The sequence below is a fragment of the Acinetobacter sp. C32I genome, assembly GCF_023702715.1.
Lineage (GTDB): Bacteria > Pseudomonadota > Gammaproteobacteria > Pseudomonadales > Moraxellaceae > Acinetobacter.
Genome location: NZ_CP098480.1, coordinates 2536319 through 2767004, shown reverse-complemented (window position 1 = coordinate 2767004; position 230686 = coordinate 2536319). Strand labels below are relative to the sequence as shown.

The 230686-nt window shown below is 41.8% G+C and carries 221 protein-coding genes, 9 tRNA genes and 5 pseudogenes (2 of these 235 cut by a window edge); 158 read left to right on the top strand and 77 right to left on the bottom strand.

The window, feature by feature from the left end:
- The 6 genes from NDN13_RS13225 to NDN13_RS13200 all read left to right on the top strand — a co-directional run.
- Positions 1 to 159, top strand: the final stretch of a protein-coding gene (locus NDN13_RS13225) for a GNAT family N-acetyltransferase (RefSeq protein ID WP_005147436.1). Its footprint begins 219 nt before the window's first position; 159 of the gene's 378 nt are visible here — the last part of the coding sequence; the start codon falls outside the window, past its left edge; it ends in the stop codon at positions 157 to 159.
- A gap of 100 nt (positions 160 to 259) precedes the next feature.
- Positions 260 to 335, top strand: a tRNA-Phe gene (locus NDN13_RS13220).
- A gap of 141 nt (positions 336 to 476) precedes the next feature.
- Positions 477 to 552, top strand: a tRNA-Phe gene (locus NDN13_RS13215).
- A gap of 184 nt (positions 553 to 736) precedes the next feature.
- Positions 737 to 1189, top strand: a complete 453-nt coding sequence (locus tag NDN13_RS13210; protein WP_251115781.1) for a hypothetical protein — start codon at positions 737 to 739, stop codon at positions 1187 to 1189.
- A gap of 69 nt (positions 1190 to 1258) precedes the next feature.
- On the top strand, positions 1259 to 1981 hold the full coding sequence (locus tag NDN13_RS13205) for a hypothetical protein (protein WP_251115780.1): 723 nt from the start codon (positions 1259 to 1261) through the stop codon (positions 1979 to 1981).
- Between the two features lie 78 nt (positions 1982 to 2059).
- Positions 2060 to 2797, top strand: coding sequence for a class I SAM-dependent methyltransferase (locus NDN13_RS13200; RefSeq protein WP_251115779.1), 738 nt, complete (start codon positions 2060 to 2062; stop codon positions 2795 to 2797).
- Between the two features lie 54 nt (positions 2798 to 2851).
- On the opposite strand, the gene scpC is transcribed toward NDN13_RS13200, so the two are convergent.
- The 3 genes from scpC to ompR all read right to left on the bottom strand — a co-directional run bounded on the left by scpC (position 2852) and on the right by ompR (position 6905).
- Positions 2852 to 4366 carry a succinyl-CoA:acetate CoA-transferase ScpC gene (gene scpC / locus NDN13_RS13195; protein WP_101235435.1) on the bottom strand — a complete coding sequence of 505 codons (1515 nt, stop codon included), beginning with the start codon at positions 4364 to 4366 and terminating at the stop codon, positions 2852 to 2854.
- 302 nt (positions 4367 to 4668) lie between these two features.
- Positions 4669 to 6123, bottom strand: a complete 1455-nt coding sequence (locus tag NDN13_RS13190) for an ATP-binding protein (protein ID WP_251115778.1) — start codon at positions 6121 to 6123, stop codon at positions 4669 to 4671.
- A 17-nt stretch (positions 6124 to 6140) separates the two neighbouring features.
- Positions 6141 to 6905 carry an osmolarity response regulator transcription factor OmpR gene (gene ompR, locus NDN13_RS13185; protein ID WP_004657337.1) on the bottom strand — a complete coding sequence of 255 codons (765 nt, stop codon included), beginning with the start codon at positions 6903 to 6905 and terminating at the stop codon, positions 6141 to 6143.
- Between the two features lie 339 nt (positions 6906 to 7244).
- Here ompR and NDN13_RS13180 point away from each other — a divergent pair, with 339 nt between their 5' ends.
- Both NDN13_RS13180 and NDN13_RS13175 read left to right on the top strand, forming a co-directional pair.
- Positions 7245 to 9599 carry a Tex family protein gene (locus NDN13_RS13180; protein ID WP_251115777.1) on the top strand — a complete coding sequence of 785 codons (2355 nt, stop codon included), beginning with the start codon at positions 7245 to 7247 and terminating at the stop codon, positions 9597 to 9599.
- 108 nt (positions 9600 to 9707) lie between these two features.
- Entirely contained in the window at positions 9708 to 10196 is a 489-nt protein-coding gene (locus tag NDN13_RS13175; RefSeq protein WP_251115776.1) for a hypothetical protein, read from the top strand.
- 31 nt (positions 10197 to 10227) lie between these two features.
- Here the strand turns inward: NDN13_RS13175 and NDN13_RS13170 are convergent, their stop codons facing one another.
- Complete coding sequence (locus NDN13_RS13170) at positions 10228 to 10971, bottom strand: hypothetical protein (protein WP_251115775.1); 744 nt, start codon at positions 10969 to 10971, stop codon at positions 10228 to 10230.
- Complete coding sequence (locus NDN13_RS13165) at positions 10972 to 11895, bottom strand: DUF2167 domain-containing protein (protein WP_251115774.1); 924 nt, start codon at positions 11893 to 11895, stop codon at positions 10972 to 10974.
- 312 nt (positions 11896 to 12207) lie between these two features.
- Here NDN13_RS13165 and NDN13_RS13160 point away from each other — a divergent pair, with 312 nt between their 5' ends.
- From NDN13_RS13160 to NDN13_RS13150, 3 genes are all read left to right on the top strand, one after another.
- Entirely contained in the window at positions 12208 to 13038 is an 831-nt protein-coding gene (locus NDN13_RS13160; protein WP_251115773.1) for an AraC family transcriptional regulator, read from the top strand.
- A gap of 77 nt (positions 13039 to 13115) precedes the next feature.
- Entirely contained in the window at positions 13116 to 13829 is a 714-nt protein-coding gene (locus NDN13_RS13155; protein WP_251118234.1) for an AzlC family ABC transporter permease, read from the top strand.
- A complete protein-coding gene (locus NDN13_RS13150; protein WP_251115772.1) occupies positions 13826 to 14143 on the top strand; it encodes an AzlD domain-containing protein in 318 nt (105 codons plus the stop codon). Before NDN13_RS13155 ends, NDN13_RS13150 begins: the two co-directional genes overlap by 4 nt.
- Positions 14144 to 14192: 49 nt before the next feature.
- Here the strand turns inward: NDN13_RS13150 and NDN13_RS13145 are convergent, their stop codons facing one another.
- Complete coding sequence (locus NDN13_RS13145; protein ID WP_251115771.1) at positions 14193 to 14948, bottom strand: SDR family oxidoreductase; 756 nt, start codon at positions 14946 to 14948, stop codon at positions 14193 to 14195.
- A gap of 107 nt (positions 14949 to 15055) precedes the next feature.
- Here NDN13_RS13145 and NDN13_RS13140 point away from each other — a divergent pair, with 107 nt between their 5' ends.
- A complete protein-coding gene (locus NDN13_RS13140; protein ID WP_251115770.1) occupies positions 15056 to 15940 on the top strand; it encodes a LysR family transcriptional regulator in 885 nt (294 codons plus the stop codon).
- A gap of 86 nt (positions 15941 to 16026) precedes the next feature.
- Here the strand turns inward: NDN13_RS13140 and NDN13_RS13135 are convergent, their stop codons facing one another.
- Complete coding sequence (locus NDN13_RS13135; protein ID WP_065343189.1) at positions 16027 to 17334, bottom strand: CitMHS family transporter; 1308 nt, start codon at positions 17332 to 17334, stop codon at positions 16027 to 16029.
- 382 nt (positions 17335 to 17716) lie between these two features.
- Here NDN13_RS13135 and NDN13_RS13130 point away from each other — a divergent pair, with 382 nt between their 5' ends.
- Complete coding sequence (locus NDN13_RS13130; protein ID WP_251115769.1) at positions 17717 to 18481, top strand: HD domain-containing protein; 765 nt, start codon at positions 17717 to 17719, stop codon at positions 18479 to 18481.
- Positions 18482 to 18545: 64 nt separating this feature from the next.
- Here NDN13_RS13130 and NDN13_RS13125 read toward each other — a convergent pair whose 3' ends face one another.
- Positions 18546 to 19838, bottom strand: a complete 1293-nt coding sequence (locus NDN13_RS13125; RefSeq protein WP_251115768.1) for an MFS transporter — start codon at positions 19836 to 19838, stop codon at positions 18546 to 18548.
- Between the two features lie 641 nt (positions 19839 to 20479).
- Complete coding sequence (locus NDN13_RS13120; RefSeq protein ID WP_005209272.1) at positions 20480 to 20857, bottom strand: MerR family DNA-binding protein; 378 nt, start codon at positions 20855 to 20857, stop codon at positions 20480 to 20482.
- A gap of 106 nt (positions 20858 to 20963) precedes the next feature.
- On the opposite strand from NDN13_RS13120, the gene NDN13_RS13115 reads away from it, so the two are divergent.
- A complete protein-coding gene (locus tag NDN13_RS13115) occupies positions 20964 to 22061 on the top strand; it encodes an SDR family oxidoreductase (protein ID WP_251115767.1) in 1098 nt (365 codons plus the stop codon).
- Positions 22062 to 22126: 65 nt separating this feature from the next.
- Here NDN13_RS13115 and NDN13_RS13110 read toward each other — a convergent pair whose 3' ends face one another.
- Together NDN13_RS13110 and NDN13_RS13105 are read right to left on the bottom strand one after the other, a co-directional pair.
- Entirely contained in the window at positions 22127 to 23014 is an 888-nt protein-coding gene (locus NDN13_RS13110; protein WP_070074487.1) for an SDR family NAD(P)-dependent oxidoreductase, read from the bottom strand.
- A gap of 249 nt (positions 23015 to 23263) precedes the next feature.
- The gene (locus NDN13_RS13105; RefSeq protein WP_251115766.1) at positions 23264 to 24541 is read right to left on the bottom strand and encodes an O-acetylhomoserine aminocarboxypropyltransferase/cysteine synthase family protein; all 1278 of its coding nucleotides are present in this window, start codon (positions 24539 to 24541) and stop codon (positions 23264 to 23266) included.
- Between the two features lie 301 nt (positions 24542 to 24842).
- Between NDN13_RS13105 and ettA the strand changes: the two genes are divergently transcribed.
- Positions 24843 to 26504: an energy-dependent translational throttle protein EttA gene (gene ettA / locus NDN13_RS13100; protein ID WP_251115765.1), complete on the top strand. Its 1662-nt coding sequence runs from the start codon at positions 24843 to 24845 to the stop codon at positions 26502 to 26504.
- 44 nt (positions 26505 to 26548) lie between these two features.
- Here the strand turns inward: ettA and NDN13_RS13095 are convergent, their stop codons facing one another.
- Entirely contained in the window at positions 26549 to 26926 is a 378-nt protein-coding gene (locus tag NDN13_RS13095) for a tetratricopeptide repeat protein (RefSeq protein ID WP_251118233.1), read from the bottom strand.
- 172 nt (positions 26927 to 27098) lie between these two features.
- Complete coding sequence (locus NDN13_RS13090; protein ID WP_251115764.1) at positions 27099 to 27785, bottom strand: YidX family protein; 687 nt, start codon at positions 27783 to 27785, stop codon at positions 27099 to 27101.
- A 153-nt stretch (positions 27786 to 27938) separates the two neighbouring features.
- Here NDN13_RS13090 and NDN13_RS13085 point away from each other — a divergent pair, with 153 nt between their 5' ends.
- From NDN13_RS13085 to NDN13_RS13065, 5 genes are all read left to right on the top strand, one after another.
- Positions 27939 to 28334 (top strand): cation efflux protein, CzcI-like, encoded by a 396-nt coding sequence (locus tag NDN13_RS13085; protein ID WP_251115763.1) that lies wholly within the window; start codon positions 27939 to 27941, stop codon positions 28332 to 28334.
- Positions 28335 to 28388: 54 nt separating this feature from the next.
- Positions 28389 to 29810 carry a TolC family protein gene (locus tag NDN13_RS13080; protein WP_251115762.1) on the top strand — a complete coding sequence of 474 codons (1422 nt, stop codon included), beginning with the start codon at positions 28389 to 28391 and terminating at the stop codon, positions 29808 to 29810.
- On the top strand, positions 29810 to 31039 hold the full coding sequence (locus NDN13_RS13075) for an efflux RND transporter periplasmic adaptor subunit (RefSeq protein WP_251115761.1): 1230 nt from the start codon (positions 29810 to 29812) through the stop codon (positions 31037 to 31039). Before NDN13_RS13080 ends, NDN13_RS13075 begins: the two co-directional genes overlap by 1 nt.
- Entirely contained in the window at positions 31029 to 34196 is a 3168-nt protein-coding gene (locus tag NDN13_RS13070) for an efflux RND transporter permease subunit (RefSeq protein ID WP_251115760.1), read from the top strand. Before NDN13_RS13075 ends, NDN13_RS13070 begins: the two co-directional genes overlap by 11 nt.
- 126 nt (positions 34197 to 34322) lie before the next feature.
- Positions 34323 to 35267, top strand: a complete 945-nt coding sequence (locus NDN13_RS13065) for a cation diffusion facilitator family transporter (protein WP_251115759.1) — start codon at positions 34323 to 34325, stop codon at positions 35265 to 35267.
- A gap of 31 nt (positions 35268 to 35298) precedes the next feature.
- Here NDN13_RS13065 and NDN13_RS13060 read toward each other — a convergent pair whose 3' ends face one another.
- A complete protein-coding gene (locus NDN13_RS13060; RefSeq protein ID WP_251115758.1) occupies positions 35299 to 35637 on the bottom strand; it encodes a hypothetical protein in 339 nt (112 codons plus the stop codon).
- Positions 35638 to 35865: 228 nt separating this feature from the next.
- On the opposite strand from NDN13_RS13060, the gene NDN13_RS13055 reads away from it, so the two are divergent.
- Complete coding sequence (locus NDN13_RS13055; RefSeq protein ID WP_251115757.1) at positions 35866 to 37476, top strand: hypothetical protein; 1611 nt, start codon at positions 35866 to 35868, stop codon at positions 37474 to 37476.
- A gap of 177 nt (positions 37477 to 37653) precedes the next feature.
- On the top strand, positions 37654 to 38589 hold the full coding sequence (locus NDN13_RS13050) for a hypothetical protein (protein WP_502799542.1): 936 nt from the start codon (positions 37654 to 37656) through the stop codon (positions 38587 to 38589).
- A 43-nt stretch (positions 38590 to 38632) separates the two neighbouring features.
- Here the strand turns inward: NDN13_RS13050 and NDN13_RS13045 are convergent.
- The 7 genes from NDN13_RS13045 to NDN13_RS13015 all read right to left on the bottom strand — a co-directional run bounded on the left by NDN13_RS13045 (position 38633) and on the right by NDN13_RS13015 (position 42749).
- Positions 38633 to 38708: transfer RNA gene (locus NDN13_RS13045), tRNA-Glu, on the bottom strand.
- 101 nt (positions 38709 to 38809) lie between these two features.
- Positions 38810 to 38885 (bottom strand) — tRNA-Glu (locus NDN13_RS13040).
- Between the two features lie 213 nt (positions 38886 to 39098).
- On the bottom strand, positions 39099 to 40505 hold the full coding sequence (locus NDN13_RS13035; protein WP_251115756.1) for an amino acid permease: 1407 nt from the start codon (positions 40503 to 40505) through the stop codon (positions 39099 to 39101).
- Positions 40506 to 40613: 108 nt separating this feature from the next.
- Positions 40614 to 40689 (bottom strand) — tRNA-Glu (locus NDN13_RS13030).
- Positions 40690 to 40758: 69 nt separating this feature from the next.
- Positions 40759 to 40834, bottom strand: a tRNA-Ala gene (locus NDN13_RS13025).
- Positions 40835 to 40892: 58 nt separating this feature from the next.
- Positions 40893 to 42401: a glutamate--tRNA ligase gene (gene gltX / locus NDN13_RS13020; protein ID WP_251115755.1), complete on the bottom strand. Its 1509-nt coding sequence runs from the start codon at positions 42399 to 42401 to the stop codon at positions 40893 to 40895.
- Positions 42402 to 42506: 105 nt separating this feature from the next.
- A complete protein-coding gene (locus NDN13_RS13015) occupies positions 42507 to 42749 on the bottom strand; it encodes a DUF4179 domain-containing protein (RefSeq protein ID WP_436898510.1) in 243 nt (80 codons plus the stop codon).
- Between the two features lie 469 nt (positions 42750 to 43218).
- On the opposite strand from NDN13_RS13015, the gene NDN13_RS13010 reads away from it, so the two are divergent.
- The 8 genes and pseudogenes from NDN13_RS13010 to NDN13_RS12975 all read left to right on the top strand — a co-directional run bounded on the left by NDN13_RS13010 (position 43219) and on the right by NDN13_RS12975 (position 52437).
- Entirely contained in the window at positions 43219 to 44214 is a 996-nt protein-coding gene (locus NDN13_RS13010; protein WP_251115753.1) for a sulfate ABC transporter substrate-binding protein, read from the top strand.
- A 197-nt stretch (positions 44215 to 44411) separates the two neighbouring features.
- On the top strand, positions 44412 to 45332 hold the full coding sequence (gene rsmH, locus NDN13_RS13005; RefSeq protein ID WP_251115752.1) for a 16S rRNA (cytosine(1402)-N(4))-methyltransferase RsmH: 921 nt from the start codon (positions 44412 to 44414) through the stop codon (positions 45330 to 45332).
- Positions 45333 to 45334: 2 nt separating this feature from the next.
- The gene (gene ftsL, locus NDN13_RS13000; protein ID WP_251115751.1) at positions 45335 to 45673 is read left to right on the top strand and encodes a cell division protein FtsL; all 339 of its coding nucleotides are present in this window, start codon (positions 45335 to 45337) and stop codon (positions 45671 to 45673) included.
- 10 nt (positions 45674 to 45683) lie between these two features.
- Positions 45684 to 47517 (top strand): annotated as a pseudogene (ftsI, locus tag NDN13_RS12995) (penicillin-binding protein PBP3).
- Positions 47518 to 47520: 3 nt separating this feature from the next.
- Positions 47521 to 49020, top strand: a complete 1500-nt coding sequence (locus NDN13_RS12990; RefSeq protein WP_251115750.1) for a UDP-N-acetylmuramoyl-L-alanyl-D-glutamate--2,6-diaminopimelate ligase — start codon at positions 47521 to 47523, stop codon at positions 49018 to 49020.
- A gap of 22 nt (positions 49021 to 49042) precedes the next feature.
- Positions 49043 to 50440: a UDP-N-acetylmuramoyl-tripeptide--D-alanyl-D-alanine ligase gene (locus NDN13_RS12985; RefSeq protein ID WP_251115749.1), complete on the top strand. Its 1398-nt coding sequence runs from the start codon at positions 49043 to 49045 to the stop codon at positions 50438 to 50440.
- On the top strand, positions 50441 to 51559 hold the full coding sequence (gene mraY / locus NDN13_RS12980; RefSeq protein ID WP_251115748.1) for a phospho-N-acetylmuramoyl-pentapeptide-transferase: 1119 nt from the start codon (positions 50441 to 50443) through the stop codon (positions 51557 to 51559).
- A gap of 59 nt (positions 51560 to 51618) precedes the next feature.
- Positions 51619 to 52437, top strand: coding sequence for a putative RNA methyltransferase (locus tag NDN13_RS12975; RefSeq protein ID WP_251115747.1), 819 nt, complete (start codon positions 51619 to 51621; stop codon positions 52435 to 52437).
- 15 nt (positions 52438 to 52452) lie between these two features.
- On the opposite strand, the gene ponA is transcribed toward NDN13_RS12975, so the two are convergent.
- Positions 52453 to 55059 (bottom strand): penicillin-binding protein PBP1a, encoded by a 2607-nt coding sequence (ponA, locus tag NDN13_RS12970; protein ID WP_251115746.1) that lies wholly within the window; start codon positions 55057 to 55059, stop codon positions 52453 to 52455.
- Positions 55060 to 55222: 163 nt separating this feature from the next.
- Between ponA and NDN13_RS12965 the strand changes: the two genes are divergently transcribed.
- The 21 genes and pseudogenes from NDN13_RS12965 to NDN13_RS12865 all read left to right on the top strand — a co-directional run bounded on the left by NDN13_RS12965 (position 55223) and on the right by NDN13_RS12865 (position 80355).
- A complete protein-coding gene (locus tag NDN13_RS12965) occupies positions 55223 to 56281 on the top strand; it encodes a pilus assembly protein PilM (protein ID WP_004657415.1) in 1059 nt (352 codons plus the stop codon).
- On the top strand, positions 56281 to 56931 hold the full coding sequence (locus tag NDN13_RS12960) for a PilN domain-containing protein (RefSeq protein WP_251115745.1): 651 nt from the start codon (positions 56281 to 56283) through the stop codon (positions 56929 to 56931). The genes NDN13_RS12965 and NDN13_RS12960 overlap by 1 nt, the downstream gene beginning before the upstream one ends.
- Entirely contained in the window at positions 56928 to 57671 is a 744-nt protein-coding gene (locus NDN13_RS12955; RefSeq protein ID WP_251115744.1) for a type IV pilus inner membrane component PilO, read from the top strand. Before NDN13_RS12960 ends, NDN13_RS12955 begins: the two co-directional genes overlap by 4 nt.
- Positions 57672 to 57673: 2 nt before the next feature.
- Complete coding sequence (locus NDN13_RS12950; RefSeq protein WP_251115743.1) at positions 57674 to 58201, top strand: pilus assembly protein PilP; 528 nt, start codon at positions 57674 to 57676, stop codon at positions 58199 to 58201.
- Positions 58202 to 58262: 61 nt separating this feature from the next.
- Positions 58263 to 60389: a type IV pilus secretin PilQ gene (locus tag NDN13_RS12945; protein WP_251118231.1), complete on the top strand. Its 2127-nt coding sequence runs from the start codon at positions 58263 to 58265 to the stop codon at positions 60387 to 60389.
- 19 nt (positions 60390 to 60408) lie between these two features.
- Positions 60409 to 60966, top strand: coding sequence for a shikimate kinase AroK (gene aroK, locus NDN13_RS12940; RefSeq protein ID WP_004657425.1), 558 nt, complete (start codon positions 60409 to 60411; stop codon positions 60964 to 60966).
- A 24-nt stretch (positions 60967 to 60990) separates the two neighbouring features.
- Positions 60991 to 62073, top strand: a complete 1083-nt coding sequence (aroB, locus tag NDN13_RS12935) for a 3-dehydroquinate synthase (RefSeq protein WP_251115742.1) — start codon at positions 60991 to 60993, stop codon at positions 62071 to 62073.
- Between the two features lie 19 nt (positions 62074 to 62092).
- The gene (locus NDN13_RS12930) at positions 62093 to 62959 is read left to right on the top strand and encodes a hypothetical protein (RefSeq protein WP_251115741.1); all 867 of its coding nucleotides are present in this window, start codon (positions 62093 to 62095) and stop codon (positions 62957 to 62959) included.
- A gap of 453 nt (positions 62960 to 63412) precedes the next feature.
- Positions 63413 to 67891: a glutamate synthase large subunit gene (gene gltB / locus NDN13_RS12925; RefSeq protein WP_251115740.1), complete on the top strand. Its 4479-nt coding sequence runs from the start codon at positions 63413 to 63415 to the stop codon at positions 67889 to 67891.
- Between the two features lie 71 nt (positions 67892 to 67962).
- Entirely contained in the window at positions 67963 to 69384 is a 1422-nt protein-coding gene (locus NDN13_RS12920; RefSeq protein ID WP_241287636.1) for a glutamate synthase small subunit GltD family protein, read from the top strand.
- Between the two features lie 184 nt (positions 69385 to 69568).
- Positions 69569 to 70978 carry an MFS transporter gene (locus NDN13_RS12915; protein WP_251115739.1) on the top strand — a complete coding sequence of 470 codons (1410 nt, stop codon included), beginning with the start codon at positions 69569 to 69571 and terminating at the stop codon, positions 70976 to 70978.
- Between the two features lie 114 nt (positions 70979 to 71092).
- Positions 71093 to 71983, top strand: coding sequence for a metal-dependent hydrolase (locus NDN13_RS12910; RefSeq protein WP_005201338.1), 891 nt, complete (start codon positions 71093 to 71095; stop codon positions 71981 to 71983).
- A gap of 180 nt (positions 71984 to 72163) precedes the next feature.
- On the top strand, positions 72164 to 72754 hold the full coding sequence (locus NDN13_RS12905; RefSeq protein ID WP_016542733.1) for a LemA family protein: 591 nt from the start codon (positions 72164 to 72166) through the stop codon (positions 72752 to 72754).
- 36 nt (positions 72755 to 72790) lie between these two features.
- Complete coding sequence (locus NDN13_RS12900) at positions 72791 to 73849, top strand: TPM domain-containing protein (RefSeq protein WP_251115738.1); 1059 nt, start codon at positions 72791 to 72793, stop codon at positions 73847 to 73849.
- On the top strand, positions 73843 to 74403 hold the full coding sequence (locus NDN13_RS12895) for a TPM domain-containing protein (protein ID WP_251115737.1): 561 nt from the start codon (positions 73843 to 73845) through the stop codon (positions 74401 to 74403). The genes NDN13_RS12900 and NDN13_RS12895 overlap by 7 nt, the downstream gene beginning before the upstream one ends.
- A gap of 422 nt (positions 74404 to 74825) precedes the next feature.
- Positions 74826 to 75347 (top strand): pilin, encoded by a 522-nt coding sequence (locus NDN13_RS12890; RefSeq protein ID WP_502799566.1) that lies wholly within the window; start codon positions 74826 to 74828, stop codon positions 75345 to 75347.
- 104 nt (positions 75348 to 75451) lie between these two features.
- On the top strand, positions 75452 to 77143 hold the full coding sequence (locus NDN13_RS12885) for an O-antigen ligase family protein (RefSeq protein WP_251115735.1): 1692 nt from the start codon (positions 75452 to 75454) through the stop codon (positions 77141 to 77143).
- Positions 77144 to 77351: 208 nt separating this feature from the next.
- Positions 77352 to 77451: pseudogene (locus tag NDN13_RS19900) on the top strand (type IV pilin protein); the annotation flags it as partial.
- 53 nt (positions 77452 to 77504) lie between these two features.
- Positions 77505 to 77864, top strand: a complete 360-nt coding sequence (locus NDN13_RS12875; RefSeq protein WP_251118230.1) for a pilin — start codon at positions 77505 to 77507, stop codon at positions 77862 to 77864.
- A gap of 33 nt (positions 77865 to 77897) precedes the next feature.
- On the top strand, positions 77898 to 78632 hold the full coding sequence (gene tfpZ, locus NDN13_RS12870; RefSeq protein WP_251115734.1) for a TfpX/TfpZ family type IV pilin accessory protein: 735 nt from the start codon (positions 77898 to 77900) through the stop codon (positions 78630 to 78632).
- Positions 78633 to 78714: 82 nt separating this feature from the next.
- Positions 78715 to 80355, top strand: a complete 1641-nt coding sequence (locus NDN13_RS12865; RefSeq protein ID WP_251115733.1) for a PglL family O-oligosaccharyltransferase — start codon at positions 78715 to 78717, stop codon at positions 80353 to 80355.
- Positions 80356 to 80428: 73 nt separating this feature from the next.
- Here the strand turns inward: NDN13_RS12865 and bfr are convergent, their stop codons facing one another.
- The 6 genes from bfr to gmk form a co-directional block, all read right to left on the bottom strand.
- Complete coding sequence (gene bfr / locus NDN13_RS12860; protein ID WP_251115732.1) at positions 80429 to 80893, bottom strand: heteropolymeric bacterioferritin subunit Bfr; 465 nt, start codon at positions 80891 to 80893, stop codon at positions 80429 to 80431.
- Positions 80894 to 81138: 245 nt separating this feature from the next.
- A complete protein-coding gene (locus NDN13_RS12855) occupies positions 81139 to 81333 on the bottom strand; it encodes a bacterioferritin-associated ferredoxin (RefSeq protein WP_004776027.1) in 195 nt (64 codons plus the stop codon).
- A 183-nt stretch (positions 81334 to 81516) separates the two neighbouring features.
- On the bottom strand, positions 81517 to 81897 hold the full coding sequence (gene ridA / locus NDN13_RS12850; protein WP_004657462.1) for a deaminase RidA: 381 nt from the start codon (positions 81895 to 81897) through the stop codon (positions 81517 to 81519).
- Positions 81898 to 82057: 160 nt separating this feature from the next.
- Entirely contained in the window at positions 82058 to 84181 is a 2124-nt protein-coding gene (locus tag NDN13_RS12845) for a RelA/SpoT family protein (RefSeq protein WP_251115731.1), read from the bottom strand.
- A 328-nt stretch (positions 84182 to 84509) separates the two neighbouring features.
- A complete protein-coding gene (rpoZ, locus tag NDN13_RS12840; RefSeq protein ID WP_004803954.1) occupies positions 84510 to 84788 on the bottom strand; it encodes a DNA-directed RNA polymerase subunit omega in 279 nt (92 codons plus the stop codon).
- A 70-nt stretch (positions 84789 to 84858) separates the two neighbouring features.
- Positions 84859 to 85482, bottom strand: coding sequence for a guanylate kinase (gmk, locus tag NDN13_RS12835; protein ID WP_251115730.1), 624 nt, complete (start codon positions 85480 to 85482; stop codon positions 84859 to 84861).
- A 103-nt stretch (positions 85483 to 85585) separates the two neighbouring features.
- Here gmk and ispH point away from each other — a divergent pair, with 103 nt between their 5' ends.
- The 20 genes from ispH to NDN13_RS12735 all read left to right on the top strand — a co-directional run bounded on the left by ispH (position 85586) and on the right by NDN13_RS12735 (position 107111).
- Entirely contained in the window at positions 85586 to 86536 is a 951-nt protein-coding gene (gene ispH / locus NDN13_RS12830; protein ID WP_016542743.1) for a 4-hydroxy-3-methylbut-2-enyl diphosphate reductase, read from the top strand.
- Positions 86537 to 86676: 140 nt separating this feature from the next.
- A complete protein-coding gene (locus NDN13_RS12825; protein WP_251115729.1) occupies positions 86677 to 87240 on the top strand; it encodes a pilus assembly FimT family protein in 564 nt (187 codons plus the stop codon).
- Positions 87240 to 87782 carry a type IV pilus modification protein PilV gene (gene pilV / locus NDN13_RS12820; RefSeq protein WP_502799541.1) on the top strand — a complete coding sequence of 181 codons (543 nt, stop codon included), beginning with the start codon at positions 87240 to 87242 and terminating at the stop codon, positions 87780 to 87782. The genes NDN13_RS12825 and pilV (NDN13_RS12820) overlap by 1 nt, the downstream gene beginning before the upstream one ends.
- A gap of 1 nt (position 87783) precedes the next feature.
- On the top strand, positions 87784 to 88767 hold the full coding sequence (locus NDN13_RS12815; RefSeq protein WP_251115727.1) for a PilW family protein: 984 nt from the start codon (positions 87784 to 87786) through the stop codon (positions 88765 to 88767).
- An 11-nt stretch (positions 88768 to 88778) separates the two neighbouring features.
- Positions 88779 to 89534: a pilus assembly PilX family protein gene (locus NDN13_RS12810; protein WP_251115726.1), complete on the top strand. Its 756-nt coding sequence runs from the start codon at positions 88779 to 88781 to the stop codon at positions 89532 to 89534.
- A gap of 11 nt (positions 89535 to 89545) precedes the next feature.
- The gene (locus NDN13_RS12805) at positions 89546 to 93661 is read left to right on the top strand and encodes a hypothetical protein (protein WP_251115725.1); all 4116 of its coding nucleotides are present in this window, start codon (positions 89546 to 89548) and stop codon (positions 93659 to 93661) included.
- A 1-nt stretch (position 93662) separates the two neighbouring features.
- On the top strand, positions 93663 to 94229 hold the full coding sequence (locus tag NDN13_RS12800; protein WP_251115724.1) for a type IV pilin protein: 567 nt from the start codon (positions 93663 to 93665) through the stop codon (positions 94227 to 94229).
- Positions 94229 to 94663: a type IV pilin protein gene (locus tag NDN13_RS12795; RefSeq protein ID WP_251115723.1), complete on the top strand. Its 435-nt coding sequence runs from the start codon at positions 94229 to 94231 to the stop codon at positions 94661 to 94663. The genes NDN13_RS12800 and NDN13_RS12795 overlap by 1 nt, the downstream gene beginning before the upstream one ends.
- A gap of 376 nt (positions 94664 to 95039) precedes the next feature.
- Positions 95040 to 95606: a GspH/FimT family pseudopilin gene (locus NDN13_RS12790; protein ID WP_251115722.1), complete on the top strand. Its 567-nt coding sequence runs from the start codon at positions 95040 to 95042 to the stop codon at positions 95604 to 95606.
- On the top strand, positions 95603 to 96091 hold the full coding sequence (gene pilV / locus NDN13_RS12785) for a type IV pilus modification protein PilV (protein WP_251115721.1): 489 nt from the start codon (positions 95603 to 95605) through the stop codon (positions 96089 to 96091). Before NDN13_RS12790 ends, pilV (NDN13_RS12785) begins: the two co-directional genes overlap by 4 nt.
- 1 nt (position 96092) lies before the next feature.
- Positions 96093 to 97118: a PilW family protein gene (locus NDN13_RS12780; protein ID WP_251115720.1), complete on the top strand. Its 1026-nt coding sequence runs from the start codon at positions 96093 to 96095 to the stop codon at positions 97116 to 97118.
- Positions 97115 to 97867, top strand: coding sequence for a pilus assembly PilX family protein (locus NDN13_RS12775; protein ID WP_251115719.1), 753 nt, complete (start codon positions 97115 to 97117; stop codon positions 97865 to 97867). Before NDN13_RS12780 ends, NDN13_RS12775 begins: the two co-directional genes overlap by 4 nt.
- 12 nt (positions 97868 to 97879) lie before the next feature.
- Positions 97880 to 102397, top strand: coding sequence for a pilus assembly protein (locus NDN13_RS12770; protein ID WP_251115718.1), 4518 nt, complete (start codon positions 97880 to 97882; stop codon positions 102395 to 102397).
- A gap of 130 nt (positions 102398 to 102527) precedes the next feature.
- Positions 102528 to 102962 carry a type IV pilin protein gene (locus NDN13_RS12765; protein WP_251115717.1) on the top strand — a complete coding sequence of 145 codons (435 nt, stop codon included), beginning with the start codon at positions 102528 to 102530 and terminating at the stop codon, positions 102960 to 102962.
- Between the two features lie 164 nt (positions 102963 to 103126).
- Complete coding sequence (rpsP, locus tag NDN13_RS12760; protein WP_004657497.1) at positions 103127 to 103384, top strand: 30S ribosomal protein S16; 258 nt, start codon at positions 103127 to 103129, stop codon at positions 103382 to 103384.
- Positions 103385 to 103400: 16 nt separating this feature from the next.
- Positions 103401 to 103949: a ribosome maturation factor RimM gene (rimM, locus tag NDN13_RS12755; RefSeq protein ID WP_005156501.1), complete on the top strand. Its 549-nt coding sequence runs from the start codon at positions 103401 to 103403 to the stop codon at positions 103947 to 103949.
- Between the two features lie 45 nt (positions 103950 to 103994).
- Positions 103995 to 104735, top strand: a complete 741-nt coding sequence (gene trmD, locus NDN13_RS12750; protein ID WP_159414174.1) for a tRNA (guanosine(37)-N1)-methyltransferase TrmD — start codon at positions 103995 to 103997, stop codon at positions 104733 to 104735.
- Positions 104736 to 104928: 193 nt separating this feature from the next.
- Positions 104929 to 105300, top strand: coding sequence for a 50S ribosomal protein L19 (gene rplS, locus NDN13_RS12745; protein WP_004657502.1), 372 nt, complete (start codon positions 104929 to 104931; stop codon positions 105298 to 105300).
- A gap of 138 nt (positions 105301 to 105438) precedes the next feature.
- Complete coding sequence (gene truB / locus NDN13_RS12740) at positions 105439 to 106332, top strand: tRNA pseudouridine(55) synthase TruB (RefSeq protein ID WP_251115716.1); 894 nt, start codon at positions 105439 to 105441, stop codon at positions 106330 to 106332.
- Positions 106333 to 106343: 11 nt separating this feature from the next.
- Entirely contained in the window at positions 106344 to 107111 is a 768-nt protein-coding gene (locus NDN13_RS12735; protein ID WP_241338230.1) for a sulfite exporter TauE/SafE family protein, read from the top strand.
- A gap of 14 nt (positions 107112 to 107125) precedes the next feature.
- On the opposite strand, the gene NDN13_RS12730 is transcribed toward NDN13_RS12735, so the two are convergent.
- The 3 genes from NDN13_RS12730 to serA form a co-directional block, all read right to left on the bottom strand.
- Positions 107126 to 107983: an EamA family transporter gene (locus tag NDN13_RS12730; protein WP_251115715.1), complete on the bottom strand. Its 858-nt coding sequence runs from the start codon at positions 107981 to 107983 to the stop codon at positions 107126 to 107128.
- Positions 107984 to 108036: 53 nt separating this feature from the next.
- Positions 108037 to 108918, bottom strand: coding sequence for an EamA family transporter (locus NDN13_RS12725; RefSeq protein ID WP_251115714.1), 882 nt, complete (start codon positions 108916 to 108918; stop codon positions 108037 to 108039).
- A gap of 103 nt (positions 108919 to 109021) precedes the next feature.
- Complete coding sequence (gene serA, locus NDN13_RS12720) at positions 109022 to 110254, bottom strand: phosphoglycerate dehydrogenase (RefSeq protein ID WP_004657532.1); 1233 nt, start codon at positions 110252 to 110254, stop codon at positions 109022 to 109024.
- A 347-nt stretch (positions 110255 to 110601) separates the two neighbouring features.
- On the opposite strand from serA, the gene NDN13_RS12715 reads away from it, so the two are divergent.
- The 8 genes and pseudogenes from NDN13_RS12715 (at position 110602) to NDN13_RS12680 (ending at position 116494) form a co-directional block, all read left to right on the top strand.
- Entirely contained in the window at positions 110602 to 112011 is a 1410-nt protein-coding gene (locus NDN13_RS12715) for a D-2-hydroxyglutarate dehydrogenase (RefSeq protein WP_251115713.1), read from the top strand.
- A gap of 249 nt (positions 112012 to 112260) precedes the next feature.
- The gene (locus NDN13_RS12710) at positions 112261 to 112683 is read left to right on the top strand and encodes a PAAR domain-containing protein (RefSeq protein ID WP_251115712.1); all 423 of its coding nucleotides are present in this window, start codon (positions 112261 to 112263) and stop codon (positions 112681 to 112683) included.
- A gap of 17 nt (positions 112684 to 112700) precedes the next feature.
- Positions 112701 to 112978, top strand: a pseudogene (locus NDN13_RS12705) (PAAR domain-containing protein); the annotation flags it as partial.
- Positions 112979 to 113819: 841 nt separating this feature from the next.
- Positions 113820 to 114464 carry a hypothetical protein gene (locus NDN13_RS12700; RefSeq protein ID WP_251115711.1) on the top strand — a complete coding sequence of 215 codons (645 nt, stop codon included), beginning with the start codon at positions 113820 to 113822 and terminating at the stop codon, positions 114462 to 114464.
- A 228-nt stretch (positions 114465 to 114692) separates the two neighbouring features.
- The gene (locus NDN13_RS12695; RefSeq protein WP_353050808.1) at positions 114693 to 115103 is read left to right on the top strand and encodes a hypothetical protein; all 411 of its coding nucleotides are present in this window, start codon (positions 114693 to 114695) and stop codon (positions 115101 to 115103) included.
- Positions 115104 to 115223: 120 nt separating this feature from the next.
- Positions 115224 to 115490: pseudogene (locus NDN13_RS12690) on the top strand (hypothetical protein); the annotation flags it as partial.
- The gene (locus tag NDN13_RS12685; protein WP_251115710.1) at positions 115487 to 115975 is read left to right on the top strand and encodes a hypothetical protein; all 489 of its coding nucleotides are present in this window, start codon (positions 115487 to 115489) and stop codon (positions 115973 to 115975) included. The pseudogene NDN13_RS12690 and the gene NDN13_RS12685, both read left to right, overlap by 4 nt.
- A gap of 51 nt (positions 115976 to 116026) precedes the next feature.
- Positions 116027 to 116494: a hypothetical protein gene (locus tag NDN13_RS12680; protein ID WP_251115709.1), complete on the top strand. Its 468-nt coding sequence runs from the start codon at positions 116027 to 116029 to the stop codon at positions 116492 to 116494.
- Positions 116495 to 116623: 129 nt separating this feature from the next.
- Here the strand turns inward: NDN13_RS12680 and NDN13_RS12675 are convergent, their stop codons facing one another.
- Positions 116624 to 117412 carry a xanthine permease gene (locus NDN13_RS12675; protein WP_251115708.1) on the bottom strand — a complete coding sequence of 263 codons (789 nt, stop codon included), beginning with the start codon at positions 117410 to 117412 and terminating at the stop codon, positions 116624 to 116626.
- 135 nt (positions 117413 to 117547) lie between these two features.
- Between NDN13_RS12675 and NDN13_RS12670 the strand changes: the two genes are divergently transcribed.
- Entirely contained in the window at positions 117548 to 118312 is a 765-nt protein-coding gene (locus NDN13_RS12670) for a nucleotidyltransferase domain-containing protein (protein WP_251115707.1), read from the top strand.
- 100 nt (positions 118313 to 118412) lie between these two features.
- Here NDN13_RS12670 and NDN13_RS12665 read toward each other — a convergent pair whose 3' ends face one another.
- The 3 genes from NDN13_RS12665 to NDN13_RS12655 form a co-directional block, all read right to left on the bottom strand.
- Positions 118413 to 118727: a putative quinol monooxygenase gene (locus tag NDN13_RS12665; RefSeq protein ID WP_251115706.1), complete on the bottom strand. Its 315-nt coding sequence runs from the start codon at positions 118725 to 118727 to the stop codon at positions 118413 to 118415.
- A 13-nt stretch (positions 118728 to 118740) separates the two neighbouring features.
- Positions 118741 to 119331 carry an NAD(P)H-dependent oxidoreductase gene (locus NDN13_RS12660; protein ID WP_251115705.1) on the bottom strand — a complete coding sequence of 197 codons (591 nt, stop codon included), beginning with the start codon at positions 119329 to 119331 and terminating at the stop codon, positions 118741 to 118743.
- A gap of 111 nt (positions 119332 to 119442) precedes the next feature.
- Positions 119443 to 120318, bottom strand: coding sequence for a DUF4349 domain-containing protein (locus tag NDN13_RS12655; protein WP_251115704.1), 876 nt, complete (start codon positions 120316 to 120318; stop codon positions 119443 to 119445).
- Between the two features lie 181 nt (positions 120319 to 120499).
- Here NDN13_RS12655 and NDN13_RS12650 point away from each other — a divergent pair, with 181 nt between their 5' ends.
- Together NDN13_RS12650 and craA are read left to right on the top strand one after the other, a co-directional pair.
- A complete protein-coding gene (locus NDN13_RS12650; RefSeq protein WP_251115703.1) occupies positions 120500 to 120871 on the top strand; it encodes a hypothetical protein in 372 nt (123 codons plus the stop codon).
- A gap of 359 nt (positions 120872 to 121230) precedes the next feature.
- Positions 121231 to 122466, top strand: a complete 1236-nt coding sequence (gene craA / locus NDN13_RS12645) for a chloramphenicol efflux MFS transporter CraA (RefSeq protein WP_436898505.1) — start codon at positions 121231 to 121233, stop codon at positions 122464 to 122466.
- 378 nt (positions 122467 to 122844) lie between these two features.
- Here the strand turns inward: craA and yccS are convergent, their stop codons facing one another.
- The 4 genes from yccS to NDN13_RS12625 form a co-directional block, all read right to left on the bottom strand.
- Entirely contained in the window at positions 122845 to 124995 is a 2151-nt protein-coding gene (gene yccS / locus NDN13_RS12640) for a YccS family putative transporter (RefSeq protein ID WP_251115702.1), read from the bottom strand.
- A gap of 242 nt (positions 124996 to 125237) precedes the next feature.
- Positions 125238 to 125819 carry a superoxide dismutase [Cu-Zn] SodC gene (sodC, locus tag NDN13_RS12635; protein ID WP_251115701.1) on the bottom strand — a complete coding sequence of 194 codons (582 nt, stop codon included), beginning with the start codon at positions 125817 to 125819 and terminating at the stop codon, positions 125238 to 125240.
- Between the two features lie 108 nt (positions 125820 to 125927).
- Entirely contained in the window at positions 125928 to 127022 is a 1095-nt protein-coding gene (locus NDN13_RS12630; RefSeq protein WP_251115700.1) for an AI-2E family transporter, read from the bottom strand.
- A 123-nt stretch (positions 127023 to 127145) separates the two neighbouring features.
- The gene (locus tag NDN13_RS12625; RefSeq protein WP_251115699.1) at positions 127146 to 127790 is read right to left on the bottom strand and encodes a ParA family protein; all 645 of its coding nucleotides are present in this window, start codon (positions 127788 to 127790) and stop codon (positions 127146 to 127148) included.
- Between the two features lie 130 nt (positions 127791 to 127920).
- On the opposite strand from NDN13_RS12625, the gene NDN13_RS12620 reads away from it, so the two are divergent.
- Positions 127921 to 128391: a Holliday junction resolvase-like protein gene (locus NDN13_RS12620; protein WP_251115698.1), complete on the top strand. Its 471-nt coding sequence runs from the start codon at positions 127921 to 127923 to the stop codon at positions 128389 to 128391.
- Here the strand turns inward: NDN13_RS12620 and NDN13_RS12615 are convergent.
- Positions 128385 to 129020, bottom strand: coding sequence for a class I SAM-dependent methyltransferase (locus NDN13_RS12615; protein WP_251115697.1), 636 nt, complete (start codon positions 129018 to 129020; stop codon positions 128385 to 128387). The genes NDN13_RS12620 and NDN13_RS12615 overlap by 7 nt on opposite strands.
- Positions 129021 to 129181: 161 nt before the next feature.
- On the opposite strand from NDN13_RS12615, the gene NDN13_RS12610 reads away from it, so the two are divergent.
- The gene (locus NDN13_RS12610) at positions 129182 to 129745 is read left to right on the top strand and encodes a hypothetical protein (protein WP_016542781.1); all 564 of its coding nucleotides are present in this window, start codon (positions 129182 to 129184) and stop codon (positions 129743 to 129745) included.
- A gap of 51 nt (positions 129746 to 129796) precedes the next feature.
- Here the strand turns inward: NDN13_RS12610 and NDN13_RS12605 are convergent, their stop codons facing one another.
- Both NDN13_RS12605 and NDN13_RS12600 read right to left on the bottom strand, forming a co-directional pair.
- Positions 129797 to 130360: a hypothetical protein gene (locus NDN13_RS12605; protein WP_251115696.1), complete on the bottom strand. Its 564-nt coding sequence runs from the start codon at positions 130358 to 130360 to the stop codon at positions 129797 to 129799.
- 19 nt (positions 130361 to 130379) lie between these two features.
- Positions 130380 to 131159, bottom strand: a complete 780-nt coding sequence (locus tag NDN13_RS12600) for a class I SAM-dependent methyltransferase (RefSeq protein ID WP_251115695.1) — start codon at positions 131157 to 131159, stop codon at positions 130380 to 130382.
- Positions 131160 to 131280: 121 nt separating this feature from the next.
- On the opposite strand from NDN13_RS12600, the gene NDN13_RS12595 reads away from it, so the two are divergent.
- Positions 131281 to 132552, top strand: coding sequence for a hypothetical protein (locus NDN13_RS12595; protein ID WP_251115694.1), 1272 nt, complete (start codon positions 131281 to 131283; stop codon positions 132550 to 132552).
- Between the two features lie 66 nt (positions 132553 to 132618).
- On the opposite strand, the gene NDN13_RS12590 is transcribed toward NDN13_RS12595, so the two are convergent.
- Entirely contained in the window at positions 132619 to 133233 is a 615-nt protein-coding gene (locus NDN13_RS12590) for a hypothetical protein (protein ID WP_251115693.1), read from the bottom strand.
- 617 nt (positions 133234 to 133850) lie between these two features.
- Between NDN13_RS12590 and NDN13_RS12585 the strand changes: the two genes are divergently transcribed.
- Positions 133851 to 134162, top strand: a complete 312-nt coding sequence (locus NDN13_RS12585) for a hypothetical protein (protein WP_251115692.1) — start codon at positions 133851 to 133853, stop codon at positions 134160 to 134162.
- A gap of 76 nt (positions 134163 to 134238) precedes the next feature.
- The gene (locus NDN13_RS12580; protein ID WP_251115691.1) at positions 134239 to 135594 is read left to right on the top strand and encodes a S8 family serine peptidase; all 1356 of its coding nucleotides are present in this window, start codon (positions 134239 to 134241) and stop codon (positions 135592 to 135594) included.
- A 93-nt stretch (positions 135595 to 135687) separates the two neighbouring features.
- Here the strand turns inward: NDN13_RS12580 and NDN13_RS12575 are convergent, their stop codons facing one another.
- Positions 135688 to 136098, bottom strand: a complete 411-nt coding sequence (locus NDN13_RS12575) for a hypothetical protein (protein WP_251115690.1) — start codon at positions 136096 to 136098, stop codon at positions 135688 to 135690.
- 209 nt (positions 136099 to 136307) lie between these two features.
- Positions 136308 to 136730 (bottom strand): hypothetical protein, encoded by a 423-nt coding sequence (locus tag NDN13_RS12570; protein WP_251115689.1) that lies wholly within the window; start codon positions 136728 to 136730, stop codon positions 136308 to 136310.
- 365 nt (positions 136731 to 137095) lie between these two features.
- On the opposite strand from NDN13_RS12570, the gene NDN13_RS12565 reads away from it, so the two are divergent.
- The 3 genes from NDN13_RS12565 (at position 137096) to NDN13_RS12555 (ending at position 138983) form a co-directional block, all read left to right on the top strand.
- Positions 137096 to 137791, top strand: a complete 696-nt coding sequence (locus NDN13_RS12565; protein WP_251115688.1) for a hypothetical protein — start codon at positions 137096 to 137098, stop codon at positions 137789 to 137791.
- A 136-nt stretch (positions 137792 to 137927) separates the two neighbouring features.
- Positions 137928 to 138461 (top strand): hypothetical protein, encoded by a 534-nt coding sequence (locus tag NDN13_RS12560; protein WP_251115687.1) that lies wholly within the window; start codon positions 137928 to 137930, stop codon positions 138459 to 138461.
- 174 nt (positions 138462 to 138635) lie between these two features.
- On the top strand, positions 138636 to 138983 hold the full coding sequence (locus NDN13_RS12555; RefSeq protein WP_251115686.1) for a hypothetical protein: 348 nt from the start codon (positions 138636 to 138638) through the stop codon (positions 138981 to 138983).
- Positions 138984 to 139192: 209 nt separating this feature from the next.
- Here NDN13_RS12555 and glyS read toward each other — a convergent pair whose 3' ends face one another.
- Positions 139193 to 141262: a glycine--tRNA ligase subunit beta gene (glyS, locus tag NDN13_RS12550; RefSeq protein WP_251115685.1), complete on the bottom strand. Its 2070-nt coding sequence runs from the start codon at positions 141260 to 141262 to the stop codon at positions 139193 to 139195.
- Positions 141262 to 142251, bottom strand: a complete 990-nt coding sequence (glyQ, locus tag NDN13_RS12545) for a glycine--tRNA ligase subunit alpha (RefSeq protein WP_004775941.1) — start codon at positions 142249 to 142251, stop codon at positions 141262 to 141264. Before glyQ ends, glyS begins: the two co-directional genes overlap by 1 nt.
- A gap of 719 nt (positions 142252 to 142970) precedes the next feature.
- On the opposite strand from glyQ, the gene NDN13_RS12540 reads away from it, so the two are divergent.
- The 3 genes from NDN13_RS12540 (at position 142971) to NDN13_RS12530 (ending at position 146036) form a co-directional block, all read left to right on the top strand.
- Positions 142971 to 143765, top strand: a complete 795-nt coding sequence (locus tag NDN13_RS12540; RefSeq protein ID WP_251115684.1) for a tetratricopeptide repeat protein — start codon at positions 142971 to 142973, stop codon at positions 143763 to 143765.
- 214 nt (positions 143766 to 143979) lie between these two features.
- Entirely contained in the window at positions 143980 to 145242 is a 1263-nt protein-coding gene (locus tag NDN13_RS12535) for a putative DNA modification/repair radical SAM protein (RefSeq protein ID WP_251115683.1), read from the top strand.
- Positions 145243 to 145244: 2 nt separating this feature from the next.
- A complete protein-coding gene (locus NDN13_RS12530; RefSeq protein WP_251115682.1) occupies positions 145245 to 146036 on the top strand; it encodes a TIGR03915 family putative DNA repair protein in 792 nt (263 codons plus the stop codon).
- 50 nt (positions 146037 to 146086) lie between these two features.
- Here NDN13_RS12530 and NDN13_RS12525 read toward each other — a convergent pair whose 3' ends face one another.
- On the bottom strand, positions 146087 to 147499 hold the full coding sequence (locus tag NDN13_RS12525) for a DASS family sodium-coupled anion symporter (RefSeq protein ID WP_251115681.1): 1413 nt from the start codon (positions 147497 to 147499) through the stop codon (positions 146087 to 146089).
- A 483-nt stretch (positions 147500 to 147982) separates the two neighbouring features.
- On the opposite strand from NDN13_RS12525, the gene NDN13_RS12520 reads away from it, so the two are divergent.
- Positions 147983 to 149083: an HPP family protein gene (locus tag NDN13_RS12520; protein WP_251115680.1), complete on the top strand. Its 1101-nt coding sequence runs from the start codon at positions 147983 to 147985 to the stop codon at positions 149081 to 149083.
- 72 nt (positions 149084 to 149155) lie between these two features.
- Here NDN13_RS12520 and NDN13_RS12515 read toward each other — a convergent pair whose 3' ends face one another.
- On the bottom strand, positions 149156 to 149425 hold the full coding sequence (locus NDN13_RS12515; protein WP_005276002.1) for a PspC domain-containing protein: 270 nt from the start codon (positions 149423 to 149425) through the stop codon (positions 149156 to 149158).
- A gap of 345 nt (positions 149426 to 149770) precedes the next feature.
- Between NDN13_RS12515 and NDN13_RS12510 the strand changes: the two genes are divergently transcribed.
- On the top strand, positions 149771 to 150442 hold the full coding sequence (locus NDN13_RS12510) for a hypothetical protein (RefSeq protein ID WP_251115679.1): 672 nt from the start codon (positions 149771 to 149773) through the stop codon (positions 150440 to 150442).
- Positions 150443 to 150502: 60 nt separating this feature from the next.
- On the opposite strand, the gene NDN13_RS12505 is transcribed toward NDN13_RS12510, so the two are convergent.
- On the bottom strand, positions 150503 to 152326 hold the full coding sequence (locus NDN13_RS12505) for an acyl-CoA dehydrogenase C-terminal domain-containing protein (protein ID WP_159724010.1): 1824 nt from the start codon (positions 152324 to 152326) through the stop codon (positions 150503 to 150505).
- Positions 152327 to 152565: 239 nt separating this feature from the next.
- Between NDN13_RS12505 and NDN13_RS12500 the strand changes: the two genes are divergently transcribed.
- Positions 152566 to 154911, top strand: a complete 2346-nt coding sequence (locus NDN13_RS12500; protein WP_251115678.1) for a hypothetical protein — start codon at positions 152566 to 152568, stop codon at positions 154909 to 154911.
- Between the two features lie 60 nt (positions 154912 to 154971).
- On the opposite strand, the gene aroE is transcribed toward NDN13_RS12500, so the two are convergent.
- Positions 154972 to 155760 (bottom strand): shikimate dehydrogenase, encoded by a 789-nt coding sequence (gene aroE, locus NDN13_RS12495; protein ID WP_251115677.1) that lies wholly within the window; start codon positions 155758 to 155760, stop codon positions 154972 to 154974.
- A gap of 151 nt (positions 155761 to 155911) precedes the next feature.
- Here aroE and NDN13_RS12490 point away from each other — a divergent pair, with 151 nt between their 5' ends.
- Positions 155912 to 156493 carry a histidine phosphatase family protein gene (locus NDN13_RS12490; protein ID WP_251115676.1) on the top strand — a complete coding sequence of 194 codons (582 nt, stop codon included), beginning with the start codon at positions 155912 to 155914 and terminating at the stop codon, positions 156491 to 156493.
- Positions 156494 to 156546: 53 nt separating this feature from the next.
- Here the strand turns inward: NDN13_RS12490 and hemF are convergent, their stop codons facing one another.
- From hemF to ribA, 3 genes are all read right to left on the bottom strand, one after another.
- Positions 156547 to 157488 (bottom strand): oxygen-dependent coproporphyrinogen oxidase, encoded by a 942-nt coding sequence (gene hemF / locus NDN13_RS12485; RefSeq protein ID WP_251115675.1) that lies wholly within the window; start codon positions 157486 to 157488, stop codon positions 156547 to 156549.
- A 131-nt stretch (positions 157489 to 157619) separates the two neighbouring features.
- Positions 157620 to 158093 (bottom strand): DUF4844 domain-containing protein, encoded by a 474-nt coding sequence (locus NDN13_RS12480; RefSeq protein ID WP_251115674.1) that lies wholly within the window; start codon positions 158091 to 158093, stop codon positions 157620 to 157622.
- Positions 158094 to 158133: 40 nt separating this feature from the next.
- Positions 158134 to 158736, bottom strand: coding sequence for a GTP cyclohydrolase II (gene ribA / locus NDN13_RS12475; protein ID WP_251115673.1), 603 nt, complete (start codon positions 158734 to 158736; stop codon positions 158134 to 158136).
- Between the two features lie 306 nt (positions 158737 to 159042).
- On the opposite strand from ribA, the gene dxs reads away from it, so the two are divergent.
- The 9 genes from dxs to NDN13_RS12430 all read left to right on the top strand — a co-directional run bounded on the left by dxs (position 159043) and on the right by NDN13_RS12430 (position 168583).
- Positions 159043 to 160950 carry a 1-deoxy-D-xylulose-5-phosphate synthase gene (dxs, locus tag NDN13_RS12470; RefSeq protein WP_251115672.1) on the top strand — a complete coding sequence of 636 codons (1908 nt, stop codon included), beginning with the start codon at positions 159043 to 159045 and terminating at the stop codon, positions 160948 to 160950.
- 133 nt (positions 160951 to 161083) lie between these two features.
- A complete protein-coding gene (locus NDN13_RS12465; RefSeq protein ID WP_251115671.1) occupies positions 161084 to 161914 on the top strand; it encodes an inositol monophosphatase family protein in 831 nt (276 codons plus the stop codon).
- Between the two features lie 72 nt (positions 161915 to 161986).
- The gene (locus NDN13_RS12460; protein ID WP_251115670.1) at positions 161987 to 162544 is read left to right on the top strand and encodes a shikimate kinase; all 558 of its coding nucleotides are present in this window, start codon (positions 161987 to 161989) and stop codon (positions 162542 to 162544) included.
- Positions 162545 to 163029: 485 nt separating this feature from the next.
- Positions 163030 to 164946, top strand: coding sequence for a DEAD/DEAH box helicase (locus NDN13_RS12455; RefSeq protein ID WP_251115669.1), 1917 nt, complete (start codon positions 163030 to 163032; stop codon positions 164944 to 164946).
- A gap of 417 nt (positions 164947 to 165363) precedes the next feature.
- Positions 165364 to 166182, top strand: coding sequence for an ABC transporter ATP-binding protein (locus NDN13_RS12450; RefSeq protein WP_251115668.1), 819 nt, complete (start codon positions 165364 to 165366; stop codon positions 166180 to 166182).
- The gene (mlaE, locus tag NDN13_RS12445; RefSeq protein WP_251115667.1) at positions 166179 to 166958 is read left to right on the top strand and encodes a lipid asymmetry maintenance ABC transporter permease subunit MlaE; all 780 of its coding nucleotides are present in this window, start codon (positions 166179 to 166181) and stop codon (positions 166956 to 166958) included. Before NDN13_RS12450 ends, mlaE begins: the two co-directional genes overlap by 4 nt.
- Complete coding sequence (gene mlaD, locus NDN13_RS12440) at positions 166958 to 167632, top strand: outer membrane lipid asymmetry maintenance protein MlaD (RefSeq protein ID WP_016542815.1); 675 nt, start codon at positions 166958 to 166960, stop codon at positions 167630 to 167632. The genes mlaE and mlaD overlap by 1 nt, the downstream gene beginning before the upstream one ends.
- 19 nt (positions 167633 to 167651) lie before the next feature.
- The gene (locus NDN13_RS12435) at positions 167652 to 168284 is read left to right on the top strand and encodes an MlaC/ttg2D family ABC transporter substrate-binding protein (protein ID WP_251115666.1); all 633 of its coding nucleotides are present in this window, start codon (positions 167652 to 167654) and stop codon (positions 168282 to 168284) included.
- Positions 168285 to 168295: 11 nt separating this feature from the next.
- A complete protein-coding gene (locus tag NDN13_RS12430; RefSeq protein WP_004657643.1) occupies positions 168296 to 168583 on the top strand; it encodes an STAS domain-containing protein in 288 nt (95 codons plus the stop codon).
- 53 nt (positions 168584 to 168636) lie between these two features.
- Here the strand turns inward: NDN13_RS12430 and NDN13_RS12425 are convergent, their stop codons facing one another.
- Together NDN13_RS12425 and NDN13_RS12420 are read right to left on the bottom strand one after the other, a co-directional pair.
- On the bottom strand, positions 168637 to 169182 hold the full coding sequence (locus NDN13_RS12425; RefSeq protein WP_251115665.1) for a hypothetical protein: 546 nt from the start codon (positions 169180 to 169182) through the stop codon (positions 168637 to 168639).
- Positions 169173 to 170186 (bottom strand): magnesium and cobalt transport protein CorA, encoded by a 1014-nt coding sequence (locus NDN13_RS12420; protein WP_004657647.1) that lies wholly within the window; start codon positions 170184 to 170186, stop codon positions 169173 to 169175. Before NDN13_RS12420 ends, NDN13_RS12425 begins: the two co-directional genes overlap by 10 nt.
- 171 nt (positions 170187 to 170357) lie before the next feature.
- Between NDN13_RS12420 and NDN13_RS12415 the strand changes: the two genes are divergently transcribed.
- Together NDN13_RS12415 and NDN13_RS12410 are read left to right on the top strand one after the other, a co-directional pair.
- Complete coding sequence (locus tag NDN13_RS12415; protein WP_251115664.1) at positions 170358 to 170942, top strand: LOG family protein; 585 nt, start codon at positions 170358 to 170360, stop codon at positions 170940 to 170942.
- A gap of 10 nt (positions 170943 to 170952) precedes the next feature.
- A complete protein-coding gene (locus tag NDN13_RS12410; protein WP_070076023.1) occupies positions 170953 to 171348 on the top strand; it encodes an NUDIX hydrolase in 396 nt (131 codons plus the stop codon).
- On the opposite strand, the gene NDN13_RS12405 is transcribed toward NDN13_RS12410, so the two are convergent.
- A complete protein-coding gene (locus tag NDN13_RS12405) occupies positions 171281 to 171985 on the bottom strand; it encodes a ComF family protein (RefSeq protein WP_251115663.1) in 705 nt (234 codons plus the stop codon). The two genes, NDN13_RS12410 and NDN13_RS12405, sit on opposite strands and share 68 nt — an antisense overlap.
- On the bottom strand, positions 171978 to 174023 hold the full coding sequence (gene recG, locus NDN13_RS12400) for an ATP-dependent DNA helicase RecG (RefSeq protein ID WP_251115662.1): 2046 nt from the start codon (positions 174021 to 174023) through the stop codon (positions 171978 to 171980). The genes NDN13_RS12405 and recG overlap by 8 nt, the downstream gene beginning before the upstream one ends.
- A gap of 18 nt (positions 174024 to 174041) precedes the next feature.
- On the opposite strand from recG, the gene NDN13_RS12395 reads away from it, so the two are divergent.
- Together NDN13_RS12395 and NDN13_RS12390 are read left to right on the top strand one after the other, a co-directional pair.
- Positions 174042 to 174860, top strand: coding sequence for a Rossmann-fold NAD(P)-binding domain-containing protein (locus tag NDN13_RS12395; RefSeq protein WP_251115661.1), 819 nt, complete (start codon positions 174042 to 174044; stop codon positions 174858 to 174860).
- A 126-nt stretch (positions 174861 to 174986) separates the two neighbouring features.
- Positions 174987 to 175964, top strand: a complete 978-nt coding sequence (locus NDN13_RS12390) for a putative solute-binding protein (protein ID WP_251115660.1) — start codon at positions 174987 to 174989, stop codon at positions 175962 to 175964.
- A gap of 63 nt (positions 175965 to 176027) precedes the next feature.
- Here the strand turns inward: NDN13_RS12390 and NDN13_RS12385 are convergent, their stop codons facing one another.
- A complete protein-coding gene (locus tag NDN13_RS12385) occupies positions 176028 to 176693 on the bottom strand; it encodes a response regulator transcription factor (RefSeq protein ID WP_251115659.1) in 666 nt (221 codons plus the stop codon).
- A 140-nt stretch (positions 176694 to 176833) separates the two neighbouring features.
- Here NDN13_RS12385 and NDN13_RS12380 point away from each other — a divergent pair, with 140 nt between their 5' ends.
- The 3 genes from NDN13_RS12380 to NDN13_RS12370 are packed head-to-tail and all read left to right on the top strand — an operon-like array spanning position 176834 to position 180198.
- Positions 176834 to 178489: a flavin-containing monooxygenase gene (locus NDN13_RS12380; RefSeq protein WP_251115658.1), complete on the top strand. Its 1656-nt coding sequence runs from the start codon at positions 176834 to 176836 to the stop codon at positions 178487 to 178489.
- Positions 178490 to 178491: 2 nt separating this feature from the next.
- Positions 178492 to 179229: an SDR family NAD(P)-dependent oxidoreductase gene (locus tag NDN13_RS12375; protein ID WP_251115657.1), complete on the top strand. Its 738-nt coding sequence runs from the start codon at positions 178492 to 178494 to the stop codon at positions 179227 to 179229.
- A 30-nt stretch (positions 179230 to 179259) separates the two neighbouring features.
- Positions 179260 to 180198, top strand: a complete 939-nt coding sequence (locus NDN13_RS12370) for an alpha/beta hydrolase (protein WP_251115656.1) — start codon at positions 179260 to 179262, stop codon at positions 180196 to 180198.
- Positions 180199 to 180278: 80 nt separating this feature from the next.
- Here NDN13_RS12370 and plsB read toward each other — a convergent pair whose 3' ends face one another.
- Positions 180279 to 182825, bottom strand: coding sequence for a glycerol-3-phosphate 1-O-acyltransferase PlsB (gene plsB, locus NDN13_RS12365; RefSeq protein WP_251115655.1), 2547 nt, complete (start codon positions 182823 to 182825; stop codon positions 180279 to 180281).
- A 277-nt stretch (positions 182826 to 183102) separates the two neighbouring features.
- Between plsB and NDN13_RS12360 the strand changes: the two genes are divergently transcribed.
- Positions 183103 to 183975, top strand: coding sequence for an acyl-CoA thioesterase (locus NDN13_RS12360; RefSeq protein WP_251118228.1), 873 nt, complete (start codon positions 183103 to 183105; stop codon positions 183973 to 183975).
- 130 nt (positions 183976 to 184105) lie between these two features.
- Positions 184106 to 185347: a dicarboxylate/amino acid:cation symporter gene (locus NDN13_RS12355; RefSeq protein ID WP_004804103.1), complete on the top strand. Its 1242-nt coding sequence runs from the start codon at positions 184106 to 184108 to the stop codon at positions 185345 to 185347.
- 55 nt (positions 185348 to 185402) lie between these two features.
- Here the strand turns inward: NDN13_RS12355 and NDN13_RS12350 are convergent, their stop codons facing one another.
- From NDN13_RS12350 to NDN13_RS12325, 6 genes are all read right to left on the bottom strand, one after another.
- A complete protein-coding gene (locus NDN13_RS12350) occupies positions 185403 to 186347 on the bottom strand; it encodes a metal-dependent hydrolase (RefSeq protein WP_023271265.1) in 945 nt (314 codons plus the stop codon).
- Positions 186348 to 186476: 129 nt separating this feature from the next.
- Complete coding sequence (gene yihA / locus NDN13_RS12345; protein ID WP_241304500.1) at positions 186477 to 187253, bottom strand: ribosome biogenesis GTP-binding protein YihA/YsxC; 777 nt, start codon at positions 187251 to 187253, stop codon at positions 186477 to 186479.
- A gap of 84 nt (positions 187254 to 187337) precedes the next feature.
- Entirely contained in the window at positions 187338 to 187790 is a 453-nt protein-coding gene (locus NDN13_RS12340; RefSeq protein WP_241304499.1) for an RrF2 family transcriptional regulator, read from the bottom strand.
- A 79-nt stretch (positions 187791 to 187869) separates the two neighbouring features.
- Positions 187870 to 189081, bottom strand: a complete 1212-nt coding sequence (gene hmpA, locus NDN13_RS12335; RefSeq protein ID WP_251115654.1) for an NO-inducible flavohemoprotein — start codon at positions 189079 to 189081, stop codon at positions 187870 to 187872.
- Positions 189082 to 189223: 142 nt separating this feature from the next.
- Positions 189224 to 190771 carry a helicase HerA-like domain-containing protein gene (locus NDN13_RS12330; protein ID WP_241304497.1) on the bottom strand — a complete coding sequence of 516 codons (1548 nt, stop codon included), beginning with the start codon at positions 190769 to 190771 and terminating at the stop codon, positions 189224 to 189226.
- Positions 190772 to 190790: 19 nt separating this feature from the next.
- On the bottom strand, positions 190791 to 191984 hold the full coding sequence (locus NDN13_RS12325; RefSeq protein ID WP_251115653.1) for a PLP-dependent transferase: 1194 nt from the start codon (positions 191982 to 191984) through the stop codon (positions 190791 to 190793).
- Between the two features lie 167 nt (positions 191985 to 192151).
- Here NDN13_RS12325 and NDN13_RS12320 point away from each other — a divergent pair, with 167 nt between their 5' ends.
- The 32 genes and pseudogenes from NDN13_RS12320 (at position 192152) to NDN13_RS12165 (ending at position 209775) form a co-directional block, all read left to right on the top strand.
- A complete protein-coding gene (locus tag NDN13_RS12320) occupies positions 192152 to 192880 on the top strand; it encodes a type 1 glutamine amidotransferase (RefSeq protein WP_251115652.1) in 729 nt (242 codons plus the stop codon).
- A 228-nt stretch (positions 192881 to 193108) separates the two neighbouring features.
- Positions 193109 to 193420 carry a 30S ribosomal protein S10 gene (gene rpsJ / locus NDN13_RS12315; RefSeq protein WP_000070912.1) on the top strand — a complete coding sequence of 104 codons (312 nt, stop codon included), beginning with the start codon at positions 193109 to 193111 and terminating at the stop codon, positions 193418 to 193420.
- 63 nt (positions 193421 to 193483) lie between these two features.
- Positions 193484 to 194122: a 50S ribosomal protein L3 gene (gene rplC, locus NDN13_RS12310; RefSeq protein ID WP_004657674.1), complete on the top strand. Its 639-nt coding sequence runs from the start codon at positions 193484 to 193486 to the stop codon at positions 194120 to 194122.
- Between the two features lie 11 nt (positions 194123 to 194133).
- Entirely contained in the window at positions 194134 to 194736 is a 603-nt protein-coding gene (gene rplD, locus NDN13_RS12305; RefSeq protein ID WP_004804113.1) for a 50S ribosomal protein L4, read from the top strand.
- Positions 194733 to 195053, top strand: coding sequence for a 50S ribosomal protein L23 (gene rplW / locus NDN13_RS12300; protein WP_004641070.1), 321 nt, complete (start codon positions 194733 to 194735; stop codon positions 195051 to 195053). Before rplD ends, rplW begins: the two co-directional genes overlap by 4 nt.
- A gap of 11 nt (positions 195054 to 195064) precedes the next feature.
- Positions 195065 to 195889, top strand: coding sequence for a 50S ribosomal protein L2 (gene rplB / locus NDN13_RS12295; RefSeq protein ID WP_004660349.1), 825 nt, complete (start codon positions 195065 to 195067; stop codon positions 195887 to 195889).
- Between the two features lie 13 nt (positions 195890 to 195902).
- Positions 195903 to 196178 (top strand): 30S ribosomal protein S19, encoded by a 276-nt coding sequence (rpsS, locus tag NDN13_RS12290; protein WP_004641066.1) that lies wholly within the window; start codon positions 195903 to 195905, stop codon positions 196176 to 196178.
- An 11-nt stretch (positions 196179 to 196189) separates the two neighbouring features.
- Positions 196190 to 196519 (top strand): 50S ribosomal protein L22, encoded by a 330-nt coding sequence (gene rplV, locus NDN13_RS12285; protein WP_004657676.1) that lies wholly within the window; start codon positions 196190 to 196192, stop codon positions 196517 to 196519.
- 1 nt (position 196520) lies between these two features.
- Positions 196521 to 197337 (top strand): annotated as a pseudogene (gene rpsC, locus NDN13_RS12280) (30S ribosomal protein S3).
- Positions 197277 to 197690: a 50S ribosomal protein L16 gene (rplP, locus tag NDN13_RS12275; protein WP_004657678.1), complete on the top strand. Its 414-nt coding sequence runs from the start codon at positions 197277 to 197279 to the stop codon at positions 197688 to 197690. The pseudogene rpsC and the gene rplP overlap by 61 nt, the downstream one beginning before the upstream one ends.
- Complete coding sequence (gene rpmC, locus NDN13_RS12270) at positions 197690 to 197887, top strand: 50S ribosomal protein L29 (protein ID WP_000849927.1); 198 nt, start codon at positions 197690 to 197692, stop codon at positions 197885 to 197887. The genes rplP and rpmC overlap by 1 nt, the downstream gene beginning before the upstream one ends.
- Positions 197884 to 198141, top strand: coding sequence for a 30S ribosomal protein S17 (rpsQ, locus tag NDN13_RS12265; RefSeq protein ID WP_004657679.1), 258 nt, complete (start codon positions 197884 to 197886; stop codon positions 198139 to 198141). The genes rpmC and rpsQ overlap by 4 nt, the downstream gene beginning before the upstream one ends.
- A gap of 92 nt (positions 198142 to 198233) precedes the next feature.
- On the top strand, positions 198234 to 198602 hold the full coding sequence (gene rplN, locus NDN13_RS12260; protein WP_004657680.1) for a 50S ribosomal protein L14: 369 nt from the start codon (positions 198234 to 198236) through the stop codon (positions 198600 to 198602).
- Between the two features lie 9 nt (positions 198603 to 198611).
- The gene (rplX, locus tag NDN13_RS12255; RefSeq protein ID WP_004804115.1) at positions 198612 to 198929 is read left to right on the top strand and encodes a 50S ribosomal protein L24; all 318 of its coding nucleotides are present in this window, start codon (positions 198612 to 198614) and stop codon (positions 198927 to 198929) included.
- Between the two features lie 15 nt (positions 198930 to 198944).
- Positions 198945 to 199481, top strand: coding sequence for a 50S ribosomal protein L5 (gene rplE, locus NDN13_RS12250; protein ID WP_004775884.1), 537 nt, complete (start codon positions 198945 to 198947; stop codon positions 199479 to 199481).
- 9 nt (positions 199482 to 199490) lie between these two features.
- Positions 199491 to 199796, top strand: coding sequence for a 30S ribosomal protein S14 (gene rpsN, locus NDN13_RS12245; protein ID WP_004641050.1), 306 nt, complete (start codon positions 199491 to 199493; stop codon positions 199794 to 199796).
- A gap of 11 nt (positions 199797 to 199807) precedes the next feature.
- Positions 199808 to 200203: a 30S ribosomal protein S8 gene (rpsH, locus tag NDN13_RS12240; protein WP_004775883.1), complete on the top strand. Its 396-nt coding sequence runs from the start codon at positions 199808 to 199810 to the stop codon at positions 200201 to 200203.
- A gap of 13 nt (positions 200204 to 200216) precedes the next feature.
- Positions 200217 to 200750, top strand: coding sequence for a 50S ribosomal protein L6 (rplF, locus tag NDN13_RS12235; protein ID WP_004804118.1), 534 nt, complete (start codon positions 200217 to 200219; stop codon positions 200748 to 200750).
- Positions 200751 to 200764: 14 nt separating this feature from the next.
- Positions 200765 to 201115, top strand: coding sequence for a 50S ribosomal protein L18 (gene rplR, locus NDN13_RS12230; protein ID WP_004641044.1), 351 nt, complete (start codon positions 200765 to 200767; stop codon positions 201113 to 201115).
- A gap of 2 nt (positions 201116 to 201117) precedes the next feature.
- Complete coding sequence (rpsE, locus tag NDN13_RS12225) at positions 201118 to 201615, top strand: 30S ribosomal protein S5 (RefSeq protein ID WP_004657688.1); 498 nt, start codon at positions 201118 to 201120, stop codon at positions 201613 to 201615.
- Positions 201616 to 201621: 6 nt separating this feature from the next.
- Positions 201622 to 201798 carry a 50S ribosomal protein L30 gene (gene rpmD / locus NDN13_RS12220; protein ID WP_000849088.1) on the top strand — a complete coding sequence of 59 codons (177 nt, stop codon included), beginning with the start codon at positions 201622 to 201624 and terminating at the stop codon, positions 201796 to 201798.
- A 3-nt stretch (positions 201799 to 201801) separates the two neighbouring features.
- Complete coding sequence (gene rplO, locus NDN13_RS12215; protein WP_004657691.1) at positions 201802 to 202242, top strand: 50S ribosomal protein L15; 441 nt, start codon at positions 201802 to 201804, stop codon at positions 202240 to 202242.
- Positions 202243 to 202287: 45 nt separating this feature from the next.
- On the top strand, positions 202288 to 203607 hold the full coding sequence (gene secY / locus NDN13_RS12210; RefSeq protein ID WP_171061115.1) for a preprotein translocase subunit SecY: 1320 nt from the start codon (positions 202288 to 202290) through the stop codon (positions 203605 to 203607).
- A 21-nt stretch (positions 203608 to 203628) separates the two neighbouring features.
- Positions 203629 to 203745: a 50S ribosomal protein L36 gene (gene rpmJ / locus NDN13_RS12205; protein ID WP_000867907.1), complete on the top strand. Its 117-nt coding sequence runs from the start codon at positions 203629 to 203631 to the stop codon at positions 203743 to 203745.
- A 107-nt stretch (positions 203746 to 203852) separates the two neighbouring features.
- Entirely contained in the window at positions 203853 to 204209 is a 357-nt protein-coding gene (gene rpsM / locus NDN13_RS12200; protein ID WP_004657696.1) for a 30S ribosomal protein S13, read from the top strand.
- Positions 204210 to 204228: 19 nt separating this feature from the next.
- The gene (gene rpsK / locus NDN13_RS12195) at positions 204229 to 204615 is read left to right on the top strand and encodes a 30S ribosomal protein S11 (RefSeq protein WP_004281491.1); all 387 of its coding nucleotides are present in this window, start codon (positions 204229 to 204231) and stop codon (positions 204613 to 204615) included.
- A gap of 12 nt (positions 204616 to 204627) precedes the next feature.
- Positions 204628 to 205254, top strand: a complete 627-nt coding sequence (gene rpsD, locus NDN13_RS12190) for a 30S ribosomal protein S4 (RefSeq protein WP_004657698.1) — start codon at positions 204628 to 204630, stop codon at positions 205252 to 205254.
- Positions 205255 to 205272: 18 nt separating this feature from the next.
- Positions 205273 to 206280, top strand: a complete 1008-nt coding sequence (locus NDN13_RS12185; RefSeq protein ID WP_004657700.1) for a DNA-directed RNA polymerase subunit alpha — start codon at positions 205273 to 205275, stop codon at positions 206278 to 206280.
- Between the two features lie 18 nt (positions 206281 to 206298).
- On the top strand, positions 206299 to 206664 hold the full coding sequence (gene rplQ / locus NDN13_RS12180; protein ID WP_004641032.1) for a 50S ribosomal protein L17: 366 nt from the start codon (positions 206299 to 206301) through the stop codon (positions 206662 to 206664).
- Positions 206665 to 206819: 155 nt separating this feature from the next.
- Complete coding sequence (locus NDN13_RS12175; protein ID WP_251115651.1) at positions 206820 to 207317, top strand: GNAT family N-acetyltransferase; 498 nt, start codon at positions 206820 to 206822, stop codon at positions 207315 to 207317.
- A 349-nt stretch (positions 207318 to 207666) separates the two neighbouring features.
- The gene (locus NDN13_RS12170; RefSeq protein WP_251115650.1) at positions 207667 to 209157 is read left to right on the top strand and encodes a flavin-containing monooxygenase; all 1491 of its coding nucleotides are present in this window, start codon (positions 207667 to 207669) and stop codon (positions 209155 to 209157) included.
- Positions 209158 to 209280: 123 nt separating this feature from the next.
- Positions 209281 to 209775, top strand: a complete 495-nt coding sequence (locus tag NDN13_RS12165; protein WP_251115649.1) for a DUF2059 domain-containing protein — start codon at positions 209281 to 209283, stop codon at positions 209773 to 209775.
- Between the two features lie 45 nt (positions 209776 to 209820).
- Here the strand turns inward: NDN13_RS12165 and NDN13_RS12160 are convergent, their stop codons facing one another.
- Positions 209821 to 210993: an acyl-CoA dehydrogenase family protein gene (locus NDN13_RS12160; RefSeq protein ID WP_251115648.1), complete on the bottom strand. Its 1173-nt coding sequence runs from the start codon at positions 210991 to 210993 to the stop codon at positions 209821 to 209823.
- A gap of 188 nt (positions 210994 to 211181) precedes the next feature.
- Here NDN13_RS12160 and NDN13_RS12155 point away from each other — a divergent pair, with 188 nt between their 5' ends.
- The 7 genes from NDN13_RS12155 to NDN13_RS12125 all read left to right on the top strand — a co-directional run bounded on the left by NDN13_RS12155 (position 211182) and on the right by NDN13_RS12125 (position 219457).
- On the top strand, positions 211182 to 211439 hold the full coding sequence (locus tag NDN13_RS12155; protein WP_065343283.1) for an FAD assembly factor SdhE: 258 nt from the start codon (positions 211182 to 211184) through the stop codon (positions 211437 to 211439).
- Positions 211432 to 211821 (top strand): protein YgfX, encoded by a 390-nt coding sequence (locus NDN13_RS12150; RefSeq protein ID WP_251115647.1) that lies wholly within the window; start codon positions 211432 to 211434, stop codon positions 211819 to 211821. Before NDN13_RS12155 ends, NDN13_RS12150 begins: the two co-directional genes overlap by 8 nt.
- A 207-nt stretch (positions 211822 to 212028) precedes the next feature.
- On the top strand, positions 212029 to 212235 hold the full coding sequence (locus NDN13_RS12145) for a hypothetical protein (RefSeq protein ID WP_016660141.1): 207 nt from the start codon (positions 212029 to 212031) through the stop codon (positions 212233 to 212235).
- 359 nt (positions 212236 to 212594) lie between these two features.
- Positions 212595 to 213734, top strand: a complete 1140-nt coding sequence (locus NDN13_RS12140) for a hypothetical protein (protein WP_251115646.1) — start codon at positions 212595 to 212597, stop codon at positions 213732 to 213734.
- 77 nt (positions 213735 to 213811) lie between these two features.
- On the top strand, positions 213812 to 214381 hold the full coding sequence (rrtA, locus tag NDN13_RS12135) for a rhombosortase (protein ID WP_251115645.1): 570 nt from the start codon (positions 213812 to 213814) through the stop codon (positions 214379 to 214381).
- A gap of 154 nt (positions 214382 to 214535) precedes the next feature.
- Positions 214536 to 216746: a TRAP transporter large permease subunit gene (locus NDN13_RS12130; RefSeq protein WP_251115644.1), complete on the top strand. Its 2211-nt coding sequence runs from the start codon at positions 214536 to 214538 to the stop codon at positions 216744 to 216746.
- A gap of 506 nt (positions 216747 to 217252) precedes the next feature.
- Positions 217253 to 219457 (top strand): TRAP transporter large permease subunit, encoded by a 2205-nt coding sequence (locus NDN13_RS12125; protein ID WP_251115643.1) that lies wholly within the window; start codon positions 217253 to 217255, stop codon positions 219455 to 219457.
- Between the two features lie 82 nt (positions 219458 to 219539).
- Here the strand turns inward: NDN13_RS12125 and NDN13_RS12120 are convergent, their stop codons facing one another.
- The 3 genes from NDN13_RS12120 to NDN13_RS12110 all read right to left on the bottom strand — a co-directional run bounded on the left by NDN13_RS12120 (position 219540) and on the right by NDN13_RS12110 (position 222113).
- Entirely contained in the window at positions 219540 to 220295 is a 756-nt protein-coding gene (locus NDN13_RS12120) for a DUF2314 domain-containing protein (RefSeq protein ID WP_251115642.1), read from the bottom strand.
- Between the two features lie 59 nt (positions 220296 to 220354).
- Positions 220355 to 221242 carry a DMT family transporter gene (locus NDN13_RS12115; protein WP_251115641.1) on the bottom strand — a complete coding sequence of 296 codons (888 nt, stop codon included), beginning with the start codon at positions 221240 to 221242 and terminating at the stop codon, positions 220355 to 220357.
- A 91-nt stretch (positions 221243 to 221333) separates the two neighbouring features.
- Positions 221334 to 222113: an AraC family transcriptional regulator gene (locus NDN13_RS12110; RefSeq protein ID WP_251115640.1), complete on the bottom strand. Its 780-nt coding sequence runs from the start codon at positions 222111 to 222113 to the stop codon at positions 221334 to 221336.
- A 117-nt stretch (positions 222114 to 222230) separates the two neighbouring features.
- Here NDN13_RS12110 and NDN13_RS12105 point away from each other — a divergent pair, with 117 nt between their 5' ends.
- A complete protein-coding gene (locus NDN13_RS12105) occupies positions 222231 to 223145 on the top strand; it encodes a DMT family transporter (RefSeq protein ID WP_251115639.1) in 915 nt (304 codons plus the stop codon).
- A 50-nt stretch (positions 223146 to 223195) separates the two neighbouring features.
- Here NDN13_RS12105 and NDN13_RS12100 read toward each other — a convergent pair whose 3' ends face one another.
- The 5 genes from NDN13_RS12100 to rnr all read right to left on the bottom strand — a co-directional run bounded on the left by NDN13_RS12100 (position 223196) and on the right by rnr (position 229376).
- Entirely contained in the window at positions 223196 to 223651 is a 456-nt protein-coding gene (locus tag NDN13_RS12100) for a hypothetical protein (RefSeq protein WP_251115638.1), read from the bottom strand.
- A 10-nt stretch (positions 223652 to 223661) separates the two neighbouring features.
- Positions 223662 to 223868 (bottom strand): YheV family putative metal-binding protein, encoded by a 207-nt coding sequence (locus NDN13_RS12095; protein WP_004657752.1) that lies wholly within the window; start codon positions 223866 to 223868, stop codon positions 223662 to 223664.
- 38 nt (positions 223869 to 223906) lie between these two features.
- Entirely contained in the window at positions 223907 to 225946 is a 2040-nt protein-coding gene (locus NDN13_RS12090) for a M3 family metallopeptidase (protein WP_251115637.1), read from the bottom strand.
- Between the two features lie 91 nt (positions 225947 to 226037).
- Complete coding sequence (locus tag NDN13_RS12085; protein ID WP_251115636.1) at positions 226038 to 226895, bottom strand: VanW family protein; 858 nt, start codon at positions 226893 to 226895, stop codon at positions 226038 to 226040.
- Between the two features lie 45 nt (positions 226896 to 226940).
- Positions 226941 to 229376: a ribonuclease R gene (gene rnr, locus NDN13_RS12080; RefSeq protein WP_251115635.1), complete on the bottom strand. Its 2436-nt coding sequence runs from the start codon at positions 229374 to 229376 to the stop codon at positions 226941 to 226943.
- 260 nt (positions 229377 to 229636) lie between these two features.
- Between rnr and NDN13_RS12075 the strand changes: the two genes are divergently transcribed.
- From NDN13_RS12075 to NDN13_RS12065, 3 genes are all read left to right on the top strand, one after another.
- Positions 229637 to 229726: transfer RNA gene (locus tag NDN13_RS12075), tRNA-Ser, on the top strand.
- 11 nt (positions 229727 to 229737) lie between these two features.
- A tRNA-Arg gene (locus NDN13_RS12070) sits at positions 229738 to 229814 on the top strand.
- A 45-nt stretch (positions 229815 to 229859) separates the two neighbouring features.
- Positions 229860 to 229936 (top strand) — tRNA-Arg (locus tag NDN13_RS12065).
- Positions 229937 to 229983: 47 nt separating this feature from the next.
- Here NDN13_RS12065 and NDN13_RS12060 read toward each other — a convergent pair.
- On the bottom strand, positions 229984 to 230649 hold the full coding sequence (locus NDN13_RS12060) for a hypothetical protein (RefSeq protein ID WP_251115634.1): 666 nt from the start codon (positions 230647 to 230649) through the stop codon (positions 229984 to 229986).
- Between the two features lie 35 nt (positions 230650 to 230684).
- A protein-coding gene (locus NDN13_RS12055; protein ID WP_251115633.1) for an AbrB family transcriptional regulator crosses the window boundary here: on the bottom strand, positions 230685 to 230686 show a 2-nt sliver of it. The gene runs 1033 nt beyond the window's last position; a 2-nt sliver of its 1035-nt coding sequence is all that appears in the window; the start codon falls outside the window, past its right edge — the gene reads right to left on this strand; its stop codon straddles the right edge of the window (only 2 of its three bases are visible, at positions 230685 to 230686).

The window sequence follows — 230686 nt, the reverse complement described above, 5'->3', positions numbered from 1 at the left end:
TTGGAATATATTGTGGTACATCCAGCCAATCGCGGGCGTGGGGTTGCAGAACGCTTGGTTGAAGAGGTGTGCCGTATGGAAGAAGAGCAAGGGGTCAAACAGTTTGAACCAGGTTGTGGGGCCATCCATCGCTGTTTATCACATATAGGCAAAATCTAAGTTTGAACTTATTGCTTTGCAGCAAAATTAAGCGCTTAAGAGAAAAATCCACAAATTTGCTTGACGGGCTTAGACAAACATTGTTTAATACGCCCACTTTGGCGTGATAGCTCAGTAGGTAGAGCAACGGATTGAAAATCCGTGTGTCCCCAGTTCGATCCTGGGTCTCGCCACCATAAATTTGTATTTTCAATCCCTGATCCCATCAGGGATTTTTTTTACCCTAAAAAATGATTGCATGAAAAATGTGCATTCAAATCAAAAGCTCATGATAATTATTGACTATTGGTCTGAGATACGGCTTAATACACCCCATTGGCGTGATAGCTCAGTAGGTAGAGCAACGGATTGAAAATCCGTGTGTCCCCAGTTCGATCCTGGGTCTCGCCACCATATTCAAAAGCCTCAAACGAAAGTTTGGGGCTTTTTTTATTGTTTGTTCAAATGATTTGATTCATCTCGGCACTTTAAGCTAAGATTTGTGCGTTTGCACTTAGATGTAAATCATTAAATATAAAGTCAAAAAATAAGACTTTTAAATACATTAAATTATTAATAGAAAGATAAGGGTTTTACGATGTTAAATAACATAAAATTAGGGTTTGCCTCATTACTTTGTATTTTACTCAGTGCTTGCGGAGGTGGAGGGGATGGTAATATCAGTACGGATTCCTCTTATTCTAAAACAATTATTAAAAATGGCGTGACCTATACCTGTAAATCAGACTCCGCTGCAAATGCATGCGAAAATAATAATAACTGCTCTGCGTGTGACTCATCGAATACCCCAACAACTGTAATTACGGCTCAATGTGCACTCGGTAGCAATAATGTTGTAAAAGTGACGGCAGATGGCTGTATTGCGAAGATTGGTGTAAATATTTTTACCAATGTGTGTCAAGGAACAACAACACTGAGAATGCTAACAGGGACTGGTTTTACTCAACAAAAAGTGCTGAGTGAAGGTGGGGCATTTACAACCAAGAATGGTAGCTTAGAGATTAATGGGACTTTGCTCAGCTGTAATTAAAACCTTAAGCCTAAGGGATAGATAAGATTAAAGGTGGCTTTGTCACCTTTATTTTTGGAAGAAGATATTGTGGAAAAGTGGCTTTATTTACTTTTTTTAATGCTTGGATTTGGGTTGGGGTATTTGGTTGCTGATTACAAGCAGGTGATACCACCCTCTACCGCACCAGAAATAACGAAAACAGTAAAACCTGATGCAGCCACAATAAATCATCTACAAGATGTGGCAATTTTGACGTCGCCGGGCTTTACTGCAAATACGGAACATTTAAATACACTCTCTGAGCAGCAACATCAGCAGATTGCTAAAATCATCGAAATGGCATCCGAGCAGCAGGTGGGTGATTATTTGAAAAAGGCTTTTCCGAAACAAGACTTTTCAATGATTCAGAATAAGAAAACATTTGCTCAACGTACTTTAGAAGAATTGAGCTCAAAAAATGATGAGCAAGCCTTGTCTGGCAGGCTCTTACTCGCTTTAACACCAGTAATGCCACAGCTTTCAGAAGATCTGCGTCAAGTGCATCAGTTCCAAGAGGTCTTTGCTCATTTCGATACGATGGGTCAATCGCCCATGGATGAGCAAATCTTTATTCGTTGGCTCAATCGAGATACAGGGGAAGTGCTGTTATTTACACCGCGTCGAGTCACTCAAAATGTTACTCAAAATTGGGTCAGCACAACACCATCGAATGGATGGCAAGCGGGAACATATGATGTCAAAGTCTATCAGATGCGTGATCAGCTCACACCAATTGCACAGGCCAGCTACCAAATTGTACAAGTGCTATAAGATCGAACTTTTACTGAACAATTCTAAGTCAAAAAGTTTGTTATGTTGGGGGATGTCAAAAGTTAAGAATAAACCCGCATGAAAGATTTATTCTCTGAACACAGTGAACTTTACCAGCAGGCACGGCCGACCTATCCACAATCATTGGTTAACAGCTTAATCAAGCAACTGAATGGCTTTGCCTGTGCATGGGACTGCGGGGCAGGTTCGGGGCAGTTAACCCAACTGATCGCGCCCTATTTTCAGCAAGTGATTGCAACTGATCTCAGTCAAAATCAGTTAGATCAAGCCCCAGCATTACCCAATGTGCAGTATTTACAGCAAGCCGCCGAGCAGCCTGTATTTACAGATCAGTCTTTTGATTTAATTGCTGTTGCACAGGCCATTCACTGGTTTGATTTTGAAAAATTCTATGCAGAAGTGAAGCGAACTCTGAAAGCAGATGGTCTTGTTGCAGTGATTGGTTATGGCTTAATCCAGTTGGATGATACAGATCTAAATCAGCGAATCGATCAACTTTATCACTATACTTTAAAGGGCTTTTGGGATGCAGAGCGACGCTATATTGATGAGCTTTATCAAACCATTCCATTTCCCTTTGAGGAAATCGCAATGCCACAATTCCAAATCGATTTAAGCTGGACAGGGGGGCAATTGTGGGATTATTTAAACACTTGGTCTGCGGTAAAGCATTATCAAGATCAACAGCATGTTAGCCCTTTAGCGGGCTTGCAAGACATTTTACAGATACAGCAGCCGATTGGGATTCGCTTTCCAATTTTGCTGAGAGTCGGGCGCTTGGCTGCATCAGAATAGGAAAATAAAAAAAGCATGTCGGAACATGCTTTTTATTTGGATGGGAGTCGAGCGTTAAGCAGACTTCGCCACAGCGACAGGCGCTAACATATGACCTGTTTCTTCAAAATTGGCATGCCAAGACAAGGCTTCACGAAGAATGTGTGGGGTATGGCCACCGCGTGCACAAGCACGGTCAAAGTAATCATTGAGCGCACCTTGATACAGTGGATGTACGCAGTTATCAATAATCACACGGGCACGTTCACGTGGTGCTAAGCCACGAAGATCGGCCAGACCAACTTCTGTGACCAAAATGTCCACATCATGTTCATTGTGATCGACGTGGCTGACCATTGGTACGATCGATGAAATATCACCACCTTTAGCAATAGATTTGGTCACGAAGATCGCAAGGTGTGCGTTACGGGCAAAGTCACCTGAACCACCGATACCGTTCATCATCTTGGTACCACAAACGTGGGTTGAGTTCACGTTGCCGTAAATATCAAACTCAAGTGCGGTGTTGATGCCGATAATCCCCAAACGACGCACCAGTTCTGGATGGTTTGAAATTTCTTGAGGGCGAAGTACTAATTTGTCTTTGTAGTGTTCAAGATTGCCAAATACACGCTCGCCACATTGTGCTGATAGGGTAATTGAGCTACCTGAAGCAAACTTCATCTTGCCTGCATCAATCAGTTCAAACGTACAGTCTTGTAGAACTTCTGAATACATGACCAAGTCTTCGAAATTCGAATCTTTAAGTCCCGTTAAAACAGCATTCGCAATTGAGCCAATGCCCGCCTGTAATGGACCTAAGTTTTTCGCTAAACGACCTGCAGCCACTTCCTGTTCAAAGAATTTGATCAAGTGGTTGGCAATGCCTTGAGTCTCAGCATCAGGTGCAGTCACCGTTGATGGTGAATCTGCGGTATCATTGAATACGATACCCACGATTTTTGCTGGATCGATTGGAATCGCGGTTGAACCAATACGGTCATCCACTTGTGTTAAAGGCAATGGTGTACGGGTAGGGCGATAGGTCGGGATATAAATATCGTGTAAGCCTTCGAAATTTTCGCTGAGCGAGGTATTGATTTCGACAATTACTTTTTCTGCAAAAATCGCAAAACTTGCTGAGTTGCCGACAGAGGTGGTTGGAACGATATGACCATCCTCGGTAATGGCAACTGCTTCAATTACTGCAACATCAGGACGTTTCAGTTGCTGGTTACGCATCTGTTCAACGGTTTCAGACAAATGTTGGTCGATAAACATCACTTCGCCATTGTTGATGGCACGACGTAAGGTGTTGTCAACTTGGAATGGCATACGACGCGCAAGAACACCTGCTTCTGTCAATTGTTTGTCTAAGTCGTTGCCGAGGCTTGCACCGGTAATTAATGTGATTTTTAACGGATTTTTTTTGGCTTGTTCGACCAATGCTTGTGGTACAGCTTTCGCTTCACCAGCACGGGTAAAACCGCTCATACCCACCGTCATATCATTTTTAATAAACTGAGCTGCCTGCTCTGCACTCATCACTTTGTCATGCAGTGCTGCAAGACGAATACGACTTAAAGACATCATCCATTCTCAATATTGCTTTTCATTGGATATGGATTTTAGCGCTAAAACATGAAAAGTGAATTGAAATAAGGCTAAGGTCTAATACAGCTGCATACGCTTTATTCATCTGCTTTTCAGTTGCTTATTTTCTGTGTGATATTTGCTTGAATTTATACAGGAAAGAAACTTGGAGGTAGGTTCATTGCGTGGTTTGAATCGGTATAAAACCGGACTAAAGCCATCAATCCTAAATCGATTGGACTGAAGACTTTAGTCGAAGAGTCATTGATAGACGATGAAAGGAGGTAGATTGGATCCCTTTAAAAATGCCCTGTTAGCGTCTGCTTTATTTTATCGATGGCATTGTTTTGTGGTTCGTCATTTGATGCTGTAGAAATGGGGAGGGAAATCACCACTTCCAAGCCACCTTGTTCACGGTTACGGATGCTGATCTGTCCTTGGTGAATATCGACAATGCGTTTTACAATCGCCAGACCTAAACCACTGCCTTGAATAGTACGAGCAGAATTACCGCGTACAAAAGGCTGCATCAATTCTTCCACTTGATCGGGAGGAATGCCTTCGCCGTGATCGGCAACTGTAATTAAGATGTGCTCATCGACATGGCTGGCAGAAAGTTCAATCGGCTCTGCACCATAGCGTTTAGCATTGTTAATTAAATTGGCAATCAGACGTTTTAAGGACAAGCTACGCGCAGCAATGATCGGTAGTTCTTGTGCCTGAAAACGAATATCCAGTGGTTTGAACTGCACCACCAGTTCCTGTAGTAGGGTATTGAGGTTGGTTTCCGTGAGTTCTTCATCCGAACCATCTCGCATATAGGATATGAACTGATTCAAAATCGCGTCCATGTCGTCGACATCGTAGATCAGGCCTTCACGGAAAAACTCATCAGGTAGCATTTCTGCGGTCAAACGAATACGCGTCAATGGTGTACGTAAATCATGGGAAATCCCTGCCAACATAATCTGACGATCACGTTCGGTTTGCTCAAGCGTATATACCATGTGGTTAAAGGCTTGGTTCACCTGACGAATTTCAAGTGGTCCGTGATTGGTGTCGAGATAAGGCGCCTTACCCGTTTTACTATAATTGTTGGCTGTATTTTGTAAGCGACGCAAAGGTCGGTTCATTTGTCGAACCAAAATTAAAATAATAATGGAAGATAGAATTGGAACACCAAACAGCCAACTTGCAATCAGCTCAACACTATAGTTTGTATAGGTTTTTAACGGTTCTCTAACCCAATTCCCGTTCATTTCTGGGGTTTGAATCCAGATGCGTGGAATCGGTTTAAATTTAAAATAAACCGTAACGTTTTCTACGCCGAGTTCTTTGGCCAGTTTGGATTCAATTTGATTGGTAAATAATTCCGCTAAGAATTTATCTTCAACCTTTGGAAATTCTTTGGGATCGGTTACATATTCAATGCCAATACGATTTTTTAACCAAGTATCGACATCGACTTCGCTATCGCGATGCAGAATACGGATATCTGGATTATTGACCAGTTCCAATTCAATCGCGAGGTAGCGGGCGTGTTGCTGTAACTCAGGCAGATAAAGCGTTCGCCAAAAGAACCACAAAGACATAAACAGGCTAAAAAACACCATGAACAACACCAGAATGGTGGTGCGCATGGCGGCAGAACGCGGTTTAATTTTATCTAAAAAACGTTCCCATTTGGTTCGTGGCCTTTCGGAATAAGCTGCGAAATCCGTAAATTCTTGTGGATCAATGGGTTCAAGTTTCAACGTTTAATTTCCCAAGCTTATTCAGCACCATCAGGAACAAAAACGTAGCCTACGCCCCAAACGGTTTGGATATAACGGGCACGGGCAGGGTTATCTTCAATTAAACGACGCAGACGAGAGACTTGGACATCAATCGAACGTTCCATTGCACCCCATTCACGACCACGTGCCAAATTCATCAGCTTGTCACGCGTCAATGGTTCACGTGGATGCTGAACCAGTGCTTTTAAGACTGCAAACTCGCCCGTGGTGAGCGTAACCACCTGACCTTCACGGGTCAGTGTACGCGTCGATAAATCTAAAGACCATGGACCAAAGCTGACCACTTCCACTTGTTGGCTCGGTGCACCTGGTACTTCACGCACTTGACGACGTAATACTGCGCGAATACGTGCCAGTAATTCATTTGGGTTAAATGGTTTTGGCAAATAGTCATCTGCACCCGCTTCCAGACCTGCAATACGGTCAGAGTCACTGCCACGTGCAGTCAGCATGATAATCGGGGTATCAATATTGGATTGGCGTAAACGACGGCAAATGCTTAAACCGTCTTCGACAGGAAGCATAAAATCAAGCACGATAAGTGAGAACAGTTCACGTTGTAGTAAACGGTCCATTTGGGTTGCATCATGGGCAGTTTTTACCACAAAGCCTTTGTCTTCCAAAAAGCGTTGTAATAGCGTACGCAAGCGCACATCGTCATCGACCACTAAGATGCGTTCGACTCGGTCTGTCTCATGGTGCACAGTTTCCGTCGATTCGGCAGGTACAACTAAACTCATGATGTGCTCCTTTATCGTTTATTGTCATCGTCTTTATGCAATGCGATTGTGAAATATCAATACAACTTTGAGTATACGATTCATTGCACAGTTTTGGCTATGTTATAAAGCAACAAATATTGCCAATAAAATCAAGAGATAGATACCAAATATATACAGGCAAAATGATGACAATCAATCTATTTTTCAATATTTAGGCGAAAAAATCTTGGTATTTTAGAAACATTTCGAGATTTGCATAAACTACTCTCACAATATTCAAAAAAACAATGGTGGATTTTATAGCCATGAACTTTATAATCAGTGCTTTTAGACTTAACCCTTGTGGAATCAATCACGATGACTGACTTAGTTCAGCAGTTGGCAAATGAACTTGCCGTACGTCCAAACCAAGTAGAAGCTGCTATTCGTTTAATTGATGAAGGTGCTAGCGTTCCTTTTATTGCACGTTACCGTAAAGAAGTCACGCAAGGCTTAGACGATACGCAATTACGTCAACTCGATACACGTTTAACTTATTTACGTGATTTATACGAGCGTCGTGAGAAGGTGATCCAATCTTTACAAGAACAAGATAAATTAAGCGATGATTTATTAGCACGCGTCAATGCAGCAGATACCAAGAATGCATTAGAAGAAATTTACGCGCCATATCGTCCAAAACGAACCAGTAAATCATTTAAAGCAAAAGAGGCTGGCCTCGGGGTTATTGCTGAAAAAATTATTGCTGATCAAGTGGATCCAACTGAAGCTTTAGCGGGCTTTAGCCATGAAGACTACCCAGACGTAGAAAGCCAGCTGGATGCAATTCAGCATATCTTGATTGATGACTGGGCACAAAACATTGCTTTAACCACTGAATTAAAACAAACTTTTGCTAAAACTGCAGTCTTGAAAAGTGCGGTGGCTTCTGATGAGAAAAAAGAAGTCGGCAAAAAGTTCCGTGATTATTTTGAGTTTTCTGAAAACCTCAACAAAGTGCCATCGCATCGTTTATTGGCGATGTTACGTGGCCGCCAAGAAAATGTATTGGGTCTGAAAGTGGATGGCGAGGATGATGCGCCGTTGGCTCGTATTGAGACAGAATATAATCTTGAACAAATTCAACCACAAAGCCGTCAGGATTATCTTAAACAAACGGCTAAACTGTTCTGGTTAGGCAAAATTCGTCCTCAAATCGAACATTCATTATTAACAGACAAACGTTTGGCTGCTGAAGCTGAAGCAATGGATGTATTTGCTGAAAATCTACGTCATTTATTGCTTTCTGCACCTGCAGGCAGCCGTACCACATTAGGGGTTGACCCTGGTATCCGTACCGGTGTGAAGCTTGCTGTGGTGAGTGATGCAGGTGATGTCCTAGCGCATAGCACCATTTATCCATTTGCACCGAAAGAAGACAAAGCAGGCTCGATTGCTGAACTTGCACGTTTATGCCGAGAGTTCCACGTGGAACTTATTGCGATTGGTAATGGTACTGCAAGTCGTGAAACAGAAGCGGTTGTTGCTGAAATGATGGCGGCCAATACTGATCTGCAATTGACACGTATCACCGTAAGTGAAGCGGGTGCTTCTGTTTACTCTGCAAGTGAACTGGCTTCACAAGAGTTGCCTGAGCTTGATGTTTCGATTCGTGGTGCGGTGTCAATTGCACGTCGTTTACAAGATCCATTGGCTGAGTTAGTAAAAATCGATCCAAAGTCGATTGGTGTGGGTCAATATCAACATGATGTGAACCAGACTGGCTTAGCAAAAACACTGGATGCTGTGGTTGAAGACTGTGTGAATGCGGTGGGTGTGGACGTGAATACAGCATCTCCTGCGATCTTGGCCTACATTGCGGGTCTGAATAAGTCGATTGCTCAGCAGATTGTGGACTACCGTAAAGAAAATGGTCGTTTTGATAACCGTCAGGCATTGAAGAAAGTACCACGTTTAGGCGAGCGTACTTTTGAACAATCTGCGGGCTTCTTGCGTGTACAAAATGGTTCAGAGCCACTAGATGCTTCTGCTGTTCACCCTGAAAGTTATGGTTTGGTAGGAAAAATTGTTGCAGCAAAAGCGACAACAGTAAAAGACATTATCGGGAATACCGAAATTATTCGCCAAGTCAAAGCCGATGAATTTGTTGATGATCAATTTGGTCTACCGACCATTCAAGACGTTTTGGCTGAATTGGAAAAACCGGGTCGTGATCCACGTCCAGAATTCCGTACTGCGAAATTCCGTGAAGACATTACCGAAGTTGCGCAATTGACTGAAGGCATGCAACTTGAAGGTGTAGTCACCAATGTGACCAACTTCGGTGCCTTTGTGGATGTGGGTGTACACCAAGATGGTCTCGTGCATATCTCGGAACTTGCCAATGAGTTTGTTTCTGATCCACATAAAGTGGTGAAACCAGGTCAAATTGTGCAAGTCCGTGTGATGCAAGTGGACGTGGAACGTAATCGTGTCAACTTGAGTATGCGTGCTGAAGGCTCAGCTCCAGCCAAAGCACCACGTCAGCAACGTCCACAACAAGATCGTACTGAACGTTCAGATCGTAAACCACAAGGCCAACGTCCACCACGTAAAGAGGGTGACTTTAAGCGTCCGCAAAATAACAAGCCAAAAACTGAGAAGCCGCAAGAGCAAAAAATTGGTGGTTTAGGTGCGTTGTTATTACAAGCTGGGATTAAAGGTTCTAAGTAATTGATCAAATAAATAAAAGCCTCTTCGGAGGCTTTTATTTTGAGTGAGAGGGTTCTAATTTTTGCATGTCTGTGACGGCAATAACCATAAAAAATGAAGGGTTAAATAATGAAAAAAATATTGTTTGTATTGGCGATTGCAGCTTGGAGCTTTGCTGTGCTGGCGAAAGTCCCTTATAGCGCAACCGCTGATTGTCGCTTTGATTATGATGATTTTGACTTCTGTTCCAAGCGCAATATTGCTCAATATAAAGCTGCATTGGCAAAACAGTCGCCCAACTATGATGCAACAAAAATTTTGCTCAATGTCGGATCGACTCGTGAAATTCGTTATGTGGTGATAGATACGCAAACGGGTGTGGTGTTTCCGTTACGTGATGCAGTATTAGGCTTTAAAGATGAGAAAGGCGGATTAAACGGTCAGCCTGCATTGATTCAGTTTTCGCTTAAACAGCCACAATTGTGTATTCAAGGCAGTGTCGATGCCTATCGTGATGCCTATGATAATGTCAAAGTGTGCTATCACATGAAACAAGATTCGATGCTCAAATATGGTCAAGAGATGAGACGGGTTGATCTTCCAGCATCATTAAACTAATTCTTATTTGAATGACCTGCTACGGGTGATTTTATGGATGCTCAAGTGGTGCTTTTAACTGGAGCAGCTGCTGCTCTCTTAATTCGAGCTGTACGATGTTTTTTTCATTTGATGCGATTTTTAATGCTTGGATATCCAGCAGAATCTCATCAAGTAACTGTTGATATTGTTGCGGGTTGAGGATGTGAGCAGCGAGCAATATACCATCTGTTTTGGCATGATAATTTAAACTAATTTTTCGTAATAGATTTAATGCAAAAGGAGGGCAGAGTAAAGCATCTAATAATAGCTGCATGATTTTAAGCCAGGAAAGCTGGAGTTTTTTCCTTTTTACAATCACAAACAAGATAGAAATGAGATTTAAACTATAAATAATGACTAAGATGATCGCAACGGCAAGATAGCCTGCTTTAAATAAAATTAAAAAGGGTAAAATCGCTAAGGTCAGCACAAAGACGAAAATATTGATCCATTGTAGCGGCTTTAAGGTTTGGCTGATATTTTTGAGGTGGCGAATATCATCGGAATGCATGATAAGCTCAGAATCTTTGATCTTCCATGCACATTTAAAAAGGAGTTGATGCGATAAAAGTAGGTTTGGGATGAATAAATATTTACGAAAAACGTTCAGTTGCCGTGAAATCAATTGTGATTTAAAGGTGGATCCCAGCCCTTTTTGAAGATTAAACTCATTATAAAAATAGAGATGAGCCGAGTCATAAATATAGAACCCGACTATCCCGAGTATAATCAGTATGTCGAAGGATAACGACATTTATGATTTCTTTTTATTAAACAGGGAGCGCAGCCATCCACCTACGGCAATCGCACCTACAGCAATGAATTTCCATGCGGCCGCAAAGAATGCAGCAATCGCAGCCCAGAAGCCTTTTTTGGTCGCAACGACTGCTGCACCACCTGCAATTAATGCCGCTAGGCCGTATTCAGCCACTTTATCGCCTTCACGGTATTCTGCGTATTTCTCACCAAAATTATAATCAAAACCCTTTAAGCTGGTTTTAAAGGCATTAATATTCTGGGTTAAATGTTCTTCATCAGATACCAGTGTTGCACTGGTTACACCAGTACGACCTAGAATACGGATGGTGTAGTTAATGGCTTCATTATTCTCTTCATCACGGATTTTAAGTGCCCATTCTAAACGTTTGGTTTGATTGTCATAATGAGGTGGAACAGCCCATCCAATGGTATACAGTTTTGGATAACCTAAACGTGTGCGCTCTTCATTAGACGGTTCATCAGATGCCTTGAGTTGTTTTAATAAGGCATCGGCATCGATTTTTTCATCATCTTTGACATAACCTGAAGGATCAAAATCAAAGGTTGCCCACCATGAATCATCGGGAGCGACTAAAATATTGGTACTTCCTGTGGTTAAATTTCCAGTGAGTTCTAAGAATTTATCGGCATTCTTTGGATCTAAAAATCCTTCATCTTTGAGGGTATTTAACGTTGCCACATTGGCGACATTTTCTTTTTTCGGCCCTAAATGCCAATCTAGGGTTGCCATCGGGTTTTCTGCAGCATTTTGAGTCGTGCTGGTATTGGTTGCAGTTTCTTCTGTTGATGCCGATGCGTGCACATAACTCGGAATCGTGGTGGTTCCTAATACAGAAAGACTCAGTGCGATTGCATAACTTAAAGGGATTAATTTTTTAGGGTGCAGGGGATTTAACATAGTGTTCTCTCAATTTTTTTGCTTTTGGTTTTATTACAATTTATTGCATAAATTATGTGCGGAGTTTAAAAGATTTTAAATAAAAATTAAATATGTTGAGATGATTATCTTTTTTACTTTCTTTGTATTGGATTATATAAAATAGATTTTTTATTTTAATTATCAATTTAAATGGTTGAATAAAAGCTTATTCATCGGTTTTATTGAACCGCCAAGATTTATCTTTGTTTTGAACAAATAGCAATTTTGTTCTATACATCTATCTGAATCGCGTTAACCTGACACAATGCAAAAACTTCAAAGGAGGTCTTGATGTCGCGTAGACCTCGTGAGCAAGTCGATTATTTACACCTAGCAGAACTGGGTGGTCTGGAAATGCTGAAAGCAAGTTATTATCAGCAGGAATTTTCACGACATGTTCATGAAGGATTTTGCATTGGTGTGATTGAAGAAGGGGCGCAGCGCTTCTATCGTACTGGCGGTAACCATGTTGCACCGCAAGGCGATATTATTCTGGTCAATGCCGATGAAGTACATACGGGTTCTGCTGCGGTCGAAACGGGATGGCGTTATCGTGCCATCTATCCAACTCCTGAAGTGTTCTATGAATTGACTCGTGATCTGACCAGCGTGCATGGTACAGCGCCATGGTTTAAAGAGGCCGTATTGCATGATGAAGGATTGGCGCAGCAATTCCGTCTGTTATTCGATTTATTGGAACAACCGCATAATACTTTATTAAAACAGACCTTGTTTCTTTCGACCATTGCTTGGTTGGTATCGAAATATAGTCAGGTGAAACCGCAAATTACTGATCTGAGTAATGCCAAGCAACGTATCCTCAATATCAAAGAGCTGATGGCAACTATGCCTGAGCAAGAGTTTTCATTGGCCGAACTTGCAGCAATGGCCAATTTCAGCCAATGGCATTTTTTACGTCAATTTAAAAAACATGTCGGACTATCACCGCATGCGTGGTTGGTGCAGGCACGGTTGCAGAAATCTCAAAAACTGTTAAGACAGGGGCTGCTGTTATCTGAAGTTTCACAGCAATGTGGTTTTTCGGATCAGAGTCATTTCAGTCGGCATTTTCGTCAGACTTTTGGGATTACTCCTGGCGGCTATGTGGCTTATCTCAAATAAAATAGCAATTTTATACAATTCTCATTGATCCATTTTTGGCATAGTCATCAGGTCTTTTATGAGCAATTGTGATGTTGATGTTAAGTGAAAGCATAACCGATGATACGCCGATGAGCATATCGCGGGCATTTCTCAATGGGGTGATTAAAATACTGCCGCTGTGTTTTGCAGTATTGCCTTGGGGGCTATTGGCAGGCTCGATGGCGATTCAGGCAGGGCTGAGTACTGTACAAGCGATTGGCATGTCGGCTTTGGTTTTTGCAGGTGCAGCGCAGTTGATGACCTTAGGTTTAGTGATGGCCGGAACGCCTGCATTCACCATCATCATTTCAGTATTTCTGATTACCACACAGCATTATCTATATGCCCTGTACCTACGTGAAGATATTTCCAAACAGCCTTTAAAACATCGCTTGCTATTGGGCTTTTTGCTGACTGATGAATTGTTTGCGGTGAGTATTAAAAAGCAGCAACACTATATTTACTATTTATTGGGTGCTGGAAGCTGTTTTTATCTGTGCTGGGTCCTGTTTAGCATTTGTGGGGTGCTGCTTGCCTCATCAGTGCCGAATCTTGATCAATATCATTTGGACTTTTCTATTGTTGCGACTTTTATCGCCATCGTGATTCCGTTTATTAAAAACATAAATACCTTGGTCGGTGTGTTGGTATCTGTGCTGTTGACCTTGGTTTTTCTGAGTCTAGGGATTAAAAGTGCCGCGATCTTGGCAGGGGTGATCGGGATGCTAACCGCGACGTGTTTACAGAATTTACGGGAGCGTGTGGCATGACTTGGTTCCTCTTGATTATTCTGGCTGTGGTGGTGTTTATGAATCGCTATATTTTGCTAGAACCGAATATTCCGTTGCGCTTACCAAAATGGTTTCAACAATCTTTACAGTATTCTGCACCGTGTTTATTGACTGCGATTGCAACGCCGATTGTGTTTATGGATGAGCATGGCGCATTTCGTTCGACTTTATTGAATCCATATTTTTTGGCCACGATTTTAATCATTATCATTGCGTATAAGGTGAAACATACTTTATTGACCATTATCCTGAGTTTGGCCTGTTTCTATGCTTTGGTGTTTTTCTTGCCTTAGCGTGTTTGGGCATTGCTGTTGAATGCCCAAATCGTTGTCAATATTCGACTTAACGGGTGGTATAACCGCCATTGGCAAAAATGGTTTGTCCAGTGATCCACCAGCCATCGGTCACCAAGAAGCGAACCAAAGGCTCAATATCTTCGATCTTGGTTAAGCCACCTAAAGCAGATGCTGATTTATGATAGGCCACCGCTTCGGGTGCTTCTTGACCGTAGAAAAATGGCGTATCCATTGGGCCTGGTGCAACCGCAGTAACGGAGATGCCACGTTGACCAAACTCTTTGGATGCTGCACGGGTATAATGTTCGACGGGTGCTTTTAAGCCTTCATAAGTTGAATAAAGTCCTGTATACGCTGCAAGTAAACTGGTTACGATGGTGCAGATCTTGCCATTGTCATTCAGATGACGACCTGCCGATTGAATAAAGAAATAGGCAATTTTATTGTTGATGTCATTCATGCCATCAAACTCGTGCTCAGTGGTGTCTAAATACGGTTTTTTTAGCACACGGCCTACCGTATTAATCGCAATATCGACGCCACCAAAGTTTTCTTTAGCGGTGATAAACAGTTGCTCAATATTTTGGATATCGGATAAATCAGCTCGTACCAAAACGGCTTTTGCACCGAGTGCCTGTACGTCTTTTAAGGTTTGTTCGGCATCGGCTTGCGTGGCAGCACTGTTGTAGTGAATCAATAAATTTGCACCTTGTTCAGCGAACTTACGTGAAATCAAACCGCCTAAGTTTTTTGCGCCGCCTGTGATCAGTACGGTTTTCCCATTTAGATGATGCTGTGACATGTATTTGTCCTGATGTTGTTATGCATAAAAAACATGCTAATTGAATTTATTTGTTTGAAATAGTTGTTAGTATTGAATTGATTGTGCAAAAAAGTTGAACAATAAAAATGGATAAGATTGATCGTTTAAAAATCTTTTGCTTAGTGGCAGAGAAACAGTCTTTTGCACAAGCCGCACTGCAATTGGGATTACCGCGTTCCAATGTGACTTATGCGATTCAAACACTGGAAAAAGAATATGAGGTATTACTGTTTTATCGCACCACGCGTAAAGTCGCTTTAACCCATGAAGGGAGTTTGTTTTACGATGAAGCCATGCGTTTGGTGGCACAGTTAAAAGAGCTGAATCGTTTTAAAACCCATGTGCGTAGTCAGGAAGGGAAGATCAGTATTGGTATGCCGAAACGCTTAGCCACACAAGTTCTGATTCCTCATCTATCTGAATTTTATCAACGTTACCCCAAAGTAAAAGTGTTGGTGAATGGCAGTGATGATTTTTCTAATTTGATCGAGCAACAGCTGGATTGTGTGGTACGTGTCGGACAAGTTCAGGATGAATATCTGCTGATTCGTCCCATTAGCCAGACTGAAATATGGACTGTGGCAGCACCACAATATTTGGCAGAATTTGGTGAACCTCAACGCTTTGAGGAATTACAACAGCACTTCGCGGTGGATTACCATGTCGCTAAACATTATCGAGAGTGGAGTGAGCTTTTATTCCAAACAGATCGAGTCAAAATGCCTTACCGTTTATTGGTTGAGAATACCGAGGCCTATATTCAGGCTGGTTTAGCAGGCATTGGCATGATTCAAATTCCTGAATTTGATGCAGCGCCTTATGTACAGCAAGGACAGTTACAACGTTTATTTATCGATATTCCAAGTTTGCAGTTACCCGTCAATTTGTTGCTGACTGACCGCCAATACCGACCTAAATATTTTCAGGACTTTATTGACTGGTTAAATGAATTATTAAAAACCAAGTTGTAATGGGAAGGGAACTGCCAATGCATGTGGACAAAGCAGACAGACAATAAAAAAGCATACCTGAGTATGCTTTTTTATTTTGGCAAGGATTAATACAGACCAAGTAAGAAGCCAGCACCTAAGGTAAAGAAGCTGAATAACCAGATCCAGCCAAACGAATAGCGCAAATGGCGTCCCATATCGGTGCCTGTCAGTCCGACCGCAAGCCAAGTTGCAGGTGAGAATGGGCTGACAAAGGTTCCTGCATTGTTGCCAATCGCCATGGCGTATACCACTGAATCGGCATTCACCCCAGCGGTAGCAGTGACTTCCTGCACAATCGGTAACAAGGCAAAGTAATAGGCATCAGTACTGGTAAAGATGTCCATCGGTACACCCAAAATGCCCACCAGAATGTGCAGACTCGCAATCCATGTACTTGGTAGGATTTTAATGAGGTCTAGGGCAATCGATTGCAGCATACCTGATTCAGACAGAATCCCGAGAAATGCACCGGCCGCAAAAATAATGGCAACCATACTCAGTGCTTGTGGTGCATGACGGCCAATCACTTCAATCTGTGTTTTCGGCTGCGGGAAATTGACAATCAAGACCAAGGCAAGGGCAATCATAAACACATAAGGTGCAGAGAACAGACCAAATGCCAAACATACGATGGCAGCAACGATCAGTCCAAGGTTAAACCATAGATTCTTTGGTTTGGCGTCTTCTTGCAGATCTTCGGCCAGATCTTTGGCCATGCAGTCTTGTTCAAATGGTGTGGTGCCAAGGGCTTGAGCCGCGAGAATACGTTTTTTCTCACGTAAACCCATAAATACGGCAAACACCATCATCCCTGCAACACCCACCACTTGAACGGGAATCAGACTATGCCAGAGTGTGGCAGCATCTAAACCTGTCGCGGCTGAAGCACGTCCCAAAGGCCCGCCCCATGGCACCATATTCATTACGCCCATACTGCCTGCCATGAGTAATAGCATCAGATAGGGACTCATGCCCAATTTACGGTAAAGTGGTAATAAGGCTGGAATAATAATTAAAAAAGTGGCAGCGCCTGAACCATCTAAATGCACAATCGCAGCAATCAGGGTGGTCATCACAGCAACGATCACGACATTGCCACGGGTCATTTGCACCATGCGTTTAATCATGGGGTCAAAGACATGTAATTCTTTTAAAATGCTAAAAAACAAAATGGCGAATAAAAACATGGTCGCCACTTTGGTCACTTTGGCTAGACCGGCTTCAAAGAAACCAGAAATCTCGCTAATCGAAAAACCAGCAATGAGCGCGCCAATAAGAGGAACAATCGACATTGCAACAATTGGACTGGTTTTACCAGACATCAGTAGCGCAACAATTGTCACAATAATTAGAATACCTATCAGCGTCAGCATTATTTACTCCCTAAAGTTGTAACCTCTTGCCATAAAAAAGTGTTAAAAATACACCAAAAATAAAAATTAAAGCGCCGACCATTATGCATAAAAACTTAATTTGTTCTTAAATTTAAGAAGAAAAACTAAACAGATAGGCCAAGAAATGGACATTATGTTTAATTTTTTCGGAAAATAGGTCAGAGCGAAATAATGCTGTGCCTAAAAAGTAGCCAGATTTTGGAGCGATAACAGAAGATGGCAGCGGTAGATTGAATCACCAACTTTTTAAAAAATACTGTGCTGAGAACAATCAAAATGAAATGACTTGATTTTGACTTCGGTCGTTTTTTGCAGTACAACATAAATTAGAGTAATTACTCTAATTTTAAGGTTGGATGAAATGCAAATTGGTCGACACGCTTGGATGACACAGACTTCGGGAGATTTATCCTTAAAAGACCGTATGGCACTGCTAAGCCATAGTCTGTTGCCTGTGCTTAAGCAAAGCATAAAAATGTATAGTTTGGCCTATCGGATTAAACCTGCTACCCCGCATCAACTGGATATGGATGATCTGAGATTGCCAGACAGTGTAGACGTGCAACAAGCCTTGGAGAAAATGCAGGATTGCAGTTCGCAGGCCTTACAGAATCATTGTCTGAGAACATGGTGTTATGCCACGGCATTTGCGCAAATGCAGCATTTAAAACCAGATGATGAATTATTGGCAGTTTCTTGTTTATTGCATGATTTAGGTATGACAGAACAATATTATCAGCATCATGTACAGTGTCGTTGCTTTGCTGGGCAAGGGGCATATGCAGCAAGAGATTGGTCGCTTGAACAGGGCTGGCAAGTGCCACGGGCAGATCAACTGTTTGATGTAATCAGTCTGCATATGAATCCTTATGTTGGGCTTGAGGAGGGGATAGAAGCGCATTTACTGCAACAGGCGGCCAGTTGTGATGTCATCGGCAGTCGTGGCTTTGAATTCTCGCTTCCATTCAGGCAGCAATTACAGCAATATTATCCCCGTCTGGGTTTTAGCCAAATGATGATTGAATTTACTCAACAAGAAGCTGTACAGCGTCCTCGATCTCGTACCGCTATGCTGGTACAGAGTGGCTTTAAGCAGTTGGTGAATTTAAATCCTTATGAAAAATAATCCTTTAAAATAAAAAACCACCTTTGCTTTTACAAAAGTGGTTTAGATTCATCGTACAATTTTTTTAGTGGTCATGCTCCAGATATTCAGGCTTTTTCGGTAAGGCCCAACTACACATGAAACAGATTAATAGCATGATAATGACATAGACAAAGAAGGTATTTTCAATGCCTGCATCTTTAAATAATAACGCCACTGAAGGTGCAGAACCCCCAAACAAGGCATTACCCACTGCATAGGAGAAACCAACACCTAAGGCACGGACATGCGGCGGGAACATTTCAGCTTTGACCAAACCACTGATCGAAGTATAGAAGCTCAGCAGCAGCATCAAGAAAATCAGTAACAGGGTGATGATGACAGGGGAGTCAGCAAAGCTGCGCATACCGGTGACCATGACCGGATAAATAAAGATGGCGCTGAGTAAACTGAATGCCAGCATGGAAGCACGACGACCGATACGGTCTGACAACATACCAAATACAGGTTGCGCCAACATGAATACAAATAGCGCCGTGGTCATGATAAAGCCAACGGTTTTACCATCCATACCAATATTGGTGAGGTAGGTTTTTGAATAAACCGTGACTACATAGAAGGTCAGTGAACCCGCAGAGGTATAGCCGACAACCAGTAAGAACGTTTTCCAGTGCTGTTTAAGTAAGGCGATTAAGCTACCCGATTCTTCACGTTCGGCATCTTCATGTGACAAGGTTTCTTCTAAACGACTACGGGCGAACAAAGACAATAATGCAGCAACACCACCGATGACGAAAGGAATTCGCCAGCCACCATCATTTAGCTGTTGTTCGGTCATAAAGCCGAGTAAGATCACCCCAAGTAAACTGGCCAGTAACTGACCCCCTGAAAGGGTGACGTACTGGAATGATGCAAAGAAGCCTCGTTGCCCTTTTAAGCCGAGTTCACTCATATAGGTCGCAACAGCACCATACTCACCACCGACGGAGAGGCCTTGCAGTAAACGTACCATGAGCAGTAAAAAGGGTGCCCACATCCCGACTTGATCATAAGTCGGTAAGGCTGCAAATAGGAATGAACTGAGTGCCATTAAGCAAATTGAAATGACCATTGATTGCTTGCGGCCTTGACGGTCAGCAATACGTCCGAATAGCCAACTGCCGATTGGGCGCATGAAAAAGCTGGCACCAAACACACCCCAAACATAAATGGCTTTGGTGGTTGGATCCATATCTGGTGCAGTTAATGCATGCGTAAAATAAGCAGCAAACACGGCATAAATATAGAAATCAAACCATTCAACTAAATTCCCTGATGCCGCACCGACGATACCTTTGATACGACTTCTTCTTTCTTCCTTGCTATATGTCTGACTCATATATGTTCCTTTTCAACCAAGCAAGATTCTGTAACTGAATCTTTACAGAATGTTATATACCGCTAAAAAAGCATGAAAATGGCATTATTTTGTATGTTTTTTATAAACAGATTTTTCTATGGTGAAAATAGCGCACTTTTTTGCTAACTATTTGACAGATAAAGAATGTCAGAATAGTCAAGATTGAGAATTTAATGTTTTTAAAAGCAGTAAATTGAATATTTAAGAAAGTAATTAATTTAATTATTAAAGATCACAACGTTTTTGAAAAGACTACGTTGTTTTTTGTAAGTTGGTTCGCACTACATAAGCAAGATGAAATTATGAATTTTATTTTCTTAAATCAGCCAATCAAAAGGCGGATTTTAACTGAGAGAAAAGAGGGTTTATGTCTGCTTGCACATAGGTGGGTATAGGCATCTTATTCAAATCAGATTTGTCGTGTTTGCTTCATGAAGCCCCTGAATTTGAGAACAGATTGAAACGAATTGACCTTAAAATATTATTAATATCTGGGGTGAGTGTCGAGGGAGTTGAAGTCATTAACAGAAGAGTCTGTTGATTAATGCAGCAAAGCTGTGGATAAGTTTTAGTTTATACACATGGGGCGTTGTTGCGATTACAGAACGTTTTTAAAGCAATTAGTTGAGGTCTGGAATCGGACAATCTTTTCTCAGTGGACAAGCTTCACCCTGAGTAAATCGGCTTAACATCGTTCTGATTTGATGAAGCTGTGCAATCTTCTCATCTATCAAATCTAACTTGTCTTGGAAAATACTTTGTACTTGTGGGGCAGGGATTTCATCTTGGGCTGTCATCGCTAAAATCTGCTTGATTTCATTGAGCGAGAAGCCAAGATTTTTGGCGGTACGAATCAGTTGTAACTGTTGTAGGGTTTGTTCTGAATAATCTTTATAGCCATTATTACAGGTGATGGACTGGATCAACTGCATTTTTTCATAAAAGCGAATGGTATCCCGACTTAAATCCGTCTGTTTTGCCAATTGTCCAATCAACATAAAGACCTCCTTTATTATTTTTAAAAAGTGGTGCATAAACCACTTGACCATTGAGTGTACTCCATCCTTTAGCCTATGCCTACATTCATTAAAAAGGGCGTAGCAGATGACGCATAACAACTTAAAAACACAGCAAGATAGGCAAGTTGCGATGGTGGCAGGTGCAACAGGATTTATTGGCCGCTATTTAATTTTAGAGCTATTAAGGCAGGGGCACTCAGTCTTTGCTTTGCTTCGGAATCAGGCAAAACAACAAGCAATGCTTATGCATTGGCTTAGTCAAAAAGGTATTCCCTTGGAGCAACTGACTTTTATTCAAGGTGATGTAACACGGACGGATTTGGCCATCAGCAGCGTGGATTGGGACAAATTAAAGTCAGTCAACACTTTATATAATAGTAGTGCATTGTTTGCATGGAATCTCAGTATGCAGCAAGCAAGGGCTGTCAATGTTGAAGGTGCGTTGAATTTATTAAACTGTGTGCATCAGCATTGTGATTTAAAACGTGCAGTACATGTTTCAGGTTATATGCTGACGATCGAAAGTCATTTACAGCAAGCTGGAGTTTGTCTTGAACAACCAGAAAATACCGAATGGCAATCTGTGTATCAGCATTTAGGGGCTTATGAAGCATCGAAAATAGAGGCGCATTTTGCATGGATACAGCAAGCACAACAGCTATCGGTAGATTGGACCATTATCCACCCAGCAACAGTGGTTGGCGATGATGTGTCGGGTGAAATCCCCAAGAATCAGCCAATCGCGCAAATGATTGATGTGCTGAAACGTAAAAAAATGAGTGCCATTCCGGCAACGGCTCAGCATTATCTTCCTTTAATCCGTGTTGATGATTTATGTCAGGTGATGGTGAAAGCAACGATGGATCAGACCTTGGCAAATCAAGCGATGCTGGTGGTGAGTGAGCATTCTGTTGCCCTGCATCAACTGACCCGAATGATTGCAGATCAATTGCAGGTGAATGCACCAACCAGACATGTGCCGATTGGGCTGCTAAGATTTATTTTAAAGTGGCAATGGTTGGCGAAAAAATTAGAAATGTCCACGGAAATGCTGAGTTTTCTAAGAACAGAACAGTTGGATCGAAAACGATTGACGCAATTTCAACAGCGCTGGCAGATTTCAATGGGTAATTTGGAAGCTGCGATTCGAAAAAGTACCGACTGGATCAATCAAGCCAGTTAGAGCTTCCTTCAAATAAAAACAGCCAATCAAAAGATTGGCTGTTTTTCTGAATTTAGCTAAAAAGATTACCAGTGTTCGCCTGGGAACAAGCGCGCATAAGCACGTTGAATCAGATTTAACTTCTCTTGCTCACCGACAGACGCGGTAGAGCTTGGGAACAGGTTGAAACCAATCGACATTAAAATGTTGTTAATGTCTGGTGCAATGGCATAAGTAATCGAAGCAAGGCGACCTAAGTTCGTTGCGATTTTTTTCGGACGTTTCACGATCGCATAAGCAATTAAATCGGCTGCTTCTTCTGGAGAAAGCGTTGGTACATATTTATAGATCTTGGTCGGTGCGATCATTGGTGTCCGCACCAAAGGCATATAAATAGAGGTAATCGCAATCTTGTGTGAATGCACTTCGGCAGATAAACAACGACTAAATGCATCCAATGCCGCTTTAGACGCAACGTAAGCAGAAAAGCGCGTTGCATTGGCAAGAACACCAATCGAGCTGATGTTGATGATTTGACCGTCTTTGCGCTGCATCATGTGCGGTAAAATATTCAAGACTAAACGCACTGCACCAAAGTAATTTAACTGCATGGTACGTTCGAAGTCATGGAAACGATCAACAGACTCATGTACTGCACGACGGATTGAGCGTCCTGCATTGTTAACAAGAATATCAATGTGATCAACTGCCGCTAAGATTTCTTTTGAAACCGCGTCGATTGACTCCATGTCGTTTAGATCGCATGGGAAAACAGAGGCTGTTCCACCTTCCGCTTCGATCTCTGCTTTTACCTCATCTAACTTCTCCTTGGTACGAGCAAGCAAGAGCACATGAGCACCTGCTTGTGCGAGGTATTTTGAAACCGTTAAACCAATACCACTTGATGCACCAGTGACAATGATCGTTTTACCGTCGACTTTTTGCTGAAAAAGTTTTTTGAGTTTTGCATTCATGTAAGTGTCCTACATTAATCACACTGTTGTTTGCAATGCCTTCTTATTACGATTAAACACTGCACTTTATTTTGCTGTAATATTAACCGATATTTTTTGTTTGTCTAGTGTAAATCTTTGAAAAATAATGTCTTTTTTAGAGTAAAAGCTCTAAAACAAGATCTTGTAATAGTTGAAAAAGCAATAAAAATTTTGTGATTTTGCACAAAAAATAAGCCCCTGTTCAGGGGCTTATTGATTTCATTCAAATTAAACTTGAGCAAGGGCCTGTTCGAGGTCAGCAATCAGGTCATCGACATGCTCAATCCCAATAGATAAACGCACTAAGTCTTCACTGACGCCTGCTGATTTCAGCTCTTCGGCATTGAGTTGACGGTGCGTGGTTGTGGCAGGGTGACAGGCCAAACTTTTGGCATCCCCAATATTCACTAAACGGGTAAACAGCTGTAATGCATCAATAAAGCGGGTGCCACCGGCTAAACCATCCTGAACACCAAAAGAAAGGATGGCAGAAGGTTTACCTTTCACATACTTTTGTGCCAAATGGTGCTGTGGATGATCAGATAGACCTGCGTAATTGACCCATTTTACTTTTGGATGTTGTTTTAAATATTCAGCAACCTGAATGGCATTTTCAGTATGGCGTTCCATACGTAGGCTTAAGGTTTCGAGTCCTTGTAGGATCAAGAATACGCTTAATGGACTAATTGCTGCACCAGTATTACGTAAAGGCACCACGCGTGCACGGGCAATATAAGCTGCCTCACCCAGTACTTCGACATAATTCACGCCGTGATAGCTTGGGTCTGGTGTATTTAATGCTTTAAAACGTTCAGGAAATTGGCCCCAAGGAAATTTGCCACTATCGACAATCACGCCACCAATGCTGTTGCCATGCCCGCCGATATATTTGGTGAGTGAGTGAATCACAATGTCTGCACCAAATTCAAAAGGTTTGAGCAGTGCAGGGGTCGCCACGGTATTATCTACGATCACAGGCACGCCATATTCATGCGCAATCTTGGCAATCACTTCTAGATCGATGATATTGCCGAGCGGATTACCAATGGACTCAATAAAGACCAATTTGGTTTTGTCATCAATAATCTGGCGTAATGCTTCTGGATTTTGATAATCGAAGAAGCGCACTTCAATGCCTTGCTTTGGCAAGGTATGGGCAAACAGGTTATAGGTTCCGCCGTATAAGGTGGATACTGATGCAATATTGTCGCCTGCTTCGGCAATGGTTTGAATTGCGTAAGTGATTGCAGCCATACCCGATGCTAAAGCCAATGCACCAATTCCACCTTCAAGTGCCGCAATACGTTGTTCGAGTACGGCTGTAGTCGGGTTCATGATCCGTGTATAGATATTGCCCTGCACTTTGAGATCAAATAAATCTGCACCATGTTGCGTATTATCAAAGGCATAAGAAGTGGTTTGATAAATGGGTACCGCCACGGCTTTGGTGGTTGCTTCTGGTGAATATCCCGCATGAATGGCTAAAGTTTCATCTTTATAGGTCATGATTACATCATCTACGTGAGTTAAATACTGACCGAGTCTAGCGCATATTTTATCCAAAATGGTGCATAATTTTTGCGCTACATAGCGTTTTTGGTGATATAGCCTCTGCTTTCGCTCTAGTCGCGGTTTTAAGAAAAGTGAAATCATTCAAGCTTGTAATGTCTTGAAAAAGAAAATCCTTTGTTCGAGGCAAACAAATCCCAACTTAACTTCAAGTCAATTGGGTTTTCAGCGTATAATACGCCCGATTATTTTATTCGCTTATTTGCGATGTATTGGTTTTTCAATTGAGGAGTCCTGCGTGGCCCAATATATTTATACGATGAACCGAGTGTCGAAAATGGTTCCGCCGAAGCGCGAAATCTTAAAAGACATCTCTTTATCATTTTTCCCAGGTGCAAAAATTGGTGTGCTTGGTTTGAACGGTGCAGGTAAGTCAACCTTACTCCGTATTATGGCTGGCGTAGATAAAGATTTCTCAGGTGAAGCTCGTGCACAACCAGGAATCAAAATCGGCTATTTAGAACAAGAGCCGCCACTTGATCCAAGCAAAGACGTTCGTGGTAACGTTGAAGATGGCGTACGCGAAGCACTGGATGCTTTAGCTCGCCTTGATCAAGTTTTTGCTGAATATGCTGAACCAGATGCAGATTTTGATGCGCTTGCGAAAGAGCAAGAAAAATTAGAATCAATCATCCATGCATGGGATGCACACAACCTGAATAACCAGCTTGAAATTGCAGCTGATGCATTGAATCTTCCAGCTTGGGATGCAGATGTATCACTACTTTCAGGTGGTGAGCGTCGTCGTGTTGCCCTGTGCCGTTTATTGCTATCTAAGCCAGACATGTTGCTTCTTGATGAACCGACGAACCATTTAGATGCTGAGTCAGTGTCTTGGTTAGAGCGTTTCTTGAAAGACTTCCCTGGTACGATCGTGGCAATTACGCATGACCGTTATTTCTTGGATAACGTGGCTGAGTGGATTCTTGAACTTGACCGTGGTATGGGGATTCCTTATCAAGGTAACTATTCTTCTTGGTTGGAACAAAAGAATGCTCGTTTAGAACAAGAGCAGAAACAAGAAGAATCTTTTGCGAAGGCGTTGAAGAAAGAGCTCGAATGGGTTCGCTCAAATGCCAAAGGTCAGCAAAAGAAAAACAAAGCGCGTATGGAACGTTTTGAAGAGCTTAACTCTAAAGAATTCCAACAACGTAATGAAACTTCTGAAATCTACATTCCACCTGGCCCACGTTTGGGTAACAAAGTTGTGGAAGTGGAAGGCATCAGTAAATCATTCGATGGTCGCCTCTTGTATGAAAACCTGACCTTCACTGTACCACCTACAGCGATTGTCGGTATCGTGGGTCCAAACGGTGCGGGTAAAACCACGCTATTCCGTATGATGACCGGTGAACAGCAACCAGATACAGGTACTGTGACTTTAGGTGAGTCGGTTAAAGTGGCTTACGTTGGTCAGATTCGTGACACCTTGGATAACAACAAAACTGTTTGGGAAGAAGTTTCTGGCGGTTTAGATATCTTAAAAATTGGTGATTACGAAATCGCATCACGTGCTTATATCGGTCGCTTTAACTTCAAAGGTCAAGATCAGCAAAAACGCGTAGGTGAATTGTCTGGTGGTGAACGTAACCGTTTACAACTTGCCAAGATATTACAGATGGGCGCCAACGTGATCTTACTGGATGAACCATCGAACGACTTGGATATTGAGACTTTACGTGCGCTTGAGGATGCAATCTTGGTATTCCCAGGTACGGTTATGGTGGTATCGCATGATCGTTGGTTCCTCGACCGTATTGCAACGCACATTTTATCTTTTGAGAACGAACAGCCAGAATTCTACACAGGTAACTATGCAGAATACGAAGCTTATCGCCAATCGCGTCTAGGTGATGATGCGGCTCAAAAACGTACCAAGTACAAAAAAATTACAGGTTAAGTCCTGATATAAAAAAACCAGCTTTCGAGCTGGTTTTTTTATGCTTATGAAAACGCTAATTCACTGAATGCACTATATAAATAGGCTTTGGCTTCAGGATGCCCTAAGTTGGCTGCGCGTTCTAGCCAATATTGAGCTTTGCCATAATTTTTATCTAAACCTAACTCGCCATGTAAATAGCTCTCGCCTAGTTTAAAGGCTGCATCTGCATTACCACGCAGTGCTGCACGTAAAAAATACCAAACGGCATTGCGGTCATTGGCTGAAATAAACGGGTGGGCATCTTGCTCATGTTCGTGATGGGCCAATGTTTTAAAAAATTCGGCTTTGTGAATTTCCTGTTCAGAGTCGGACAGGCTGTTCTGTTGAACCAAATCAGAACAATAGGAATGCAACCGCTGTTTGATATTTACAATATTCATCATGCAACTCCTTAAGCTAAGTTTTTCATTATTATGTTTTTAATATATGTTTTTTCTTTGCAGTTATTGTTCTATTTGTGTATTTCAGCAGATTGAGAAATGTCATAAAAAATAAGCCAATACCTAATTGCTCAAGTAATTAGCTTAATATGGAGTGCCGATTTATTTGTGTCTATTTATTAAAATCGCCGTGCAAATCAGACCACATCAGCAGTGGTGTAACAGTGACGACATCGAAAACCATCGCCAAAGGGTAGAGCACCATGCGAGTTGCCCGTTTGACTGGATGTTTGGTGGTGAGCGAGGTCTCTTGCTGTAAGATGATTGGATAGGGTTGTGCTAATTTCTGTTGGATTTTTTGCTGATCGAGTGCCTGATACAGCTGCCCTTTAAAAAACACATTGATATAGGGATAGGGCGCAGATTCTTGGTTTTGAATCAAGTCAAAATTTTGTCTAAAACCTAGAGATTTCAATAATTCTTTTTGCTTTGGATTGAGATCCACCATACGGGTGTGGTAGCGAATTTGTAATACACCACGAAAATGATTCGGGTCATCCATAGTCAGTACCAGTGGGCTAGGATGACTAAAGCTGCGTTGCTCGGCTGGAATGGCATGTAAAAGCTTTAGCAGTTCAGCACTGCCATCGGTCATTAAGTAGTTGAAATCTTGTCCAATAAACACCAGACCTTGGTTTTTCTCATCTTGAATGGCTTGTCCAAGTGCCAAAATTTGATCGGTTTTCAGTGTGGTGGTTTGAACCTGAGTACTTTCACTCGGCAGGGCTGTGGAAAGTAGCGTGGTTGCACATCCGCTTAAAGCAATGGCTAAGACCAGAAGAGAGAAGGTTTTATACATAAAATATCCGTCAGAAAGAACATTATTGTCATGAATGAGAATCAAAAAACGTTTTAAATCAGTGAGAAATTCACTGAAAATTGTTTTGTAATTTTATTACATTGGCATAGCCTGCTATAGTGCCTTTGTGCAATTTACTGTAAGGGTGTGCTGTTGCAACGCTCAACTGTTTTCGTGACCGTCTTGCTGAGTTTGTTCATATTCCAAAGTTTCTGGAATGTGGCGGCAGCATTTTGCGCGCATGAAACGGTCAGTGAGTACAGTACGTTGAATCATTTTGGGCATCATGTCGCTGAACAGACACACAGTGCTGAACAAAGTGCTGTCCTCGATAAAGTCGCTGCAGATTTGCCGATGCCCTTAAGCTTGCAAGATCATCATGATCATTTGCCATCTTGTTTTCATGTGGTGGTGGCTGAAGTTCAGCAACGTGTGAATGAACCGATGTTGCATAGCCAAGACATAGAACAAAAATATTACTGGTCTAATTCCTACCAGTCACCACATCTCTCTGGATTAAATCCGCCCCCTGTATTGACCCCGCTATAGGTGGGGTAGCCGAAAAATAGCCCACCGCAATCTTATTACTTTGCGGGGCTTTATATGTCTTCTAGTTTAAATCAGCGTATCCATGCAGTTGAGCAACATACGCGAAAAAATCCGACTCAATTGTCGTTGAAGTGGTCAGTGTTGGCACTTGCCTTAAGTACGGCCATTTTGAGTCCATCCATTGCCGCAGAATCTTTACTGGATGCGAATCAGCAGCCTGTAAGCAAAGCTGCCCAACGCAATCTGAATTTTGAGCAAATCTTGCAGGATGTGAAACGATATCAGGCTGGCACAGGGGTGTGGCAAACCCAGCAAGGAATCGCTGAGGCCAATGTAAAACAAGCGGGTTTATGGTCGAACCCAAGTTTTTCGATTCAGCAAACTGACTTTAGGTCGGGTAAAGATAAAGAGCTGGAGTTTGGTGTTTCACAGAAATTGGACATTTTTGGTCAACGCCGTGCTGCGGTCAAACTTGCGGATGTACAAGCGTCTCAGGTCGGCCTCAATCAAGAGCTATATAATGCGCAACTTGAGTTGGCGGTGAAATATCTGTGGTCGCAAGTGGTGGTGTTGGAGTTAGAACATGATGTGGTTCAGGCACAGCTAAAAACCAGTCAAGCGACCCTAGATGCAACGCGTTTAAGACTCAAAGCAGGCAGCATTGCGCAGGTCGATTTAGATCGTACTTTGATGGCGCATATTGAAAATCAGCGTTTATTTCAGCAGACCGAGCTGGCTTTAGCCACGGCAAAGCGTCAATTGGCAAATCTGTGGGGCAGTACCGATAATCGCTTCTCTACCCAAGCAAGTAATGTCTGGCCACAACAAAAAGATTTGCAAGATTATTTGCAGAACAACTTATTTGAGCGTGCTATTCAACTCGATATCGTGCGTCAAAAAGCCAATATCGATTATTTAAAAGTCTCCAACCGACCAAATCCAACCGTCAATTTAGGTATGGTGCAAAGTAAAAGCGCAGAAACAAATTCGACCGATAACAAGTTCCGAGTGGGCATCGATATCCCGTTGAATATTTTCAATCGTCAACAGTATTCATTGCGAATTGCCAATGCCAAACAAGATTTACTGGTCAAGCAGCAACAGTTTTACAAGCAGCAGAACTTAAATGCAATTCAGACTTTAACAGCAGAGTTGGCTGGATTGAAACAACAGTTCGATCTCGTCAATCAGCGACAAATTCCATTGTCTGAAACGGTACAAGAGAAAATGCTGCTCGGTTTCAAAGTCGGTAAATATGCCATTACCGATGTGCAGCAAGCCACCATGCAATTGCAAGATCAACGTTTAAATAAAGTGCAGTTACTCAAGAGTGCATGGCAAAAGCAAATTGATGCAGAGAGTCTAGCGTTGGGCATTGAGCCGAGTATGGTGAGTTCAAGTGACGCTTTAAATCAGATTAATCAAACCCTTTGGAAAGATACCAATAGCCTTCCCGCTGTAGTAGGAGCAGAATAATGTCGACAAATAAATCTAAAAAGCAGTGGTTTTGGGTCATTCTGGTGGTTGCTGTTGGCTTAGTCCTCAGCGCATTATTATTTTTCACGGGCAAAAACAAAGCCAGCGATGCGGCTGCGGCGGATAGCCATGCTGAAGGTGAGGAAGGGCATGCTGAAGGTGAAGCGGGGCATGGCGAGGAAAGTGAGGAAGGCAGTTTAAATCTAAGCCCCAAACAGATGACTGAATACGGGGTTAAACTGGCTCAGGTTGGTGTGGGTGAAGTTGGACAGCAATTTGCCTATCCTGCCAAGTTGGTCACCAATACCGATCAGCAAGCGCATGTTTCAGCAACCTTTGCTGGGCGTGTGGAAAGTGTCAATGCGGTACTTGGTCAACAAGTCAAGAAAGGGCAGGTTTTAGCCACTCTATTTATTCCTGATCTAGTGGATCAGCAAGCCAATTTAAGTATTGCCCAAGAAGCTTTAACCCTTGCACAGCAAGATTATCAACGTGAAAAACAACTTTGGGAACAAGGGGTTTCTGCACGTCAGGATTATCAACGTGCCTATAATGCCTATCGTCAGGCACAGATTCAGGTACAAGCTGCACGTAGCCGCTTATCTGCCTTGGGTGCATCCAACGGCAGTCAGGGTCGCTATGTCTTGACCGCACCTTTAAGCGGTGTGGTGAGTCTGAAAGATATTGTGGTGGGTGAGCAAATTACCGCCGATAAGCAGTTATTTGTGATTGATCAGCTGGATCAACTCTGGATTGAGTTTATTTTACCAAGCGTCAATAACATCAATGTCCAACCAGATCAGCAGATCGAGTTTAAGTCGCTGCAAACCAATAATAGCTTTAAAGCACAAATCCAGACTTTGACCACCGCGGCAGATACCCAGACAGGTCGTTTGCAGGTGCGTGCCAAAGTACTAACCCCAGCCAAAGAATTACGACCTAATTTGATGGTGAACGTGTTGTTAGATGGCACGGACAAGAAGCCTGTGCTTCGTGTTGCCAAAGCGGCGATTCAGCAGATCGAGGGCAAAGCCACGGTTTTTGTCGCTAAGCCAGAGAAAGACCAAATGCATTTCACGCCAACACCTGTACAACTGGGGAATTACTCAAGTGATGGGCAGTGGGTGGAAATCCAATCGGGTCTGACTGAAAAGCAACAATATGTCAGTCAAGGCAGTTTCCTTTTGAAATCTGAGATCGAGAAGGGAGAGGCCGAGCATGGACACTAAAGATAAGTTGCAGCTTCCTCCTGCGGAAGGTCTGTTTGATCGGATTATTCAGTTTTCAATCCGCAATGCGATTTGGGTCATGCTGTTTGTGGTGGCATGGATCGGGGTCGGTATTTATAGCTATCAAAAACTGTCGATTGATGCCGTGCCTGACATTACCAACGTACAGGTGCAGATTAACAGTCAGGCGGGGGGATTTACTGCCCCTGAGGTTGAACAACGTATTACTTATCCGATTGAAAATGCCATGTCGGGTATTCCGAACTTGGAACAAACCCGCTCGATCTCCCGTTACGGCTTGTCCCAAGTCACGGTGATTTTTAAAGATGGTACCGATATCTACTGGGCGCGTCAGCTGATTAACCAGCGCCTACAGGAAGCCAAGAGTGCTTTGCCTGATGATATCGATCCACAAATGTCACCGATTTCAACGGGGCTAGGCGAGATCTATCAATGGGTGATCAAGGCTGAACCGAATGCCAAAAAGGCCGATGGTACGCCTTATCAGGCCATGGATCTACGTGAAATTCAGGACTGGATTGTTCGTCCTCAATTACAACGTGTGCCGGGTGTTGCTGAAATCAATACCATTGGGGGATATAACAAGACCTATGTGGTTTCTCCCGACCTGAAACGTTTGCAACAACTGCAAATTCCATTAACCGATTTGCAGACTGTACTCACTGAAAATAATGAAAACCGCGGTGCAGGTTTTATTGAAGAAAATGGTCAACAGCTGACGGTACGTATTCCGGGGATGTTGAAAACCGTACAAGATATTGAGAATGTCACGGTCAGTACCAAGAACGGTTTGCCGATTCGTGTTGCCGATGTTGCAACAGTTTCGATTGGACATGATCTAAGAACCGGTGGTGCAACATACAACGGTGAAGAAACCGTACTCGGTATCGCGATGATGATGATGGGTGAGAACAGTAAATCCATCGCTCAAGCACTCGACAGCAAAATGCAGGAAATCAAACGTTCATTGCCTGAAGGAGTGGTGGTCGAAACGGTATATAACCGCAGTAACTTGGTTGATAAAGCCATTAAGACGGTGGCCAAGAACCTGATCGAAGGTGCAATCTTGGTGATTGTGATCCTATTTGTATTCTTAGGTAACTTCCGTGCGGCATTGATTACCGCCTGTATTATTCCGCTGTCGATGTTATTTACGCTGACAGGCATGGCAGAGCAAAAGATCAGTGCCAACCTGATGAGTTTGGGGGCATTGGATTTCGGGATTATTGTCGATGGTGCGGTGGTGATTGTCGAAAACTGTATTCGACGATTGGCAGAAGCACAACATCATAAAGGTCGACTCCTAACCCGTTCAGAACGTTTTACCGAAGTATTCTTGGCAGCAAAACAGGCACGACGTCCGCTGATTTTTGGACAAATCATCATTATGGTGGTGTATTTGCCAATCTTTGCACTGGCAGGTGTGGAAGCGAAAATGTTCCACCCAATGGCAATGACCGTGGTCTTGGCCTTGATCGGCGCCATTATTTTATCGGTGACTTTCGTCCCTGCAGCAGTGGCCTTATTTGTTACTGGTGAGGTCAAAGAGAAAGAAAGCCGTTGGATGGCGGCATTAAAAAGCGGCTATAAATCCTTGCTGGATAAAGCCTATGCTTTTCGCTATGTGGTGGTGGCTGGTGCGGTGACTATTTTGATACTCACCGCTGCGATTGGTTCGCGTGTCGGTAGTGAGTTTGCGCCACAACTGAGTGAAGGTGACTTTGCTTTACAGTTGATGCGTGCACCAAGTACCGGAATTGAAGAATCACTGAAGATTCAGGAGAGTGTCGAGAAGCAATTACTCGCAGAGTTTCCAGAAATCAAAGCGATCTTTGCCCGTACAGGTACGGCCGAAGTGGCAACGGATGTGATGCCGCCTAATATTTCTGATGCAATCGTTCTGTTAAAGCCGCGTGATCAATGGCCTGATAAATCGGAAACCATTGACGAGCTTCGGACCAAAATGTTGGCCTATGTGGAGAAAATCCCAGGTAATAACAGTGAGTTTTCACAACCGATTGAATTACGTTTCAACGAACTGATTTCAGGCGTACGTAGCGATATTGGGGTCAAGATCTTTGGTGATGATATGCAGGTATTGAACCAAGAAGCAGAAAAAGTCGCGCAAACCTTGAGAACGATTACTGGTGCAAGTGAAGTCAAAGTCGAGCAGACGGATGGCTTACCTTTGCTCAATGTCGATATTGACCATGCATTGGCTGCGCAATATGGTTTATCCGTTAAATCCATTCAGGACTTGGTCGCTGCCAGTATTGGTGGACAAAGTGTTGGACAGATTTTGCAGGGTGACCGTCGTTTTGATTTTGTGGTGCGTTTAGATGATGGGATGCGCACGCCGCAGCAACTGGCCATGTTGCCGATTCAACTGCCGAATGGTGGTTTGATCAAACTACAAGACGTGGCAAAAGTGGAGAATATTCTCGGCTTGGCACAAGTCAGCCGTGAAAATGGCAAGCGCCGTGTTGTAGTCACCACCAACGTACGCGACCGTGATTTGGGCTCATTTGTGGGTGAAATGCAGCAGAAATTATCTCAGCAAAAATTACCAAGCGGTTATTGGCTCGGTTATGGCGGTCAGTTTGAAAATCTGGCCTCGGCAAAAGCCAGAATGCAGATTGTGGTGCCATTGGCATTGCTGATGATCTTCGTTCTGTTGATGGCAGTGTTTAATAACTTTAAAGAAAGCTTGCTGGTGTTTAGTGGTGTGCCATTTGCCCTATCGGGCGGTTTGGTGGCGCTGTGGCTACGTGATATTCCCTTGTCGATGTCAGCAGGTGTCGGTTTTATTGCACTCTCTGGTGTCGCCGTGCTGAATGGTCTGGTGATGCTGAGCTTTATTAAAGAGTTACGAGAGCAATATGATGTTCATTACGCCACATGGCATGGCGCGGTATTACGCTTACGTCCTGTCTTGATGACCGCTTTTGTTGCATCGCTTGGCTTTATTCCAATGGCGATTGCCACAGGTACAGGGGCAGAAGTTCAGCGCCCACTGGCAACCGTGGTGATTGGCGGGATTATTTCATCCACCTTGCTGACCCTGCTGATTTTGCCCGTGGTGTATCGTTGGATGAATGAAGCCAAACAGGACAAAGGTCAGGAAAGTGCAATTTAATCTGTTTATGCTATCTTCTTAATGAAGCACTTTATTAAGAAGAATCTGAACCAGCCAAAGCGATTTTCGCCTTGGCTGACTTTAAGACTGCAACAGGTCTTATTCAATTATGATAAGGAGTCCAACATGGGTGGACATCAAGGGCATGACCATAGTCATGCAGCGGTCACTGAAGGTAATATCAAAAAACTCACCATTGCGCTGATACTGACTTCAACTTTCTTAGTGGTTGAAGTGGTTGCGGGTTTAATCACCCAGAGTTTGGCGTTACTGTCCGATGCAGCACATATGTTTACCGATGCGGCTGCATTAGCGATTGCTTTAGTGGCAATTAAAATTGCTAAACGTCCCGCAGATAACAAACGTACTTTTGGTTATCAGCGTTTTGAGATTCTGGCAGCCTTATTTAATGCCTCGATGCTGTTTTTTGTGGCAATGTACATTCTGTACGAAGCTTACCAGCGCTTTACACAACCGCCTGAAATTCAAAGTGTCGGTATGCTGATTGTGGCGAGCTTGGGCCTGATTATTAATTTAATTTCCATGAAATTGTTAATGTCCAGTGCGGCTGAAAGCCTGAATATGAAAGGCGCATATTTAGAAGTACTGAGTGATGCATTGGGTTCAGTGGCTGTCATTGTGGGTGCAGTGGTGATCTATTTCACCAATTGGTATTGGGTCGACACCATTCTTGCAGTTGCGATTGGTTTCTGGGTATTGCCGAGAACATGGATTCTGCTCAAACAGAGTATCAATATCTTGTTGGAAGGTGTGCCAGAAGAGGTCGACATTGAAAAGCTACGCAATGATCTACTGGGATTGGATGGCGTTGAGAGTATCCATCAGTTAAAGGTCTGGGCGATTACCTCGAAGAATATTCATTTGACTGTGCATCTGTTTGCACCGAGAGCTGATCGTAATCAATTGCACCGTGCTGCGATTGAGATGTTATCGCACGAGCATGGTATTGCTGAAGTGACCTTGCAAATTGAGGACGATGAAGAAATGAATTGCCAGCATACCCATCAACATGATGAGAAAGCTGAACACGATCCTTCACATCAGCATTAAGCTGATGTGAAGATTTGTTTTGGAATAATAATTAATTCTGCCATTCGTTGTTGCAGTCACGGCATTTCCAATGTTTTTGTGCCTGCATAAACGCTTGCATTGAAATTTTAAAATCAGGTAGATCACGCCAGAATAAAACCCCAGCAATCACACAGATCGCAAACACCGCGACGGTCGCAATTTGCAGACCTTGACCTGCACCATTGCCAAAAATCCACATCGCAACGCTAATCAAGACCAAAATTAATAAAATAAAAATGGCAGGGACCAAAAGCACTAAACTTTTGGGTACGTTAGGGCGAGGGCTGTTAGCACCCTGACTGGCAGGCATAATTTTCACGCTTTGACATTTAGGGCAGCGGTATTGCATAGAGGATTCCTATTCTGTTTTGTCCATTTTAGCGAAAATTATGCAAAAGCAAAAATCTTGAGTCTTTCAAATACATAAATTTACTTATTTTGTTGTATGTGATGCCACAAAGTCGATTTTTACATTTGCTTGAAAACCTTGCTACAGCTCGTCTAAAGCCATTCGCAAAAGTCAGGGCAGTCTGCTAAGTTGCAAGATGAGTGGGTTGAATAATGCGAAAGGAAACGCATGTTAAACACCAAGATTCTAAAATTGCGTTTATCCCGCATTCAGAAGGGAAAAGAGCATTTATCCAGCCAAGATAAGTTAATGTTGGTGACGATGCAAAGTCCTGATCTTAGTGCGCATTTTCTGCTGCGTTTATTTAAGGTGACTTTACCCAAGCAATGGCAATTCAGACATGAGAATGATGAAGACATTCTCTATGCCAGCCAATTGATTCAGCTAATTGAAGATGAGCTACTGAGCGCCTACGAGTCGCATGCGCGCAAGTATGCATGGTATGAGCAGTGTTTGGTCTATCGTCTGAATTTCATTGTGAAACAGCCGAATCAGCAACATATTAATGGCTATCTACGTCAGTTGGATCGCTGTCTGGATCAACAACCGAAAATTGATCTTTTGCATTATTTCCAACAACATTCTCCAAGTGCGCAACATGCGATTGCACTGGCCAAAGCCTATGCAGGGGCAGCACAATATAACCCAGCAATTGAATACTATGAATGGGCGGCACAACAATCGCAGCAACGTAACGAAACTGCTTTTTATGCTTATATTGATTGTCTGTTGAGTCGCAATCAGCCTGAATATCAGCCACAGTTGAGTGATGTTGAATATGCGCTGCATCTGTTACTCCATCATCTGAAACCGATTGACCAGAACAACCAGACCCAACGATTACAGTGTGCGGTCAGTTTGTTATTACCCGAGTCGGTACTGCGGACACGAGCTTCAAATAGTAATCTGTTGGCAGATATGGGACGCGGGCTAAATTCACTGGGGAAATCCTTAAATAGTATTTTTGGCGCTAAGCAATCGCATCTCCCTTTTAGTCAGGACGTGATTGCAACTGCACCACAGCTTTTAACAACGCAGCATGTGCTCACAAACTTGGCTCAGCAGAACACGATGCAAGTCGCCTGGCAGCATCTTCTGGAGCAGAATACGGCCAGTACAGGACCTGCTGATCTAGCGCTGACTTGTTTATGGCAAGCCATCCAGCAGAATGCAGAGATTTTGCACTTATTACAGCAACCTGTTCACTATGAGGAATTGCTTACTGAGCTGACTCCAATTGAAGCGAAGCCAAAGCCTGATTTTGATCTGGGGCATATTCAGATGATTCTGGAACAAGGGCTGATGGCGTATCTAGGAGACATCCGTTTGAATAAACAACATCCTGAGCGCAAAGCACTCTACGCGCAACGTGATGTGCTTGTTCAGGACATGATTGCTTTTGCCGTCTGGTTCAATCAGGAGGTTTTAGCCACATATCTGCAACAACAAAGCCAGCAGTTTGAGCAAGTGCGAAATAGATTGAGATTATTGGATGCCTCGGCCTTAAGTAGTGGACTATTTGCCTTGCAGTTTGAAATGCAAAAACGTGTGCAGGATCTTTCTGATTGGATGACACTAAAACTGGTGAAAGGCAGTGAGTTTGAGCAGATGCAAGCGGCATGGGTGGCCTTACGTGAGTTACCCAATTTTGGTATTGGACAAGTGCAAGTCCATCAGCTTGAAGCAGCATTGGCACAGTATAAAGCGTTGCGTTTGAGTCAGATGCAGACGCTGAGCGCTGAAGATCGATCAGTGCTGAGTCGAACTGATGAGCCATAGCGTTTTATGCAAAAGTGATGTTGATCTGAAGCAGCAAATAATTTGAAGCGATGCAACAAAAAGACGCAAATCGCAGTGCAGAGCATGCTAATCTACAGAAAAACATCTAATAAGTTCAGAAAGCAGATTGATGCTCATAAGAAATGAGCCTGTAAGAAAGGGAAGAGGGAGAACATCTTGAATCGACAAGATGATAAAAAGGCGATGTTCGATATTATGCCAGCGGATGCAGAAGTCTCAGCTGAGAAACCATCATTATCACGTCGACTGATCAATAAAACATTGCAGCATGCACAGGATGCGGTGGAATTTGCCAGTGATACTTCGCGCAATATTGCGGGGGTGGCAGATGCCGCGCTAGATGCCTTGGATCATGTCACGCATCATACCAAGCGTGGTGTTGAAGGGGTGCGCAATACGGTACGTGATATGGTCACAGAGACCAGTGAAGCGGCACGTCAGGTTGCTTTAGCCATGGCGAGAGCTTCTTTGGGCAAAAGTAGCCTGACCCTGTATTTACCCGAGATGTTGTTGAATAATCAAATTCGCAAGCGAATGGATCGTAGCGAAATTGATGATATTAAAATTGAGTGTGGTAATGACCGCTTCCATATCGAATTGGATGGGCACTATCGTCGTTTTCTGTATCGCCTTTCGCTCGAATTTAATGTGCTTGAATGCCGTATCGGGCAGGAAAAATATTTGCGTCTGCGTCAAGTTGATGAGCATCTTGATTTACAGATTCGTCATGGTGGAACTTTAACTAACTGGGCAGCGCGTCGGGTGGGTAATGTCAGCTTTGAGGTGATTAACTCTTTACCGATCCCATTCCTGATTAATCATTTGATTCGTGATGTGCCTGGCATACAGAAGGAAGGGCATCGTCTTTGGTATATCGATCTGGAAGAAGCGGGTTTTATTGATTTCATTAATAATCGTTCTTGGATGGTGGATAAGTTATTAAACCTGACCGATTTTAGTATTTTACCTGGTTTGAATATTTTGCAAGAAAGTCGTGATTTGGTACAACAATTGGTGGACCAATTTGAGATTCGAGGTTTACGAGTACAATCAGGTCGTTTAGAAGTTCAGGTCGGTATTGGCAGCGAATAAGCAATAAAAAAGCCACTGTCAATGCAGTGGCTTTTTTAGAATTTGGCGTCCCTACGGGGATTCGAACCCCGGTTACCGCCGTGAAAGGGCGATGTCCTAGGCCTCTAGACGATAGGGACATATCTGAGGAAATTTACCTGAGCGTCTTATGTCAAACATATTGATCGCTAGGCCTAAATTCTCGGTAAAGATTTTGTCTTTACTTCTTCCTCGAATTTAGTGGCGTCCCTACGGGGATTCGAACCCCGGTTACCGCCGTGAAAGGGCGATGTCCTAGGCCTCTAGACGATAGGGACGTTTCAGAGGTGGGCGTATATTAGGGTGAATTAGATAGGGTGTCAAACACTTTTCTCAAGAAAATCTAAAAAAAGTGAATGAGTGTCTAAAAATAAGACATATCGCAGAATAAATAATCAAAAATAAGCAGTTAGGCGAAAAAATCATCAAACAAATGGTTTATTGGTAGATATAAAAAATGCAGCTTAAGCTGCATTTTTTCTGAGATTTGATTATTTACGGTTTCGATAGAAAACATAATGACTTAGGTAACATGCTGCAATAAACAGCAAACAACCAATAAAGCCTGCTTGCATCTCAGGATCTGCCGCCATACTCAAACCCGTAATAAAACAGAAGATAAAGCCTAAGATCGGCACAATTGGGTAAAGGGGGGCAGCAAATTTTAAATCTTTTGCTGTATGACCCGCTTTGTACCATTGGCGTCTGAAGTTAAATTGACTCCAGCAAATACTCATCCAGACGATGACCATGGTAAATGCCGCAACACCCAAGAGGTTCTTAAAAATCGTTTCAGGTGCGAAATGCTCGGATAATAGCCCTGGAATCGCACCAAACATGGTCACGACCAGCGCAATGATTGGCGTACCACTTTTTGATAAGCGTGAGAATACACTTGGCAGTTGGCGTTGATCAGACAAAGACCACATCATGCGTGATGCAGCATAGAGACCTGAATTGGCAGCAGAAAGAAGTGCGGTAATAATCACGAAACGGATAATATCATCAGCATAAGGAATACCAATGTAGTTAAATACCGTCACGAAAGGACTGCTACTCACCCCTTCACCGCCTAAGCCTGCGACTTGGAATGGCAGTAGGGCACTGATCACAATGATGGTACCAACAAAGAAAATCAATAAGCGCCAGATCGCAGCATTGATTGCTTTGGGTACATTTTCAGCTGGATCTTTGGTTTCGCCTGCAGCAACACCAATTAATTCGGTACCTGAAAAGGCAAAATTCACAATCAGCATGGTGGTAAAGATTGGGATCAGACCTTGCGGGAACCATCCGTGTGCGGTCAAGTTGTGGAATAAAGGTGCTGACTCATAGCCATTGAATGAGATCAAACCAAAAATTGCCAATAAACCAAGAATAATAAAGGCAATGACCGTTACAACTTTAACCAGTGCAAGCCAGAATTCAGATTCGGCGAACATTCGGGTTGAGGTGAGATTTAACCCCAAAATGGTGACTGCAAAGATAATGGTCCAAATCCACATGGAAATATGCGGAAACCATTCCTGCATCAGCAAGGCCGCAGCGGTAAATTCTGTACCGAGAGTTGCGGTCCACGTGAGCCAGTAGACCCAAGAAATCATATAACCTGTGCCTGGACCAATATATTTTTGAGCGTATGCACCAAAAGATCCAGCAACAGGCATGTGTACAGCAAGCTCACCTAAGCAGAGCATGACCATATAGGCAATTAAACCACCTAATACATAGGCAATAATTGCGCCCACAGGGCCGGTTTGAGCGATAACTTCACCAGAACCTAAAAATAAACCTGTACCGATTGCACCGCCTAAAGAAAGCATAACTAAATGGCGAGTGCTCATGGCACGTTTTAATGTTTTTGATTCTGAATGCGTATTCGAGTTGGAAGATTGCATACGACAATTTGTCCAAGCATAGAGAAGCGGCTATTTTATGGAAAATTCGAAAATGTGCAATCTGATTGAGAAAGATTGTGAGAAAAATATAATTATTAGATAAGAATATGGCGTCCCTACGGGGATTCGAACCCCGGTTACCGCCGTGAAAGGGCGATGTCCTAGGCCTCTAGACGATAGGGACAGATGAGGCAACACATAAAACACTAAAATCTAGCTTTCATCCCGGTCACGTGTTGTGATTTCGAGAATCTGGTGGAGCCAAGCAGGATCGAACTGCTGACCTCTACAATGCCATTGTAGCGCTCTACCAACTGAGCTATGACCCCAGAATGTGTGAGCGCAATATTAGGGGGGATGCGCTCACACGTCAATCATTAAACTGAATTAAGTCTCACTATTTGCATCATTTTTCGGCAATTTTAGTGATTCATTTAGCTTTTCCCAAACTTTCAGCTCTTTCTTGCTTGGTCCACCAACAAGTTCTAGGGCATGACGTAAACGTGCAAAAGTCAAATCAGGGCCGAGAGTGACCATTGCTTGCATGACCGGTGTTGAACTGGTCGAACCTGCAATCGCAATAAAGAAGGCTGGCATGAAATCACGTAATTTGATTTCCATCTGATTCGCCAAGTCCATCAAGGTTTGGCTGACCGTGTCATTGTTCCAAGTGAACTGACTTTCTAAGCGCCAAATCGCAAATTGTAAGCTTTGACGAACTTGTTCTTCGGTCAATTTTTTGCTTTCGAACTGTTCTTTGCTGATTTGTGGCATATGGTTGAAGTAAAAACCAGCCCAATTCACGGCTTCAGAGAGTAAATTGATACGCGGTTGGATCGCAGCAGCAATATCTTCAAGGGTTTGGCGATCACTTTTCCATGCCAATAAACGGTCTAGAAGTTGCCCAGGTGTCAATCCTTTGATCCACTGACCATTAAGCCAGTTGAGTTTTTCAACGTCAAAGATTGGGCCACCCAGTGAAACACGTTGTACATCAAAGTTTTGGATCATGTCTTCTAGGGTGAATACTTCACGTTCATCAGGCATTGACCAGCCCATACGACCTAAATAATTTAATAACGCTTCTGGTAAAACACCAATATCACGATAGTAGTTGATTGAGGTCGGATTCTTGCGTTTCGACAGTTTTGACTTATCTGGGTTGCGTAATAGTGGCATGTGGCACAGGGTAGGCATGTCCCAACCAAAATATTGATACAGCAATTGATGCTTTGGTGCAGACGGTAACCACTCTTCACCACGCAATACATGGGTGATTTCCATTAAATGGTCGTCGACCACATTGGCAAGATGATAGGTTGGTAAACCATCTGTTTTGAGCAGCACTTGCATATCGACTTGTGCCCAAGGAATTTCCACTTCACCACGAAGTAGATCATTGATTTTGCAAATCCCTTCTTCTGGTACTTTCATGCGAATCACATGCGGTTCAGAGGCAGCGAGACGACGTTGTACTTCTTCTTGTGAGAGTTTTAAACCACGACCGTCGTATTTCGGTGTTTCACCACGCGCTTGCTGTTCAGCACGCATTTGATCAAGTTCTTCTGCGGTTGCGAAGCAATAAAAAGCATGGCCTTTTTCAACCAGATCCAAGGCGTATTGCTTATAAATCCCCATACGCTCTGATTGGCGATAAGGTGCATGTGGACCACCCACATCTGGACCTTCTGACCAGTTCAAACCTAACCAGCGTAAAGAATCTAAAATCATTTTTTCAGATTCAGGTGTTGAGCGAAGTTGATCCGTATCTTCAATACGTAAAATAAATTCACCGCCGTGCTGTTTGGCAAAACATAGATTAAATAACGCAATATAAGCTGTGCCTACGTGTGGAAAACCTGTAGGAGACGGCGCAATACGGGTACGAACTTTCATAAATGATCGGAGCTTAAATTTAAATTGAAATGATTATAACGAAAAAGCCTAGTCACAGCATGACTAGGCTTGATTTAAATATGTGAAGGGGCACATATTTAAAATTTAAGAGGTATGCGGTTGGAATATGGTTTGAACGAAACGTGAGAAACGCTCATGTTGGCTGGCAAAGAAGGTTTGTGTCGGTGTAGTACGAATCGTATTCAGCATTTTTAATTCATCATCTGTCGATGGCAACATGCTGGTGTTGCGTTTTTGCTGATCAAGCGCTTTAACAATCAGGCTTGAAGAAGATTTATCAATGTTTTTTATGTTATTGCTTTCTTTGATTGCCGCTGCATGTCCCATTTGAACAGAAGCTGCTAGAAATAAGCTTAAGCTGAGTGCTTTTTTCAATTTTAATGCTCGCATTGCTCACATCCCCTTCATGATTTTGAGTCTACAAGACTAACCAAACAACTATAGTATTGCTTTAATAATACGATTTAAACATAAATCTTAATAAAAAAGTATAACTACGTCACACTTTTTACAAAAATATTAAAATTTGACACATGTTGCCATGTATTTATAGCAAAGTGGCTACTTTGTATACAAGTAAAATTTAGCAAGCAAATGTGTAGAAAAAGTGGAGAATGATAATTTTTCTCATTTTAGCTGCAAAATATAAGAAATTACAGTGAAAATGTCATTCTAGCTGCTCAGAGGCATATCTAAAAAATAGCATAGCAACTCATATATTGATATAACTATATGATTGTAAAATATTTTCAAGTAAATATAGTGAACACAAACGGGGTGGAATGAGAAAGAATAAATGAAAACTGTCATCGCAGCAGCATTGTTGGCATTGGGCTTAAATGGCGTGGCACAAGCAGCAACTACTTTTTTAAACGTGTCTTATGATCCAACACGTGAGTTTTATCAAGAATATAATCAGGCTTTTGGTCAGTATTGGAAAAAAAGAACAGGACAAGATGTTGACTTCAAACAGTCGCATGGTGGTTCAGGTAAACAGGCACGTTCAGTCATCGATGGTTTGCAGGCAGATGTGGTGACTTTGGCCTTGGCCAATGATATTGATGAAATTGCCAATGCAGGTTTAATTCGTAAAGACTGGCAAAAACAATTTAAAGACAATTCAGCACCATACACTTCAACAGTGGTGTTCTTGGTACGTAAAGGTAATCCAAAGAATATTCGTGACTGGAATGACTTGACCAAGCCAGGTGTTGAAATCATTACTCCGAACCCGAAAACAGGTGGAGCACCACGCTGGATTTATTTGGCGGCATGGGGGTATGCACTTAAACAACCGGGTGGTAATGATGCGAAAGCTCGTGAGTTGGTGAAAAAGCTTTATCAAAATGTCAAAGTTTTGGATTCAGGGGCACGTGGTTCATTAACGACGTTTGCTGAGCGGGGCATTGGTGATGTGTTGTTGTCTTGGGAAAATGAGGCATTATTGGCAACTCAAGGACTAGGTAAAGATAAGTATGAAATTGTGTATCCATCAATTTCAATTTTGGCAGAGCCTTCAGTTGCGATTGTTGATAAAACCGTCGATAAAAATGGCAATCGTCAGTTAGCACGTGGTTATTTAAACTTCCTGTATTCACCATTAGGACAGGATTTGGCTGCGAAATATTATTTCCGCCCGCGGAATCCTCAAGTCGCTGCAAAATATGCGCAACAATTTCCAAAAATTCAGCTCTTCAAAATTAATGATGTGTTTGGTGGATGGGCAAAAGCACAAAAAACCCATTTTGTGAATGGTGCGATATTTGATCAGATTTATGCAGAAAAACCATAAATCAGCGCTGTAGGTAGCACATCACTAAAATTGAAAAAGCAAATACTTACCGTATTTGCTTTTTTATTGACTGAAAAATGATGAAAAAACGGTTTTATCTATGAAAAGTTAAGAATTCTCTACAAAAAGTCGTTTGGTGCTGACATAAAACAAGGTGATAATGTGCAGTTACATTTTCAGCTGTTGATTCATTTCTTATGTCGCATATTTCTGTCTTACTTCATGAAACCGTTGATGGCGTATTGGCAGGTCGCGATACTGGTATTTTTGTTGATGCGACCTTTGGTCGTGGTGGACATACCAAGCTATTACTGTCCAAATTAGATGCCAATGCACGTGTCTATGCCTTTGATAAAGATCCACAAGCCCTTGAAGTTGCAGCACAATTAGAACAAGAAGATTCGCGCTTTAAAATCATTCATGCCAGTTTTGCCGATATTCAAACAGAACTTAACAACATTGGCATCACTGAAGTGGATGGGATCATGGCTGATCTTGGAGTTTCATCACCACAACTCGATCAGGCAGAACGTGGTTTTAGCTTTATGCAAAGCGGGCCACTGGATATGCGGATGGACAATTCGCAAGGTCCAACAGCTGCAGAATGGTTACTTGAAATTGAAGAAGAAAAACTGGCAAATATTATTTACCAATATGGTGAAGAACGTTATAGCCGCCGTATTGCCAAAGCGATTAAACTGGCGGGTGAAATGACTACAACTGCACAACTGGCAGAAGTCGTTAAAACAGCACATCCAAAGTGGGAAAAGCATAAACATCCTGCAACGCGAACCTTCCAAGCGATTCGCATTGCCATTAACAAAGAACTTGATGATATCGAGAGCTTTTTACCGCAAGCTGTCAGCTTATTAAAAGCAACGGGGCAGTTGGCCGTGATTAGCTTTCATTCTTTGGAAGATCGTTTAATCAAGCAGTTTATCCAAAAAGAATCGAGCTTACCTGAAGATTCGGGTTGGGGCATGCCTCAAGCACAGGTAGATACTCGACGTTTAAAGAAAGTCTCTCGTATTCGTGCGAGCGAAGCAGAAGTAAAAGCAAATCCTCGTTCACGTAGTGCATGGTTACGTGTGGCAGAGCGTTTAGAGCAAAAAGGCTGAGAATGAACAACAACAATGATGATGACATGATATCAAGCAGCAGAAAGGGACTGAAAAAGATTGCGGTTTATGCTGTACTCGTTGCACTGGTGTTCGCTAGTGCAATGATGGTGGTATTTCAGGTGTTTGAATATCGTCATGATTATCGTGACTTGAGTGCATATATGCGTGAACGAGATGATCTAAACGCAGAATGGGGGCGTTTACTGATTGAGCAGCAAACCTTTGGGGCAACTGCCCAGATCGGTTCGCGTGCAGTGACGCAACTCCGTATGTTCTCACCACCAGCGACGCAAACGGTTGTGATTTCTTTACCTATGACTTCAAAGCAAGATAAATAAGGCATGCTGTATGGCAGATAAGCGAAGCAAACCAATACGAAAAAAACAGCAGTCCATTTCTGAAAGACCGACCCTTGCTTTGGATATGTGGCGATTTTACTTGCTTTGGGGCACCGTGCTGCTGTGCTTTGTGGTACTGATTGCGCGGGCATTCTATGTGCAAGTGGTCAATAAAGACTTTCTGCAAAATAAAGCCAATGCCAATATTCTGCGGACGGAGCGACTGGAGGCAATGCGTGGGGTGATCAGTGATCGCCATGGTGTTCCTTTAGCGATTAGTACGCCGATCATGAAAATCGTGATTGATCCAAGAGATTACTGGGAGACGAAGCAGCAATTTGATGAAATTACGGCTGAGCTGAAAAAAGATCCGAATAACCGTAAATTAAAACGCCAATTGCCTGATAAAAATTTAAACCTTGATGAATTGGCGGATGCTGTTGGGGTTGATCGTGCAGATTTGAAAAAGCAAATGCAGGCGCGCCCACGCTCACGTTATTTGGTGTTGCAAAAAGAAATTCCACCGCAGCAAGCAGACTTGATTACCAAGCGCAATTTCCAAGGTGTTTACGCCGAGAAAAGTTATAAACGCTACTATCCGCAGCCGCAACCGAATGCCCAGATTATTGGTTTGACCAATAGTGAAGGAATGGGGATTGAAGGCTTGGAAATGCAACTGAATAAACAGTTGTCAGGTGTCGATGGCGAGCAAAAAATTATTCGAGATAAAAAGGGCAACCGCCTCAAAGTTTCTGAAGTCATTAAAGAAGTCGAGTCGGGTGAAAACATCACCCTGAGTATCGACTCACGTTTACAATATATTATGTACCGTGAATTGACTGCGGCAGGTGTGGCCAATAATGCCCGCTCAGCAACAGCGATTGCGGTGGATGTCAAAACGGGTGAAATTTTGGCGATGACCAGTTGGCCTTCGTATAACCCGAACGATAAAAATGGTCTCAGCAATAAAGATGCGATGCGTAACCGTGGCGCAATTGATATGTTTGAGCCAGGTTCAACCATGAAACCCTTTACCGTGGCTGCAGCTTTGGAAAGTGGTAAATATACCCCAAATAGCATCGTCAACACGTCACCGGGTTCAATGCGTTTAGGTTGGCATACCATTCGTGATACACATAACTATGGTGCTTTAACCGTTTCAGGCGTGATTATTAAATCTTCGAACGTGGGTTCGGCTAAAATCGCCCTATCTCTACCAAAGGATACCGTACCTTCGTTCTTTAGACGTGCGGGCTTTGGTCATCGTTCGGCGGTGAAGTTCCCGGGTGAAAGTGCAGGCCTGCTCTATTCAGGCGATAAGCTCAATCCATCTCAGTTAGGGACTATGGCCTATGGTTATGGTTTGAATGCAACGATTTTGCAGGTTGCACAAGGCTATGCCATGTTGGCCAATCATGGTGTGCAAATGCCATTGAGCTTGCGTAAGTTAGACAAAGCCCCTGAAGGTACGCAAGTTTTGGCCCCTAAAATTGCGGATCAAGTCCTCACGATGCTTGAACAAGTGACCATGCCAGGCGGAACCGCGAAACAGGCGGTAATTCCAGGTTATCGTGTCGGCGGTAAAACAGGGACAGCCCATAAGTTGCGTGCAGACCGTAAAGGCTATTCAAACAGCGAATATCGTGCACTGTTTGCAGGGGTCGCACCCATTAGCGATCCTCGTTTAGCGATGATTGTGGTGGTTGAAAACCCACAAGGTCGCTACTACGGTGGCTTGGTTGCAGCACCCGTATTTGCACGTATTATGCAAGAGTCCTTACGTTTACTGAATGTGCCTTTAGATAAGCCACTTGATACTTCTATAAAATCCAATCCGTAGGTAGATTATGTCGATTCGTTTTCAACAGATACATCCGATCAACATCGATGCGGCTTGGTATACACAGCCTTTTCAGGGCTTTTGTCTAGACAGTCGTAAGGTTGAGCAAGGGCAAATTTTTATTGCACTGAGCAGTTATAGCCAGCCTGAAAAAACGCGTCAGTTTGCCCAGAATGCCATAGATGCTGGGGCATTGGCGATCATTAGCGAGACTGCTTTGGGTTTTGAGAATGAATGGGTCTGTCCAGATGTGCGTTATTTGATGGGCGAATGGCAAAAGCAATATTTGCAGGCAGTTGATCCGGTACAGCCCTTGCGCGGAATCGCGGTCACGGGAACCAATGGTAAAACCACGATTTCCCGTCTGATTGCAGAATTGGTCAGTTCACAAGGCAAGGGCTGTGCGGTGATGGGAACCACGGGTAATGGGATTCTGCCAAATTTAACCCCATCAACACATACCACTTTGGACGCTTTACAATTACAACAAGCCTTACATGGCTATGCTAAACAGGGCGCGGGCTTTGTCGCACTGGAAGCCAGCTCCCATGGTTTAGAACAAGGCCGTTTGAACGGTTGTGAGCTTGAAATTGCGGTATATAGTAATTTAAGTCGTGATCATCTGGATTATCACGGGACTTTGGAGGCTTATGCAGAAGCAAAAGCCCTATTGTTTAAATTTACGACATTAAAAGCGGTTGTCATTAATCTAGATGATGCGCATGCACAACTGATGTTGGATGCTGCAAAGGCGAACCCAGCACAACCTCAAATTTTGACTTATTCCTTAACCCAAGCGACGGCGGATTATCATATTGCCGATTTACAGTATCGCCTGAGTGGGGCAAGTTTTAGCCTGATCAGCCCGACAGGTTCATACACAGTACAAAGTCCATTGCTTGGTCATTTTAATGTTGAGAATTTATTGGCAAGTTTGATTGCGGCTGAATTTGCCGGTTTTAGCTTGGCTGATTTAGTCCAGTTTGTACCTCAACTGCAAGGTGCACCGGGTCGTATGCAAGTCATCCAAGATGCGGAGCGTCTATTTGTGGTGGATTATGCACATACACCTGATGCCTTGATTCAGGTATTGACGACATTAAAGCGTCATGTCACGGGGCAGCTGTGGGCGGTATTTGGTTGTGGTGGAGACCGTGATCGTGGCAAGCGTCCATTGATGACGCAGGCTGCACTTGATCATGCCAATCCTGTGATTCTCACCTCAGACAATCCACGCACTGAAAATCCTGAACAGATTTTTGCAGACATGAAACACGGGATTCACTTTGCGGAACATGGGATGCATGAAATCCATGATCGTCGTGAAGCGATTAAATTTGTGGTCGCACAAGCTCAAGCGGGTGATATTGTGGTGATTGCAGGTAAGGGACATGAAAACTATCAAGAGATTGATGGTGTTCGTCACTGGTTTGATGATGTGGTTGAGGTGCAGTCTGCGATTGCTGCACAGCCACATTCTGTCGATTCAGCATATTCTGCACAATAAGCTTAAAAGGTAAATAAAGCATATGCATACTTCAACCACCAGTACCGTTCCATTACAAGCTTGGACCGCAGAACAATTACAACAAGCGACCCAAGGCGAGTGGTTTCAGCACAATATTCCACAAGGTGAAATTAAACGTATTTTAACCGACTCACGTCATGCCGAAGCAGGAGATGCTTTTCTTGCCTTAAAAGGTGAGCGTTTTGATGCGCATAATTTTGTCGCGCAAGTCGCGAAGCAAGGTTGTCAAATTGCCATTGTCGAACATCCTGTTGATGCGGATATTGCACAGTTGATCGTAAAAGATACCCGTCTGGCGTTGGGGCAGCTCGGTGCTTATCGCCGTCAACAGAATTCACAACTCAAAGTGATTGCTTTGACAGGCAGTAGTGGCAAAACCACCACCAAAGAAATGTTGGGTAGTATTTTATCTGGTTTGGCACCGACCTTAATTACCCGCGGCAACCTGAATAATGATTTGGGCGTGCCGATGATGTTGCTTGAGCTACGTCCTGAACATCAATATGCTGTGATGGAGTTAGGGGCGAGCCATCAAGGTGAAATTGATTACACCTCGAATTTGGTGCAGCCGCATGTGGCAGGCATTTTGAATATCGGTACCGCACATCTGGGTGAGTTTGGTGGACGCGAGGGCATTTGCCGCGCTAAATCAGAAATCTATGCGCATATTCTGCCTCAAGGCACTGCAATTGTCCCTGCGCAGGATGATTTTTCTGAAACGATCCGTGAGAATGCGCAAACACATTCAATGCTGAGTTTTGGTGAGGGGGGGGATGTCTTTACGACAGATGTGCAATTACATCCTCAATCAGCACAATTTAATTTACACACCCCACAAGGCAATCGTGCGGTAAATTTACCATTTGCAGGTGCACATAATGTCCAGAATGCCACTGCAGCGACTGCATTTGCACTCGCGCTTGGTATTGCTTTGGATGATATCGTGCATGGTCTGGAGCGAGCGCAAGGGGCCAAAGGTCGATTAAACTTTATTCAACATCACAATCACCTGTTTATTGATGATACCTATAATGCCAACCCAACTTCAATGCGCGCAGCAGCAGAGGTTTTGTTGCAGCAGCAAGGCTTAAAAGTCATGGTGATGGGCGATATTGGGGAGCTCGGTGACAGTAGCTGGCAAGAGCATCATGATCTCGGCCGAGACTTGGCATCGTTACCTTTAGAGCATCTAGTTGTCGTCGGTGAATTCGCTGAAGCAGCGCAACAAGGTTCATCTCATTCAGAAAAGTTACATGCCTTTGCCTCTCAAACAGAAGCATTACCGTTTTTAATTAATTTAGTCCAAACACATCAACCCCAGTCAATGAGTTTCCTGTTTAAAGGGTCTCGTTATACCCATATGGAAACGTTGATGGCTGACTTGATGGAGAAAATTTAAATGTTGTTATGGTTATTTGAACAATTGGCGGACTATAACAGTTCGTTTCAAGTTGTTCGTTATTTAACATTGCGCTCTTTATTGAGTTTGCTGACGGCCTTGACGATCGGACTGGTGTTAGGCCCAGTGATGATTCGTAAATTACAAGCATTAAAATATGGTCAAGCGGTGAGCTCTTTTGCGCCTGAAAACCATGCCAAGAAAATGGGGACACCCACCATGGGCGGGATTTTAATCCTACTTTCGATTGGAATTAGTACCTTGCTATGGGCGGACTTATCCAATCCCTATGTCTGGATTGTACTGGGCGTTATGGTAGTATTTGGTGCAGTAGGATGGGCGGATGACTGGATTAAAGTCCGCTATAAAGACAATGCCGGTTTGCCAGCACGCAAGAAATTTTTCTGGACTTCAGTGGCTTCTTTGGGTGCAGGTATTGCGTTGTATGTGATTGCAAAACAACAAGACAGTGCAGAACATACCGCGAATATGTTGGACTTATTGATTCCATTCTTTAAAAACCTCTCCATTCCACTCTCAGCAATACCCTTAGGTTTGGCATTTATCGGATTCACTTATCTGGTGATTAATGGCGCATCCAATGCGGTCAATTTGACCGATGGTCTAGATGGCTTGGCGATTATGCCGATCGTGATGGTGGCAGCAGGTCTAGGTGTATTTGCTTATTTATCTGGTGATATCCGTTTTGCCAATTATTTGCATATTCCTTATGTTAAATATACCTCTGAGCTGGTGGTGATCTGTTCGGCGATGGTCGGTGCGGGTTTGGCCTTCCTTTGGTACAATGCACATCCAGCCCAAGTCTTTATGGGTGATGTGGGCGCCTTGGCACTTGGTGCAATGCTTGGTACGATTGCGGTGATGGTTCGTCAGGAAATCGTATTTGCCATTATGGGCGGTGTGTTTGTGATGGAAGCGGTTTCGGTGTTCTTGCAGATCGGTTCATTACGGATGCGCAATAAGCGTGTATTCTTGATGGCTCCTTTACATCATCATTATGAAAAGCAAGGCTGGAAGGAAACACAAGTGGTGATTCGTTTCTGGATCATTACCATTTTCCTCGTGGTATTGGGCTTAATGACGCTAAAATTACGTTAAACCAAGATTCAAAAAAGAAGCTGGTGATCACCAGCTTTTTTTATGTTTGGAGAAAATAGATGAGTTTGTTGATGTGTCCTGTTTGTCGCCAATCATTGAATTTGGTTGCGAATTCTTGGCAGTGTGAAAAAGGACACCATTATGATGTAGCCAAACAGGGCTATGTCAATTTGCATGTGGTTCAGCATAAGCATAGTAAAAGCCCTGGAGACACGCCAGAGTCGGTATTGGCACGGCGTGAGTTTTTGCAGGCCGGTTTTTATCAGCCCTTACAACATGCAGTTGTGGCCTTGTTACAGCAATTGCAACCCAAGGCAGTCTTGGACATCGGTTGTGGTGAAGGCTATTACACCAGTGCCATGCAAGCATATATCCAACACTGTATTGGTGTTGATATTGCCAAAACAGCGGTACAACGTGCGGCAAAGTTAAATAACAAGGTAACTTGGGTGGTGGGAACAGGGGCGACATTGCCAGTTCAGGATCATGCATTGGATATATGCACCAGCTTGTTTAGTCCAATTCCGCAAGATGAAATTGTGAGAGTGTTGCGCGATGACGGCTACTTAATTGTGGTGACCCCTGCACCAAAACATCTCTATGATTTGCGTGAAGCCCTCTTTGAGCAAGTCAATTTACATGAGCCGGAGAAGTTTGTGCAGCAACTGGATGCTCAGTTTGAGTTAAAGCAAGCCCAGATTGTTGAAGCAGCAATGCAGTTGGATCAGCAAGCGTTAAAGAATTTAATTGCGATGACGCCTTATGCCTACAAAGCCAATCCTGAGCGGCGTAAAGTCTTAGAGCAGGCACAGCGCTTTGCGGTGACCGCAGCCTTTCAAATTTATCTGTTTCAGAAAAGAAAGAAGCCATCAATGTGATGGCTTCTTTTTTATTTACTGAATTTGATTGATCAAATGCTCAATCCCGTCCTTTTCTTTCGGTGGCGATGTTGGGCTTGGTGAATTTGACCCCATGGCTGGTGGTTGCTTTTTAGCAGGTACAATCGGCTGTTCGTCAGTTGATGATGTTGTTCCAGGGAGGTCTGAAAAATCATTTTGTACTGAACGTGTTGGCGCAGGTGGTGCAGGACGATATAGTGGACGAGCCAATGGTGGAGAGGCGCGATATTCTTTTTTATCTTCGCTTTGCTGAATCTGCAATTTATCACGAGAGATCGGATCTTTGGCTTCTTTATCCAAACGTACCCAGGCAGATGGGGTATCTTTTAAAGAGTTCCCCATAAAGTTGGTCCAGATTGGAAGTGCAGCAACACCACCGTATTCACGACGACCCAGTGTGCGGGGTTGGTCAAAACCAACCCAAGCAATTGCGACTAGCTTGCCATTAAAGCCAGCGAACCATGCATCTTTGGCATCATTGGTTGTCCCTGTTTTACCACCTAAGTCATCACGACCAATTTTTAAGGCTGCTCGACCTGTACCGTGCTGAATTACATCACGTAAAATGTTAGCCATGTCGTAAGCTGAACTAGATTTTAAGATACGTTGAGCTTGGCGATAATCGCTGTTGGTTTTTGCAGTTTGTGCTGCATCAGCCGTGAGCATTTGTGCTTCAGATGCTGCACTTGTCTCATCTAAACTTTGGTTGGTGATCTCTGTAACTTGCGTTTTAGATTGATCTTTGTCTGTATTAGCAGTTTGTTGTTCAGTATTCGTATTTTTGTCGCTAATACATGGGATACATGCATATTCAGGCTTCGCCTCATAAATGACTTTACCTGATGCATCTTCAATGCGCTTAATGAAGTGTGGCTGAATACGGTAACCACCATTGGCAAAGGTGGCATAGCCTGTTGCCATTTGAATTGGTAATACCTGTGGTGTACCGAGGGCAATGGTATAGTTACGTGGAATTTGATCGTCTTGTAGACCAAAATCCATAAATAATTGACGAGTACGCTCGATTCCAACGTTTTGTAATAAACGCACAGAAACAGTATTTCGAGATAAATAAAGTGCACGACGTAAAGGAATCATACCCAGATAACGACCATCTGAGTTTCTTGGAGACCACTTCCCAATGGTAATAGGACTGTCATTGACCATGCTATAAGGGGTCATACCACGCTCTAAAGCCAGTGCATAGACAAAAGGTTTAATGGTCGAACCTGGTTGTCTCCAACCTTGGATAGCGCGGTTAAACTTGGATTGATAAAAGTTATATCCCCCAACAACGGCCTCAATTGCACCATCATTTGGATTAATGGCAATCAGTTGTCCTTGAACTTTCGGCACTTGAACCAAAGACCACACTGTTTTGCCTTCATTCGGGCGTAGGCGAATAATGTCTTTGACTTTGACAATTTGTGAGGCATTCGATGGTGCACCACCAACACTATTGGCGTTGCGATAAGGACGAACCCATGACATGCCAGACCAATTCACGGTAACGGTAGAACCATCTTGCATTAAGGCATCAAAAGAGTTGTTGTTGACCTTGATGACTTGTGCTGGGTAGGTGTTGGCATAAGCCAAAAATTGCTTTAAAGGTTTGTCGTGTGCTTCAGGGCCGCGCCAACCATGACGACGATCATAAGCTTCTAAGCCATCTTGAATGGCTTGCTCCGCATAACGCTGGCGTTTGCTATCAATGGTGGTGTAGACCTTATAGCCTGAATCAACCGCTTGTTCGCCAAAATGTTCAACCAGCTCTGAACGCACCATTTCCCCGACATAGGGAAATACATTGCTTACTGAGCGATCGACCATATTCAGATTGATCGGTTCTGCGACGGCTTGTTGATATTGATTTTGGTTGATATAGCCGAGTTGTAGCATGCGGCCTAAAATCCAGTTGCGGCGTTCAAGAGCACGTTCTGGATTCACGACGGGATTATATTTTGATGGTGCTTTAGGTAGGCCTGCGATCATCGCCATTTGTGCAGTGCTGAGTTCATTAAGGTTTTTGTTGTAATAGATCCGTGCTGCTGCTGCAATCCCATAAGCATTTTTACCTAAGAAGATTTTATTGACGTAAGCGGTTAGAATTTCCTGTTTTGTTAAGTTTTGCTCGATTTTACGTGCTAGAAATACTTCTGTTAGTTTGCGTCGAAGCGTTCGGTCTGGACTTAAATAATAGTTTTTCGCTACCTGCATGGTAATGGTCGAGCCCCCAGTTTGGACATCAGACCCTGTAACAGATTCAGTCAGTGCTCGCCCAAGCCCTTTGAAACTAATGCCATTGTGCTCAAAAAAGGATGAGTCTTCCGCTGCCAGAAATGCATGGATAAAGGACGGAGGGATCTGTTCATACTTAACAGGAATGGATAATTTTCCGCCATATTCCGCAATTAACTGATCATCTGTCGTATAGACTTGCAATGGTTTTAGTAAAGGCGCTTTTTTGAGTGAACTCATATCTGGCAGCGAAGGTGCAAGATAGAGATACATGCCATAAAATCCCATTGGAAGTGAGACTAAGATAATAATAACGATCAAAAAAAATGGGCGAACAATACCAGAACTGGATAGCTTTTTCATAATAAGTAAGTTTTAATAAGAGCGAATGGCAAACTAATTGTGGTCAGTATATCCTTTAGACATGCGGATTGTTAGATGAGTTATTGTATCCGTAGCAATTAAAGACCAAAACAAAATTAGTGTGTTGTATTTTTGGGGATAAAAAAATAAATAGGAAAGTACTGTGCTCAGGTTATATCGTAAACCAAATAAGGGGTTAGTGGGTGTCGATATTAGTTCGACAACTGTTAAGTTATTGGAGCTCTCTGTAAAGAACGGTAGATATTGGGTTGAAAGTTATGCGGTGATGCCATTGCCTGAAAGCAGTGTGGTGGAAAAAAGCATACTGAATCCAGAGGCGGTAGGTGATGCACTTGAGAGAGTCGTCAACCTTGCGAATCCTCACACCACCAATGTCGCGATTGCAGTGCCAACATCGATGGTCATTAACAAGATCATTGAGATGGATGCTGACATGACGGATGAAGAGCGTGAAGTTCAAATCCGTATGGATGCTGAGCAATACATTCCGTTCCCATTAGATGAAGTAAGTCTTGATTTTGAAGTTTTACCTGATCGCCTAGCGAATCCAAATCGGGTCAATGTCCTCTTGGTTGCAACACGCACCGAGAATGTCGATACACGTGTTGAAGTCTTGGAACTGGCGGGCTTAACAGCAAAAATTGCTGAAGTTGAAAGTTATGCCATGGAGCGTGCATTCAGTGTATTTGCTGATACGCTGCCAATGGGTGCAAATACGGTGGGGATCTTAGATATTGGCCATACCATGACCACCCTTTCGGTGATGCAAAAAGGCAAGATCATCTATACGCGTGAGCAAGTGTTTGGCGGTCGTCAACTGACTCAAGATGTACAGAGTCGCTATGGACTATCATTTGAAGAAGCGGGTCGTGCGAAGAAAGAACGCACCTTGCCAGATGATTACGATACCGAAGTGCTTGAACCCTTCTTGGATGCAGTGGTTCAACAAGCAGCACGTTCACTGCAATTCTTCTTTTCGTCTTCTCAATTTAATGAAATTGATCATATTTTGCTGGCGGGCGGGAATGCCAATATTCCAGGTCTAGCCAAGTTATTACAACAAAAGCTCGGTTATCGGGTCACCATTGCCAATCCATTCCTACAAATGGGTTTTTCTTCTCAAATTGATATTAAAAAAATTGAAAACGATGCTTCCTCTTTGATGGTGGCATGTGGTTTGGCATTGAGGAGTTTTGATTAATGGCAAAGATTAACTTACTCCCTTGGCGTGATGAGCTAAGAGAACAACGAAAGAAACAGTTTGTCGCATTTTGTGTTGCGGTGGCTGTATTAGGGGTTGCATCGGTATTTTCGGGGTGGATGTATTTTGATCATAAACTCGATGATCAGGAACAAGCCAATCAACTGATTGTGAGTACCAACCAAAACTTGGATACACAACTTAAAGCACTAGACGGTCTGCAAGAACGCCGTAATGCCATTATTGAGCGTATGAAGCTGATTCAAGGTTTACAGGGACAACGTCCAATTACGGTTCGTTTGGTCGATGAATTGGTTCGGGTCACCCCTCCAACCATGTACTTAACCAAGTTTAGCCGTACTGGAGATAAATTCTCGATTGAAGGCAAAGCTGAAAGTCCAAATACCGTGGCTGAGCTGTTACGTAATTTAGAGGCTTCTCCTTGGTATCGTAATGCCTTTATGAACTCTTTCCTTGCTGTAGATGAAAACAGCAATAAAGACAAAGCAGCAACCTCGTTGGTGCCTCGTGTAGAGGAAAATTATGGCAGTTTTGTGGTCACTGTAGATTTAGGTGAAATCGGGACAACAGCGGAAGTTGCAGCAACGTCAGAAGCAGCGGCATCAGGGGTAGTCGGGGTGACAAAATGAAGTTAGATAAAGCTGATGATTTAAATCAAGACACCGTTGCTGTAAAGAAAAAGAAAATGACGGTGGATCAGTTCTTCCAACAGTTCAACACGTTGGATATGAATAATTATGGCAGTTGGCCGTTGTCGGTCAAAATCACCTGCTGGATTTTCGTATTCTTGGCAGTTGCTGCATTAGGTTATTTTGTGGTGATTAAGTCACAACTTGAATCGATTGCAAATGCTCAAGCACAGGAACAAAGTTTGCTGAATGAGTTTAGAGAAAAAGACTCAAAATTAAGGAACTTGCAACAATATCAAGCGCAATTACAAGAAATGGAAGCGAACTTTAATCAGCAGTTAGAACAGTTGCCAAAAGAAACTGAAATTCCAAGTTTAGTTGAGGATATTAACTTAACCGGTGTGAACTCTGGACTGAAATTTAAAAATATCCGTCTAGAAAGTGAAGTGAAGCAAGAGTTCTTTATTGAGCAGCCGATTAGTATTGATGCGACAGGTGATTATCATGCTTTTGGTGCTTTTGTTACAGGGATTGCCGCTCTACCACGTATTGTAACTCTGCATGATTTCACGGTTGAAGCGAAAGAAGACACACAGAAAAAATCTGATATTCCTGTGGTGAACTATACCGTTAAAGCAAAAACCTATCGTTATGTTGGAACGGATGAGCAAATAAATAATGCTGCAGGTACACCAGCCGCACAAGCAGCAACTACTCCACCTGCGCAAGGAGGAAAATAGTAGTGAATAATTATAAATTATTACTGGGTTTTTTGATTGGGGCGAGTTTGGTAGGGTGTGATTCTCGTATTGATGCGGTGAATCAGCAGATGGCTGAAATTCGTAATCAGCCACCATTACCAATTGAGCCAGCACCAGTCTTCACGCCAGTACCCTTGTTTAACTATGCGGCGCATCAGCTTAAAAGTCCATTTATGCCAAGTTCTTTGGCGGCTGAATTGAGGATTATGGCGGGTAAGCGAGTTTATCCGAACTTTAATCGCCAGCCACAACCCTTAGAGAGTTATGCGCTGGAATCATTGAACATGAAGGGCAGCATGCGTGGCAAAACCAGTAATACCATTGCCTTGATTCAAACGCCAGATGGTCAAATTGAAAGGGTGCAAGTTGGTAGTTATTTGGGTATGAACCAAGGGCGTATTATTAAAATTAGCCCGACTCAGATTGATTTGGTGGAGATTGTACCTGATGGACGAGAAGGTTATGTCGAGAGACCTCGTACACTCGTTTTAATTGGGCCAGCGCCGTAAGATTAAGGGAATAACAATGAAAAAACAGTTTAAAGATTCTTTATTTGGGGAAGCGAAGACCATGAATCATGCATTCCGTCAATTTTCTATGGGTGCTGTTGCGATTGCGGTGATGCAAGTGGCGTCAGCGCAAGTGAGTATGACTAATATTGTACCGATGAGTTTGGCCGATCAAGGCACGGAAATTCGTGTAATGTTTAATGGCCTTCCACCACAACCGCAAGCTTATCAGTTAGAGCAACCGTCGCGTTTGATTTTAGATTTTGATAAAGCGCAACAAAGCTTAAAACAAAACTCGATTCCAGTATCAACTGCTGAAGCGAGCTCGATCGACATTGCATCAGATGATCAACGTTCACGTGTAATAGTCAACCTAAAAGATGCAGGTGCGTTTACCACACGAGTTGAAGGTAATACATTTGTACTGAAAATTAACTCAGCCAAACCTGCTGCGATAAATACGCCTGCTGCCACAGCGCGTCAAGTACAGCAAGGCGTTTCCAATATTGGTTTCCAGCGAGGGAATCAAGGTGAAGGCTTGGTTGTGATTGATTTGCTCGGGAATAACACACCCGTCGATGTACAACAACAAGGCAGTAAAATTGTAGTGCGTACGGCAGGGAATAAAATTCCGACTCATTTAGCGCGTCGTTTAAATACCAATGATTTCGCAACTCCTGTTGCAAGTATTGATGCTTATAATGATAAAGGCAATGGCGTGATTACCATTCAATCTGCAGGTAGCTATGAATATATGGCCTATCAAGCAGAGAATAAACTCACTATTAGTCTAAAACGCCCTGAAGATAAATCACCAACAAAAGCCAAGACACAAGCTTATACGGGTAATAAGATTTCATTAGATTTCCAAGATATTGAAGTACGCCGTGTATTACAGTTGCTGGCTGATTTTACTGGCATTAATATGGTCGCAGCGGATACGGTTCAGGGTAATATTACTTTGCGACTTAAAGATGTTCCTTGGGATCAAGCACTTGATATTGTGCTAAAAACCAAAAGTCTAGATAAGCGTCGCAATGGTAATGTAATCTGGATTGCGCCTGTTTCAGAACTGATTAAGTCAGAGGAAGAGGAGGCTAAGGCCTTAGCCCAGAGTATCAAGTTAGCTCCTCTACAAACGGAGTACATTACATTAAGCTATGCGAAAGCAGTTGAAATTGAAAAACTAATCACCCAAGGAAAAAATAATAATAGTAACAATAGTTCAGGTTTAAGTGGAAATGATACATTGGCCGGAGGATTATTGAGTCCACGTGGAACTGTGTCAGTTGATCCACGGACGAATACTTTAATTGTAAATGATACTTCGCAGAAAATTGATCAGATTCGTAAGATGGTTGACTTACTTGATGTGTCAGTTAAACAGGTGATGATTGAGGCACGTATTGTCAGTGCTAGTACCGATTTCACTAAAGAAATGGGGGTAAAGTGGGGAATCTTGTCTCAAGGGATTAGCAATAATAATGATCTCTTAGTGGGGGGGAGTGATACGACATTATGGAATTTACGAGATCCTCAAAAAGGTGATAATGGGGGTTGGAAATATGAAATTGAACGACCAGATAATCTGAATGTGGATTTGGGGGCGGTAACACCAGGAGCGAGCCGTATAGCTTTTGGTTTGATCAGTCTTTCTGACTTTATGCTTGACCTAGAGTTATCTGCAGTACAAGCAGATGGTTATGGTGAAGTTATTTCAACACCAAAAGTAATGACTGCTGATAAGCAAGCTGCAAAAATTGAATCAGGAACAAAAATTCCATATGCATCTTCTACAGGTGGTGGTGCTAGTGCTGTTCCTAAAACAGAATTTATCGATGCGACTTTAAGCTTGGATGTGACGCCAAGTATTACGCCTGAAGGTAAAGTCATGATGAAACTCAACATTACCAAAGATTCACCGAGTAACCCAACGCCAACAGGCCAGTTGACGATAAATAAAAATTCGATTGACACTAATGTGCTGGTGGATAATGGTGAAACAGTGGTTTTAGGTGGTATTTTTGAGCAAGAAAATATTAACTCACAAACTAAAGTACCATTCTTGGGTGATATTCCTTACTTAGGTAAATTATTCCGTAGAGAACGAAAAACTGATAATAAACGTGAACTGCTTATTTTTGTGACACCGAGAATTGTTAATGACACTTTGACCAGAAATCATTAATATATTTTCAATAATTGCAATGAATATAGGTGGCGCGTTGCCAAGCAAAGCGTTTGAAACCCTACCAAATGTTTATTTGGTAGGGCCGATGGGGGCAGGAAAAACAACAGTTGGCCGACATTTAGCAGAATTGTTAGGTCGAGATTTTATTGATAGTGATCATGAAATTGAACGTAAAACAGGTGCGACTATTCCTTGGATTTTTGAAAAGGAAGGTGAAGTCGGATTTCGTTTACGTGAAACCAATGTTTTAAATGACTTAACCTCACGCCCATTATTGGTACTGGCGACGGGTGGTGGTGCTGTTACTCAACCGAAAAATCGAGAATTTCTAAAACAACGTGGCATTGTTGTTTATCTTTATACGCCTGTAGAGCTGCAACTACAGCGAACCTACCGTGATAAAAATCGCCCATTATTACAAGTCGAAAATCCAGAGCAAAAATTACGTGATCTCTTGGCAATCCGCGATCCTTTGTATCGTGAGGTTGCGCACTATATTATTGAAACAAATCAAGGCGCAGCGCGAGATTTAGCGCAACGTATTTTGCACGTTATTTTATCTAAACAAGTTTAAGTCGTTTCTGGTTGGTCTAAGTTTATGCAAACGTTACATGTTGAGTTAGGTGATCGTCGTTATCCGATCTATATTGGCAGTCATTTAGATCCTAAAAGCTTACTTGAGCCCTATCTACACGGCCGACAAGTCATGTTGGTGTCCAATACAACGGTTGCGCCACTCTATCTACAACATTATCTCAATGCTTTAACCCAATTGGATAAACAGGTTGCACAGTGCATCTTGCCAGACGGCGAAAAATATAAAGATATGCAGCATCTAAACTTGATTTTTGATGCTTTGCTGGAAGCGGGCTTTAACCGCGACTGTACGGTATTGGCGCTAGGTGGGGGCGTGATTGGGGATATGGCAGGTTTTGCATCGGCTTGTTTCCAGCGTGGTGTGAACTTTGTACAAGTGCCCACCACTTTATTATCACAAGTGGATTCCAGTGTCGGTGGTAAGACGGGAATTAACCATCCCTTAGGTAAAAATATGTTGGGGGCTTTCCAGCAACCACAAGTGGTGCTTGCAGATATGGCCCAACTGGATACCTTGCCTGATCGTGAATTGTCTGCTGGTTTGGCTGAAGTGATTAAATATGCCTTGCTTGGCGATGTTGATTTCTTGGTTTGGTTGGAGCAAAACATAGATGCCTTAGTTGGGCGTGATGCAAACTTACTGGCTGAAGCAGTCTTTCGTTCATGTGCGCATAAAGCACGTATCGTGGCCAATGATGAAAAAGAACAGGGTGAGCGTGCGTTGCTTAATCTGGGGCATACTTTCGGTCATGCAATTGAATCCTATCTAGGTTATGGCACATGGTTACATGGTGAGGCGGTAGCAACAGGAATGGTGATGGCGGCAGATTTGTCGCAGCGTTTAGGTTGGATCTCTGCGGAAGATCTGCAACGTACAAAAAATATCATTCAACGTGCTCATTTACCGATATCATGTCCGAAAATTCCATTAGATGAATTCTTGGCTTATATGTCGCACGATAAAAAAGTCTTAAATGGTCAATTACGCTTGGTTTTATTGAAGAAATTAGGGCAAGCCGTGATTACCAAGGACTTTGATGTTGAGCTGATGAAACAATCTATTCTTGCAAATCAATCTGCATAATTAATCATTTGGGAAAAGCATGGCTGTATCACGATCAATTTGGCAAAATATTCAACAATATAGCTGGCTCGTTTTTGCTGTGGCGTGTTTAATTGCTGCATTGATATTCTGGGGCGTGACGGATAGTAAGGCGCTCGTGAAAGAACAACAGCCAACTGAAAATGAAACTCAGGCCCAGATTCAGATTCAACCTGAAACAGTTGCAGCCACGACACATTTAGGTGCTCTCTCAGATGAAGTTAAGCCTTTGGATTTGACCACGCGTGTCGTGGTTTCCAATGAGCATGCACCTGAATTCCGTGGCACCAAATTTATTAAAGAGAATCAGCGCCAATGGACCATGGAAATTTTCCGTAGTTCAGATGAGGCGATTGTTAAAAACTTTTTGTTAAACCGTGAAGACCGCAGAAAGTTTGTGTATTTTCGCTTGAGTGGTGAAGATCAGGTTGAGCAATATGTGCTTGCGTATGGTGTGTTTGGTAGTGCTGAAGATGCAAGTCGCCAATTTGCGCAATTGAATTTGGCCTTACCTGAATCCATTCAACCTACCGCTCACCAGCTATCTAGTTATGCTGCCTTGGTCAATGATTTGGGTTCTGATGAAATGAAATCGGCAACCAATCAGCTCTATGCTGTGCAATTAAGACCTGCTGCATTGCCTCGCGTAGATGAAAGTTTATTGATTGGAACAACATCGACCTCAAGCAGCGCGCGTAGCACAGATACATCGAGTACGGTTAAAACTACAGTCACACAGCGTGATGCGCAGGGTAATGTGGTGAATGTAAAACAAACTCAATCTGCACCGAAACCACCAGCAACTGCTGAAAAAATAAAAGAAAATTCAGATGCTTCTAAGCGTGAAGTGAGTGACCCCTTTAATTAAAATTGCACCATTAGTGTGCATCAATGGTTCTTTTTATAGCACCATGATAGTTTTTGGTGCATTTTTGTGCGCAAAAATGAGCTTATCCTCCCTTATATCTTGATGTTATTTTAACTTTTTTAATGATTTAGTAAAAACATGCCTATATGGCATGTTTTTTGCTTTTTTGTGGTGCTAATTTGTCTGCTCATTGCCCTGTTTTGTGCTAAACAGTTCATTAATTGGGTGAAATGGAAAGTTTTTGTGCTTTACAAAGCTAGGTGAAGGTGTAATAACTGAAAACACTTTATAGGGTGCAATCTTGTAAAGGAAAGACGTATATTGCAAATTCGCCATGAAAAATGTTTTCGCGAAGCATTGAACTTTGTATGAGTTAATCGGCAATATCGCAGAAAATGAATTGATTGTTTGTTGCTCGAAAGAGCCATGTTGAAAGAAGGGTACGCTATGCACATGCCATCGCCTAATACTGTAGCTCCCGCTCAAGGTTTATATCAGCCTGACGAGTTTAAGGATAACTGTGGTTTTGGTCTGATTGCCCATATGAAGGGTGACTCAAGCCATCATCTGGTCGAAACTGCGATTCACAGTTTAAGTTGCATGACGCACCGTGGTGGTATTGCCGCGGATGGTAAGACAGGAGATGGTTGCGGATTGTTATTGGCGATGCCGAAACAATTTTTCCGTGAAGAAGCACAGAAATTAGGCAGTAACCTGACTGAGATTTTTGCTGCAGGAACTGTATTCCTAAACATCGATCCTGCTTTAGCGCAAAATGCCAAAAATATTTTAAATAAAGAAATTGCTGCTGAAGGTTTAACTGTTGCAGCATGGCGTGTTGTACCTACAAATAATGATGCCTTGGGTGAGATTGCACTACAATCCTTACCTGCATTTGAACAAATTCTCGTGAACTGCCCGATGGGTTTAACTGAGGTTGAGTTTAACCGTAAGCTCTTCTTAGCTCGTCGTCGTGCAGAACAACAATTACAAAATGATCCGCTTTTCTATGTGACTACGTTGGCGACAACGGTGATCAGCTATAAAGGTTTGATGATGCCAGCTGCGATTGCTGACTTCTATACCGATTTGGCGGATGCACGTTTAACCTCACATATTGTGGTATTCCACCAACGTTTCTCGACCAATACCTTACCACGTTGGCCGTTGGCACAGCCGTTCCGTTATTTGGCGCACAATGGTGAAATCAATACCATTACTGCCAACCGTAACTGGGCATTGGCACGTACGCCAAAATTTGAAAACCCATTACTTCCAGGTTTAACTGAGTTAAATCCAATTGTGAACCGTACTGGTTCGGATTCTTCAAGCTTAGATAACATGCTTGAAATCTTGGTTGGTGGTGGTATGGACCTGTTCCGTGCACTCCGTATGCTGGTTCCGCCAGCATGGCAAAACGTTGAAACTTTAGACGCTGACTTACGTGCTTTCTATGAATTTAACTCGAAGCATATGGAAGCGTGGGATGGTCCAGCGGGTCTGGTGATTCAAGACGGTCGTCATGCAATCTGTATGCTTGACCGTAATGGCTTACGTCCAGCGCGTTGGGTGATCACCAAGAATGATTACATCACGCTTGCATCAGAAATTGGTGTGTGGGGCTATGAACCTGAAGATGTGGTGTCTAAAGGTCGTGTGGGTCCAGGTCAAATTTTAGTGATTGATACTTTGACTGGCAAAGTGTTGGATACCAAAGATGTCAGCAACCATCTGAAAAATATGCGTCCATACCGTGAATGGTTGCGTGATCACGCCATCCGTTTACAAGCCAATCCACAGCTTGAAGAGCAGTTGCTTGATCAAGGCTTAACAGGTGATGCATTAAAAGCTGCGCAAAAAATGTTTATGGTGACATTTGAAGAGCGCGACCAGTTATTGCGTCCAATTGCAGAAAGTGGTCAGGAAGCAGTAGGCTCGATGGGTGATGATACGCCAATGGCAGTATTGTCCCGCCAAGTTCGCCATGTGTCTGACTATTTCCGTCAACAGTTTGCGCAAGTGACCAATCCTCCGATCGATCCATTACGTGAATCAATCGTAATGTCGTTGGAAACCTGTTTGGGTCGTGAACAGAACGTGTTTGAGCAAGGCCCAGAACATGCGGACCGTATCATCATTTCAAGCCCTGTATTGTCAAATTCGAAAATGCAGCAGCTTCGTGATGTTGAAAAAGAACGTGAAGGCTATGGCGTTGTTGATATCGATCTGAACTATGCAGAAGCTGAAGGTCTGCAAGCGGCAATTGCACGCATCTGTGAAGAAGCAGCTCAAGCCGTTCGTGATGGTAAAACACTGATTGTGCTCACCGATAAGAACTTGCGTGAAGGTTTCTTGCCTGCAAACTCTGCATTGGCAACAGGCGCTGTGCATCACCATTTAATTAAAACTGGTTTGCGTACCGATGCAAACATTTTAGTTGAAACTGGTTTTGCCCGTGATCCACACCAATTTGCAGTCTTGTTAGGCTTCGGTGCGACTGCGGTGTATCCATACTTGGCTTATGATGTGATCAATGACTTGGTTGCGAAAGGCGAGTTATTGGGTGACCCGATCCATGCACAAGCCAACTTCCGTAAAGGGATTGAGAAAGGCTTACTCAAAGTTCTTTCTAAGATGGGAATCTCGACCGTTGCGTCTTATCGTGGTGGTCAATTATTTGAAGCAGTCGGTTTATCTTCAGAAGTGGTCGATAAATGCTTCCTTGGCGTACCAAGCCGTATTCAAGGGGCGACTTTCGCTGACCTTGAAAATGATCAGAAAAAATTGGCAAGCACAGCTTGGCAAAATCGTAAGCCGATTGATCAAGGTGGTTTGCTTAAATTCGTATTTGGTAAAGAGTATCACGCGTTCAACCCAGATGTGATTAACTCACTGCATAAAGCGGTGCGTTCAGGTCAATACCAAGACTTTAAAGAATATGCAGAGCTGGTGAATAACCGTCCTGTAGCAACGATCCGTGATTTATTTAAGCTCAAAACCACAGATTCAATTGCCTTGGATCAAGTTGAAACGATTGAAGATATTCTGCCACGTTTCGACTCTGCGGGTATGTCACTGGGTGCATTATCACCAGAAGCACATGAAGCGATTGCAATTGCCATGAACACCATTGGTGGTCGCTCGAACTCAGGTGAGGGCGGTGAAGATCCTGCGCGTTATGGCACCATCCGTAACTCGAAAATCAAACAGATTGCATCAGGTCGTTTTGGTGTTACTCCTGCGTACTTAACCTCTGCTGAAGTGTTGCAGATTAAAGTGGCGCAAGGCGCAAAACCAGGTGAGGGTGGTCAGTTACCAGGCGGTAAAGTGAATGGCTTAATTGCACGTTTACGTTACTCAGTGCCGGGCGTAACGCTGATTTCTCCACCACCGCATCACGATATTTACTCGATTGAAGATTTATCGCAATTAATCTTTGACTTGAAACAAGTCAACCCACAAGCGATGGTTTCGGTCAAACTGGTGTCTGAGCCGGGTGTTGGTACCATTGCTGCGGGTGTGGCAAAAGCCTATGCCGATTTCATTACCATTTCAGGTTATGACGGTGGTACGGCTGCATCACCATTGTCATCGATTCACCATGCGGGGTCACCATGGGAGCTGGGTCTTAGCGAAGCGCATCAAGCGCTACGTGTGAATGACTTACGTGGCAAAGTGCGTGTACAAACCGATGGTGGTTTGAAAACCGGTCTAGACGTAATCAAAGCAGCCATTTTAGGTGCTGAGAGCTTTGGTTTCGGTTCAACCCCAATGATTGCACTGGGTTGTAAATACCTGCGTATCTGTCACTTAAACAACTGTGCGACAGGTGTGGCAACGCAACAAGATCATTTGCGTCAAGAGCATTATATTGGCGAGCCACAAATGTTGATCAACTTCTTCAAGTTTATTGCAGAAGAAACGCGTGAATGGCTAGCGGCACTGGGTGTTGCATCACTAAAAGACTTGATCGGTCGTGTGGACTTACTTGAAGTTTTACCGGGTGAAACAGACAAGCATGCGCATCTTGATCTCAGTGCATTATTGACGTCACATCCTGCGGCAGAAGGCAAGGCACAGTATTGCCAAGTTCAAGGCAATGCACCATTTGATAAAGGTGTCTTGGCGGAGAAAATGGTGGCAGAGATGTTACCAGCAATTGAAGCAGGCCAAGGCGGCTCATTCAACTTCACGGTGGGTAACTGTGACCGTTCGATTGGTGCACGTATTTCAGGTGAAATCGCATGTCGCTATGGCAACTTGGGTATGGAAAGCAGCCCAGTGGTGATGAATCTTGTCGGTACTGCGGGACAGTCACTTGGTGTCTGGAATGCGGGTGGTTTGCATATCAAACTGGAAGGTGATGCCAACGACTATGTCGGTAAAGGCATGGCGGGTGGTCGCGTATCGATCTTCCCACCAAAAGGCTCACCATTCCAAACGCAAAATACCGCGATCATTGGTAATACCTGCTTATATGGTGCAACGGGCGGTAAAGTCTTTGCAGCAGGAACTGCGGGTGAACGTTTTGCGGTTCGTAACTCGGGCGCTTTTGCCGTAATTGAAGGTGCAGGCGACCACTGTTGTGAATATATGACAGGTGGTGTGGTCACAGTATTGGGTAAAGTCGGTCATAACTTTGGTGCGGGAATGACAGGTGGTTTCGCCTATGTTCTCGACCTTGATAATGACTTTGTTGATTACTACAACCATGAACTGATTGATCTGAATCGTATCTCGACTGAAGCGATGGAAGACCATAAAGAAAACTTATTGCGTATTCTGGATGAACATATCCAAGAGACAGGTAGTGCTTGGGCCTACAAAATCCGTAATGAGTTCGACTTCTATAGTCGTAAGTTCTGGCTTGTAAAACCGAAAGCTGCTAATTTGCAAACGCTTTTGAAAACAACCCAAGCTGACCCACAATAATTCCACGACTGCAAAGACATAGGCAGGTGCAGCGGTGAAGGACATCACTGCGCCTACCCACGGAGAGAGACATGGCAGAGCGCCTTAATAATGACTTTCAATTTCTGGATGTAGCACGCCAAGATCCAGAGAAAAAAGATATTACTGTCCGCAAGGCAGAGTTTGTGGAAATTTATAAACCTTTTACCGCGGAAGTGGCTGCTAATCAGACCCACCGTTGTTTAGGCTGTGGTAACCCATATTGTGAATGGAAATGTCCAGTCCATAACTACATTCCAAACTGGTTAAAGCTGATTGCAGAAGGTCAGATTTTCCAAGCGGCTGAACTGTGCCATCAAACCAATACCTTGCCAGAAGTTTGTGGCCGTGTTTGCCCACAAGACCGTCTGTGTGAAGGTGCATGTACCTTAAATGATGGTTTTGGTGCAGTCACGATTGGTAATGCGGAAAAATATATCAATGATACCGCGTTTGCTTTGGGCTGGCGTCCAGACATGTCAGGCGTCAAATGGACCAATAAGAAAGTGGCGATCATTGGTGCGGGTCCTGCAGGTCTAGGCTGTGCAGATATTCTGGCGCGTGGCGGGGTGAAACCTGTTGTGTTTGATAAGCGTCCTGAAATTGGTGGTCTACTGACCTTTGGTATTCCAGAATTCAAAATGGAAAAAGATGTGATGAAACGTCGTCGTGAAATTTTCACGGGGATGGGCATTGAATTCCGTTTAAATACCGAGATTGGTGTGGATGTAACCATCGAGCAATTGCTTGCAGAATACGATGCTGTGTTTATGGGGATGGGAACGTATACCTATATGAAAGGTGGTTTCCCAGGTGAAGACCTTGATGGTGTTTACGATGCCCTAGACTTCTTGATTGCCAACGTGAATCGTTGCCAAGGCTGGGAAAAAGATCCAAGCGAATACATCAGTGTCGATGGTAAAAAGGTGATTGTACTTGGCGGTGGTGATACTGCGATGGACTGTAACCGTACCTCATTGCGTCAAGGCGCACATGATGTGACCTGTGCTTATCGTCGTGATGAAAGCAACATGCCAGGTTCTGCACGTGAAGTGAAGAATGCCTATGAAGAGGGTGTAAAATTCCTGTTCAACCGTCAGCCAATCGAGATTGTGGGCGAGAATGGTAAAGTCACTGGCGTTAAAGTGGTCACTACACAAATGGGTGAGCCTGACAGCCGTGGCCGTCGTAGCCCTGAACCGATTCCGGGTTCTGAAGAAGTTCTCCCAGCGGATGCCGTATTATTGGCATTTGGTTTCCGTCCAAGTCCAGCGGATTGGTTCGGTGGTGCGAATGTGAGTTTAGATGGTTCAGGTCGTGTGGTTGCGGCAGAACAGCAAGAATTCAAATTCCAGACCTCGAATCCAAAAATCTTCGCAGGTGGGGATATGGTTCGTGGTTCTGACTTGGTCGTAACCGCGATCTGGGAAGGTCGTCAAGCTGCTGAAGGCATCTTGGATTATCTTGGCGTGTAAGCTTTCTTTCAGTATTTAAGTTTTAAAAGCCCAAGCCTCGTGCTTGGGCTTTTTTATTTTGTCGATGGTTGATGGTATTTGCTTTTATGGACTAAGAAAATAAAAACTTTAACAAGCAGTCAATACCTTGCTATGCTATTGATGATAATAATTCTCATTTTGTTTGTGCTGGGTGGATAAAATAATGACATCGAAACTCAATGACAGGCTGTTAATTGCCGCACTGTATACCAGTACCTTTCTTTGCTTGGTGGATTTAAGCAGTGTCAATCTGGCTTTAGCTGCAATTCAGACACAGTTCAATAGTCATCTCGCCGATTTACAGTGGGTGATTGATAGCTATGCGCTGAGTATGTCGAGTTTGATGTTGGCGGTGGGGGCTTTAAGCCAATGGTTGGGGCGTAAACGCTTATGGTTAGTCGGTGTCGGGATCTTTATTTTTGGCTCGGTGATTTGTGCCGCAGCGCCTGATTTTGGAATCTTGATTCTTGGGCGGGTGATTCAGGGTGTCGCAGGCGCGATGCTGATTCCACTAACGTTGGCCATCATCGTGCATCATTTTACCCAAGCCGATCGCAAGGCACGAGAAATTGGCAACTGGAGTTCATTCAGTGCCTTTGCCTTAATTATTGGACCGCTGATGGGTGGTTTAATGGTGCATTATTTGGGTTGGCAAAGTATTTTCTGGCTGAACCTGCCTGTTGGAATGTTAGCGTTATATTTAGGTTGGAAAGGTATTGCCGACGATCAATATCAGCAAAAAATCAGTTTTGATTATTTGGGATTGATTTATAGTGTAATTGCGATTGCTACCTTGACCTATAGCATTATCATGGTTCAGCAAGCGCATATGGGTTATCTGATTGTTTTTAGTTTCCTGCTTTCGATAGTTTTTGCGCTGATTTTTATTCGACATCAAAACCATACGTTGCATCCACTGATTCCACGACATTTATTCCATAACCGCATTTTTTTACATTTCAATCTGATCTCTTTTCTATTGGGATTTGCAGGCTATAGCTCCTTATTTGTCTTTGCGCTGTTTTATCAGGAACAAGTTCATTTAAGTGCGGCCCAAACGGGTTGGCTGATTGCCCCACAATTTCTGATGCAGGCGGTGGTTTCCATTTGCTTTGGTCGGTTACAGCAAAGCTATGGCGTGTTACCGTTACTTAAAATGGGATTGCTCATTTCGGGAACAGCGTTAATCGCAATGATCAGCTTCCAGAGCAGTTCATCTTATCTGCTATTTATTGGCTTAAGTGGCATGATGGGGGCAGGTATTGGCTTGATTGTTCCGAGCTCCAGTACCTTGAGTCTACATTCGGTATCGCAGGCAGATGCAAGCTTTGCCGCAGCAATATTAAATATGCTCAGGCAGCTTGGCCTGACCTTTGGCATTGCAGTATTGGGGACCCTGACAGCATTTATTATTCAATGGACCGTTGAAACACTGCATTATTCTATGGCGCAAGCCCAGTTATTCGCTTTCCATAGTGTGGTTGCAATTATGGGCGGACTGTTTCTTGCAGCCATGCTGAGCCTGAAAAAAATTAAACCAGAAGAATGTATCGCACCGATTTCATCGGCCTAGACCAGTCATCATTTTGGTAGTTTTGGCAAACTTTATAAGCTTTTTGGCCCTGTCTTTGCCATTTTTCCAGCGTAATACTCGAACTCAGTCTAGGAAATGCTGCAGGCAATTGAGATGGCTCTTGCAAATGTGAAGGTAGAAAAAACTTATTTAAACCGGCCCAAAGCATTGGGAATTACTGTACGGCGTTTGCAATTTAATCCAAAAAAAATCAAACGTCATTATTTTGCCAATTCTCCAGTGATGTCTCATTTACTTACGGCACTGTCTTCAACATTTCCGATTGGAGAGCAGTATTTTGTGAATAGCGTGCGTAATGTCCGCGATAAAGTGCAAGATCCACAATTACAGGCGCAGATTGCGGCTTTTATTGGGCAAGAGGCAATGCATTCCAAAGCACATACTGAGTTTAATGATGCTTGGCGACGTGACGATTATAATCTTGATCGGTTTCAGGCATGGTTGGCGAAACGGGATGATATGTTGCGCAATATTCATCCGAAACTACAACTGGCTTTGACCTGTGCCTTTGAGCATTTTACCGCGATGTTAGGTGGCTATATTCTCAAACATCCAGAAATTCTCAGTACACTAGATGAGGATGCGATGAAGTTGTGGGTCTGGCATGCGATTGAAGAAATCGAGCATCGTTCGGTCGCTTTTGATGTCTACCAAGAAGTCTATGGTGATGACCGTATTCGCCGTTTGCTTATGCGCAGTGTGACCACAGGCTTTGCTAGCCTGACTTTTTATGCCACCACACGTTTAATCTGGCAAGATAAGTGGAAAAGCTTACCGAAACTCGGTGGCAATCTATTTGGCATGTACTTGCTGAGTAAAATGTTATTGCAGTTGATTCCTGAATATTTATCGTATTATCAAGCGGATTTTCATCCTGCCAAACATGACTATACGAGCTTGGTGAATTACTGGAAAGCGCGTATGGCCGATGAATATGGGATGGCAAGTTTTCAAGAACAAACAGCATCTAAAATCTATAGTTAATTTCAATTCAAAATTAAACGTTTATGCTTAGCACGGCATTACTTCAAGCTTGCTTGGGGTAATGCCTTTTTTATTTAAATACTGATAAATCAACTTTAATAAATGTTACACAGCTGACAAAAAATCCCATTACAATGAATTATCGCAAAAATATAAAGAAAAACTTGAGGATAAATTTTTATGAAAATCATCAAACAAACTGCACTGGCAACCGTATTGGCAAGCACCTTGTTATTTACCGGTTGTGGTTATAATACTTTGCAGGTCAAAGACGAAGCGGTGAATGCATCTTGGTCTGAAGTGCAGAACCAATATCAACGCCGTGCCGATCTGGTACCGAATTTGGTCAATGTGGTGAAAGGCTATGCCAAACATGAAGAGCAAGTGTTGGTTGAAGTCACTCAAGCACGTTCGAATGTGGCAGGCTTAAAAGTCGATAAAGAAGTGTTGGAAGATCCTGCATTATTCGAGAAATACCAACAAGCACAAAGCCAATTGACGGGTGCATTGTCCCGTTTGATTGCGGTTTCAGAAAACTATCCAGATTTGAAAGCCAATGAGCAGTTCCGTGACTTACAGGCACAGCTTGAAGGCACTGAAAACCGCATTGCGGTTGCGCGTAACCGCTATATCACCACAGTTCAAGATTACAACGCTTATGTACGTCAATTCCCGCAAGTGATGACGGCTAAAGTGATTGGCATGAAAACCAAAGAAAACTTCAAGGCGGAACAATCTGCACAGCAAGCACCGACAGTTTCATTTAATTAATCTTTGAAATTATTTTGAACTGTGAGGAGTCGCCGTATGTTGAACCTGTTTAAGCAGCACTTAAAACAGCGAATTTTGCCTGTTTTAAGCATCGTTTTTGCGACACTGCTTTTCCAGCATACGGTTTGGGCTGAAGTTGCGACCGCAACCGATCAAAGTGATCTGGTGGTTGCAGGTAAAATTATTCAGGAACAGCAAAAGAATAAGCCTGTAGCTTCGAATACTGAAACACCTGTATTGCCTAAAGTTGCTAATGACATGGCTGAGGGTGAATCGATTCGTGGTTTGCCGACTTTAAACCAACCTGTGATTGATCAGGCCAAAGTGTTGAGTGATGCCGAAATGCAACAGCTCAACCAGAAAATTTTGGGTCTGTATCAGCAAGGCAAAGCGCAAATCGGGGTGATTATCGTACCGACCACTGGGCAGGAAGCCATTTTTGATTTTGCCTTACGTGCAGGTGAAAAGTGGCAATTAGGCTCAGCCAAACGCGATAATGGTTTATTGATGGCAATTGCGGTGAATGATCGTAATATTCAAATCTTGACGGGTTATGGCCTGGAAGGTGTATTGCCTGATGTGGTGCTGAGTCGGATTATCCGCAATCAAATCACCCCCTATTTTAAACAGGGGCAGTATGCTCAAGGCATTGCAGCAGGTTTGGATGAGATTAGCCGTATCGTCAATTTAGACCCTGAGATTGCACAGCAAGCCGCACAAGAGTTGAAAGATCGGCACGAGCAAGCAATCCAAGCGCAGCAAGCCAAAGACAATACTTTGACTATGGCCTTATTTATCTTGATTTCGGGTGTGGTCGGTTCATTTATTGTCGGTAATCGTTTAAGTGCCTCCACTGCAGCTGTGGCTGCAACCGTTGCTGGTCTCGTCAATGGTGCAGGTCTGGTCATGAGCTTATTGCTCGGTGTCGGAATTTTCTTTTTATTGATCACCTCGTTGGCACAACTGATTTTCCAAGCCTTTCTATCGGGTGGTGGTCGCGGCGGTGGAAGCGGTGGTTTTGGCGGTGGCAGTGGCGGTGGTTATAGTGGCGGTGGCGGTAGCTTTGGCGGGGGAGGAGCATCAGGCTCATGGTAACCAAGACAGATACAACACAGATTATTACCCAACCTAAATTGGATGATCAGGTACAACCGAGTTTAAAACGTTGGTTTAAGCACTTTCTCTACGTCTCTTCCGCACATCGTTATTTTAGTAAGCAAGATCGATCCGAGATAGCCAAAGCGGTACAGCAAGCGGAAAAGGGCCATGTCGGTGAGATTCAAGTGGTGGTCGAAGGACATATCCCCTGTTCGCAAGCCTATCATCAAAATACCCGTTTACGTGCGCAACAACTGTTTGCTGAACTGGGTGTTTGGGACACCGAATTGAATAGTGGTGTATTGCTCTATCTCAATCTGTGCGAGCGCAAAGTTGAAATTGTAATTGATCGTGGTTTAAAAAATGCCACGCCGAGTGAAACATGGAGTGAAATTTGTCAGCGTATCGTGCTGCAATTGGCCCAAAAGCAGTATCTACACGCTGTGAATAATGGGGTTGCGGAAATTGGGCAAGTGTTGGATCAGTATTATGTGAAAACTGAGCTTGATGACCAAAATGAATTACCCAATGAGCCGATTATTTTAAATTAAAACGCGATCTTGCCATTTTAAAATGGGGCTTGTTGTTTTGACTAAAATCAATTAATGTGCAGAATGTTCTGTACATTAAATTTATTATCGGTTGATTGTTCCAAATATCTTCTGATAAGCGGTAAAAAAAATATTAATAAATTTTATGTGAATTGAGTCGCTCAATTTACATACAAGTAGAAAGTAGTCAAATTCGTTAGCAAAAAAAATGAAGAATTAAGCAGTAAAGATGACGTTATTTGTCATTTTTTTTCTTAAAGTGTCCGAATTGCTCTGATTTTATTCAATATGAATTTTTTTTAAGTCCCTGTTTTTTTAGGTTAAAATTAGCTAAGCTAAGGACTGGCATAAAACATGCTAATTACTAAATAGCTGAAAAAAGCTTATAAAAAAATATCCATTGGAGAAATGTTATGAAATCAATGCAAAAGGGTTTTACTCTTATCGAATTGATGATCGTTGTCGCGATTATCGGTATCTTGGCGGCAGTTGCGATTCCTGCATATCAAGACTATACGGTACGTGCGAAAATTTCTGAAGTAATTGCTGCGGGCGCATCTGCGAAATCTGCAATTTCAGAAGGTTTCCAAACTAACGGTATGGTAGGTGTTGCATCAGCTGCAAACTCAGTTGCACAAGGCGGCGCAACTAATGTGAGCAAATACTTAAAACAGATTGCTGCAGCAAGTACTACAGGAACAATCACACTTACAACATCTAACGATAGCAGCTTGCCAACAGATGCGCGTCAAAAAGAAGTGGTTATGGCTCCGTATACTAAATCTACAGGTACTGCAGCAGCATTGGCTGACGGTCAAAGTGGTTCGGTTGAATGGTCTTGTATGACTGCTGGAATAGCTCAAGCAACAGCTCGTGGCTTTGTTACCGGTGCACCTACAACTAATGCTTTACCAGCAAAATATGCACCTTCTGAGTGTCGTTAAGCTCAGCGTTGTATAAAAAAAGACTGGCAGTTTGCCAGTCTTTTTTTATTCGCAATTTTTAGTTGTGATTAAAAAATAATGTTTAATCGTCTTCAGGGGAAAAGATGGGAAATATATTGCAGTTAAAGCAGATGGATGAAAAGTTTTTTACTTTTTTTATTGGATTTGCTTTTTTATATGGAATCTTAAGTTATCAGCATTATGCGCCGAGTTACCATGATTTTTATATACATGCTGTCGTTTTTTTGTTTTGCTCTATTGGTGGTTTTTTTGCATTTTATAGAAAAAAAATAAAAATTTATTTTAGCAATTTAGCTTGGTTGTTCATTTTTTTAGTCTTATTGCTGCAGCCAATTTTAAATAATATTGTCTATGTGGATGGTCTTGTCTTTCCATTGGCGATCATATTGCTCATGTTTTTTTTATCCGTTGCGGTTTCTAATGTAATTGATAAAGAAAAGCTAATTGAAAATATGGCACTTATTCTTATTGTTGGTGCTGTTTTATTGTTATTAACACAAATGGTCCATGTTTTTAATTTCTCAACAGTTATAGACTTAATGAAGTTGCCATTACAGAAGGAACGTTTTTCTGGGAATTTATTTCAACCTAACCAAACAGCATTTGTTTTTGTATTAGGCATAGTTTCTTCAATGTTTTATATTAAAAATAATATTTTAAAAAATATTATATTATTTTTTTTAAGTGTAGGTGTTGCTTTTACTATAAGTCGAAGTGGATTTTTAATACTAATTTTTTGCGTAATTTTATTTAATGGGATGCAGAATCATTACAATAAGATTGCTTTGATGAAGTTGAAAGAGTCGTTTTTTTGTTTGATTGGATTGATCTGTGGGGTTTTGGCATATCCACATTTTTCGCAAACAACAACACTTGTAGAAAGAACTGCATCGAGTTTTGAAGATCCTCGAATCTCTCTTTTGTATCAATCATGGTTAAATATATCTGAGCATCCAATTACGGGAGTTGGCTGGAAAAATTTTACTGGTACAGGGCTAACTTATTTTGAGAAGCTGAAATGGTTTAGTTCAGCTGATCATTCTCATTTTTTTGTCAGTCAATTATTGAGCGAATTTGGACTTTTAGGTTTAGTTATCTTAGTTTTGTTTATTTACATCCTGATTAAAAATATAAAAAAAATATCTGGGATTGCTGAATCTTATGTTGCTCTGGTTTTATTTGTTATTTTAATTTATTCTTGCTTTGAATTTCCTTTATGGGAATTTAAGTATTTAATGGTCTTTTCTATTTTTCTTTCTTTGTTTGATCGTGACGATAAACCATTTTATTTTTTAAATAAAGGGTATTTGTTTTCTTTGGTTTTTTGTGTTTTTTCTATTGTGTCTTGCTACTATTATTTTCAGTATAAAGAACTAGCAAAGGTCTTTAATCTGATGGTTGATGACAATGTTGGTATAAATGAAAAAGCAAGAGAAATTATTGGATTAAAACCAGTTTTTGGCTTTGGTTTTTTTAATGATATTATGGCGTATGAGATTATTGCAGAAGGTAATTTTAGTTTAGAAGAAAAGATCGTGTTGGGAGGGAAAATTGTAAACTATTTTCCTACATATCCTTATCTTGTTAGACATGCTACATTCCTAGCAATGAATAAAAATACCGAGACAGCTATTTATTATTTTAGTGCTAGTTGTCAATATGAATTCCACCATAGATGTAATGAAACAAAGGAATATTTAAAGTCTCTTTCAGAACAGAATCCAATCGAATTTAAGGTGATTTATTCTACTATTAAAGATAAATATAAAAATTAAATTTTTGGGGAAATTACTTTGAGATTCTACCTCTCACATTATCAGAAGTGATGAGAGGTATGTATTCTAAAAGTGGAAAAAATTGTCACTTTTTTCAAAAAAGTATTTCTTCATTTCTTTTTATTGTATTAAGTTGTTGTTATTTATTAATTTATTTTTTGGCATACTTTTTGATTACATAATAAGAAGTCTATGGAGATATACCATAATGAAAAAAAATCATGGTTTTACATTAATCGAGCTAATGATAGTGGTTGCTATTATTGGTATTTTAGCGGCTGTGGCCATTCCAGCCTATCAGCGGCATGTAGCACGGGTAAAAATTAGCGAAGCCTTGGTTATTGCAAGTGCTACAAAAACTATGGTGAGTGAATCATTTCTGGTCGGCGGGATGGCTATGGTTGTGAGTACAGCAACAGACTATAATTCGAAAGCCATAACTGAAAAACAAACTCGCTATGTCTCAAATATGCAAATTGCTAATGATGGTGTTATTACGGTTACACTGACAACCAATACAAGTTTAGGATTGCCGACGGCAGTGCTGGGGAAAACAGTTGTGTTAACACCGAATGTTAGTAAGGCTAAATTAACAGTGACTTCGAATGGTACGATTGATTGGGCTTGTGCAACAGCTACATCTACTTCTGCAACTGCAAAAGGATTAGCTGCTGACTTGGGGGATTTGCCTGCCATTTATGCACCATCCGAATGCAGATAATCCTTAATTGATAAAATTATGTAGGTAATATTAGTGTCAAAACGCCTTAAATTTTTTCTGAGCCATTTAGCAATGTCATCTTTTGTTGCTTTAATGGTGATTGGTGTTGTTTTCTTTATTTGGTACCCCGTTCCACTTGCTCAAGCAGTAGGGGTGACGCATATTTTTCTTATGATGTTGGCAATTGATGTTGTTGTTGGACCATTGTTGGGATTATATGTTTATAAAGAAGCGAAAAAGAATTTAAAAATAGATTTAAGTATTATAATTTTAATTCAGCTGATTGCATTGAGTTATGGTGTATATAGTATTGCTCAAGGGCGGCCCGTATGGCTTGCTTATAATGTAGATCGTTTTGAGCTTGTACGTAATAATGAAATTCTAACGGAGCATATTGCACAGGCATTGCCTCGATATCAAAAGCCTTCTTGGCTTAAGCCTCAGTTTGTAGGGGTGGAATTTGCAAAAGATAAAGATGTTCGTAGTAATGAAATGTTCGCAGAGCTATTGGGGGGGATTTCAATTGCTCATAAGCCCGAGCGCTATGTACCATTAGAACGAGTAAAGCAAAAAATTCAGCATCGTGCTCAAGATTTAAAGTTATTAAGCCAATTTAATGATAGGGCTAATGTACAGACTGTACTAGTAAAATACCCGCAGGCGACAGCTTTTGTTCCTTTAAAAGCAAATGCAGCTGATATGACTGTTCTCATTAATAGGGAAAAAGGTGAGGTAGTTAAAATTGTTGACCTGCGTCCGTGGAAGTAAATTGTAGTTTTTATCTTATATTTAATTTGTAGCTTAAGGCTTAGCGATATAATTCACTAAGCTTTTTTTTAATGTACAAAGTATGCAGTTTTTATGCTTTTTTCTTGCCAGTATTCTAGTCAGCTTTGCTTGGCTCTCCCCATTCCATACTTATCCTTGGGTGACCTTTTCTGGTGAGTTTGCTAGTTTTGCTGCGGGCTTGGTTTTACTGACAGTTTTTCTCAATAAAAAAATCATTATTCCGAGAGCACAACTTTGGATTGCGCCGATTATTGCTGTTCCATTACTGCAATGGGGCTTTGGGCTAGTAGATGATTTTAGCTCAGCTCTTTTAAGTTCATTTTATGTATTCGCCTTTTGGCTGATGATTGTGCTCGGCTATAACCTTTCTTTACAAGTAGACCAGCGTGAAGCTTTAATGCAGGAGATATCAAAGCTCTTATTCGGTATCGCGATGGTCTGTAGTGTGATGGCGATTGTGCAGTGGTGTGGGCTAGATGGTGTCATTAATGGCATTATGCAACTCAAGGGAGACCGGCCTTATGCTAACTTTGGTCAGCCAAATCATTTAGCAACCTTTTTGATTATGGGCTTAATGGGAGCGTTATATCTCTATGAAAAAAGAGTCATGGCATCATGGTGGGTATTGCCATCAAGTCTATTGATTCTTTTTACAATTACCTTAACTCAGTCTCGAACCTCGTGGGTAGTCTGCTTATTTATCCTGTTTTATTGGATGTATAAGCAGTACAAGCAGAAACCACGCTTTAGCTTTGCTCAGCTTTGGATCTGGTGTGTTGGTTTTTTTGTGATTGCGGCTTGGGGCTTACCACAGCTGACCAATCTTATTGAAACCTTCTTTAATTCAGAAGTCATTCAAACAAGCAGTGTTGCCGAGCGCGCCAGCTCAGGTTATTTGCGTTTTGATATCTGGACGCAGATGCTTTTGGCGCTCAAAGAGCAGCCATGGTTAGGTTATGGCTGGAATCAGACCAGTGTTGCGCAAATCAGTATTTTCAATTTGCATCCTTCGCATGAGTGGGTAATTAGTGCGCATAATGTATTACTTGATATCTTGGTTTGGAATGGCTTGCCACTTGGATTATTAATTATTGCTTATGTGGGGCTGTGGTTCTTTTGGTTAGATCGAAATGCCAGAGATACCACTTCTGTGATTGCAATCATGATGGTCGCCGCAATCCTGATTCATGCCATGCTAGAGTTTCCACAACGATATGCGTATTTCCTACTGCCAATGGGCTTTTTATTAGGTCTGGTTCAAGCACAAACACCTCAGCTAAAAGCAGTGACTGTAAATAAAAATGTCATTCGCTTGATCTGGTTGATTGGTATCGTACTGTTATTATTGATCTGGCGTGACTATAAGCTTTTTCAGGAAAATAGCCGTTTAATTTTTAAAAAGCAGCAACCAACAGTAGAGATATTGGGAAGCTCTAAAATTCTGTTGCTGACGCAATTTCAGCAGCGACTTGATTGGATCACTCTAAAACCTCAAACACAAATGTTGGATACTGATTTGGAATGGATTGATGCTTTAGTCAAAAATAAGGCAACGCCTTATAATTTAAAAAAGTATGCACAGCTGCTTGCTTATAATCACAAGTTTGAACAAGCAGAACAACAGCTGTTTATTTTACAACAGCTGTATGGGCAAACACTTAGTTTGCCAGAAGTCATTGAAATGAATAAGCGAGTACAGTAATAAATAAAGCCCTTTATAGGGCTTTATTTTTGATTCAATCCAAAGAGTACTTTGGCTTAAAGCATCATTTTAATTAGATTTGGCTTTGAATATAATTCTCGATACCTACATTCTCAACCAGATCAAGTTGAGTATCGAGCCAATCCCAATACTCTTCTTCTTTCTCTAGAATTTCTTGGACCAGATCACGGGTCACATAATCCTGTTCTGCTTCTGCAAGTTCAACGGCTTGCTTGAGGGCTTCAATATTTTCTTTGACCTTGCGAATATCGCAATTCAGGACTTCTTCAGTATGTTGACCAATATACAGCTTGCCTAAGTGTTGTAGGTTCGGTAAGCCTTCTAAGAATAAAATGCGCTCAATCACTTTATCTGCATGTTTCATTTGGCGAATAGATTCTTTGTATTCCGCTGAACCTAATTGTTCAATTCCCCAATCATTAAACATACGAGAATGTAAGAAATATTGGTTGATCGCAGTTAAATGATGGTACAGCACTTGATTGAGCTGATTGATAACTTCGCGATTGCCTTTCATTGCACTTACTCCAAAAACACCAAGTGATGCCCTAGTTGCTAAGGCAATTTATTTTATTTTAATCAACAAAGGATCGTCTGGCGAGTAATTTATAGAACGGCAAATGAAAATCACAATCAAAAACATCCTGATATGGTTCTGATTTTTATAAAAAAACCGCTTAGATGAGGAACTTTTTAGGTTCTACAGGAAGCGGTGGAGTCGTAAAACATGAATTGAATTGGATGAATAATTTAGAAGATAAATCAGGCAGCTATAGAAATACGCGCAGCGATTTCAGCAAGTTCATCGCTGATAATAGCACGGGCTTCAGGAGCACAACGACCACAACATGTGCCTAGATCGAGTAGGTCACGGATTTCACGATAGCTCTCGGCGCCATTTGCAACGGCGTCTTTGATATCCTGATCTGTAATTCCACGACATAAACAAACATACATGGGAGTGAGCCACAAATATAAATGCGATAATTGATATTATTGATAATTATTATCGTTTGTCAATGAATTTCATTCTAACAATGAGTATATTCTTATTGGGAATTTGAATAAAAAAATACCGCCTGATCGGCGATATTTTTGATAATTTATATCTTTTTGATAAATATAAATTTAAAAAAATGCTTATGGAATGATCACAATTCCATCCATTTCAACCAAGGCACCTTTTGGTAAGCTGGCAACACCCAATGCTGCACGCGCAGGATAAGGTTGCGCAAAGTATTCGCCCATGATCTGATTCACCAATTGGAAGTGAGAGAGGTCAGTCAGGAAAATATTTAATTTCGCGATATCCGCTAAACTACCACCTGCAGCAGTACAGACCGCTTTTAAGTTATCAAATACACGACGAATCTGGGCTTCAATGCCTTCTACAAGTTCCATACTGTACGGATCTAAACCAATCTGGCCAGAAAGGTAGAGCGTGTTGCCAACGAGAATTGCCTGAGAATATGTTCCGATAGCAGCAGGGGCGTGTTCAGTATGAATAACTTGGCGTGACATTTAGCTCTCCTATGTCGTTTTTCTATCTTAAATCTCTGTGACTTTAACACAAAACCAGAGCGGCGAAAGAGCTGAATACTGCGTAGTCGCCCTAGCAGAAGTTCTTTATTTGCATATTTATGCCTGTAAGTAGCCTAAACGCTTGATTGGAACAGTATGTTTATATTGAGCTGGCGGTGGCTAATTTCGCCACTTCAGGCTGAACAATCGGCATATTTAAGCGTTCGATACGTGGGAAGCCAAAGTGCATCCGCAGGTCTCGAATAATCTGAGCAATTTGATTTCGGTTGCTGACCACGATATTCACGTAGGTTTTTTGGTCTTGCGAGTGCACCATTTCTACGCCGGTTTTGGCTTTACGACATTGGTAGATCAAATCAGAAATCTGTTCATCATTCATGGCCATATGGATGCATAGATAGGCACTAAAACGAACATCATCAATTTCTTCAGATTGCCAATGCAGTGGCATGATGTTCTCAGGATGCAGATGCTGTTCGTGTAATAAGTTTCGACAACGGGAGCGATGCACGATCAGGCCACGTCGCGATAAATGTCCCTGAATTGGATCACCCAATACAGGATTACAGCAATGTGCATATTTGACATCGACGCCTTCTGTACCGACGATTAAACGATCAGAGGCGTCATGATGCTGTGAATGATAGTCTTGTGCAAATAAATGATTGGCAACCAGTTGCGGGAGTAGATCACCCACTGCAATCTGTTCAAATAAGGTGTCTTTACTGCTTAAATGTCGCCATTCAAGTACATTGATCCAATCTGTTGGAGAAAGATCATTGATTGAACGCTGGAACAGTTTTAAGGCGCGATTTAAGGCCTGCTGTCCAACTAAGCGCTGCTCATCGATGTCTTGTTCTCTCAGAATATTCTGCAAGGCGCGACGTGCTTTTTGGGTATTAATGAAGCTGAGCCAATCTGGATTTGGTGTTGCCAACACATCAGTAATAATCTCAACCACTTGACCGCTATGCAATGGGGTGGATAATGGTCGAATTTCACCATCGACTTTGGCACCAACCGCGTGGTTACCTAAGAACAGACTGGCTGAATAGGCGAAATCAACCACAGTCGCACCTTGTGGTAATTCATGCAATTGTCCATGTGGGGTATAAACCCAAATTTTTTCTTGGTGCAAATAATCGAGCAGATCACTAAAGGTGGTTTTTGCACAGCCACTATCAATTAAGGTATTCAAGTTCTGCATAGATGCTTGAATCGCTGAACGACAGGCTTGCGGTGCATTTTCACCGAGTACCACACCAAAACGAGCTGCTTTACGCATCAATTCGGTTTGGATGGTCAATGAAAGTGTGGTTTTCTCACCTTTCAACTGGATCATGAGCGATTGGTTCCCGCCAGGTAAAGGACGGCGAATATGGTCGCGATATTGCAAAACTTGAAAATTGTCTTTTAGTGCATCAACCAGACGGTCGCAGTCCGCAATACTTTGTAAAATGATTTCAAAGGCATGGCTGTGGCTGAGTTCATTTAAGTCGATTTCATTTTTAATAAAATGACGCAGTAATTCGATGTTGTTGTTTTTCTTTTTAATTCGACCTTTGAGGTCATAAGCTTTTAGCAGTTCAGAAAGTTTTTGCTCCCAAACCGCTTGGTATTCACAGCGTTTTGGCTTGGTTTCCAATAATGCGGTTTGCACATCATTAAACATGTCTAAATCAAGGTTTTGATAACAGAGATGTTCAAGGTTATCTGCCATCTCGTTCATACCGACCAGACGTGCCATCGGAACAAAAATATCCAGCGTTTCTTGGGCAATACGTGCGCGTTTATCTGGGCGTAGTGCGCCCAAGGTGGTCATATTGTGATAACGGTCAGCCAGTTTAATAATAATGACACGCGGATCTTGTAAGGTTGCTTGCAGAATTTTTCGGAATGATGCGGCTTTGTTATATTCTTTATCGCTGGAATGGCTGAGTTTGGTGACACCGTCGACCAGTTCGGCGACGACGATCCCATATTTTTGCCCAATTTCATCTTTGGTAAATTCAGTATCTTCAATCACATCATGTAAAAGTGCAGCCATCAATGTGTCCGCATCAAGACGCATGTGTGCCAAAATGCAACTTACTGCAATCGGATGCAATACATAGGGCTCACCACTTTTACGTGTAATACCGCTATGCGCTAGATCAGCAAAATCGCAGGCAGCAAGCACACGTTGAACGTCACTATCTTTGAGATAGGCTTCAATAATTACTTTGAGCTGCTGCTTCGCTTGGCTGACTTCTTCGCCTGGCATATAACACCTTTTATAACTTGAATTCAGTAATGATCTGTCTGTTGATACTTGAACGATGTATTACATAAATGCTTTTGTGATTCAGTACAATCTTCACGTACTCAATCATATTGAATACCATTGAAACTCATTTTTAGCGCAAGTACTCAAAGACATTACGCTTATCTTCTAATGAAAAGCAAATTGAGAAACTTGTCAATTTGTTCATTATAAAAACTCGTAAATTTTTTCAATGACGGATATTGCTTTTATCAATATGCGTTGAATTTTGCAAGAAAGAAAAAAGCCCAGTGTATTCACAATGGGCTTTTCGCATAACAAATTCGATTTAGAAAGTGAAACCTTCTAAGTTCAATGAATTTGTAGACAATACCATATCAAGGTTTGATGTTTGGTAGTCTTGATCGCGTTGTTTTAAAATTTCTTTGGTGACATGACCAATCGCAATTTCGCGTAAAGCAACCACTGTTGGTTTGTCATTGTCCCATTCTACAGTGGGTTCCATGCCTTGACGTGCCAATTGACGTGCACGTTTACTCGCCACCAGTACCAACTCGAAGCGGTTATCTACATGGTCTAAACAATCTTCAACGGTTACACGTGCCATAAGTTGTCTCGTTTGAACATTACATTTGAAAAGACTGAGTAGTATAAAAGGCTTTTCGGTCAGACTCAAGTCATTCGCGATTAAGGGTAATCAAGTTTTCAATTAATTGTTGATGGCGAGTGCTTTGTTGCAAGGTCACCAAACGGTTTGCGGTAATAATCGCTTCCAAGTCATGCACAGCTTTATTGAAGTCATCATTAATAATGACATAGTCAAAACTGGCAAAATGACGCATATCTTCAACCGCACAACTGAGGCGATGCTCAATCACATCAACAGAGTCTGTACCACGATTAGACAGGCGCTGTCTTAAGTCATATTGTGTTGGAGGGAGAATAAAGATTTGTTTTGATTCAGGAAAAAGGCGACGAACCTGTTCAGCACCTTGCCAGTCAATTTCGAGTAAAACATCATGACCTTGTTGCAGTTGTTCTTTAACTTTGGCTTGTGAAGTGCCGTAGTAGTTACCAAAGACTTCAGCGTATTCGATAAAACCGCCTTCGTCCACTTGTGCTAAAAAGCTTTCTTTACTGGTAAAATGATAGTGAACACCATCGAGTTCGCCAGGTCGTTGACCGCGTGTAGTATGTGAGACAGAAACGTGTAGATTGCTGACTCGATCGAGTAGGGCTTTGACCAAAGATGTTTTGCCTGTTCCTGAAGCTGCAGAAACGACAAACAAGAGACCCGACATGATATTTTTCCTGAATATGATAAAATATCTTGGCTATTGTAGTGTAGCGTGCCATTAAACGAAATAGTTTGGTGTAAAAATTCAGATGATGAGAGAGGATGTTATGGAAATCGTGTTGGCCAATCCACGAGGCTTTTGTGCTGGTGTTGACCGTGCTATAGCAATCGTCAATCGGGCACTGGAATGTTTTAACCCACCGATTTATGTACGCCATGAAGTGGTACACAACAAATTTGTGGTTGATGACTTACGCCAGCGTGGTGCTGTTTTTGTGGATGAGTTAGATCAAGTCCCAGATGATTCGATTGTGATTTTTAGTGCACATGGCGTATCTAAAGCGGTACAGCAAGAAGCGGATCGCCGTGGTTTAAAAGTCTTTGATGCAACTTGTCCATTGGTGACGAAGGTGCATATCGAAGTGACCAAATATGCACGCGAAGGGACTGAAGCGATTCTGATTGGACATGAAGGACACCCAGAAGTTGAAGGCACCATGGGGCAATATGATAAGTCTCGAGGTGGTGAGATTTATCTGGTTGAAGATGAGCAAGATGTCGAAGCGCTCATGGTCAAACATCCTGAAAAAGTCGCGTTTGTCACGCAAACTACACTTTCAATTGATGACACGGCCAAAGTAATTGATGCATTACGGACCAAATTCCCTTTGATTCAAGGTCCGCGTAAAGATGATATCTGCTATGCCACTCAAAACCGTCAAGATGCGGTACGTGATTTGGCTGAGCAATGTGATGTGGTTCTAGTGGTCGGCTCTCCGAATTCATCAAATTCAAATCGTTTGCGCGAATTGGCTGAGCGTATGGGGAAGTCTGCGTATTTGGTCGATAATGCAGATCAACTTGAAAAAGCTTGGTTTAAACAGGACAGTAAAATTGGGGTCACAGCAGGGGCATCAGCGCCTGAAATTCTAATTAAACAAGTGATTCAGCGTTTACAAGATTGGGGTGCAACTCCACCCAAAGAGCTACAAGGACGAGAGGAAAACATTACCTTTAGTCTACCAAAAGAGTTGCGTATCCAAGTGATACAAGCCTAATTTTATTAGAAAAATGTGAACTGGAAACGGATGGGTGACACTCCATCCGTTTTTTTTTGGTGCTTATCTGCTTTGTATTGGTTCTGTAAAAATAAAATTTAATATAGAGTAGTGAATTTTAATTATTAGGTGCAGGGGCGATGGGGAAAAGTCAGGGATTCACCTTAATTGAATTGATGGTGACGATTGCAGTATTTGCAGTTATTGCTACTTTAGCAGTTCCATCATTTGGTAATTTGATTACAAGAAAGCGGTTGGATACAACAGCTAAAGATTTTGCGCTTTTTTTTGGAGAGACTCGTGGGCAGGCGATTTCCTTACGTAAAAATATTACATTGAAATTAATCTGCCCAACACAGACAGACCCCGTCACTGCTCAAACAAAAATAGTATGTCCAAAAAATACAGCAACACTATTTTATTGGGTTTCTCCTCGTAATGATATCGAATTAACCAGCGATAAAATTGATGTTGTATTTTCAGGGCTAGGTAGTGCAAAACAAAGAACAAAAGCTGTGAATAATCCAGTATGTAATGCCCCTACGCCAAACTTATGTGATACAGATCCAACAAATAATCCTCGTCAGATTCCTGAAATTGTCCCTTTAGAATTTACTTTATGTAATGCAAGTATCCATGAAAGTCGAACAATTCTTGTATCAAAGATTGGGACTGTTGATGGAATTCGCACGGGGACATGTTAATGAAAAATAAACATTATCAACAAGGGGTTGGTTTGGTCGAAGTCTTAGTTGCACTGATCATTTTAGCGTTAGGTGTATTGGGTTTTTCAGCTCTGCAACTTAGAGCAATGGATGCTGCACAAGAGGCGACAGAACAAACAGTAGCAATGAATACGGCTCGAGATTTGGTTGAAAGAATCAGAGTAAATAGAACAGCTTTAACTAATTACAAAACAACGATCAATGCTAAGACAATTGATAATGGAAAAATGGTGTGTGTCGGGACTACAAGTCGTGATGCGGATCCTGTTACTACAAAAATAGACTTACCCAAATGCAATCCTGTTGCAATGGCGGAACATGATTCGACTGAAATTTTAAAAAAAGCAAACGACCATGGTCAGGTCATTGTCATGGCAAATTGTGTGGCTAGTTCAATGAATTGCGTTTACGTCGCTTGGGGCCCAACAACAATTACAGCAACGGATATTAGTCAATGCGTTGATACAACTACAGGAACTTATATTGTGGATGCTAAATGTTTAGTGATGGAGGCATTCTAAAATGAATAACCATATAACTAAGCAACAAGGTTTTACTTTAATTGAGTTAATGATCTCACTTGCATTGGGACTACTTATTAGTGCAATTGCAATCCAATTATTTCTAACAAGTCAGCGTAGTGCGACAACGCAGCAAGGAATGATGAACTTACAAAACTCAACTCTGTTTGGATTGGGGGAAGTAGTGAATCATTTACGTGTGGCTAATCTTAATGCATCACAACCTTTTATTGACGATACCGTTTTATACGGAGGGATCGTACTTAGACCCGATAATATTTCGGCAAATCTTTCTAGATTTTCGATTAATGCAAATCTATTGACTCGTGGTGGTATTGGTTTATCAAACTTAAAAGACCAGAAAAGTGATCAATTGGTTATCCAGTATAAGGTTAATACTCCGAATCAATTCGATTGTGAGGGTACTGGTTTGACTATAAGTGATTATGTTGTAGAGCGTTATTTTTTAAGAGCAGATACAAATAATGCGAATGATCCAAATCAGCCACTCGCTTTAGCTTGTAAAGCTGATCGTTATACGGCAGCGTCGGCAAAAACAAATACGACATTGGCCTTAAGTGGGAATGGAGAAATTTTAATTCCTCGCGTTGATCATTTTAGCGTACGTTTAGGTGTCGCCTATGATGGTGCAAATTCAACTTGTAATGCCGTGACAGAAACGAATGCAAGTGGGGTTGTTACAAATAATATTGCTCCAGATACGCGTTTAGACTGTTTTAGCTATATGGATATAGAGGATTACAGAGCTTTAGCTGGAAAGAAGCCACAAATTGTTTCTTTACAAATTGGTTTGCTGTCTCGTTCTACGGATACTGTCGGAAATAACCCATTTTTTGATGAAAATCAGAATTATCAAGTTTTGAATGTGAATGCAAAGTTGATTACACATGCTCGAAATAAATTATATCTACGCAATGTGGTTACACAAACTATTGCGATCCGTAATGGCTTTGGTATCGAGTAAGGAGCTGTGAGATGAAAAAAATAAAACAAAGAAATCAAACTGGCTCAGTCCTAATCGTGGTCTTAATTATGCTTGTGCTTTTAACGTTAGTGGGTACATGGGCTATACGGGGAAGTATAACTTCCTTAAAAATTGCAACGAATTCACAAGCTCAGGCTTTACTTAAACAAACAAGTGACTCTGTATTTTATACGTTAGAGAACAAAACCGATGATGCATTGGTTTTTACTCAAATGCGTATTGGTGATGGCATGTTGAACTATACCTTACGTCCTGAAAATAAAGGTAAAGAGTTAGTCTTTTGTGTGCGTGGTGCTGTTGTAGATAATTTTGCAGGAAGTCGTTTAGCAAGTGTTGCATATTGGGATGATAGTGGTGCGATTAATAATACAGAAATGGGGAAAAATGGTTTCTGCCAAAAGAATCGTATTACTGATTTCTTGAGTGGGCGAAATGCAGTAATGACGCAGGTTACAGTGAGAGCAGCTTCAAATGATCGGGATTGGGAGCATATGATGGAAGCTGACGATAAAGAAAGTTCAAAAAGTACAGGAATTCAAAAGGTTGTTATCACGGCAACATCTATTTTACCTAACTTTAGTGAGGCGACGACAAGTGATCTTAATACTTGTTTAACGGATTTCACCAGTTTTGTGGATGAGGCTAAGAAGAATATTACTGTTACGGATTGTTTGTCGAATAAGAATGTTCCATACAGCACGCAAGAAATGGAATATACCATCAAAACTGTAGGTGCATCCTCATAAGGAGAACTCATATGAAAATGCTAAAAGTAGAAAAAGTTTGCCAAGATGATGCACCACAGGTGCAAGGGGATAGTTGGGCTAATCAGTTTAAAGTTAGCACAATTGCGGCTGCAATTACTTCATTGATTTGTACAAGTGTCCCAAGTTACGCTGCAGACTTGGAAATCTATAAGATCCCAGAAGATAGTGTAGGTTCCACAACATTAATGTTGATGTTGGATACTTCTGGGAGTATGACTAGTAACGATTATAATGAAAATAGGCTTTTGGCCCTAAAGAATGGATTGAAAGATGCTTTGCAAGGTACAGCAAGTATTCCCCGAATAGAGGATAAGGTCATAATTGGCTTGTCTACGTTTAGTGGTTCTAAAGGGTATATACGTATTCCAGCAAAAGCATTGGGAACGACAACAGGTAATCAAGTACCTGATGGAGTGTATGTAAAGCCGCGTTGGCAAAGCTATAATAGATTGGTTAATAAACAGAAAAAACGGTATTTTAATGCTTGTACACAATGGGATTCTAAAAATTATAACTGTCTTTTGTGGTCAGGAGAAACAACAGTAACACCAACTGGTTACAGTACATCAAGCCCTTATTTAAAGAACACAAATGTTGGTTGTACAAATGGTGATTATGGTGACTGTATTTTTATTTGGGAAGAACCGATCAAATATCGTGATGAAACACATCGTGATACATTGTTGACCGCTATTAACAATTTGACAGCTGGAGGTAGTACCCCTACAGCTTATGCCTACGCAGATGCTGCAGCCTATTTAATGGGTTCTACAACTCAATTGCCTCAGGTTACGGTAAATGTTCCAGTATATGCAAAATATAATAATTCTAGTGGATGGGCTTGCCAAAGCTGGAATACAAATACACAAACTTGTACTAATTGGGGGGATTATATTGATAGAGGTTATTCAATACCTGCCGGGAGTTCTTCAAATGTACCTTGTACTATTCGTTATAATAGAACGAATTATAATGCAACGTGTTATTACTATAATAGTACATTAGATGATAGTGATGGTGTAGATGACAACAGTGGTTTTACAGCATCTGTAGAGTCTGCGAAGAGTGGAAATTTGTATGCGGCGCCTGCCTCCATAACCTCTCAAATAGGGGGAAGTGCAACTGCAAATGCAAAAAAAGAATGTAGCGGGCAAGGTATTTATTTTTTAACTGATGGTGAACCGAACCCTAAGGGTGGTACAGCTACTGGAACCGATGGTTTAAGTGGGACTGCTTATAAGTTGATGAGACAGTCTTTATCAACAAAGGGAAGTATGTTTAGCTGTGCCAATAGCCCTTTGGGAAATCGCAGTCGATATTTTAATCAGTCAATGAATGGATGGTCATGTATTGGAAACTATGCCAGAACTTTACTAGATCAAACAAAAAATCCAGTAGGATTACAGGTAAAAACGGTTGTTGTGGGCTTTGGTAGTGATTTCTCTGGTACTGGGAATGATGATGTTGAAGATGCGAAGACTTGGGGTAATTTGGGAGGCGGTGGATGGGTTGCTGGAAGCAGCTCACAGGATGTTGTAAATAGTATTAATAAATTTATTCAAGAACTTAATAAAGATATCCCGAGTATGAGTACGGGTTCCTCAACGGTCCCAATCGATACTTTGAATCCTGAGATTATTCAACCACATGCTTATTTTCCTCAGTTTGAGCCTAAAATTAGAACTGAGGACTCCCAACAATTATGGTTTGGAAATGTTAAAAAATACTATGTTGTTAATAATGGCGTATATTCCAATGAAAATGGTGGGGCGAATTATACAGTAGTTAAAAAGAGTGTCTTACAAGATCTAATCGATATTTGGGCAAAATCTGGTATCAGCTACCCTGATAACACTCCGATTTATAAAAAAGGTGGATTGTTAAGCCAGCAAATACTAGGAACTCAAACGACAACAAGTAATGGTAGTACAACTATTTCTACTGGTCGTAGAGTGTTGACTGATTATGTATTTGATGGAACCAAAAGTGCTGATAGCCAGATCAGTCGTAATTTTGATTTAAACCCGATTCTTTATACCTATACGACGGATGCGAAAACTAGAACTGATGCAGCTCCAAAAGTCAGGGGGTTGATGGCATTGTTAGGCTATAACATTAGTGCTGACACAGCGACGAATGGTCTAGATCTTACCAATACAACAGCAAACTTACGTCAAATGGGAAGCGTTTATCACTCATTGCCTGTACTTCTGACTCAAGAAGGTAAGGCGGTTGCAACTCGGAATGCAACTACAAACAAGATCCAAATTAGTACAGTTGGTCGTAAAGATTATGTGATGTTTGGTACAACACAAGGTTTGCTCAGTGTTGTAGATGCCTCTTCAGGTATCGAGAAGTTTAGTTTTGTTCCAAGTGAAATGATTGAAAAGCAGTCTGAGACATTTAAAGAGAATGCCGGAAATCTAGTTGGTGGTAAAAATGCTCTTTACTATGGAATGGATGGTGAATGGGCTGCGCACACTGTTTATGTGACTAAACCTGATGGAACGCTGACTGTAAGTGGGGCTGTACGTAATGTTGTGGGCGGAACAGCTGAAGATAAGGAAAATCTAAATGGTAAGCAATGGGTATATGGCGGTATGCGTATGGGGGGGCGTAGCTATTATGCTCTAGACGTAACTGATATTGATAATCCAACACTTAAATTTCATATTGATCCAAGTACAGGTAAGGTATATTCCAAAGCCAATCCAGCTGGTAAGGCATTTCCTGTAATTGAAAACATGGCACAGAGTTGGTCTAAGCCAAAATTAGATTATGTGAACTGGAAAGGTAAGCGTAAGTTAGTGATGTTTGTTGGGGGAGGATACGATGCTGGCGGTGATGATGGCGATGGTTTGAAATCAAATGGTATCCGTACAGGTTATGCTGGTTATGAAAACTATAATTATGATCAGACTAACAAAAAAGGTGCAGGCGTCTATATGTTTGATGCCAATAATGGTGACTTACTTTGGTATGCAGATTCAAATGCTTCAACTGATGATAATACTCCACCAGCTTCAGATGCAGGCAGTTCAACGACAGAGGCTATTCCGCATTTAGTTAACAATGATTTAAAGTATAGCGTCGTTAGTGAAATAAAAACTGTTGATCGCAATAACGATGGCATGGTTGATCATATTTATTTTGGTGATCTAGCTGGACAAGCTTTCCGTGTAGATTTTGCCCGAAGTTCAACAAAATTTATCACTCAATCGACTAAAATTTTGGATTTACATCAAACAACAACCGCAAAAATTGGTAAAAGTCCGCGTTTTTATTTACCGCCTGTGTTTACGGCGCATCATAGCGCAGCTCGTAAGGAAGGAGCTAATGTGGTTATTGCCACTTTTGTATCTGGGAATAAGAGTTCACCTCTTCTAGCAACAACCGATTCACCACTTGCAACAGGACAGCGAGATTCTGAGAATCTGCAGTATGATGGTGTCTATGCAATTTATGACTATGATATTCATCCAGACGGAACATTTTTCCCTAATACCAATACTGGAGCTAGAACTTTAGCGGCTACAGATGCGACGACAGTATCGACTAGCTTGTTAAAATATATTAGTAACAGTGATGTTGCTCGTAGTGATACAGATACAACTCTCGTAAAAGGTGCGGTAGCTGACTCATCTACTGGCTGGGGGGGGTGGTATTATCGTTTTGATAAAAAGTTCAGTGAGACTGGAATTGATCGTGAAAATGCTAATGCCTCAATTATTAAAGGTTTAACCCCACTCATTGCCATGGAAGGAAGTTTGTACGTAACTATGTACGATGCTTCGAATAACGGTACGTCTTCAAGTTGTGGTGCAGGTGTGAAGGGGCATAGCTTTACTCAGCGTTTATGCTTACCAACAGGTGTTTGTGGGCAAGATGCTAACTATATTTATAATTTAGGTGCAGGAATTGTAAATCTTAATGTAGGTTCTGTTGATGGTGGAAATAAAAAATCAATTATCGTACCTGATCCAGCAGACATTGGTAAAGGTTGCATAGGCACGGCTTGCCAAGCGGATAAGAAATTCATCACAGCGGGTGGTGATTTACATTTTATTCCAAATCGATGGTATGAGCGCTACGCGAAGGTTGAGTAAAATGATAAATATAGGCCTTTCTAGACACCCCCATCAATTCAATCGAGGTTTTACCTTGATTGAATTGATGGTAGCCTTGGTGGTTATTGCAGTGATTATCGCAATTGCGATTCCTAGCTATCAGTATTTCACTCGTCGTGCTGTTGCGGCTCAAGCTCAGCAAGAAGTGTATAAACTTGCTGAGCAACTTGAGCGGCATAAGCTAAAAAACTTCACTTATCGTGGGTTTAGTGCTCGATATTTATATCCTGCTCCTCCATCTCCGAGAGTGGATAGTTTTGCCGTAGCAACACAGACCCTTTCTTTTCCGCTGGAAAGCAACAGCCCTCAATATACAATCAGAATTAAAGATGGTGGGAATACTAATCCTTTATTAACAGCGGTTGGGGCGTTAGGACAGAGTTGGGTGATCACGGCCACAAGTAGTGACGTAAAAAATTTCTCATATTTGTTAACAAGTACAGGGGTGAAATGTAAGACGCTTACCCCTGCAAATATCAACATAAATCCTGGAACAAGTACTCCGCCAGCTAAAGTTGAGTGTGGCGTAGGGAGTGAGGACTGGTAGTGAAATATAAATACGGATTTACACTTGTAGAGTTAATGATTGTTGTAGCCATAATTGCGATTTTGGCTACAGTGGCTTATCCGTCATATCAGCAATATGTCAAAAGAACCAAACGAACAGATGCACAGTCTGAAATGATGTTGATCGCACATACACTCAACCAATTTAAAGTGACTAGAGGTACTTATACTGGTGCCGCATTGACTGGGGCATTTGGGGTGTATGGGAGTTCAGTAACGCCAAAATCTGGTGCACCACTGTATGATCTAACACTTACGACGACAGCATCTACTTGGACATTAACAGCCGCCCCTAAAACTAATACGGCGCAAATGGGCGATGGAAGTATTGTATTAAATTCTTTAGGTCAAAAATGTTGGACCAAAGGTTCTAGTTGTACTCCTACAGCTACTTCAAATTGGGATGGTCGTTAATACTTCTAGAACTTGCTAATAAATTTAAGAAGCAAACCTCAGTGTTTGCTTTTTTTATTTAGGTTCATTTTGTGATCTGTTTAATATTTTTAACAACAATAATTAATAAATGTGAGCTATTTATCATTTATCTGCCCTTACCTACCTTTTATCTCTTAAAGGTGGATTTTGGTACATTTTAGACGAAAATTGGTATTAAACATGAAAACAATCACGAAAATAGCGTTCATTTCATTAATATAAATATTTGATTTTACTTACTTAACCAAGAAACACCTTAAAAAGGTGCAGCGAAAATAATGTGTAGAGTCAAAGTTTATTAAAAATAATTGAAATGCTCGTTAAACAAAAAAGATTTGTGCATATGGAGGACTGTATGCAACAAGCACATGATGACTTACAGTCTTGCGCTCAGAAAGAGCATAGCTTTATTGATTCTTCTACTCGAAGCATAGCTTCTCGTCTTACGGTAGTGTCGAGTAATACTCGACTGTTTCCTACCTCAGGATTCACTCTGGTTGAACTAATTGTAACGATCGCTATTGTTGCGATTATCGCTGTGATGGCGGCACCTTCATTTGCAACCATGTATAGTCGCCAAAAGCTAGAATCTTCTGCTCGTGAACTCGTGATGAAAATTTCGGAGGCGAGAAGTCAGGCAGTTTTACTACGCCAAACCACAGGGCTCTGTTTAGCGACTCTATCAGATGATGATTGTGCAACTGCAATTGCTATTCCTAAGAATGAAACTCAGCGAATTTTTATTGCACGTTTGGATAGTGGCGTGGCTAGTGCAAATACGTCAGCAACGAGTCTCAGCTTTAGAAGAAATGGCAGCCTTGCTGCTCAAAAGGATTTTATTCTAGAACGAAATAATCTTTCTTACTGTATTCGAGTCGGGGTAATCGGAGATACAACAATCAAAGAGGGAGCTTGCACATGAATATTCAAAAACAGAAAGGTGTCGGGCTTGTGGAGATAATGGTTGCTCTTGTTTTGCTGGCAATTAGTGTATTGGGATTTGCTGCTTTGCAGTTAAAAGCGATTGATTCTAGTTTTGAAGCAAATAAACAGGTTTTGGCACTCACCATTGCACGTGATCTTGCAGAGCGGATGCGAGCTAACCCTCAAGCAACCCGTGCTGGAAAGTATAGGGTGAAAGCAGTTGAAGTTCCTAAAGCGGAAGTGACAAATGTGGCAGATAAACCAGAAAAAATTGCCTTGCAGGATTTACAGAATGCGGCATTGGACGCAAAGAATAATGGCATGAACCTATCAGTAGACCAATGTCCAACAGGCAATAATCGGCAATGTATTTATGTCGCTTGGGATGAAACTAACTTAGCTGGAGACCAGGGCATAGCAGCATGTATCAAGGATGGTGCTTATGTTTCGGGTTCGCACTGTTTGTTTTTGGAGGCATATTAAAATGGAAACGAGCCTCTTATATCATAAACATGCAAAAGCTCAGTCAGGATTTACCCTAATTGAACTGATGATTTCACTTGCATTAGGTTTGCTGATTGTTGCAGCAGCTATTCAATTGTTTATTACAGGAATCACCAGTTATAAATTGCAAAAAGCCATGGCACATATCCAAGACAATGCCAGTCTGGGCCTAAACTTCATTGTAGATGATATTCGAAAAGCTAATCTTAGCTCACCCACACCTGCGATTAATGATCAAACAAGTTATGCTGGAATTTTATTCAGCTCAAATAACGTGGGTGAAAAAATTGATCTGAATTGTACGGACTGTTTCTCAAATAATCAGATTGCTAGTTTTGGAAATGCCAACGTAACCGGTTTGACCAATGATCAATTGTTGATTCGTTATCAGGCTCCTCAAGGTGGGATTGATTGCTCAGGTCAGGATGTTGCAAGCGGAACTTTTGTGGTACAGCGCTACTATGTTGGTTCGACCTCAACAGATTTACGTCAATCTTTAAGGTGTCAAGCGGCACAATATACACAGGCTGCGTTGGACATAAAAACTACAACAGATCGTCTGAAATTAACGTGGGGCACAAGTCAGGTGATTTTGCCAAATGTTGATCTTTTTCAAATCCGTTTAGGTTATATGGACGGTGACCTCAATAGTGCCAATAGTACCTTGGCTTATACCGATGTTAAAAACTATATGGCATTGACCGCTGTCAAAAAGAATGTAGATGGTGTCATACAGTCGGTTCGTCCTCATGTGCATGCAATTCAAATCGGAGTCTTGGTCCGTTCTGATGATAAGACAGGCGACCAGTCAGTCATTAAACAAAGAAATAAAGAGCCCTTTCAAATCCTTGGAACCAAAGTGAATCTCACACCTACTTCTCAGGATAACTACTTAAGGCAAGTGGTAGATCAGACCATTTCATTAAGAAATGCGATGGGCTGGGTTTCTGAAGGTTGTGATAGCAGCAAAAGCACAAGCTGTACAAATGGGGGGGCGGGTACATGAAATATGCTCAACGTGGTTCAACATTGATTATTGTGCTCATGATTGTCTTGATGATTACGATTGTAGGCACATTGGCAATTCGTCAAAGTATCAGCTCATTGAAATTGGTGAGCAATCACCAGATACAGACACTATTGGCACAAAATGCAGATGCGGCACTGATGTATTTTCAAGATCCAAATACACAACAAAATTTGGCTTCTGCCAATGGTGTGGTGGGATTCTTTAAAAATGAAAATAACAAAAATGCAGAATTGGTTTTTTGTTTTTCAGGTACGGATCCATTTGCCTTGAGTAAGGCCGGGTATCGTTTAAATAGTACAACATTTGAACCAATGGCAACCAATAGTGGTGCCTGTAGGATCGATACCAGTAACGCAAGTAATGACACTGCCTCTCAATCGAGTGGTCGTAAGCAGGTGGTGACACAGGTTTATATTAAAAGAGAAATAGCACCAACAGCTCCTTTTGCCGACTTATCCCGTGGAACGGAGGTGTTAGGGGCCAAAACTGAAAACAATATCCGTTTGCGCGTCTATGTCATCTCAGTGATGCAAGGATTGTTAACCTCAGATGCTCTGTTTAAAGTCGATAATGATATTAAAAAAGGCTGCTTGACCAAAAGTATTGACAATAACGGAGCTAATGATGTCGCAACCTGTTTAAAGCAAAATACTGAAAAACCGTTATATAACATACAAGTCGCAGAATATCGTTTCTTGTCTGACTTTGAACCTTCGAGTTCATAAGGGAGAAATGTCATGAATAATAATAAGATAAAAAACCAGACTAAATATGAGCATCAACATAACAGCAAAACTACGGCCTTATGGTTGGGTTGTAGCATTGTATCGAGTTTCTTAGTGCTTTCATCAGTTGCTTCTGCTAGTGATATTGAGATTTACCAACCCGCAGCAGGTAATAAAAAACGCTTAATGTTAATGGTTGATCAGTCTCGTAGTATGGGTGGTGCAGGGCTTTTAGACTTAGTCAAAGATTATCCTTTGTGTATTGATCAAGGTGTGACTGATGTACTCGGTAAAAATGGTCTAAATTTGGGGATTAAGGTTGCTGGGCAGACAGATTTAATAGATGTGACCAAAGAGGCGACTGATCTGATCAATAAAGCCATTTTAAAAGGTTTGCTTGGTAATGGCCAAGGTCAAGGGTTGCTAGATTCAATCGCTGAGATTAAAACGGAACAGCCGAATAGTACGTATCCATTTCCTCGCCAGTCCTGTACTGTGGTGACCACGGATGCAACAGTCCGACTATTGGATAACTTGCTCAGTGGTTTATTGGGGGTAAAAACAGGCCTATCTGCTGAACAGTATATTCGTGAAACCTGTGATCCACTGATTGATATCAGCTTACTTAAATCCATTACCAATTCATCTACGGTGGGGATTTATCGTTGCTATGATAAAAATTCACGTGTCCGTATGGCGCTCACTGATGTTCTGAAAGGTAAAAAAGGGGAGGCAGGTCTACCAAATATCGATCAAATTCCTGATAGTACTATGGTCGGCTTATCGATTTCACCTTATAACCAAACCGTGAATGATCGCGCTGGTGCGATCGTATTTGAACCAAAGTTACTCAGTGATATCTATCTTTATAATGGGAAAACCCAGACACATCGCCAGCATATGATTGATTATATTGCTAGTGCAAATATGGACTCAAAAGGTGAGTTTAATTTACAAAGCCTGCTTTTGATTGTACCGAAGTTGGTCAGTGGTTTGCTCAATGATGTGGTTGCCACCCTAGGAAAAATATTAAGTAATCCACTTGATGCCGTCAGTGAATTATTAAATCTGGAAAATACCAATAACGCCTTAAATGATGTGCTCACCATGTTGGGACTTGGTGGTAATAATCCAATGGCGAGTACCTATGCTGAAACAGGTGCTTACTTATTGGGTAACACTACTAAGGGAACAGGCGCAAGACAATATGCTAAACGAAATGCCTTGTTGGGGCTCGGCGGGATATCATTGATATGGACTGACTATGAATGTAATGCTTGGAAAGCCGATGGCATGACTTGTGCCGATTGGAAATATGCAGGCTTGTTGGGTGTAAATACCAGTGGTTACAAAAAAGTCGATGGAAACTTATTGAACTTGTTAGGTATTTTGCAGGTTGGTAAGCAAGAAATTTTTTATGAGTATCGTGCTGATGTAGATGCTAAATATAGCGGTTTCAAAGATAGTCAAAAAAATAACAGCAGTATCAATCCACTGATTAAAAGTAATGGTAATTTTTATCAACCCCCATCTACAGCCCCGCAATGTGATGCCAATGGTTTAATGGTGATCGCAGGTGGGGTGCCGACAATTGCGCCGACCTTGACGGACTCTTTATTACAACCTCAAGGCAGCCAGTCTGATGCGACTAAAGTTGCGATGGAGCGCTTGATGGCGCGTTCCTTGGATAATAGTCAGGCTTTAAGTGTGCAATATAAAGATGGACGTTTGAATGATAATTGGGGATTTAGATGTAATTCAACAGAGCTAAAAGCCACGACTTTAGGAAATAATAAAAACTCAAATGATAATACTGATTTTGCAACGTGGCAGTGTATTGGTGCCTATGCTCGGGATATTCGGGCATTAAAAACTAATCCAATTAAAACCGCCGTGATTGGTTTGGATCGCTCATTTTTACAATTGCCAAGTTATATTGCAGGACAGGAAAATAGCACGGATACCAAAGGCTTAACCCAAATCTCAAGTACCAATGTGGCACAAGATCAGCTGTTAACAGGCATTGTACCGAAAGCAGTTCGAGATTTATTAGGGGTGACTGGTGCACTGCTTGATGGTCTATTGCCGAATAGTTTGATCGGTAGTGGTTTAACCACAGGAATTACCAGTCTGTTAGATCGTTTATTACCACGCAATCCAGAAGATATTAAAAATATGGCGCGTTGGGGAGTCATTGGTGGTGGAGGATGGTATAACGCCGCGAATAGCCAGAATATTGCACAAAGTATCAAGGATTTTCATGACGATTTAGGTGTCACTGACGGAGACCCAATAGGTTTACAAACTTTACCTGAAGACCCGCTCACGCCATATCGCATGAGTAATGAAGTCTATAAAAGTATGTTTGAACCGACTGAGAAAGCTAGTTGGATTGGTAACTTTAAAAAATATTATGTAGAAAGCGATAATTCGGTGAATAAACTCAAAGATGCATGGGATGCTGCTTCAACAACTTATGATGTGCAAGATTGGAATAAAGGTGGTGTGCTCGCCAAACTTAAAAATTTAAAGAATAAAACGAATAACTCGGATCCAACCAAACCGATTATTACCGAGCGTAAAGTATTGATAAACCGTGATTGCCAACAAATTACAAATACGACAACTTATCAATTTACAGAAGTGGGTGGTCTAAAAACGATTGATAATAAATATCTAGATGTGAAATGTGGCTTTGGAACAACTGCTCAGACGGATGCTAAAGGCTATTTACTGATGAATTTATTGGGCTACAACGTGGGTAATGCCGCAACAACAGCTGATTTGACTGAGGCAAATCGTACCAACTGGCAGGTGGGAATGAATCTGCACTCAACCCCGATTAAATTGACACAGGAAGCCGTTTTTAATGCGGACAATAGTGTGAAAGAACGCAAAGACTATATGTTGTTTGGGACAGCACAAGGTTTATTACATGTGGTTGATGCTAAAACGGGTGAGGAAAGCTTTGCCTTTGTTCCGAATGAAATGCTGGAAAACACACAACAAAGTAAAGCATTTTTGGAAAAACCATCGGGCATAAAAGCCAATATGGCCTATGGAGTTGATGGTGCGTGGACGCTGTATAGTGAATATGTCTATGGCATGAAAGCTGTAAGTAGCGGTAGTACCAGTAGTGAAGTGGTTGCAACTGTTGGTGAAATTAAAAAAGACGGAAAAGTTCTCGCAAAAGGTAAACAAGTTGCTTATGGCGGTTTACGTATGGGGGGACGTAGTTATTATGCCCTGGATTTAAGCGATATCACTCAGCCAAAACTGAAGTTTCATATCGATCCTGATAATAACCGTATTATTAGTTTGCAAGCAGATGGTAGTTATAAAACCACGACCAATACTGCATTGGCATTAATGGGGCAGAGTTGGTCTAAACCAACCATTACTACAGTCATGTTTAACGGTACCGTAAAACGTGTGATGCTGGTGGGTGGTGGTTATGATATGGAATATGAAAAAGTAACACCAAGTATTACCAATGCGACCAAAGGCCGAATGGTTTATATGTTTGATGCCGATAATGGGGACTTGATTTGGTATGCCGGTGGGGACAATCCAAGTACCTCTTGTGGTCAAGGTGATGCCAATCACGGTTTAAAAATGAAAGATCTATATAGTGTAGTAAGTCGGATCAATGCCGTAGATCGTGATGGTGATGGCATTAGCGATCATCTTTACTTTGGCGATTTGGGAGGGCAAGTCTGGAGAGTTGACTTAAGTAAGGACTTTGGTACAAAAGGTGGTGGTTGTGGTCGTTATAGCATGCTGTTTAAAGACAGTAGTAGCCGTTTCTATGAAGCACCAAACTTTAGTGTTTATGGTTATGAACAACCCCTTGCAGTGGTCAGTATTGCTTCAGGGAATCGTAGTTTGCCCTATAGTGACAAGGCATCGAGCAGCACGATTTATAACCTTTTCGATCAAGATGTCGTGAGTCGTAACTTTACTACTACGGGTAATGGCAATAACAGTACGCCTAAACTGCTCATCACAGATTTGAAAGCGATGCTCACTGCCAGTGATTTAAAAGGGAAAAATCTAGTACAAGTTAAAGCGATGATTCCAAATGGTTGGTATGCACTTGCCAATACAGTTGTGGGTAAAGAGTTGGATGCACAAGGCAATGAAGTGAATCTTACCAATCAAACAGGCAGCAAAGTGCTAAACGAGATGGTGGTGATGAATAAGAGCCTTTATGCCAGTATCTACAACCCAAATACTGTGGCAGGAGATGGTTGTAAAATTCAGGCCAATGGTGCCACGACAGTGCAACGTTTTTGCTTACCTTTTGGGGTTTGTGAGCAAGATGTCAAAGACGTGACTATGAGCTTTGGTGCAGGGCATGGCATTGTTGATTCGATGGTCGGTGCAGGAATTGGATTAAGTGATAAAAATGGTTTGACTCGTCAATTACTGAATCCAAATGCAAAAGATAAAATTGGCAATAGCAAGCTTCCTGTAAATACCATGCGTCGCCAATTGGTGCCACTGACTTGGTATGAACGCAATGAATAAAAAGAAGCTATATCCGTGTATTTATTCAGATGAGGGCGGGGCTTTGCACGCTCGCCTCCTTAGGTGGAGTCGCGGGCCTACTGAGCAGGGAAATCATTGTTGCAATTCAGGCTTTACTTTGATTGAACTAATGATTACGGTTGCAATCGTGGCAATTATTGCTGCGATCGCGATTCCGAGCTATGACACCTATATCCGCCGTGCAGATTTATCTACAGCACAGCAAGAAATGCTCAAAGTTGCCGAGCTATTGGAAAAACATCGGGCACGTAACTTTAGTTATGATGGTTTTGTGCTGAAAGGTACTGCGAGTAATCAAGGTGCTTACTACACTGTTCCGAGTGCAACCAATAGCAGCTTATTACTTCCTTTAAATGCGATCAGTGGCAATCAGAAGTTTACGCTCACATTAACTGTGAATGCTCAGACATGGTCTTTAAAAGGCGTCAGTCAAAGTCCAAGGAATTATTCCTTACTGATGACCAGTGCGGGTTTTAAATGTAAGACCAAAACAGCAGCTAATATTACGGCATCAAGTTGTGGTAATGAGACAGAAGACTGGTAACTCAGCAGATTTTATAAATTAAATTCAAAGCTGTGGATAACCTAAAATTTAATCTTTCTTTCAAGGCAAATATAACGTAGAATATTGCCCTCTATGAAAGGGGTTTGAAGTGTTTCCGGTGGTCGGTAGCAGGGATAATCCGTAAAAATTATAAGGTTGTTCTCATGGTTGTTATTCGTTTAGCGCGCGGTGGTGCAAAAAAACGTCCATTCTATCAAATCATTGTAACTGATAGCCGCAATGCACGTGATGGTCGTTTCATCGAGCGTATTGGTTTCTTTAACCCAACTGCACAAGGTAAAGCTGAAAAAATTCGTTTAGATGCTGACCGTTTTGCTCACTGGGTTGCTCAAGGCGCTCAACCTTCAGATCGCGTTGCTTCTTTAGCTGCTCAAGCTAAGAAAGCTGCAACTACTGCATAAGTGTAGTAGGTAGCCCATGACATCGACACAGAATGTGCCAGAAGATCGAATTCAGATTGGACAGTTACGTTCAGCTTATGGATTGAATGGGTGGCTCTGGGTTTATTCAAATACTGAACCGATGAGCAATATGTTTGACTACCTTCCTTGGTACATTGAAACCAAGGCAGGTTGGCAAACTATAGATGTAAAACGTTGGAAACCACATGGCAAAGGCTTGGTTGTTGCATTAAAAGGCGTAAATGATCGCACGGGTGCAGAAAACTTAGTTGGTGCGAATATCTGGATTGCCAAATCTCAGCTTCCAAAAGCAGATGTAGACGAGTACTACTGGTCTGATCTTAAAGGCTTAACGGTGTTAGGTCTTGATGATGAAGAGCAAGAAGTCAATCTCGGTCAAATCTACGAACTGTTTGAAACAGGTGCCAATGATGTCATGGTTGTCAAAGCGACCCCTGACAGTATTGATGCTGAAGAGCGAATGATTCCTTGGCATAAAGATGTGGTACAACGTGTTGATCTTGAAGCTGGTCGTATTTACGTCAATTGGGGCGTAGACTACTAATCCTTTCGGGGAGTGTAGCGCAGCAGGAAAATAGAGGAGTCTGCGGTGTTTTTTGCAGTCATCACATTGTTTCCTGAAATGTTTGAAGCGATTACAGCGTACGGGATTAGCGGACGTGCAGCAAAGCGTGACATCGTGCAAGTGACTTGCATTAACCCACGAGATTTTGCTGAGGGCAACTACAAACGAGTGGATGAACGTCCTTTCGGTGGTGGTCCAGGTATGGTGATGATGGCTGAGCCGTTGGCACAAGCAATTAACCATGCCAAACAACTTGCAACACAAGCAGGCTGTGTTCATGCGCCAGTGGTGTATATGTCACCGCAAGGCAAAACCTTAAATGAACAGGCAGTACAACAATTCGTTGATTATGATGGTTTGATTGTATTGTGTGGGCGTTATGAAGGGGTCGATGAGCGTTTAATTCAGCATTATGTTGATCAAGAGTGGTCAATTGGGGATTACGTTTTATCGGGTGGTGAACTACCAGCGATGGTGTTGCTTGACAGTATTATTCGTCGATTGCCTAATGTCATGTCTGACGAGCAATCTGCGATACAAGATTCTTTTGTGGATGGTCTATTGGATTGTCCACAATATACCAAGCCAGATCATTTTGAAGGGCTGGATGTGCCTGAGGTACTTAAATCAGGGCATCATGCCAATATTGAGAAATGGCGCTTTTTGCAGCGTTATCAACGAACTTTAGATCGTCGACCAGAATTGGTAGAAAAAGTTGAGTTGACCAAGCAGCAAATTAAATGGTTAAAAAATTCCAAAGGTTAAACTGATATCAGTTTGTCTTTGTACCCAACGAGAAGCTTTGCTTCGAGTTCTACTTAAACTTAGTTTAAGTTAAAAATAGGCTCTTTAAGACGTTGGTCTTAAGGGGAAAGTTAAACGGGAGATATGCGCTTTAGCCTCTATTCCCAGCGGTGTCAGAGACCTCTTCTCTCCCGCACATATTGGAGATTCCACAATGAGTGGTAAACATCCTTTAGTTCAAGCTGTTGAAAATGCACAGTTAAAATCAGACATCCCTGCTTTTGCACCGGGCGATACAGTTATCGTTCAAGTTAAAGTAAAAGAGGGTGACCGTGAGCGTCTTCAAGCATTTGAAGGTGTTGTAATCGCGAAGAAAAACCGTGGTTTAAACTCTGCTTTCACAGTTCGTAAAATCTCTAGCGGTGTTGGTGTTGAGCGTGTTTTCCAAACTCACTCTCCAATCGTTGCTAAAATCGAAGTGAAACGTCGTGGTGACGTTCGTCGTGCTAAACTTTACTACCTACGCGAGTTGTCTGGTAAAGCTGCACGTATTCGTGAAAAGTTACCAGCTCGTAAACAAGGTTAATTTTAACTTTGTTTTAAAGCAAGAAAATGCGCCTTTGGCGCATTTTTTTATGTCTGTTTGTGGCTAAAAGCCAATCCTTTTTTTAAATCCTAGACCGAGTTTTGCTAAAATAGGTCTTTATGCTTTGATTTTTCTTTTATGAAAAAAAGTTCTTATCGTCATTTGAGCGGTGTTTTCCTATTAAATAAACCTTTAGGTTTAAGTTCTAATTCTGCATTACAAAAAGTGCGCCGTCTGTTCAATGCACAAAAAGCAGGGCATACAGGTGCGCTCGATCCATTAGCGACAGGTTTATTGCCGATCTGTTTAGGCGAAGCGACCAAGTTTTCACATTACTTACTGGACTCAACCAAACGTTATCAAACTACGGTGAAATTGGGCCAAACTACAGCGACCGGTGATGTTGAAGGCGAAATCCTCCAGCAGAGAGAAGTGCCGGCATTGACCGAAGAACGAATTGAACAAATACTTGAGCAATTCCGTGGTGATATTCAGCAAGTACCGCCGATGTATTCAGCGTTAAAACGCGAGGGTCGTCCACTCTATGAGTTGGCACGTCAAGGCATTGAGATTGAGCGTGAAGCCCGCCCAGTCACCATCTATGAATTAACACTGATTAGTTTTACTGAAGATAGCTTAACGCTGGATGTGACTTGTTCAAAAGGCACTTATATCCGTGTATTAGGCGAAGATATTGGTGAGGCTTTGGGCTGTGGTGGGCATTTAACCCAATTGCATCGTACCCAAACAGGCCATTTTGAGATTAATCCAAGTTATACCATTGAATATCTCGAAAGCCTTACCCAAGAACAACGCGATGCCTTATTGCTGCCAGTTTATGCACCTGTTGAGCATTTTCCTCGGGTGCAATTGCCTGAAGGCCGTGAAAAGTATTTTGGTAACGGTCAGGAAAGCAATATTGATCATGAAGCTGCAGCTGAAGTGTTGGTTTTTGATGGTGAACGTTGCCTAGGTTTAGCTGAAATCACCGATAAAAAACGTCTAGTACCAAAACGCTTGTTAAATTTATAAGAGTATCGTCAATGGAATGGGAACTGATTCTAACTTTAGTGTTCTTTGCTTTTTGTGCAGGAACCATTGATGCTGCCGTCGGTGGCGGCGGTTTGATTCAGATTCCTGCCTTGATGGGAGCTTTACCACAAACCGCACCTGCCACCTTGTTTGGCACCAATAAACTGGCCTCGATTTGTGGCACAGGGTCGGCCGCATTTTCATTTGTGCGTCGGGTCAAATTGCAATGGTCACTACTCGGTGTGATTGCATTATTTGCCTTTATTAGTTCATTCATTGGCGCGGCCTGCGTATCATTGGTGCCGACGCACATCTTAAGACCGATTGTCTTGATCATGCTGATCGTAATTGCGATTTACACCTTTATGAAAAAGCAATTCGGGCAAGTGCACGTCGATCAAAAAATCACGCCAAAGTTACTGGTGCTGGCTGCGATGGGTAGTCTAGCGATTGGTTTCTATGACGGTATTTTTGGCCCGGGGACGGGCAGTTTCTTTATTTTCTTTTTTATTCGCTTTTTACAGGTCGATTTCTTACATGCTTCGGCATTATCTAAAATCGGCAACTTCATGACCAATCTAGCTGCACTCAGTTTCTTTATTCCGACAGGACATGTGTTGTTTGCCTTGGGAATGATGATGGCGGTTGCCAATATTGCCGGCTCGTTATTGGGTGTACGTTTGGCTCTAAAATACGGCAGTGGATTTATCCGTATTTTATTCTTGATACTGGTGAGTATTTTGATCTGTCGTTTGGGCTATCAAATTATTACAGGATAGCGGCTTAGATCTAACTAAGCTTTTCCACCGCGTAAGGTAACACCAATCGAAGCCACCATAATACAAGCCAAAGCCACCCACTGAATTAAGCTAATTCGCTCATGTAGCAGTACCAGACCTGCTAAGGCTGCCAATGCAGGCGCAAGGCTGGAAAGCGTCCCATAACTGAGCTTAGTTAGCCGTTTGAGTGCCATTAAATCCAGAGCATAAGGAATCGCAGTTGCCATTAGGGCAATCACCAGTGCTTTGCCCCAATATTGAGTATCTAGTAGCACTGGCGCGTTATTCCATAGACCAAAAGGCAGTAAGGTCAGAGCGGATAGACCAATAGCAATCGTTAGCGCATGCATGCCAATATTTTGCTGTACCACGCGATGCCCATAATAAATATATAAGGCCCAAAAGAATCCTGCACCCAGCGCACAGGCTGCACCGATATAGGAAAAATGCTGCGCATTGGCACTGTGCCAAGGCACCATTAAAGCAATGCCTAAAATCGCAAATGCCACCCAAATGTAATCACTGCGCTGTTTAATCGAGAGTAGGGCTAAACCCAATGGGCCAATAAACTCTAAACCTACTGCGATTCCTTGAGGTAACTTACCCAAAGAGGTATAGAACAGAATATTCATACAACACAAGGCTGCGCTATAACAGAGTAAATCTCGCCATTTTAGCTCCTTCAATTTGGAAATGATTTTCCATGAACGGAACATGATTGCCACCAGAATGGTCGCAAAACACAGTCTTAAAATTGTCACGGTGAGTGGATCAAGCGTGGCGATTAATTGTTTGGCAAAGGATGCACTGATCTGATAAGACAGCATGGACAATACCATGTACAGCACGGCAACCAATTGGAGATTTTTCATCTAAGATCTCCAAGATAAGCGAGAGCGTTTTTCTGATGTTGAGGCAAGATCATTTATTTGGCCTCTTTTTGCTGTCGAGCCTGTTGCGTGGTAAAGGTACAGCCAATCGAGGCAATAATAATGGTGCCCAATGCTAACCATTGATTCCAAAGCAACACTTCACCTAGGAAGATAAAGCCTGAGAGTGCAGCCACTGCGGGTTCCAAGCTCATTAAGGTACCAAAGCTGAGCGGGGTTAAACTACGCAATGCAATCATTTCTAGGGTAAAGGGTAAGGCACTGGCTAAGATCGCAAGACCAATAAAATAGTATAAGTTTGGCAGTTCAAATACCCGATCGATGGCGCCTGAAAAGAGTGCAAAGGGCAGCAAGCAGAGCATACCAATCGACATGCCTAGGCAAACTGTATGGTTGCCTGAGATGCCCGATGGTTTTTGCCCCGCAATAATATACAGTGCCCAACACGCACCTGCACTGATGGCAAAGAATACGCCAAGCAGATCGAGACCTTGTTGTGCCTGTTGCAAAGGAAAGAGCAACATTAAGCCCAGAATGGCACAGCCAACCCAGATGAAGTCATATTTCTGCCGAGCATGATATAGCGCGACACTTAAAGGTCCAATAAATTCAAAGGCAACGGCAAGGCCTAGCGGTAAGCGTTCTAATGATAAATAGAACAGCGCATTCATACCTGCAAGTGCCACCCCATAAGTGAGAATGGCTTTCCAACGCACTACTTTGAAATTGATGGTCCAGATTTTAAAAATCACCGCCAATATGATCGCACCAAAAAATAGGCGCATAGCGGAAACGGTTAATACAGGAAAGCTTTGAAACAGAATTTTGGCCAAAGAACCACTGCCTTGCACACACAACATGGCAATCATCAACAGCAATAAAGCATGTAGTGGTGTTTTCAGCATTGGGGTAGACATTTTATTATTTAACAGTTGGTATAATATTCACATAATAAGTCAAACGCCCATAAAAAAGCCACAGCATCAACTGTGGCTTTTTCGACATTATTCTAAATATTGCTTAGAACAATACGCGAACGCGGATGGTGCCTTCAACGTGGTTCAAAGTATCAAGCGCTTCTTGAGATGCAGATGCGTCAACATCCATCACCAAGTAACCGATATCACCTTTAGTCATTAACGACTGACCAGAGATGTTGATGCCTTGTTCAGCGAACAATGTATTGATTTTCGATAACACACCCGGAACGTTTTTGTGGATGTGCAGCAAACGGTGTTGACCATCAGAAAGTGGTAATGCGATTTCTGGGAAGTTCACCGCAGAAAGGGTCATCCCTTTGTCTGAATAAGCAACGAATTTTTCAGCCACTTCTAAACCGATGTTTGCTTGCGCTTCCATGGTTGAACCACCCACGTGTGGGGTTAAGATCACGTTGTCTAAACCGCGAAGTGGTGATAGGAACTCTTCACCATTGGCTTTTGGTTCTTTCGGGAATACGTCAACCGCTGCACCCGCGATGTGACCTGATTTGATCGCATCCGCTAAATCTTCGATCACCACACATGTACCGCGTGCTGCGTTCAAGAAGATTGAGCCTTTTTTCATTTTCGCGAATTGTTCTTTTTTGAAGAAGTTACGCGTTGACGGAACATCTGGAACGTGTAGCGTTACCACATCCGCAGTTTCCAAAAGTTCATCTAAAGAGCCAACTTGACGTGCATTACCTAATGGTAATTTAGTCACAGCATCAAAATAGATGACTTTCATACCTAAGCTTTCTGCCAAAACAGAAAGTTGTGAACCAATCGAGCCGTAACCGACGATACCTAAAGTCTTACCACGAGTTTCAAACGAACCCACCGCAGCTTTATTCCAACCGCCCGCATGTGTATCTTTCGATTTTTCAGGTACACGACGAAGCAACAGAATTGTTTCAGCAAGAACTAATTCTGCAACCGAACGTGTATTTGAATACGGTGCGTTGAATACAGGGATACCACGAGACATCGCCGCTTTTAAATCGACTTGGTTGGTACCAATACAGAAGCAACCGACTGCGATCAGTTTGTTCGCAGCTTCAAAGATTTCTTCAGTTAATTGCGTACGGGAACGAATACCAATGAAGTGAGCATCTTTAACTGCTTCTTTTAAAGCATCGCCTTCAAGCGCAGTTTTGTGATAATCGATGTTGGTATAACCCGCTGCATTTAAAGTATCGATGGCATTTTGATGCACACCTTCTAACAGAAGGAAACGGATTTTGTCTTTAGGTAGTGATAGATGTTGGCTCATTACGGCTCCGCTACAAAGGCCAAAATTTAGTTGCAGTACTATAGCATAGAGCTTTGAGATATAAATATTTGGTTTAAAATTAGCGCAGCAGAATTATTGATAATTTTTCAGTTGAAGCTGAATTTTATTGGTTATACACATTTTGTTATTACAGTATCTTTATCCTAAGCTTTATCCTATGCCTGCTTCTATGTAAAATGCAGAGATCTGATAGTCAAATCTGAAAACATCAGGTTTGCGCTGTTCTGCCGAGTTTCTATATGTTGAATACAGCATTTTAAGATATTGAAAAATATTGTGTTGTTATTCAAATGCTCTATCTTTACTTCTTGCTAGGCCTGTAAACGATGAATGCTTCAGTCGCTTTAACACCTGAGTTATTGACCCAATTAACGGCAATTGTGGGTGAAAACCGAATTAAAACCGATGCCGATAGTTTGGAAAATTGGGGACGAGATCATACCAAACATTTTGATCCGAACCCATCAGTCATCGTTTTCCCTTCAAGCACTGAACACGTTCAGGCCATTGTTAAACTTGCCAATCAATTTAATGTCGCGATTACCCCATCAGGAGGGCGTACTGGCCTGTCAGCGGGTGCGGTGGCGACCAATGGCGAGATCGTGATTAGCTTTGACAAGATGAACCAGATTCTTGAGTTCTTCCCAGCAGATCGTATGGTCCGTGTGCAAGCAGGCGTGGTGACTGAACAATTACAGAATTATGCCGAAGAACAGGGCATGTATTATCCAGTCGATTTTGCTTCAGCAGGTTCAAGCCAGATTGGTGGTAACATCGGCACCAATGCGGGCGGCATTAAAGTCATCAAGTATGGCATGACCCGTAACTGGGTACTCGGTTTAACTGTGGTGACAGGTAAAGGTGATGTGCTGCGTTTAAACAAAGGCATGATTAAGAATGCGACAGGTTATTCGCTGCAACACTTATTTATTGGTGGTGAAGGTACGCTGGGTCTAGTGACAGAAGCTGAAATCAAGCTTGAGCGTCAGCCACAAAACTTACAAGTGATGGTCTTGGGTGCGCCAGACTTTGAAGCCGTGATGCCTGTATTACATGCCTTCCAAAACGCAATTGACCTGACTGCTTTTGAATTCTTTGGTGAATTGGCAATGCAGAAAGTATTGGATCGTGGTCATGTACAACGTCCATTTGAAACACAATGCCCGTTCTATGTGTTATTGGAATTTGAAGCACCGTATGAACCAATCATGGACAAGGCAATGCAGATTTTTGAGCATTGTATGGAACAAGGTTGGGTGATTGATGGGGTGATGAGCCAAAGTCTTGAACAGGCTCAAAGCTTATGGCGTTTGCGTGAAGATATTTCAGAATCGATTGCGCCGTTTATTCCATACAAAAACGACATCTCAGTATTAATTACTCATGTACCTGCATTTATTGCGGAAATTGATGCGATTGTTGCTGACAATTATCCAGATTTTGAAATCTGTTGGTTTGGTCATATTGGTGACGGTAATTTGCACTTAAATATTTTAAAACCTGAAAACTTGACCAAAGATGAGTTCTTTGCCAAGTGTCAGGTGGTGAATAAATACGTGTTTGATACCGTGAAAAAATATGATGGTTCGATCTCTGCCGAGCATGGTGTCGGTATGACTAAGAAGCCATATTTAGAGTATTCACGTTCGCCTGAAGAAATTGAATATATGAAGGCATTGAAGTTGGCGTTTGACCCGAATGGGATTATGAACCCAGGCAAATTATTTGATCTTTAATGCTTGATTAGATAAAAGAAGTTTTGCTAAAAGCGTATCGAAAGATGCGCTTTTTTATTTTCTGTAAATCAAAAGTTAATGCTGTACTTTTTCTTATAATACAAAATGTAAATATATAAACTTAATTATCATTATTTGTTGACATTACATGCCAATTATAAGTGTTGTATATGGTTTTTATTGAATAAATAAAGAAAAATAATGTATTTAATATTAATTGTTCAATTAAATAAGAATGAGGATATATAAGTGAATCCTAAAAAACATTTATCTCAAGATGAAGTATCCAATTTATCTATAGAGGAAATTCATGAACGTATTGCTGCTGAACAAGAGTTTATGAATAAACAAAAACATAAAAAGTTCTTTGTTGCGACACATGGTTCTAAAACAAAAAATGGAGGTTTAATCAGAGCGACGATTAACCAAAAAATTAAAGCACAAGGACATCTTCTTGCTGTTGTTGGTGATGAAGCCATTTATGAGGATGGGACAACCTCTAAAATTATATCGGGTGCTGGCGAAGCAGGGTCGATTGAAGGATATGACATTGCACTTGTTGGTAGTCGTTTAGAAAATGGTGATGAAATCATTGAAAGCCTACAGTCTGTTTTTGAGTACCGTTTGTATGCTGATCGAGAAATCCCTCAAGGTTTTCTCAGTCATGACTAATTTCTTAGGAGACAATCATGGCTGTAGGCTTTGCAATTCATAACTCGATGACAAATCATGGTGGTATCATTCCTGCAACCCAAATGAGAACCTCTCAAATGGGTAATTTATTTTTTGGTAGCAGGTGATGGCCATTTTTGCCCTAAATGTAAATGTTGGTCAAAGATTATTAAAAGTCATGATCATATTATTCTTGATGGTAAAGCTGTTGCTTATGTCGGTGATCAGCTTACTTGTGGTGCTAAAATTTTACCGAAACAATCTCATGTTGTGGGAGAAAGTGGCAGTTCTAGTTTAGGTTCAGCTTCCTCTCTTTTTCATCCTACTAGGTCTCAACAAAGTTTCAATAACAATTTAACTGATAGCAAAAATGAGCTTTTGAATGGTTATTACTACAATATAAATACTGGGTTATATGAAGGAAAAATTTCCAATGGAAAAGGTAATCTTGAAAATGTATATGCCTGTAATGGAAAGAAATCAGATAGCGATTTTATCTCCCCTCAATATGCAAATATTACTCATAAAAAATTCCAAGAATGCTCAAGGGTTGTTTCACATGAATCTGGAACAGCGACCTTAGAATGTATATTTATTGCTTTCACTGCTAACAATTACGCAAAACAAGTAAAAAAGGATTTACATTCATTATTAATGTCAGGCTATTCTACGATGCCGGCTGGAACAAAGACCCCTTTACCAGATAAACCCAACAATGGGAAAGTGGAAGATCCTAAGTATGGACTTGCTCGTAAGGGGGTTTTAAAAGTTTGTCTAGGAGAGGAAGATCCTACAGATGGTGCAACACATTGGGATGGAACAGATTTCTTAGCATGGGGGTTAGAAAGTCCGTATAAATATAAAGATAATACAAATAAGCCACATGCTAAGTTTAGAGAATATAAGAAAATCACAATCTCTAAAGCGATATATGATGAATTCCTAGTCGGCTCATTGAAGGAATATCCTAAAGGACGAGTTAAATATAGTGGTATTTTCTATGAAATTCCTGCAAAAGTTTTTAAAGATAATACAAACTGGACGACTGGTAATTTTGAATACAACACGGGTAGCAACGTTAGCAAATCACTAACTGCCAAAGTAACAGCAGGCCATACTATTTTTTGGAAAGCAGCATGAAGTTTAAAGTATTCAGTTTAATATTTATGTTTTTTTCATACATAACTATAGGGCATACAAAAACAAATAATGAGTTAATTAGCAACCATATTATGCCAAGCCATAATCTTCAATTAAGTGGTTCATATCCATCAATAAAAGGAAAACAATTTAAAGAGATTAATGATTCTATTTCTAAATTTATTGCAACTAATTTTGATAGAGAAGATGAGCAGTACCCTACAGAAATTAGTTTTGAAAAACTATTTCAGAATGAGGATATATTAAGTTTTTCAATTAATTATAACATCAGTAACTCAACAGAAAGATACTTTAATAAATATTACACACTGAGTCTATCCAATAAAAAGGAGCTAAGTCTTTCAGAATATCTTAAAGATAAAAAAATTTCTAAGTATGATGTATTGAAGAGTATAAATAGTTTTATTTTACCTTGCCTTTCCGTAAAAAAAGATCTACCTGATTACTGTGCTGATATGACACTACAAAGCCTAATTGAGAATAAAAAAAGGGTTGCTTATTCAGATATATCTAGTTTTTTTATTAAGAATAATAGTGACATAGGAGTAGGTGTTGACTCCAATAAATTTACTACTACTTTTATCTATAATATAAAAAGTAAAAAGATTGTTTTAAATTAGCCATTTATATTCTACAGCTCATAACCCACCTATGTTTAGGTTGGGAGTGTTTATTTCTGTTTTCCATTCTTTTATGTGGGTTATATTCGCTTTAATTATGAGATTTTTTGTGGCTGTGGTAAAAAATTGAATAGACAAGCCTATGAACTGTGCCGAACAGAATATGGTTATCACGTTCCAAAATCAGAAGAATATGAAAAATTTTAAGTTCAACAACTGGAATAATTAATGAAACGTTTATGCATATCTTTTTTAATTTTTGCTCTTTTCGGATGTAGCCATGCAAATAATACAAACAAAGAAGAAAGCGAAAAGCTTATTGGTGAAATTCTAAAAGCCAGATCAATAACTATTAGTGATGATATTAATAAATCTAGAAGGTTGTATGTTTCAGCTTATGAAAATGCTGATAAAAAATCAGCGATTAATAATGAACTACTCATTTATGCAGTAAATAAAACTGACTCTTTATTTGGCAGTTATGAGATGAATAATGAAAATTTTGAAAACGAAATTAAAAACAATAAAGATATTGATATTGAAGGAGTCGATGGACTTTGTATTTTTAATAAGTTTTTAAAAAATATTCTAATACAACCGATATGGAAAAATTTCCACAAAGCCTCCGAGAAGATATGAATAAAGCTTTATCATTGCAGCCGATTTATCTTGAAAAACTCAGAGGAAGTAAGGATTATTTAGATCAATTAAAATGTTTAAAATTAAAATAAACATGTAATCAATGAAGAGGAAAAGTTTATTTCAGAGCTAGCCAAAGATAGTTTTACTACTCGTATGGCAATTGCTAAAAAGAGTTTTGGTAAAGTTATAGATATAGCACTATGCAATGCCAGTAAACCAGTATTGGCAGCCAATGCTTTGGCTACCTTTACTAACAATGGACCATATGGAATCAACGAATACATGTATCAAAATGTCTTTGGTCGCCCATATGATAGAGCAACAGTATCTCAATATATTCAGAGTTACCTATACACACCACCTAAAAACCGCTTCTCACTATGAAAATTACTTTACTACCAATATTGGTACTTTCCTGTATCTTTTTAACTTCATGTAAGGCATCGACAGATAAAGAAGATATTGATAATTATGTGAAAGTAGATTTAAAAAATTATGCAACAGACAATTATAGATTGCTTATTGAAGCCAATAAAAACGTAAACACTGAGCCAGCATTGAAAAACTCCTTGTTTAACAATACATATGTTAAGTTAGAAACGGCTCGAAGTCTTTTAAACGAAGAGTACCCTGATTGGATTGATGGGTTGGAGAAAAATGGTTATGACTATGGAGATCTTAACACTGTGTGTTGGATGACAGTATTCATGGAAAACTATGTAAACAATATTGAAGGGAAATACAAAAAAGACCTTAAAGATGAAACCTTAAATGATGTTCATAATCTTTATAATGAAAGACAAAAAATTATCAAACTGCGTGATAGTAAAGATAAGACTGCTAAGAATTTTGTAGAGGTTTGCAAGTGATTTTTAAATCAATTATTTACACCCTCAGATATTGATACAGGTTCAAGTAATATGTTAGCTGCTAAAAAAATTATACTCATATGTCTTTTATTATTTTCTAGTGGTTGTAGTAATAAAACACCTCCAAAAGAACAACTTGCATTGCAAATACCATTGCCTCCTATTTTAATTGGTTTTGATAGTGTTGTTTATGCGAAAGCATTACAACAACAACCATCTGACTTAACAAAAAGTATTTATGATTCCTCAATATCCAAAGCAATGTTTTTTAAAAGGCTTTTAAATGATTCTGGTGAAAATGATGACTTCGAAAAAGATATTGAGATCACCCAAATTAATTCTCTATGTATAATGGGGAAATTCTTACTTTCAGATAAATATAAAGATGCATTGAACTTAAAAGGGGATGTTTATGCAGAATTCTATGGTTGGCTTAGTAAAAAACAACAAAAATGGGAAAGTTTATTATCCCGTCAAGATAAAAGAATATTTGATGTTCCTTGCTCAACTTTAAAGTAAATTCTCTATTCCCCCCAAATTTTTCTTAACTTTGGGGCTACATCCCAAAACTCATGCCTCAATCTTGTTTAGGTTGGGAGTTATCTATTTCCTTTTTCATTCCTTTATTTGGACGATCTTCGCTTTTTTTTATTTCTTATACGCTTTCCAACCCGTCAAAATATGATAAATCAGCGGTAAAAGGCAGAGTGCAAAGAAGCCACAAATTGCAACTGCCCAGACAGGTATATTCTGTGGATTGCCTAAAAAGAAATAAGCAAAAGCCGAATAAGACAGCATCCCAAACATCGCCATTGTGCCAAGTGGAAGGCTAACTCTAAAAATTAAGACATTAGCAAATGCTTTGTAAGGTGCCATATTCTGATTCAAAGCATAAGCAATAATCATGACCAAGATATAGCCCATAATAAACAGCATAAATAGGGTAGCGGTAAACAGCAGACCTGTGCGCCAACTCTTTTCTTGTGCGGAATGATCTCCTGCCTCATAAACGACTTGAATATGATCTCCGACTACAGGCACATCACCTGAACGGACTGAATTATCCAAGACCAATGTTCTGTTTTGATCATCTTTGAATTGCACCTGAGCCGTATGCATTAAAGTTTGGGTTTTATATTTACGCCCGTTGGAATCCGTACGTTCGGTATCGACCCATTCAGAGCTATAGCTCACGATGGTTGCATCGTAGCTCGGTTTGGTTGCTAAACCATATACAGCTTGCGACACCCAATAAGTAAAAGGAAAAAATAGGGAGCTGATGCTAAACACCACAACAAATAAATAAGCAAATTCAAACTTACTGCTGTCACGATTCTTAGCTAAACGTTTTAGCCAAAACTTTGTCAGCACAAAAGACCAGATACACAAGATCGCAACCACCACCAAGAAAACCTGTCCCGCATAAGTCAGTTGCATGCATGATCCTATTTGTTATATTGAATAGAGATTGATTTTATCAAACGATAATTTTTTAAAATCAAATGAATGAGTACGGTAAAAAATAGTATTGTCTCTCACAAGTATAAATTTTTAAATAATGAAGTCATCGCAATGAATATCCATCACGAAATCGAAAAACTATTTCAACAACGCCAAGATATTCCATTATTTTATATTGAAAGTGGCAGCCGTTTATGGGGCATGGCCAGTCCTGATAGTGACTACGATGTACGCGGTTTTCATCTACCCAGCAAAGACCAATATTTTGATTATAAAAAGCATCGTGACTTGATCGAGATCATGGATGGAGATTTCGACTTTGTTTCTTATGACCTCGATAAAATGTTTGGGTTATTGGCAAAAAGTAATCCGACTGTTCTGGAGTGGGTCAGAGCACATATTGTGTATTTTAATGCCTTTCCAGAATGGCAGATCTTCCGTGATGGATTGCTGGAGCGAATCGACTATAGCGCCTTGTATTACCACTATTTATCGTTGGCAAAAGGTGGCATGAAAGTGGTGCAAACCGCAGATAACTTTACCTACAAGAAAGTGTTTTATTCGATTCGTGGCTTGATGTCAGCAGAGCTAGCAACCCAGGAGCAGATGCCTGAATTACTGATTACCGATCTGTTTGCTCAAGTGGATGCAAATGATCCATTACGGCATTGGGCAGAAGATTATCTGGAAATTAAGAAACAGCAGAAAGAGAAAGCACAGCTTCCCCAAGCGGAACAAGCTGCGATTCTTGAGTTATTGGAAAGTAAGATAGAGCAACTGGCGGTACAGTCGATGCAGAAGGCGGATCGTCGTGCCAGTTTGGAAACCTATTTAACGGATTATAGCCGTCATTTAAAACAGCATTACTACCAGTAGAACAAGGCGTTTACTCATCAGCCGAGTTCGACTTAAAGATTCTATGATCTCATTTTCTGAATTTCATATTTTGTCGGACTCAGCTGTATGGTGTTATCTGTTAAATCCCACTGTTTAGAATACGGATTTTTACATCGGCAACATGGTCTTTGGTCGCTTCAAAATGTTGCTGCATATGGGCAGTTTGCATATGGGCTGCTAAATGAGCAGTACTCTGCCATTTCTCTAACATGACAATCGTATTCTCATCAGTGGCCTGCATCTCAATTGCAGGAAGATGATCAATCAATGGCTCATAGCCATGACAGCCGTCTTCTGCAAGAACGGTTGGAATAATTTTTTCAAAGGCATCTAAAACGGCTTGGCGATGTTCAGCGCCTGCATGTGTATAAATTTCAGCAATAATGGTTAGCATCTTATTTTCTCACTTAATGGCTTGCTGCAAAAAGTTGGTCTAAATGCGCTTTATACGCTTCGATATAACTTGGTACGTTTGGCGCTTTGATCACATCATTCACGATAAAGGTCGGCAGTGAATCCATACCCAAGAATTGATTGGCTTTATGGAAAGGTAGGTAAACGCCATCCACACCAACGCCGTGGAAGAACTGGTCTGGATCAGTAAAGGCTTCCATCGGTGCATTCCATGTCAAAGACAACATATATTTTTTACCTTGGATTAAACCACCTGAACCATATTTTTTAGAGGCGTCTGAACGACTACGGCCATCACTGGCATAAAGTGAACCATGTCCAATCGTGAAGATATCATCGATGTATTTTTTCATGGTCCATGGTGCACCCATCCACCAACCTGGCATTTGGTAAATCACCACATCTGCCCATAGGTATTTGGCAATTTCGGCTTGAATGTCATAGTCACTGTCCGTTCGGGTGACTTGTACCTGATGGCCTAAGGTGCTTAGATGTGTTTGAGAAAACTCGGTCAGGGTATCGTTCAACTCACCATTCGAATGTTCAAATTGTTTGGCGCCATTAATAATTAAAATATTGCTCATGCGATTACTCAAAAATAAATCTCTAAAACTGGAAAGCATTTTAGAAAATCTATTCATGAGTAAAAATGCATAAATGAGCAAAATACTATTGATCAAAAATCAATAATTGAACTATTCAGCTTTGGATTTTTTCGCTTTATACCAGCGACGAGCTCCCCATAAAATCGCAATCGCTACATACAGCGGCCACAGCATCACCAGCCAAATGATGGTTTCTCTAAAGCCGTACAAGCCTACTTTAATCGCTTCCCAGATCCGACTGAATAACGGATCACTGTCTAAAGTGGCTATACGATTGATATTCAGATCATGGGATTTACGCACTTGTGATTGTTGGAAGAATTCCAGTCGAATGGTGCTATAGGCCAAGCGGTCTTTGACTTCTAAATTGGTCAGTTGCTGTAGCTGATTGTTCACTGCATTTGATCCGCTGTTACTTTGATTGGCAGTATTCAGTTTTTCTTCGAGCAATTTTAATTCATAACGCTTGGCTTCATAACTTTGGGTATTAAAGTTCAGCATGAGTGGCAATAAATTATTTAAGAAGTTGGTTACCTGCGCATTGGGAATACGTACTGTGAGCTGGACGGTGGGGGTGATCTTTTCATAAATATCGACACTGCCATCAATACGGTCACGCTCAGATCGGTCACTGACTTGATAATTAATCTGTTTTTCTTCGATATAACCATTGTATTGCAATAACTGTTGTTCCAGTGCTGATGTGGTTTTTAACACGTCTTTTACTTCAAATTGCAATTGTGCGCTTTTGACCAATTGACGATTTTGTTCTAAAGCACTTTGTTGATTGCTAACCAGTTGTTCTGGATTTTGAACTGCATTGTCTTGCACTGCTTGACTGTCTGCCGCAGCAGTTTCAGTTGCCATCGCAGCTTCACTGGCAGGGCCTTCTTGTTTTTTCGAGCAGCCTAAGGCAGTGCTCCCAAGGATTAAAATAATGGTTAATTTCTTTGCTAAATCTGACATATCGGCATGTCCAAACTAAGGTGATTTTGATGTTATAAACTGTGTTTTTTTAATCATTTGTTATGATCATCATCATTAGACAATGACAACAAATTTAATGCACGCCACATACATTTTGTTGCGTGGCCATTTAGTTTTGCATAGTAGCATAAATGAGCTAAATGGATTGGATGGGTACAAAATGCATAAAATTGCATTGATGTTAGGTTCTGCTTTATTACTCACAGCATGTAATCAGCCGATAGCACCTTCACAGCAGCAAGCTGAGGTTCAAAAAAGTACGGTGATGCATGCAATTTTATCGGATCAGCCTGATCTATTTCATGCAGACAGCAATTTAAAAATCGATCAGCAATTTAACAGTGCTGAAAACCCAACCGATGCACAGGTCACGGTTGAGCAAGCACAATTAGATGATTCGGTGATTGCGGTACGGACAGAATATCAATTAAAACGAAATCAAGATGTTTGGAAAGTGGTCAATAAAAAGCAAAGCTACCAATGTGCCCGAGGAGAGAATACCGAAACTTTCCAATTCGAGTTATGCCCATAATTCGATGCACCATCAAACAGTGAATAAAAGATCAGCAAAACTGTGGATAACTTTTTGGTTATGCACATTGCTGAATCCTCGTTATGGGTTGTTTAAATTGCGGTCATTTTGAAAAAGTGCTACAGTTGCGCGTGGCAATTTAGCCAAACGGTAAAACATTTACCAATCTCACGTAAATAAATTGTTTTTCTTATATACACTTAGTGAATACGGTGTTTTCACATTTATCACATGCTTTCTCACAGCATGAAATCAAAATTTAATTTAAATCTAAGCCATAAAATCTTGTGGTGATGATCCCTTTTTCGTTTTGAAAAATGGGGCGTACACGAGTTGGTTATTTTTGTGAATAAAACATGATGACGAATAATCAGAACATGACGTTAAACCGTATAACGCTCATGTTTCCTTTAGCTTTAGTGCTATTCGAATTTTCAGTTTATATCGGTAATGACTTGATTCAACCTGCGATGTTGTCGATTACAGAACAATTTGCAGTCAGTGCAACGTGGGCACCGTCGTCAATGTCATTTTATTTGTTGGGTGGTGCCAGTGTCGCATGGCTGTTGGGACCGCTTTCGGATCGTCTCGGGCGTAAAAAAGTACTTTTGGCAGGCGTGGCATTTTTTACGCTGTGCTGTTTGCTGATTTTATTGACGCACAATATTGAACAATTCCTAACGCTGCGTTTCTTGCAGGGAATGGGGCTGAGCGTCATTTCTGCAGTGGGTTATGCAGCTATTCAAGAAACTTTTGAAGAGCGTGATGCGATCAAAGTCATGGCACTAATGGCGAATATTTCCCTATTGGCACCTTTACTTGGTCCTGTATTGGGGGCATTTCTGATTGATTATGTGTCATGGCATTGGGGTTTCGTCGCCATTGCTGCGGTGTCCTTTATCAGTTGGTTTGGCTTAAAGAAATTTATGCCTGCGACCCAAGAAAGTCGTAAACAACCGAAGCAGCCTTTTAGTTATATCTTTGATGACTTTAAAAAGGTATTGAGTAATCGTCGCTTCTTGGGTTTAAGCATCGCCTTACCGATGGTGGGGATGCCGTTGATGCTATGGATTGCTTTATCACCAATCATTTTGGTTGATGAGCTGAAATTGACTAGTGTGCAATATGGCTTGGCACAGTTTCCTGTGTTCTTTGGCTTAATTGCAGGCAATATCATCCTGATCAAGATTATTGATCGTTTCCCGCTAGGTAAAACCATTCTATTTGGTTTGCCGATCATGTTATTGGGTACTGCATTCTTGCTGCTCGGTGTCATTTGGCAAAGCTATTTGGTACCTTGTTTATTGATTGGTATGACCTTAATCAGTTTGGGCGAGGGGATTAGCTTCTCGGTGATGTACCGTTTTGCACTGATGTCTTCGGAAGTCTCAAAAGGAACAGTCGCAGCCGCGGTCTCGATGTTGATGATGATCAGTTATTTTGTCGTGATTGAATTGGTTCGTGTGCTGTATACGCATTTCCATATTTGGGCGTTTGCTTTAGCCAGTCTGGTCTTGATTTTATTTTGGTTTAGTTCACCACGTCATGCCTTGAAACAACATATGCTGGCACGTCAGCAAGACGGGTTGAATTAAGCTTAGGTTTATAGGGCTTATTTAGCTTGAGTTTAATGAAATTCATTTCCAACATTTGCGATGTGAGTAATCCTAACGGTGTCGTCCCGAGCTCTCACCTTAGTTTAGGATAAACCACTGCGTCTTGCTCTTCAGTTGAAATATATTTCAACCTCGTTCAGGTTCGACCTACTTTTCTTTCGGGATGAGGAGCGCAGCTCCGCAAGGGTAACCATCTTGCGCAGCTTTAGCGCTGCTCATCTGCAAAACCTATTCACTTCTTTCACCTGAAGAATAGTATTGCAAAAACAGTATATTATAGATAATCCGCAGGTTGCAGATGACACTTCCGAGTATCATATTTTTAGCTGATTTCAGTTTTACTTGCACTCATTACGCTCACTTGATTTCTAAGGCGAGCAGTTTATTTTTTAATAGGACTAACTCAGGTAAGGTCTCGAGTAACAGGCTCATTTGTTTTAATAGCAACGGGTGCTTTGCAGAGACCTGATGCTGTTGATTGAGGATCTCAATCTCTTCGAGCAAGCGTTCTACTTGTTGTTGTGAAACAGGTGCTTGTTCGATCAGACTTTGCTTGAGCACATGCTCAATTTTATCTAGTAACTCCAATAACGCCTGATCTTCGATTTTTTCCCGTTGATGTCCTAAGGCTGAGACATAGCTGAGTTGGCTATGGCTATAGACCAAATAGCGAAACGCATGTTGAATGAGTTCTTGGTTAGGCTGAGGTTCGGTACTCAGACTTGAAATCATATTCGACAGCTCGATCTGGGCATTGTGTGCGGCACGTCGAGTGGTTCGGTATTCCAGATTGAGTTCACGTCCTTGGTGATACTGCTGTACCACCACATGAAAATAATCGAAGGTGGTTTGATTATTTTTCTTGATGTTGCTGGAGATATTGCGAAAATTCCAATCGGGCCAAATGAAATTGACCGCCAGCCATGCGATTGCACAGCCAATAAAAGTGTCAATAATGCGTGGCAGGATAATACTAAAACCTGCACCTTTTAAATTAAAAATCAGTAACACCATCAAAGTGGCCATAACCGTGGCAAGTGCATATTTCTTTTGTCTTAAATAGAAAAATGAAACCCCACAGATAACGGTTAATAGCAATTGACCTTCAATACTTGGCACAAAATAAAGAATGGGGATACCTAATAACACCCCGAGTAAAGTGCCAATGGTTCTGAGCTTGAGACGGCTCTTGGTAGCAAAATAAGTAATTTGGCAAACGAATAAACTGGTGAGTAAAATCCAGTAGCCATTTTGGGCAAAGGGCAATAAGGAAATGGCATAACCCACTGCAAAGATCACCGCCAAACGCACGGCATGGCGGAACAGCGCAGATTGTGGACTGAGTTGCTGTTTGATTTTTAATATCAGATCCTGCACACCCTGAATATCATCATCGAGTAAGTTCAAATGATCTTGATGTTGCTGCGGTGAAAGCTGTTCAATATTTTGATTGAGTTGCAGTTGAGCAAACTGCTCATGCACACTCTTTAAATTATTGAGGATCAATTCCAGATTTTTAACTTCAAGATTATAGGGGTGTTGTTGCACCCAATCACGCATCGACAATTCTAGGTTTTCTAGTGCTTTACTGGCAGATTCATGGGGCTGATAACTTTGATGATCTAAGATTGCTCGGCTTAAATCATGGCACGCCAAGGCTTGCAGCTGCATGTTTTTTTGAATACGGAAAATTAAATCACTGCGGCTAAAATTCTGATGAATTTTTTCATAATGCAGATAGCTGGAGGTCACCTGTTCATGCATATCTTGGGCAAAATAATATAAGTTCAGCCAATAAATACTGGTGTTGTTAACCCGAGACGCTTTTAAGCGGGTCAGTAAGGAGTTCTTGGCTTGATTCAGGCTACTGACCACTTGGCTATTTTTGTGAGAAAGTTCGAATAGCAGTGTTTCGACATTATCAATATTATCTGGGTCGAATAAACGTGATTTGGCTTGAAGTAATTCAGCAATATCCTGAAAAATAGTAGAGATCTTTTCTTGTAAAGGTAAGGTTGGGCGAATAACAAAAAATAAGATTGAAGTCAGTCCATACCACAAGGCACCCAATACAAAATAACTCGGTTGCTGATACCAAGCTGGATATTCACCTAGACCGAACATGGTATAGATCGAAAGTAAAATCGTACCAAAGGAAATGGTGGCATAACGTTGCCCAAGTGCACCCATCATGACCAGTGCTGCACTGGAGAGGCTGAGATAAACAATGAACAAAAATTTATAGGGGGCAAGAAACTCTAAAATGGTACTGACCGTAAAGAACAGCACGCAGACATAGATCAGATTACGTAAACGGATACTGAGACGATCATCAAAGTCGGTCAGTGCGGTCGCAATTGCGCCTAAGGTGACAGGAACAATCAGTTGCCCGAATCCAAGCTGATATAAGCCTAATGTTGTACCGCACAGTACGATCAAGATTTGTAGGCAATAAAGAACAATTGAGTTGGAGCGAAAGCGATTGAACAGGCGGGATAAATTTTTCACGATTGTTATTCTTTAATATGTTCTGGATTCATCATACAAATAAATTTCCCAAAGGAAAGCATTGTTAACCAACAAGTAGCACTATTTTTTAGCATCAATATTTGCATGATTTTTCAAATAATAGATAAGATGCAAAAATCGTGCTCAGTTGTATTTTGTTATGATGAGATTAAAGAACACATAAAAAATGACTAAAAGCAAAGCAACTGTGGATAACTCGTAAGATACCCACAGTATTTAAATTACTTAATCACACCACAGGCAATACGGTCACCACCACCGCCTAATGGCTTAGGTGTATCCGAATAATTGTCTCCACCGACATGAATCATGATCGCACGATTTTGAATATCAGCCAGTTTTAAACGTGGCGCAATCACTGGAGTGGTTGCAAAGCCTTTGTCATTCACCACCAACACCGGTAAATCGCCTAAGTGGCCTGTTTCAGGCGTACCATGATGCGCGACCTTTTCAGGATTTAAGTGACTGCCTGCTGCCAAGGCTGCCCCCATTTTTCCATCTTTTAATGCAGCTTCACAGGATGGGTTCTCATGGATGTGGAAGCCATGTTCGCCAGGAGAAAGTTTCCAAAGCGCAGGGGTGATTAATAAACCTTTAGGCGTTTGTTGAAAAGCAACCGTTCCGATTGAAGCACCCACGCCATTGGCATCGACTTGATAGACTTGGATCAACTGCTTTTGATCCGTTGTGCTGGTTTTGGTCTGGATTTTAGCCGCATTGTTATCGAGAGAAACCGAAGAACAGGCTGCGAGACTTAAACTCAGACAGCCGAGCAGAGACATTTTTTGAAGCATTGAAGTCATTGCGAAGATATCCTTATAAATTATCTTTATTTGACGATTCAAACAAAGTAAGCGATATCTCGCAAGCAACATTAATCAATTCATGACAAAAAATTAAACAAAATAAACCTACTTAGTTTCGGGAGGAGCCTCCAAAGCCGCAACAGGCTCATCGACGTTTTCATGCAGCCATTCACGCCAAATCGCTAACAGGATAGCTAAAATCACAGGGCCAATGAATAAGCCGACCAGACCAAAGCTGGCAATACCGCCTAATACCCCGAACATGATCAAGATAAATGGAATCTGGGTCGCGCCTGAAATCACCAATGGGCGAATCACATTGTCTGAGCTACTCACAATCACCACACCCCAAACCACAACCCCAATGGCTTCCATGGTTTGCCCTTGCGCAAATAACCACAGGCCTACCCCAAGATATGAAATTGGTGTTCCAAACGGAATCAGTGCCAAGATAAAGGTGACCATGGTCAACAGCATTGGATTTGGTACGCCTGCAACAAAATAGCTGAGACCTGCTAATAAGGCTTGTGCAACTGCAGTTAAACCAACGCCGTAGACGACAGCACGAGTCGTTTCCGAAATGGTATCTAAATAATGATGCACACGCGGACCAATCACCATTTCCAAGGCACGACTCACTTGTGCCAAAATCATTTGTCCGTCACGGTAGAAGAAGAACAGAGTCATCAGTGCAAATGTGAGTTTGACCAAGTTACGGCTAATCTCGCTCAACACAAAACGGCCATAACTCAGATGGCTTTGAATCCATTCGGCAATATTTTTGGTAATGCTGTTCGGATCACTGCTCAGTTCATTGACCGTACGACTGATGTCTTTGCCGATGATCGGGAGGTTTTTGATAAATTCAGGAACTTGAACATGACCTGAAAACAGTTGTCGCTGTAAATTAAAATATAAATTACGACCTTCAAGTTGCAACATAAAGATTGCACAAATAAATGGCACACCAATCACGATAATGACCAAGCTAATCATCAGGGTGGCATTCAGTGTAGGTCGGTTTTCACCAAAGAAACGACGCTGTACCCATAGATATACGGGCCAAGTCATATAGGCAATAATTGCGGCCCAAAGGACAGGGACAATAAAGTATTTGAGAATACTAAATCCCAAAAAGAGCAGGACAAAGAACAGTCCAAACAGCAAAACGCGTTGTAAGATGGGAGCGTATTGTTGCACGATAGTATTTCTCTAGTGCTAGAAATTGAATAAAACCATCTTAACTGAAAAAGCAGGCAAGGGAAATTTTCATTTCCCCATTTTAAGATTTGATATCAAAAGATTACGTTTCTTTGCAAAGCCTTAGAACCACTCGCTTGGATCATCGACCAACTGGTTTAAAACAGGCTGCCATTGGCTTTGGATACTGACAAAATTTTTCTGGGTTTTATCAAACACACTCAGCCCTTGCATTGCCAATGTACCGTAGGCACTACGCTCAGAAATCCATGCCACAGGATCTTGCTCAATCTTGCTAAAGAAGTCCTGAATATCTTTGGAACTGGCGCTGTTCGGTTTGACACGATTGGCAATCAACAGGATTTGCACTTTACCTTTACGAATACGTTTAATGTCTTGTAAATGTTTTAAGAAGCGACGGGTACTGTCAATATCAAAGAACGATGGTTGCAACGGTGTCACAATCGCATGTGCTTCGCTGACCAATTGCTCTGCATGTTCACCTGAAAGTGCACCAGGTGCATCGATAATTAAATAATCTAAATTCTTTGGCGCTTCACCAATCGATTTTTCATGTCGCCAATCCAGACTCTGAATGTCTGTGACGGTTTCAGGACGTTGCTTGAGCCATTGCAAAGACGATTTTTGGTTGTCAGCGTCAGCCAGCGCAACCTTATATCCTTTTTGCGATAATGCTGCAGCCAGTGTAATAGCTGTCATGGTCTTGCCACAGCCACCTTTTTGATTTGCGATTAATATGGTTTTCATGAAATTAGATTTATTAACTAGGCTCTCGTATTCGTTTATACCTTAGCATCTTTTTCGGTCAAGTGTGTTACACATGACAAAAGTTTCATGTTGCAGTTAAATAGCTGCATTCAAGAATAGGAAAGTTGCTATGTCGGTTTGGTTGGCGATGCTGATTGGTGGTTGTATTGGTGTCGTGATCACCACGATTATTTTATCCAGTACCCGTAATGGTCGGATTCAGGCTGAGTATGAAAAATATATCGCTGAACTAGAGTTAGAACATAAGCAGGCTTTGCTTGATGCGCAGAAGCGCAGTGTCAATACCAGCCGTGCGGTATTGAAAGGCAAAATGGCGGAGCAGTTTGCACCGATCCTACCAGAGTTTCGTTATTTACCCAGTGATGCCAAGTTTTTAGGTGATCCGGTCGACTACGTTATTTTTGATGGTTATACCGATTTTCGAGATGGGGATGGCACAGCCGAAGATATTGAAGTGATTTTATTGGATATTAAAAGTGGTGGTGCACGCTTAAGCAAAGGACAGCAGGCGATTGCTCAAGCGGTTGCAGAAGGGAGTATCCGATTTGAAACCTTGCGCATTGATTTTGAAGATCAATGAGGTGTTTCTAATTTTTGTACACGCGCCAACAGCATTGTTTGTGCGACGGCAGGAATACCTTCTGCATCAAAATATTCTTTTTCGATGAATTTAAATTTGGCTTGCAAGAGTTGGCGTTCAATGTCTCGATTTAGATGACAACCATCAGCAATACGTTTCTGAATCGGAGTTAATAATGTCTGCAAGGACTGTATTTTTGCCGAGTTTGGATGTTTGACATGTTCAACCAAATGGAAGGTCCCTGTTGGTTTGAGTACCCGATGTATTTCGGCTAAGGCTTGTTCAAGATCAGCAATGCTACACAGTGTCCATGTCGACACAATATGATCTAAAGATGCGTCTGCGAAAGGTAATTTCTCTGCACTGGATTGTACATGCTTAATAAAGAAAGGTGCATGCTGTACCCGTTCAACGGCCAATTGATAAATATCAGGATTGGGCTCTAAGGCATAGAGTGAATCGACATTGCCATAAAAGGGAATATTCAGCCCTGTACCAAAACCAATTTCGAGTACTTCACCTTCGAGTGGTAGCAATAATTCACGACGTCGGTCCATCAAGCTGGCGGTTTGCATGACCTGATTCAGTAAATGAGGAAAGATATGACGTTGGTAAAATTGGTAAATCATAGAGATCCATTCGTCGGTTTTAATAAAGAGGATAGTTTACTAACAGCACAAAAATATGACTAAAGTGAGTTTGACTGTTACCAAAAAAAGCACTTTTTTTCACCATCTCAGCATACTATCAAGAGAAAGGCTTTTCTAATATTTTCGAGGATAATCGAGCCATGAAAAAACGTCTATGGATGAGTTTATGCATGGTGGCTGCAATTGGGCAAACACATGCATCAACCGGTCAGGCAGAATATAACATTGCCAATGGCTTAGCACCTGTTGTGGAATATCAATCGATTTCGGTATTAAAACCTTTTGATGGTAATTTCCGTATTCTCGGTTCAAAAGTCTATCATGACGATGAGCAAGCCAAATTCTCTCCGATCGACTATGCGGTGAGTTTGGGAGCATTTACTGATCCTGCAATCGCCCGAACGATTGATGTGCGTCAATATGATCGTTATTTGAATTGGAAAATGAATACACTGCCTGTGCCACCCGATCAAGCGATCAAACTGGTGTCCAATATGCATATTATTCCTGCCAATCCTGAGATTGCCAAACAAATCAAGCAAGTGAAACGTGGTGACTTGGTTCAACTCAAAGGTGAGTTGGTCGAGATCCGAGATAAGGACTTGGTGTGGAAATCGTCTTTAACTCCAGGTGGAGTGGGTGATGGTGCCTGTGAGTTATTTCGTGTGAGTTCCATTCACTGGATTGAGAAACAGAATATTTAACAATAAATTTGCAATGAAAAAGGGGCATCAGCCCCTTTTTATTTATTTCCGCTACTCAGCTTGCATTTTGCTTTCCGCTGTTTGCGCATTTCTCCAATGATGCAACTGGCTTTGTGCATGTAGATATTCATTCAGCTGATTGACTTGCTGATTTGCATCTGTGGTTTGAGCAGTATTGGCGTGTTCCAAGACTTGGGCTTGATGTTCCCAATAATCATAAAGCAAGCCTTGAATATAGCGACCCTGCTCAGTTTTGAGTTCCAGTTCTTTGAGCATCTTCAAGGCTGAGTTCACATTATCTTTTTGACGTTGCTGCTCGAATTCAGGGGTGAGGCTATTGGCTTCTTTCATCTTGGCCAATTCCATTTCCATACTATCGCTGATGTCGGTAAAGCGATGATCATAGTCATCCAATACCGCAATATCATGTCCATCATCTGCTGTGGCAGGAAATTGTTTGATCGGGGTTTGATTCAGTTGACCAATTGCATCATTACTTGCACTGCTTTGCTGTTGTTGCGTTGCAGCTGGCTCTTTGTCCTTATTACAAGCACTGAGCATCAGCGCTGAACTGAGTACACAGGTGATGGCAAATGTGGTTTTTAGGTTAGGCATAGCAGAGCTCGTTCAAGAATTAGTTGGATATTTTCTGAAAATGGTAGGCAAAAGTGGTATAGGGGAAACTAATCTGATCTTGCGCAGTTAAGCCCGTAAAATCAAATACAATTTGTTCAAACTTTGCTTTTAACTGTTGTTGCTCTGCGGAGGGCATCGCAGCGATAAAACTGGTAGACAGCAAGCGTTTACTCACCACTTGTTCGACAGTGCCCTGATGCGCCTGTTGAAAGGTGGTTAATCCATCCAGTTTAAATAAGGATTGTCCTTCAAAGACCTGTTTCCATAATTCACTATGATAACGCGGGGTATCACCTTCTAAAGGGGCAATTTCATCAGCCAAGGCTTTGACCCAATCGACAGCGGTATCGCGCTGATTCCAGATCAAACCAAGATGTCCTGTTGGGCTGAGTATACGATGCATTTCTGTTAAGGTTTCAATATTGGCAAACCAATGGAACGATTGTGCACAGAGAATGGCATCAATTGACGCATCGGAGAATGGCAGTTCGCTACTGAATGCTTGCAGACAATCGACTGTCGGATAGGCTTGTTGAAGCTGCTGTAACATTTCAGTGACAGGCTCGACCGCGATCACTTTTGCCTGGGTCTGAATCAAGTAGGGTAAGAATTTGCCAGTCCCAGCACCGAGGTCAACAACAGTGGAACTTTCATCTATTTGGAGCCGATCTTGCAGCCAAACCGCTATTTCTTGCGGGTAACTGGGGCGAACCTGTTGGTACAGTTCAGCCCCTAAACTAAAGCCTTTTTGAGCAGCAGGATGTAAGGATTGTGTCATTTTTTGCGCTTTTTAATCTGTCTTATCTCTATAAAATAAGATACTCCGCAATTATGGTTTGGCAAAGCCATCATTTGGTGACTTTTTGCTACAGACCTAGGATCAACTTTTCAGTGTGAGCATGGATAAGCAAATAATATTTGAAGATGAGCACATTCGCGTTATTTTTTTAAAAGGTTCAAGTGACACTTTAGTGATTTCGTTTGGCGATTTGATTAGTCGCGCTAAAGGCATGTCAATTAATGCTGAAAAATCCTTAATAAAATATCAATACAATGTGATCGGCATTATGCCGAAGCAAAAATCATGGTTTCCAAAAAGTAGCATGTTGCAGATGCAGCAGCAGATACAACCGATTTTGCAGCAATTTAAAGGCATTGTCGGCTATGGCGGCTCAATGGGCGGCTATGCTGCAATCAAATATTCAAATTTATTGAATATGCAAAAGATCGTGGCTTTTGTACCGCAGTATTCCATTGACCCTGATGTGGTACAGGATCGCCGTTATGCTGAGTTTTTTGATGCGTCTATCCACCAAGATATGCAAATTCAGGCAGATGAAGTCGATTCATCGCGTGAATACATCATCGTCTATGATCCATACTATGCAGAAGATAAAGAACACTTCTTAAAGATCCAACCGTTATTGCCTAAAATGCATGTGATTCATCTGCCTTTTACTGGACATGAAGCACTTTCGGTCTTGGCAAGTTCCCAGTTGCTGAATGATTTTGTGGTTAAACCATTTGAGATCACTTATTTCTATCAGCGGGTTCGAGAGGTTAAAAAGCAAAGCAAGTTCTATTATCGACATGTGTTGGATGCTTTGTTGCCGCGCCATCATCAAGCTTTATTAAAAATACTGCAACAGAACGACATTGCTTTAGATGAGCGTTATTTTGATGCGGTACTTAAACAAAAACTGGTACAGCAGCTGTTTAATCTCAAACAAGGCACTGAACAGAATTTACATAAGCTCGGCGTACATCTGCATTTTGCGCAACATACCGAGACTCAAGCAGCCAATGTGGTGAATCTGCAGAATCAGTTCTTGGTCTTTAATTTGGCAAGCTTGAAATTAGAGTGCTATAACGCTGAGATCATTGCGGCCAATCCAACCTATCTCTTGCCATTAAACTTGACGGCCAATAGTTTGGTGAAACTCAGATTGAATGATGAATATTATCTGTTGAGCATGAATGATCGCGGGATTCACAAATTGGTCAAAGAGGGTGAACCCTTTGCACTGGATCAATCGCCGTTGGTGTTTAAACACTATGCCGATTTTTATCATCTAAGTTATAAGCAGCTGACCTTAAGTTGTGATCCACAAGGCTTGACTCAGTTTATTGAAAATAATGCGGATGAACAGACCAGACTGCAATTATGCTGAATGACTGCACTGCAATAAAAAAAGCCCTTTGAATATTCAAAGGGCTTTTTTTAGCTATGATTTAAATTAGTTAGCACCAATTTTTGCATTGGTATTCACGTTGGCATTCACGCCTAATACTTTCACACCTACATTCGCACCCGTTTGTAGGCTCTTTTTATCTGCATTTAAGCCAGTTTGTGCATTCACCGCTGAAGTTTTGCCATTCACTTGTGCTTGAGCATTGGTTTCAGCCCCTAAATTTAAAGACTTAGATTGAGTTGCTGCTTTCTTGTCTGCAATTCGTTGTTTTACATTGGCTGTGGTATCCGCAGCCAATTCCTTACCATCAACAGCTTTGTCTACGGCATAGTTGGTTGTGGTTTTTACAGCTTCACCGGTTTTATTTGCGACTTGTGAACCTACATGCGTAGCTGTGCTTACGGTTTTTTGAGTTGCTGCAACACCAGTATTTAGGGCAGTATGACCGACATTATGTGCAGTATGACCAACACCTTGAGCCACTTGACCGACGCCTTGTGCTGTGCCTTTCACTGCACCTGTGACACCTTTAAGTAGGCCACCTGATTGTACATTGACTTGAGCTGAGCCACTGGCATTTGCGCCTACGTTCTGCGCAAAAACTGAAGCAGAAGCAAGAATAGAAGTTGTCACGATAGCTGTTTTGATCATTTTTTTCATTGCGATTTCCTTAAGCGATGTACCGTATTGGGGTACTTCATTAACGCAATTGCATCATAGCGAGCAAAAAAACAGAAATGTGTGATTTTCATCAAACGTTACAACCAGATTACAGCTGAAAAACAATCTAGAGAGAAATTGTGGAGATTGTTTATGTTGATAGGCACGTGAAAAGTATAGTTTTTAATTGGTATAAATTATTGTAGTAAATCAATTTTGAGAAAAGTAATGATAATAATATTACTACTCTTCTGGTTATATTTCATCTAAATGAATATGAAAATTAAGAATATATAAATTGATTTAAACCGCTTTTAAAAAGATTAAAAAAATGGCATTTTTATTGCTTGGTATATCTATGTGAAATAATGATTGCACTTTTTTGGGTAATTTTATTTTCTCACAAGATGCTTCTTTGTTGCATTCACTGCATTTGTTGCAGTACACGATTAAGCAATATCATCATTTTATTTTTAGATCAATTTACGGTTTGAATCGTATTTTATTTAAAGATATAGATGAAATTTAAAGTGAATCTTAAATTGTATTCGCATTATTTATAGAAAAAGAATTGAAAACCAAGTAATGGCCAGTAAATAAAGCGCTGGAGAATATGAATGAAACAGATTGCAGCATTTCTACTTGTACTGATTGCACTGGGTGTGGTGGTTTTTTATTTTGAACCAGCAGAGCCCGCCGCTTCAAGCGATGAAACCGCGATTTATCAAATGACCTCTGAGCCTTCAGCAGGGCTGTCAACCCTTTTACCTAAGGAGGAAACCAAGACCGTTGAACATACCACCTCAACTATGTTGAATAAATTGGAGACAACTCAAAAAGATACCCAATTTTATGACACCAAAAGTGATCCTTCGATACAACCGATTGATCCTGACACTGATCCAGCCAATGAAATTAAAAAACTTTAAATCGTCTGGGCTTCTTTTATCCAAGAAAAACAGATATTAAGAACCGTTCTTTATCCAAGAACGATGGAGATCAATAGTGAACAATAAAACCTTACTACTTTTAAGCTTGTGTGCTTTTTATACCACCACAACCTCTGCTGCAGCACTCGATGCTGTCCAACTCAAACAACGACTCAGCACCGCAGCATTAAATAAAGTGTCGAATGGCAAAATTAATATTGATGCCTTAGTCGACAATGACTCAAATGATTTACTGATTGAATATGATAGCAGTGCAACGAGCACCACTTTAGGGCGAGAAAAACGTAGCCTGATTGCAGATGGTAAAAATCAGTTCAAAAGTAAATTCAGCAAAGCCGCAGGTTTTCAGACCTTGCGTGAGTTCAATGGCTTACCTTTAGGCTTATATCGGATTCAAAACCGTGAAACCTTAGCGCAAGTGTTAAATGATCCGACGGTGAAAGGTGTTTATCCAAACCGTAAAAATGTAACCACCACCATGGAAAGTCTTCCTTTAATTAACCAACCGCAAGCGGTTACAAATGGTTTTACTGGAGAAGGCTCGAGTGTGGTGGTGATTGATACTGGGGTGAATTATAAACATGCTGACTTTGGTTGTACCGCAGTCAATACCCCAGCTTCAACTTGTCGCGTGGTTTATGCTTTTGATAGTGCACCAGATGACAATACTCTGGATGATGATGGGCATGGCAGTAATGTGTCTGGGATTGTTGCCAAAGTTGCGTCTAAAACCAAAATTATTGGGATTGATGCGTTTAGAAAAGTCCGATCACAAGGGCAATGGGCAAGTACAGCCTATGACAGCGACATTCTGGCGGGGATTAACTGGGCGGTAAATAATGCACCAACTTATAACATTAAAGCGATTAATCTAAGCTTAGGTGTGCCTGGAGTGAAATACACCTCGGAATGTAACAATAGCAGTTACAGTACGGCATTTGCCAACGCACGTGCAGCAGGTGTTGTGCCTGTGGTGGCTTCGGGCAACGATGCATTTGCTGATGGGATTTCTTCACCAGCCTGTGTGAAAGGTGCAGTACGAGTAGGCGCGGTGTATGACAGCAATATTGGTGGCGTGTCTTGGGGCAATCCATTGAAATGCTCTGATCCAACTACAGCGGCGGATAAAGTGACTTGCTTTAGTAATGGTGGCTCCTTGCTGACTCTATTGGCGCCAGGGGCAATGATTACTGCAGGTGGTGAAACTCAAGGTGGAACTTCACAAGCAGCACCCCATGTAGCAGGGGCAATTGCGTTATTACGTGCCAATGGCGTGACACCATCAGAGAGCATTGACCAAACCGTAAATCGTTTAAGAGTGACAGGTAAACCGATTACTGATACGCGAACTGGTTTGGTATTCCCACGTATTGATTTACTGGCTGCAACCAGCGGACTCAGTTCGAATTAAGATGATTTTATAGTTTAAAGATCGATCCAAAAATAGTTTAAAAGCCATGACTCGTTGCAGCTAGCGATAGATGCAACGAGTTTTTTTATGTGTTTAATGACACTGTGCTAGCTTATCCGCACTAAAGTTACTTTGTAGTTTGTGAAAATTGGCTTGAACAGTTGCATCTTGCACATCAAAGGCGGTTGCGGTTGTTGGTTGAGCAAGCGTTTTATCTTGATAGTGTTGAGTGGTCGAGCTTGCTGAAATTAAACCATTTTGGTTAAAGCGCCAATGTTCAACCGCCTGACCGCCATCAAAATATCCCGTAAATTCGATGTTGCAGTGTTGCTCTTGTTTGCTTAGTTTTGCAATATTCCCTTCTGTGGATGGTGTGGCCCCAATATTCTTCACTTGCTGTAATGTTTGTGTGCCATTGTTCTGTGTTGAGAGCGCTGAGCAAGCAGTAAAACTGATTGTACTGATACAGGAAAGAAAAATTATTTTGAAAGTGCGTTGCGTCATGTGCAAAATTCCAGTCCGATGAATTTATGCGATTTAGTCTGTCGGCAAAATCGGTGAAGTTCAATGAATGTTTTGAGCGGACACTGTAAATTTAAAGTCTATTTTTCAAATCACTATAACAGCGCAGTCTTTAGAAAATGATATTTCAGATGATCAGGCTAGATGTTTTGAAGAAATAAAAAACCTCTACGGTGTAGAGGTTTTTGGGTTTAATTTTTTGAAGACTGACTCAGTTCAGCTCGTTCGATCGGGACATTGCCTTCATTGGTACCCACCACAGCATCTTTGGTGTCTTGCCATTTCTTGGCTGTGTATTGTTTGGCTTTTTCAGTTTGTGCTTGAACAACTTCAGATTGTTCTTCTGTATATTTCTTGGTGTCTTGCCATCTTTCACTGATCTTTTGTGAGGTGTTATCAGATGCACCTTGGATTGAGTCGCCCAAATTCTGCATGCCTTTACCTGTTTTATATAACAAGATACGACCTAGGCTTGGATTGTCACCATAGGGCATGGCTTTTTCAGGCACAGCATTAGAAGCATTGTTTGTGGTGCTAGTTGTGTCCGCTGCCCAGAGCGAAGACGATGCAATCAGTGCAGTCGTAACACATAATAGTTGTACTTTATTCATCATCTTGTCTGTCCTTTCCGCGATAGTGTCGCAATCGAGATTTTATATCTTATCGTTGGATTGAAGAAAAGAGTGGGGATGAGATGAAATTGATACGGTACGTAAAAATTATGTCTGTTCAGTTCGATAGTACATATGTTTGTAGCGTATTCGCTGCTTCATCAAATCAAGAAGATTGGGATATTAATCTGACATTTTATGATCGTTGACGCCTTGTTTTCCCCATGATAGTTTTAATTCAGCAAAATCAATATTTCCCCGTTCTATTTTTCATCACAATAGGTATGTTATGAAGCCGAGGTTGGGATATTATGTGTCACTTCTGCCGCATAAGCGTAGTTATGCATGGCGAGAGTTAAGGCTTTTTTATGGCAAGTGAAATATGCAACTGTTTTGAGCCATGCTATTCAAATAAAAAATGGCGATCAGAGTTAAAGGTTCACCCAGATACCCAAGACCGCACTACTGCTGAGTGGCGTGATCTTTTATGCCTCATTGATGAGGCGGCAAATGATCAGCGCGAAGTTTTTGCGCCTGCCAAAGATTTGGGAGTTAATGCATGGCAGAAAATTTCGACGCTACCATCTGAAATTTCTAAACTTAAAAACGTAAAGCATTTGTTACTTTATGGCAGCAATCTCACTTGGCTACCGCCAGAAATTGGAGACATGGAGTCATTAGCTGAATTTACACCATACACATCATATAAATTACATTGGTTTCCATTTGAAATTACGTATTGTAAAAATTTGAAGGCTAGTACTGTTAGCACGCGTGCGTTATACGGTAATTATAAGTTTCGAACACCATTTCCTTCTCTTAGGGGAAATCCTGTTGATTTATATCGTGAGCGTGCAAAATGTAGTATTTGTCGATGTGAAACATCGGATCGCGAATTGAATCAAGTATGGATTTCTTTGAAGGTGGCTACAGATGTTTTACCCCTATTAGTACATACGTGCTCTAAGGAGTGTTTGCAGCAATTACCGACAGGTGCTGTTAATTATATAACTGAGACACATAAAGGTGGCTTGGGGTTGGCTCAGCCTCCAAAAGAATGGTAGTGCATAACTTTTGCGTCAAGTGCGACAAGCACCCAGCCAATTATTGTGTTATTTTTTATGCTTCTGATGTACTCTCAGTTTTTAATTTTGTTATGGGTGCTTGCGCCTTACGCGGGTAGTTGGGCATGAGTAAAGCATGATCGAAATACTAGAAAATTTTGAAATATTGAAGAGTAGCTCACTTGAGTTAGATAACCTTTCTTTGGCTGGCGTGAAATATGGAAGTGATGTAAATGAATTCCCATTCGAAAAGATTACTGATATTACATTAGCTCCAATTGTGAAAGGCTCTTCTTGGTCTAAAGCAGAAGGCAGTCGATATTATGATGAAAACGAAAATGAGTTATCGAAAGCTGAAGTAATAAATAATGTAGTTCAAGAAGGTGGTGTTTTTCATTTTTATGAAAAAATTAGTTTTGTAGTAAAAAATGGAAAAATTCGTGAGTTTTCAATCTATGGCGCACATAAAGATTACTATAGTTACATTAAAAACTTTGAGCAATTTGAAGAAGAATTTGGAAAGCCAGAAAAGATGGAAATTACGCAAGCATATGGCGACATGATGAATTATAAATGCTTTTACAATAATGGTAAAAACCTAGTCGTTTGGGATGTAGATCAGAAAGCCATTGTTGTTATCTTGCTGAGAAGTGATCTTGTGTCGAAGTAAACACACCAACTTGGCACTCAACAAGGATAATGCCCCAACCACTTATGGGGCAATTTTTTAATAATTTTGGCAACCTTGAAATTACAATTTTGTTGTGGGCCATTGCCTGTTAATTTTTTAGTTAGGCTTCTGAAAATGATAACGAGATATCCAATAATAGATTTTCTAAATAAAATGACTGGTATCTATAAAACGGTTGAGGGCGAGTTTGAGCTAGAGCTTAGAAAGAATGGATATAACTTCGTTATAAATACCAAAGGAATCTCTAGTCTTAGCCAAATATATGGTTTAATTGGTGTGGCAGGTAAAAATTTAGAGCTGCATTTAAGTATGGGGCTTCCGAATATTCTTACTTTTAGTTGGCCTCATGCTTTAGAAGAAGCTAGCTCCCGTCAAGAGATTTTGTTTACAGAAAGTGACGAAAACTTGTCTGTATCATTTAATTTTGAAGGTAATTCTCTTATTTTTAAATTAATTGTTGGTGGTCAACAAAAGGCAAAATACTTCCTTCAAAAATCTTAACTCGCACTTTAACAAGTACAATGTCCAGTCACCTAGCAAATCGTTCAAGCCGAGAGGAGGCTGAATGCCAACGCTAAGTATCAGTAATATAATTCAGATGAATCACAGAATGGCAATTTGAATTAAAATTTGGCTGATGATTACCTGATAAAATAAACCCCACTAAATATATAGTGGGGTTTATTTGAAAGCTCAAGGATTATAAATACTTAACCCTGTAATACACTTACATCTGCAATCGCTGTGAATAAATCACGCAACTGAGCCAATAAACGTAAACGGTTGGCTTTTAATTCTGCATCATCTGCCATGACCATTACACCTTCAAAGAAGGCGTCGATTGGTGCACGAAGCGCAGCAAGCTTAGACAATGCTTCGGTATAATTACGCGCAGCAAGTAAAGGCTGAACTACTGGAGAGAGGGCAGACAATTCTGCATAAAGTGCTTTCTCAGCTGCTTCAACCAGATTGGCTTCAACCACAGCACCTTCAGGTGTCGCTTCTTTAGCAAGAATATTGGCAACACGTTTATTTGCCGCAGCCAATGCAGCCGCTTCTGGTAAGGTACGGAAATGATTGACCGCAGTCACACGTTTGTCAAAATCAAGTGGAGATTTTGGTGCAAGTGCTTGAACCGCTTGAATCACATCAACCGCTACACCTTGGTCTTCATACTTGGCACGGTAACGACCTTCAAGGAATGCCACTGCATCAGCACGGGTTTTATCGTGATCTTTAATGATGTCGCCATAACCTTGCAATGCAAAGTTAACTAGTTCTTCAATCGTCACATCAAGTTCATTTTCGATGATTAAACGCAAGATACCGATTGCAGAACGACGTAATGCAAATGGGTCTTTAGAACCTGTTGGTGCTTGACCAATACCGAAGATACCGACCAATGTGTCTAAACGATCCGCAAGGGCAATCGTTGTACCCGTCTTGGTTTGCGGTAATACATCACCAGCAAACTTAGGTAAATACTGTTCACCCAAAGCTTCGGCAACTTCGTTATTTTCACCTTCAAGGCGCGCATAGTACGTGCCTGCAATCCCTTGAAGTTCTGGGAATTCACCCACAAGTTCAGAGGTTAAGTCACATTTCGCAAGTAACGCAGCTTTCTCAGCATCAGCAACATTTGCCCCCGTAATTGGAGACAATGCCACAGCTAATTTAGCAATACGTTCTGATTTATCCCAAAGTGTGCCCAATTGCGCTTGGAATACCATGTTGGCTAATTTTTCTTTACGCGACGCAAGCGGTTGCTTTTGGTCTTGTAAGAAGAAGAATTCCGCATCAGACAAACGTGGGCGTACAACTTTCTCATTCCCTTCAATAATTTGAATCGGATCTTTCGACTCAATATTTGAAATGGTAATGAAGTAAGGCTGCAATTTACCTTCTGCATTGATTAAGCAGAAATACTTCTGGTTATCCTGCATGGTGGTAATCAACGCTTCTTGAGGAACAGCCAAATAACGCTCTTCAAAGGTTGCACGTAAAGCGACAGGCCATTCAACCAAGCTAGTGACTTCATCAAGCAAGTCTGCTGGCACAATTGCAGTCGCATTGACTTCATCTGCCAATGTTTTGACTTGTGCTTGAATGGTCGCTTGACGCTTTTCGAAATTCGCAACTACATATGCTTGTTCTAAAGTTGCCAAGTAGTCATTTGCATGCGCCAAAGTCACGGCTTCAGGTGCATGGAAACGATGACCATAGGTCACGTTACCTGCTTTATGATCTTGAATGGTTGCTTCAACCACTTGATCATCTTTCAGCAATACCACCCATTTTACTGGACGTACGAATTCAGTACGGCTTGCCGCTGAACGCATACGTTTTGCGATTGGCAAGTTATCCAATGCAGTTTGTAAAATTTGTGGCAGTAAAACGTCAAGACTTTGACCTTTGACATCTTTCAAGAAGCAAACTTTTTCAACTTTACCTGCTTGGAACGTCGAAAGTTGGTCAACCGTGATGCCTTGACCGCGCATAAAGCCTTCAAGTGCTTTGGTCGGTTTGCCTTCAGCATCATAAGCCGCTTGTACAGCAGGGCCATCAAAACGTTTTTGTGTGTCCGCTTGAGCAGCATCAATATCAACAATTTTCAATGCTAAACGGCGTGGTGCAGCATAGGCTTCGATCGCAGCGAAGTTTAAGCCTGCATCTTTTAGGCCTTTTTCGGTTTCTGCTTTGAGTGCATCACGCAATGTTTTTAAGCTTTTTGGTGGAAGTTCTTCACAGCCAAGTTCGAATAAAACAGTATGCTTTGTCATTATTTATTCTCCTTCGCTTTTTCAGCTTGGGCTGCTTCTGCTTCAACCTGTGCTTTAAGTTGAGCCAATACTTCATCACGCAAATGTGGTTCTGCCATTGGGAAACCAAGTTTCGCGCGGGCCGCCACATAACTTTGTGCAATTGAACGCGCCAAAGTACGGACACGTAAAATATAACGTTGACGTTCAGTCACAGAAATCGCACCACGTGCATCAAGCAAGTTAAAGCAATGTGATGCTTTGATCACTTGTTCGTAGGCTGGAAGTGGCAATTCAGCTTCTATTAAACGAGATGCTTCGGCTTCATAGAAGTCGAATAATTCAAACATTTTATCGACTGGTGCATATTCGAAGTTATAGGTTGATTGCTCAACTTCGTTTTGATGGAATACATCACCGTAAGTTACTGTACCGAATTGACCTTTGGTCCAAACCAGATCGTAAACTGAGTCTACACCTTGAAGGTACATCGCCAGACGTTCTAAGCCGTAAGTGATTTCACCTGTGACTGGGTAACATTCAATACCACCGACTTGCTGGAAGTAAGTGAACTGAGTCACTTCCATGCCATTTAACCAAACTTCCCAACCTAAGCCCCATGCACCAAGGGTTGGAGATTCCCAGTTGTCTTCTACGAAACGAATGTCGTGAGTTAGGGTATCAATCCCGATTGCTTTTAATGAATCGAGATAAAGCTGCTGGATATTGTCTGGATTTGGTTTAAGTACCACTTGGAACTGATAGTAGTGTTGTAAACGGTTCGGGTTTTCACCATAACGACCGTCTTTCGGACGGCGTGATGGTTGAACATAAGCCGCGTTCCAAGTTTCTGGCCCCAATGCACGTAAGAAGGTCGCAGTGTGGAAAGTACCTGCACCCATTTCCATATCATATGGTTGTAATACGACGCAGCCTTGCTCCGCCCAATAGTTTTGTAGGGCAAGAATTAAGCCCTGAAATGTATCAATATGCGATATAGCACGACTCATGGTGCATCCACTGGAATCAAACAAAAATTGTGGTTAAGTATAAGGATTTTGGGGAGGAGTGGCAAAGGCTTGTTCCTATACCTGTAAAAAATTATTGGAGCGTATTTGTTTGAGATTCTCTGGCACGTTTGGCTTTTAATTTTGGTTGGAATGAGGCGAAAGACCAAAAAATCAGGCTAAGAATAAAACTGATTGTCAGTGTAGAGGTCGATGCAAATGTACGTCCAACAGTGGAAAAAACGTATTCGAATATTGGTTGGTTATGGGAAATATTTTCAAAGATTGCAAGAAAGAAATAAATTAGGCTAAACGATACATGTGCGCCGAACCACATCACTGGAAAGATAAAACAATTTTTGGCAATCAGTATTTGGCAAATCCGAAGCAATAATGGGAATAAAAGTATGTAGTAAATACCAGTAAATAGACCCACAATATAAAGAAGATCAAGTCCGAATTTTCCTGTAAATAACGAAAATAGGATCAGCAGACTAATCGGAATAAGGGGGGTAATAATAAGAGAGGTTTTTGGTTGATAGTTGATATTTGTCGTTGTTGTGCTCATCATAAATAAAGTATTTTCAGGGTTTTAAAAATTTTAAGATGATCTGCTGTTCATGTCTATTGGTATTTAAAATATAACGATTATATTTTGTATTTAGGCTTCTATGAAATTTTGTTAGGATGGTGTGTACTGGTATAAATTAGATTGTTCTGAAATGAATTTAAAAAAGTATTATCTTGGTGTTTTTATATTATTTTTAGGGTTTTTGGGTTTTAACTATTTAAAACATAATTGGACTTACCTTTCAGCCTCTTATGATTACCACTTTAAAGATTTAAGTGCCGATGAATTAAATGATTATGCAGCCTTAGTCTATTATAAGAATATGAATGATCATATCCGAGATAGAAATTACGACGAAGCGACAAAAGCAAAAAAAGCCTTAGAAATTGAAAAGCTCTTTCAACAAGCGGCTGAACAAGGGAGTGCTTTAGCTAAATTGAATTTGACTACGCTTTATTATCGGAAAGAAGACTTAAGTACTTTTGTAGTTAAGATGTTCAAACTATCTGAAGGGGCTGCGCAAGCAGGCAATGCTGATGCTCAGTTCAGGTTAGGCACATTTTTTCATCTAGGTTATGGTGTAGATACAGATTATAAAAAAGCAATGTATTGGTATACAAAAGCTGCTGAGCAGGGTAATCCAGCCGGAATGAATAATATTGGAGTACTTTATCAGCAAGGTTTAGGGGTAGAGAAAAATGGTAAGGTTTCAACAGAATGGTACATAAAAGCTGCTAATATGGGTTATGCAAATGGTCAGGAGAATATGTTTCAAAATTATTATTCTGGACTCAATGGTTTGCCAGAAAATAAAGAAGAAGCAATGAAATGGCGAGAAATGTGTTATTACCGTACTGAGGAAATACCGATTCAGCCTGTTTTTGATTTTGACCTTAAGAGAAAAGAGACTTATCCAAATACTTGTAAGGATAAAAGCAGATTCTAGTGAATGTGAAAATAGGTATGAATATGATTTTAAGTTACACATATTTACACCTATATTATTTTAAACTCTTAATTTTTTGATAGTTATTAAATTTTTATACATTCTTTATTTAAGCGTCACCTCATGACGTATTGCATCTCACATGCTCTTAATTTCACAACTTTGAAATGTTAATTTTTAAACGATATTCTCTGTTCTCCTCAGGTCGTTTGAAATGTCTGATCGCATTCGTGAAAAGCTGCAAATTTTAGCGGACGCTGCCAAATATGATGTGTCCTGTTCCTCTAGTGGCAGTGACCGTAAAAATAAAGACAAAGGTCTAGGTGATGCCAGTCGGGCAGGGATTTGTCATAGCTATACCGAAGATGGACGTTGTGTTTCCTTGCTGAAAATCCTGTTTAGCAATGTCTGTATTTTTGATTGTGCCTATTGTGTGTCGCGCCGTTCCAACGATGTGAAACGGGCTGCATTTACGGTACAGGAAGTGGTTGACCTGACCATTAATTTCTATCGACGTAATTATATCGAAGGGCTATTTCTCAGTTCTGGGATTTTCAAGTCAGCCGACCACACCATGGAGCGTATGTTGCAGGTGGTGAAGAAACTACGCCTAGAAGAAAATTTTAATGGCTATATTCATCTTAAAACTATTCCGGGGGCTTCACCTGAATTGATTCATGAAGCGGGTCTGTATGCCGATCGCATGAGTATTAATCTGGAAATGCCAACCGAAGTCGGTTTAAAAGCCTTTGCACCTGAAAAATCACATCAAGAAGTACAAAAAGATTTAGGGCTGGTTCGAGATCGCTTGATTCAATTGAAAGATGAACGTCAGATTATCAAGCATGTGCCGAAATATGTTCCCGCAGGGCAGACTACGCAGATGGTGGTTGGCGCACATCAGGAAACGGATCAGGATGTGCTGTTTATGGCAGATCGACATTACAAAGAATTTAAATTAAAACGGATCTATTTCTCAGGCTATATCCCGATTAATACCGAGAATAATTATCTACCTGTGGTCGGCTCTGCACCACCGTTGCTACGAGAAAATCGGCTTTATCAGAGTGATTGGCTGATGCGTTTTTATGGTTTTCAGGTCAATGAAATTGTGGATGAGCGTTTCCCGCATCTAGATTTGGATGTTGACCCGAAACTCAGTTGGGCATTGCGGCATCCAGAGCATTTTCCAGTCGATTTAAATCGTGCTGATTACCTTATGATTTTACGCGTGCCGGGTATTGGGGTGAAATCTGCCAAGAAAATTGTACAGGCGCGTCGTTTTGGCAAAATTCATATCGATTTATTAAAGCAGTTAGGTGTGGCCTATTCACGCGCGCAGTATTTTATTCGTTGTGAAGACAGTCCGCGTTTTCAGAAGGAATTATCTTCTAGTTTTATTCGTCAGCAGATTTTAACCCAAGGCTCATCCAAATATATCAAGCAGCTTTCAGCTCAGTTGAGTTTAGGGTTTTAACAATGTCGAATGAGCAACTGAGCTATTATTTTGATGGTTCCATGACAGGTTTACTAAGTTGTGTATTTCGTGCCTTTCAGTTTAAAGAGTTTCAGGTTCAGCTTGGTTTATTGGATGGCGCACAACATGGCTTGTTTTCTGAAGTCATTGAGGTTCCGAGTCATGAACAGCATGCACAGCGGGTTTGGTCTGCTTTACAACAAAAACTGTCTAAAGCAGCATTAAAGCAGATTTATTTTGCGTCTTTGTCGGAGTCACTAGATGCCTACCAGCATGTATTTAATTACTGTATTTATGTCTTTCAACAGCAGCATTCTATAGAAAAAGATTATTTACATCCGAGTGTGTTGGCCATTTCTCAATGGACCAAAAAAGTAGGCCGTGAAAAGCATCGGATGGAAGCGTTTGTACGGTTTAAGAAAACCACAGATGGGCTATTTTTAAGTTTAGTTCGTCCTGATTTTAATGTATTACCTTTGATTCAATCGCATTTTAGGCGCCGTTATCAGGATCAACGTTGGTTGATTTATGATGAACAACGCAATTATGGACTTTATTATGATTTACATGATGTCTATGAGATTTGTATGGATGCAAATGAGATCGATCGCAATATTCACAATGGCAGCAGCCAAAGCTTCCAGTTGCAGCTTGATGAGCAGGAAGTTTTATACGATCAGCTTTGGAAAGATTATTTTAATAGTATCAATATTAAAGCCCGTCAAAATATCAAATTACATGTGCAATATCTGCCGAAACGTTATTGGCGTTATCTGAATGAAAAATTGATTTGAGTAGCGACGTATCGATTTAAAATATAAAAAAGCGCCGAAGCGCTTTTTTATTAAAGAAAGAATAGATAAACAAAACTTGAAATCAGCGCAACACAAAGGACATTGAGGATAATACCAACTCTCATCATCTCACTCTGCTGCACAAAGCCTGTACCAAACACGATGGCATTAGGTGGTGTTGCAACGGGAAGCATAAAGGCACATGACGCACCAATACCAATGACAATCACGAGAATTTCTTTAGGCATCCCCATTTGATCTGCAATGGCTGCAAATACGGGAACCAATAATGCTGCGGAAGCTGTATTGCTGGTAAATTCAGTTAAGAAAATAATAAAAGCAGTCACAATAATAATGATCAGCAAAGGTGAGGTATCACCAAAGGCATTGGCCAAGGTTTGCCCTAGGACTAAAGAGGTTCCTGAATCTTTAAGCACCGCGCTTAGGGTTAAACCTCCCCCGAATAGCATCAAGACGCCCCAATCGGTATTATCAGAAATGTCTTTCCATGTCGCAGTTCCTAAAATGACCACCAAACATGCTGCACTTAGCGCTACCCAAGTATCAGGCTGACTAATTCCAAACATTTCACTGATGCTCTTGCTGAAAATCCAAGCCATAGCTGTAGCGATAAATAACAGCATGGTGGCAATACGCATCTTGGTCCAAGGAATATGTTCTGTTTTAAACTCAACTTTATGATTGAGTTTTGGACGTAATGCTAAATACAGGCTCACTAACATGGCAGGCAAGATTAGTAACATCATTGGCAAGCCGATTTTCATCCAGTCTGTAAAGTCATAGCCCAAAGCTTTTGCAGCGATGGCATTCGGCGGTGAACCGACTAAGGTTCCTAAACCACCAATACTGGCTGAATAAGCAATGCCAAGCAGGATAAAAACAAAGGTTCTACGTTCTTTGGCAATATCCAAATGTGATAATAGGCCGAGTGCCAAGGGAAGCATCATTGCCGCCGTCGCTGTATTGGAAATCCACATGGATAAAATAGCAGTAACGATAAAAATGGTCAGAACGGAAATACCCAAATGCCCTCGGGACATGGAGATAATCCACATGGCAATTTTACGATCCAGCTTTTGGATATGCAGTGCTGTTGCAAGTGCAAAGCCACCAAAAAACAGAAAGATAATCGGGTCGGCAAAAGTGCTTAATGCTTTACTGGTACTAATAGGCACCAGCTCACCATTACTGTCGGAGGGCATTCCGATCAGTACAGCCAAAACAGGTACCAATAGTGCGGTAATAGTGATGTGAATTGCTTCCGTCAGCCATAAAATGGCAATAAACAATAAAAGACTTAAACCCTTATTGGCATGCTCGTCATAAGGCAAAACCTGATAGAGACCCAAAGATAACAAAGTGGCAATGCTAATAATGATCCAGCCTCTTAGTAGGCCTTTGGGCATTGCATTGGTTGGGGTTTCCAAGTGAGGTACATTCATACAATATCCTTATTCAAGCGTGAAGATACAACCGTTTTAGAACGCTTTGATGTGTTAAATTGAAACTATCAATAAAAAATAGGCGATTAAAATCAAAGAAAAGCCTAAGAAAAAAGGAAAAATAAAAGTTACTCAAAATATCCAAGGTCAGACGAGAGAGGCTCCTGAAGTATGAAAAATAAAAATAACAACAAGTATGACGAAAGCTTGAAGTATTCGGCTGATGTTAAGTGTAAATAGCTAAAGTCTGTTCACGTATACAGACTGCTTTGTTGAAACTACCAACAATGCTGAAAAAATCAAAATGATAGGTGCATAAAGGCATATATTCTCGCTAAATTTGGCCTAAGTTGCTAAGAAGGAATGATTCAATGTTATTCAAATTGCGTATAGCTGAAAGATATAACTTAAATACACCTTCATTGTAATTTAGGCGTATACTGCTGCATCGAATAAAACAACACGATTCCAGCAAGGTGCATTGTGAGCTTGACCCAATCAGACTGGCTAAATTATCTAAAACCCAACTATAAAGTTCTGCCTTTAAAAGAAAGGGGACTCTCTGCCTTTGGTGCATTGTGTGGCTTGGCAATTTCGTCACTGATCAGCTGGTATGTGCTTGGTGGCATGAATGCATGGTATATCGCACCGATGGGCGCATCTTCGGTACTGTTATTTGCGGTGCCAAATAGTCCTTTGGCACAACCTTGGAATGTCATTGTTGGAAATACCTTGGCTGGGTTTATCGGTGTGGTCTGTACGCAATATCTACCCGACTTAACTGGGGCTTTTAGTGTTGCTGTCGGTTTGGCCATCTTCCTGATGATGACAACGGATTCATTACATCCACCGAGTGGTGCAGTTGCAATTACTGCAGTATTAGGAGGGGATGCGGTGCATCGTTTGGGGTTTTATTTTATTTTGTACCCCGTATTGTTGAACTCGATTTTATTATTATTGTTTGCCGTGTTCTTTAATCGTTTGATTGGACGTCATTATCCACTGACCGCACATGTGAATGAGCGTTCAAAAGATCCGACACCCACCCAGAAAGTTTCGATTCAACCCAAAGATATTGAATATGCGCTCGAGCATCACACGGAACTATTGGATATTAGCCAGTACGATTTAGAAAAAATCATTCTGGAAGCTCAATCACATGCCAATGAACGTTTGGTGAACTCCTTTGTCTGTCAGGACATTATGAGCCGTGATGTGATTAAGTTACATGAGCATGATGATATTCATCAAGCCTTAGACAAGTTTAAGGCTGTGAATTTAATGAGTATGCCAGTTGTCAATGCCGATAATCAGTTGGTCGGGACCTTGGCCTTATATGAAGTGGTGGAGTGGTTTAAAGGAGCGGCTGATCCACGCAATTCGTGGCAGCATTATGTCCGACAAATCATGAGCCATAAAGTCGTGACAGTCAGCCCCTTACAGCCGATTCAGGATTTGGTGCCTTATTTTGTGGAAAAGTCGTTTAACTATATTCCTGTGGTTGAAGAACAGCGCTTGATTGGAATGATCAGTCGTGCCGATATGATTGCGGCTTTGCAACAGCAACTGAATCGGATGGGCTAATTTTTAAGAAAAAAAAGCTACGGTTGGATTAGGGGTAATTTCAACCGTAGCGACCAAAAAGGTAAAAGAGAATTAACGTTTTATGCTTTGGTCTTCATAAATGGTTTTTACAGGTTGGTTATAACCTTGCACATGATCAACACGCGCTTGCTGCTGTTTTGGAATCACCAACCATAAAATCAGATAGACCAAAATACCTGGAAAGGCTGCACTCATGAGTGAGATCACAACAAAGATCAGGCGTAATAAATTTGCGTTCCAACCAAATCGTTCCGCAATACCGCCCATCACACCAGCGATCATGCTTTGTTGGTTTGAGCGATATAAACCAGAGTTGGCCATCGAGTTTGTCTCCTTAAATTTATGAAACAGCAGTAAAAAATTAAATTTTTGCAGTTTAAGATGCTGTTATTTAAGAGATAGGGTCGAACTGAATTTTTTAAAGTTTAAACAGATGGGAAATTAGTTAAGTTGTGTAAATCTTTGATGGAAAAACCAACAGCATCGCCTAAAATGCACCGAATTAAAGCATACTGCTTTGTCAATTTGCTATTTCAGTCCTATCGCATTGGCTATTACCCATTTGGGGAATAGACGAACATGGCAATGATCCCTATATTTTCCGAGGTTCGGGGTCTGTTTGTGAAACGCACGCGATAACGATATTGATGTTAGAGATTTATGAATATGCAGTTCAGGTTATTCTTACAGTATGTGAGTGTAGGAGTTCTATTGAGTCTTGGTTTGAGTGCTTGTGATAGCCACCATCCCGAGCCAATGAAACAACAAGCCCAGATGCAATCGAGTCGTAATGCAAGCGAAGTACTGGCCGATGAACAGGAGCCAGTTGCATCTGATGCACAAGGGTTGTCATTGACCCAAGTGGCTGGCCAAGCAACATTGCCGTATTCTGCGGACCGTAAACATAATTTGAGTCAACCTTCCGAAGCCGATTTGGTATATGCGGGCCGTTATCATGCACGCATTCCTTGTAGTGATGCTTTTGCTGGCTGTGTGAATAACGAGAAAGAAGCGGAATATATTCTGAATTTAATGGAGGATGGCTCGGTATTCTGGACCAATACCAGTTTCAGCCGCCTCGGTTCAGATCCGTCACGCAACATTGCCAAGATTGAGCAAACCTGTAAACAGGTACAGTGGCATGTGCATAAAGAACTGAACGAAATTATGATTCGTTGTGATGCTGCGGATGTCAACTTGTACTATCAAGTCAGTCCGAATCAGGACTTGGTGATGGATTTGGACAAGATCTGGAATGGCGATAATGGGCGGAATCGTAAATTCTTTAAAGAATATCCATTCCCAGAACAAGCCTATGTATTCAAGAAAGTTGAATAAATCATCTGTATTCAAAATAAAAAAGAGCGCATTAAGCGCTCTTTTTTATTGCAGTATCGATTAGTAATCGAAGCTGAAATGTTCAGGTGCAAGTGAAGTCAAGGTACGAGATGTCGTTACCATTGATTCTGCATGACCTTGTGCACGTGGCAATAAACGGTCGAAGTAGAAATCAGCAACTTTAATTTTTGCTTTATAGAATTCAGGGGTTTCACTACCATTCCCTGCTTCTAGTTTCTCAGAAGCAACCACTGCTTGTTGTGCCCAGAAGTAAGCCATCATCACATAGCCAGAGAACATCAAGAAATCAACTGAAGCTGAAGAAACGATGTCACGGTCTTTACGTGCAGCAAGCATGATACGAACGGTTAAGGTATTCCATTGAGCGCAAAGCTTAGTTAAGTCCCAAGCAAAACGACGGAGATACTTGTTACGTGCATGTGTTGCACAGAACTTCAAGATTTCAGCGGTATAGTCACGAACCACTTTACCTTTTGAGCTGAGTAGAACTTTACGACCAATTAAGTCCAGTGCTTGAATCCCTGTAGTACCTTCATACAAGGTTGAGATACGTGCATCACGTGCGATTTGTTCCATACCCCATTCACGGATATAGCCATGACCGCCGTATACTTGCATACCGTGGTTGGCTGCTTCTAAGCCAAGTTCAGTCAAGAAGCCTTTTAGGATCGGGGTGTAGAAACCAAGTTTGTCATCGTAAGCTTCATAAGCGGCTTGATCACCATTAACCAATGCATCTGTCATTTTGTCTGCAAGTTTTGCAGCATGATAGATCATTGAGCGGCCGCCTTCAGCAATTGCTTTTTGCGTCAATAACATACGACGAACATCGGCATGGTGAATGATCGCATCACCAACGCGTTCAGGTTCTTTCTTACCAGAAAGGGCGCGCATAGACATACGGTCTTTTGCATACGGTAAAGCACCTTGGAACGAAAGTTCAGCGTGTGCAATACCTTGAACTGCTGTACCGATACGGGCAGTGTTCATAAAGGTAAACATTGCGTGCAAGCCTTTGTTGATTTCACCGATCAGATAACCAGTTGCATTGTCAAAGTTAAGCACTGCAGTTGCAGAGGCTTTGATCCCCATTTTGTGTTCGATTGAACCACAAGAAACAGTATTACGCTCACCTACGCCGCCATCCGCAGTTGGGATGAACTTCGGTACGATGAATAAAGAAATACCACGTGTACCTGCTGGCGCATCTGGAAGGCGAGCCAATACGATGTGGATGATGTTCTCGGTTAAATCATGCTCACCTGCAGAGATGAAGATTTTAGTCCCAGAGATTTTGTAGGTGCCATCAGCAGCAGGCTCTGCTTTGGTTTTAACTTGACCTAAGTCAGTACCACATTGTGGTTCAGTTAAGCACATCGTGCCAGACCAAGTCCCTTCAACCAATTTAGGCATATAGGTATTTTTTTGTTCGTCTGTACCGAACTGCATGATCGTGTTCATACAGCCTGTGCTCAAACCTGGATACATAGTGAATGACCAGTTCGCTGTTCCCATCATTTCAGATTTGATCAGGTTTAAAGACATTGGTAAGCCTTGACCACCAAATTCTTCTGGATAAGAAAGACCTTGCCAACCACCCATAACGAATTGGTCGTATGCTTCTTTAAAACCTTTAGGTGTAGTGACTTCGCCGTTGTTAAAAGTACAGCCTTCTTCGTCACCAGATTGATTCAGCGGAGAAAGTACGTTTTCGCAATAATCTGCTGCACCTTCAAGAATCATATCAACTGTTTCAGCATCCGCATTTTGACCACTTGTCAAAGTTTGGTAATGTGCTGGATAATCTAACATTTCGTTCATTAAGAAACGAATATCACGGAGCGGGGCTTTATAAGCTGGCATAATCTTAATCCTGTATTTGAATCATTTTGGATTATCTGTTTCGATACTTTGATTATTCACAATGGTGATAAAAATACATTGATAATCACTAGGGAAAAGAATGTCAGAAAAGCGAATTTCCTTGAAGATAAGTTCTTAGAAAAACCACATTTCTGTTGGTGTCAAAACGGATATGAAATGTGAAAATTACTCAATTTTAGAATTGAAAATATAATGATATAAAGGTGTTTGGTAAAGCTATGCGTATAAAATATTTAACTTTATGCTTAATGGGTCTGAGTCTTTCGGCATGTTCACAACATGTCATTAAAACCAATACAGCTTCGACCAATCTGGAACAGAAAGCCATCAATAGTATGAATGCGATGTACGAATATCCGAGCTATGATTATCGCGGAAAATTTAATATTCATGTTGAACCGAGTCAACAGCATAGCAATACAAAAGCAGAAAATGCTGTTCTGGATACGGCATTGAAACAAAAAGTCGATCAATATTTACGTGATCAAAAGGTCAATTTAAACACAAAACAAAAACAAGCCTTGTATGTGGCCTTGGCACAAGAACAAAAAAGCAATGGTCAGACCAAGGTAGATAAGTTTACCCAAATCATGGCCAATGTCCTCAATGACATGCAGTTTGAATATGATGGTTCAGTGCATTATCGCCAGAAAATGGGTTCATTTAACCTGACAGCACGTTATGAAAAGCCAACTTTGCTGGTACAAGCTAAAATACCGATGGTCATTGATCTGAATAATTATAAGTTTTATATCAACTATTTTGCCTTGATGCCGTATTTGGTCAATAAAGATAGTCAGAACAATCTGGCTTATTTAGATTTTTCTAAATATCAAGATATGTTCAAGCACGTGGATTACAAGAAATTTGCTGAATATACGAAAGCTTCTGGCGCTGTCTATTATCGTCTAGCAGATCAAAATAACCTTCAAGCTTTATCGGTTTCTTCTGCTGATCAAGCAGCAGGTGTGGTCGAGAAAATTCGTTTAAAAAGTTCAATTGAAGAACTGATTTTACAAGCCAGTTTGTATAGCAAGGTCAATGAAAAATACTTCATGCAAAATGTTCTCAACATTAAAGAAGAGAATCTTGAGAAACTGATTGCCAATGAGGTTGATGCAGCAAGTTCATCTAAATCAACCAAAGCCGCTTCATTGTTGGATAAGAAAGATTCAGCAGATGATGCCAGTGTGGTCAGCCAAGAATTGTATCGCTTGGTGAATAAACACTTTGGCGTGGAGGATGAGGAAACTGAATATGATGCTGAATCGGAAGATAGTGATCAAGCCGAAGAGGATACGGTAGAAGCAGCAGCGGCACGAGCAGTTGCAGCCGCGGCTGACGATCCAGAAGCTGAAGCATCTGATGATTCAGACGTATCCGAAGACGAACAGGTCGGTTTAACCGAGGAGCAATGTACGGCCCTGCAAAATACGGCAAAAACCACATATGGTGATGCACAGTATTGTCAAAGTATGTATGACATAGATGTCTTTGGTACACAAGCTGAATCTGGTTTCTTGAGTTATATCACTAAATTACAAACGGTCGAAAAACAGTTTGCTGCCTATGATCAAAATCAATTTATTGATGATCAGGCATTTAAGGCACTTTGGATCAAGCATCAAGCGGATATTGCAAAAGCATTGCCACCAGTTGAGAAACGAAATCCATTTATTATGGATATCGGTTTGGATGCCCAAGGGCGTGCGGTTAAATTAGACTATGATTTAAACTATGGTTTATCTGAATTGAAGTCACGTTTTAGTGTCAAAGCCGATATGTTGATTTCAAATTATGGTAAAGCAACACCAATTGATCAGGCACAATTGAAACGTGCGAAGAGTTGGTCAGAAACAAGCAAAGGCTCAATGCTGGAACAAGCAGTGAGCAGTTTTTCTGAGAAGTTAGGTCAAGCAGGGGTTCAAGAACGTTCAGCCGAACCATATACCATGTCTTTGGAAGATCAACTTAAAGCAATTGCGGAACAACGCTATGATGCAACACATGCTTATGATCAAACTTATAAAGCAGTGTTTATTGCAAAATTGACAGAAAGTGCGCCACAAATTGTACAGCGCTATTCAAGTCAAGAGTTGCAAGAAATTGCCACTGTATATGCGTACTGGTATGCCAATGAAGAGGTTTATAATCCAAAAGGGAAAGCGCTACAAAGCATAGAAGCCTTACAGAAGAAGCATCATCTTGAAAACGAAGACCAGTTTGATGATACATTGGGGCAAGCGGTAAATCGTATTGTACTGGATGCCGTGCATGGTGATACAGGTCGCCAAGCGTGGAAAAAGCTACAAGCGCAATATAAGCAACCACAGCAGTTATTTGCCAAGCAATATCAAATCCAGTTCGAACAAGAGAACGGCGCTTCAAGTGAGGAAAAAGTCTTACTTGGACAGACCGCAAATATCTTAGGACAAGTGTATGTGGATGCGCGTAAGAATAAATTGTCTGAGAAATCGATTCAGTCTTTAAAAATCGAGCATAACGAATTTATTGATTATGAGATTTTCAAAGAGGTGTATCAGAAGATGCTCACCGTTAAATAATTTCTTTATCCTCAATAAAAAACCTGCAAAGTGCAGGTTTTTTATTTTGTGCTTTGAAGATTATAAAAAGTCTTTCAGTTCAGGTTTAACCCCATTCCAGATCGAAAATGCTTCAATCGCTTGCCCAACCAGCATGCCGAAACCATCAGTAGACGGAATCTGGCGTTGTTTGGCCTGATCTAGAAAACTGGATGGTTTGCCATAAGCCATTTCATAAGCATGATGGAACACTAAGCTTTCAGGCAGTTCTAGGGCATCGCCTGTTAGACTTGCAGAGGTTGCATTAATCACAACATCAAACTCACCTGTCAATTGATCTAAGCCAATGGCTTTTAGCTCAGCTTGCGGAACCGCATTTTCTAAATCTGCAAGCAACTGCTCAGCACGGGCAAGGGTGCGATTGGCAATCACAATCTGTTTTGCACCTACCTGTACCAAAGGGTAGATCACACCACGGGTTGCACCACCTGCGCCTAAAATTAAAATACGGCTATTTTCTAGGTTCCAACCCAATGCCTGAATTGCTGCAACCAAGCCTGGACCATCAGTATTATCACCATACAGTTTGCCGTCCTGCATCCACAACGTATTGACGGCTTTGGCGATCTTGGCACGTTCAGTCAGTTGGTCGCAAAGGACAAAGGCTTGTTCTTTAAATGGTACGGTGACATTCATGCCGATGCCGTTGTGCGCAAAGAAATCTTTTACAGCACTTTCGAAACCATCTAAGGGTGCAAGAATTTTTTTATAGTGTAGATCGACCCCAGTTTTTGCTGCAAATGCATGATGAAGCTCAGGTGAGCGGGATTGTTCAATCGGATTTCCAATAACAGCAAATTGTTTGGTCATGAGTGATCAACATGGTGAGGTTGTTTGAAGTTTATAAAGTTGAAGGAGAAGCTGCAATATGGATTTACATCTATGGCATGGTAATACCGTGATTTGATCATCAGAACATGTTCTGATATTTCCAAACCATTATCTAAACATTAATCTCATTATGAGTATTTTCTTAATTCGACATGCACAAAGTGCAGCGAATATTAATGGGCGCGCTTTATCCCATGCATCGATCTGTTTGAGCGATCATGGAAAAGAACAAGCCAGACAATTATGCGAGCTATTACCAAAAATCGATCATGTCATTGTTTCTAAGTACTTGCGAACGTATCAGACAGCAGAGCCGATTTTGCAGAAATATCAGTTGAGTGCAGAGATTGATGAGAACTTGCATGAATTTAGCTATCTCTCAGAAAAGAAGTGTTTCAACACGAATCTAGATGATCGTAAGTTATGGGTAAATGCTTATTGGGAAAGGATGGATTATGATTATCACGAGGCTGATGATGCAGAGTCTTTTGCTGACTTGCATTCTCGGGTGCAACTATTTCATAAAAAATTAAGGCAATTAGAACGAGAGTATGCAGAAAAGAATTTAGTGGTATTTACACACGGTCAATTTTTACAATTATTGCTGACATTAAAGCATGAACCACAACCTTTGAGCCGAGAACTGATGCAAAGCTTTAGATCAGATTTAATTCATCGGCCAATTCAAAATACAGCAATTTTTTTATTTTAAGGCTCTTGAAAGACCTCATCCCTAACATCTGAGCTAGGGATGAGGAATATAATTTACTTCTGCAAACCCAACCAATCTCTTGGTTTGAGATAATAATCGGTAAGACGCTTTTCTGCCGAGTCCGCATCCCACTCAGGGCGATACGACCAGCCTGCAAGATTCGGCAAACTCACCAAGATCGATTCAATACGGCCGCCAGTTTGTAAGCCAAACAAGGTACCACGGTCATAAACCAAGTTATATTCGACATAACGACCACGGCGATACAGTTGGAACTCACGCTGCGCTTCGGTATATGGCTGCTCGCGGTGCTTTTCAAAAATCGGCAAGATTGCTGCTAAATAGCCATTACCCACCGCCTGGATATATTTAAAGCAAGTTTCAAAATCCCATTGATTTAAATCATCAAAGAATAAACCGCCTACACCACGCTGCTCATCACGATGCTTTAGATAGAAATAATCATCACACCATTGCTTATGTTCAGCATAAACCGTGTCACCAAAGGGCTGACATAAGTCATACGCAGTTTGATGCCAGTTGAGAACGTCTTGCTCATCAGGATAGAAAGGGGTTAGGTCAAAGCCACCACCAAACCACCACACTGGATCTTGACCTTCAGGCTCCGCGACAAATAAGCGGACATTGGCATGTGAGGTCGGAATATTGGGATTTTTCGGGTGAATCACCAGTGATACACCAAGTGCCTGTGCTTTTGCACCTGCAATTTGTGGGTGACGTTCCGTCGCAGAAGCGGGCAGTTTGCTGATATTGATGTGGGAGAACATGACCCCACCTTTTTCAATCACTTCACCATTTTGCAGAACGCGAGAGCGACCACCGCCACCTTCGGTTCGTTGCCAATCATCAATGATAAATTCTGCGGTACCACCGCCTGCACGTTCCTGTTGCTCTAGTCCTGCACAAATCCGTGCCTGTAGATCGAGTAAAAACTCGCGAACACGTTGAATATCAACTGAAGTTGGATGCTGCATGATGATCCTCTGAAAGTGATCTAGGGATTGCTTATATCAAAACATAAATCCATAAAAAAAGTAAGGGATTTTTAAATCTATATTCAGATACATGATTTAGGATGAAAAGTTTGGAGAGCCAATACTACTTTTTATTTAGACTGCGCAGCGCGATTCTTTTCGATAAGTCTATTAATTTCTTCGTTATATAGCCAAGTATTTAAAATACCCTCAGAACTTTCCAAGCCAGTAATATCTAAAAAATGTTCAAATGTACCGGCAACTTGCTCTCTATCATCAGTACCCAGTGAATCGGGATCAATTTGATGGATACCGTCCGACAGTATTTTTAGCCGTTGTTGTTTACTTGGTTGAGCAGAATGCTGATAGAGTTGGATATACGCTTCCGCAGTCTCAGCTACCTTTTTATTCAATAATTTTTTTAATTGAGAATCTTGAACGCCTGTATATAGATAGCCATCACTTAAAAAATGATCTTGCTGTTGAAATTTATGTAATTGATTGATAATTTTAGTATTTAAAGGGGATGCTTTATGCTCATTTGCTTGAGTGTAGCCACTTAGTAACAGGAGACCTGTTACTAAGAAAATACTTAATAATTTCATATTAATAAATACTCTTTTAATGAGTTAGATGACTCTACACTTAGAAGTCATCCTTTTTATAGAGATGATCCATACGCTCACGTTTGGTTTTTAAATATTGTTCATTGAATGGATTGCGGCCTACTGTTAAGGGAACCCGATCAACCACATTAATGCCTAAATCAGTCAGTGCCTTTAATTTTAAAGGGTTATTGGTCAGTAGTTTCACTTCTTTAATCTGAAGGTGATCCAACATAATGCTGCACATATCATAACGACGCGCATCGGCAGGCAGGTTTAATAATAAGTTCGCATCAACCGTATCATGCCCTTGATCTTGTAAGGCATAAGCACGGATTTTATTGGTTAAACCAATACCACGACCCTCTTGGCGTAAATATAAAATCACGCCTTGACCCGCCTCATTAATTAAACGTTGTGTGGCTTGCAGTTGAGGTCCACAATCACATTTCAGTGAGGCAAAAGCATCACCTGTCAAGCATTCCGAGTGAATACGCACGAGTACAGGCTGATCTGGAGCCGTTTCTAAACCTTTGGAAAGCGCCACATGTTCTTCACCTGTTGCGGGGTCTTGAAACACGGAAATATTGAAGTCACCAAAAGCGGTGGGAAGCTTTGATGTTGCAATAAATTCAATCGGCACAGAGAGCTCACTATGATAATAAAAACAGTTCGAGTATAGCTTAATGTGTGAAGATTGCGTGAATTGGAATTTCTGATTTTTCACATAAGTTTTTCTTTTTCATACAAAGCACACAATAATGGTTGATAAACAGTGACATAATTCAGGATAATCTACGGGCCATTCTTTAAAATTTGCATGAGAATGTTCAGCACTACATCATTCGCACGTGTGGCTGATTGAAGGCAGATCATATTTAATTGTATGATTGCCCCCATTTAAAACCCAGCTTCGGACTTGCCAGGCTTAAAAAGGCTTTGCCACATTATGTTGTATACCGAAATTCCAACTCAACGCCCTGTTACGCCATTGTTAGATGATATTGATCATCCACAACAATTACGTCAGCTCGAGCAAAGCCAACTCGCACAAGTGGCGGATGAGTTGCGTCAATATATTTTGTATGCGGCAGGGCAAAGTGGTGGACACTTTGGCGCAAATTTAGGTGTAATCGAACTGACGGTTGCGCTGCATTATTGTTTTAACACACCAAACGATCGTCTAGTTTGGGATGTAGGTCATCAAGCTTATCCGCATAAGGTCCTGACAGGTCGTCGTGATCGTATTACCACGATTCGCAGTAAAGATGGTTTGGCCGCATTTCCTGCACGTGATGAGTCCGCGTTTGATACTTTTGGTGTAGGGCATTCCTCGACTGCAATTTCGGCAGGTCTGGGTATGGCCTTGGCACGTCGCTATCAAAAAGATCCATGTGATGTGGTTGCAATCGTCGGTGACGGAGCAATGACTGCGGGCATGGCTTTTGAAGCGATGAATGATGCCGTTGCACACGATGCTGATTTAATCGTGGTTCTCAATGACAACGATATGTCGATTTCATGTAGTACCGGCGGTTTTGCTAAACACTTGGCTGCGATTTGGGAAACAGGTCAATTGGTCAATGTGAATGAACAAGGTGAAGCCTATGTTCAGCCACATCCAAAGTGGACCTATAACTCACGCTTACATCAATCTGCCACAGATGCCGCAGACAATTTATTTAAAGCGATTGGTTTTGATTATTTTGGACCATTTGATGGTCATGATGTGGAACAGCTGGCACAAGTTTTTCATGCGCTAAAAAAACGTAAAGGCCCACGCTTAGTTCATATTTATACCAAAAAGGGTAAAGGTTTTGCACCTGCAGAAGCAGATCCGATTACCTATCATGCGATTACTAAGATTGCACCCGTGGCGACTACAGCTATAAAAACATCGACAGTAAAAGCACCGCCTAAATATTCCGATGTATTTGGGCAATGGCTGTGTGATGAAGCTGCACAAGATGGGCGCTTACTGGCAATTACACCGGCGATGTGTGAAGGTTCGGGTATGGTTAAATTTGCTCAGCAATATCCAGAGCGTTTCTTCGATGTGGCCATTGCAGAGCAGCATGCAGTGACTTTGGCAGCAGGTATGGCATGTGAAGGTCTAAAACCTGTGGTTGCGATTTATTCGACCTTCTTGCAACGTGGTTATGACCAGTTAATCCATGATGTGGCATTACAGAATTTAGATGTGACTTTTGGTATTGATCGTGCTGGCTTGGTCGGTGAAGATGGCCCAACCCATGCCGGTGCTTATGACTATGCCTATATGCGTACCGTACCGAATATGGTGATCATGGCACCAAAAGACGAAAATGAATGTCGTCAAATGCTGCATACTGCTTATCTCTATGAAGGGCCAACAGCAGTACGTTATCCACGTGGTGTCGGTACAGGTGTTGAAATTCAACAACAGATGACAGCGTTGGAAATTGGTAAGGCTGAAATTGTCGCTGAATTCAATCCTGATGCTGAACAGCAGATTAGTATTCTTGCTTTTGGTAGTCGTATTGCAGCATCAGTAGAAGCCGCGCAGCAATTTGCGAACAAACATTCGATGGGTGTGCGTGTCGTGAATATGCGCTTTGTGAAGCCATTGGATGAACAAATACTGCGTGACTTAGCACCACGTTCTCAACTGTTTGTAACGGTAGAAGAACATGCGGTGATGGCAGGTGCAGGCAGTGCAGTGAATGAATTTTTGGCACAAGCACGCATCCTCAAACCGATTTTGAATTTGGGCTTGCCTGATAGCTTCTTGCATCAAGCCACTCATCAGCAAATGCTGCAAGATTGTGGTTTAGATGCTCAAGGAATCTTGGCCTCAATTGAGCAAGCTTGGTTTTAATCTATAAGCTTATGTAAAAGCGAAAATAATTTTTCGCAACATTTTTCCCCTAAAAGCGCTTATATTTGCTAGAATATACGCGCTTTTATGCATTATTCTTTGTCAAAATCTTCAAATTTGTAGTGGGTGTTCAATGGAACCTATGGTGGTTATGGCTGCGCGTGCGGCTCAAACAGTTGGTCAAGAGCTTTTAAAGGCACATCAAAATCGTCATAAACTCGATTTACAAGTTGAAGAAAAAGGCATTGATGGTCCAGTAACGCGTGTTGATCGTTACTTGGAACAACTTACAATTGATACCCTCCGTAAAAGCTATAAAAACCACAGCTTCCTTGGTGAAGAGTTTGGCATGCAAGAAGGTAAAGGTCACGATGCAGATTGGTGCTGGGTGATTGATCCTCTAGATGGCACACAAAACTTTATCAATGGCTTCCCACATTTCTGTATTTCGATTGCTGTACAGCATAAAGGTGTAACGCAACACGGCGTGATCTATGATCCAGTTCGTGATGAATTGTTCTCTGCTAGCCGTGGTCGCGGTGCAGTCATGAACCAACGTCGTATTCGTGTCAATGTAAAAGATAGCTTGGAAAATACCTTCCTTGCAGTCGGTCATCCATACCGTGCAAAGCGTAATGGTGAGATCGTTTCTTATGCTGAACAGCATTTCGCTTCATTATTGGCAGTGACTAAATCAGGCGCACAAATCCGTCGTGGTGGTTCAGCGGCACTTGACTTGGCTTATGTTGCTGCGGGTCGTTTTGATGGTTTCTTTGAATTGGGTTTAAAACCGTGGGATATCGCTGCGGGTGAGTTAATTGTGAAAGAAGCGGGTGGTGTGGTTGTTGATGCACGCGGTGGTAATGAATCATTTGATAATGGTCAGGTTATTGCGAGCTCACTTAAGATGTTAAAGCCGTTGATGCAAGCAGTTGTTCCAGCTTGGGGCGATGCTGCAAAATAATTTGTAGATTTATAAAAAAGCCCTCAATATTTGAGGGCTTTTTTTATAGGCTCAGAAAATAAGGTAAACAAATTGCTGATCTATTTCATTGGCCCAGGCGGGGCAGGAAAAACAACAACTGCAAAATTATTAGCATCACAATTAAAGTGTACTTGTTATGATCTAGATGAATATTTTATGACGTTAGAAGGAGATATCGCACAGTACATTACAACAAAAGGCTATGAGCGCTATGCTTTACGTAATTTTGAACTATTTCTTGAGTTGAAGGCAAAACAACAATCAGGTTCAATCAATTTGATCGTCTGTTCTTCAGGATTTATGACCTATCCAAATCATATTCATCGTGACTATATTAAAGTTAAAGAAGCAGTAGAAAATCATCCTTTCACGTTTTTATTACTTCCTGCTGTAGATCTAGAGTTGTGTGTTCAACTTATTGTAACGAGACAGATGAATCGAACTTATTTAAAGACAAGTAGAGAAAAAGAGGAATTGAAAATTCGTTCACGGTTCTTTAGTTATGTAGGTTTAAAATGTCATCTTATATTAACAGAACCGCCCCCTGACAAGGTTGTAGTAGGGATTAACATGCGCTTACATTCGTTTGCTTCTTTCAGTTTTTTGTAAAAATTAACAATTCAAGCTGAGAGAAACAGAAGATTAAATTTTGAATAATCGACTTTTTCACTGGTAGGCAACTTGCTGAAATCTCAATTGATATTTAAAGTTAATAGCGCTTATTTGAAGATGGAAAGTGGCTTGAGATACGAATAATAAAGGTGGTCCATGAGAAAAACCTATCAAAAAAGGTGACTTTTAAAATTATTCTGCTATAATCCGCCCACGCACTTAAATTCCAGTTCATTACCTGAACATTCAGTTCTATTCATATTAGCGCACGCTGTCCATAGAGAGGACCACATCTTGCGCCCAAATCGCTTAGCGATTCTTCAGGTTGAGGCAGTAATCAAGCGTGCGTTTAGTCCACATCGTCGTTATTCGGATCGCCGCTGAATTTCATCTATTTTCAGCTTGAGTCGCTTTGCCGCTTGTTGCCGATGTCTATTTTTTGTATTTATTAAAATGGAGCACCCACAAGGGTGAAACTCTCTATGAGCAAAACTTTTGCCGAATTTTCTTTGCACGAAACCTTACAACAAGCCCTAGAAGGTTTAGGTTTTACTACGCCAACTCCTGTGCAAGAACAAGCGATTCCAGCTGCGTTAGAAGGAAAAGATTTATTAGTTTCAAGCCAGACTGGTTCTGGTAAAACAGCAGCATTCTTACTTCCTACATTAAACGCGCTAGCGGGTCAGGAAACTTTTGTGCCATTTAAAGAGCGCATGAAAGCTGTGACTCAGCCAACAATTTTAGTTATTTCTCCTACACGTGAATTGGCTCAACAAGTAAGCCAAGACGCGATTGCATTTGTACGTCACATGAAAGGTGTTCGTATTGCTGCAATTATGGGTGGTATGCCTTTTGGTAAACAAATCCAACAGCTTAAAGGTGCACAAGTTGTCGTTGCGACTCCAGGTCGTTTACTTGACCTTGTTAACCGTCGTCAATTAAAGCTTGATAAAGTTGAATCTTTAATTGTTGATGAAGCTGACCGTATGCTTGATCTTGGCTTTGCTGAAGATTTAGAAGCGATTGGTGAATTAGCTGCAAACCGTAACCAAACGTTGATGTTCTCTGCAACTTTTGCAGATCGTATTATCCGTCTTGCTGAACGCATGATGAATGATCCACAACGTATTGCGATTGAAACAGGTCACAGCACCAACACTGATGTAACCCAAACATTACATTGGACTGATGGTTTTGAACACAAGAAAAAATTACTTACGCATTGGTTATCTGACGAATCAGTAGACCAAGCTGTTGTCTTTGCGAGCACGCAAGAAGATACAGATATGCTTGCTGAAGAATTGGCTGAAGCAGGTCACTCTGTTGTTGCGTTGCATGGTGCGATGCCACAAACCGTTCGTAACCGTCGTTTACGCAGCATCCGTGAAGGTCGTGCAAAAATCTTAGTTGCAACTGACGTAGCAGCACGTGGTTTAGACGTACCAACAATTTCACACGTAATTAACTTCGGTTTACCGATGAAAAACGAAGACTATGTACACCGTATTGGCCGTACAGGTCGTGCTGGCCGTACAGGTCAAGCGGTAACTTTAGCGACTTACCGTGAGCGTGGTAAAATCCGTGCTTTAGAAGATTATTTAGATGCACGTTTAAATGTATCTGAAATCGAAGGTTTAGAACCATCTCCACCTCCTGCACGTTCAGGTCGTGACGGTGGCGGTCGTGGTCGCGGTGGTCGTGATGGCGGCGGTCGTGGTCGTGGTGGCTTCGGCGGTGGTCGTCGTTTTGAAGGTGAAGGTAACTTCAAACGTCGTGAAGGCGGTGATGATCGTCCACGTCGTAGCTTCGATGACAAACCACGTGGTGAACGTCCATCATTTGGTGGTGAAGATCGTCCACGTCGCGAGTTCAACTCTGATCGTCCACGCCGTGAAGGTGGTTTCGAAGACCGTCCACGTCGCGAGTTCAATTCAGATCGTCCACGCCGTGAAGGTGGTTTCGAAGACCGTCCACGTCGCGAGTTCAATTCAGATCGTCCACGCCGTGAAGGTGGTTTTGATGATCGTCCAAAGCGTAGCTTTGGTGGTGAAGACCGTCCACGTCGCGAGTTCAACTCTGATCGCCCACGCCGTGAAGGTGGTTTCAATGATAAGCCGCGTTTTGATTCGAATGATGACAACCGTGGTAACCGTGTAGATTACAAACCACGTCGTGAAGGTAGCTTCGGTGACCGTCCAAAACGTGATTTCGGTGATCGTCCACAACGTGAAGGTGGCTTCGGCGACCGTCCAAAGCGTAGCTTTGGTGATGACCGTCCAAAACGTAGCTTCGGTGGTGAAGATCGTCCAAAACGTAAGTTTGGTAGCGATGATCGTCCAGCTCGTGGTTCACGTGAAGAAACTTTTGGTGGCGACCGTCGTCGCAAAAACGATTTTTAATCGCTAAAAACCGATGAAAACAAGAAGCCAGTTGAAAAACTGGCTTTTTTATTTTGTGTTAGTCATGTAAAATTGTAAAAATGTGTACTAATTCAAATTTTAAATAAGAAATGAATAGGGTTAAGCAAAATAAAAGTCTTTTGAGTCAAACTTGGTCTTTCATGTGTAGTGAAGGGCTGCCGTGTCTATTTGTCATTTTAATGCTGTGTAATGGCTTGTTTTTTGCCTATGCATTATTTGATACCAATCACTCAGACGCTTTTAAGGTCAATTCCCTGCACAGTACAAGCCAAACTGTTTCAAAGAATAACTACATAAATTAAATAATCTTCATACATCGGTTATCAAAATAAAAACAAGTGTTTAATGATTCGGTGTATAGTATGCGTGCATAAAAAGTGCAGGAATGATGCCATTATGAATAACAAATCTCCTCTCGATGCTGAAGCCTTAATTGAAGTTAAAAACTTGAGCTTTAATCGAGGAGAACGCGTCATTTATGACGATATCAGCCTCACCATTCGACGTGGTCAAATTACTGCAATTATGGGCCCATCTGGTACGGGTAAAACAACCTTATTACGTCTGATTGGTGGACAGTTGGTACCTGATCAGGGTGAAGTGCTGCTCGATGGCAAGAACATTGCAACCATGTCTCGCCATGAATTATTTGCTGCACGTGCGCGTATGGGGATGTTATTTCAGAGTGGGGCATTATTTACCGATATGTCGACCTACGAAAATGTGGCTTTCCCAATTCGTGCCCATACTCAACTTCCTGAACATATCATTGCAGAATTGGTAGCTTTAAAACTGGAATCAGTGGGTTTGCGTGGTGCTGAACAGTTAATGCCATCTGAACTTTCAGGCGGGATGAATCGTCGTGTGGCTTTGGCACGCGCAATTGCACTTGATCCAGAATTGATTATGTATGATGAGCCTTTTGCGGGCCAAGACCCGATTGTAATGGGTGTCTTGACGCGTCTAATTCGCTCGTTAAGAGAAGCGCTCGATTTAACAACCATTATTGTCTCGCATGACGTTGCCGAGACTTTGTCGATTGCAGATTATATTTATGTGGTTGCAGAAGGTAAAATTCAGGGTGAAGGTTCGCCTGAACAATTAAAAAATCATGCATCGCCATTTGTACGCCAGTTTTTAACAGGTTCGGTTGAGGGGCCTGTCGAATATCAATTTACTCACCAAGCATATTTAGATAACGAGGTTCGTCCATGAATGCGATTGCCTGGTTAGGTAGACTCGTTATTGAGCGGATAAAGGGGATTGGTGCTGCGGCATTGATGCTCTTGCAAGTTTTATTTTCCATGCCATCGAAAGGCGGGTTTCAGCGCTTTATTTATCAAATGTATCGTGTCGGGGTCATGTCCCTGCTGATCATCGCTGTTTCAGGTTTGTTTATTGGTGCGGTGCTTGGCTTGCAGATGTATAGCATTCTGGTCACCTTTGGTAGTGAGGCAATGCTGGGAACGGCGATTTCATTGACACTACTGCGCGAACTGGCGTCAGTGGTGGCTGCACTGCTCTTCGCAGGTCGTGCTGGTTCAGCATTAACCGCTGAAATTGGTTCCATGAAACAAAGTGAACAGCTTGCCTGCATGGAAATGATTGGGGTTGATCCACTTAGACAAATCGTATCTCCACGTCTGTGGGCGGGGATTGTTAGCTTGCCAATGCTCACTGTGATTTTTGCAACCATTGGTATTATTGGCGGCAAAATGGTTGGTGTTGATTTCTTGGGTGCGGATGAAGGTTCATTCTGGGGAGGTATGCAAAGTAGCGTACAGTTCTGGCATGACATTTTTAATGGCACCATTATCAAAAGCATTGTATTTGCTTTAATTTGTACATGGGTAGCGGTCTATCAAGGTTATGCTTGTGATCCGACGCCAGAAGGTATTGCGACCGCAATGACGAGAACGGTTGTGTATTCTTCACTTTGTGTATTAGGTTTTGATTTCGTGTTGACTGCGGTCATGTTCGGAGGGATTTAATGAAATCACGTACTAGTGAGCTGGCCGTAGGTATTTTTGTCATTATCTTCGGTATCGCTCTATTTTTTCTTGCGATGAAAGTCAGTGGTTTAGTCGGTACTAATTTACGTGATAGCTATAGCATGACAGCGCAGTTTGATAACGTAAATGGTTTAAAGGCACGTGCCAAAGTGACCATGAGTGGTGTGACGATTGGCCGTGTTGAATCGATTACCCTTGATCCTGTGACACGTTTAGCAACAGTCAAATTTGATCTGGATGGTAAGTTGACGAGTTTTAACCCAGAGCAATTAAAAGAAGTGCAAAAGAATGCACTTGAAGAATTGCGCTATAGCTCTGATTATCAACAGGCAGATGCTGCGAAACAAAAAGAAATGGAACAGCAACTTATTGCAAACATGACCTCCATCACAACTTTGGATGAAGATGCTTATATTATGGTTGCAACCAATGGTCTGTTGGGTGAGAAATATTTGAAAGTTGTACCCGGTGGTGGAGTGAACTACTTAAAACGTGGTGACGTGGTTTCAAATACCCAAGGAACAATGGATTTAGAAGATTTAATCAGTAAGTTTATTACTGGCGGTGCTGGCAAAGCCACATCAAGCTCAACTGCGACAGAAAGTTCAGCTTCGCAGCCTGCTGCTGAAGCAGAACCGTCTTTTGTTGAGTAATTCAGGTTAGGAGATTGAAGTGAATACATTATTGAAACAAACTCTAACGGCAAGCGTATTATCTACTATGCTTGCAAGTGCGGCATTTGCAGCACCTACAGAGACCCCGCCTGATTTTGTTAAACGTGTGGCTGATGGCTTGATTACACGTTTAAAAGCAGAGAAACCGAAACTACAGAATAACCCAGCTTTGGTTCGCACGATTATTCGTCAAAACCTTGATCCATATGTCGATTCACAAGCGTTTACCCGTATTGTGTTAGGGACATATGCGAATAATCAATACACAACAGCTGCTCAACGTGCTCAGTTTGAACAGAACTTCCGTGCGGTTATTATTGAGAACTATGGTGGTGCTTTCGCGAAATATACCAATGAAAGCTACACCATGCGTCCGTTTAAATCGACCAACAGCAAGAACCCTGTGGTGACTTTAGACTTCTTGCACAACGGCGAAAAAATTCCAGTATCGTTCCAGTTAACTGACAAAGGCGATCAATGGAAAGTACGTAATATCAATGTGTCTGGTATTGACCTTGGTTTGCAATTCCGTAACCAGTTTGCGGCAACGGTTCAGCGTAATGGTGGTGACATCAATAAAGCGATTGCAACATTTAAACCAGATGCAGACGCTGCTGTTAGCAAAAAATAAGTAGGTGACGGGTGATTCAATATATTGATCAGCAATTAATTGTGTCGAAAACAATTAATTTTGAAAATGCAGAACAGATCTATCAGGCTGGTTTAAAGCATATTCAGCAACATCAAAATTTTCCTTTGGTTGTTGATTTGGCTCAGCTTGAACAAGGAAATACTTTATCTTTGGCAGTATTGGTGCAATGGCTGCGTCAAACCCCTGAAAATAAAGGCCTGCACTTTAAAAATGTGTCTGAGAAGATGTTGAAAATCATCCAAGCTTGCCATTTACAAGATGATTTGAAATTGATTTGATTGATCTGGCAAAGTGGAAAAAGAGAGCTATTTTTAGCTCTCTTTTTTTATGCTTAACTTTTGGGAAAAGCTGAAAATAGCGCCTCACAACTTGGATATTTTTGATATAACTTTGCTAAATAATAATTTTGATCATATTCTAAAAAACCATCCAATAATTTGATGCTAGATGGGGCATTACTGCAGCTTTTAACTTGTCTATCCCATGCCGTAAAGGGGGCAATTGGATGATCGATCGATATGACGTTTTTCTCACAACCTAATAATGCCATCGTGCTGATCTGGTAATTGTTTGGGGCAGCAGAATCTGCGGAATAGGCAAGACCAATCACTAAATCATTGGTTTTTATTGTTTTATCATGGAAATCACTGTGCCATTGGGTGGATTTAGGTGTAAATAACTTGGTGAGAAAATGCTGAAATACAAAGTGAACAGGCTGAAATTCAAATTGATTTTGGGTGTCAGAAGACTGCTTATGTATAGATTGGACACGTGCTATAAACACATCTTTGGGAGAGTGTGGCGCACATGCAAACGCTGTTGAGATTGAAAGGATTATATTCAAAAATAGAAATAATCCTTTGCTGTTTAGATCCATTTTTTCCAGCGGAAGTAGAACATTGGCAGTACCAAGAAGGCCATCAGAATACCAATCACAATCCAGAAACTGAGACTGCCATGCGCAAAGGGTAGGACATCAGTGTTCATCCCATAAATACTGGCAATCAACATCGGTGGCGCCAGCATGCTCGGTAAAATCGAGAAACGACGAATGGTATCGTTCTGTTCGGTGTTAATGAAGCCTGAAGTGGTATCCAGTAAGAATCGCACTTTTTGGAATAAGAAGGCATCATGTTCCACCAGAGAACGGACATCCTCACTTAACTCACGAATATCCGCATCATAAATATGACTGCCTAAGGCACGCGGCCGTGCTAAAAAGGTCAATACACGGCGTAAATCAATTAAACACAGCTGTGCCTTTCCCAACATATCTTCTTGCTGGGCTAAGCGGGTAATCATGTCATCAAGGTCTAAAATTTTCTCACGATGATGGTTATTCAGAACTTCTGTGGAATATCGTTCCAAGTCCTTGTGGATATCTTCCAAGATATCCGCAAGCTCATCTAGTTTCGCTTCAAGTAAACCGAGCAAGATCCATGTTGGATCTTTATAGTCCATGTCATAGTCATTGCGGCGAGCCCGCGCACGGAAGGCACGGAATGCAACCAACTTCTCGCCACGCATGGTAAATAAGCGATCTTTATGCAAAATAAATGCAACCGTTTGCACCATGGCTAACATGGGTAAAGAGTCGTCAGTATCACCATCGACTTGAAAGTTTTTATTCTTTGTTAAAAAATAGGTGCTGATATGCAAAATTCCATCATCATCACGGTAAAATCGTGCCGATGAGGAAATATCTTCAAGCGACTTTAAGGTCGGTAAGTTTCGGTCATACGCATCTAGAACCCATTGTTGTTCTTCTTGGGAAGGGGCGATGAGATCAATCCAGACCAGTTCGGGGTGGAGATCGAAACCTCCGTTGATGGTTGCATCTTCTAGACTACCGCGCTCTGTGGCATAAAAGGCTTCAAGCATGTCTTTTTTCCTCGCGCAGTCGGTGTAATGTTTTCGGCCATTACCGAAAAGCAGGGTGTATTTTAGACAAGGATGAAACGAAAAACACTTGCCTAAACGTTATTTTCTCAAAAATCTTGTTACATAGCCTACTTTATCAGCATGACAGTTATATAAAACGGTTTTAATTGTATGAATTCTATATGTGTTTTCTGTGGTTCTTCTCTTGGTAATGATCCTATTTATCAGCAAATGGCTGAGGCGACAGGTCAGGCAATTGCGGCACAGGGACAAACCTTGGTCTATGGCGGTGGTCGTTCAGGTTTAATGGGTGTGGTCGCTAATAGTGCATTACAGGCGGGCGGACGAGTCATCGGCGTAATTCCAGAGGCTTTGGTCGATCGAGAGTTGGCACATACAGGTCTCACGGAATTGCATATCGTCAAGAATATGCATGAGCGTAAGACCAAAATGGCTGAGCTATCCGATGCCTTTGTGGCTTTACCGGGTGGGGCGGGCACACTGGAAGAAATCTTTGAACAATGGACATGGAGCCAATTGGGGATTCATCAGAAACCATGTGCATTCTTAAATGTGGATGGCTTCTATGAGGACTTGATTCGGATGATTCAAGGCTCTGTTGAACGTGGTTTTAGTCAGGAACGTTTTGTTAATAAATTGATTGTGGCAGAGCAGATTGAGGATGTTTTGGCTGCATTTTCGGCCTACCAACCTGCGACACCCAAGTGGACATCAACAACTGAAATACAAGCTTAAGGATGGATTTGTGAACATCATCACCGTGGCGGCGGCTGTCATTTTAAATGAACACAATCAATTGTTATTAGTACGCAAACAAAATACTCAAGCATTTATGCAAGTGGGCGGCAAATTGGAAACGGATGAGCCACCTGAAATCACGATACAACGTGAGATTTTGGAGGAAATTGGCTGTGAATGTGAATTGAAACAATTCATTGGTCGTTTTGAAACGGCTGCCGCCAATGAACCTGATCATGTGTTGGTGAGTTATGTCTATGCGGTTGAATTAAAGCAAGCACCAAAAATTGCCGCAGAAATTGCAGAAATGAAATGGATTGAGTTGAATGACCAATCTACTTTATTGGCACCCTTAACGAAAGACATTGTGATTCCGTGGTGTCAGCAAAATCAACTGAGTTAGGCGGTTTTACTTGTGCGGCTGCTACGCAGGCACTATAGATCTGTTGGCAGCCGAGTTGGTTTAGGACTTGGGATAAGGCACTGATTGAGCTGCCTGTGGTGAGCACATCATCGACAATGAGGACGTTGCGATAACGGATTGAGTTAGGTGGTGCTGCCACAAACTGTTGCTCAATATCTTCAAGACGTTCTAAACGGGATAGTCCTTTTTGTGAGTGCTGAGCCAAGCGTTGTACGGGTTGCCAAACGGGGATATTTAAGCTTTTGCTCAATGCCTTGGCGAGTAGAAGAGCCTGATTAAAGCCGCGTTCTGCTAGACGATCGGCCGAAATTGGCATGGGTACAATCGCATGTACTTTCGGAAGTTTGAGTTGTAATAGCAGACCATCTAATATTCTTTGATGATGCAGTTTTTGCTCATATTTAAACTGTTGAATGATCCGATCAATCGGATAGGCATAATCACAGGCGACCAAGACCTGTTGTTGGTTACGCTCAATGCTTTGCTTTAGCCAAGGCAGTTGTTGCCAGCAACTGTGGCATACACCAAACTGACGTTTCATCCCAATGTCGCAGAGACTACACGGTGTTAAATAATCAAATAATTGCTGTGCTGATGTGCCAAGTCGTTTAAACATAGGCATATCGTGGTGCTTCAGGCAGCCAGCGCTTGAGTAGACCATCTGCATGCTGGGGATAATCTTTCAGAATTTGCTCTGCCACATAATGCGCTTGGGTAAGCAGATGGTCATCCCGTTCTAAACGTGCCACACGAAAGCCCATATCTCCAGTTTGTTTGGTGCCGAGTAATTCTCCCGGACCTCGAATTTCCAAATCCTTTTCTGCGATCACAAAGCCATCATTGCTCTCACGTAAAATCGAAAGACGTTCCTGACCATTTTGAGACAAAGGGGTTTTATACAGTAGGGCACAGAAACTGGCGGTTGCCCCACGGCCTACTCGACCACGTAATTGATGTAATTGGGAAAGGCCCAAGCGCTCGGCATTTTCAATCACCATGATCGACGCATTCGGGACATCGACCCCGACTTCAATGACTGTAGTGGCAATTAACAGCTGAGACTGATTGTCTTTAAAGGCTTGCATGACACTTTGCTTTTCATCGGCCTTCATCTTGCCATGTACCAGACCAATGTTGATGTCTGGAAAACGCTCTTTAATTTCTTGATAAGTGGCTTCTGCCGCTTGCGCATCCAACGTTTCAGATTGTTCAACCAAGGTACAAACCCAATAGGCCTGTTTGCCTTCACGACAATTGCTTGCGATACGTTGCAGCACCTGCTCACGCCGTTCTAGGGGAATGGTTACGGTTTGAATCGGGGTACGTCCAGGCGGAAGTTCGTCAATAATCGAGGTATCTAAATCCCCATAAGCACTCATGGCTAAAGTACGAGGAATCGGTGTTGCAGTCATGACCAGTTGATGCGGGGTAAATTGATCGGCACCTTTATTTCTTAAAGCGAGGCGTTGATCAACACCGAAGCGATGCTGCTCGTCAATAATCACCAAACCCAGCTTGGAGAAACCGACTGTATCTTGAAATAGGGCATGCGTGCCCACGATCAGTTGGGCATGACCTTCTTTAATCTGTTGTTCAGCTTGGGTTCGGGCTTTGCCTTTTTGTTTGCCTGACAGCCATGCGACTTGAATACCCAAAGGCTCAAACCAGCGTTTAAAGTTTAAATAATGCTGTTCAGCTAAAATCTCAGTCGGTGCCATAAGCGCCACTTGCCAATCGGCTTCCAGCGCATGACAGGCTGCTACTGCTGCTACCAAGGTTTTGCCTGCACCGACATCACCCTGTACCAGACGTAACATCGGCTGATCTTGCTTCAGATCTTGTAAAATTTCTTTGGACACCCGCTTTTGTGCATTGGTCATTTGGAAGGGCAAGCCTTCCAATAGCTTCTTCGCCAGCACTTTGCTGCTACTAAAGCGTGGTGCAGAAATTTGCCGAATATAAGCACGACGGGTGAGTAGACTGATTTGATGGGCAACCAGTTCTTCAAAAATCAGGCGTTGTTGTGCAGGATGCGAACCTTGATTGAGTTGCAGCATATTGGCATCAATCGGTGGCTCGTGAATGTAATGCAGTGCTTGTTTCAGTTCATAGCCATTGCTGTATTTGCTGGGCAATAATTCAGGTAAGTCATCACTATGATGCTTAAGTGCTTGGCGTACATATTCACGCAGCTTGGGCTGGGTTAAGCCTTCGGTGCTGGGATAAATCGCAGTGAGTTGGGTCTTGGGTAATGCAGTATGCTGTTGAATGACCTGAATTTCAGGATGATATAACTCTAAACCCCGTGCACCAACGCGAACTTCACCAAAAATTCGTAATCGTTGCCCCATTTGGATGCGATCAGTCAGGCCTTTATAAATATGATAAAAGCGTAAAGTTACCTTACCAAAATCATCTTGTAATAGGGCAGCGAGCGATTTCTTTTTCCCCGGAGGGAAATCGACAGAACGGACTTCACCTTCAAGCAAGTAACTTCGTCCAACGATCAGCTGATTCATTGGAATAATAGTGCTACGATCTTCATAGTCACGAGGAAGATGGAATAACAAATCATCCGTGCTAAAAATATGAAGCTTTTCTAAAAGGGTCGCTGCGGCAGCACCAACGCCTTGTAATTGCTGAACTGATGTCATCTCTGCTCAAAGGTGTGTATGCATATTTTATTTATTGGTTATGGTAAAACATCTCAGCGTGTCGCTAAACACTTATTTGAGCAAGGTCACCACATTAGCACAATAAGTCGTAGTGAAAAAACAGATTGTTACGCGACCCATTATATTCAGGATGTGCAACACCTAAATTTGACAGGCTTAGCCCCGATTGATGTGGTCTATGTGATTTTGGCGCCCTCAGAAAGTGGGATTGATGCTTATCAACAAACTTATGTCGACAGTGTGGCACCGATTGTTGCAGCACTTAAAGGACATGCTGTGCAACGAATCGTGATCGTGTCCTCGACTCGGGTGTATGGCGAAAATGCAGGAGAGCGAATTGATGATGAATCGCTGATACAGCCTGCTGATGAGCAAGGGAGCATTCTTCGGGAGATGGAATTACTTTGGCAAGCGCATTATCCGCAACAAAGTATTATTGTGCGTCCTACAGGAATCTATGGAACTTCAATCGCTCGGCTAAAAAAGCTGGCTGAGCAAACATCGACTTATCCTGCAGTGCATTTTAGTAACCGTATTCATATTGATGATTTAGCAAAATTTTTAGCCGGATTGATTAATTTAGCTAAAGTTGAATCAAGCTATATTGTTAGTAATAATATACCTTTACCTATGCACGAAATTGTTCTCTGGTTTCAACAACAGCTACAGCTCCCCAGCTTGAAACTATTGACACAACAACAGACAGGCAAGCGGATCTATGCCACCCGATTATCGGATACGGGGTTTCGATTTGACCATTTGATTTGCTTTAATGACTATGCTGCTGCTTTATTGGCACATAGTAATGAAAAATAATTCGATTAGACTGTAAAGAAAGTTTAAAGAGTTGGTATGTATTTTGAATTATAAATACCAATAGATTCCTGAAAGGAACCGCCTAAATTGAGCACGAGGTTTGCTGTGAGGTGTAAAGGGTGATACATGAGAAAAATAATTTGCATGATCTTATTCGGATTGATGACAACCGCAAGTTGGGCTGTGGAACAGTCTTGGTGCGTGTTTGATCCTTTAAGTACACAGGGTGATATCAGTCGTCGTTTACAGGACATTCGTCTGTACGCACAACAAAATCAAGTTCAGTTAAGCTTTCAAACCTTTAAAAATGAAAAGAAGGCCATACAGGCATTTGATCAGCGTAAATGTTCAGGCTTGGTGGCATCCAATTTTAATACCTATCGCTATAACCGTTTTATGGGCACAAGTGGGGGGATTGGACTGATTCCGAATAATCGTGTGGCTCGGACATTTTTACAACTACTGAATAATTCAAATGTCGAAAAACGTATGCTGAGTGGAGATTATGAAGTGTTGGGCATGATCCCGATTGGGACAGCCTATATGATCATGAATACCCAACAGATTAATAAAGTGTCTCAGTTAAAGAATAAAAGCATTGGAATTTTAGAAAATAATCCGCCACAGCAGGCATTGGTACAAAGTGTCGGTGCAAAACCAGTCTATGTTGATTTTTCCAATGCGGTGGAATCTTTTAAGCAGAAAAAAATTGATATTTTGGCTGCACCTGCTTATGGAATATTACCGTATAACTTGAAAAAGGAATTTGGTGCAGACACACAGGTCGTCAACTTCCCTATGGCATATTTTGCGATGAATATCGTGATTCGGCCACAAGGTTACCCCGCGGGCTTCGGTCATCAAATACGCTCTTGGTTTGTACGCAACAGCAATGTGCTTGCTGCACAAGCCATTCAATGGGAAAACCATTTACCAGCTTATTACTGGGCGGATATCTCAGGTTATGAGAAACAGGGCTATGATGCGATGGTAGTGAAGATTCGAAACCGTTATGTCGACTCTGGTTATTATGATGCGTATTTTGTATCGCTCATTAAACGACTGCGATGTTTGGATGATCCGAAGTATTTAGAGTGTCGTTAGCGTATTAAAAAAGGCAACCGAAGTTGCCTCTTGATATTCAACTTATGAGTGAATGCTTTGGGATTAAGTCAAGACACCTTCGCGTAGTAGAATGCTGACAGCATGGGTACGGTTATGCGCAAGTAACTTCTTGACTGATGATTGGATATACTGGTTAATGGTTAATTCGCTAATCTCTAGAGCATCGGCGATTTCCTTGCTTCTTTCGCCCAATGAAACTCTTTTCATAACTTCGAGTTCTCTTTTACTCAGACGATTTTTTAATTGTAGGGCAGTTCCACCCGCCATGTATTGACCTACTAGGTGCCCAAACTGGGTCAAAGCATTGAGGAGTATTGGGTTAAGTTGAGCCCCAGCACTAAATTTGGTGCTGCAAATAAATCCCAACACTGCTGAGCCATTGCAGATGGGAGTCACCGTAATCGCTTGGACATGATTTGCAATTTGATAGCGACTACTCACCATTTTTAGAAAATCAATTCCTCGGCAAAAAGATGCCTTACGCTCCTGTATCGCTTGATAAATAATAGGAATAGAGCGAATGTCATCTCGTATTTCACTGATGTACTCGAGCTGTTCGCCCTCCATTGCAATAATACCCTCACCTAAAAAGCCGAGTGCAGAATATCTGGACAGTGTGGCATTCACCATCGGGAAAAGTGACATATAAGTCTTTAAAATCATAAAGAGCTGTTCTTCATGGCTTTTTGCCAATTGTATTTGTTGCACCTGTTTAATTATTCTGGAAGGTGGGATCAATGCTTATCCTCCTTTTTAGGGAATTGTTAGTATAGAAATCGGGAATGTCCGTATCCGATTCAAGCTCCTATGATGAATTTTTCATCAAAATTCAAAAGGAGTATTTGGATATGATAATAGAAGTAGCCTCAGGCACAAGCAATATATTTCTGGATGCAGTGGTCGTTGGAGCGGGATTCTCTGGGCTCTATATGTTATTAAAGCTGCGAGAAGCTGGGTTTAAGGTCAAGGCTTTTGAAAAAGGTGATGGCGTTGGTGGGGTGTGGTATTGGAACCGATATCCTGGCGCGAAATGTGATACAGAAAGTTTTTCTTATAACTATACTTTTTCTGAAGCCCTGTTTCAGGAATGGAGTTGGTCTTCACGTTATCCAGCACAACCTGAAATTCTAGCTTATCTCAATTATGTAGCAGATAAGTTTGATCTTAAAAAAGATATTCAGTTTAATCAAACCATCAGCTCTGCACATTTTAATGAACTAAACCAGCGCTGGGACATTACAACGCAGGACGGGCAGCAGTTCTCGGCGAAGTATTTCATTTCGGGTGTAGGATGTTTGTCTGCATCAAATATGCCTGAAATTCAAGGACAACATCTATTTCAGGGGCAAGCTTACCATACTGGGCATTGGCCGCATGCGAAGGTTGATTTTAAAGGAAAGCGAGTTGGTGTTATTGGGACTGGGTCAAGTGGGGTGCAAAGCATTCCAGAAATTGCCAAGGAAGCAGAACACTTAGTGGTTTTCCAACGAACTCCTCAATATGTTGCGCCTGCCAATAACCGTCCATATTCGGATCAAGAACGCCAACAGATAAAAAATAGTTTTCAGGCGTTGAAAACACAAATGCATCAAACCATGTTTGGGATGCCACAAGATCCTCCAAACAAATCCGCAATGGAGGACAGTGACGAACATCGTTTACAAGTATTTGAAAATGCTTGGGATAAAGGTGGTTTTTATCTTGCAACTTCTTATAACGATTTGTTAACCAATGAACAGTCTAATGCAGCAATAGCAGCGTTTTTTAGGGATAAAATCGCAGACAGTATTGAGGATGATGAAACAGCCAAGCAATTACAACCGCAATATTATTATGGAACTAAACGCCCAATTCTTGGAACACAGTTTTATGAAACCTTTAATCAGCCTCATGTAAAATTGGTAAATATTAAGGAAAATCCAATTGTTGCAGTTGATGCACATGGCTTGCAAACCATTGAGGAATATTTTGAATTGGATATTTTGGTATATGCCACAGGATACGATGGTATGACCGGCCCTCTATTTAAAATGGATATTCGTGGTGTTGATGGTATTTCACTGCAGGATAAATGGGAAAATGGAGCGGCAACTCGAACTTATCTCGGACTCACTACCGCAGGTTTTCCGAATTTCTTTATGATCACTGGACCAGAAAGCCCTTCTGTACTCAGCAACATGCCATTGTGTATTGAACAGCATGTCGAATGGATTATAGATTGTCTGAATTATATGCAAAATTGTGGATATGACCAGATCGAGGCAAGTGTAGCAGCTGAAGAGCAGTGGAGTACGCGTTGTCAGGAAATCGCTGAATACACGTTATTTACGAAAGCCGAGTCTTGGTATACCGGTGCAAATATTACTGGGAAGCCTCGTCGCTTTTTAATTTATTTACCAGGTATTGGACCTTATCGCCAGCTTTGTAATGAGATTGCCGCTGATCAATATCGAGGATTTCAATTCAAACAAAAAAACAGTAACAGCGTTGTTCGGAGTGCTTAATCATGGACTTTAAAGATAAATTTGGCATTGTAACAGGTGCAGGTAGTGGAATTGGACGGGCAACAGCTGTGCAGTTATGCAAGCAGGGGGCACAGGTTTTACTAGTAGATTATAACCGTGATGCCATTCTTGAAACCCAGCAATTGATCGAAGATCAACAAGGGTCTGCTTACTGTAAACAGGCCAATGTTGCGAATTATGCTGAAGTACAGGCGTATGTCGATCACGCAAATGAGCTTTTTCCACGTATTGATTTTTTTCATAACAATGCAGGTGTATTGCAGAAGCCTTCGTTGTTACATGAAACTGAACAGATTGAGGTAGAGCGTGTTCTCAATGTGAATTTAAAAGGTGCATATTGGGGGATGCAGGCTGTGTTGAAGCAGATGATGAAACAAAAATCAGGTACGATTGTCAATACTTCATCCCATGCTGGAATACGGGCTGAGTCCTATTTAGCGATCTATGCTGCAAGTAAGCATGCATTGTCAGGATTGACAGTATCGGCTGCACATGAATATGGCCCTTACGGCATACGTGTTAATGCAGTATGCCCTGGTGGTGTAGATACCAACATGATTAGTGGTATGGTCAATGAGGGGGATATGTCCCGTATGGGTCCCTTACGCCGACTTGCTTTGGCTGAGGAAATTGCCAATAGTGTCGTGTATCTATTATCAGAAAATGCCTCTTATATCAATGGTGTCCTACTTCCAGTAGATGGCGGTTTGGCAAGCTAATTCATAGTATTGGACAAAGGATTGAACTACATGAGATATGTTCATAAGGAATTAAAGCCTATATTGGAACAACTCCCTGAGCTAATGATTAGTACAGAACAAATGCCGGCTATTCGTCAGTTCCTGAAAGATCATTTGATTGGTGACTTTCAAGCTCATCCACAAGTTGAATGTCTAGAGCAGTGGATTCCGTCACAACATCGTGGACGAGAGATTCGAGTTTTAATCTACCGTTCGAAAACAGTTCAGCAGTCGAGTCCCGCGGTATTGTGGATTCATGGTGGTGGTTACGTGATGGGAACTGCAGAAATGGATGCAGGTCTTTGTGAGCGCTTTGTGCTGGAAGCAGGTTGCCAGGTCATTGCTGTCGATTACCGGCTTGCGCCTGAACATCCTTATCCTGCAGCACTTGAAGACTGTTATGATAGTTTGTGTTGGCTCTCTGAAAATGCAACTGCACTTGGTATTGATGCTGAAAAAATTGCGGTGGTTGGTGCAAGTGCGGGGGGTGGCTTAACTGCTGCGCTTAGTTTACTGGCCCGAGATCGTGGAGGGCCAAAGATCGCATTTCAGATGCCACTGTATCCGATGATTGATGATCGTCATCAGACCCGATCCAGTACTGAAATTCAAGATAGTCGAGTCTGGAATGAGCAATCGAATCGAAGTGCATGGGCTATGTATCTGGGAGGTCTGCCAGTGCCAAATGTTTCATCTTATGCTGCACCTGCAAGAGCCAAAGATTATAGTTGTTTGCCTCCAACGTATACTTGTGTTGGTGATCAAGATCCATTTAGAGATGAAACAATGGATTATGTAGCCGCACTGGCAAAAGCAGGTGTTCCTACTGAGTTTCATTTGTATCCTGGGTGCTTTCATGGTTTTGATGGCTACGCACCAATGACAGGAATTGGGCAACAGGCCATACAGCAATATGTTCAGGCACTAGCCATATTCTTTCATGAATAGTCAGTAATGGCTTTATTTGCTTTATTCCGCAGATAAAAAAAGCAAACCGAGGTTTGCTTTTTGGCTTGAAAATTTGGAGGTTAAGATTTTTTGCGTTTTAAGCGACGTTTGGCCTGTTGTGAAGCCATGGCTTCTAATGCTTCAGCCAGCTCTTCATCGCTGAAGGTGGTGATGTGCTGCAACATTTGTAAGGTGGTTTCATCTAACACCAGTTGAGCACCAGCGGCCATCTCACTGAAATTATCATCGTATTCAATGAGGCCTTGCTCATTGTTACGAATATAATTCTGTTGAGTAAGGACTTTAATAAAGCTTTGGAATAAGGCTTTATCGAAGAACTCTGGTGAGTTGAACTCATATAACACCGATAGACGTTGACCCAATAAATGACTCAACTCTTCAACTTGCTTGGTTGAAATATTGCCTGAACCACGTTGAGTAATCAGTGCAAGGGTCATGTAGTAACGCTCTAAACTCTGTTTCACTGGCATCGCCAAGGTCACAAGTTTTTGATGTTCTTCACTGTTTGGTGTTGGGCTAAATAGGTTGTCTTCATGATCTTGGAAGATAATACCGATCTGAACCAAAGCATTGATATAGCTATCAATTTGCTTTTGTAAGTCAGCAGCTTCCCATTTCATGAATAATTCAGCTTTTAAGAACGGATATAAGGTACGAATCACATTACTTAAATCATTCTTGTGAATTTTACCATTGTGCTCAACCAGTGAGGCCACCAAGGATGGCAAGACAAAGGCATGCAAAATATTGTTGCGGAAGTAGGTCAGCAATACCGCTTGATTATCTTCAATCGCAATAATATCGCCTAAAACATGCTGTACACGTTTGATCAGCTTGAGTTTTAGACCATAAGCAATAATTTCTTTACCTGATAATGAGGTCACTTGAGTGCGTTCATCATAAGGTTGCTGTGTGGCTAAATCACGGTAGATATCGAGTTGCTTGGCACAAATTTCTTCATCTAAGGTGTGTTTTGGGGTTGCCAATAAAATTAAAGAAAGCAGTGAAACTGGGTTAATCACCACAGCACGGTTGATATTTTCTAAAATGAGATTGGCTGAGCTTGCCACAACATTGGAAATTTCTGTGGTACTTGCAGTATCAGCTTGAATATTTTCAGCGCCTTGTTGCTTCAAAATGTCATTTAAGAAGACTGGTTCACCGAAGTTGACATGTACTTTTCCGAAGATACGTTCAATTTTACGCAAGGTTTTCACGATACCAAAAATCGATTCCGCTTCTTTCGGTTTACCTTGCATTTCACCGACATAGGTCGAACCTTCCATCAGGCGCTCATAACCAATGTAGGTAGGAACAAACACGATCGGTTTGGCTGGACCACGTAAATGCCCTTGAATGGTCATCGCCAGCATACCTGTTTTTGGCGGAAGCAAACGACCAGTACGAGAACGACCACCTTCAATAAAGTATTCGATTGGGGTGTTGCGCGATAAAATGCTGTACAGATATTCTTTAAATACCGAAGTATAAAGGGCATTGCCACGGAAAGAGCGGCGGATAAAGAAGGCACCACCACCACGTAATAACTGACCTACGAATGGTAAGTTTAAGTTATCTCCTGCAGCAATATATGGAATCATCAAACCGCGTTTATAAATGACATAAGACAATAGTAAATAGTCGATATGGCTACGGTGACATGGGGTGTAAACGATTTCGTAGTCTTTGGCCAGTTCGCGTACGGTGCTGAAGTTATGCACTTCAACGCCGTCATAGAGTTGTGTCCATAAACGAGTTAAGGCCATATCGGCAAAACGTACCGCAGATGCTGAATAGTCCGATACGATTTCATTGACATAGCCAATGGCACGGCGTTCAGCTTCGAGCATACTGATTTTATGCTGAATGCTTTCGCGGCGAATGGCATCTTGTACCTCAGGAGACTTCACCACCGATTGCATCACATTGCGACGGTCTGATAAGTCAGGGCCAAGCACCACTTCACGTTGCTGATCCAAATAGGTGTCTAATGAACTTGCAATATAGGTTGCTGGTGAAACATTGGGGTGATTGCTCTTGGCATAATCTACCAATTCACGTAATGATTGAGGCTCATGAAACTCTAAATACGATTGGCGACCATGTAAGCCAATATTCATGAGTTGTTTAACGGTACCGGGTGTTGCCCATGTATCTGAAAATAATAATTTGAACCAAGAATCTTCTTTATCTGGTGAACGACCCCAAAGTACCGTCACTGGAACCAGTTGAATATCAACCTCTGGGTGTTGCTCAAGTGCCTCGACCAGCTGTAACAGGCGAGGTGGGAAGGTTTGGGTATTGAAAAAATTATTTTCGTTATGATGTAAGAACAGGACTGAATTTTTTTCTTGATAAGCCCCAAAAATCAGTGGGTCTAAGGCGGGCTTTAAGTTTAGACGGCGGGTTTCACCATCCACCACCAATGCATTACTACGCGAATAATTTTGTAATACATAGCAAACCAGCTTATTTGATTCTGTTGGGTTTGGCTCTGCTGTGGTGGATTCTGTAGGAACTTCACCAAGAACATGTGGGGTTACCACAAGGTCAAGTAACTTACTCGAAAGTTGGCGATACATTTGACCAAATCCAGTCTTGGACATTACAAACTCCTAAATAATAATCCTGACATCGAGTCATGCTGAACCCGACATTCTGCGATATTCTTACATGAAACGGTATGTTATTTTCTGACAAAATATAGCGTATTTGGTAGATTTTATCGTTAAAAATCGTATTTTTAGCGGTTATAAATACAATTAACGTGACGGATGAATCATTTTATCCTGACCATTGTCATTTGAATTTGTGGCACAATCAAAATTATCAACCCTGAATGGATTGGTTGATCTCTCCTCATTGATGTTGGAAGGCTATTACATGAATGCGTTAACTCAAGAATTGGTAGAACTGTTGACTCTGGAAAAGTTGGAAGAACATATTTTCCGAGGCAATAGCCGCAATTTGGTAGGCAAGCGAGTGTTCGGTGGGCAGGTGCTTGGACAAGCATTAAGAGCCGCGTCATATACCACGGATCGTCCTGCACATTCTTTACATGCCTATTTCTTGTATGGGGGCGATGTCAATGCACCGATCATTTATGAAGTTGATCCGCTCAGAGATGGTAAAAGCTTTGCCAGTCGTCAAGTTCGGGCGATTCAGCATGGTCGTACCATTTTTTCTGCGATGGTCTCTTTTGCCAATCCAGAAGAAGGCTTGAATTATCAACATAAAGAGCCAGAGTATCCTGAACCAGAGACCTTAAAGTCTGAGAACGAACTGAAAGAAAGCCTGATTAATTTTGTCCCAGAGAATGTACGTGCCAGTTTTATGCGTGAGCGTCATGTAGAAATTAGACCGACTCAGTTGATTAATCCGTTTCAACCGCAGCCAGAAGCGCCGTTCTATGCACATTACATTCGGACCCATGATGCGATTCCAGTGGATTTAGATGAAATCTCGCTGCATCAGGCGATTGTGGCGTTTTACTCAGATTTTACCTTAATGACCACAGCATTACGTCCACATGGACTGTCTTGGATTTCTCCAAATTTACAGTGTGCCAGTATCGACCACACCATTTACTTCCATCGTCCGCTGCGTGCAGATGAATGGATGCTTTATGATATGGAAGCGACCATTAGTGCCAGCTCACGTGGCTTGAATTTTGGGCGAATGTGGCAAAATGGACAGCTGGTGTGTAGCACTGTGCAAGAAGGTTTGATTCGGCTCAGAGAAATCGAAACGCAGTGAAAAATGAATCAACACTAAAGCCATCATTCTGATGGCTTTTTTTATCATAAGCATGTGACAAAAAATTGCTCGATTCTTCAACATGAGCATGCCATAGTACGGCTAAGTTAAAATGTTTTATCCATTCACAATGAATCTAAATACACAAATTTTAATTGCAGCTGTGCTTGGTGTGGCCTTTGGTTTTCTGTTGCTGGCCTATCCGCAGACGGTATTTGTTGAACACAGCCTTTATGGACTGGGCATTTTAAGTAGCATTTTCATTGGTTTGTTGAAAATGTTGCTGATTCCACTGATTTTTAGTTCGATTGTGGTTGGGGTTTCCAATTTGCAAGCGGGCGGTCAATTTGGTCGAGTCTGGAAAATTACCGCTTTAAGCTGTTTGACCACTACCACCTTGGCTTTAATTCTGGGAATCAGCTGTGCACATCTGTTTGAGGTCGGTAAAGGGGTGGATATTCAATTATTCCAAGCCGCAATGGATAGCCATCAAACCCCAGATACCTTAACCCCATCAAGTTTTGTCACCACCTTTATTCAAAATACCTTAATCAATCCATTTAAGGCCTTTAGTGAAGGCAATGTGTTGGCTGTGGTGGTGTTTGCCTTATTTCTAGGTGTGGCCTTGGTCAAAGGTGGCGAACGTTTTAGTCTCGTCCGTAACATCAGCCAGCAATTCTTTGACATCATGATGATGTTGGTCGGTTGGGTCATGAAACTGGCACCGATCGGAATTTTTGCACTCTTGGCGAAGTTAATTGCCACCGAAGATTTGTCGGTACTCAGTCGTTTGGTTGAGTTTGCTGCGGTAGTAACCGGTACGACCATTTTCCATGGGGCGGTGGTGTTACCTGCTTTGCTGTGGATTTTTGGGCGGATGAATCCAATTACCTTTTTTAGAGGCGCCCGAACAGCCTTAGTCACAGCTTTTGCCACCAGTTCCAGTTCTGCCACCATGCCGCTGAGTATGAAGTGTGCGCAGGAAAATTTGGGTGTGCGTCCGCAAACGGCTGGCTTTGTGATCCCATTGGGTACACAACTGAATATGGATGGTACGGCACTTTATGAAGCAGCGGCGGCTTTATTTATTGCCAATTTGATGGGTCTGGATTTGAGCCTGACCCAACAGTTGATTGTTTGTTTGACTGCCATGATCGCATCCTTAGGTGCGCCGGGGATTCCAAGTGCAGGGATGGTCACCATGATTATGGTGTTACAGTCAGTTGGTTTACCTGCGGAGGCAATTGCGATTTTATTGCCGATTGACCGTGTCTTAGACACCGTACGTACAGTGGTCAATGTGCAAGGTGACATGATGATTAGTGTGGTGGTTGATCGTTACGCGAAACAGGCGGAAGCTGAGTCTAGTTAATTTTATAGGCATAAAAAAAGCAGGAGAGAGTTCCTGCTTTTTTTATCTTTAAACTTTAAGCGGCTTGTTGCAAGGCACGCTTTGCAGCAGGCGAATTATTTAGATAATTCACAGCATCTTGGGTATTGCCTTCTTTGACAGGGTCATACCACGGCATGAGGTAATCAATTTGTTGTGCAACCAACCATGCTGGGCCTGGCAAAATTTTCGCGTCTTTTAATGCAATCTTCGACCATTCAATCCAGATCCATGGTTTAAACAGACTTGGTTTCTTGTCGGCAAAACGAGGGTCTTGGCTCATGATATGTGCTGCACCATCGACCCAAAGGCCAAGTACACCAATAATCACAGCAACACTCATGTAGTAACGGGCGATATAGCCACCGCCCAAATGACGGTAAAGATCAAATGCCACGGTGCGATGTTCGATTTCTTCAGAACCATGCCATTTAATCAGATCGATCATTTCTGGATCTGCACCGAGTTCTTCCCAACGCTTGTTATACAGGGCATATTTGCCTAGTACACAGGTCATATGCTCAACAGTCGCAATCACACCCAAGCGGAATAAATCCCACTGATGCTCCAGGGCTTTTGGAATTTCTTTATCGAAAGGCTTGTCTGCCAAGACCTTGGTGAATAAGAAATCCATGATGTCGAGGTTACGCTGAATATCAATATTGCGTTGCGTCAAATATTCTTTATTGGCAGAGGTATGTGCAACTGCATGCATTGCTTCCTGACGAATAAAGGCTTGGACGTCTTGCTTTAATTTTTCATCGGTAATTTTTGGAAGGACTTTGTTATATAAACGGCAAAACCAAAACTCACCAGCAGGTAAAATATTGTTAATTTCATTAATAAAATAGCTGGCGAAAGGTTGGTTTGGAATCCAATCCACTGGCGTATTTTCCCAGTCAAATTTTACTTTGCGCGGGAGGATTTTATAGTCAATCGAAGAACCAAGAACTTTGTTCTTCACAAATGATAGTAATTTCATCGTTTAGTCCTAATCGATAGTGCAATGAACCAACACTAAGCAGTATATGAAAACTACCTAGTGTTTGTGTTTAGCAATTCGGGACAATTAAAAATTATTTTATGCATCAAGTTGCATAAAATGCACTTTTTATTCTTGGATGTCGCTTTCTGAGGCTTCAGGGATCTGACTTAGGTCAAATTCGGCAGGTTGCTCCAGAGTGAAATTCAGGCGGCCGGCCATCACACTGGCCAGTTCTTCTAGGCCAATACGATTGAGTGAAGAGAATAATTGAATCGAAAAATCCAGTTTCATCTTCTTCAATTGCTGTTTCACTTCTAACAAGACTTTATTCGCAGGGCCACGATTGAGCTTATCTGCTTTGGTGAGCAGGATATGCACGAACAAATGACGTGAATGTGCCCATTCCAACATCATCAAGTCAAAGTGCTGTAACGGATGGCGAATATCCATCAACAGGACCAAACCTTGTAGGCTTTTACGATGGATTAAATAATTTTCCAGTTCTTTCTGCCAGACAATTTTCATGGCTTCAGGAACTGCCGCATAACCATAACCGGGTAAATCGACCAAGCGCTGGTCAGGATTGCCCAAACTAAAAAAGTTGATCATTTGGGTACGACCAGGTTTTTTAGAGGCACGTGCCAGTTGCTTTTGATTGGTTAAGGTATTAATTGCACTTGATTTACCGGCATTGGAGCGGCCTGCAAATGCGATTTCATAACCCGTATCTTCTACGCATAAAGCCAGTTTCGGCGCACTCATCAAAAATTCAGCTTGGCGCAACCAAGTTAAAGACTGCACTGCATATTCAGTGATTGCAGGGTCAGTCTTTTTTTCATAACTGATTTTTTGTTTCGGTGCGAGTTTGGCTTTGGTGTCTTTCGATTTTTCACTGCGACGCATAGAAGCTTACTTTTGAATAGGAATAGCAACGACCATTATAAAGGATGTGAGGCGTTCGTGCGAATCCTCATCTGTATGCGATGTTTAAGCTTTCTGAATCAGCTCTAAAAAATCGATATTTGAGCGTGTGGAAGAGGGAATAATACCCTGTTGTACGACTTCGCCAAGCGTATATTGATCCAGACTTTGATAAAAGCATTCGAGTGCTTGATCCAAGATGCCTTTCAGTCCGCAATGTGAACGTAAAACGCAGGGCGGGGTATTGCATTCCACAATTTGATGATTGCCTTGTAAAGTTCGGACAATTGCACCTAATTTCAGATTTTTGGCTTCCGGATTGAGGCGCAGGCCACCACCTTTACCGCGAATCGTGACAATCCAGTGTTGCTTACCCATGAAGTGCACGACTTTGACCAGATGGTTTTGCGACACATGCAAGTCTTGGGCGATATCTGCAATGGTATACGGCACATCACTTGGACGAGCGACATACATCAGAATTCTGAGTGCATAATCGGTAAATTTATTGAGTTGCATGTGGTTTCACTCAATCGATTGCTTGAAATAGAAAGGGCCAGTCTAACATAGACTAGCCCTATGCAAAATGCAGTGTGGATTAGCTGAGTTTAACGCCACCTGTACCAAAGGCTTCACTATGAATATTGGCAGCAGGAATACCACGAGCAAGCAGTGCCTGATGTTGTGCTGCCATAAATGGCATTGGGCCACATAAATAATAATCAGCGTTGCTTGGTAATAGTGCAGCATCGATGCTGCTTAAATCTAAACGTCCAGCGACATCGTAGTCTTCACCAAGGCTGTCATTTTCATGTGGAAACTCATACGCCGTAAATGTACTTAAACGTGGATACTTGGTTTTCAGTTCCTGAATATGTTGCTTCATGGCATGTACTTGGCTGCTGCGGCAGGCATGAATGAAATTCACGGGTTGCGGCATATCCAAAGTCACCAATTGGTTCAACATTGCAATCATTGGGGTTAGACCAACACCACCACTGATAAAGACATTGCGTTTGCTGCTATCGATCAGATAGAAATTACCTGTTGGTGCAGAGACTTCAATTTCTGAGCCTTCAGCTAAGCCATGTAAGGTACTAGATACCCAGCCACCTGCAAGTTCGCCTTTTTCATCTTCACGTTTTACTGAGATACGTAAATAATCTGCCTGTGGGCTCGTTGATAGGGTGTATTGACGCGGTTGTCTTAAATTCAACTCGGGTACAAATACGCGAACTGAGATGTACTGACCTGCTTCATAGTGTGGTAATGCACCGCCATCCACAGGTGCAAGATAGAAAGAGGTGATCTCATCACTTTCCACCACTTTTTTGGCGATTTTGAAATTACGCCAGCCTAACCAGCTGCCTTGGGTTTGTTGGTGTTGATCATAAATGGCTTTTTCAGTACTGATAAATAGATCAGCCAATTGGCCATAAGCCGCAGCCCATGCGCCAATCAATGGATCTTGCATTGAAATATTGAGGACTTCACTAATCGAGTGTAAGAGGTTTTCACCGACAATGCCGTAGTCAGGGGATTGGATATTCAAGCTCACGTGTTTATGCGCAATCATTTCGACTACAGGTAGAAGTACCGATGGATCTTCAATATTTTCTGCATAAGCCAACACAGCACCTGCTAAGGCCTGCGCCTGCGCACCGCTACGTTGATGCCCCATATTAAAGGTTTCTTTTAAATCAGGATGATTACCCAACATGCGGTTATAAAAGTATCCAGTCAATGCGACACCATTTTCACGCAAAACAGGAACAGTGGCTTTTACTAGGTCAATTTGCTGCGGAGTCATGCTTGATCTCTCTTGGCTATCATTTATAAGATGTATTTAAAATACATCTTATAAGGTGTATTTGCAATGCATATTTAAATAAAAGCCATAAAAAAATTAAGGGATAATAAATTATCCCTTAATTTTTAGAGTGATAGGTTGTCTATTTGCCAAACAGTGAACCGAGTAGACCACGTACAATTTTTTGTCCTGTACTACCACCAAGGCTGCGTGCTGCACTTTTTGCAAAAGTTCCCACAATATCTTGGGTAAGCTTTTCGCGATCACGCTGTGATTTTTCTGCGGCTTTTTGCTGCTCACGGGCAAAGCGTTCTTGTTCTTTGGCCTGTTGCTTGGCCAAAGCATCCTGCTCTTTGCTTTGCTGTTTGGCTAATTCGTCAGCTTCTTTTTGCTGGGATTGTTGCAATACTTTTTTCTGCAGCATTTCATAGGCACTGTCGCGATCCACGGCTTGGTCGTAGACACCCGCCACAATACTTTGCCCAATAATCACTTGGCGTTCTTCAGGCGTGATCGGGGTAAAGGAGGAATAAGGAGGCATCACCCAACCGCGTTCTACAATCTGTGGTGTTCCTTGTTCATCTAGGCAACTAATCAGTGCCTCACCAACAGCCAGTTCGGTAATGGCTTGGTCGACTTTAAATTCAGGGTTGGCACGGAAAGTATCCGCTGCGGTTTTGACCGCTTTTTGGTCTTTGGGGGTAAATGCACGTAAAGCATGTTGCACACGGTTCCCCAATTGCCCTAATACGCTTTCGGGTAAATCCAGAGGGTTTTGGGTAATGAAATAAATCCCCACGCCTTTAGAGCGGATCAAACGTACCACTTGCTCAATCTTTTGTTGCAAAGCAGGGCTGGCATTATCAAACAGTAAATGCGCTTCATCGAAAAAGAACACCAACTTTGGCTTGTCCATATCACCGACTTCAGGCAACTGTTCAAACAATTCAGACATCATCCAGAGCAGGAAGGTCGCATAAAGCTTTGGTGTGTTCATCAATTTATCAGCAGCTAGGATATTGATGTAGCCGTGACCATTGGTATCAGTTTGAATGAAATCGAGAATATTTAGGCTTGGTTCACCAAAGAATTGCTCGCCACCCTGATCACCTAGGGCGAGTAAATTACGTTGGATTGCACCCAGACTGGCAGGGGATAGGTTGCCATATTCAGCTTTAAGGCTGGCTGCATTTTCACTGACATAGGTCAGCATGGCCTTTAGGTCTTTAAAGTCAATCAGTAATAGACCTTGATCATCGGCAACACGGAACACCGCCGAAAGCACACCTTCCTGTGTGTCATTCAGATTCAACATTTGCGCCAATAATAGGGGGCCAATTTCTGAAATGGTGGTGCGAATCGGATGACCTTGCTGACCGAATAAGTCCCAAAAAATCACAGGTGCGGCAGCAAAAGGAATGGCATCTAGTTGCAGGCTTTTCAGGCGTTCATCGAATTTGGGATTGCTGCTGCCTGCTTTGGCCAGACTGGAAACATCACCTTTGGCATCGGCAAGAAACACGGGTACACCAATACGAGAAAAACTCTCGGCCATCACCTTGAGGGTGACGGTTTTACCTGTTCCAGTTGCACCGGCAATCAAGCCGTGTCGGTTGGCAAATTTAGAATGTAAAACAATCTCTTGTGTTGTATCTGTGGTTTTTTTAGCAATAACGATTGGCGTACTCATTCTTCACCTGTTTTTAATCTCAATCGAGCTGTTTTAATGCGTTTTGGATATCTTGTATTAAATCTTCTGGATGTTCTAGTCCTATACAGAAGCGAACCAATAAACCTTGTTGTAAATGTGTATTTTGCAGCGTGCGCATGTGTTTGAGGTCATACAGCATGGCCAGGCTAACAGGGCCACCCCAGCTAAATCCCAATTTAAACAGGCTGAGATTGTCACAGAACTTTCGAATCGTATTGAGATCATATTCAGGTTTGAAAATGACACTGACTAAGCCTGCGCTTTTGCCAGTGCGACAAACTTCTGCCCAGAATTGATGGCCTGCTGCATCAGGATCACTTGGATGTAAGACTTGGCTAAACTGTGCTTGTTGTTTTAACCAATTCAACAGGGTGAGTGCACTTTGCGCTTGCTGTTCATAGCGTAAAGACATATGCGCCAAGCTGCGTTGAATCTGTGCGGTATCGTCGCCTGAAACAGAAATTCCTTGGATGGCATGCATGCGATAGAGTTTGTGATGGAGTGCTTGGTCATTTGTGACGACAGAACCCATTAAGATATCACCACCGCCGCTTGGATATTTGGTCAGTGCATGGACGGTGATGTTCACGGACAGATGTTCATCTGAAAAATCAAAGGCATTAAAAGCCAGTCCTGCACCCCATGTGTTATCCAGCGCAGTGAGTACATTGGCTTGCTGTGCTTTTTTCACCAAATTTTTTAAATCGGGGAATTCTAGCGTGACTGATCCCGCTGCTTCGAGCCAAATCAATTTCGCTTTTTCAGTCGGTTGAAAACTATTGGCATCAATCGGATTATAAATTTTAACGGTGATGCCATAACGATCTTGCAGATGATTTAAATGCTCAAGATTGGGGCCATAAATATTATCGGCAACCCAAACCTCATCCCCTGAACTTAAAATGGCACTATTCACGAGATTAATCGCTGATAATCCACTTGGTGCAAGTAAGCAATAACGTCCGCCTTCAATTTGGGCAATGTTGTCCCCTAATGTAAACGTTGTTGGTGTACCGTGTGTGCCATAACTATAGTCATAGGCATCGGTCCAATGGCGGTCAAAAAGGTGCGCTGTGCTTTTAAAAATAATGGTTGATGCACGAAATAAGGGAGGCTGGATGGTTTCAATGTATTGAGCGGCTTTTCTTGGTGCGTGAATCAGTTGGGTCTGTGCTTTATTGTGTGTTGTCATGGGGCAAAATCAAATCAATATAATGAGTTAGGTTAAGAGAAAATCAGCAAAGTCGCCAGTGCTTTGCAGGTTTTGTACAGAATCCGTACAGATTTGGCCCATCGTCTAAAACTGGCTTTATTTTTGCTAAGACTAAGTATCATTCTAACTACAATAGGTTTTAGCGCATGAAGTCGCATTTAAGAGTGCATTATTTTCAGCACATTGCTGGCGAGGGTTTTGGCAGTTGCTATGACTTTTTAAAAGCACACAAAGCAAAAATTACTGCAACTGAGTTTTTTGCTTTGCCGGTTGATTTGCCATTGGAATTGGAAGCCCTGCCACGTGTCGATGAAGTCGATCTACTGATTATTATGGGCGGGACCATGAGTGTGAATGATGAGGCGAACTATCCTTGGTTGAGGCTGGAAAAAAGATGGTTGCGTCGTTATCTGGCTGCAGGTAAACCTGCAATTGGTTTGTGTCTGGGTGGGCAATTGATTGCCAATGCTTTGGGTGCAGCTGTGAGTCGTAATCCGCATCAGGAATTGGGGTGGATGGATGTTGGGCGTGCTTCGCATGTCCCTGAAGACTATTTTCAAGTCCCAGAACAGTTAAATATTTTGCAATGGCATAGTGAGACCTTTGAGATTCCGAAAGGGGGGATTCGTCTGGCTGAGAATAAAGTGTGTCGTAACCAGATGTACCAAATTGGGCGTAATGTGCTCGGATTTCAATTTCATCCTGAAATGACTCCTCATGCGCTGGCGCTGCTGATTGAAAATGAAGAAGACATGGCTGTATTCAATGGTGAGTATGTTCAGCCAATGTCTGAATTAAAAAGAACCCTAAAGAGTAAATTTGAGCAAGGAAATCGATTGCTGAATCAGGCAATTGATTATGTGGTGAGCGCATAGTAAACAGGAATTTTATTAAAAAAAGAAAAGAAGAATTGCATAAGACTTAAACAATCGTTATAATGGGCGACCCTCAAATGGAGGGCGTTCACTACGAAGAAAGTAGTCAACGCATTACAGTCGTGGCATCGATCACGACCATAGTGATTTTCACTGCCCTTGACACTTACCAAAAGGTGAGGTGCGTCATGGGTGATTCTTTATATATTTGGCTTGGAGTTTACTGGTATGTCTAACCAGAGAATTCGTATCCGTTTGAAGTCTTTTGATCATCGTCTGATTGATCAATCTGCTCAAGAGATCGTAGAAACCGCTAAGCGTACTGGCGCACAAGTGTGTGGTCCAATCCCGATGCCTACTCGCATCGAACGCTTCAACGTTCTTACTTCACCACACGTCAACAAAGACGCTCGTGACCAGTATGAAATCCGCACTTATAAACGTTTGATCGACATCGTTCAACCAACAGATAAAACTGTTGATGCATTGATGAAGTTAGATCTTGCTGCTGGTGTAGATGTTCAGATCGCTTTGGGTTAAGGCTTTCGGTTAATTAACTTTATTTATAAGTTAATTAGGCCGCTTTATTAGAGGTTTATGCACATGGCTATTGGTTTAGTCGGTCGCAAATGTGGTATGACTCGCGTCTTTACAGATGCTGGTGTATCTGTACCTGTTACAGTTATCGAAGTCGATCCAAACCGCATTACGCAAATCAAAACACTTGAAACTGATGGTTATCAAGCAATTCAAGTAACTACTGGTGAACGTCGCGAATCGCGCGTAACTAACGCTCAGAAAGGTCACTTCGCGAAAGCGGGTGTTGCTGCTGGTCGTTTAGTTAAAGAGTTCCGTGTTACTGAAGCTGAGCTTGAAGGCCGTGAAGTTGGTGCTTCTATCGGTGTTGATTTGTTCACAGTTGGTCAAATTGTTGACGTAACTGGTCAATCAAAAGGTAAAGGCTTCCAAGGTGGTGTTAAGCGTTGGAATTTCCGTACGCAAGATGCTACTCATGGTAACTCTGTATCTCACCGTGTATTAGGTTCTACAGGTCAAAACCAGACTCCTGGTCGCGTGTTCAAAGGCAAGAAAATGGCTGGTCACTTAGGTGACGAACGCGTAACAGTTCAAGGTCTTGAAATTGTATCTATTGACGCTGAACGTTCTGTTTTAGTTGTTAAGGGTGCTATTCCTGGTTCAACTGGCGGTGACGTTATCGTACGTCCTACCATCAAGGCCTGAGGGGAAATACTGTGAATTTAAAAACTGTTTCCGGCTCTGCTGTTGAATTGTCTGAAGTTGCTTTCGGACGTGAATTTAACGAAGCTCTTGTACACCAAGTTGTTACAGCTTACTTAGCTGGTGGTCGTCAAGGTACTCGTGCTCACAAATCACGTGCAGATGTTTCTGGCGGTGGTAAAAAGCCATTCCGTCAAAAAGGTACTGGTCGCGCTCGTGCGGGTTCTATTCGTAGCCCGATCTGGGTTGGTGGTGGTAAAACTTTTGCTGCTCGCCCACAAGATTGGTCTCAAAAAGTAAACCGTAAGATGTATCGCGGTGCAATGCAATGTATCTTAGCTGAACTTGTTCGCCAAGATCGTCTTGTATTAGTTGAAGAGTTTGCTGTTGCAGCTCCAAAAACTAAAGACTTGCTTGCAAAACTTACAGACTTGAATGCAACTCGCGCATTGATCATTACAGATGCTGTAGATGAGAACTTGTATCTCGCAGCTCGCAACCTTCCACACGTTGATGTGGTTGATGCTACTGCTATTGATCCTGTTAGCTTGATCGCATTTGATAAAGTTGTAATGTCTGTAGCTGCTGCTAAGAAAATTGAGGTAGAACTCGGATGAACAACGAACGTATCTATCAAGTCCTATTAGGACCAGTATTCTCAGAAAAAGCACAAGTTTTAGGTGATACTGCTGGTGTTCAAGTGTTCAAAGTTGCATTAAATGCAAACAAACTTGAAATCAAAAAAGCAGTTGAGCAACTCTTCGGTGTTGAAGTTGTAAAAATCAATACAACGATCACTAAAGGTAAAACAAAACGCTTTGGTAAAACATTAGGACGTCGTTCTGATGTGAAAAAAGCATACGTCACCCTGAAAGCTGGCCAAGATGTAGAAATGGCTGACTTGGGCGATACCGCTGAAAACGCAGCGGAATAAGGACGAGAATTATGCCAATTCAAAAATGTAAGCCAACGTCTCCAGGACGTCGCTTTGTAGAGAAAGTGGTTCATGACCATCTTCACAAAGGCGCGCCTTATGCACCGTTGGTAGAAGCTAAAAAACGTACTGGTGGTCGTAATAACAATGGTCACATCACTACACGTCACGTGGGTGGTGGTCATAAGCAAAACTACCGTATTGTTGACTTTAAACGTAACAAAGATGGTATTCCAGCGACTGTAGAGCGCATCGAATACGATCCTAACCGTACAGCTCATATTGCTTTATTGAAATATGCTGACGGTGAACGTCGTTACATCATTGCACCTAAAGGCTTACGTGCTGGTGATAAAGTTCAATCTGGTAACGATGCTCCAATTCGTCCAGGTAACTGCTTACCACTTCGTAACATGCCAATCGGTTCTACCCTTCACAACCTTGAACTTAAAATCGGTAAAGGTGCTCAATTAGCACGTTCTGCTGGTACTTCAGTTCAATTGTTGGGTCGTGATGGTTCTTACGCTATCGTTCGTTTACGTTCTGGTGAAATGCGTAAAGTCCATGTTGAATGTCGCGCTGTAATTGGTGAAGTTTCTAACCAAGAAAGCAACCTTCGTTCATTGGGTAAAGCTGGTGCTGCGCGCTGGCGTGGTATTCGTCCTACCGTTCGTGGTATGGCGATGAACCCGGTAGATCACCCGCACGGTGGTGGTGAAGGACGTAGTAAAGGTATTCAACCTGTAAGTCCATGGGGTCAAAAAGCTAAAGGGTACAAGACACGTACCAATAAGCGTACGACTAAGATGATTATTCGCGACCGTCGCGTCAAGTAAGGGAATCTGAATAATGCCTCGTTCATTAAAAAAAGGTCCATTCGTCGACGCGCATTTGTTCGCTAAGGTTGAAGCTGCGATTGCTGCTAACAACCGTAAGCCGATCAAAACATGGTCACGTCGTTCAATGATCCTTCCAGACTTTGTTGGTTTAACAATTTCTGTTCACAATGGCCGTAACCACGTTCCAGTAATTGTTACTGAACACATGGTTGGTCATAAATTGGGTGAATTCGCGCCAACTCGTACCTATCGTGGTCACGGTGTTGATAAGAAGTCTAAACGTTAATAGGTGCTATGATGGAAGTAACTGCTAAATTACGCGGTGCCGCTATCTCGGCACAAAAAGCACGTTTAGTTGCTGATTTGATCCGTGGTAAGTCGGTTGCACGTGCGATAGACATTTTAAACTTCAGCAACAAGAAAGCAGCTGTGCTTGTTAAAAAAGCACTTGAATCTGCAATCGCGAATGCTGAACACAACAACAGCTTAGATGTTGATGACCTTAAAGTAACTACGATTTACGTTGATGAAGGCATGAGCCTTAAACGTATCATGCCACGTGCTAAAGGCCGTGCAGATCGTATTACTAAGCGTACTTGTCACATCACCGTTAAGGTAGGGGTTTGATATGGGTCAGAAGGTTCATCCAATCGGTATCCGCCTAGGTGTTGTGAAACGCCATAACGCTAACTGGTATGCGAGTCCGAAACAATACGCTGAATACTTGCTTAAAGATCTTCAAGTTCGTGAGTTTTTAATCAAAAAACTTAAAAACGCGATGATCAGCAATATTCTTATCGAACGTCCTACAGGCGCTGCTAAAGTAACTATTAGCACTGCTCGTCCTGGTATCGTTATCGGTAAAAAAGGCGAAGATATTGAGAAATTACAGCGCGAACTCACCAACATTATGGGTGTTCCAGCTCAAGTTAGCATCAATGAAATTGATCGCCCTGACTTGGACGCACGTTTAGTTGCTGAAGCAATTGCTTCTCAATTAGAAAAGCGTGTTATGTTCCGTCGTGCTATGAAGCGTGCGGTTCAAAACACAATGCGTGCTGGCGCTAAAGGTATCAAAGTTGAAGTTTCTGGCCGTTTAGGTGGTGCAGAGATCGCTCGTACTGAGTGGTATCGTGAAGGTCGTGTACCTTTGCATACACTTCGTGCTGACATCGACTATGCTACTATGCGTGCAGAAACAACATACGGTACGATCGGTGTTAAAGTTTGGATTTTCCGTGGCGAGATCTTAGGTGGCATGAAACAAGTCATGAACCCTGCTCCTGCTGAAGAGCGTCCAGCTAAACGCGGTCGTGGTCGTGGTGAAGGTCAAGAGCGTCGTGGTCGTCGCGGTGACCGTGCTGCTGACAAGGGAGAATAATCCATGTTGCAACCTAAACGTACCAAATTCCGTAAAGTGCACAAAGGCCGTAACACTGGTCTAGCGCATCGTGGTAGTACAGTATCATTTGGTTCGATTGCAATTAAAGCAACTGAACGTGGTCGTATGACTGCGCGTCAGATTGAAGCTGCACGTCGTACCATTAGCCGTCGTATTAAACGTGGTGGTAAAATCTTCATCCGCGTATTCCCAGACAAACCAATTACCGAAAAACCATTAGAAGTTCGTATGGGTAAAGGTAAGGGTAGCGTGGAATACTGGGTTTGTCAGATCCAGCCAGGTAAGATCCTGTACGAAATTGAAGGTGTTAGCGATGAGTTAGCGCGTGAAGCTTTTGCTTTAGCTGCTGCTAAACTCCCGTTTAAAACCACTATCGTGACTCGGACGGTGATGTAATGAAAACTAAAGATCTACGTGAAAAGTCGGTAGAAGAGTTGAAAGCTTTGCTTGATGAGCAACAGCTTAACCAATTCCGTCTTCGTATGGCGAAAGCAACTGGTCAATTAGGCAAATCGCATGAAGTGCAAATTGCTCGTAAGACAATTGCTCGTATTAAGACACTCCTTACCGAAAAACAGGGGAACGGACAATGAGTGAAAAAACAGTCCGCACGTTAACCGGCAAAGTCGTAAGCGACAAAATGGACAAGTCTATTGTTGTGCTTATTGAACGCCGCGTTCAACACCCGTTGTATGGCAAATCAATCCGCCGTTCAACTAAATTACACGCTCATGATGAGAACAATGTTGCTAAATTAGGCGACTTGGTAACCATCAAAGAAAGCCGCCCAATTTCTAAAACTAAAGCTTGGACTTTAGTGGAAGTAGTTGAAGCTGCTGCTGAGTAATTAGACGTTCTTGTTGCATCATCGGACAATTTCGAGTACTCTTTGAGCCTTTCGAAATTGTGACCGGTGATGCTCGGTTTTGGAGTAGGGCAATGATTCAAACCGAAAGTATGCTCGACGTAGCAGACAACAGTGGTGCACGCCGCGTACAATGTATTAAAGTACTTGGTGGTTCACACCGTCGTTATGCTTCAGTTGGCGATATTATTAAAGTTACTGTAAAAGAAGCAATTCCACGCGCACGTGTTAAAAAAGGTGACGTGATGAATGCTGTAGTTGTTCGTACAAAATTCGGCATCCGTCGTCCAGACGGTTCAGTTATTCGTTTCGACGATAACGCAGCTGTTATTTTGAACAACAACAAAGCTCCGATTGCTACTCGTATCTTCGGACCAGTGACTCGTGAACTTCGTACTGAACAGTTCATGAAAATCATTTCATTGGCTCCTGAAGTTCTATAAGAGGCAATCATGGCTAAGATTAAAAAAGGCGATCAAGTAATCGTGATCGCAGGTAAAGAAAAAGGCAAACAAGGTATCGTTTTGTCTGTTTCTGAAGATCGAGTTAAGGTCGAAGGCCTTAACTTAGTGAAGAAGCATCAAAAGCCAAACCGTGTAACTGGCGCTGAAGGCGGCATCGTTACTCAAGAGGCGACGCTTCATATTTCAAACGTGGCAATTTTTAATGCTACAACCCAAAAGGCTGACCGTATTGGTTACCAAGTGATTGATGGCGCGAAAACTCGTGTTTATAAATCAAATGGTGAATCAGTGGCGGTAGCGAAGTAATAGGTTGAATAGGCAATGGCCAGACTTAAAGCACGTTACAACGACGAACTTAAAGCAAAGTTAAAAGAAGAACTTAGCGTTAAGAATGTGATGGATATTCCTCGCATCACAAAAATCACTCTTAACATGGGTGTAGGCGCAGCTGCAACTGATAAGAAATTATTAGATGGCGCTGTTGCTGATATGCAACTCATTGCTGGTCAAAAACCAGTTGTGACTCTTGCTCGTAAATCAATCGCTGGTTTCAAAATCCGTGATGGTTGGCCGATCGGTTGTAAAGTTACTTTACGCGGCGACCAAATGTACGAATTCTTGGATCGTTTGATCTCGATCGCAATCCCTCGTATCCGTGACTTCCGTGGTTTCTCTGCGAAATCATTTGATGGTCGTGGTAACTACTCTATGGGTTTAAAAGAGCAAATCGTTTTCCCTGAAATCGATTTTGACAAGATTGATCGTATCCGTGGTTTAGACATCACGATTACGACAACTGCTCGTAGCGATGACGAAGGCCGTGCGCTTATGCGTGCATTCGGCTTCCCGTTCAAATAAGAGGTCGATATGGCTAAGAAAGGTATGATTAATCGCGAATTGAAACGCGAAAAGACAGTTGCTAAATACGCTGCAAAACGTGCTGAATTAAAAGCAACGATTGCAAATGTAAATGCAAGTGACGAAGAACGTTTCGAAGCGACATTAAAGTTACAGGCATTGCCACGTAACGCATCTCCAGTACGTCTTCGTAACCGTTGTGGTTTAACTGGTCGTCCTCATGGTTACTTCCGTAAGTTCGGTTTAAGCCGTAACAAATTACGTGACACAGTAATGCAGGGTGATGTACCAGGCGTTGTTAAGGCAAGCTGGTAAGGAGCGACTAAATGAGTATGCAAGATACCGTTGCCGACATGTTAACACGTGTTCGTAACGCACAAATGGCAAAGAAACAAACTGTTTCTATGCCTTCTTCTAAGTTGAAAGTTGCAATTGCAAACGTACTTCAACAAGAAGGTTATATTTCAGACGTAGCAGTTGCTCAAGAAGAGACAAAAGCTACTCTGACAATTACTTTAAAATATTTCGAAGGCAAGCCTGTTATCGAAACCGTTAAGCGTGTAAGCCGTCCAGGTCTACGTCAATATCGTGGTAAAGATAAAATTCCTAGCGTTAAGCAAGGTTTAGGTATTGCAATTGTTTCTACAAGCAAAGGCATCATGACTGATCGCGCTGCACGTGCTGCGGGCATCGGTGGTGAAGTTATTGCTTTTGTTTCTTAATAGGTGATTCCTCATGTCTCGTGTGGCTAAAGCCCCAGTAACTGTACCTAACGGTGTAACAGTTACTCAGAACGGCCGGCAGGTCGAAGTGAAAGGCAGCAAAGGTACATTGTCTTTCAACCTGCATGCGCTGGTCGAGCTAAAACAGGAAGAAGGTAAACTTCAACTTGCTCCAGCTAAAGAGTCGAAAGACGCTTGGATGCAGGCTGGTACTGCTCGCGCTGTATTGAACAACCTTGTAAAAGGTGTTAGCGAAGGCTTCGAACGTAAGTTACAGCTTGTTGGTGTTGGTTATAAAGCTGCGGTTAAGGGTACTTCTGTAAACCTTAACCTTGGTTACTCACACCCGATTGACTACGCTTTACCTGAAGGTGTAACAGCGGAAACTCCAACTGCTACTGAAATCATTTTGAAATCAGCAAACAAGCAGTTGTTAGGTCAAGTGGCAGCGGAAATCCGTGCATACCGTTCTCCTGAACCATATAAAGGTAAAGGTGTTCGTTATTCGGATGAAGTTATTCTTCGTAAAGAAGCTAAGAAGAAATAAGGCGCGAGGTTCTTATGAACGAAAAGAAACAAACCCGTTTGCGTCGTGCGAAAAGCACACGCTTGCACATTCGTGCATTGGGTGCGACTCGTTTGTGTGTAAACCGCACGCCGCGTCACATCTATGCGCAAGTTATTTCAGCAGATGGTGGCAAAGTTTTAGCGCAAGCTTCAACTTTAGATGCATCTTTGCGTAGTGGTACTACTGGTAACGTGGAAGCGGCTACGAAAGTTGGTGCTTTGATCGCAGAACGTGCTAAAGCAGCTGGTGTTACCAAAGTTGCATTTGACCGTTCTGGTTTTAAATATCATGGTCGTATCAAAGCCTTGGCTGATGCTGCTCGTGAAGGCGGCTTGGAGTTCTAATCATGGCGAAAGTTGAACAAAACGAAGGTCTCGTTGAAAAGCTGGTTGCCGTTGATCGTGTAGCCAAGGTTGTTAAAGGTGGTCGTATCTTCTCTTTCACAGCATTAACTGTTGTGGGCGATGGTAATGGTCGCGTAGGTTTTGGTCGTGGTAAAGCACGTGAAGTTCCAGCTGCTATTTCTAAAGCACTTGAAGCTGCTCGTCGTAACATGATCACTGTAGACCTTGCTGGTACTACTTTACAACACCCTGTGAATGCTCGTCATGGCGCAAGCCGTGTATACATGCAACCTGCTTCAGAAGGTACTGGCGTAATTGCTGGTGGCGCTATGCGTGCTGTTCTTGAAGCTGCAGGTGTACATAACGTACTTGCTAAATGTTATGGTTCTACAAATGCTGCTAACGTAGTAAACGCAACTTTCAAAGGTTTGCGTGATATGACTTCTCCTGAGAAAGTCGCTGCGAAACGTGGTCTTTCAGTAGAACAAATTCAAGGGTAATCAATCATGAAAACGATTAAAGTTACCCAGACTAAATCTTCATCGCATCGTTTAAAAAATCATAAACTTTGCCTTCAAGGTTTAGGTCTGCGTCGTATTGGCCATACTGTAGAAGTGCAAGATACGCCTTCTAACCGCGGTATGATCAACAAAGTTTACTATATGGTTAGTGTAGAGGAATAAGCCATGACTCTGCGTTTAAATGAACTTGCACCTGCAGAAGGTGCTAAGCGTGAACACCGTCGTCTAGGCCGTGGTATTGGTTCTGGCGTTGGTAAGACTGGTGGTCGTGGTATCAAAGGTCAAAACTCACGTAAAAGTGGTGGTACTCGTCCGGGCTTTGAAGGCGGTCAAACTGCGTTATATCGTCGTTTACCTAAATTCGGTTTCACTAGCCAAATCGCTTTGAAAACTGCTGAAGTACGTTTGTCTGAGTTGAATAAAGTTGAAGGTGATGTTGTTAGCCTTGAAACTTTAAAAGCTGCGAATGTTGTTCGTCGTGACCAAATTCGTGCTCGCATCGTTCTTTCTGGTGAAATCACTCGCGCATTCACTGTTAAAGGTGTTGTGTTGACTAAAGGCGCTAAAGCTGCTGTTGAAGCTGCTGGCGGTAAAGTCGAGGAGTAATCTCGAGTGTCTATGACTCCTAGTTCTTCAGGTCATGTAAACATGATGAAAGGCCAACCATTTCATGTGAAATACCGTGAAATTATTCGTCGATTAATGTTTTTGATTGGCGCGTTATTGGTCTTTCGACTAGGAGCGCATATTCCGTTGCCGGGGATTGATAATGTAGCGCTAGCACAGTTTTTTAAAGCTAATGAAGGTACCTTCTTAGGTTTATTTAACATGTTCTCTGGTGGTGCATTAGAACGCATGTCGATTCTGGCGTTGGGAATCATGCCGTACATTTCTGCATCGATTATCGTGCAGTTGATGTCTACAGTAGTTCCTTCGCTGGAAGCTTTGAAAAAAGAAGGCGAGCAAGGCAAACGTAAGATCAATCAATATACGCGTTACGGCACCTTATTTCTTGCACTCGTGCAAGGTGTAGGGATGTGTGCTGGCTTGATTAGTCAAGGTATTACCTTAACGTCAGGCTTGGCATTCTACGTTCCAGCAGTAACTTCGTTAGTTGCTGGGACGATGTTCTTGATGTGGTTGGGCGAGCAAATTACCGAACGTGGTGTTGGTAATGGTATCTCGATGATCATCTTCGCAGGAATCGTGGCAGGTTTGCCAAATCTTGTGATTCAGTCGTTTACGTCTGTACAGAATGGTCAGGGTAGCTTAATTGGTTTAGCTGTATTCGGTTTACTCTCATTAGCCGTTTTAGCTGCGATCGTGTTTATTGAAAAAGCACAACGTCGTATTCCAGTGAACTACGCACAAAAACAGCAAGGTCGTCGTGTATTTACTGCACAGCAAACACATTTGCCGTTAAAAATTAATATGGCAGGTGTCATTCCAGCGATTTTTGCAAGCTCATTGTTATTATTTCCAGCGAGCTTGGGACAATGGTTAGGAAGTGCTGATCCAAATGCAGGGATTGTGAAGCGCAGCCTACAAGATCTGGCATTGGTGTTATCGCCTGGACAGCCGTTGTATTTAATGCTCTTTGGCGCGTTAATTATCTTCTTCTGCTATTTCTATACGGCGCTTGTATTTAGCCCGAAAGAAGTATCAGAGAATTTAAAACGTAGCGGGGCATATGTGCCTGGTATCCGCCCAGGTGAGCAAACGGCTCGTTATTTAGATCATATTCTTAACCGTTTGACCTTCATCGGTGCAATCTACATTACCGTAGTGTGTTTAATGCCTATGGTGCTACAAAGTTCGTTTGGTATTCCATTCCATTTGGGTGGAACATCTTTACTGATTGTAGTGGTAGTGGTAATGGACTTTATGGCGCAACTCCAAGCGCACCTTACTTCGCATCAATATGATAATCAAACGTTAATGAGAAAAACGACTGCTCATCCTAAGGGATAAGCGCACTTAGAAGGTTTCATCATGAAAGTACAAGCTTCTGTAAAGAAAATTTGTGGTAGCTGTAAAGTTATCCGTCGTAATGGGGTAATTCGCGTAATTTGTAGCGCAGAACCTCGTCATAAGCAGCGTCAAGGTTAATTTAATTAAGACCTGTTGATTTCAGTAGGCTAATTAGGTTATTATCCGCCCCTCAAGATTTTTGTGGGGCGGTTGATTATCTTGACTGCCTTTTTGGAGAAAATTGAATGGCTCGTATTGCCGGTGTAAACATTCCGGATAACAAGCATGCTGTTATCTCTCTCACGTATATTTTTGGTGTAGGTCGCCACACTGCTAAGAACATCTTGGCTGCTGTAGGTATCACTGAAACTACTAAAATCCGTGAATTAGATGATGCTCAGCTTGATGCGATTCGTGCAGAAGTTGCTAAGGTTCCGACCGAAGGTGATTTACGTCGCGAAATTTCCATGAACATTAAACGTTTAATGGATTTAGGCTGCTACCGCGGTCTTCGTCATCGTCGCAGCTTGCCTGTTCGCGGACAACGCACCAAAACTAACGCACGTACCCGTAAAGGTCCGCGCAAACCGATTAAGAAATAAGATTTCTGGAAGCTAAAAGATGGCTAAAGATACTCGCGCACGCAAGAAGGTCACTCGTACCGTCTCTGAAGGTGTCGCACACATTCACGCTTCTTTTAATAACACCATTGTTACGATTACCGATCGTCAAGGTAATGCATTGGCTTGGGCTACCTCAGGTGGACAAGGCTTCCGTGGATCACGTAAATCAACACCGTTTGCTGCTCAGGTAGCTGCTGAAGTTGCTGGTAAAGCTGCTTTAGATTACGGTTTGAAAAACTTGGACGTCCTTGTAAAAGGTCCTGGTCCTGGTCGTGAATCTGCGGTTCGTGCATTAGGTGCAGTGGGTTATAAAATTAACAGCATTACCGATGTGACTCCAATTCCGCACAACGGTTGCCGTCCACCTAAAAAACGTCGCGTGTAAGGAGAAACATTCATGGCTCGTTATATTGGTCCAAAATGCAAACTCTCTCGCCGCGAAGGGACAGACCTGCAATTAAAATCTGGCGTTAAACCGTTTGACGTTAAGACTAAAAAACATGCTAAAGCTCCTGGCCAACATGGCGGAGCTCGTGGTAGCAAACAATCAGAGTACTCACTACAATTACGTGAAAAACAAAAAGTACGTCGTATGTACGGTGTGTTAGAGCGTCAATTTAGTAACTACTACAAAGAAGCTGCTCGTGTGAAAGGCGCAACAGGTGAAAACTTGTTGAAATTGCTTGAAAGCCGTCTTGATAACGTTGTTTATCGCATGGGTTTTGGTTCTACACGTGCAGAAGCTCGTCAGTTAGTATCTCACCGTAGCATCACTTTGAACGGTCGTCGTGTTAACATTGCATCTATCCAAGTTAAAGCTGGTGATGTAATTGCGGTACATGAAGGCGCTAAACAACAATTACGTATTAAAAACGCAATTGAATTAGCTGCTCAACGTGGTATCCCTGCTTGGATGGAAATTGACCATTCTAAGTTAGAGGGTACGTTTAAAGCTGCGCCAGATCGTTCTGATTTACCTGCTGAAATCAACGAAAGCTTGATTGTAGAATTGTATTCTAAATAATCCTTGAGGTAGCAATAAATGACGCGTACTGCAAACGAGTTTCTAACTCCGCAAGCGATCAAGGTCGAAGCGGTGAGCGGGACCTCGGCAAAAGTGATTCTGGAACCTTTAGAGCGTGGCTTTGGTCATACTCTAGGTAATGCTTTACGTCGCATTCTATTGTCTTCTTTACCTGGCGCTGCTGTGGTTGAAGTAGAAATAGAAGGTGTCGAGCACGAGTACAGTACTTTAGAAGGCTTGCAGCAGGACATCGTCGAGCTCTTGCTGAACCTAAAAGGATTGTCTATTAAGCTGTTCGATCAAAATGAAGCATATTTGACATTAGAGAAACAAGGGGCGGGTGACGTAACTGCAGCTGACCTTCGTTTACCTCATAATGTTGAAGTGGTTAACCCTGATCATTTAATCGGTACTTTGAGTTCTACAGGTTCATTGAAAATGCGCCTGAAAGTTGCTCAAGGTCGTGGTTATGAAACATCTGACTCACGTTTCCCTGAAGGCGAAACACGTCCAGTAGGGCGTTTACAGTTAGATGCTTCTTATAGCCCAATCAAGCGTGTTTCATACACAGTAGAAAATGCTCGTGTTGAACAACGTACCGATCTTGATAAGTTAGTGATCGATCTTGAGACTAACGGAACTGTTGATCCAGAAGAAGCAATCCGCAAAGCGGCAACAATCTTGCAACAACAAATTGCAATTTTTGTTGATCTTCAGAAAGATCAAACTCCAGTTGCTCAAGAACCTCGCGAAGAAGTTGACCCGATCTTGCTTCGTCCAGTAGATGATCTCGAGCTTACTGTTCGTTCTGCTAACTGTTTGAAGGCAGAAAATATTTACTACATTGGTGATCTTGTTCAACGTACTGAAGTTGAGTTGTTAAAAACTCCTAACTTAGGTAAAAAATCGTTAACAGAGATCAAAGATGTTTTGGCATCGAAAGGTTTACAACTCGGCATGCGTTTAGAGAACTGGCCACCAGCTAGTCTCCGTATGGATGACCGTTTTGCCTATCGTAGCCGTTAATTAAGTAGGACTATCACCATGCGTCATCGTAATAGTGGTGTGAAATTAGGCCGTACAAGCAGCCATCGTAAGGCGTTGTTCCAAAATTTAACAAATGCTTTAGTAGAGCACGAGTTAATTAAAACAACTTTACCTAAAGCGAAAGAACTTCGCCGCGTTGCTGAGCCTTTAATCACTTTAGCTAAAAACGATACAGTAGCAAACCGTCGTTTAGCGTTTGCTCGTACTCGTTCTGCAGCAACTGTTGGTAAATTATTTACCGTTCTTGGCCCTCGTTACAAAGAACGTAACGGCGGTTATCTTCGTGTTCTTAAAGCGGGCTTCCGTGCAGGTGATGCTGCACCGATGGCTTACGTTGAACTCGTTGACCGTGAAGTAAAATAATACTTCTACGTGTAGAACAGTCAGTTGTTCCAAAAAAGACCGGTGTAATAACCGGTCTTTTTTATTATTCTTTTTTAATGATTTTTGGGCTTAGTTTTAGCTTGGGTATTCTGCTAAATTAGGTTGCACGACTATAAAAATTCAAATAGACAAATATGTTAAATATTGAGATTAAAATTCTAGGTGTGAATGAGCTAAATGACTTTAGAACGATCAGGCTTTCAGCATTGGCAAAAGCCCCTGAAATGTTTGGTTCTACTTATCGTATAGAAGTGCTAAAGCCATTAAGTTTCTTTGAAAATTGCTTATCTAGTTCAACAGTTTTTGGCGTTTACTATAACGATAAAATTATTGGTTTAGCGACTTTAACCCGAGAGGTCGCAACAAAGCTTGCTCATAAGGCTTATTTATCAAGTGTATTTATTGAACCTGAATTTCATGGGCGAGGAATCGCAAATAGATTGCTCACCACTGTTATTGAACATAGCAAAGCAGATCTAGAACAAATTTTACTTATTGTCGCTGATGACAATCAGCCAGCAATCCAGCTCTATCAAAAGTTTGGTTTTCAAACGTATGGGGTGGAATCAAAAGCATTAAAAAATAACGCAGAATATATAGATGAGCTGTTGATGAAGCTATTTTTATTCTAGGATATTAATGACATCTTCTATTTGAGATTAAAGCTACGATCTAAAATTGCTAAAGCATCTATTTTTACATAACGTTTTATCCAGAACTATTTCTTAAAAAGTGGTTCCTTACAGATATTGAATGGAACATGTTTCTAAGTATTCAGAACCTATAGCTAATCTTATTCTTTACTAAAGCAAACCTGCTAGTGGAAGAAATCCAAGCAGAAATCTCAGGATTTTTTACCCCACAATTTCTTAAAAATGTCCCGAAGTGATATGAAAAAACCGATGAATGACCAAACTTGACATTGTGTATTGTCAAATTTGTGCTTTAATAAAGTCATGGTTTATACAGGGTATAAAAAAAATGGAAAAGCAAGTTGATGTATTAATTATTGGCGCAGGTATCTCTGGGATTGGGTTAGCTGTGCATCTCTCTAAGAACTGTCCACAACGTAAATTCGAAATCTTAGAACGTCGTGACAGTTTTGGCGGAACATGGGATTTATTCCGTTACCCTGGTATTCGTTCTGACTCGGATATGTCAACATTTGGTTTTAATTTTAAACCATGGGCAAAAGACAAAGTATTGGCGAGTGGTGCTGAGATCAAGGGTTATTTAAGTGATGTCATCAGCGAAAATCAGTTAAAAGACAAAATTCATTTTGGTCATCGTGTGCTTTCTGCAAACTATGATTCTGCAAAGAAAAAATGGTCAGTTGAAATCGAAGATAGTAATAAGAAGAAGCAAACGTGGTCAGCAAATTTTGTGATGGGTTGTACGGGTTACTATAACTATGATCAAGGTTATGCGCCGAAATTTCCAAAGCAAGAAGACTTTAAAGGGCAATTTATTCATCCACAACACTGGCCTGAAAATCTAGATTATACAGGCAAGAAAGTGGTGATCATTGGAAGTGGTGCCACTGCAATTACCCTAGTTCCTTCAATGGTGAAAGGTGGGGCAGGACATGTCACCATGTTGCAGCGTTCTCCTTCTTATATCGCAACAATTCCTTCAATTGACTTTATTTATGAAAAAACCCGTAAATTTATGTCTGAAGAAACTGCGTATAAATTTACCCGTGCACGTAATATTGGTATGCAACGTGGTATCTATGCATTGGCACAGAAATATCCAAAAACAGTACGTCGCTTATTGTTGAAAGGTATTGAGTTGCAGTTGAAAGGTAAAGTGGATATGAAACACTTTACGCCAAGCTATAACCCTTGGGATCAACGTTTATGTGTGGTGCCAGATGGCGATTTATTCAAGGCATTACGTGAAGGTCATGCCAATGTTGAAACAGATCAAATTGAAAAGTTCACAGCCAATGGTATTCAATTGAAATCGGGTAAACACCTTGAAGCAGATATTGTGATTTCAGCAACAGGTTTGGAAATCCAAATCTTGGGTGGCGTGAAAGGCACAGTTGATGGCAAGCCAATGGATACTTCTCAACACATGCTCTATCAAGGTGTGATGGTTAGCGATGTACCAAACATGGCGATGATCATTGGCTATATCAATGCATCTTGGACTTTAAAAGTTGATATTGCTGCGGATTATATTTGTCGCTTGCTCAATCACATGGACAAAAATGGCTATGATGAAGTCATCGCCCATGCGGATCCTGCTTTACGCGAACAAGATACCATTATGGGTAAAATGTCTTCGGGCTATATTGCTCGCGCAGCCAATGTGATGCCGAAGCAAGGTAAAAAAGCACCGTGGAAAATTACCAATAACTACCTTGCAGATCGTAAAGAGTTGAAAGATGCATCATTTAGTGATGAGGTCTTACAGTTCCATAAACGTGGCGAGCAAGTTGATCGTAAGCCAAAATTGGTATCGTAATGATCCACTGAAATGATTAAAACCCTATGTGAATACATAGGGTTTTTTATTGGTGCTGGGTTTTAATCTAATCAATATCGCGTATATTGAGCTGATTAGAAAATGTAGATTAGGGATAATCCGATGAAACAATTGCTTATCTTGGGGACGTTATTACTCAGCACATTGGCCTGTGCTGATGAGCTAAAACAGAAACAAGCGATAGCGCAAAAACTGGTGTCTGTTGATGGGACAGAGCAAGGTTTGCAAAACACCGATAAGATGATTTTAGAACAAATGCGTATGCGTTTACCTAAAGATCTACCTGAAAGCTTTTATACCGATTTAAGCAAGAATTTGAATAGTGAACAGCGTAAGCAATTTATTGTGCAACGCTATGCTGAGAGCTTTAGTGAAAAAGAATTACAGGCAGCATTGAATTTCTATCAATCTGCTGAAGGCAAGGCATGGGCGAAGAAAGCCAGTGATGTAGGCAGTGAAGTCGCACATTTCACTACACAAAATGCCCGTACAGCATTGAATACCACCATGCAACAACATCTTGATCATCCAACGGTGAAACAACTGATGGCAAGAATGAATCCACAGCCTGTTGCTGCGGTTGAAAAAAAACAGTAGAAATAAAAAAAGATCGTGCATTTAGCACGATCTTTTTAGCTGAGCTTAAAGGGTACGTGAAATCAGTTCTTTCATGATTTCATTGGTACCCGCATAGATACGATTGGCACGGTTGTCGATATAGGCACGGGCAATTGGATATTCCAGCATATAACCATAACCACCATGCAATTGTAGGCAATCATCAACCACTTTTGAGAACATATCTGAAATCTTGTATTTCGCAGCGGCTGCGGCATCCACGCCTAAGCTTTCTTCAAGTTGTAGCTCCATACAACGATCGAGATAGGTGCGACAAAAATCAATTTCAGTGCGTAATTCTGCCAACTTAAAGCGGGTATTCTGGAAGGTGCTAATGGCTTTGCCAAAGGCTTTACGATCTTTGGTGTACTGCACGGTATGGGCAAAAGCCGCTTCAGCACCTGCTTGACAGATAATCGCAACCAGCATACGTTCCCAAGCGAGCTCTTTCATCAACATGATAAAGCCCATGCCTTCCATACCTAATAGGTTTTCTTTGGGTACACGGACATTATCAAAGAACAATTCGCAGGTATCTTGGCCTTTCATCCCAATTTTATTCAAAGGCTTACCTTTGCTAAAACCTGCACGATCTGCTTCTACAATCAATAAGGATAAATTGGCTGAGCCTTTTTCATTGTTGCCTGTCTTGCATACCACAATGGCCATATCGCAGAGATAGCCATTGGTAATAAAGATTTTTGAACCATTGATCACATATTCATCGCCATCCAGTACCGCTGTGGTACGCACGGCTTGTAGGTCAGAACCAGTATCTGGTTCAGTCATGGCAATTGCTGTAACGGCTTCACCTGTGGCCATTTTCGGTAGCCAATGTTGCTTTTGCGCTTCATTACCAAAGTTATTGATGTAATTGGCAACGATGTCTGAATGCAGTGAGAAACCCGTGCTTGAATCCATGGCATAAGCTTGCTCTTCGATCAGAATCATACTGTAAAGACGGTCCACACCTGAACCACCGTATTGCTCTGGCATGGTGGTACACAGCAAGCCAAGTTCACCGGCTTTATTCCATAAGTCACGATCAACATGCTGTTGTTTCTCATATTTTTCAATATTCGGAACCACTTCTTTTTCATAGAATTTACGCACGGTTTCGCGGAATGCTTCGTGGTCTGAAGTAAACAGTTTGCGTGGCAGCATGTTTGGAACTGGACGAATAGCACCTGATTGCATTTGTTATTTTTCCCTAGTGTATTGAATTTAAATCATCTTGATCACCATACAAGAAATTGAAAATAGTGAACAATGTGATCAATGCTCAATTTGCTTGATGTATTTGGTCACTTGAGAAAAAACGCTGCGAACTTAGAGGGGGATCGGGTACACTAGCAATGAAATTGTTAGCCAGTATGGAACCAATGATGTCTGATGAAATGACACTGGAAGAGCGTAAGGTTGTATATCGTGCCCGTCGTGGTTTAAAAGAAATCGATGTGTATTTCGACCCGTACGTTAAAAATTACTATTTAACTGCTGATGCTGATGAAAAAGCCTTATTTGCCGAGCTCGTCGATCAAGAAGACCCAGATTTATTGGATTGGTTTATGGAAGTGGGTGAGCCACCGCGTATTGAGTTAAAAGAGTTTATTCTCAAACTCAAACATTATGTGCATGGCTAATCCTGCTTTTGAGTTGCAATACAGTCGTTTTGCGTTTGTACTGCAACTCTTACTGTTTATTCTGATTCTTAGTGTACTTTATCCCTTACTCCCCCTTTGGTGGTGGTTACTGAGCTTTATGTTGATGACCATCGCGTGGTTATCGTTTTTGCGGCAACCCCAAATTAAACGTTTTGAATACTTAGATCATCAAGACTGTTCATTTGAATTTTCTGATCCTACCTTGAAAATTCAGCGTAGGCAGATCGTCAAAATATTAGATCACCAACTCTATATTGCCCTCTATTTTTCTCAGCAAAAGCATAAAACTTGCATTATTTGGTGGGATCAATTGTCACATGCACAGTGGAAAAAGCTAAAATTACGCGCAAAACTAGCTTGATTGTTCGACAATTCTACAACTGTATAAAATTAATAAAAATATAAATTTCAACAACTTGATCTGATTTGGTTGTCATCTTATTTAAATTGTTAGATTAAATACTCTAAAAAATCGTGAAAATTATGATTGTCAGACAATCTGGCGATCAAGTCCGATTTATTTTCGTTAAAGTACAAACACCAACGTAAAGGGTGGTGGAGGTCCTAAATGGAAATTCCAACATGGTCGTTTCTGGTGATCGCAATTATTTTTGCGATTGTAGTAGGAAGAGCAGGAACTTTACTCAGGGAATTTCTTGAATCACGTCAATCACAAGTTGCAGTGATCAAGAGAAAGAGATTGAAAGTGTCATCAATATATCACTCTCCCGTGAATATCGATGATGAACGCCAATCTAGTATCTATCAAAAGTAGATACACAAGTGTAGGAGGTCTCTATGGAGATTTCAATGTGGATGTTTCTAGTAATTGCAATCGTGATGGCGATCGTAGTAGGAAGAGCTGGAACATTACTCAAGGATTATTTTCAACAAAACTAAAATATAAAGAGTTTCACGATTTTACCAGTTAATAAGTAGCATGTGCTGAACCGTCGCAATGCTACTTTTTTTTGCCTGAAATTTCTGTTACCCCGCCCAAGTGTCAATTCATTCCTTTGTGATTTGTGTCAAAATGTCCAGGTTAAAATTAGAGCAATTACTCTTTAATTCAGGTTTTGCATCTGATAATGTACAGCTAAAAGGAAAAAACAAATTATTAGAGGGACAGGAAGTATGTCTAAACTCCAGAAAATTGGACAAGGTGTGGCGGTTGCTGTATTGACAACATCAATGCTATCAGGATGTTCATATGTGATTAAAACAGGTGCCAATGTGGCACTTGGTTTTGGTGAGAAGCATATTGTTCCACCAATTTTGGCGATGGATGATGCTGAAATGGTGTGTAACTCAGGCAATGCTTTAACCCCTGCCGTGATGTCCACCAAAGATATGGGTGCTGATCCGACCCGTATGGCAGTACTGCTTTATACCGCAGCAGGCGTTTGTGCTGAAAACCAAGCCTTGGAAGCTGAATTACGTTATCTACGTGCTTCTAAAGCTGGTCAGATTTCAGAAGCCCAAGATGCCCGTATTGAACAGAAACGTTGGGCGGGAATTGCTGCTGAACGTCAATATGCAGGCTATCAACTTTTTGCCAATCGTTGGGAAACTAAATACAAATATAAGTTGGGCGATTCATGCCCAACCATGCGTAATGATCTAGACCAAACCGTTTATTTACTCGGTATGGTGAGTGGTTTACAAGCCATGACCAACGATATTAACTCAGGCGGTGCGATCAATGTACCTAAGGATATTGCCGGTATCGTGGAACGTGGTATGGCGTGTTTAGATAATGAAAAATTCTGGGGTGCACCAATGGCAACCCGCGCAGTCATTTGGACCTTATTACCAGGTGCTGGTGATGGTAAGCCTGAACCTTATGCAACCATGAAACAGTCTATGGCCATCGGTGAGAAGAAGGGTGTTCGTTTAGCACATGCACTTTATGCGGTTGCAGCCCAAGCCAGTGGTGATGATGCCAAATTGCGTGATGCGTTCCGTTCATATGCTGCGGCAACTGGTGAAGATAAACCTGCAAATCCACAGTTCAGATTGATTGATAAAATGGCTGGTTTGATGGTTCGAGGTATTGCAGATCGTTATTGGACTGAAAATACCGGTGTCAGAGCCAGTGATGAAGGCTTAACCACATTCTGGGATGATAAACAAGAAAGCTCGGCAGAGTTAGATTCATTGTTTGATGGCGGTGGTGACGGAGCTCCCGCGCAGGATCAAGCTGCCCCAGCACAAGACCAAGCTGCCCCAGCACAAGACCAAGCTGCACCAGCACAAGAAACACCAGCTGAGTAACCTGAATTAAACGACCTTTTACCCATGAAACATCTAAACTTGTAAAAGGTCTGTTTTTTTTAAGAGGTAAGCGATAGATGAAAGATCAAATATGGATAAGGAAAATCATTTTGATCGCGATATGTATTTCCATATCGGCTTGTCTACAGGTATTTGCGGATCATTTTATTTATTGGCGGCCTATTTTACTCACTGAATTCTGGCGTATCTGGACCGCTCATTGGGTGCATGTGGGGTGGATTCATTTTCTACTGAATATGATGGCCTTTGCCTGTTTGCCTTTTATTTTTCCGCATGTGCGCAACTGGCATTTAGGCGCGTTACTCTTAATTCTGCCCCCGTTTATTAGTTTTATTTTTTATTTTTATCTGCCTTATATTGATGCCTATGCTGGGCTATCTGGGGTTTTGCATGGTCTCTATACCGCAGTCGGCGTAGTGTATTTGCAATATAAGAACGAACGAAAATTTGCAATCTTGGTCTTAGCCTTAATTGCGGTAAAACTGATTTGGGAAAATACCTTTGGGCAAACAGGAACCGCCCAATTAATCGGGAGTCCAGTATTGACCGAGGCGCATTTGATTGGCGCTATAGGTGGTTTGCTCTGTGGTTTGAGTTACTTGGTTATAAGAAAGATAAAAAAATAGAAATAACGATCATTTGATGAACAAGCTTAACAATAATTCCATGGGTACAAAGAGGGATTGGTTGTAGAGGATAAATGTATTCTCAATCAACCATGTACATTGCAAGAATCGACATCTTCGGAGGGATGTTGATCACAATAAAACTGGAATAGATATGCAACATGATCAACAGAAAAAAACTGGATTAGGTCTACTGAGTTATATTTGGACCGAGTGGATATCAACCTTTGTAATCCTCTTCTTATTACTTATGACATTGATTATTGGCACAGGAGAAATGATCCACGGCCAGTTATTACGCATGGGGGAGCGTTTGTATGGTGACCCTGCGATTGGAATGCAGTATTCCTTCCTTCGCGCCGAACCAGAAAAACCTACCTGTGACCGAAATCCCAATATCGATGCACAAGTTCAAGAGCAGATGCGGATTAATGCTGCCGATGAGTTTGCCAGTATGTTTGGTGTGGCTTCAGCATCAGATGTACGCGCATCCTTGATCGCAGCACAACAGCAATGTGAAGAAAAATATCAATTTTATGATAAGGCGATGACGCATATCGAGGAACATCCGAGTGTGCGAACCTATCGTCAGATTGAAACCAGTTTCTTTGGTATCTTTAAATTTGGTACAGAAAACCGTGCTTTATTTTTGGTAATTATGGTGGTGTTTGCGGCCATTAGTGCCACTTTAAAGACCCATCATATTGGCTTACGTAGTCCGGCAACGAAAATTGATTTCCGTGTTTATAGTATCGCCATGCTGATCGGGAATGGTTTGTTGACCTCATCGGTGATGAGTCAATATCGATCCGTGATGAACTCTGGTGTTCCGATCAGTACTGAAATGACGCTGATTTATTGGTTATGGATGATTTTATTTGCGGTACTGACCTTGATTAGTCTGTATCAGTTGATTAAGTCCCCTACACCAACCCGAGAAGGGGGAAGTCTTGGTTTAGCCTTCCTAAGCGTACCACTTTATGCCTATATGGCGATTATTACAGGGGTTGCCTTTACCTTCTTCATGGCCTATCCAATGGGTCAAGGCATTTACTTAGGGCAGTTGGTTGAGTTCTCGAGTATTTTCTTAAATCTAGCCCTGTTTATTTGGGCGGGGATGTTGTTAAAACAGACGCGGATTGTGGATTTATTCCTGAATATTCTGCGTCCGTGGAATCTTGCCCCTGAAACATTAACCTGGTTGATCTTAATTGCAGCAGCATTACCAACGGCCTATACCGGTGCTTCAGGTATTTTCGTGATTGCTGCAGGTGCAATTATTTATAAAGAAGTCTGGAATGCAGGTGGTCGTCGCCAATTTGCTTTGGCTGCAACGGCACTGTCTGGTTCGCTTGGGGTCGTGCTTCGTCCATGTCTATTGATTGTGGTTGTCGCATCTTTGAATAAAGAAGTGACCACTGACCTGCTATATAAATATGGCATGTACACCTTCTTGTTAACCTCAACTTTATTCTTGGTGATTGCGCTGTTTTTTGCCGAACAGAAATTTAGAGTTGCACCACTTAAAATCGCCTTACCCAAGTCGTTACGTGCATTTGTGCCAGTATCACCTTATATCGTGATTTTTATTTTGATCTGGCTGTTCTATAAACATGCTTTGGCCACAGATCTGAATGAATTTACTGCACCTGTAATGATGCCAGTAATTTTATTATTGATGGTACTGTTTGATAAGCTACGTAAAGAACCTGCACCCTTAGCACCCGTTGGGCATTGGGACAGTACGTTGAATAGTTACACCATTCCAGCGGATGGTTCTCAACCGGCCGCTTCAATTAACCCAGCAGATGATCCGCGTAATCCTGTACGCCGTGTTTCTTTCGGCAAAGCATTACATGCCTCCACCAGTGAGACAGTAGGGCATATTGGGGCTCTGGTGATCCTCATGGCGCTTTCAGTGAGTGTCGGTGGCTTTCTTGAGCAGATTCATATCATGGAAACTTTCCCGCAAGATATTAACAGCACCTATGTGGTGATCACGCTGATCGTGCTGCTGATGATTTTTGTGGGGATGATTATGGACCCATTTGGGGCGGTGATTTTAATTACTGCAACCGTTGCGCCAGTGGCTTATCAGTATGGGATTGATCCTGTGCACTTCTGGATGATTGCATTAATTGGTTTTGAACTGGGGTATGTCACGCCGCCAGTTGCATTGAATCACTTATTGGCGAGACAGTCGATTGGGGATGCTGAAGTGGCAGAGGCGGATGCCGAAGTACGCCATCAATCCTTTTTCTATCGCTATGAGCGATGGATTTTACCGTTACTGGTGATGGTGCCTGCAATTCTGATCATTGCCTATGTCCCTTATACTTTTAAATTATTTGGCTGGTATAGCTAGCATCGTATTTTAAGGATCAAAACAAGCACCTTTGGGTGCTTGTTTTTTTGTAGCAAAAACAAGATTGTCTTGAGTTATACAGATAAATTTCGGCTGAATGAAGAACAAGAGATGAATTTAGGCCAGAGAAGATTATTATGTGATTAAAATAACATTTTGAGATCGAACTAGTTATGCTATAAATAGACGGAAAAGGTGGAGCAGTCTACCTTAGCGCTCATTTATCTTGCGACAGAGGGAACTGTAAAAAAGATTATTTAGGCAACTAAGTTGTTAATTAAAAAAAGGATGGCAATAGAGGGCACACGAGAGTACATATAAATTGATAAAAACAACCAACAAAAAAGTGATTGCAGTCATTCTTTTTTCTAAAAGTTTGCTGCAAATTTAAGCGGTTTAAAAAGGGATTGGTGATTCAAAGGGTAAATTCATTTATCTATCAACCATGGACATCGCATGATTCAACATCTTTGGATGGATGTTGATAACAATAAATTGGAATAGACATGCAAAATGATCAAGAGAATAAGACTGGATTAGCCCGGTTAGGCTATATCTGGAATGACTGGATATCAACCTTCATTATTCTTGCTTTGTTGCTAATGACTTTGCTTATTGGTACAGGCGAAATGATTCACGGTCAGATGCTTCGTATGGGGGAGCGTTTATACGGTGATCAAACAACAGGGATGCAATACTCGTTTTTACGTGCTGAACCTGAAAAACCATCTTGTGATCGACATCCAAACATTGATGCACAAGTTCAAGCGCAGATGAAAGCCAATGCTGCCGATGAATTTGCAAGTATGTTTGGTGCAGCTTCTGAAGCTGATGTACGTGCGTCTTTATTGGCAGCACAACAACAGTGTGAAGAAAAATATCAATTCTATGATAAAGCCATGAAGCACTTGGAAGCGCATCCAAGTATTCGGACCTATCGTAAAGTTGAAACCACTTTCTTTGGTATCTTTAAATTAGGTTCTGAAAACCAAACTGTTATTTTGTTGGTAATGGTATTATTCGCTTCAATTACAGCGTCTTTACGTTATCACCACATTGGTTTACGCGCACCAAAAACCAAAATTGACTTCCGTGTTTATTCGGCGTTGATGGTTGCAGGTAATGCTCTACTTAGCTACTCCGTTGTCAGTCAATATCATTCAGTATTGAATTCAGGGGTTGAGGTTGCGGGTAAAACGGCAGTTTTATATTGGCTGTGGATTGCACTGTTTGTGTCTCTGACCATTATCAGTATTTTCCAGTTCATCTTTATTCCAAAAACAGCACAGCCGAAAGGTAACTTTGGTTTAGCCTTACTCAGCGTGCCGTTGTATGCCTTCATGTCTTTGGTGACAGGGATTGTATTTACCTTCTTCATGGATTATCCAATGGGGCAAGGGATTTACTTGGGCATCTTGGTTGAGTTCTCGGGTATTTTCTTAAATCTGGCCTTGTTCATTTGGGCAGGTATGTTACTGACCCAAACACGCGTGATGGATTTATTCTTAAATATCTTACGTCCGTGGAACTTAGCGCCAGAAACCTTAACTTGGTTAATCTTGATTGCAGCAGCGATTCCAACCGCTTATACAGGTGCTTCGGGGATTTTCGTTATTGCAGCGGGTGCGATCATCTATAAAGAAGTCTGGAACTCGGGTGCACGTCGTCAATACGCTTTAGCCGTATCGGCAATGTCAGGGTCATTGGGTGTGGTGATTCGTCCATGTCTATTGGTTATCTTGATCTCGATGCTCGATAGCCGTCATGTGACATCGACTGAATTATTTGATCATGGTATCTATGTATTCTGGTTAACCGCATTCATTTTCCTCGGTGTTTCATTGATTCTTGCCGAAGAGAAATTCCGTGTGAACTCACCTAAAATTGCTGTACCAGGGATGTTACGTGCCTGTGTACCAGTGATTCCTTATGTGATCATCGGTTTTGCTGTGGTGATGTTCTATAAGCTTGCTTTAGATACCTCAATCAACGAATTTACTGCGCCAATGATTTTACCGTTGGTGTTGATTGCCATGATCTTGTTTGACAAGTTATTTGCCTCAAAACTTGCGCCTGCGCCAGTGGTGGATGCGAAGCATGAAGCATTGGTTCGTGAGCATGAGAAAAAATCTGAGTTCTTGAAATCACATGATCCACACGGTAGCAAGAGCTTTGGTTTTGGTGGTGCACTACGTTTTGCAACCTCAGAAACAGTGGGGCACATCGGTGCATTAATCCTGCTGATGGCTTTGTCTGCAAGCGTGGGTGGCCTAATCGAACGTGCTGAAGTGGTTGAGTTATTACCGACTCACTTGGGCAATATCTATATTTCGCTTGCCTTCATTGCGTTGTTACTTGCGATTATTGGGATGACCACCGATCCATTCGGTGCGGTGATTCTGGTTGCTGCAACGGTTGCACCTGTTGCTTACGAAAATGGTATCCATCCGATCCACTTCTGGATGATCGTATTGGTGGCATTCGAGTTTGGTTATGTAACGCCGCCTGTTGCCCTGAACCACTTGCTGACGCGACTCTCCGTCGGGGATGAAGAGGTCTCGGCTGCTGATAAGGAAGCGAAAGAGAAATACACCAGTTTCTACTTCCGCTATGAGCGTTGGTTATTGCCGATTATCGTCTTGTTCTCATCGTTGGTGTTGGTGACCTATGCGCCGTATATCTTCCAGATGTTTGGTTGGTATAAGCATTAATTATTGAAACCCAAAAAAAAGCACCTTCGGGTGCTTTTTTATTTCTGTATATCAAACAGGAGTTGTTAGATGGAGATGCAAGTTATTCTAATACGTGTGCAATATTTTCCCATCCCATTTTATGCGCGAGGTCTAGGGCGGTCATAGATTGGTTATTTAGAGTTGATGTATCTAGTTTCAGTTCGAGTAATGCTTGAATGAATAAGAAATTACCCGCAATGGCTTCGCGGTGTAATAGTTGATTACCACTTTCATCTTTTTCATGAAGTACGCCTGGGTTGCTTTGGATAAAGTTTAAGAAACTATCTAGCATTTTCCCACACATGGGGTGTTCAATTAAGTTCTCTGGGTGTGCCTCTTGATCATAGACATATAAGATTTTATTGGGATCGCCAAAATTTATTCCCCAAGCCTCATCATATTCTTTTCGCTCAGCATCATTTAATTGCTTACGATATTCTTGAATTGTAAAGCCGCCATAGACTTGATCTTGAGTTAGAAACATCCAATCCACGATAGCTTCAAAGGGGCGTGCAACATTTTCACCTGCTTGTACATTATTGATCTCGTTTGGTTGATTCATCAACTGACCCGAAATGGTTGTTCCATCAAAATCAATTTGGTCGATCCACATATACTCAACTAGAGGCGAATCGGGCGAATCAATCTGTTCTTGTGTAAATGCACATTTAACATAAGCAAGATCAAAAGCAGGAACGATTCTGCGATATTCCCAATACAGCTCCCGCCAAAAGTATTTAAAGGTCTGTTGAGCTTTTTCGAAGGCTAAGATCATTTCAGGGGATTCATTTGCAAAAATAGTATTTGTTATGTTCATCGATTTGAATTGTCCGCATTGCGATTGTTATGAGTTTATCGAAAAGAGGGAACGTATTCTTAACCTTTGAAGCGCCATTTCTTATCTCTTTGTGTCAGAGGGCTACATAATAAAATCGCTGAGAGAATAATGCAAAAACCAATCAAGCTATATAAATCAGGCACTTCATTCCACAGTAAAAAGCCCCAAAGTCCTGCAAAAATAATCGCGATATAGTTGACGGGTGCAATCTGTCCAGCAGGGGCAAGACGATAGGCATGCGACATAAAGATTTGGCTGACATTGGCCAGCACGCCCGCACCAATTAAAAACAATAATTCCTGTAAATGATAAGGTCGCCATACCCAAAACATTGGAATCACGGACAGCAAAGAACCAATCAAGCAGAAATAAAATACGATCCGTTCAGGGGGTTCGGTTTGGGTGAGGGCACGCACGGTGACAAAGGCCATTGAAGCCAATAAACTCGAACTGATGCCAACGATTGAAATCCAGTTCAATAAACCTTGATCAGGCTTAGCTACACAGAACACCCCAATAAATCCGAGCCCGGCGGCACAGAGCATCGCTGTGGTGATTTTTTCTTTGAGAAACAGCCAAGCAATCAATGGAATAAAAATGGGGGAAGAATAGGTAAACACCATTGCATTGGAAAGTTTTAAATGCGCAATGGCATAGAAAAAACCGTACATGGCAGCAAGCCCAACAACACTACGCCAGGTATGCATCCACAGTTTTTCTGTTTTTACAAAGCGGGTTCCTTGCTTGAAGATAAAAGGTAAAAACAGGATCAGGCCCACCACATTGCGGAAAAACACAATGGTGTAGTTATCGACTGTATGTGAAGCGTAACGAATACAAATGCCCATCACAGAAAAAAGTAGCGCAGAAAGAGTAAGGCAACCAATCGCCATTATCAGGTTGCGATTGGTGGGTTGAGCATCCATAGCGATTCGGGTATTGGGAGATTGTGCTTATTTTATGCTGCTGTGAAGATGAAAGGAATGAGATTCTTCACTCAATCTATGCTCAGGGCACTTAACTCAATGTGTCAGAGAATTGTTTAAGATAATCACTCGGTGTCATGCTGGTTTCACGTTTAAACATGGCACTAAAGGCACTGGGGCTGTCATAGCCCAAGTCTAAGGCCACATTTAAAACAGGTTTGTTCAGGGCCAAATCAATCATGGCCTGCATCAGTTTGGCTTGACGAACCCAATGGGAAAAATGCAGTCCAGTCTCTTTTTGAAAATGTCGCGCTAACGTTTTACTGCTGATATGCAGTTGTTCAGCTGTATCTTCCAGATTCCAGTTAAAGCTGAGATTGTCTTTGATTTGCTGACAAAGTTGTTGCAGGCGTGGGTTTTGAGGATCTGGCAAATTAAAGGCAAGAGCTGGTAATACCCGAACTTCGTCTAAGATCAATTGCAGCAGTCTTTCATTACGACTTTCAGGCTGGATGGCTGTTTTGATCTGCATTGCACTACTCATCAGCTCCCGTAGTAAAGCAGGAATGGCAACAACACGACATTCGGAACTCAGATGAGGTTGTGCTGAGGTTTCTATAAAAATGCCTCGGGCTTTGACATCACCGCTACTGAGTAGGGCATGCGGTTTATGCGCGGGAATCCACACGCCACGTCCAGGTGGGGTAATCCAGATGCCTTCGTGGGTTTGTACTCGAATCACACCGGATAGGGTATGAATCAGCTGGATTCGATCATGGCTATGCCAGTCCTCAATATGGCCATGGGGGTAGTTTTCTGAAAATGCATAGACTGGATAATCTACAAATCCATGTTCAAAGTTTTTCCCCATGTGTGCAATGTCCAAAAATAATTTGTCTATTTCTCGATAGTAGTCGTCTTATTGTCGAGAAACAATAGATTGATTATTTTTTAGCATGATCGATACCGCAATGTAGAGGTCTAGCCTATGTTTCAGAAAGCTTATTTTTATCCCTTATTCGCGATTTTATTTTGGGCGGGCAATGTGGTGGTGTCTAAAATGGCCAGTCATGCCATTTCGCCTGTCGCAATTACGTTTTATCGTCTGGTGTTGGCACTCGCCGTGATGAGTACCTTTGTGCTGATTCCAGTCTGGAACAATCGACACACCATCAAACAGTATTGGAAACAGTTGGCATTGGGTGGTTTTCTGTCTGTGTCTCTATTCCAGTTCTTGTCTTATCAGGCAGCATCCACCACCACAGCCACCAATATGGCGATTGTCACCGCCTTGATTCCTTTACTGACCATGATCTTAAGTAGTGCGATGCTGAAAGATCGGCTGAGCTATGGCATGTTGTTCGGAGGCGCTTTATCTTTTTATGGCATCTTGTATTTGCTGAGCCATGGTTCAATTACCGATATCTGGAAGCAAGGTGTACATTTGGGTGATGGTTTGATGCTCATTGCGGCGGCAGGCTATGCCTTATATGGTGTGTTACTGAAACGCTGGAAAATGCCGATCCCTGCGTGGCAATCGAATTTTGTGCAATCCTGTTTTGCGATTGTTTATGTCTTGCCATTTTTTATATTTTTGCCTGCTTCGCAGATGCAACTGAATCAACAGACCATTCCACTGATTGTCTATGCCAGTATTTTTTCATCGGTGCTGTTGTCATATTTATGGATAGAAGGGGTGAGACATTTAGGGCCGAATCGTAATAGTATTTTTATGAATCTATTGCCCTTATTTACGGCATTGATTGCGGTGGCTTTGCTGGGAGAGCATTTGCAGCTGTTCCACTATATAGGTGGTGGCTTAACCTTGCTGGGAATTTTGATTGCTCAAACCCTTCAGAAACCGATTCAACTGAAATCAGCGTCCAAACAGCTTCTGGATTAAAGATACGGGCAATAAAAAAGCTTTAACCGAGGTTAAAGCTTTTTTTAAGTTTAAGAATGCTTTTGAGCTGCAATCTGGGCTTCTAAAAGTTTGATCTGATCTTCTTTCAGCTTGAGCAAAGTATCCACATCGCTATTTTGCTGTTTCAAATCATGTTGCTGGTCTTGCAGTTGCTGATGAATATCATCCAGTTTGGCAATTTCTTCTTTTGCCAAGCTGTCATTTGCTGGCAGTGGTGCTTTTACAATCGAAGCTTCAACCAATTGGATCGGTGCAGCGACATCACTGCTCGCCGTTGTTACTTCCTCAACGGTTGCCGTTGCTTCAGTTGCTACTGGGGCAACGGTTTTTTCAGCCACAGGCTGAGTAGGTACAGATGTTGTGGCTTGCTGATCTTTTTGAGCTAAGAACCATTGGACAGCAAGGAACAGCACCACGACAATACTAATTCCACCAATTATCATCCATAATAATTTGGAATTTCCTGTTTGGTATGTGGACATCACTTTTAACCTTCTAGTCAAAATGACGAGGTTTGAACTGTATCACCCCAATTTCATCTGGCTCAGCGGGTTGCGCTTGTTCCACATGGGTTGGGCGTTTTTCGCTATAAGCACATTCGATACATTCAATCCACTCGTCATCCACAGTGATGATCTTAACGACACGATCTAAGGCCCCACATTTCGGGCATTTTGCGCCCGCGATGAACTGTCTTTTCATGTCAGTTAATTACACCCTGTGAACAATAATGACGTAGTTTAAGCGGTTTTATTGGTGTTCGTCCAACCTTGATGACGTAATAATGCATCTATTTTTGGTTCTCTTTTTCGGAAATTGCGAAACGCATCAAGCGCTGTATCTTTTCCGCCAACTGCTAGAATAAACTTTCTAAACTCTTTTCCAGTCTCGGTATTAAAAATACCTTCGCTTTCGAAACGATCAAAGGCATCACTGGCTAAAACTTCTGCCCATTTATACGAGTAGTAACCTGCAGCATAACCGCCTGCAAAAATGTGGCTGAAGCTGTGTTGAAAACGGTTATAAGGAACTGCTGGAACCACGGCAAACCTAGCACGAATATCATCCAGCGTGGCCTGAATTTGCTGACTGTTTAAGGCAGGTGCTTGACGGTGAATGCTCAGGTCAAACAGGGCAAACTCAATCTGACGCAAGGTTTGCATACCAGACTGGAAAAAACGTGCATTCAACAATGCAGAGAGCAATTCTTGCGGCAAGGTCTGTTTGGTTTCAGTGTGCTCGCTGAGTACATCTAAACTTTCATTGTCCCATGCCCAGAATTCCATAAACTGACTTGGTAATTCAACTGCATCCCACGCCACACCGTGAGTCCCTGCAACCGAGATGTTATCCACTTCGGTGAGCATATGATGTAAGCCATGACCAAACTCATGGAACAAAGTAATCACTTCATCGTGGGTCAGTAGCGCAGCTTGATCGCCAATCGGTGGAGTAAAGTTACACACCATGTAGCAAATTGGTTTTTGCAGGCCATTGGCTGTTTGAACACGAGAACGGAAACCGCTCATCCATGCACCACCGCGTTTGCCACTACGGGCGTATAAGTCGAAATAGAAACCACCGACCACTTGGCCTTGATCTTCAATTTCAAAATAGCGTACATCATTCTGCCACACAGGCGCTTGGCGTTCGATGATCTGGATCCCGTAAAGGCGTTGTACGATCTGGAATAAACCTTGAACCACTTTCGGTGCAGGGAAATACGGTTTTAGTGCTTCTTGAGAAAGATTGAACTGTTGTTGTTTCAACTTTTCAGAATAGTAGGTTGCATCCCAAGGTTTGAGTTCATCAATACCTTCTAGTTGTGCAATCGCTTTCAATTCTGCAATTTCAGCCAGTGCAGGCGTACGCGCATGTTCTGCCAGATCAACCAAGAATTTATCTACGGTTTCAACATCAGGTGCCATTTTGCTGGCAAGGGAATATTCAGCAAAGTTGTTAAAGCCAAGTAGTTGTGCCATTTCCTGACGTAAGCTCAGGATTTCTTCCATCACAGGGGTATTGTCAAATTCAGTTTGGTCAGATTGTTCTGAGGCACGGGTGACATAGGCCTTATATAGTTCTTCTCTTAATTCACGATCATCGGCATAGGTCATAATCGCAAAATAAGCAGGGAAGTCCAGTGTGGCAACGGCTTGCTCAAGCTCTCGTTGTTGTCCGTATTGTTTTAACAGTTCAACACTGCTTTGTGGTAAGCCTTTAAGTTGCGCTTCTGTTAGCGGCTTGAAGTAGGCTTGGGTGGCATCGAGTACATGGTTAGAGAAGTCAGAAGACAGCTGTGATAAACGTGCTGAGATTTCGGCATAACGTTTTTTGGCTTCGCCTTCCAGTGCAACACCTGACAGTTTAAAGTCACGTAAAGCCAGTTTAATCGCACTTTGTTGTGCTACGCTCAGCGTTTGAAATACGGCACTGTCATGGATCTGTTGATAGGTTTGGTACAACGGCGTATGTTGACCAAGCTGGGTATAGTACTCACTTAAACTCGGTAATAGGGCTTGATACACTTCACGGGTTTCCGCATTGTTCATCACGGCATTGAGATGCGACAAAATGCCCCATGACTCACTCATGTTGTTTTCAAGTTGATCGACTTCCGCCAAGATTGTCAGTTGGGCTTCAGAGCCTTGCGGGACTTCATTGAGTTGATTTAAGAAATTTTGACCGTTTTGAATGGTTTGTTCGATCTGTTGTTTTAAATCGGCAAGTTGAATTTGATCAAATTGAGGAACAGGAAGTGTTGCTTGCTGGAGTGTCATTGTATTTTTGCCATATTCATCTTTAAACATAGTTATAGATGTAGGGCTTAGCGAGGGAGAAATCAAGGTTGATTATGCAAATCTCATTGGATTAATTCATTTCTTCAATTGATGCAAACTGTGCATCAATATGGGCTGGTTCATACATGACCTTGGCAAAATTTTTAGTCACGCATTCTGTTGCAATGATTTCGCCACTTTTGTATTTTTCTTTTTTATGTCGCCAGATTTCATTTTGGCGGTAAAAGTTGGCTCCGATCTTAATAAAACGGTGTTTTTGTTCAAAGACATGATAAATGTAGCCCAGATCATGTGAGCAAAGTAATTCACCTTCAAGGCATTTTGAGGAAAACCAAAGGTTGATCTGAAAAGTATATTCTGTTGGATTATAAAACTGATAATCAATGTAGTTATAAAAAATAGCAGCACCACTTCCAAAAGGTAGAATCCGCCCCTGATCTGGAAATGGATCAAAAGAATGCTGTGAGCGCTGTATGACTTGCAATGGGCTATGTAGTACCAACCAATGAATTAAATTCGCAATTTGACAGATTCCTCCCCCAATCCCGCCACGAGCTTGCCCAAAACTAAGCTCCATACCCTCTACATAACCTTGTTTGATTGTTGGTAAACCAACGAGTTGACAGAAGGAAAAGGTTTCTTGGGGTTTGATCAAAATGGTAGAAATTTTTTCGCTTGCGATTTTTAAATTAATCACTTTATTTTTTTGCCAATGCTGTTCAGTGTCACCTAATTTACGAATTAGGACGGATTGGTGTTTCTTTACTCTAAATGTTAATGGATTTGAATCAAAACTTTGAGCGTATTGGCGACGATCTGTTTTCCATTGCACATAACGAAGGCCCCGCCTTATCCAAATCATGATGAAATAGAGGGCTGGGTGATATTGGCTGACGGGTTTTTTAAATAACAGGCGAATGAATTGCATTTTTAAAGGAGGGCAAGTTCATGACTGAACTTGCCCTCACCTGAATTAGTCTTGTTTAGCTTTCGCATTCGACTTTTTCTTTTTCACTTTTTTCTTAGCTTTCTCTTTGCTTTCAGGCTTGGCCGAAGCTTTTTTTGCAGGCTTTTTAGTATAAGAGCTTGGTTTGTTCTTATCCTTTTTCTTGCGTACAGGCTTCTCACCATCTTCACTGACTTTAGAGCTTGTCGATTGTGGTTTTCCAAATACTTCTTCAGTTGTTGAAGCACGCTTCGAGCTAGAAGGATTCGCAGTACGTGGTGCTTTCTGACGAATTACACGCCCCAAATGTGTCAGCTGTTGTACCAGTTGGAAGTCAATCTTACGTTCTTCCAGATTGACGCCTGCCACTTGAATTTTGACTTCATCACCAAGGCTGAATGACTGTCCACGATTTTGACCAATCAAACTTTGGCTGGCTTGATCATACAGGAAGAAGTCTTCACCGAGCTGGCTGACATGGATCATCCCATCGACGTACAGGTCTTTTAGGGTGACGAATAAACCAAACTCGGTTACTGCACTAATCACACCTACAAACTCATCGCCTAAATGCTGTTGCATATAATGGCATTTCAACCAAGTGGTCACGCTGCGTGAAGCTTCATCGGCACGACGCTCAGTTTGTGAGAAATGCTCACCCGCATCATCTAAAGCGGCACCAGACAACGGATAAACTTTTTTGTCCAGATAGGCTTTAATGGCACGATGTAACAATAAGTCTGGATAACGACGAATTGGTGATGTGAAGTGTGTATAGGCTTCATAAGCAAGACCGTAATGTCCTGCATTGTTGGCACCATAATAGGCTTGCATCATCGAACGTAACAGCACCGCATGAATACTTGGCGCATCTAAACGATCTTTGGTCGCTTCAATGACCGCTTGGTAATCAGCTTGAGTGGGCTGTTCTGGGAATGGCAAACCGAGCAATTTGACAAAATCACGCACTTTTTGAATACGCGAGAATTCAGGTGCCTCATGCACACGATACAACATCGGAATATCATGTTCTAATGCGTATTCAGCTGCGGCAACGTTGGCCAACAACATACATTCTTCAATCAGTTTATGTGCATCATTACGAGTACGTGGCAAGATTTCTTTGATGCCGCCTAACTCATCAAAGGTCATGTAGGTTTCAATGGTTTCAAATTCCATGGCATGACGTTTGGCGCGTAACTCTTTCAGCGTTTGATAGAGTTGGAATAAGGTATTCAGTGATTTATGAATGCTCTTATCTTCAGGGATGGCATCGGTTGCTCCCTCAAAATATTGTCCCACTTGGGTATAGGTCAAACGTGCCTTTGAATGCATAACGGCAGGGTAGAACTCATAACCTGTGACTTTACCTGCACGAGACAGTTTTAAATCGCAGACCATACACAAACGGTCAACATGTGGATTTAAAGAACATAACCCATTCGATAATGCTTCTGGCAGCATTGGCAAAACAAAGTGCGGGAAATAAACCGATGTACCACGATCTTCAGCTTCTTCATTTAAAGGCGAATCTAAACGGACATAATGGCTCACATCCGCAATCGCGACCACAACACGATAACCACCGCCTGCGCGTTTCTCTGCGAATACGGCATCGTCAAAGTCACGTGCATCTTCACCATCAATGGTGACCAATGGTAAGTCACGTAAATCGACACGACCTTTAAGGTCTTTTGCTGAAGGCTCTTTAAAACTTTCAGCTTCTTTAATGACGGCTTCAGGGAATTCATACGGCAAACCAAACTCTAAGATGGTCTGCGGAATAATAATCTCGGTATCGGCTTTGTCTGCCATCGATTGAACGATGTGACCTGTCGCCAGCTCTTCGCGGGTCGGGTAGTCATCAATCGCAACACGCAGCATATCGCCCACTTTGGCATTGGCGTGTTGAATCAGTTCTTTTTCGAGGGTAATCGGTTGATGCTGATTCGGATTGCTCGGCTGAATAAAGTATTCACCTTCATGTTCCGCCACTTTACCAATAATCTGTTTGACGCGACGTTGCACCACCTCAGTAATAAAGCCCCATGCTTTACCTTTACGGTCTACAGAGGTTTGACGGACTTTAACGCGATCGCCATTAAACACCAGACGTAACTCACGTTCAGGTAACAAGATATCATCCTGACCTGAGATATTGGCTGTACCTAGACCTTTACTATTGATATAGACCGTTGCTTCATGGCTCGGTAAATCGGTTGCAGGCTGGTATTTAAATCCATCTTTCATCAATTGCCCGTCGCGAACCATGGCACTTAAGCGATGATTCAAGGCATCAATACTTTTTTGATCTGGGATATTAAAGTGATCGACCAGTTCTGCATGAGATTGTGCAGTTTTTAATTGTTCTAGTGTAGTTAGAATAAGAGTTCGGCTAGGAATAGGATTATCGTAACGTTGTGCTTCTGCTTTTGCTTCGGGATCGGCCCAATTTTTAGTCATATCGTTTCATTTCACATCTGGCAGATCGGTTTAGCATAAGTCATTCAAACTCTAACTGCACGTTAAAGATTGCAAGATTCTGTTTATTGCGCCGATCTAAATAAAGGAGATAAGCCTATATTAACAAGCGTAGCGCTAAAAAATGCTGAAAAAATGCGAAAATTGATTAAAAAGTATTTGATCGAACTGAAAAAGCAGAAAAAAACAGGAACATCCCTTGTGTAATACGGTTTTAGTTTGTATTATTGCGCTCGTGTTACGGTGAGATGGGTGAGTGGCTGAAACCACATCCCTGCTAAGGATGCATACGGGTAACTGTATCGAGGGTTCGAATCCCTCTCTCACCGCCACTTTACTTAAAGCGCTCATAGCTCAGCTGGATAGAGCACTTGGCTACGAACTAAGGGGTCGGGAGTTCGAATCTCTCTGAGCGCACCAAGTAAAGATTAATGTAACACACGCCTGAATAGGCACATAAGTAATGCGCTCATAGCTCAGCTGGATAGAGCACTTGGCTACGAACTAAGGGGTCGGGAGTTCGAATCTCTCTGAGCGCACCAACTTAATAGAAGAAACCGCTTAATTGCGGTTTTTTTGTGCCTGAATTTTAGGAGATATAAATCATCGAGCTTTCATAAAGGATTGAAATATAATACAAACCAAGTAAAGCAATCAGCGTAACTTTTATTTTTTTTGAACATATCTTTAATAAAGTAGAAATCATAAAAACAATCAACAAACATAGCCAAGCACCAATGAATGTGATGATCCACAGTTTCCAGTTGTGTTTTTGCATTGCAATCGGATCATTGGGTGCTATTTTATTGTAATTTAGATGAATTAAATTTCCTTTTAGATCCAGATAGTCAATGGCTTTGAGTTGATATTCGGGCGGGTTGTTTTGCATCGGTAGGGTTTGATAATAATAGATGGTTTGAATTGCCTGAGTGGGCTGTTTAAGCTCTTGTTGGCATAACTTCATTAATTTGACATCACACTGCAGGATCAAAGCGTTATTGTGGCTCGTCGGAAGGATGAGTGATGCGCCCACTCGTTCACGACGGATGTAAGCTTCGTTGCTCGAGTCGAGGTGTTGGCTTGAGACTTGCCATGTGTGGTTTCTGGCAAGATCGGCTTGGTGTAAGGCGGTTTGATGCGCTGAACTAAAAATTAATAAAATGATGAAAGAAAAAAGAAAACAGAGGTAGGCATATTTAAAGTGGTCTGTAATGCTGTCTTCTTCGGTATTGCTTTCGAAAATAGTTCTTTGCATTTGTTTCCTTGTGTTTTAGCTATTTGAGCTAGATTTT

Bases quoted from the DNA above. Each gene is read 5' to 3' on its own strand.
- NDN13_RS12685 (WP_251115710.1), top strand. From the start codon at position 115,487: ATGAAAATTACTTTACTACCAATATTGGTACTTTCCTGTATCTTTTTA.
- rpmD (WP_000849088.1), top strand. From the start codon at position 201,622: ATGAAAACGATTAAAGTTACCCAGACTAAATCTTCATCGCATCGTTTA.
- NDN13_RS12990 (WP_251115750.1), top strand. From the start codon at position 47,521: ATGTCGATTCGTTTTCAACAGATACATCCGATCAACATCGATGCGGCT.
- NDN13_RS13155 (WP_251118234.1), top strand. From the start codon at position 13,116: ATGTTAAGTGAAAGCATAACCGATGATACGCCGATGAGCATATCGCGG.
- NDN13_RS12570 (WP_251115689.1), bottom strand. From the start codon at position 136,730: ATGATGAATAAAGTACAACTATTATGTGTTACGACTGCACTGATTGCA.
- NDN13_RS12465 (WP_251115671.1), top strand. From the start codon at position 161,084: ATGGAACCTATGGTGGTTATGGCTGCGCGTGCGGCTCAAACAGTTGGT.
- NDN13_RS12805 (WP_251115725.1), top strand. From the start codon at position 89,546: ATGAAAATGCTAAAAGTAGAAAAAGTTTGCCAAGATGATGCACCACAG.
- NDN13_RS12525 (WP_251115681.1), bottom strand. From the start codon at position 147,499: ATGAATGTACCTCACTTGGAAACCCCAACCAATGCAATGCCCAAAGGC.
- rpsS (WP_004641066.1), top strand. From the start codon at position 195,903: ATGCCTCGTTCATTAAAAAAAGGTCCATTCGTCGACGCGCATTTGTTC.
- mlaD (WP_016542815.1), top strand. From the start codon at position 166,958: ATGAAATCACGTACTAGTGAGCTGGCCGTAGGTATTTTTGTCATTATC.
- NDN13_RS12670 (WP_251115707.1), top strand. From the start codon at position 117,548: ATGAATATCCATCACGAAATCGAAAAACTATTTCAACAACGCCAAGAT.
- rpsD (WP_004657698.1), top strand. From the start codon at position 204,628: ATGGCTCGTTATATTGGTCCAAAATGCAAACTCTCTCGCCGCGAAGGG.
- NDN13_RS12175 (WP_251115651.1), top strand. From the start codon at position 206,820: ATGTTAAATATTGAGATTAAAATTCTAGGTGTGAATGAGCTAAATGAC.
- NDN13_RS12405 (WP_251115663.1), bottom strand. From the start codon at position 171,985: ATGTTTAAACGACTTGGCACATCAGCACAGCAATTATTTGATTATTTA.
- mlaE (WP_251115667.1), top strand. From the start codon at position 166,179: ATGAATGCGATTGCCTGGTTAGGTAGACTCGTTATTGAGCGGATAAAG.
- NDN13_RS13070 (WP_251115760.1), top strand. From the start codon at position 31,029: ATGGACACTAAAGATAAGTTGCAGCTTCCTCCTGCGGAAGGTCTGTTT.
- NDN13_RS13120 (WP_005209272.1), bottom strand. From the start codon at position 20,857: ATGTTGATTGGACAATTGGCAAAACAGACGGATTTAAGTCGGGATACC.
- NDN13_RS12395 (WP_251115661.1), top strand. From the start codon at position 174,042: ATGCATATTTTATTTATTGGTTATGGTAAAACATCTCAGCGTGTCGCT.
- NDN13_RS13055 (WP_251115757.1), top strand. From the start codon at position 35,866: ATGTTAAACACCAAGATTCTAAAATTGCGTTTATCCCGCATTCAGAAG.
- NDN13_RS12450 (WP_251115668.1), top strand. From the start codon at position 165,364: ATGAATAACAAATCTCCTCTCGATGCTGAAGCCTTAATTGAAGTTAAA.
- rplB (WP_004660349.1), top strand. From the start codon at position 195,065: ATGCCAATTCAAAAATGTAAGCCAACGTCTCCAGGACGTCGCTTTGTA.
- NDN13_RS13125 (WP_251115768.1), bottom strand. From the start codon at position 19,838: ATGAGTCAGACATATAGCAAGGAAGAAAGAAGAAGTCGTATCAAAGGT.
- NDN13_RS13075 (WP_251115761.1), top strand. From the start codon at position 29,810: ATGTCGACAAATAAATCTAAAAAGCAGTGGTTTTGGGTCATTCTGGTG.
- rplN (WP_004657680.1), top strand. From the start codon at position 198,234: ATGATTCAAACCGAAAGTATGCTCGACGTAGCAGACAACAGTGGTGCA.
- NDN13_RS13090 (WP_251115764.1), bottom strand. From the start codon at position 27,785: ATGTATAAAACCTTCTCTCTTCTGGTCTTAGCCATTGCTTTAAGCGGA.
- NDN13_RS12380 (WP_251115658.1), top strand. From the start codon at position 176,834: ATGATAATAGAAGTAGCCTCAGGCACAAGCAATATATTTCTGGATGCA.
- NDN13_RS12355 (WP_004804103.1), top strand. From the start codon at position 184,106: ATGAATCTAAATACACAAATTTTAATTGCAGCTGTGCTTGGTGTGGCC.
- truB (WP_251115716.1), top strand. From the start codon at position 105,439: ATGAAAAAAAGTTCTTATCGTCATTTGAGCGGTGTTTTCCTATTAAAT.
- glyS (WP_251115685.1), bottom strand. From the start codon at position 141,262: ATGACAAAGCATACTGTTTTATTCGAACTTGGCTGTGAAGAACTTCCA.
- rplO (WP_004657691.1), top strand. From the start codon at position 201,802: ATGACTCTGCGTTTAAATGAACTTGCACCTGCAGAAGGTGCTAAGCGT.
- rrtA (WP_251115645.1), top strand. From the start codon at position 213,812: ATGAAAGATCAAATATGGATAAGGAAAATCATTTTGATCGCGATATGT.
- bfr (WP_251115732.1), bottom strand. From the start codon at position 80,893: ATGAAAGGCAATCGCGAAGTTATCAATCAGCTCAATCAAGTGCTGTAC.
- NDN13_RS12480 (WP_251115674.1), bottom strand. From the start codon at position 158,093: ATGAAATTATTAAGTATTTTCTTAGTAACAGGTCTCCTGTTACTAAGT.
- NDN13_RS12800 (WP_251115724.1), top strand. From the start codon at position 93,663: ATGATAAATATAGGCCTTTCTAGACACCCCCATCAATTCAATCGAGGT.
- NDN13_RS12115 (WP_251115641.1), bottom strand. From the start codon at position 221,242: ATGGATGCTCAACCCACCAATCGCAACCTGATAATGGCGATTGGTTGC.
- NDN13_RS12565 (WP_251115688.1), top strand. From the start codon at position 137,096: ATGGCAAGTGAAATATGCAACTGTTTTGAGCCATGCTATTCAAATAAA.
- NDN13_RS12650 (WP_251115703.1), top strand. From the start codon at position 120,500: ATGCATAAAATTGCATTGATGTTAGGTTCTGCTTTATTACTCACAGCA.
- rplS (WP_004657502.1), top strand. From the start codon at position 104,929: ATGAGTGGTAAACATCCTTTAGTTCAAGCTGTTGAAAATGCACAGTTA.
- hmpA (WP_251115654.1), bottom strand. From the start codon at position 189,081: ATGACTCCGCAGCAAATTGACCTAGTAAAAGCCACTGTTCCTGTTTTG.
- NDN13_RS12500 (WP_251115678.1), top strand. From the start codon at position 152,566: ATGCGTATAAAATATTTAACTTTATGCTTAATGGGTCTGAGTCTTTCG.
- NDN13_RS12875 (WP_251118230.1), top strand. From the start codon at position 77,505: ATGGTGAGTGAATCATTTCTGGTCGGCGGGATGGCTATGGTTGTGAGT.
- NDN13_RS12680 (WP_251115709.1), top strand. From the start codon at position 116,027: ATGTTAGCTGCTAAAAAAATTATACTCATATGTCTTTTATTATTTTCT.
- NDN13_RS12105 (WP_251115639.1), top strand. From the start codon at position 222,231: ATGTTTCAGAAAGCTTATTTTTATCCCTTATTCGCGATTTTATTTTGG.
- NDN13_RS12120 (WP_251115642.1), bottom strand. From the start codon at position 220,295: ATGAACATAACAAATACTATTTTTGCAAATGAATCCCCTGAAATGATC.
- gmk (WP_251115730.1), bottom strand. From the start codon at position 85,482: ATGTCGGGTCTCTTGTTTGTCGTTTCTGCAGCTTCAGGAACAGGCAAA.
- NDN13_RS12725 (WP_251115714.1), bottom strand. From the start codon at position 108,918: ATGTCTACCCCAATGCTGAAAACACCACTACATGCTTTATTGCTGTTG.
- NDN13_RS13135 (WP_065343189.1), bottom strand. From the start codon at position 17,334: ATGCTGACGCTGATAGGTATTCTAATTATTGTGACAATTGTTGCGCTA.
- recG (WP_251115662.1), bottom strand. From the start codon at position 174,023: ATGACATCAGTTCAGCAATTACAAGGCGTTGGTGCTGCCGCAGCGACC.
- NDN13_RS12110 (WP_251115640.1), bottom strand. From the start codon at position 222,113: ATGGGGAAAAACTTTGAACATGGATTTGTAGATTATCCAGTCTATGCA.
- NDN13_RS12340 (WP_241304499.1), bottom strand. From the start codon at position 187,790: ATGCAACTCAATAAATTTACCGATTATGCACTCAGAATTCTGATGTAT.
- NDN13_RS12700 (WP_251115711.1), top strand. From the start codon at position 113,820: ATGAAGTTTAAAGTATTCAGTTTAATATTTATGTTTTTTTCATACATA.
- NDN13_RS12540 (WP_251115684.1), top strand. From the start codon at position 142,971: ATGAATTTAAAAAAGTATTATCTTGGTGTTTTTATATTATTTTTAGGG.
- rpmC (WP_000849927.1), top strand. From the start codon at position 197,690: ATGAAAACTAAAGATCTACGTGAAAAGTCGGTAGAAGAGTTGAAAGCT.
- NDN13_RS13150 (WP_251115772.1), top strand. From the start codon at position 13,826: ATGACTTGGTTCCTCTTGATTATTCTGGCTGTGGTGGTGTTTATGAAT.
- rpsK (WP_004281491.1), top strand. From the start codon at position 204,229: ATGGCTAAAGATACTCGCGCACGCAAGAAGGTCACTCGTACCGTCTCT.
- NDN13_RS12060 (WP_251115634.1), bottom strand. From the start codon at position 230,649: ATGCAAAGAACTATTTTCGAAAGCAATACCGAAGAAGACAGCATTACA.
- NDN13_RS12425 (WP_251115665.1), bottom strand. From the start codon at position 169,182: ATGGATCTAAACAGCAAAGGATTATTTCTATTTTTGAATATAATCCTT.
- NDN13_RS12655 (WP_251115704.1), bottom strand. From the start codon at position 120,318: ATGTCAGATTTAGCAAAGAAATTAACCATTATTTTAATCCTTGGGAGC.
- rpsM (WP_004657696.1), top strand. From the start codon at position 203,853: ATGGCTCGTATTGCCGGTGTAAACATTCCGGATAACAAGCATGCTGTT.
- NDN13_RS12370 (WP_251115656.1), top strand. From the start codon at position 179,260: ATGAGATATGTTCATAAGGAATTAAAGCCTATATTGGAACAACTCCCT.
- hemF (WP_251115675.1), bottom strand. From the start codon at position 157,488: ATGCAGCATCCAACTTCAGTTGATATTCAACGTGTTCGCGAGTTTTTA.
- NDN13_RS12415 (WP_251115664.1), top strand. From the start codon at position 170,358: ATGAATTCTATATGTGTTTTCTGTGGTTCTTCTCTTGGTAATGATCCT.
- NDN13_RS12610 (WP_016542781.1), top strand. From the start codon at position 129,182: ATGAAAAAACGTCTATGGATGAGTTTATGCATGGTGGCTGCAATTGGG.
- NDN13_RS12975 (WP_251115747.1), top strand. From the start codon at position 51,619: ATGAGTTTGTTGATGTGTCCTGTTTGTCGCCAATCATTGAATTTGGTT.
- scpC (WP_101235435.1), bottom strand. From the start codon at position 4,366: ATGTCTTTAAGTCGTATTCGTCTTGCAGCACTGCATGACAAAGTGATG.
- rplR (WP_004641044.1), top strand. From the start codon at position 200,765: ATGAACGAAAAGAAACAAACCCGTTTGCGTCGTGCGAAAAGCACACGC.
- NDN13_RS13015 (WP_436898510.1), bottom strand. From the start codon at position 42,749: ATGGGACATGCAGCGGCAATCAAAGAAAGCAATAACATAAAAAACATT.
- NDN13_RS12895 (WP_251115737.1), top strand. From the start codon at position 73,843: ATGGTAACCAAGACAGATACAACACAGATTATTACCCAACCTAAATTG.
- NDN13_RS12360 (WP_251118228.1), top strand. From the start codon at position 183,103: ATGAATGCGTTAACTCAAGAATTGGTAGAACTGTTGACTCTGGAAAAG.
- NDN13_RS12165 (WP_251115649.1), top strand. From the start codon at position 209,281: ATGAAACAATTGCTTATCTTGGGGACGTTATTACTCAGCACATTGGCC.
- NDN13_RS13095 (WP_251118233.1), bottom strand. From the start codon at position 26,926: ATGAATATTGTAAATATCAAACAGCGGTTGCATTCCTATTGTTCTGAT.
- rplE (WP_004775884.1), top strand. From the start codon at position 198,945: ATGGCCAGACTTAAAGCACGTTACAACGACGAACTTAAAGCAAAGTTA.
- dxs (WP_251115672.1), top strand. From the start codon at position 159,043: ATGTTGTATACCGAAATTCCAACTCAACGCCCTGTTACGCCATTGTTA.
- NDN13_RS13175 (WP_251115776.1), top strand. From the start codon at position 9,708: ATGAAAAAAATATTGTTTGTATTGGCGATTGCAGCTTGGAGCTTTGCT.
- NDN13_RS13200 (WP_251115779.1), top strand. From the start codon at position 2,060: ATGAAAGATTTATTCTCTGAACACAGTGAACTTTACCAGCAGGCACGG.
- NDN13_RS12145 (WP_016660141.1), top strand. From the start codon at position 212,029: ATGGAAATTCCAACATGGTCGTTTCTGGTGATCGCAATTATTTTTGCG.
- NDN13_RS12715 (WP_251115713.1), top strand. From the start codon at position 110,602: ATGAATGCTTCAGTCGCTTTAACACCTGAGTTATTGACCCAATTAACG.
- yihA (WP_241304500.1), bottom strand. From the start codon at position 187,253: ATGCGTCGCAGTGAAAAATCGAAAGACACCAAAGCCAAACTCGCACCG.
- NDN13_RS12325 (WP_251115653.1), bottom strand. From the start codon at position 191,984: ATGACAACACACAATAAAGCACAGACCCAACTGATTCACGCACCAAGA.
- NDN13_RS12510 (WP_251115679.1), top strand. From the start codon at position 149,771: ATGCAGTTCAGGTTATTCTTACAGTATGTGAGTGTAGGAGTTCTATTG.
- NDN13_RS12665 (WP_251115706.1), bottom strand. From the start codon at position 118,727: ATGCTAACCATTATTGCTGAAATTTATACACATGCAGGCGCTGAACAT.
- NDN13_RS13130 (WP_251115769.1), top strand. From the start codon at position 17,717: ATGCAAATTGGTCGACACGCTTGGATGACACAGACTTCGGGAGATTTA.
- NDN13_RS12535 (WP_251115683.1), top strand. From the start codon at position 143,980: ATGTCTGATCGCATTCGTGAAAAGCTGCAAATTTTAGCGGACGCTGCC.
- NDN13_RS12945 (WP_251118231.1), top strand. From the start codon at position 58,263: ATGAATCATGCATTCCGTCAATTTTCTATGGGTGCTGTTGCGATTGCG.
- NDN13_RS12555 (WP_251115686.1), top strand. From the start codon at position 138,636: ATGACTGGTATCTATAAAACGGTTGAGGGCGAGTTTGAGCTAGAGCTT.
- gltB (WP_251115740.1), top strand. From the start codon at position 63,413: ATGCCATCGCCTAATACTGTAGCTCCCGCTCAAGGTTTATATCAGCCT.
- NDN13_RS12620 (WP_251115698.1), top strand. From the start codon at position 127,921: ATGTCGGTTTGGTTGGCGATGCTGATTGGTGGTTGTATTGGTGTCGTG.
- secY (WP_171061115.1), top strand. From the start codon at position 202,288: ATGAAAGGCCAACCATTTCATGTGAAATACCGTGAAATTATTCGTCGA.
- NDN13_RS12865 (WP_251115733.1), top strand. From the start codon at position 78,715: ATGCAGTTTTTATGCTTTTTTCTTGCCAGTATTCTAGTCAGCTTTGCT.
- NDN13_RS12585 (WP_251115692.1), top strand. From the start codon at position 133,851: ATGAAACAGATTGCAGCATTTCTACTTGTACTGATTGCACTGGGTGTG.
- aroE (WP_251115677.1), bottom strand. From the start codon at position 155,760: ATGACCAAACAATTTGCTGTTATTGGAAATCCGATTGAACAATCCCGC.
- NDN13_RS12900 (WP_251115738.1), top strand. From the start codon at position 72,791: ATGTTGAACCTGTTTAAGCAGCACTTAAAACAGCGAATTTTGCCTGTT.
- NDN13_RS12905 (WP_016542733.1), top strand. From the start codon at position 72,164: ATGAAAATCATCAAACAAACTGCACTGGCAACCGTATTGGCAAGCACC.
- NDN13_RS12505 (WP_159724010.1), bottom strand. From the start codon at position 152,326: ATGCCAGCTTATAAAGCCCCGCTCCGTGATATTCGTTTCTTAATGAAC.
- NDN13_RS12695 (WP_353050808.1), top strand. From the start codon at position 114,693: ATGAAACGTTTATGCATATCTTTTTTAATTTTTGCTCTTTTCGGATGT.
- NDN13_RS12515 (WP_005276002.1), bottom strand. From the start codon at position 149,425: ATGGCCAACTCTGGTTTATATCGCTCAAACCAACAAAGCATGATCGCT.
- NDN13_RS12530 (WP_251115682.1), top strand. From the start codon at position 145,245: ATGTCGAATGAGCAACTGAGCTATTATTTTGATGGTTCCATGACAGGT.
- ispH (WP_016542743.1), top strand. From the start codon at position 85,586: ATGGAAATCGTGTTGGCCAATCCACGAGGCTTTTGTGCTGGTGTTGAC.
- NDN13_RS12160 (WP_251115648.1), bottom strand. From the start codon at position 210,993: ATGCAATCAGGTGCTATTCGTCCAGTTCCAAACATGCTGCCACGCAAA.
- NDN13_RS12730 (WP_251115715.1), bottom strand. From the start codon at position 107,983: ATGAAAAATCTCCAATTGGTTGCCGTGCTGTACATGGTATTGTCCATG.
- ompR (WP_004657337.1), bottom strand. From the start codon at position 6,905: ATGAGTTTAGTTGTACCTGCCGAATCGACGGAAACTGTGCACCATGAG.
- NDN13_RS12885 (WP_251115735.1), top strand. From the start codon at position 75,452: ATGGGAAATATATTGCAGTTAAAGCAGATGGATGAAAAGTTTTTTACT.
- aroB (WP_251115742.1), top strand. From the start codon at position 60,991: ATGCAAACGTTACATGTTGAGTTAGGTGATCGTCGTTATCCGATCTAT.
- NDN13_RS13010 (WP_251115753.1), top strand. From the start codon at position 43,219: ATGAAAACTGTCATCGCAGCAGCATTGTTGGCATTGGGCTTAAATGGC.
- NDN13_RS12455 (WP_251115669.1), top strand. From the start codon at position 163,030: ATGAGCAAAACTTTTGCCGAATTTTCTTTGCACGAAACCTTACAACAA.
- NDN13_RS12330 (WP_241304497.1), bottom strand. From the start codon at position 190,771: ATGAGTACGCCAATCGTTATTGCTAAAAAAACCACAGATACAACACAA.
- NDN13_RS12920 (WP_241287636.1), top strand. From the start codon at position 67,963: ATGGCAGAGCGCCTTAATAATGACTTTCAATTTCTGGATGTAGCACGC.
- gltX (WP_251115755.1), bottom strand. From the start codon at position 42,401: ATGAAAGTTCGTACCCGTATTGCGCCGTCTCCTACAGGTTTTCCACAC.
- rpoZ (WP_004803954.1), bottom strand. From the start codon at position 84,788: ATGGCACGTGTAACCGTTGAAGATTGTTTAGACCATGTAGATAACCGC.
- rpsP (WP_004657497.1), top strand. From the start codon at position 103,127: ATGGTTGTTATTCGTTTAGCGCGCGGTGGTGCAAAAAAACGTCCATTC.
- NDN13_RS12090 (WP_251115637.1), bottom strand. From the start codon at position 225,946: ATGACACTCCAGCAAGCAACACTTCCTGTTCCTCAATTTGATCAAATT.
- NDN13_RS13170 (WP_251115775.1), bottom strand. From the start codon at position 10,971: ATGTCGTTATCCTTCGACATACTGATTATACTCGGGATAGTCGGGTTC.
- NDN13_RS12890 (WP_502799566.1), top strand. From the start codon at position 74,826: ATGCAAAAGGGTTTTACTCTTATCGAATTGATGATCGTTGTCGCGATT.
- NDN13_RS12855 (WP_004776027.1), bottom strand. From the start codon at position 81,333: ATGTATGTTTGTTTATGTCGTGGAATTACAGATCAGGATATCAAAGAC.
- NDN13_RS13110 (WP_070074487.1), bottom strand. From the start codon at position 23,014: ATGAATGCAAAACTCAAAAAACTTTTTCAGCAAAAAGTCGACGGTAAA.
- sodC (WP_251115701.1), bottom strand. From the start codon at position 125,819: ATGACTTCAATGCTTCAAAAAATGTCTCTGCTCGGCTGTCTGAGTTTA.
- rpsE (WP_004657688.1), top strand. From the start codon at position 201,118: ATGGCGAAAGTTGAACAAAACGAAGGTCTCGTTGAAAAGCTGGTTGCC.
- rplF (WP_004804118.1), top strand. From the start codon at position 200,217: ATGTCTCGTGTGGCTAAAGCCCCAGTAACTGTACCTAACGGTGTAACA.
- pilV (WP_251115721.1), top strand. From the start codon at position 95,603: ATGAATATTCAAAAACAGAAAGGTGTCGGGCTTGTGGAGATAATGGTT.
- rimM (WP_005156501.1), top strand. From the start codon at position 103,401: ATGACATCGACACAGAATGTGCCAGAAGATCGAATTCAGATTGGACAG.
- NDN13_RS12150 (WP_251115647.1), top strand. From the start codon at position 211,432: ATGGCTAATCCTGCTTTTGAGTTGCAATACAGTCGTTTTGCGTTTGTA.
- ftsL (WP_251115751.1), top strand. From the start codon at position 45,335: ATGAACAACAACAATGATGATGACATGATATCAAGCAGCAGAAAGGGA.
- NDN13_RS12185 (WP_004657700.1), top strand. From the start codon at position 205,273: ATGACGCGTACTGCAAACGAGTTTCTAACTCCGCAAGCGATCAAGGTC.
- rpsJ (WP_000070912.1), top strand. From the start codon at position 193,109: ATGTCTAACCAGAGAATTCGTATCCGTTTGAAGTCTTTTGATCATCGT.
- NDN13_RS12390 (WP_251115660.1), top strand. From the start codon at position 174,987: ATGAGAAAAATAATTTGCATGATCTTATTCGGATTGATGACAACCGCA.
- NDN13_RS12590 (WP_251115693.1), bottom strand. From the start codon at position 133,233: ATGAAAAAAATGATCAAAACAGCTATCGTGACAACTTCTATTCTTGCT.
- NDN13_RS12155 (WP_065343283.1), top strand. From the start codon at position 211,182: ATGTCTGATGAAATGACACTGGAAGAGCGTAAGGTTGTATATCGTGCC.
- NDN13_RS13035 (WP_251115756.1), bottom strand. From the start codon at position 40,505: ATGCAATCTTCCAACTCGAATACGCATTCAGAATCAAAAACATTAAAA.
- NDN13_RS12490 (WP_251115676.1), top strand. From the start codon at position 155,912: ATGAGTATTTTCTTAATTCGACATGCACAAAGTGCAGCGAATATTAAT.
- NDN13_RS12575 (WP_251115690.1), bottom strand. From the start codon at position 136,098: ATGACGCAACGCACTTTCAAAATAATTTTTCTTTCCTGTATCAGTACA.
- NDN13_RS12955 (WP_251115744.1), top strand. From the start codon at position 56,928: ATGAAGTTAGATAAAGCTGATGATTTAAATCAAGACACCGTTGCTGTA.
- NDN13_RS12985 (WP_251115749.1), top strand. From the start codon at position 49,043: ATGCATACTTCAACCACCAGTACCGTTCCATTACAAGCTTGGACCGCA.
- NDN13_RS12790 (WP_251115722.1), top strand. From the start codon at position 95,040: ATGCAACAAGCACATGATGACTTACAGTCTTGCGCTCAGAAAGAGCAT.
- NDN13_RS13065 (WP_251115759.1), top strand. From the start codon at position 34,323: ATGGGTGGACATCAAGGGCATGACCATAGTCATGCAGCGGTCACTGAA.
- NDN13_RS12775 (WP_251115719.1), top strand. From the start codon at position 97,115: ATGAAATATGCTCAACGTGGTTCAACATTGATTATTGTGCTCATGATT.
- NDN13_RS13140 (WP_251115770.1), top strand. From the start codon at position 15,056: ATGGATAAGATTGATCGTTTAAAAATCTTTTGCTTAGTGGCAGAGAAA.
- NDN13_RS12420 (WP_004657647.1), bottom strand. From the start codon at position 170,186: ATGCTTGAAGCCTTTTATGCCACAGAGCGCGGTAGTCTAGAAGATGCA.
- NDN13_RS12095 (WP_004657752.1), bottom strand. From the start codon at position 223,868: ATGAAAAGACAGTTCATCGCGGGCGCAAAATGCCCGAAATGTGGGGCC.
- NDN13_RS12625 (WP_251115699.1), bottom strand. From the start codon at position 127,790: ATGAAAACCATATTAATCGCAAATCAAAAAGGTGGCTGTGGCAAGACC.
- mraY (WP_251115748.1), top strand. From the start codon at position 50,441: ATGTTGTTATGGTTATTTGAACAATTGGCGGACTATAACAGTTCGTTT.
- NDN13_RS12815 (WP_251115727.1), top strand. From the start codon at position 87,784: ATGAATAACCATATAACTAAGCAACAAGGTTTTACTTTAATTGAGTTA.
- rplW (WP_004641070.1), top strand. From the start codon at position 194,733: ATGAACAACGAACGTATCTATCAAGTCCTATTAGGACCAGTATTCTCA.
- rplV (WP_004657676.1), top strand. From the start codon at position 196,190: ATGGAAGTAACTGCTAAATTACGCGGTGCCGCTATCTCGGCACAAAAA.
- NDN13_RS12605 (WP_251115696.1), bottom strand. From the start codon at position 130,360: ATGCCTAACCTAAAAACCACATTTGCCATCACCTGTGTACTCAGTTCA.
- rpsH (WP_004775883.1), top strand. From the start codon at position 199,808: ATGAGTATGCAAGATACCGTTGCCGACATGTTAACACGTGTTCGTAAC.
- NDN13_RS12735 (WP_241338230.1), top strand. From the start codon at position 106,344: ATGGAATGGGAACTGATTCTAACTTTAGTGTTCTTTGCTTTTTGTGCA.
- rsmH (WP_251115752.1), top strand. From the start codon at position 44,412: ATGTCGCATATTTCTGTCTTACTTCATGAAACCGTTGATGGCGTATTG.
- serA (WP_004657532.1), bottom strand. From the start codon at position 110,254: ATGAGCCAACATCTATCACTACCTAAAGACAAAATCCGTTTCCTTCTG.
- NDN13_RS13145 (WP_251115771.1), bottom strand. From the start codon at position 14,948: ATGTCACAGCATCATCTAAATGGGAAAACCGTACTGATCACAGGCGGC.
- NDN13_RS13180 (WP_251115777.1), top strand. From the start codon at position 7,245: ATGACTGACTTAGTTCAGCAGTTGGCAAATGAACTTGCCGTACGTCCA.
- NDN13_RS12125 (WP_251115643.1), top strand. From the start codon at position 217,253: ATGCAAAATGATCAAGAGAATAAGACTGGATTAGCCCGGTTAGGCTAT.
- NDN13_RS12560 (WP_251115687.1), top strand. From the start codon at position 137,928: ATGATCGAAATACTAGAAAATTTTGAAATATTGAAGAGTAGCTCACTT.
- pilV (WP_502799541.1), top strand. From the start codon at position 87,240: ATGAAAAATAAACATTATCAACAAGGGGTTGGTTTGGTCGAAGTCTTA.
- NDN13_RS12350 (WP_023271265.1), bottom strand. From the start codon at position 186,347: ATGAAATTACTATCATTTGTGAAGAACAAAGTTCTTGGTTCTTCGATT.
- rplC (WP_004657674.1), top strand. From the start codon at position 193,484: ATGGCTATTGGTTTAGTCGGTCGCAAATGTGGTATGACTCGCGTCTTT.
- NDN13_RS13160 (WP_251115773.1), top strand. From the start codon at position 12,208: ATGTCGCGTAGACCTCGTGAGCAAGTCGATTATTTACACCTAGCAGAA.
- NDN13_RS12140 (WP_251115646.1), top strand. From the start codon at position 212,595: ATGTCTAAACTCCAGAAAATTGGACAAGGTGTGGCGGTTGCTGTATTG.
- NDN13_RS13080 (WP_251115762.1), top strand. From the start codon at position 28,389: ATGTCTTCTAGTTTAAATCAGCGTATCCATGCAGTTGAGCAACATACG.
- rnr (WP_251115635.1), bottom strand. From the start codon at position 229,376: ATGACTAAAAATTGGGCCGATCCCGAAGCAAAAGCAGAAGCACAACGT.
- craA (WP_436898505.1), top strand. From the start codon at position 121,231: ATGACGAATAATCAGAACATGACGTTAAACCGTATAACGCTCATGTTT.
- NDN13_RS12130 (WP_251115644.1), top strand. From the start codon at position 214,536: ATGCAACATGATCAACAGAAAAAAACTGGATTAGGTCTACTGAGTTAT.
- NDN13_RS12375 (WP_251115657.1), top strand. From the start codon at position 178,492: ATGGACTTTAAAGATAAATTTGGCATTGTAACAGGTGCAGGTAGTGGA.
- ridA (WP_004657462.1), bottom strand. From the start codon at position 81,897: ATGTCACGCCAAGTTATTCATACTGAACACGCCCCTGCTGCTATCGGA.
- rplQ (WP_004641032.1), top strand. From the start codon at position 206,299: ATGCGTCATCGTAATAGTGGTGTGAAATTAGGCCGTACAAGCAGCCAT.
- NDN13_RS13060 (WP_251115758.1), bottom strand. From the start codon at position 35,637: ATGCAATACCGCTGCCCTAAATGTCAAAGCGTGAAAATTATGCCTGCC.
- NDN13_RS12780 (WP_251115720.1), top strand. From the start codon at position 96,093: ATGGAAACGAGCCTCTTATATCATAAACATGCAAAAGCTCAGTCAGGA.
- NDN13_RS12910 (WP_005201338.1), top strand. From the start codon at position 71,093: ATGGCTCTTGCAAATGTGAAGGTAGAAAAAACTTATTTAAACCGGCCC.
- NDN13_RS12170 (WP_251115650.1), top strand. From the start codon at position 207,667: ATGGAAAAGCAAGTTGATGTATTAATTATTGGCGCAGGTATCTCTGGG.
- NDN13_RS12615 (WP_251115697.1), bottom strand. From the start codon at position 129,020: ATGATTTACCAATTTTACCAACGTCATATCTTTCCTCATTTACTGAAT.
- NDN13_RS12825 (WP_251115729.1), top strand. From the start codon at position 86,677: ATGGGGAAAAGTCAGGGATTCACCTTAATTGAATTGATGGTGACGATT.
- NDN13_RS12845 (WP_251115731.1), bottom strand. From the start codon at position 84,181: ATGCCAGGCGAAGAAGTCAGCCAAGCGAAGCAGCAGCTCAAAGTAATT.
- NDN13_RS13105 (WP_251115766.1), bottom strand. From the start codon at position 24,541: ATGACCTATAAAGATGAAACTTTAGCCATTCATGCGGGATATTCACCA.
- rpmJ (WP_000867907.1), top strand. From the start codon at position 203,629: ATGAAAGTACAAGCTTCTGTAAAGAAAATTTGTGGTAGCTGTAAAGTT.
- NDN13_RS12770 (WP_251115718.1), top strand. From the start codon at position 97,880: ATGAATAATAATAAGATAAAAAACCAGACTAAATATGAGCATCAACAT.
- NDN13_RS13165 (WP_251115774.1), bottom strand. From the start codon at position 11,895: ATGTTAAATCCCCTGCACCCTAAAAAATTAATCCCTTTAAGTTATGCA.
- NDN13_RS12930 (WP_251115741.1), top strand. From the start codon at position 62,093: ATGGCTGTATCACGATCAATTTGGCAAAATATTCAACAATATAGCTGG.
- NDN13_RS12600 (WP_251115695.1), bottom strand. From the start codon at position 131,159: ATGACACAATCCTTACATCCTGCTGCTCAAAAAGGCTTTAGTTTAGGG.
- NDN13_RS12810 (WP_251115726.1), top strand. From the start codon at position 88,779: ATGAAAAAAATAAAACAAAGAAATCAAACTGGCTCAGTCCTAATCGTG.
- NDN13_RS12320 (WP_251115652.1), top strand. From the start codon at position 192,152: ATGAAGTCGCATTTAAGAGTGCATTATTTTCAGCACATTGCTGGCGAG.
- NDN13_RS12765 (WP_251115717.1), top strand. From the start codon at position 102,528: ATGATTACGGTTGCAATCGTGGCAATTATTGCTGCGATCGCGATTCCG.
- NDN13_RS12085 (WP_251115636.1), bottom strand. From the start codon at position 226,895: ATGCAATTCATTCGCCTGTTATTTAAAAAACCCGTCAGCCAATATCAC.
- NDN13_RS12675 (WP_251115708.1), bottom strand. From the start codon at position 117,412: ATGCAACTGACTTATGCGGGACAGGTTTTCTTGGTGGTGGTTGCGATC.
- NDN13_RS13210 (WP_251115781.1), top strand. From the start codon at position 737: ATGTTAAATAACATAAAATTAGGGTTTGCCTCATTACTTTGTATTTTA.
- rpsN (WP_004641050.1), top strand. From the start codon at position 199,491: ATGGCTAAGAAAGGTATGATTAATCGCGAATTGAAACGCGAAAAGACA.
- plsB (WP_251115655.1), bottom strand. From the start codon at position 182,825: ATGTCCAAGACTGGATTTGGTCAAATGTATCGCCAACTTTCGAGTAAG.
- NDN13_RS13115 (WP_251115767.1), top strand. From the start codon at position 20,964: ATGACGCATAACAACTTAAAAACACAGCAAGATAGGCAAGTTGCGATG.
- ponA (WP_251115746.1), bottom strand. From the start codon at position 55,059: ATGAAAAAGCTATCCAGTTCTGGTATTGTTCGCCCATTTTTTTTGATC.
- rplP (WP_004657678.1), top strand. From the start codon at position 197,277: ATGTTGCAACCTAAACGTACCAAATTCCGTAAAGTGCACAAAGGCCGT.
- glyQ (WP_004775941.1), bottom strand. From the start codon at position 142,251: ATGAGTCGTGCTATATCGCATATTGATACATTTCAGGGCTTAATTCTT.
- NDN13_RS12595 (WP_251115694.1), top strand. From the start codon at position 131,281: ATGGATAAGCAAATAATATTTGAAGATGAGCACATTCGCGTTATTTTT.
- rpsQ (WP_004657679.1), top strand. From the start codon at position 197,884: ATGAGTGAAAAAACAGTCCGCACGTTAACCGGCAAAGTCGTAAGCGAC.
- rplX (WP_004804115.1), top strand. From the start codon at position 198,612: ATGGCTAAGATTAAAAAAGGCGATCAAGTAATCGTGATCGCAGGTAAA.
- NDN13_RS12915 (WP_251115739.1), top strand. From the start codon at position 69,569: ATGACATCGAAACTCAATGACAGGCTGTTAATTGCCGCACTGTATACC.
- NDN13_RS12660 (WP_251115705.1), bottom strand. From the start codon at position 119,331: ATGAGCAATATTTTAATTATTAATGGCGCCAAACAATTTGAACATTCG.
- aroK (WP_004657425.1), top strand. From the start codon at position 60,409: ATGAATATAGGTGGCGCGTTGCCAAGCAAAGCGTTTGAAACCCTACCA.
- NDN13_RS12960 (WP_251115745.1), top strand. From the start codon at position 56,281: ATGGCAAAGATTAACTTACTCCCTTGGCGTGATGAGCTAAGAGAACAA.